This is a genomic window from Mycobacterium sp. NGS64, from assembly GCF_059812245.1.
Window position 1 is genome coordinate 167983 of sequence record NZ_JCALCI010000005.1, and the last position, 226008, is coordinate 393990.

Below are 226008 nucleotides of genomic sequence, written 5' to 3' on the forward strand. Positions count from 1 at the left end.
CGCACCATTCAGCGCGAGATCGAGGACCAGCTCTCGGAGAAGATTCTCTTCGAGGAGGTCGGACCCGGACAGATCGTCACCGTCGACGTGGACAACTGGGACGGCGAAGGTGCCGGCGAGGAGGCGGTGTTCACGTTCACCGGGACCCGCAAGCCGCCGGCCGAGCCGGATCTGGCCAAGGCCGGAGCGCACGCGGCTCCCGAAACGCAGTAGCGGTTCGCAGAAACGGGCGGCGTGGCGATCGCGAGCGCGGCGAAGCCGGGCGACGCGGGTCGCCACTAGGGTCTAGTCTCACTCCGACTAACCGCCCGTTTCGCTGCTGAGAAAGAAGGGCCCGCTCGTGCTGATCGTGACAACCAATGACCTTCCGGGCTGGGAGATCCAGCGGGTGTGCGGCGAAGTGTTCGGGCTGACCGTCCGCTCGCGAAATGCGTTCTCCCAGATGGGTGCCGGCTTCAAGGCGATGTTCGGCGGCGAGCTGCAGGGGATGACCAAGAATCTCTCCGACAGCCGCAACGAGGCGATGGGACGGCTGATCGCCGAGGCGCGCAACCGCGGCGGCAACGCGATCGTCGCGATGCGCTTCGACACCACCGAGATCGGCGATGTGTGGACCGAGATCTGCGCCTACGGCACGGCGGTCCAGGCGGTCCCGGTCACCGAGGGTGCCAAGTACACCGCCGGCCAGCTCGGCTACGGCGCCGCGGCTCCCCAGCATTGACGCCCGGTCTACACTGACAGCTGTCCTGACGGGACACGGAATCTGGTGAAATTCCAGAACGGTCGCGCCACTGTCGAAAGTCAGACCCGTAGCCCGTCATCCGCAGCGGGGACGCGCAATCCCCGGAAGGAGAACCCGTGGCAAATCTCGAGAAAGCCGGTGCCCGTACTCGGGCGGTCGATCTGTCGGCGGCAAGTGCCGCGCTGTGGTTGGCGGCGACCGCCTTCCTGGCGCTCTTGGCGCTGTACTTCGTCGGGGTCGATCAGGGCGCGGTATCGCTGTTCGGCAGCGACTCCCATGTGCACGAGTTCGTCCACGACGCGCGCCACCTGCTCGGCTTCCCCTGCCATTAACCCGACAGCGTGGAGAAGCGGCTGATTGCACGCGGTCTCCTGGCGGGGGCCGTCGGCGCGGTGCTGGCGTTCCTGTTCGCCCGCGTGTGCGCCGAGCCGGTCATCGCCCGCGCGATTGCTTTTGAGGACGGGCGAAGCGACGCCCTGGACGCTCATGGCGTGCACGAGCACGGCGCCGAGTTGTTCACCCGAGGTGTGCAGGCCAATGGCGGATTGGGTTTCGGCGTATTGATTTTCGGCCTCGCGATGGGGGCGCTGTTCGCCGTGACGTTTTGCGTCGTCTTCGTGCGTGCGAGAACGATTGGGCCGCGGCGGCTTTCGGCTCTCCTGGCGGCGGGCGCGTTCGTCGCGGTATACCTCGTGCCGTTCCTGAAGTACCCCCCGAATCCGCCTGCGGTAGGTCAGGCGGACACGATCGGGGCGCGCACCGGCTGGTATCTGGTGATGGTGGCGGCCTCGGTGGCGCTGACGATCGCCGCGGTGTGGCTGGCCCGGCAGCTCGCCGCTCGGCTCGGCGCGTGGAACGCGGGCCTGGTCGCGGCGCTGGCCTACGTGCTGGCGATCGCGATACTGGCGGCGCTACTTCCTGTCGTCGACGAGACGCCGGCGCCGTTGCGCGACGCCTCGGGCGCGATCATCTATCCCGGCTTTCCGGCCGATGTGCTCTACGAATTCAGACTGCTCTCGCTCGGGGCGCAATTGGTGTTGTGGGCGGCGATCGCTGTGGCCTTCGGGACGCTGGCGGGCCGGCTGCTGGACGAGCGCGCCGACAGCGGACAGGAACCGAGCGCCGCGACATGACCGACGTCGTCCGCCTGACCCTGGTGTCGCACGCGATGACCGACGCCATGGCCGACGGCCGCTTCCCCGCGGACGAGCCCCTCAACGGCCTCGGCCTTAGGCAGGCCAAGAAGGCTGGGCGCCTCGAGGTGGATGCGACCACACGCCAGCTCACGGGACCCGAGCGGCGCGCCCGCCAAACCGCCCAGCTGCTGGGCCTGCGCGCCACGGTCGAGCCGCGGCTGGCCGACCTCGCTTGCGGCGGGTGGTGCGGGCAGACCCTGCGGGCCGTCGGCCCCGCCGATCTCGAGACGTGGCTGACCGATCCGGCGGGGGCACCGCACGGCGGCGAATCGATCGTCGCCCTGATGGACCGGGTGGCCGAGTGGCTGGAGTCCCTGACCGGCGACGCGTCGCCCGCGGTGGCGGTGACGCATCCCGCGGTGATCCGCGCCGCCATCCTGCGCGGCCTGGACGCACCGCCGAAGGCGTTCTGGCGCATCGATATTGCGCCGGTCAGTCGCACCGTGCTGCATTTCCGAAGCGGCCGCTGGACGCTGCGCCTATGAGTTCCTAGCGGCTCTCCAGGTCATGCGGCTTGCCTAGAATTTGATAGCGCGGCCGCTATCAAATTCGCGAGTCACTATGCACTGAGTCAATCGGAGCTTGGCGGATAGACAGCGGTTGGTAGGCCAGCCTGACGACACCCGACGGGTACGTCACCGTCGACAGCAGTTGCATCCGAACCGGCGGGCTGCCCTCCTGGAACGCCCGGGTCCCCTCGCCCCACACCCACGGGAACATCCAGAACCGCACCTCGTCGACCAAACCCAAACGCGCTAGGTCGTAGGCCAATTCGCCGCAGCCGTAGACGATCAGGTCGCCCGAGTGGCGGGCCTTCGCGGCGCGCACATCGGCGGCCAGGTCGGCGCCGAGGAGTTGCGAGTTCCACGTCAACGGCTCGCTCAACGTCCGTGAGGCGACGTACTTCGGCATCGGATTGATCAGATCGGCATATCCACCACTCGCGTCGGGCCAATATTTGGCGAGGCCTTCGTAGGTCTTGCGGCCCAGGACGAGCGCGTCGGCGGCACGCAATTGTGCGATGCCGTCCGGGTCCCCGTCGGGTTCGAACCAGCCCTCCAACGGGTCGATGACCAGATCAACCGTCGTACAGGCCGAAACAATCAGCCGCCCCATGATTCCTCCGCCTTCCGAGTTGCAAGTACAGACTCGGCCGGGCGGCGGAACTCATCGACCTCGGTCAAACCCCTGCAGGTCTGATCTCCACGTCCGGTGGTTCGCGCAGCCACGCCGTGGAGACCGTCGACCACTCCCCGACGCCGACATAGGGGCCGAACCTGCTCGTCGAGATCTTGGGATGCGCCAGCAGCAGTCCCGCCGCTGACAGGTGTACGGCATCCCAGGACTCCGCGATCGCAGGCCAGTCCGGATACTTGCAGCCGCCCGCCGTGACGCTGTTCGCGTCGATCAAGTCGGCCCAATCACGGGCCGAATCGATCCGCGCCGCGCGAACCCGGGCGACGTCGAAATGCACCTCCCAGCGCGGCATTTCGGGCTTGACATTCTCGCCGCAGAGGGTCCACGTGTCCTCGGCCTCCGTGATCGGCGTCGAGGTCCAGAACGCGCCGGCTGGCAACGCGCTCAACGGGTCCCGATTGCCGATGCGGGGCGCGCGCAATTCGCCGATCGGGCCGCCCTGATGGATTTGCGGCGAGCCGAAGGTGTTCAGGCCCGTGAGGGCCGCGAGGCCGGCGACGTCGTAGCTGCGCAGCTCCGCATCGTTCACGTCGAGGTCCGCGACCTCCAGGTAGCGATCGGAGTAGAGATAACCGCTGATGGCCCAGGTCGCGGCCCGGATCAGCCGCTCGGGTATGGCGAGGCCACTCCTGGACCGCATGTCCTCGATGAAGAGCCGCCCCGGAAAGGTGTCCAGCAGCGACTCGCGAGCGCTCACCCGGCTACTTGGGCGCGATCAGCGCGAAGGCCTGCCTGGCGACCTGCAGCATCCAGCCGGTCACTCGGGGGCCGTGATCGCGCGGCCAGTTGAGCTGAAAGCTGACCACCCACGGCTGCTGGTTCTTGTCGACGGCGTACCAGCTGAAGGTCAGATCACCGGGCAGCCCACCGGCTTTCGCGCCGATGTACGGCCAGATGTTGCGGTCCAATTGGATCCCGGCCACCGCGGAAAGGATCTGCCTGACCGGCGCGGCCGGGCCGACCGCGTCGGCTTGCAGCGCCACGTGCACCCGGCAGATGTCCTCGGCGCTGCCGTACCACTCCGCGCCGTAGGCCGACGCCGGGGTGTGGGCATGGGCCGGATCCGGTTGGTAGGGAGTCGAATCCGCCTGCGCCAGCAGCTGGGCGCGCACCTGCTTGGAGCCCTGCTTCCACTGGTCGCGCAGATCAGGTTTGCCCCAGCCGACGGAGAACAGCTCATACATCGTGGGGAACGGCGTCATGCTGCCCGGGTCGTGATGCCCCGCGGTCGCGAGCGCCTCCTCGATGGCGTGCGTTCCCAGTCTTCCGATCAGCAGGTCGGTGGCCATGTTGTCGCTGGTGGCGATCATCTTCTCGGCGGCCGTGCGCACCGAAACCTGTGCTCCCACAGGCAACTCCAACCCCGACGAGCCGACCGCTCGACCCTTCTCGGTGACGGTGAGCTGATCGTCCCACGACACGGTGCCGTCTCGGACGGCGACGGCGACCGCGTGCAGCACGTACAACTTGAAAATCGATGCCAGCGGCAGTGATTCGGCGGTGTTGGTGCCGGCCACGGGGTCGCAGCGGCCGTTGTCGACCTTGGCGGCCTGGTAGGAATAGCGGGCGCCCGTCTTGCTCAGCACGGCGTCGACGTCGCGCCAGGAGTTGATCTTCGGCGGCTGCGTGTCGACGTCGAACCGGTCGACTCGGCCCTCGTCGTCGGTGTGTATCCGAATGTCTTGCCTTGCGCCGTACGACGTCACCAGGTGCAGGGTGGCGACGCTGGCGCCGAGGTCGACGGCATCGAGGGTGAAGGGCCGATCCCACCACAGCCCCTCCATCGTGGTCTCGACCGACTCGACCTTCTCGGGCGCGGCCAGGGTGCCCACCCCGACCGGGCCGATCGGCCAGTCCGAGTTCAGCATGTCCAACGTCTGCTGCGCGCGGATGCCGGGAGGCGTCCGGGTGTCGATCTGCCGGCCCGGGTTCGCCGCGTTCGCCTGCGGGGAGGGGGAGGGGGCGCAACCCGGCGCCAGGGTCACCACCAGCGCCGCCGCGGCGCCCAACGCCGCCACGCGGCGCCGAGCCGATCGGTCGCTAACTACCCTGCTTGCTGCCGGCAACGTCCATCACGACCTCGAATTCCAGCAAAGATGCCCCGGTCGCCACCGGGTTGGCCCGCTCGCCGGCGTGGGCCTCGATGGCGGGACCCTTCGCCCAGGCCTGAAAGGCGTCTTCGGACTCCCAATGCGTCACCACGAAGTAGCGGTTCTCGCCCTTGATCGGGCGCAGCAACTGGAAGCCGAGGAAACCAGGCTGGTTGTCCACCGCGTGCGCGCGGTGGGCGAACCGCTTCTCCAGCTCGGGGCCGGCGTCTGCGGGCACCTCGATTGCATTGATCTTCACCACTTGCGGCATTCCGCAAGGCTACCGCGCCGCCCGCCTTACCTGACTCCCGGGCGGGCCACGCAAGATGGTGATATGCCCAGCGACCTGTTGACCTGCCGCGGCGGCCAGGGCGAGCCATTGGTGCTGGTGCACGGCCTCATGGGCCGCGGCACCACCTGGTCGCGCCAGCTGCCGTGGCTGGCGCGGTTGGGCACCGTCTACACCTACGACGCCCCCTGGCACCGGGGCCGTGACGTCGACGACCCGCACCCGATCAGCACCGAACGCTTCGTCGCCGATCTGGGCGACGCGGTCGGCTCCCTGGGAACGGCGGCCAGACTGGTCGGGCATTCGATGGGCGCCCTGCACTCGTGGTGCCTGGCAGCGGAGCGCCCGGATCTGGTTTCGGCGCTGGTGATCGAGGACATGGCGCCGGACTTCCGCGGGCGCACCACCGGGCCGTGGGAGCCCTGGCTGCACGCCCTTCCGGTCGAATTTGACTCTGCCGAGCAAGTATTCGACGAGTTCGGGCCCGTCGCCGGCCAATATTTCCTGGACGCCTTCGACCGCACCGAACGCGGGTGGCGCCTGCACGGGCACACCCCGCGCTGGATCGAGATCGCGGCCGAATGGGGGACCCGGGACTACTGGGCACAGTGGGCGGCCGTGCGGGCCCCGGCGCTGCTGATCGAGGGCGGCAACTCCGTAACCCCGCCGGGCCAGATGCGGGCGATGGCCGAAACATCCTCCCCGACAACATATCTGCACGTACCGCAGGCCGGTCACCTGATCCACGACGAGGCGCCGCAGGTGTACCGCGAGGCCGTGGAGTCGTTTCTGGCGGTCAGCGCCGACCGGTGATCCCGCGCGCGGTGCGCAGCGCCACCGCCATGAGCGTGTTGGTCGGGTTCTGGCAGCCGGACGTGACGAACACGCTGCCGTCGGCGACAAAAACGTTGTCCATCTGGTGCATTCGCCCGTTGGGGTCGACGACGCTGGTCGCCGGGGACACGCCCATCTGCATCCCGCCCATCACGTGCTTGGTGTTCGGCGGGGTGCCGCCGCCGAGTTTTCGTTCCAGGCCGTCCGGGACGGCGGCGAACAGCTGCGCGCCGGCCGCCGCCATCATCGCGGTGATGGGCACCAGGTAGAACGTCTGCGCCACCGCCTCGTGCCTGCCGGGCGCCCAGGTCACGCGAGCCACCGGTTGGCCGTTGAGGTCCGTGACCGTGGGGTCGAGGGTGACGTTGTTGGCCAGGTACGGCAGGTCCGTGCCGATGAAGTTCACGCCGGCGAGCCGGTCGCGCAGCAGCGAGGCGCGCATCAGGTCCTTGAACGGGCTGCCGAACAGCTGCACCCCGGGCAGGAATCCGAGGATCTCCTGGTAGAACTTGCCCTCGGTGATCGGGTCCTGGCTGCCGCCGAGTTCGCACAGGCCGCCGCGGATGTAGGGCAGCCCGGCCAGCTTCGCCGCGAGCCGGGCCCCGGGGAAGTTGGGGTCGCAGAAATCCTCCATGCACTGCGTGATTGAGCGGCCACGGTAGGCGTGCACTCGCTGGTCGAGGTAGATGCCGAACCCGTCGACGAAGTTGTGGAACATCAGCCGCGCGCCGATCCGCCCGCTGGCGTCGGGCAGGCCGGACAGCAGCGCCAGGCGCGCGGTCTCGATCGCCGACGCGGCCAGCACCACCAGGTCCGCGCTTTCCCCGCCGGGGCTGCCGCGCGGGTCGAGATAGGAGACGCCGGTGGCCCGCCGGCCGGCGAAATTGACCTTGGTGACGGTGGTTTCGGGGCGTAACTGCGCCCGCCCGGTCCGCAGCGCCAGCCGCAGCGGGGCGAGCGCGCCCACCCGGGCCGAGATCGGGCAGCCATAGTTGCTGCAGAAACCGCAGTTGTTGCACGCCGGGCGGCCGTCGTATTCGACCGAATTGATCGCGGTCGGGAACGGATACGGATGTAGCCCGATGCGCTTGGCCCCCTTGGCGATCAGCGTCGACGAGCGCTGCTGTGGCCCGGGCGGCATCGGGTATTGCCGCGAGCGCGGCGCGTGCTTCAACGAGAGCGCGGGAATCGTCCCGACGTCGCCCTGCGTCCCGAGCAGCACCTCGATGATGTCGTAATACGGTGCGATCTCGCTGTATTCGAACGGCCAGTCCTGCACGTCCGCGCCCGGCTGCGGGCCGAGCATCGACAGCCCCTTGAAGTCGATGTCCCAGAACCGCGGCACCTTGGCGTCCCAGTGCACGGTTCCGCCGCCGACGGTCACCGGGAGCTCGTTGACCGGGCCGACGTAGCCAGCGGCCTGGGAGGCGTTGTGCCGGTAGGTGCGCGGGTAGGCGAGCGGGTCCGGCTGCTCGAAGTAGCGGTACAGCGACTTGAGTTCGTCGTTGGCGAATGTCGTCCCGAGCGGACCGGTACCCTCCAGGTTGGTGAAGTAGTTCGATCCCTTCTCGAATATCACGACGTCCCAACCGTTTTCGGCGAGTTCCATCGCCACCGTCGACCCGCCGGCGCCGGAGCCGACGATGACCGCCTTAGGCACTCACGCCGCCCCTTCCGCCCAATTTGCCGATGACCTGTTGCCAGCCCCCGCGGCGCAGGCGGTTGATGATGTCGCTGAGGACGACCACGTCCCACTGAACCGCCTCCACCTCGGCGGGGGTGTATCCGCGCGGCTGGGAGTCCCCGGGGTACTTGATGTCCTTCCAGCCCACCAGGTTCGCGTTGCCGCCGTACTCGGGGACGCTGTACATCGCCTCGATGGTGTGACCGAAAAGCACGCCGGCGAACGTCGCCGCCGGACCGTGGGCCAGGATGAGGTCCTGCTTCACCCCCGGGATCGCGGTGAAGTCGCCGCCGGCCTGCTGGTCGAGTAACGCGATGCCGCTGGTGTATTGGTCGCGCAGCTGGGTCAGGCGCTGCTGCCACGCGTAGGCCTGGGCGCGGTTGAGCGGGACGAAGGTGGCCATGTAGTCCTGTGAGCCGCCGGCGCGATTGCTCCACGGGCCGCCGGCGTGCACGTCGGCGGGCGTGACGTCGAAGACCGACAACATCCGGTCCAGGTAGTTGACGACGTTCGCCTCGTGCGCGCCCGGGCCGAACTCGACCGGGCAGTCCTGCGGCCCGGGGATCAGGCGGCGGGTGGCGGCGTCGAGCACCGCGGCCTGGTGCTGCGTCAGGAAGCGGTAGCCCGGGTCGGCCGACACGACGGGCACGGCGCCCCTCGTGACGGCGGCCAGCGGCAGCAGGCTCAGGCCGCCGAGAACCGCGCGCCGGGACACCGGCGGCAAGCGGGATCCCTGGCCGGCCTCCTCGCTGGGCACATCGGCAGGGTATGACGCGGATATGAGTCTCACGTGGAACGCGCACCGCGCGGCGTGTCGGGTTGCGCGGGGACGGGCCTTTGCGATAACGCCCGGCCGTGTCCCGAAAGCCGTTGCGGTCGCGCGACTATTCCTCGCCGGCCAACGCAAACCGGCCGTCGACGGTCCGGGTCACCAGACCGTCGGCGAGCAACGAGTCCAGGGCCCGGTCGCGCTGCTGCGTATCAGTCAACCAGGCCAGGTCCAGCTCGGCTTGGGTGGCGGGAGAATCCTTGGCGCGCAACACATCCAGCAGCCGACCGCGGACCTGACGGTCGGTCCCGGCGTAGGTCTGTACCCGGCGGGCCGGCCCTTCGGCGGCGGGATAACCGGCACGCCGCCACGCACAGTCGCGAAGCGGACACAACCCGCACCGTGGGGCCCGCGCGGTGCAAACGATCGCGCCCAACTCCATCATCGCCACCGAAAACGTGGGCGCGCGTTCGTCATTGGGCAGTAGTGCCGCGACGTCCGCGTGGTCGCGTGCGGCGGACGGCGCCCCGGCGTCGGCCAGGCCGTGCACGGCGCGGGCCACCACCCGGCGCACGTTGGTGTCCACCACAGGCACCGGGCGGCGGTAGGCGAAGCATGCGATCGCCCGCGCGGTGTAGCTGCCGACGCCGGGCAGCGTGACCAGGACCTCGACGTCATCGGGTACCACGTCGTCGTGGTCGCGCGCGATGACGGTCGCGCACTCGTGCAAGCGCTTGGCCCGCCGTGGATAGCCCAGCTTGCCCCATGCGCGCAGCACGTCGGCCGCGCTGGCCGCGGCCGTCGCCGACGGCGTGGGCCAGCGCCGCACCCAGTCCGGCCAGATCGGCAGCACCCGGGCGACGGGTGTCTGCTGCAGCATGAACTCGCTGACCAGGATCTGCCACGGCGTGACATCCGGTTCCCGCCAGGGCAACTCGCGGCGGGACTGCTCATACCAAACGATGAGCTCGTTCGGGCTGACGTTCATCTTCGTGTGCGGCATGATAAGTGCCATGCCCAACACCAGCCCGGTAACCGCGTGGAAAGCACTCAGAGAGGGTAACGAGCGATTCGTTGCCGGCAAGCCGCAGCATCCCAGCCAAAGCGTCGATCATCGAGCCAGTCTGGCCGCAGGCCAGAACCCGACCGCGATCATCTTCGGCTGTGCGGACAGCCGGGTGGCCGCCGAGCTCATCTTCGACCAGGGGCTGGGTGACGTGTTCGTGGTTCGCACCGCCGGGCAGGCCATCGACTCGGCCGTGCTGGGCTCGATCGAGTATGGAGTGACGGCCCTCAACGTGCCCCTCATCGTGGTTCTGGGTCACAGCAGCTGCGGCGCCGTCAAGGCGACGATCGGCGCGATCGACGAAGGCGCGATACCGGGCGGCTTCGTGCGCGACGTGGTGGAACGCGTCACGCCGTCGATCCTGGCGGGCCGTCGCGAGGGTCTGACCCGCGTCGACGAGTTCGAGGCGCGCCACGTGAAAGAGACCGTGGCGCAACTCATGGCGCGTTCCTCGGCCATCGCTGAGCGGGTGTCGGCGGGCACGGTGGCCATCGCGGGCGTCACCTACCAGCTGGCCGAAGGCAAGGCGGAGCTGGTCGACCGCGTCGGGGATATCGGCGAATAACCGCCGGATTCCGAGCGCCCACTAGCACGGCGGTCGGCCAGCAAACATCGCGACACGCCGGGCCGGATATAACAAATCGGCGTGACCTGGGCCTACGGTGTGATCGTGCTGGATCTGGAACCGCGTGGCCCGCTACCCACCGAGATCTATTGGCGGCGCAGGGGCCTGGCCCTGGGCATCGCGGTCGTCGTGATCGGGGTCGTGGTCGCCACGATCATCGCCTTCATGAGCCACAGCACCGGCGCCAAACCGGCCAGCGTGGGCAAGCCCAGCACCGCCGAAAGCAAGCCGGCCGCGCCCCCGGCCCAGGCGCCTCCCCCGGCGGGGCAGGAGGGCGTCACCCCGGTGGCGCCGCCTGGGCAGAACCCCGAGTCGGTCACGCCTACCGCCGCGGTGCAGCCGCCGCCGGTGCTGAAGGAGGGCGATGACTGCCCCGATTCGACGCTGGCCGTCAAGGGCCTGACCAACGCGCCCCAGTACTTCATCGGCGACCAGCCGAAGTTCACCATGGTCGTCACCAACATCGGCCTGGTGTCCTGCAAGCGCGACGTCGGTGCCGCGGTCTTGGCGGCCTACGTGTACTCGCTGGACAACAAGCGGCTGTGGTCGAACCTGGACTGCGCGCCGTCCAACGAGACCCTGGTGAAGACCTTCACGCCGGGCGAGCAGGTGACGACGGCGGTGACGTGGACCGGCATGGGGTCCGCGCCGCATTGCCCGCTGCCGCGGCCCGCGATCGGGGCGGGCACCTACAACCTCGTCGTGCAGCTGGGCAACCTGCGCTCGATGCCGGTGCCGTTCATCCTGAATCAGCCGCCACCGCCGCCGGGGCCGGTGCCGGGTCAGCCGGGTCAGCCGGCCATGGCGCCGCCGCCGGAGGGGCCGCCGGGGGCCGCCCCGGGCCCGTCTCCCGCGGGCTGACCGAGCTCAGGTGAGCGGATCGGCGATCGTCGACTCCGCCAGCTGCGACAAACCCTCCCGCACGTGGCGGGCCCACATGGTGCCGATGCCGTCGACCGATTGCAGGTCGTTGGCGCTGGCCGCCAGTAGGCCCTGCAGCGTTCCGAAGGTCCGGACCAGCAAGTCCGCGTGGGCGAACTGCAGCCGCGGGATCCCCGCCATCGCGCGGTAGCCGCGCGGGCTGAGCGCCGAGTCCTGCGCCTCGGTCGTCGTCGGGTAGCCGAAAACCTTTGCCAGCGAAGTGAAGTCGAGCAATTCGGTATCCGACAGGGCGTCCAGCTCGTCCAGGGTCGCGGTCATCTGCGCCTCGGACAGCGGCTCGGGGCTGGCGTGGTAGTCGCGCACGATCAGCTCGCGGGCCAGGTCGTTGCCGCCCAGCAACTCCTCGAGCTGCAGCCGCAGCTGCCGCCCGTCGGTGCCGAGCTCGACGCAGTCGTAGTCGATAACCAGCCCGATGCGCCGGACCAACTCGAGCCGCTGCACCACCGTCATCACGTCGCGCAGGGTGACGAAGTCCTCGATCTCCATCCGGGACAGTTGCCTGCTGACCTCGTCGAGCCGGGTCTTGTACCGCTCCAGCGTCGCGATGGCCTGGTTGGCCCGCGACAGGATGGTGGCCGAATCGGCCACCACGTGGCGCTCGCCGTCGACGTAGACGGTGACGATGTTCATCGAGTGGCTGACGGAGATCACCGGGTAGCCGGTCTGGATCGCGGCCCGCTCCGCCGAGCGGTGCCGGGTTCCGGATTCGTCGGTCGGTATCGACGGGTCCGGAACCAGCTGCACGTTGGCCCGGACGATGCGGCTGCCGTCGGTGGACAGCACGACGGCGCCGTCCATCTTGGACAGCTCGCGCAGCCGCGTCGGCGCGTATCGGACGTCGAGGGCGAAGCCGCCGTCGCAGATGGCCTCGACGTTGTCGTCGTTGCCCAGCACGATCAGGGCCCCGGTGCGGCCGCGCAGGATGCGCTCCAGGCCGTCGCGCAGTCCGGTGCCCGGTGCCAGGCGGGCGACGGTCTCACGCAGTGTCGGACGGGTCACAGCGTGTCATTGTGCGGCCCCACCGCGTTATGCGTCCAGCCATTGCCACGCTCGGCGATGGCTTTCATGTGTCGCAGCGCCGCGTCGATGGTGGGTGCGCGCAGCGCTCGCATCCCGTCCGGCACTATCTCGCGGCGAGGATCGTCGCCGTCGGGGATGAGCGCGATGCTGAATCCTTGACGCACGGCTTCGCCCAGCCGTCGTTCCATGCCGCTGACCCGCCGCAGGTCGCCCGCCAGCCCCACCTCACCGATCATCACCGCCGTCGTCGGCAACGGCAGGTCGGAGTACGCCGAGGCCAGCGCCATCGCGACGGCGAGATCCGAGGACGGGTCGGTCAACCGCATGCCGCCCACGGTGGACAGGTAGATGTCGTTCATGGCGACGGCCAGCCTGCCGTGCTTCTCCAGCACTGCGGTGATCATCGCGGCGCGGGAGTGGTCGATGCCGCTGACGGCACGGCGCGGCGAGCCGCCCCCCGGCTTCGAAAAATTAGGGGCCAGCAGCGCCTGGACCTCGCCGATCAGCGGTCGCTTGCCGTCCAGTGTCACCGTGATCGCGGTGCCGGAGACCGGCGCCGGCCGCTGATCCAAAAAGAGGTGCGACGGGTCGGCGACGCCCTCGATTCCGTTGTCGTGCAGGGTGAAGCAGCCGACCTCGTCGGCCGCGCCGAACCGGTTCTTGATGCCGCGGACCATCCGCAGCGTGCCGCTGCGGTCGCCCTCGAAGTGCAGCACCACGTCGACGAGGTGTTCCAGTGAGCGCGGCCCGGCGATGGCGCCGTCCTTGGTGACGTGGCCGACCAGGATCATCGCGACGCCGTTGGCCTTGGCGGCCGCGGTGAGCGCCGCGGTCACCGCGCGCACCTGCGTGACGCCGCCGGGGACGCCGTCGGCCTCGGCGGTGGACATGGTCTGCACCGAGTCCACGATCACCAGCGCGGGCCTGACCGTGGCGATGTGTTCGAGCACCGTGTGCACGTCGGACTCGGCGGCCAGGTACACCTCGTCACCGCCGCAGTTGATCCGGTCGGCGCGCAGCCGGATCTGGCCGGCGGACTCCTCACCGGAGATGTACAGCGCCCGCCGGCCCGACTGGGCCCAGCGGTGGGCGACCTTGAGCAACAGCGTCGACTTGCCCACGCCGGGATCACCGGCCAGCAGCGTGACGGAGCCGGGCACCACGCCGCCCCCGAGCACGCGGTCGAGTTCCCCTATGCCCGTCGAGCGGTGGTGGCTGGCGGTCGGCTCGATGGAACTGATCGGAACGGCCCGCGAAGCCGCCCCCGCGGGACGCCGGGCGCGTCCACCCACCGCGGCGAGCGCGGGCACCTCGTCGACGGTGCCCCAGGTGCCGCATTCCAGGCAGCGACCCACCCATTTAGCGGTGACGTGCTGGCATTCCGAGCAGCGGTATTGGGAGCGCGCATGTGCCACGTCATGACGGTATCGGGCCGGTGTGACAAGCCCGGGAAAGACAGGCCGAGTCAGGCGGGTTGTGCGCCCACTCCCGCCGAAATCGGGACCAGCAAGGTGGCCGGCCCGGCCTTCTCGAAGTTGAAAGTGAAGCTGTAGGTCAGGCCGTTGCTGATCGGCTTGGCCAGGGCCACCGTCGCCTTGACCGCGTTGTTGGACTCGATCGGGCCCGGCGCCACCTTCGGGCCGTCGGGCGTGCCGATGAACAGCATGCCGCCCGCGGGCAGCCGGCCGTCGCCGCCGATCGTCACGGCGCCGACGTCACTGGTGATGCTGACCAGCCGGTCCGGGACGTCGGGCGACTGGTTGACGGCGACCGCCACCAGGTCAACCGTCTTGCCCGGCTGCAGGAAGTCGCCGGTCTGGACGGCTTGCATCCGGACGTCGCGCAGCGCCACGTTGTTGACCGTGACCTTGTTGCCGTTGACCGCCGGTTCCTGGGTGGCCATCTGGGAGATCTGACCGGCTCCGCAACCGCTGAGCAGGGCGGCGACCAGGGCGACCAGACCGACGACGGCGAAGCGGTTCACTCAAAGCCTCCTGCTCGGCTGACCCACCATGTCAGTGGTTCGACTATGCAACTATGCACAGTAGTAGGAAGGTCTTCGCGGCGGTAGCGGAGGGCACCGGACCAGCGCGGCAGGGCCTCGCAGGGGTGGCTGCTCGGGCCCGATCGGGACCGGCGTAGTGTGACCCCTTGCACGTCCCGCTCCGCCTGTCAACCCCTAATCCGCCCGTGTTGTGCCCCTGACCTGCACCGTTGTTCCGCACGCCTAGGGCCGCCGTGCTAGCATGAAGTAACGAAAGGGGCTCGAATCAGATGATCTTCAAGGTCGGCGACACCGTTGTCTATCCACATCACGGTGCTGCGTTAGTCGAGGCGATCGAAACCCGGACCATCAAAGGGGAGCAAAAAGAGTATCTCGTCTTGAAAGTCGCGCAGGGTGACCTGACCGTTCGAGTACCCGCCGAAAACGCCGAGTACGTCGGTGTTCGCGACGTTGTTGGCCAGGAGGGCCTGGACAAGGTCTTCCAGGTTTTGCGCGCTCCCCACACGGAAGAGCCCACCAACTGGTCCCGCCGCTACAAGGCCAACCTGGAAAAGCTCGCCTCCGGCGATGTGAACAAGGTGGCCGAGGTGGTGCGCGACCTGTGGCGCCGCGACCAGGAGCGGGGTCTGTCGGCCGGCGAGAAGCGCATGCTGGCCAAGGCCCGTCAGATCCTGGTCGGTGAGCTGGCGCTAGCCGAGAGCACCGACGACGCCAAGGCGGAGACCATCCTCGACGAGGTTCTGGCCGCCGCTTCCTGAAGGCCCTGACGCTCTGGTGGCCGACGAAACCGGCGTCCCGGGCAAAGTAGTTGCAATCGTCCCGGCCGCGGGGTCGGGTCAGCGGCTGGCCGCCGGCATCCCGAAAGCGTTCTGTGAACTCGACGGGCGCACCCTGCTGGAGTGCGCCGTCGCCGGGCTGCTGGATTCCGGCGCCGTCGACCACGTCGTGGTGGCGGTGCCCGCCGACCGCATCGACCAGGCCGGGCAGCTGCTGGGTGACCGGGCCGCCGTCGTCGCAGGCGGCGCCGACCGCACCGAAACGGTGCGCCTGGCGCTGTCCGCCCTGCCCGCGTCTGTTGAGTTCGTCCTCGTGCACGACGCCGCCCGCGCTTTGACGCCGCCCGGGCTGATCGTGCGGGTGGTCGACGCGTTGCGGTCCGGCCACGCGGCCGTCGTGCCCGCGTTGCCGCTGTCTGACACCATCAAGGCCGTGGATGCCAACGGGATGGTCCTGGGCACGCCGGAGCGGGCCGGCCTGCGCGCCGTGCAGACGCCGCAGGGCTTCGCCACCGATCTGCTGCTGCGCGCCTACGAGCGCGCGGGGACCGCCGGCTTCACCGACGACGCGTCGCTGGTCGAACACGTCGGCGGCCAGGTGCAGGTGGTCGACGGCGACCCGCTTGCCTTCAAGATCACCACCCGGCTGGATCTGTTGCTGGCGCAAACGGTCGTGCGGCGGTGACCGAGCTGCCGCGGGTCGGCGTGGGCACCGACGTGCACCCGATCGAACCCGGGCGGCCGTGCTGGCTTCTGGGGCTGCTGTTTCCCGACGACGACGGCTGCGCCGGCCACTCCGACGGCGACGTGGGCGCGCACGCACTGTGCGATGCGCTGTTGTCGGCCGCCGGGCTGGGTGATGTGGGGGCGGTGTTCGGCGTCGATGACCCGCGCGTCAAAGGCATCACCGGCGCCGACATGTTGCGGCACGTCGTCGCGCTCGTTTCCCGCCAGGGCTACCGGGTCGGCAACGCCGCCGTGCAGGTGATCGGCAACCGCCCCAAGGTGGGCCCGCGGCGGGCCGAGGCGCAGGAGGTCCTGTCGCGTCTGGTGGGGGCGCCGGTCTCGGTGTCGGCGACGACGACCGACGGGCTGGGTCTGACGGGGCGCGGCGAAGGGTTGGCCGCGATCGCGACCGCGCTCGTGGTGCGCAATCGAGTGAGCGTCCTGTAGGCCACGCGCTCGGCCGGGCGCCCCGAAGTACCCGGTAAGCTGGCACGTCGTGACCGATCGCCCCCACTTGCGGCTTCATGACACGGCAGCCGGTGCCGTGCGTGATTTCGTTCCGCTGCGCGACGGGCACGTCTCCATCTACCTCTGCGGCGCCACGGTTCAGGGCCTGCCGCACATCGGGCACGTCCGCAGCGGGGTGGCCTTCGACATCCTGCGCCGCTGGCTGATCGCCCGCGGCTACGACGTGGCGTTCATCCGCAACGTGACCGACATCGAGGACAAGATTCTGGCCAAGGCCGCCGCGGCCGGCCGGCCATGGTGGGAGTGGGCGGCCACCTACGAACGGGCCTTTAGCGCCGCCTACGATGCCCTGGACGTCATGCCGCCGTCGGCGGAGCCGCGGGCCACCGGGCACATCACCCAGATGGTCGAATTAATGGAACGCCTGATCGAAACCGGCCACGCGTACGCCGCGGCCGGTGACGTGTACTTCGACGTGCTCAGCTACCCGGAGTACGGCGCGTTGTCCGGGCACCGGGTCGACGACGTCCACCAGGGGGAGGGCGTGGCGACCGGCAAGCGCGACCAGCGCGACTTCACCCTGTGGAAGGGCGAAAAGCCCGGCGAGCCGTCATGGCCCTCACCGTGGGGGCGGGGGCGTCCCGGCTGGCACCTGGAATGCTCGGCGATGGCGCGCACCTACCTCGGGCCGGAATTCGACATCCACTGCGGCGGAATGGACCTGATCTTCCCGCACCACGAGAACGAGATCGCGCAGAGCCGCGCCGCCGGCGACGGCTTCGCCCGCTACTGGCTGCACAACGGCTGGGTGACCATGGGCGGCGAGAAGATGAGCAAGTCGCTGGGCAACGTGCTGGCCATACCGGCGATGTTGCAGCGGGTGCGCCCGGCCGAACTGCGCTACTACCTGGGCAGCGCCCACTACCGGTCGATGCTGGAATTCTCTGAAACCGCCCTGCAGGATGCCGTGAAAGCCTATGTCGGAGTGGAGGAGTTCCTGCACCGCGTCCGCAGCCGCGTCGGCGCCTTCGAGCCGGGCGAGTGGACGCCCAAGTTCGCCGCGGCCCTCGACGACGACCTGGCGGTGCCGATCGCGCTGGCCGAGGTGCACCACGCCCGCGCCGAAGGCAACCGGGCGTTGGATTCGGGCGACCACGAGGGCGCCCTGAAGCACGCCGGCGCCATCCGCGCGATGATGGGCATCCTGGGCTGCGATCCCCTCGACGAACGCTGGGAGACCCGCGACGAGACGTCGGCCGCGCTGGCCGCCGTCGACGTGTTGGTGGCGGCCGAGATCGAAAACCGTGAAAAGGCTCGCCAGCAACGTAATTGGGCGCTCGCCGACGAGATCCGGGATCGGCTCAAGAACGCCGGCATCGAGGTCACCGACACCGCCGACGGCCCGCAGTGGACGCTGGGCGGTGACGTCAAGTAGATGGCCGGCAACTCGCGGCGCCGCGGGGCGGTACGCAAACCCGGCACCAAGAAGGGCGCAGTCGTCGGCTCGGGCGGCCAGCGCCGCCGGGGGCTGGAGGGCCGCGGTCCCACCCCGCCGGCGCATCTGCGCCCCAACCACCCCGCCGCCAGGCGCACCCAGAGCCAGCCGCGCCGGCCCGCCAAGCGCACCGATGAGACCGAAACGGTGCTGGGCCGCAACCCGGTGCTGGAGTGCCTGCGCGCCGGCGTCCCCGCGACCGCGCTCTACGTCGCGCTGGGCACCGAGGCCGACGAGCGGCTCACCGAATCCGTCTCCCGCGCCGCGGATTTGGGCATCGCGATCCTCGAGGTGCCGCGCACCGACCTGGACAGGATGACCACGAATCACCTGCACCAGGGCATCGCGCTGCAGGTGCCGCCGTACGACTACGCCCATCCCGACGACCTGCTCACGGCCGCGGCCGGATCGCCGCCCGCGCTGCTGGTCGCGCTGGACAACATCTCCGATCCCCGCAACCTCGGCGCCATCGTCCGCTCCGTCGCAGCGTTCGGCGGCCACGGCGTGCTGATCCCGCAGCGGCGATCGGCCTCGGTGACGGCGGTGGCCTGGCGCACCAGCGCCGGGGCCGCGGCCCGACTGCGAGTGGCGCGAGCTCCGAATCTGACTCGGGCGCTCAAGAATTGGGCCGACAGCGGGTTGCGCGTCATCGGGCTGGACGCCGACGGCGACACCACGCTCGACGACCTCGACGGCACCGACCCGCTGGTGATGGTCGTCGGCTCGGAGGGCAAGGGCCTGTCCCGGTTGGTTCGGCAGACCTGCGACCAGGTGGTCTCGATTCCCATGGCGGGCCGAACCGAATCGCTGAACGCCTCGGTGGCCGCCGGGGTGGTGCTCGCCGAAATCGCCCGCCAGCGCAGGGGCTGAGTCCTCTGGCCGAGCTGGGGGCACCTCCCGCTTGCGGGGGAACACAAAAGCCCCCGACACGCCGAAGAGTTGGGGGCTTTTGCGTCTGCTCGCGAATGTGGGCCGTGGCGCTGCTGGCGTTGGCGGTGCTGCTTGCCGGGCCGGCTTCCGCGGAAGCGCCCGAATTCGACCTGCAGGCCCACCGCGGCGGGCGCGGCGAGACGACGGAGGAATCGCTGCGGGCATTCGCCAAGTCGCTCGAACTTGGGGTCAGCACACTGGAACTCGACATCGTCTTGAGCAAGGACAGCCAGCCGCTGGTGTGGCACGACCCGACGATCGAGGCGGGCAAGTGCGCCGACACCGGGCCGGCGTTCGCCGGCGACCCCGACTACCCCTACGTCGGGAAGCTGGTGCACGAGCTCACCCTGGCGCAGATCCGCACGCTCGACTGCGGCAAGCGGCTCGCCGAGTTTCCCGACGCGGAGGTGGTGCGCGGCAACAAGGTCGCGACGCTGCCGGAGGTTTTCGCGCTCGCCGACTCGTACCGGGCCGGCGTGCGCTACAACGTCGAAACCAAGGTCGAAGCCGACCACCCGGGCGCGTCGGCCGAACCGCAGGAATTCGTCGACGTGATCCTGGCCGTCGTCCGGGCGGCCGGCAAGGTCGACCGCGTGGAGATCCAGAGCTTCGACTGGCGAACCCTGCCCATGGTGCACCGGGCCGAGCCGTCAATCCCGTTGGTGGCCCTGTACAACGAGGAGACCTGGGTGCCGGGCTCGCCGTGGCTGAACGGCATCGACGCCGGCGCCGTCGGCGACCCGATGCTCGGGGCGCTGCTGGTCGGCGCCAACGCCGTCTCGCCAAACTATGCGCTGGTCACCGGAAAGCCCTACGTCGATCACGCGCATACGTTGGGGCTCAAGGTGATTCCGTGGACGGTCAACGACGCCGACGCCATGCGCCAGCAGATCGCCTACGGCGTGGACGGCATCATCACCGACTTCCCGACGCGGGCGCGCGCCGTCATGGCCGCGCTCGGCATGCCGCTGCCGCAGGCCTACCCTCACGCTTAATGCGGTCGCGGCATCGCATCTGCCCAGACGATATGCCCTTCGAAGCCAATAGTTCTCGCCATCTTGCGATAACGATCTCTGAATTCGGTATAGGTCGCGTCGTCGCCGTGAGCGCGGGCCGATAGGGCGCTCACCAGGCGAGGATGGTGTTATCGGCGTCATCCGTCGGGCTGTCGGGGCGCGCTTCGGCCAGAACGCTGACGGCGCCGTCCCGCTGTTCGGCCGCCCGTCGGCGGGCGCGTACGGCGCGCCAGATCATCGCGGGGCGAAGCAGCTTCGTCGCGGGGTCGACCAGCGAGGTCACCCTGACGAACTGATCCACCACGGCGACGTCGGTCTCCGCCGCCTTCAAAACGCGATCCAGGTACCCGTTCAGCAGCCGCGCGGACAGCGGTGGGGTGCCCTCGATCTCGGGAAGCGCAAGGTCGGGGTTGGTTGACAGCTGCCAGGCCTGGCGGATCGGCACCGCCGCCGCGCTAAAGAAGCGCCGCGCCAAATCCTCGGTGCCGCTTGACAAGCAGTCATGCAGCGCCAGCGCCTCGAGTGCGGCCACGGTCATGCCCTGGCCGTAGACCGGATTGAAGCTGCACACCGCGTCGCCGGTGACCAGCAGGCCCTCCGGGAAGCGGCGCAATTTGTCGTAACGACGCCATTGGCTGCACGGCATCTTGTGGCGCACCGGCTCGCCGATCGGTTCGGCTCGCCGCACCGCATCGAGCAAGTGGGCGGGTGCGCAATCGGCCACGAAATCGCACATCGCCGCAAGGTCGCCGCCGGGCTCTTGACCCGCGATGCCGATCACCGTGAAGATCCACGTGTCGTTCTCGCAGTGCAGCAAGCCGACGCCTCTGGGGGTGCCCGGCACGATGCCGACCAGGAAACCCAGTTCGTGCGGCGTATCCGCGGCCATCCGCAGCCGCTGGCTCGCGTAGGTCAAGTGCACCACCACACGATCCTCGGACGGGCGGTCGTATCCCAGACCGTCCAGCCACCCCGGCGTGTGCGCGGCGCGGCCGGTGGCGTCGACCACCAAATCGGCCTTCAGCACGGCGCATTCGCCGGTGCGGCGGCTGACCACCCGCGCCCCGGTGACGCGCCGGTGATCTGGCGTCGCGGTCAGGCCGACGATGTTGTGCTCGTCCAGCACTACGACGTTGGGGATCTCGCGCACCCGCCGACGGACGTGACCCTCCACGAAGGGCCGCGTCGCGCAGTAGGCCGTAAAAGACGTGGCGCTACCGCTTTGCGCCAACAGGTGCCCGCCTACGTTGTAGTGGAGCCGCGACAGATCGCGCCCGTCGAAGTACTGCGCGCCGTCGAGAACCAACTCGTCGAGCACGCCGGGGAAGAATTCCTCGATCACCTGGGCGCCGCGGGGCAACAGGGCGTGCAGGTGCCGCCCCTGGGGAACGCCCCGTCGACCGGCGTCGTCATCGGGCAGCGGGTCGCGCTCCACCACCGTCACCGTGTCGAAGAAATCGGCGAGCGACCGCGCGGTCAGCAGACCGGCCATGCTCGCTCCCAGTACCACCGCGTTACTGCCGATCTTGATCATGCTTACCGCCTTCGCCGATCCGCCAGCTGATGAAAGCGATGCTCACAGCAAACCGTGGGGGCCGATAGCGTAGTCGGCTACGCAACTTCGCCGCCGGCATCGCCGATCTGGCACCGAAACGCGGGTGAAATGGCCTGTTAGGCGTCCAGACAACCGGTTATAGTCGCCGAGTGATCAGCGGTAAAACGCTGACCGGCCGCGACAGCGAACTTGCGCTCGTCCGTCGCGCCCTGGGCGGGGCTGGCAACCACTCCGGCGTATTGATCGCCGGAGCGGCCGGTGTGGGCAAAACCTGGCTGGCCCGCGAAGCGCTGCGGCGCGCCGAGGCTTCCGGTGAGCGCACGCAGTGGATCGTCGGCACCGAATCCGCGCGCGCTCTGCCGCTTGGGGCGTTTATCGGCCTGCTGGGTGAGGCGATGTCGGATCCGCTGACCAACGTGCGGCGGGTGATCAATTCATTTGTCGCACAACAGCGGCGCGGTCGCGTCGTGGTGGGGGTTGACGACGCGCACCTGCTGGACGGCCTGTCCGCCCTGGTCGTCCACGAGCTGGCGCAGTCGGGCGGGGTGCGGCTGGTGGTCACGATCCGCACCGGCAGTGACGAACCGGATGCCGTGACGGCGTTGTGGAAGGAGGGATTGCTGGCTCGCCTGGATCTCGAACCGCTTTCGGCCGCGGCCACGCGCGAGGTGATCGAGAGCACGCTGGGCGGTCCCATCGACGCGCGGTGCGCGGCCCGGTTCCGGAAGCTGACCGGCGGAAACACGCTGTTCCTCCGGCAGTTGCTGTCCGATCAGGTCGCGGCGGGCCAGATGCGGCAGGTCGCCGGCGTGTGGATATGGGACGGCGACGTCGCGGTGTCGCCGAGCCTGTCCGACACGGTCGGCCGCCAGCTGGATCGGCTCAGCCCCAAGCCTGCGCTGGTCGTCGACATGCTGTCTCAGTGCGAGCCACTCGCGGTCGATGTGCTGTGCGACTTGGTGCCCCGCCGGGACCTGGCGGTCGCCGAAAGCATGGGCCTGGTGAGCGTCGAACGCACGGCCGGCGGGTTGATGGCCCGGCTGGCGCATCCCCTGTTCGGCGAGCTGCGCCGCGCGAGCGCCGGCGAGATGTACTTGTCGTCGCTCCGGGGCAAGCTCGCTTGCCGGCTGGCCAAAAACGCCGACACTGACATGCAGGCCACCGTTCGCCGCGCGCTGCTGCACCTCGAATCGGATCTCGAGCCCGAACCCGAGCTGTATCTGGAAGCGGCGCGGCACGCCATGACGCTGCTGGATCTGGATCTGGCCGACCGGTTCGCGACGGCCGCCGCGCGGGCCGGGGCGACCGGGGCGGCCGGCGTGCGGGCGATGAACCTGGTGCTGCTCGGACACGGCGAGCAGGCCGAGGCGGCGCTGCGCGATTTGGTCGACGGCCCCGATGGTCACCACTGGGCGACGATCCGGGCGATCAACCTGATGTTCATGCTCGGCAAGCCCGCCGACGCGTCGGTGATCCTCGATGGCCTTGCCGCGGGCCCGGAGACCGAGGCGCAGGTGGCCGAGCGCCTGGCGGTGCAGGCCTGCCTGGACGCGATATCGGCGCGCTGCCGGATCGCGTCCGAAAGAGCAAGGGAGGCCTTGGCTTTCGGCGACCTGCCGGACCTGCACGCCTTGCTGGCCGCGCTCGCGTTGATCATGGCGATGGGGGCGCTGGGTGAGGTCGAGGACCTGTCCGTCGTCGCCGAGCAGGCGCTGCGGCGCGCGACCACGTCGTTTCAGGCGTCCCATCTGCGGTTCTGGTTCGGCGGCGTGTATGGCCGGGCCTGCCGTCTGACTGGGCGCATCGACGAATTCGTCAGCGCGGCAAAGCGATTGGCCGACTCGGCCCGGGACGTGCCCGGCCTTGCCTACGCGAACCTGGCCTTCCTGCTCGGCAATGCCGAGCTCGTCCGTGGCGCCGTCGCCGACGCGGCCCGCCTGTTGCACGAAGCGGCTGCGGGAGTGCAAATACACTCCGTCACAACAGGTCTGCGTCCAGCGAGCTATTTCTCGCTGGCCGAGGCGCACGCCAAACTCGGCCAGGCCGCCGAAGCCAACGACGCGGTGGCGGCGGCGCGTGCGGCGGTGCCGCCCGACTACCTGTTCATGCACACCGGCCTGTCGCTGGCAGGCGGGTGGGCGATGGCGGCGAACGGCCAGCTGAGCGAGGCCGTGGCCAGCGCACGGGAAGCGGCACAACTTGCCCGCGACCGCGGCCAGCCCACCCACGAGTTGGCGTGTATCCAGGCCGCGGCGCAGTGGGGCGACGCGCTTGGGGCGGCCCGCGCGGCGGAGCTGGCCGAGGCACTGTCGCTGCCGCTAGCCGACGCGATTGCATTGCATGCGAAGGCTCTGCTCGGCGGCGACGGCGAGGGCCTGCTGGCGGCCTCGGCGGCCTACCGGGCAATCGGTGACAAGGCGGTGGCCGCCGACGCCGCGGCGCAGGCCTCCGTCGCATTCGCCGGAAGCCAGCAGCACAAGCGCGCGCTGTATGCCGCGGCGCTGGCGAGGGAACTGGCCGACGAATGCGGCGGCCTTTGCACACCGGCCCTGCGAACCCCGGAGGGAATCAAGCTGTCGGGTCGCCAGCGCGACGTCGTCGAACTCGTCGTCGCCGGTCTGTCCAACCGCCAGATCGCCGAGAAGCTGGTGATGTCGGTGCGCACCGTGGAGGGCCACATCTACCGGGCCTGCCAGCGGGTGGGGGCCCAGTCGCGCGAGGAGCTGGCCTCGATCGTGCGATCGGGACCGGGCGGCGGGTAGCCCCGACGCGCCGCGACTGAAATTCGAGTACTCGGCTACTCATTCGCGCGCGTCACGTCGGCCGTAGCGTGCCTGCAGAGCCCAGTTGGCCCGACCATAAGAGGAGTGAGCGATGAAGTACGTAGTGTCTTGGACTTACCGCCTGAACGGCACGGCCGCGGAGAACGACGAAAGCTTGCGGCGGGGGTTGGCCGCCTACGCGAAGTGGTCGCCGCCGCAGAGCACCACGTATCACCAGTTCGTCGGCCGCGTCGACGGCAGTGGCGGATTCGCCGTGGTCGAGACCGACAATCCGGCCGACTTGGTCGAGACCACAAGCCAATTCGCCACCATCCTGGATTACCAGATCTATCCCGTCCTCGACATCGCCGAGGCCGCGCAGGCGCTGCAGCAGGGCGTAGCGTTCAGGGAGGCGGTCGGCTGAACCACGCGCCTCACACGCCCAGCAGCCGCGTAGACGCCCACAGCGCGACCACGGCGACCACCAACGCGGGGGGCACCGTGCACAACCCGAGGCGGGTGTACTCGCCGACACCGGCATCGACGTCGTGCCTGCGAAGCACGCGGCGCCACAACAGGTTCGACAGCGAACCCACATAGGTCAGGTTGGGGCCGACGTTCACCCCGATCAGCACCGCCAGAATCGCCACCGGACCGCCGGGCGCGACCAGCGGGAGCAGCACCAGCGTGGCGGGCAGGTTGTTGACGACGTTGGCCAGCACGGCGGCAATCGCGGCGATCGCGAGCAGCGCGGGCAGTGTCGAACCGGACGGCAGCACGGCGGACATGGCCCTGTCCATACCGTTGAGCATGACCGCCCGGACCACGACTCCCAGCGCCAGCACGAACACAAGGAACGAGACGTGCGCCGAGCGCGCGATCTCGGCCACGGAGGTCCGCCGGCGGCTCAGGCTGCGCACCGCGAGCACCGCCGCACCCGCGAGCGCCACCCACGCGGGGGCGACCCCGACGGACTGGCCGACCGCGAACCCGGCCAGGGTCAGCCCCACGACCACCAAAACGAACACCGGCGGCCGCGGCGCCGGGCCGATTTCCTCGGCGTCGGGCTGCACGCGCAGGTCGCCGGCGAAAAACCAGCGAAAGATCGCGTAGATCACCGCCACCGCGCCCAGCCACGGCAACGCCATCAGCACCGTGAACCGGGTGAAGGAGAGGTCCGCGGTGTGGAACGCCAGCAGGTTGGTCAGGTTCGAGACCGGCAGCAGCAGTGAGGCGCCGTTGGCCAGGTGGGCGGTGGCATAGGCGTAGGGCCGCGGCGGGGTGCGCAGCCGGCGGACTGCGGCCAGGACCACCGGGGTCAGCAGCACCACGGCGGCGTCCAGGCTCAGCACGGCGGTGATCAGGGAGGCGACGACGAACACCCGCCGCAGCAGGCCGCCCGACGAGACGCGCCCCCGCGCGATCGCCGCGCCCGCCGCTTCGAACAGCCCCTCGTCGTCGCACAGCTTGGCCAGCACCAGGACCGCGCCCAGGAAGGCGACCACTCCCGACAGTCCGGCCACCTCTTGGGCCGCCTGACGCACCGATATCGCGCCGACCGCGATCACGATGAGCGCCGCCGGAACCGCCGCCACCGCCTCCGGCCAACCCCTCGGGCGGACGACCGCGAACACGAGCACGGCAGCAAGCAACAACAGAGCGGCGGTCAGTCCCATCAAATTCCTGGCCTAAACCGCTTCACGCCCACGGGTTTTCGCGTCGCCACACGGTCGGCATGTGCAGCGCGACACCGTCGCTCGCCGCCAGCTCGTCCAGGACCCCGATCGACACGTCCAGGTCGTCGCCCGCATACGGCAAGGCCCGCAACGGCTTTGACAGCGGGCTGAAGAAGTCGTCCCAATGGATCAGGACCACCCGGCGTGCCCCCACGGCGCGCACGGTCTCAGTCCAGTACTCGAGGATGTAGGAACGTGGCCGCAGGCCCAGCTGTCCGACGGACAGATAGACGGCTTCGGCGCGCCGGCCGTCCAGCGCACCCTTGACGAAACCGGCGCTGCCCTGGATCAGCAGCCGCCGGTCCGACGGTCGATGGTGCACCAGCGTCGACCAGGCCTCACCGCAGCGGTAGGCCGACGCCCGCACCGGTGGGGTCAGCGGCTCGTCGATCGTCCCGGGAAACCGGTCCGGCGGGCAGTGATGGGATTGCACCAGCGTTACGTCGAAGGCGCCCAGGCGAATTGGCTCACCGGGCGTCGCGACGACGATGCGGTCCTCGGGCAGCCCGTATCCGCGGCCGACGTTGGCGGCCGACTCGCCGCCGACCAGCCGCGCGCCGGTGCGGTCGGCGACCAGCGCGGAGTCCAGCACGTGGTCGATGTGGGTGTGCACCGGGATGACCGCCTCCAACCGGGAGACCTTGGCGCGGGCCAGGCAGCCGTCCACGCGCGCCGGTGACGGCGACACCTTGCCGGCGGCCACCCGCGCCAGGCTGGGGCGCGAGAAGTAGCCGTCGGTCAGCAGCGCCGACGACCCGTCGTCGAGCAGCAGCGTCGCCACACCCATCCATGTCGCCGAAAGCGCGGCGTCGGGTCCCGCCAATGTCACGTCGAACCGGTCCGCGTACCGCGCCAGGTCGGGGCGGCCGAGCTTGACCCGCATCAGCAGAACGCCCCGATCTCGGCGCCGGCCGCCTCCAGTCGATCGCGCACCGCCGTCGCGATCCGCACCGCGCCGGGCGAATCACCATGCACGCAAACCGATTCCACGTTGACGCTGATCTGCGTGCCGTCGGCCGCGGTGACCCGCCCCGAGGTCACCATGGCCAGCACGCGCTCGGCGATCGCCGCCGGATCGTCCAGCACCGCGCCGGGTTCGCGACGCGAGACCAATTGGCCGTCGGGCCGGTAGGCGCGGTCCGCGAACGCCTCGGCCACCGTGCGTAGGCCAAGCCGGTCGGCCTCCTCGAAAAACGCCGAACCCGCCATGCCGAGCACCGGCAGCGCCGGGTCCACCCGGTGCACCGCCGCCGCGACAGCCGCCGCCTGTTCTCGGTTGGTCACGATCGTGTTGTACAGCGCGCCATGGGGTTTGACGTAGGACACCGCCGAGCCGGACGCCCGCGCGATCGCCTGCAACGCGCCGATCTGATACACCACGTCGGCGACCAGGTCGTCGGGGGCGACGTCGATGAAGCGTCGGCCGAACCCGGCCAGGTCGCGGTAGCTCACCTGAGCGCCGATGCGCACGCCGCGCTCGGCGGCCGACCGGCAGACCCGCAACAGGCCGGCGGGGTCCCCGGCATGAAATCCGCATGCCACGTTGGCGCTGCTGACGATCCCCAGCATGGCGTCGTCGTCGCCCAGGCGCCAGACGCCAAAGCTTTCGCCCAGGTCGGCGTTGAGGTCGATAGCGGCCACCCGCCCAGCTTATGGGGGCGCTAAGCGGGGGCCTCGCGGCGCCGCCGAGTAGCCAAGAAAACAGGTGAAAATCGTTTCCGTTAGAAAGTGGCGCAGCGCCGCCTCGTGTGCGCCGACGGCGAACCGCTGTAGCGTCACCCAGCGTGAGTCCCACTCCGCGTCGGCGTGCGACTCTGGCGTCCTTGGCCGACGAACTGAAGGTTTCGCGCACGACGATCTCGAACGCCTTCAACCGGCCGGATCAGCTGTCCGCCGACCTACGTGAACGGGTGCTCGCGACGGCCAAGCGGCTGGGTTATGCGGGACCCGACCCGGTGGCGCGGTCGCTACGGACCCGCAAGGCCGGCGCGGTGGGCCTGGTGATGGCCGAACCGTTGACCTATTTCTTCTCCGACCCGGCGGCGCGGGATTTCGTCGCGGGCGTCGCGCAGTCGTGCGAGGAACTCGGTCAGGGCCTGCTGCTGGTCGCCGTCGGCGCGAGCCGCAGCCTCGAGGACGGCACCGCCGCGGTGCTGGGGGCCGGGGTCGACGGCTTCGTGGTGTATTCGGCCTGCAACGACGACCCCTACCTGGAGGTGGTGCTGCAGCGGCGCGTGCCCGTCGTGGTGGTCGACCAACCCAAGGGCCTGGCCGGAGTGTCCCGGGTGGGCATCGACGACCGAGCGGCCATGCGCGAGCTGGCCGACTACGTGCTCGGGCTCGGACACCGCGAGATCGGTTTGCTGACCATGCGGCTGGGCCGGGAGCGCCGGCAGGGCCTGGTGGACGCCGACCGGTTGCGGTCACCGGCCTTCGACGTGCAACGCGAACGCATCGTCGGCGTGTGGGAGGCGATGACCGCCGCCGGCGTCGACCCGGATTCGCTGACCGTCGTGGAAAGCTACGAGCACCTACCCGAATCGGGAGGCGCCGCCGCCAAGGCGGCGCTGGAGGCCAACCCGCGGATCACGGCGCTGATGTGTACCGCTGACATACTCGCGCTGTCGGCGATGGATTACCTTCGCGCCCATGGCATTTACGTGCCCGGCCAGATGAGTGTCACCGGATTCGACGGCGTGCCCGAGGCGATCGGGCGAGGCTTGACCACCGTGGCGCAGCCCAGCTTGCAGAAGGGCCATCGGGCGGGCGAACTGCTGATGAAGCCGCCACGCACGGGCCTGCCGGTCGTCGAACTCCTGGACACCGAGCTGATCCGGGGCCGCACCGCCGGACCGCCGGCCTAGCTGGACTGGTGTTCGCCCAGCAGCAACCGCACGGCCAGGTCCAGCCGTTTGCTGACATCGGTTGCCGAGGCGCGGCGGGTGAGCCACGCGAGCAGGTTGGACAGCCACACGTCCGAGATCACCCGGGCGATGTGGTACTGGTCCTCGGTCGGTTCGCCGTCGGACATCGCCCGCGCGAACATGCTGTCGATGAGCTTCTCGACCTGGTCGACCTCGCTGGCCGCGGAGGCGTCGGCGAAGACGTAGGCGCGCGTCATGGCCTCGGTGAGCAGCGGGTTGCGCTGCATCGCGCGGTTGAGCTTGCCGACCATGAAGTTCAGCCGCTGAAACGGGGTGCCCCCGGCGACGGCGGAGCGGTCGGTTTTCGCGTCGATGCGGCTGAACTCCCGGCCCAGGGCCGACACCAGCAAGTGCACCTTCGACGGGAAATACCGGTACAGCGTGCCCACCGCCACGTCGGCCCGGTCGGCCACGGCGCGCATCTGGACCGCCTCGTAGCCGCCCTTGGACGCGATGGCCATGGTGGCGTCCAGGATGCGCTTGCGGCGTTCCCGTTGCGCCTCCGAGCCGAGCTCGGACTCGGCGAGGACCGCCACGTTCATGACCTCGCGTGGCTGCGAGTCAGGCACGTCGGCCGCGTTCGGGTTGGCTGACGACATTTGAGGGCGTGCTCCTTCTCGGGGTGGCTCGTTCGCAAACGATACGCATGCTGGGCGTAAATTTCCCACCTCCCCGCAGCAGGGACAACGACGTGTACTGCTGTAATGGCGTTCGACTTGACGCTCGATCGCTGGCACTATTAGAACACGTTCTAGTGGGCTTTCAAGTAGTCAGAGTGCCCCGTCATCCCGAACCAAGCACGCGGAGGACCAGAGGGTGGTAGCGACCGTCACCGACGAGCAGTTCGCCGCGCGTGCGCTGGTGCGCGACTGGGCGCGAAGCTCGTGTTCGAGTGAGGCCGTACGCGAGGTCGAGCAGGGCAACCCCGACGCGTGGCGGCCGGTCTTCGCGGGCCTGGCCGACCTGGGGCTGTTCGGGGTCGCGATCCCGGAGGATCGCGGCGGGGCGGGCGGCAGCATCGAGGATCTGTGCGCGATGGTCGAGGAAGCGGCCAAGGCGCTGGTCGCCGGGCCGGTTGCCACTACCGCCCTGGCCGCCCTTGTCGTCGAGGAGCCCGAATTGCTGGCCGCCCTGGCGGCGGGGGAGCGGTTCGCCGGGTTGGCGCTGGAAGGCGAGGTGCGGTTCGACAGCCAGACGTCACGCGCGTCGGGCACGCTGCCGTGGGCGCTGGGCGCCGCGGAAGGCGCCGTCGTGCTCCTGCCCGCCGACGGGAAGTGGCTGCTCGTCGACACCGGCGACGAGGGTGTGCAGGTCGAGCCGCTGCCGGCCGCCGACTTCTCCCGGCCGCTGGCCCGGGTGGTGCTGACGTCGGCGCCGGTCACGGTCGTCGCGGATTCGGCGCAACGGGTCGAGGAGCTGGCCGCGACCGTCCTGGCGGCCGAGGCCGCCGGCATCACTCGGTGGTCGCTGGACACCGCGGTGGCCTACGCCAAGGTGCGCGAGCAGTTCGGCAAGCCGATCGGCAGCTTCCAGGCCGTCAAGCACCTGTGTGCGGAGATGCTGTGCCGCGCCGAGCAGGCCGAGGTGGTGGCCGCCGACGCCGCCCGGGCCGCCGCCGAGGCCGATCCGGCCCAGTTCTCGATCGCCGCGGCCCTGGCCGCGAGCACCGGCATCGCCGCTGCGAAGGCCAACGTCAAGGACTGCATTCAGGTGCTCGGCGGCATCGGCTGCACCTGGGAGCACGACGCGCACCTGTACCTGCGCCGGGCGCATGCCATCGGGCGGTTCTTGGGTGGCGCCGAGCGTTGGTTGCGCCGCATCACCGAGCTGACGCAGGCGGGGGTGCGACGCCGCCTGGGAATCGATCTCTCCGAGGTCGAGGGGCTGCGACCCGAGATCGCAGCGGCCGTCGCCGAGGTCGCCGCGCTGCCCGAAGAAAAGCGGCAGGTGGCATTGGCCGAGGCCGGGCTGCAGGCGCCGCACTGGCCGCCGCCGTACGGACGCGGCGCATCCCCGGCCGAGCAGCTGTTGATCGACCAGGAGATGGCGGCGGCCGGCGTGGTGCGCCCCGACCTGGTGATCGGCTGGTGGGCGGCGCCCACCATTCTCGAGCACGGCACACCCGAACAGGTCGAGCGCTTTGTGCCGGCCACCCTGCGCGGCGAATTCCTTTGGTGCCAACTGTTTTCCGAGCCGGGGGCCGGCTCCGATCTGGCGTCGCTGCGCACCAAGGCGGTGCGTGGCGAGGGCGGCTGGCTGCTCACCGGGCAGAAGGTGTGGACGTCCGCCGCGCACAAGGCGCGGTGGGGTGTGTGCCTGGCGCGCACCGACCCCGACGCTCCGAAACACAAGGGCATCACCTACTTCCTGGTGGACATGAAATCGCCGGGCCTCGAGATCCGGCCGCTGCGTGAGATCACCGGCGACTCGCTGTTCAACGAGGTATTCCTGGACAACGTGTTCGTCCCCGACGAGATGGTGGTCGGCGCGGTGAACGACGGCTGGCGGCTGGCCCGCACCACCCTGGCCAACGAGCGGATCGCGATGGCCTCCGGAACCGCGCTGGGCAACCCGATGGAAGAACTGCTCAGGGTGCTGGCGGAGATCGACCTGGACGTGTCGCAGCAAGACCGGCTGGGACGGTTGATCGTCACGGCCCAGACGGGCGCGCTGCTGGACCAGCGCATCGCCCAGCTCGCCGTCGGCGGCCAGGACCCCGGCGCGCAGTCCAGCGTGCGCAAGCTCATCGGCGTCCGCTACCGGCAGGCGTTGGCCGAATACGCCATGGACGTCGCGGAGGGCGGCGGCCTGGTACGCAACCAAGCGGTCTTCGACTTCCTCAACACCCGCTGCCTCACCATCGCCGGTGGCACCGAGCAGATCCTGCTCACCGTCGCGGCGGAGCGGCTTCTCGGCCTGCCGCGGTAGGTTTCGTCGAGCCTGTAATTCTGGCGGCCCTCATAGCTGCGGATTTACCGGCTCGCGAAACGCTGTCAGGAAAACGTGGTCTGCGCGCAGGTGCTGGGCGAGGTGATGTTGACCCCGCCGTAGACCACCTGGATGTGGGTGCAGAGGATCACGCTGATGTCGGTCTTGGACTGGCCCGTCTGCCAGTCGGCGGAGTCGATGCGGCCGGACGTCTGGTACTTGTCCGGCGGTCCCTCCCCGAAGTAGACGGTGGTGATCTCGTCGGAGCCCATCGCCTTGTGGACCCTTTCGAACTGGCCGTTGGCGTGCGTGTCCAGGTAGGCCATCCGGTTCGGTGAACGTACTTCGGTGGTCTGGCGCGCCCACAAGCCTGGCGGGAACCCGGTCACGCCGTCTGGCGTGCGGGTATCCGCGCCGACGGTGAAGTCGCAGTGGCCGTCGGCCCTGATGCAGTTGAGGAAGGCGTGCGTCTCCAGCTGGTTGGGCCCGTCCAGCGGGAACAGGCTGGTGGCCTCGTTGCTCGCGGCCGACGCGACGGGACTGGGCAGGAACGTCAGCATGGCCCCGACGACCGCAAATCCCGGTAACAGCCGCTTCATCGGCGCCCCCTTCCGGTTCGCTACGCGCCTATTCGTCGTAGGTGACTTCTACCGAATCAGATTCGGGGTGAGATTGACAGGCCAGAATCAGACCGTCGTCGAGGTCCTGCTGTTCCAGGACGTCGTTGACCTCCATGTTGACCTTGCCGCTGCGCAGGGTGCAGGCGCACGCGCCGCAGTGCCCCTCCCGGCACGAAAAGGGGGCGTCGAGACCCTTTGCGAGCAGGACGTCGAGCAGCTTGGCATTGCGCGGCCACGACACGGTGTGTGTCTCGCCGTCCAGCTCCACCACCGCGGTGGCCGGGGGCTGATCTCCCTCGGCGGTGTCCTCGATCTTGACCGCCGCGAACGGATCGGACTCCAGCGACTTGAACACCTCGATATGCACCTGTGCCGCAGGCACTTTCAGCCCCTCCAGCGCGACGCGCGCCGCATCCATGAAAGGGCCTGGCCCACAGATGAATACGGGTCGGTCGGTGTAGGGGGCGGCCAGCTTCGCGAGCGACGTCGCGCCGGGTAGGCCCTGCAGCGATTCCAGCCAGTGCAGAACGGTGAGCCGATCGGGGTACTTGGCCGACAGCTCGCGCAGCGCCTCGGCGAAGATCACCGAGCGATCGTCGCGGTTGGCGTAGAGCAGCGTCACCTGGCCGCTGCCCTCGGCGAGCGCCGACTTGCAGATCGACATGATCGGCGTGATCCCGCTGCCGGCGGCCATCAGCAGGAAGTCGTCGTCAAGGGTCTTGGGCACGAAGTTGCCCGACGGCGCCAGCACGTGGATGCGCATGCCTGCCCGCGCGTGTTCGCACAGCCAGTTGGACGCGTACCCGTCCGCGGTGCGCTTGACCGTGACCGTGAGCGCGTCGTCGGTAAACGGCGAGCTGCACAGCGAGTAGCAGCGCGCCACGGAACCGGTGCGCTCGCTCGGAACCCGCAGCGTCAGGAACTGGCCCGGCGCGTACCGCAGCCGCTCGGGCGGGATGCCCGGATCGCCGGGCGCGTCCGGCACGGCGAACACCAGCGACCGCGCCTCGTCGGTCTCGGCGATCACCTCGGCGATCTGCAGTTCCAGGACGTGGTCACCCAGCGGCTCGTCGGGAATGGCTTCCGTCAAGACCCGTCCCTTCCTTTCCGCACAACTAGAACATGTTACAGAAAAGCGGATATATATCGCTACCAGCCGCAGGAATACCCTGCTCGACACGAATCGGAACGTGTTCTAGTCTTCTGTGTTAAGTCCGTACTCTCGGGAGGCAACGTAAGTGACGTCCATTCAACAGCGTGACGCGCAGTCGGTGTTAAGCGCCATCGATGATCTGCTGCCGCGGATCCGGGAGCGCGCCCAGGCGACGGAGGACCTGCGCCGGCTGCCCGACGAGACGGTCCAGGAGCTCGAGGACATCGGTTTCTTCACCCTGTTGCAGCCCGAGCAGTGGGGTGGTCTGCAGTGCGACCCGACGCTCTTCTACGAGGCCGTGCGCCGGCTGGCGAGCGCGTGCGGCTCGACCGGCTGGGTGAGCTCGATCATCGGCGTGCACAACTGGCACCTGGCGCTGTTCGACCAGCAGGCCCAGGAGGAGGTCTGGGGGGAGGACGCCAAGACGCGGATCTCGTCGTCGTACGCCCCGATGGGCGCCGGCGTCGTCACCGACGGCGGCTACCTGGTGAACGGCTCGTGGAACTGGTCGTCGGGCTGCGACCACGCGACGTGGACGTTCGTCGGCGGCCCGGTCATCAAGGACGGCCGGCCGGTGGACTTCGGCAGCTTCCTCATCCCGCGCAGCGAGTACCGCATCGACGACGTGTGGCACGTCGTCGGACTGAAGGGCACCGGCAGCAACACCCTGGTGGTCAAGGACGTCTTCGTGCCGCGGCACCGGTTCCTGTCTTACAAGGCGATGAACGACGGCACCGCCGGGGGATACCAGAACAACACCGCCCCTGTTTACAAGATGCCTTGGGGCACAATGCATCCCACCACGATCTCGGCGCCGATCGTCGGCATGGCCTACGGTGCGTACGACGCGCACGTCGAGCACCAGGGCAAGCGGGTGCGCGCGGCGTTCGCCGGCGAGAAGGCCAAGGACGACCCGTTCGCCAAGGTCCGCATCGCCGAGGCGGCCAGCGACATCGACGCGGCATGGCGCCAGCTGTCCGGCAACGTCGCCGACGAGTACGCGCTGCTGGCCGCGGGCAAGGAGATCCCGTTCGAGCTGCGGGCCCGCGCGCGCCGCGACCAGGTGCGCGCCACCGGTCGCTCGATCGCCGCGATCGACCGGCTGTTCGAGGCGTCCGGCGCCACCGCGCTCGCCAATGACCAACCGGTGCAACGGTTCTGGCGCGATGCGCACGCCGGCCGGGTGCACGCCGCCAACGACCCCGAGCGCGCCTACGTGATTTTCGGGAACAACGAGTTCGGGTTGCCGCCCGGCGACACGATGGTCTGATGACCACCGCCACGGGGGAGCTCACGTTCGAGTCCACCTCGCGCTTCGCCGAGGTGGACGTCGACGGGCCACTGAAGCTGCACTACCACGAGGCCGGAACCGGCAACGATCAGACAGTGGTGCTGCTGCACGGCGGCGGCCCGGGCGCGTCGAGCTGGACCAACTTCTCACGCAACATCGCGGTGCTGGCCGAGCATTTCCACGTGCTGGCCGTCGATCAGCCCGGCTACGGGCACTCCGACAAACGCGCCGAGCACGGCCAGTTCAACCGTTACGCCGCCCGGGCGCTCAACGGGCTCTTCGACCAGCTGGGCCTGGGACGCGTTCCGCTGGTGGGCAATTCGCTGGGCGGGGGCACCGCGGTGCGGTTCGCCCTCGACTATCCCGACCGCGCCGGGCGGCTGGTGCTGATGGGCCCCGGCGGGTTGAGCGTGAACCTGTTCGCGCCCGACCCCACCGAGGGAGTCAAACGGCTGGGCAAGTTCTCCGTCGAACCCACCCGGGAGAACCTGGAGGCCTTCCTGCGCGTGATGGTCTACGACCAGAAGCTGATCACCCCCGAGTTGGTCGATCAACGCTTCGCGTTGGCCAGTACTCCGGAATCGTTGACCGCGACCCGCGCGATGGGAATGTCGTTCGCCGGGGCCGACTTTGAGCTCGGCATGATGTGGCGCGAGGTGTACCAGCTGCGCCAGCCGGTCCTGCTGATCTGGGGGCGCGAGGACCGGGTCAACCCGCTGGACGGCGCGCTGGTCGCGCTGAAGACGATTCCGCGTGCGCAGCTCCACGTTTTCGGGCAATGTGGGCACTGGGCGCAGGTGGAGAAGTTCGACGAATTCAACAAGCTGACCATTGATTTCCTGGGAGGCGGACGATGAGTATCCGGTCGCTGGGCTATCTGCGCATCGAGGCCACCGACATGGCGGCGTGGCGCGAGTATGGCCTGAAGGTGCTGGGCATGGTCGAGGGTAAGGGCGGCACCGAGGGCGCGCTCTACCTGCGCATGGACGATTTCCCGGCGCGGCTGGTCATCGTGCCCGGGGAGCACGACCGGCTCTCGGAGGCCGGCTTTGAATGCGCCAACGCCGAAGGGCTGCAAGAGATCCGGAATCGGCTCGACGTGGAGGGCACGCCGTATAAGGAGGCCACCGCGGCCGAACTCGCGGACCGCCGGGTGGACGAGATGATCCGCTTCTCCGACCCGTCGGGCAACTGCCTCGAGGTGTTCCACGGCGCCGCGCTGGAGCACCGCCGCGTGGTCAGCCCGTACGGGCACAAGTTCGTTACCGGCGAGCAGGGGCTGGGGCACGTGGTGCTGACCACCCGCGACGACGACGAGACATTGCACTTCTACCGCGACGTGCTGGGTTTCAAGCTGCGCGACTCCATGCGCCTGCCGCCGCAGGTGGTCGGCCGGCCCGCCGACGGGGCGCCGGTCTGGCTGCGTTTCCTGGGCTGCAACCCGCGCCACCACAGCCTCGCCTTCATGCCCGGGCAGACGCCCAGCGGCATCGTGCACCTGATGGTGGAGGTGGAAAATGCCGACGACGTGGGCCTGTGCCTGGACCGGGCGTTGCGCCGCAAGGTGCCGATGTCGGCCACGCTGGGCCGCCACGTCAACGACCTGATGTTGTCGTTCTACATGAAGACGCCCGGCGGGTTCGACGTCGAATTCGGCTGCGAGGGACGGCAAGTGGCGGACGACGACTGGATCGCCCGGGAGAGCACCGCGGTGAGCTTGTGGGGCCACGACTTCACGGTTGGCTTCCGAGCCTAGCCTGAGGCAACCATGTCGGCACAGATCGATCCGCGGGCCTTCCGGCAGGTGCTGGGTCAGTTCTGCACCGGGATCACCATCATCACCACCGTGCACGACGACGTGCCGATCGGCTTCGCCTGCCAGTCCTTCGCGGCGCTGTCCCTGGACCCGCCCCTGGTGCTGTTCTGCCCGACGAAGGTGTCGCGGTCCTGGAAGGCCATCGAGGCCAGCGGCCGATTCTGCGTCAACGTGCTGACCGAAAAGCAGAAGGACGTCTCGGCCCGGTTCGGCTCGAAGGAGCCCGACAAGTTCGCCGGGATCGACTGGCACCCTTCGGAATTGGGTTCGCCGATCATCGACCGGTCGCTGGCCTACATCGATTGCACGGTGGCGTCCGTGCACGACGGCGGGGACCACTTCGTGGTGTTCGGTGCCGTGCAATCGCTCTCGGAGGCTCCCAAGATCAAGCCGCGGCCGCTGCTGTTCTATCGCGGTGACTACACCGGCATCGAGCCGGACAAAACGACGCCCGCCCAATGGCGCGACGACCTGGAAGCGTTCCTCACGACGACCACCCAGGACACCTGGCTCTAGTTTTTTGGCCGCGAGCGTAACCACACTGCGATATTTCGGCCGCGTTTTCGCAGTGTGGTTACGCTCGCGAACTGACAACCCCATGTTTGGCGGACGCCGCCTGGCGGGCATCCGTGGTGATATGCGCTCATCAGCCACCCGAGCGTTGACGGATTATCTCAACGCCCAAATCGACGAGATAGAAAACGGCGACGAGGAGTTGCGCCACGGCGGCGGCGAAGACCCCGTGCACGACACCCGTGTGGCGGTCCGGCGGTTGCGCAGCACCCTGCGCGTCTTCGCCAAACTGCTGGACCGGCAGAGGGTCGGCGACGCCGACGGCGAACTCAAATGGTTCGCGGCGCTACTCGGCGACGTCCGCGATTGCGAGGTCCAGGAGCGTCGCTTCGCCAAGGCGCTGGACGGCATGCCCGACGAGCTGATTCTCGGTCCCGTCCGGTCGCGGATCCGCAACGACCTGCAGGCGATCGAACTCCCCGCCCGCGCCCGGCTCGACGAGGCAATGGACTCCGACCGCTACCGCGCGCTGCTGACCGTGCTGCGCGATTGGCGCTACGAACCGCCCGTCGCGCAACAGATTTCGGCCGGCGCGCTGCGCAAGCAAGCCCGGCGCGCCGAGCGCAAGGCGGATCGGCGGCTTGCCGCGGCGCTCGGATCCGACGACAACGAACTGCTGCATCGAGCGCGCAAGGCCGCCAAGCGCGCCCGCTACGCGGCCGAACTGCGCACTCCCCTGGACAAGCGAGCCAAGCGGACCGTCAAGCACTACAAGCGGATTCAAAGCCTGCTCGGCGACCACCAAGACACCGTCGTCGCCACCCAGACACTTCGGCAGATGGCGTTGGCCGCGGGAACGACCGTGGGGGAGAACGGCTTCAGCTACGGCATGCTATACGCACGCGAACAGCAACTCGCCCGCCAGTGCCGGGAAGACGCCTTACAGCTGGTGTAGACGACCGCGCCCGGTGGCCCGCTGAGGGGGCGGGCCACCGGGACTGGCCGGCCGGCCCGGGGCTTAGGCGCGGTGGTGCCTGGTCGCTTCCGCGTTGGTCTCCCGTGTGTCATGCCGGGCTTCGTCGCGACCCTCGGCGGGCGTTTCATGCGCCTCGGTACGGGTCTGCGGGTCGATGTCCTCGGCGCGCTTCAACTGGTCCTGGAGTTCCTCGCGCGACGCCGCCGCGTCGCTGTGATGGGTGGCCGCGCGTTCCTGCAACCTGGCGGCTTCGGCGGCCTTGGCTTCGGCTTCTGCCTGCGCGGCCCGCGCCTTGGCGGCCGTTTCATCGGCAAGGGCTTGCCGCTTCTCGGCCCTGGTCGTGGTGACCCTGGCCTGTTCGCGAATCTCCTCGGCCTGCCGAACGCGCCGGCGGCGCGCCGCCGCCCTGGCGGCAAAGATCACGGCGGCAATCACGAGAACCGCCGCGACCACGGCGATCACAATCCACATGGTGCTCGTATTCATAGGGGGCTCCGTCGGTTCGTCTGGGTTGCTGCTGCAGCCCGTCCGTACCGGTTCCCCATATTTGACAGGAATAAAACAACCGGGTGTCCGCCGGTAGCTACCTGAAGTCGAGTGCCTCGACCGTCGCGATGGGGCCCTCGTGGGTCGGCCGATTCGCCCCGCCAATGCAGTAGACGGTGTTGCCGACCGTCGCCACCACCTCGGCGTGACGCGCCGTCGGCATGGGGGCCAACGTGGTCCATTTGCCGTCGGCGATCTCGTACATCTCGACTACGTTCAGCACCATCGTCGGTTCCTCGCCACCGACCACCACGATGCGCCCGTCGATGTACGTCGCGCCATAGCTTCCGCGCGGCGTCGGCATGCCCACCAACCTCGTCCACGACCCGGATACCGGATCGAAGCGTTCCAGCGCCGCGGAGTTCTTGTCGGAGGAAAGGAACCTGCCCCCGATGGCGTACACGTAGGTGCCGTCCGACACCGCGGCCAGGTGTTCGCGCGCGGTGGGCATGTCGGGGGCATCGGTCCACGAACTTCCGTCGAAGACCTCGGTCTGCGGGACCAGCTGCTTGGCGTTCTGCCCGCCGACGACGACGAGCTTGTCGCCGGCCACCGCCGCCGCCGGCGCCGCCCGGGCGTGCCTGAGGCTGGGCAGCTCCACCCAGTTGCCGCCGCGCAGCGCGAAGACCCGGTTGGACCCGTCCGCGATGTTGTCGCTGGCGCCCCCGAGCACCACCACCTCGCCGCGGTAGGTCGCCGCGGCCGCGTGGTGCAGCGGGATGGGCAACGGGGGCCCGGTCTCCCAGGCGCCGGTGCGCGGCTCGTAGCTCTCGACCGTCGTGAGGGCGACACCTTCCCGCAGGCCGCCCATGATCCAGATCTTGTCGCCCAGCACGGTCCACGCCATCATCAGTCGCGGGGTCGGCGCGTCGGGCAGGGTACGCCATTGCGACGCGGGCTGGATCGCGCGGGGCGGCAGCTTCAGCGCTTCGGCCTCCGAAATCACCTGGCTGTCCCCGACGGCCGTCGACCCGCCGATCGCGTACACGGACTTCTCCACCGCGGCGACGGCCATGCCGTGTCGCGCCCTCGCCATGTCCGGCAGGGCGTCCCAGTGCCTCGTCATGAGGTCGAACACCGAGACGCTCTTAAGGACCTGTCCCCCCGACACGCCCCCGACGGCGACCAACCGCCCGTCGGCGATGGCCACGCCGAGGTCGCTGCGGGACTGCGGAAGCGCGGGCATCGTCGTCCAGGTTTTCGCGGCCGGGTCATACGCCTCGACCATCGTGAGGTCGGAGTCCCCGGCGGCTCCCCCCACCGCATACACCAGCTTTCCGTCCGACGCCGCGGCCAACATCTGGCGCGGGGTCGGTATGGGCGCGCCCAGGCTCCAGGAGTTGCCGTCGAATACCTCGGTGGTGTTCAGCAGGGCGCCGCCGGCGTCGACTCCGCCGGTGACGACGAGGCGGTCTCCGACCACCGCCGCGGCCGCCGCCGCCCTGGGCTGCAACAGGTGCGGCAGTTCGACCCACCGGCTGTTGACCACCCGCCAAACCTGGTCGCTGGCAACCTTTTTGCCGTTGACCGTCTTCCAGCCGCCGAGGACGACCGGGTTGCCCTGCCAGGTGACGGCCGTCGCGTGTTGCAACGCAACCGGCAGATCGTCGCCGCCCTTCCATTCGTCGATGGCGGGGTCATAGCCCTCGTGCTTGGTGGTGGCGCTGCCGTCGTTTCGGATGCCGCCGAAGATCCAGATCGTGCCGTCGGCCTGCGTGGTGGCGACCGCATCGCGCGCGAAGCGGGCGTTGGTGATCGGTTTCCAGGCGATCGGCGCCTGGGCCGGCGGGCCGGCGGTCTTGTGAGTTCCGTTGTCGGGCCGCATCCATAGGAACACGGCGCCCACGATCAACAGCACGACGACGACGACCGCGCCGGCGACCAGGGCGATGCGACTGCGCCCCTTGCCCGGTTGGGTGAACCACTCCCGGATCTGCAGCGCTAGGGGTTTGCGCCATGGGGGCGGGGGCGGAGCCTGTTCGGGACCGCTCGGCCGGCTCGGCGGGCCGTCGGAGGACACTTGCGGCTGCGTTTCCGCGGCGTGCCCGCTGCGCAGGACGTTGGCCCCCTGAGAAAACTCATCCCGACCGGAGGGTCCCGACGGGGTGGGGGACGTGGCCGCGACCGCGTCATCGTGGGCGGCCGGCGCGCCGATCGGCGAGGTCGGGCGCGTTTCCCCGCCGTTGGGGGAGGGGTCGACGGCCGCGCGACCCAGCCCGGCGATCGCCATCGCATCCGGTTTGAGGCCGTTGACGCGCTGCGCGGCCTGCAACTGGCGGCCGAATTCTTCGGCCGAGGCTGGCCGATCGGCCGGGTCGAGCGACATCGCCCTCTCGATCGCCGAGCACACCGCGTCCGGGATTCCCTCGGGGCGCAGGTCCGGGACCCCGGTGGTGCTGATCCGCAGGTACTGCGCGATCAGGTCCTCACCCTTCCTGCGCTCGTGGGGCGCGTTGCCGACGATGAGCGCATAGATGGTGGCGCCGAGCGAATACATGTCGGCCGCGACCGTCGCCGGGCTGCCGGTCATCACCTCCGGCGCCGTGTAGTCGATGGTGCCGGAGAAGAACCCGGTCGCCGTCTCGTAACCGCCTTCGATGTGCGCGATGCCGAAATCGCTCAACTGCGGTTCGCCGTAGTCGTTGATCAATATGTTCGCCGGCTTGATGTCGCGGTGCAGCGTTCCGGTCCGGTGCGCGGTTTCCAATGCGCCGCAAAGCTTTACGCCGATGCGCAGGGCGTCGGGCCACGACAGCGGTCCCTCGCGGCGCAACCGGACCGCCAGCGAATCCGCGGCGTGGTAGGGCATCACGATGTAGGGCCGGTTGCTGGTGGTCACCCCGACCCGCAGGATGTTGACGATGTTGGGGTGCCCGGACAGCCCGCCCATCGCGTAGCCCTCGCGCAGGAAACGTTCCCGGCTCTCTTCGTCCATGTGCGACGGCAGCAGCTTCACCGCGACGCTGCGGCCCAGCGCCGTCTCGTAACAGCGATAGATCACTCCGGCCCCACCCCGGGCCACCTGCTGCGCATCCTCGAATCCGGCGGCCGCCAGCTCCGCGGCGATCCCGCCGGATACCGACGCCACGCCGTCGGACCTGGGTTCTTCGGGCATTCCCGGCCGCTTAACCTCCCGTACATACAGCTCAGAGAGCTCAAGAGTATCGGCCAGTGACCTCGCGGGAGTATCTTTCGGCGACCATCGTTATCAAGCCAAGACGTCGCGGCCAACCGCACGAGAATGCAACGGGTTTGGCACGAGCCTTCGAGGGGATGCTCGGGCCAGAATGGCGATATGAGGTTGGATCTGAAGGGGTATTTCGAACGCATCGATTTTCGCGGCGTTGCCGAGCCGACGCTCGATGCGCTGCAAGCGTTGGTGAGCGCCCACACGCGCGCGGTCCCGTTCGAGAACCTCGATCCGCTGATGGGAACGCCAGTCTATGACCTCGGCCCAGATGCCCTGACGGACAAGCTGGTTCAGCGGCGCCGGGGCGGCTATTGCTACGAGCAGAACGGGCTGATGGGTTATGTCCTGTCGGAACTCGGCTTTCGGGTGCGGCGCTTGGCGGGCCGGGTGATCTGGATGCTTCCGCCCGATGCGCCGTTCCCGGCGCAGACCCACACCGTGCTCGCGGTGACCTTCCCAGGTTCCCAGGGGCCCTACCTTGTCGACGTCGGCTTCGGCGGGCAGACGCCGACCTCCCCGATCCGGATCGAGACCGGCAGCGTCCAACAGACCACGCTCGAGCCGTATCGACTCGAGGACCGCCGCGACGGGCTGGTGCTGCAGGCCCAGCTCCGCGGCGAGTGGGCGCCGCTGTATGAGTTCACGACGCGCACCGCACCGGCGATCGACCTCAAGGTCGGTAGCTGGTTCGTCTCAACCCACCCGTCGTCGCACTTCGTGACCGGACTTATGGCGGCCCGCGTCACCGACGACGGCCGATTGAACCTGGCCGGGCGCTACCTGACTGTCCACCGCGCCGACGGGAGCGAGAAAATCCGGCTGGACGACGCGGCCGCAGTCGTCGACGCCCTCGCCGAACGGTTCGGCATCAATGTCGCCGACCTGGGTGACCGCGACGCGCTCGAGGCCCGCCTCGACAAGGTCCTTGGGCCCTGACGTGGAATTCCGAGTGATCCGCAGCGCCCATTGTTCGACGTGACGACCGCCATACCCCCGCAAATGCGGCAAATAATAAGAGCGTCTATTAACCTGTCCCAACGTGAGTCGGGATCACGGGTCGGCCGGTGTTGTCGGGGCTGCCTCGGGCAGTGTCGGCGCTGACGCTGTCCCGGGCGGCGGGATTGTGGTGCCCGAGGGTGTCACCTTGACGTCGAATTTCGACCACAACCGAGCCTTGTTGGGTGACAGTCCGGCCTACCGCTTCATCGACTACTCGCAGGAACAAGACGGGCGAATCCTCGAGCTGAGCTGGAACGAGCTGTGGTCGCGCGTCTGCGCCATCGGCGCCCGGTTGCAGCAGGTCACCAAGCCCGGGGACCGGGTGGCGATCCTGGCGCCCCAGGGCCTGGATTACGTGGCGGGTTTCTTCGCCGCCATCCACGCGGGCAACGTCGCGATCCCGCTGTTCGCGCCGACGTTGGCGGGGCACGGCGAGCGATTGGCGGCCGTGCTGGCCGACGGCCGGCCCGCTGCTGTCCTGACCACCACCGCGGCGGCCGAATCGGTGCGGACCTTTATCCGGACTCTGCCCGCCAACGAGCGGCCGCGGATGATCGCGGTCGACGCGGTGCCCGCCAGCCTCGCCGAGACCTTCGCCGACCCCGTCCGGGACACCGACGACCTCGCCTACCTGCAGTACACGTCGGGCTCGACCCGCACGCCGGCCGGGGTCGAGATCACCCATCGCGCCGTCTACACCAACGCGATGCAGATGATCCTGCACGGCGGGCTGAACACCGACGTCCAATGCGTGAGCTGGCTGCCGCTGTATCACGACATGGGACTGATGATGATCGTGTTCACGGCGTATTTCGGAGCGCACGTCGCGCTGATGGATCCGATGGCGTTCCTTCGCCGGCCCTACCGCTGGATCAAGCAATTGGGCATCGCGGCGACCCGCGGCCGGACGATGGCGGCGGCACCGAACTTCGCCTTCGAGTTGACGGCCCAGCGAGGCCTGCCCCCGAAGGGCGAAGACCTCGACCTCAGCAACGTGGTGTGCCTGCTCAACGGGTCCGAGCCCGTGAGCATGTCGGCCATCGAGCAGTTCACCAACGCCTTCGCCCCGTACGGCCTGCCCGCGTCGGTGGTCAAGCCGTCCTACGGGATGGCGGAAGCGACCCTGTCGGTCGCCAGCATCGCCCCGGACGCCGCGGCCAGCGCGATCTTCCTCGACCGCGAGCAGCTCGGTGCCGGCCGCGCGGTGGTCGTCGACCCGACGGCACCGAATGCGCTCTCCCTTGTCTCCTGCGGCCAGCCGATCCTCGAGGAGTGGGCGGTGATCGCCGACCCGGACGGTGCGGAGGTACCCGACGGCACCGTCGGGGAAATCTGGCTGCACGGCAACAACGTCGGCCGCGGATACTTCGGCCGCGAGGAAGAAACCCGACGAGTGTTCGGCAACAAGCTGCAGTCCCGGCTCGAGGTGGGCAGCCACGCCGAGGGTGCTCCGGACAACGGGTCCTGGCTGGCGACCGGCGATCTCGGCGTCTACGTCGACGGCGAGCTGTACCTGACGGGCCGGATCAAGGACCTCATCATCATCGACGGCCGCAACCACTACCCGCACGACATCGAAACCACTGTGAGCGAAGCTTCGCCTGCCATCCGCACCGGCTACGTCGCCGCGTTTTCCGTTCCGGCCGAGGCGGTTTCAACTCTCACCGGGAGCGGCGGATCGGGCGAGCAGGTGGTCGTCGTCGCCGAGCGCGCCGCCGGAGCGGGCCGCGATTTGGGGCCCATCGCCGACACCGTGCGGGCGGCGATCTCGCGGCATCACCAGATTCGCGTCGCCGATGTGCGCCTGGTGGCCGCCGGGGGCATTCCCCGCACGACGAGCGGCAAGCTCGCCCGCAACGCCTGCCGGGCAGAATATCTCGCCGGGCGGTTCAACCGCTGACGGACAGCCAGGGGCCGATTCGTTTGAGGGCCTCTTCGATGTCGCTGGTGGGTCCGGCGAACGATAACCGGACGAACGAATTCCCGCGCGCGGTATCGAAGTCGATGCCCGGCGCGATCGCAACGCCGGTGTCGGCCAACAGCTTTGAGCAGAACCCGAGCGAGTCGTCGGTGAAGTCCGAGACGTCGGCGTACACGTAGAACGCGCCGTCGGTGGGCGCCAGCCGGTCGACGCCGATTCGGCGCAGGCCGTCGAGCAGCAGCGAGCGGTTGATCGCGTAGTGCGCCAGGTTGCCGTCGGCTTCGGCCGTCGCCTCCGGCGTGAACGCGGCCACCGCGGCGAGCTGCGACAGCACCGGCGGGCAGATGGTGAAGTTGCCGGTCAGGCAGTCCACAGCACGCCGCAGCTCCGTCGGCAGCAGCAGCCATCCCAGTCGCCAGCCCGTCATCGCGTAGTACTTGGAAAAGCTGTTGACCACCACCGCATCTCGTGAGGTCTGCCAGGCGCAGCTGGTCTGCGGCGCCCCCTCGTAGACCAGCCCGTGGTAGACCTCATCGCTGATCAGCCGCACCCCGGAGGCCTCGCACCACGACGCGATGGCGGCAAGCTCGGCCGGCGGGATGACCGTCCCGGTGGGATTGGCGGGGCTGGCGACGATCACGCCCTTGATCGGCGGGTCGAGTTCGGCGAGGATCTGCGCGGTCGGCTGAAACCGCGTCTCCGGCCCGCAGGCGATGTCCACGACCTCACATCCCAACGCGGACAGGATGTTTCGATAACAAGGATAGCCGGGGCTGGCCAGCGCCACCCGATCTCCCACGTCGAAGCACGCCAAGAATGCCAGCAGGAAGCCACCGGAGGAACCCGTGGTCACGACGACCGCGTCGGCCTCGACGTCGATCCCGTGTTTGCGTTGGTAGTCCGCCGCGATCGCGGCGCGCAGCTCCGGAATGCCCAGCGCGACGGTGTAACCCAGCTGGTTGAGGTGCAGCGCCGAGGCCGCGGCGGCGCGCACCGGCTCGGGAGCGCCGACGCTGGGCTGGCCCGCCGACAGGTTGACCAGGTCGCCGTGGCTGCGCTGGCGCTCGGCGGCGGCCAGCCAGACATCCATCACATAGAACGGCGGGATGCCGGCGCGCAACGCGACGTGGTCGATCACGTTGGCAGGACTTCAGATTCCAGCTTGCGCAGCAGCTCTCGCGGCGAGTCGAGCAGGTGCGCGCTGCCGTGGGCGCGTTTGAAGTACAGGTGCATGTCGTGTTCCCAGGTGATCGCGATGCCGCCGTGCAACTGAATCCCTTCGGCAGCTACGGCTTTCAGGGCTTCCGTGGCGGCGAGGCGCGCGGTGGCCGCGTTACTGGGATTGGGGTCGTCGCACGCGTCGGACACGACGGCCTTGGCCGCCGCGACGGTGACATACAGGTCGGCCATCCGATGCTTGAGCGCCTGGAAGCTGCCGATCGGGCGGCCGAATTGCACCCGGTTCTTGGTGTATTCGACGGTCAGTTCCAGGCAGCGTTCGGCGGCGCCGATCTGCTCGGCCGCCAGCAGGATGGCGGCGATGTCCGCGATGCCCGGGTCGTCGCCGATGGCTTCGGTCTCCTCCGGTTGCACTCGGGCCAGACGGCGGGTGGGGTCCATGGTGTCGACGGGCTGTGCGCTGAAGCGGGTCCACCGGCTCAGCCCGCCGTCGGTGGCCGCGACGACGACGTCGGCGACGTCCCCGTTGACCACGAAGTCGGGGTCGAGCACCAGCGCGCCGATCGAACTGCCCTCGGCGAGGCCTTCGAGTGTCTTCGCGTCCGGTTCGGCCGCCGCGAGCAACGCCAGCTCCGCCAGCGTCGTGCCCAGCAGGGGAGAGGGAACCAGGCCCCGGCCCAGCTCCTGCAGAACGACTGCGGCGTCGGCCAATTCGCCGCCCGCGCCGCCCAGCTCCTCTGGGATTACCAGCGCCGCGGCGCCGACCTGTTCACACAACAGTTGCCACAGCGCCTCGTCGTAGCCGCGGTCCGACTCCGTCGCGGCCCGCACCGCCGCCGGGTCCGCGTGCTTGGCGACCAGGGCGGCCACGGTCTCCCGCAGCAGCTGCCGTTCTTGGCTCATGCGCGCCGCTCCTCATCGCTTCGTCCCCCGCAAGCGGGAGGTGCCCCCACTGCATCGTCGCCGGCGCGACTCATAGCGCCTCCAGGACTCGCCGCCGATGCGCCTCGGGTGTGCCCCAGGCCGAGCGTAGTGCCTGCACCCGCAGCAGCCACAGTGACAGGTCGTGCTCCTGGGTGAACCCGATGGCGCCGTGGGTTTGCAACGACGCGCGCGCGGCGAGTAGGGCCGCGTCGGATGCCGCCGCCTTCGCCGCACTGACGTCGCGTGGTTCCACGGTGAGCGCCGCGCCGTACAGCAGGGGGCGGGCCAGTTCGATCGCGATGTGCACGTCGGCCAGCTTGTGCTTGATCGCCTGATATGAACCGATCACCCGCCCGAACTGGCTGCGTTGCTTGGCGTAGTCGACGGCGCCGTTCAGCAACGCTTCAGCGGCCCCGACCAGCTGCGCCGCGGTGGCCAGCGCCCCGAACTCGTAGGCGCGCTTGATATCCGCGTGCCAGGCGTCGCCGGTCGGCATGACGTCGTAAAGGCGGCGGCTGGGATCGACCGACTGATGCTCCTCTCCCGCTTGGGCTTCGGTGACGCCATCGTCGGTGGCCAGCAGCACCAGCCCGGCGGTGTCGGCGTCGACGGCGCGCGGCGTGTGGGGCGGCAGCGCGACGGTGGCGATGAGCTCACCGGAAGCCAGGCCCGCGCAGCGCTCGTCGTCCGAGAGCAGAATCGGTGCGACGGCGATGGATTCGGTCACCGGGCCGGGCACGCACCAACGCCCGAGGCGCTCGATCGCGACCACCAAGTCGACGGGATGGGCCTCGATGCCGTCGAATTTCTCCGGCACGGCCAGCGCGGTGACACCGAGGTTGGCCAGCTGCTCCCACACCTTGCGGCCCGGCGCGGTGTCGCCCGCCGACCACGCTCGGATGGCGCCCGGCAGGTCCGCGGCGCCCAGCGCCGCGTCGATGCTGGCCGCGAAGTCGCGCTGCTGTTCGTCTAGTGCGAAGTCCATTACCTTTTCTCCCGGGGTAGACCCAGCAGACGTTCCGAGATGATGTTGCGCTGAATCTCGTTGGTGCCGGCGTAGATCGGGCCGCCCAGCGCGAAGAGCAGCCCGTCGGTCCAGGGTCCGGCCAATTCGCCGTCGGCGCCGAGGATGTCGAGCGCGGTCTGATGTATCGCCACGTCGAGGTCCGACCAGAACACCTTGGTCACCGACGACTCGGCGCCGAGCTCGCCGCCGGCGGCCAGCCTGGTCACGGTGCCGAACGTCTGCAGCCGGTAGGCCTGGGCGTTGATCCACGCGTCGGCGACCCGGTCGGCGAATTCCGCGGGGCTGCCGCGGTCCTTCCACAGCTGGACCATTCGCTCCGCCGCGGCCAGGAAGCGGGCCGGGCTGCGCAGCGACATGCCGCGCTCGTTGCTCGACGTGCTCATGGCCGCGCGCCAGCCGTCGTTCGGGGTGCCGATCACGTCCTCGTCGGGAACGAAGACGTCGTCGAGGAAGATCTCGCCGAAGCCGGTGTCGCCGCCGAGCTGGACGATGGGTCGCACGGTGACGCCCTGGGCCTTCAGGTCGAACATGAGGTAGGTAAGGCCGTTGTGCCGCTCGGCCGCGGGGTCGGAGCGGAACAGGCCGAATCCCATCTCGGCGAACGGCGCCCGCGAGCTCCAGATCTTCTGGCCGTTGAGCAGCCAGCCGCCGTCGGTCTTGGTGGCGGTGGACCGCAACGACGCCAGGTCACTGCCGGACTCGGGCTCCGACCAGGCCTGCGCCCAAATCTGTTCGCCGCTGGCCATTTTCGGCAGGATGCGGTCGAGTTGCTCCTCGGTGCCATGCGCGAACAGCGTCGGGGCCAGCATCGAGGTCCCGTTGGCGCTGGCCCGGCCCGGCGCTCCGGCGCGAAAATACTCCTCCTCGAACACCACCCAATGCAGCAGCGGCGCGTCGCGGCCCCCATACTTCTCCGGCCAGGTGATCACCGACAGCCCGGCATCGAAGAGGACCCGATCCCAAAGCCGGTGCTGCGCGAAGCCTTCCGCGTTGTCGTAGGACTTCGTCGGGATCTTCTCGGCGTTGGCCCCCAGGAAGTCCCGCACCTCGGCCTGGAAGGCCAGCGTGTCGTCGTCTAATTGCAGATCCAATTCAGGCCAACTCTCGCAGTTGTGGTTTGACCACCTTGCCGCCCGCGTTGCGCGGCAACTCGTCGACGAACCGCACCGACCGCGGCGCCTTGAAGTTCGCCAAATGCTCACGGGTGTACGCGATCACCGATTGCTCGTCCAGGTCGGAACCCGGCCGGGTCACCACGAACGCGCGCCCCACCTCGCCCAGCCGCTCGTCGGGAACCCCGATCACCGCGGCGTCGGCCACCCCGTCCATCCGGGCCAAGACCTGCTCGACCTCGGCGGGGTAGACGTTGAACCCGCCGCAGATGTACATGTCCTTGAGCCGGTCGGTGATGCGCAGGTTGCCCGCCTCGTCGACCGCGCCGATGTCGCCGGTGTGCAGCCAACCGTCGGCGTCGATGGTGGCCGCGGTCGCGGCCGGGTCGTCGAGGTAGCCGAGCATCACGTTGGGCCCGCGCAGCAAGACTTCTCCTGTTTCGGAGCCCGCTTCCCCCGAAGCGCTTGAGTCGATGCGCAATTCGAAGTCGGCGAACGGGCGCCCGCAGGTGGTCGCAACGGTGACGGCGTCGTCGTCGGCGCGGCACATGGTTCCCATGCCGTTGGCCTCCGTCAGCCCGTAGGCGGTCAGCACGATGTCGATGTCGAGTTCGGACTGCATGCGCTCGACCAGTATGACCGGCACGGTGGCCGCCCCGGTCACCGCGAAGCGCAGCGAGCTCAGGTCGTAATCCTTGCGCGCCGGATGGTCCAGCAGGGTCTGGTAGATGGTGGGCGGACCCGGCAGCACGGTGATGCGGTGTCGCTCGATGGCTTGCAGCGCCCGCAGCGGGTCGAAGGTCAGGTGTGGGATCAGCGTCGCGCCGGTCTGCAGGCAGGCCAGGATGCCGGCCTTGTAGCCGAAGTTGTGGAAGAACGGGTTGATGCAGAGGTAGCGGTCGTCGGCGGTGATCTTCCCGTTGGCGGCCCATGACGCCGAGGCCGACAGCGACTGCCGGTGCGCGCACATCACGCCTTTGCTGCGGCCCGTGGTGCCGGACGTGAACAGGATGTCGCTGACGTCGTCGGGGACGACGGCCGCGGCGCGTTCGGCCACCGCCGCTATGTCGCTCCCGCGGGCCATGAAGTCGTCCCAGGTGCCGTCGTCTGCCTCGATCGGGATCCGCACGATGTGTCGCAGCGCCGGCAGGGCTTCAGAACCAAAGCGGTTCAGATCGGCGATGCGATCGTTGCCGAGGAACCGGCCCATGCCGAACAACACCGGCGCGTGTGTGCGCGAGAGAATGTCGGCGGCCTCCTCGGCCGTGTAGCGGGTGTTCAGCGGCACCATCGCGGCGCCGGCGTGGTGAATCGCGAGGCAAGCCACCACCCAATGCCAGGTGTTCGGCGACCAGATGGCCACCCGGTCGCCGGCTTCGACGCCCAGCGCGATGAGCGCCGCCGCAGCCCGGTGCACCTCGGTGCGCAGCTCGGCGGACGTGAAAGACCGCTCCTCGGTGATCAGCGCGTCGTGGTCGGGCAGTTGGTGTGCCAAGCGATCCAGCGCCGCGGGCACGGTGCGGGGATCGGTGGACACTGGAACTCCTTAACAAAGCAAGTGCTTGGTAGGTTAGCCTACAGGGCATGCAGGACGTCGAGGAGTTCCGGGCGGAGGTCCGCCAGTGGCTCGCCGACAATCTGGTCGGCGAATTCGCAGCTCTCAAGGGCCTCGGCGGCCCCGGGCGCGAGCACGAGGCGTTCGAGGAACGCCGGGCCTGGAACCAGCACCTGGCCAAGGCCGGCCTCACCTGCCTGGGCTGGCCGGTGGAGCACGGCGGGCGCGGGCTTTCGACCGCGCACCGGGTGGCGTTCTACGAGGAGTACGCGAAGGCGGACGCGCCGGACAAGGTCAACCACTTTGGCGAGGAGCTGCTCGGCCCGACGCTGATCGCGTTCGGCACCGCCGAGCAGCAGCAGCGCTTCCTGCCGCGCATCCTGGACGTCACCGAGCTGTGGTGCCAGGGCTACTCCGAACCCGGCGCCGGCAGCGACCTGGCCAACGTCTCGACGACCGCCGAACTCGACGGCGACCAGTGGGTGATCAACGGCCAGAAGGTGTGGACGTCGCTGGCGCACCTGTCGCAGTGGTGCTTCGTGGTGGCGCGCACCGAGAAAGGCTCCAAGCGGCACGCCGGGCTGTCCTATCTGCTGGTGCCGCTGGACCAGCCGGGCGTGCAGGTCCGCCCGATCGTGCAGATCACCGGCACCGCGGAATTCAACGAGGTGTTCTTCGACGACGCCCGCACCGACGCGTCGTTGGTGGTCGGTCAGCCCGGCGACGGGTGGCGGGTCGCGATGGGAACGCTGACCTTCGAGCGCGGCGTCTCCACACTTGGGCAGCAAATCCGCTACGCCCGTGAGCTTTCCAACCTGGCCGAGCTCGCGCAGCGCAACGGCGCCGCCGACGACCCGTTCATCCGCGAGCGGCTGACCCGGGCGTGGACGGGACTGCGGGCCATGCGGTCGTACGCCCTGGCCACCATGGACGTGGAGCAGCCCGGTCAGGACAACGTGTCGAAGTTGTTGTGGGCCAACTGGCATCGCGATCTGGGCGAGCTGGCGATGGACGTGATCGGCAAGCCCGCGATGACGCTGCCCGACGGGGAGATGGACGAATGGCAGCGGCTATTCCTGTTCACCCGCGCCGACACCATCTACGGCGGGTCCAACGAGATCCAGCGCAACATCATCGCCGAGCGGGTGCTCGGCCTACCCCGAGAGGTTAAGGGATGACGCTCTCCGAAGCTCCGAAAGAGATTGCCGGACACGGTCTTCTGGAGGGCAAGGTGGTTGTCGTCACCGCCGCGGCCGGAACCGGCATCGGTTCGGCGACCGCCCGTCGCGCCCTGGCGGAGGGAGCCGACGTGGTGGTGTCCGACCACCACGAGCGACGGCTGGGGGAGACCGCCGACGAGCTGGCGGCGCTGGGCCTCGGCCGGGTCGAGAAGGTGGTGTGCGACGTGACGTCCACCGCGCAGGTCGACGCCCTGATCGACTCCACCACCGCGCGCATGGGCCGCCTCGACGTGCTGGTCAACAATGCCGGGTTGGGCGGGCACACGCCGGTGGTGGACATGACCGACGACGAATGGGACCGCGTCCTGGACGTGACGCTGACGTCCGTGTTCAGGGCCACCCGCGCGGCGCTGCGGTATTTCCGCGAGGCGTCCCACGGCGGCGTAATCGTCAACAACGCCAGCGTGCTCGGCTGGCGCGCCCAGCACTCGCAGTCGCACTACGCCGCGGCCAAGGCCGGGGTGATGGCCCTAACGCGTTGCAGCGCAATCGAAGCCGTCGAGTACGGTGTCCGGATCAACGCCGTCTCGCCCAGCATCGCGCGGCACAAGTTCCTGGACAAGACGACCTCGGCCGACCTGCTCGACCGGCTCTCGGCTCAGGAGGCATTCGGGCGGGCCGCCGAGCCGTGGGAAATCGCTTCCACCATTGCGTTTCTCGCCAGCGACTACTCCAGTTACCTGACCGGAGAGGTGATTTCGGTATCCAACCAGCACGCGTGAGCCGGCCGGCTACGGCAACAGCCGACCGAGGCTCAAGAGGCCCGACAAGAAGCTGCCCATGTTCAGCAGCCCCGATTCGGCACCTATTTGTCCCCCAACCGCTGTGAATGCGCCCGGCAGGCCGATGTTGAAAAAGCCTGCCATACCAGAATTGACACCGCCGGCGTTGGCGATGTTGATTGTGTTTCCGATGCCCGACTCGAAGCCATTCAGGCCGGTGCTCCCGACCGCCGTGTTGAAGAAGCCTGAGATCAAGTGCTGTCCGTTGCCGCCGCCCGTGTTGAAAAAGCCCGAGATTCCGGCGCCCGTGTTGCCGAAGCCGGAGTTGGCGAGCCCCGAGTCGGTGGCGAACCCGACACCGTTGTTTGTGTTGCCGGCGTTCCAGAAGCCCGTGTTGAAGTTGCCCGCGTTCCCGTTGCCCGTGTTCGCGTTGCCCGAGTTCCCATTGCCCGTGTTCGCCACGCCCGAGTTCCCCATGCCGGTGTCTGAGCCGCCCGAGTTCCCGAAGCCTGCGGTTACGCTGCCCGCGTTCCCGATGCCGGTGTTCAGTGCATTCGCGTTCCCGATGCCGAAGTTCGCTTCACCGGAGTTCCCGATACCAATGTTGTTGGGGAGGGCCGTGCCATTGGCAAACACATTGGTGCCTGAATTGAACATGCCGATATTACCGTTGCCGGAGTTGAAGAAGCCGATGTTGTTGTTGCCCGAGTTCCCGAAGCCGATGTTGCCGGTGCCGGAGTTCAGCCCGTTGAAAGTGAACTGATTGGTCGCGGTGTTGAAGAAGGCATTGCCGATGCCGATCTCATTATTGCCGGTGAGCCCGAAGCCAATATTGTTGTTGCCGGTGTTTCCAGCACCCATGTTTCCAATGCCATTGTTTCCGAGGCCGACGTTGTTAGTGCCGGTGTTACCCATGCCCATGTTGTGGCCGGTGGTCAGGGTGCTGCCGAAGTTTCCGAACCCGACGTTGCCGGCACCGAAGTTTCCGGCACCGGAGTTCCCGCTGCCGAAGTTTCCGCTGCCCATGTTGTTGTTGCCGGTGTTTCCGTTGCCGATGTTTCCGGAGCCAGTGTTGCCGCTACCGACGTTGGCGTTGCCGTTGTTGCCATTGCCGATGTTCCCGGTCGTACCGATCTTGTTGCCGATGCCCAAGTTGGGCAGACCCGCCAGCACGTCTTGCAAGGTCTGCGCGGGTGTTAACTGCGCGGCCGCCGCCGCGGCCCCGGAGTAGTAGCCCGACATGGCCGACACATCCCGGGCCCACATCTCCTCGTACTCGCCCTCCAACTCGGCGATCGCCGGCGCGTTGAGGCCGAACCAGTTCGACATCACCATCTGCACGAACGAGTTCCGGTTCAGGTCCACCAGGAGCGGGTGCACGGTGGCCGCCTGGGCGGCCTCGAAGGCACTCACCACCGCGCGGGCCTGCCCGGCCGCGCCCGCCGCCTGGGCTGCCGCCGAATTCAGCCACCCGGTGTACGGGGTAGCCGCCTCCGCCATCGCCTGAGACGCCGGCCCCTGCCAGGCTTGACCGACCAACCCGGACGTGACTGCGGAAAACGACGACGCCGCGCTTCCCAGCTCCGAGGCCAGCCCGTCCCAGGCCGCTGCCGCCTCGAGCATCGGTGCCGAGCCGGCACCGGAAAACATCAGCAAAGAGTTAATCTCCGGGGGCAACACCATAAAGCTCATTACCGTGACCTCCTAGCCCTTCAGCAATCGCGACGGCAAAGCAGTAATTCACGCGGGGGGTGTCACAAACGACGTGGACCTTTCACTGCGATCGCTTTAGTCGCTCGTAACAAGCGCATCTCCACGTGTGATGAGATTACAACGACGCGGGCAGAACCGCCTTCGTTTTCATAGGACGCCTGCGTATATGACCGGTGACAAGCGGGTTGAAACCGCCGCGACCAACTTCGTCGAACCACGGGAGGTCGCGGAGTTACCGGAGAAGTGATTTGGGCGCAAGCCAGCGCCCGTGAACTTACGGCAACCGACTGAGGTCGAATAAGCCCGATACCGCCGTGCCGACGTTGAAGAAGCCCGAGTCGTAGCCGCTGACGGCGGACAAGAAGATGTTTTGGTTGTCCGGGATGGCGTGGTTTCCAATGCCGGAGACGTGCCAGTTGGCGAATGAGCCGCCGAGGGCCGTGTTGAAGAAGCCCGATATAGAGCCGTTGAAGCCTGTGCCGCCGGCGGCAGTGTTGAAGAAGCCCGAGATGTCTTCACCGCTGTTGCCGAAGCCTGAGTTGAGCATGCCGGAGCCGGTGGTGAAGCCGACGCCCGTATTCACATCGCCCGAGTTCCAAAATCCCGTGTTGACGGAACCCGAATTACCATCACCCGTGTTTATGCTGCCCGAGTTCCAGTTGCCGGTGTTATCGACGCCGTCATTGCCGAAGCCGGTGTTCTGGGCTCCGGAGTTCCCGAAGCCGGTGTTCGACTCCCACGAGTTTCCGAAGCCAGTGTTTCCGATGCCCGAGTTGCCGAAGCCGACGTTGTTACTGCCCGAGTTCCCGAAGCCGAAGCTGTTGAAGTGGTTTAGCGGCGATAGGGTATTTTCGCCAGAATTGAATATCCCGATGTTGCCGTCGCCGGAGTTGAAGAAGCCGATGTTGTTGGTGCCGGAATTCCCAAAGCCGATGTCGCCGGTGCCCGAGTTCAAGCCGCCCAAGTTGAATTGGTTAGTTGCGGTGTTGAAATAGGTGTTCCCGAAGCCGATCTCATTGTTGCCGGTAAGACCGAGGCCGATATTGTTGTTGCCGGTGTTCCCGCCGCCGATGTTCCCGTTGCCGAAGTTCCCGCCACCGAAGTTCCGGTTACCCGAGTTCCCGAAGCCGAAGTTGTTGTTGCCGTTATTTCCCATACCGACGTTTTGGCCCGGGTTTGAGCTGGTGACCCCGTCACCCCAGTTGCCGAAGCCGATGTTGCCGGTGCCGATGTTTCCGGCGCCGAAGTTGTTTTTGCCGCTGTTTCCGGCGCCGATGTTGTGGTCTCCGCTGTTCCCGCCGCCCGAGTTTGAATTCCCGGTGTTGCCGGTGCCGACGTTGCCGGTGCCCTCATTGCCAGTGCCGAGGTTAGCGCTGCCGATGTTGCCGATGCCGAGGTTGGGCAGGGTAGCCAGTATGTCCTGCAGGGTCTGCGCAGGCACCAATTGCGCGGCCGCCGCCGACGCCCCGCCGTGGTAGCCCACCATCGCGGACACGTCCTGGGCCCACATCTCCTCGTACTCGCCCTCAAGCTGGGCGATCGCCGGCGCGTTGAGGCCTAGCCAGTTCGACATCACCAGCTGCACAAGCGAATTGCGATTGAGCTCGACCATCAGCGGGTGCACCGTCGCCGCCCGCGCCGCCTCGAACACGCCGGCCACCGCGCGGGCCTGCGCGGCCGCGCCGGAAGCCTGGGCCGCCGCCTGACCGAGCCACCCCGCGTACGGTGTTGCCGCGGCCGCCATCGCCTGAGCCGCCGCACCTTGCCACGCCTGGTCGGTCAACCCCGAAGTGACCGCCGAGAACGACGACGCCGCCGACCCCAACTCCGAAGCCAAGCCGTCCCAAGCCGCCGCCGCGTCCAGCATCGGCGCTGACCCGGCGCCACTGAACATCAGCAGAGAGTTGATTTCCGGCGGCAACACCGCAAAGTTCGCCATTGACGACCTACCTCCCACACATTGCTCTCGCTCGTTACCGGACGCTGTGGCCGCCTGAATGCCGCCATCCGCGCGGAAATTACAGTCGGTCCGGTGCGCTACCGATCCCAACAAATACACCGAAGGCCTTGTGGGACAGCCTGCGTCGGTGGCGGGCTCACGACATCGGCAATTTTCCCTATTTTTGCTGGAAGCCGCTGTCCAGAATCGCGATGGTCAACTCGAGTTAGGGCACCAGCCGATTGAGGCTGAAGATGCCCGAGAGCAGGGCGCCCACATTGAAGAAGCCCGAGCCGTCGCCGGCCGTGCTGGCGCCGAGGAAGGAGTTCGGGATGCCGACATTCCCGATTCCCGAGAGCGCACCGGACACAGTGGTTCCGCCGCTTGCGCTGTTGAAGAAGCCCGACATGAATCCCGCCGTAATGGGTCCGGTGGCGGTATTGAAAAAGCCCGACTCGTTGATGCCGACGTTGCCGAAGCCCGAGTTGGTCAGGCCGGTGTCCGTGGTGGACCCGACCGCAGTATTCGTGTTGCCAGAATTCCAGAAACCCGTGTTGGTGGAGCCCGAATTCCCGTTGCCGGTGTTGATGTTGCCCGAGTTGTCGAAGCCGGTGTTGACGATGCCGGAGTTGCCGAAGCCCGTGTTGTTGGTGCCCGCGTTCCCCAAGCCGGTGTTCAAATCGAACCCGTTCCCAATGCCGGTGTTGAGCACGCCGGCGTTCCCAATCCCGACATTGCCGATGCCCGAATTCCCCAGGCCCACGTTGTTGAAGTGGGTCCCAGTAAGGTTGTTGGTGCCCGAGTCGAAGATGCCGATGTTGCCGCTTCCGGAGTTGAAGAAGCCGATGTTGTTGCTGCCCGAGTTTCCCAAGCCGATATTGCCGGCGCCGGAGTTAAGCCCGCCGAAGTGGAACTGGTTGGTGGTCCTGTCGAAGTAGGTGTTCCCGACTCCGATCTGGTTATTGCCGGTAAGCCCGAAGCCGATATCGTTGCTGCCGTTGTTGCCGCCGCCGACGTTGCCGCTGCCGGTGTTGCCCCCGCCCATGTTTCCGTTGCCGATGTTCCCGAAGCCGAAATTGTTGTTGCCGTTGTTACCCATGCCGACGTTGTTACCGGCGGTGATGGAACCGCCCACGTTTCCGAAGCCGATGTTTCCGGCGCCGCCGTTTCCGGCGCCGAAGTTGTTGTTGCCGATGTTTCCGCTGCCAACGTTGGCGTTGCCGGTGTTTCCGCCGCCGAAGTTCTGGTTACCGGTGTTTCCCTCGCCGAGGTTTTGGTTCCCGGTGTTGCCGGTGCCGAGGTTTGCGTTGCCGATGTTGCCGACGCCCAGGTTGGGCAGGGTGGCGAGGATGTCCTGGAGTGTCTGTGCGGGCGTGAGCCCGGCGGCCGCGGCCGACGCGCCGCCGTGGTAGCCCACCATCGCCGCCACGTCCTGGGCCCACATGGCCTCGTAGTCGCTCTCGAGTTGGGCGATCGCTGGGGCGTTGAGGCCGAACCAGTTCGACATCACCATCTGCACCAACGAGTTTCGGTTGAGGTCCACCAGGAGCGGGTGCACGGTCGCCGCCTGCGCGGCCTCGAAGGCGCTCACCACCGCTCGGGCCTGCCCAGCCGCCCCAGCCGCCTGCGCCGCCGCCTGGCTGAGCCACCCCGAGTAGGGGGCGGCCGCAGCCGTCATCGCCTGCGCCGACGCACCCTGCCAGGCTTGGCCCGCCAGGCCCGAGGTCACCGCGGAAAACGACGCCGCCGCCGATCCCAGCTCCGAAGCCAGGCCCTCCCAGGCGGCCGCCGCGTCCAGCAATGGCGCAGAACCCGCGCCACTGAACATCAGCAGAGAATTGATTTCCGGCGGCAACACCAAAAAACTCGCCATTGTGGCCTCCTACCCGTTTCCCCCAGTCGCCACGAAGCGACCGGTGCCCGAAGGGAAATCGAGAATTCGACGGAAATGCTACGGCGACACCGACCAGTATTTCCGGTTTTTGCGAGAACCCGTCGCGATATCTGCGCGACGCGCAGGCCGGCGACCACTCGGATTACCTGACCAGAGAGGTCATTTCGGCACCCGCGGTCAGTTAGGGCAACAGACTACGGAGATTCAGGAAGCCCGATAGTTCGGTACCCACGTTTAACACGCCGGAGTCGAGACCGCTGGTGAGGGTGCCGAAGATACTTGGTACGCCAGTGTTTCCGATCCCCGATATTGCGAAGTTGAGCGCGGTGCCGCCACTGGCCTTGTTGAAGAACCCGGACATCGTGCCGGCACCGGGGCCGCTTGGCGTGTTGAAGAAGCCCGACACATCGGTGCCGGTGTTGCCAAACCCTGAGCCGGTGAGGCCGGTGTTGATGGTAGATCCGACGGCCGTGTTCGCCTGTCCCGAATTCCAGAAGCCCGTGTTGATGTCGCCCGAGTTACCCTCGCCGGTATTGGTGCTGCCGGCGTTGTCGAAGCCGGTGTTGACATTGCCCGCGTTCCAAAAACCGGTGTTGTTTTCGCCAGAATTTCCGAAGCCGGTGTTGACCGTGTTGCAGTTTCCGATGCCGGTGTTACCGAGCCCCGAGTTACCCAAGCCGATGTTGCCGACGCTGGAGTTTCCGATGCCGATGTTGTTGAGGTGACCTGGCATAAGGAGATTGGCGCCGCTGTTGGAGATGCCGATGTTGCCGCTACCGGAGTTGAACAAGCCGATGTTGCCACTGCCGGAGTTTCCGAAGCCGATGTTCCCTGCACCCGAGTTGAGCGCGCCGACGTGGAACTGGTTGGTGGCTCTGTCGAAGTAGCTGTTCCCGATCCCGATCTGATTGCTGCCGGTAAGCCCGAAGCCGATGTCGTTGTTGCCGTTGTTGCCGCCGCCGATGTTGCCGCTGCCGGTGTTCCCGCCGCCGTAATTCCCGGCGCCGGTGTTTCCGAAGCCGACATTGTTATCGCCGGTGTTGCCCATGCCGACGTTGCTGCCGGTGGTCAGGGATGCACCGACGTTTCCGAAGCCGATGTTCCCGACGCCGGAGTTTCCGGCCCCCATGTTGCCGTTACCGAAGTTCCCCCCGCCCACGTTCCCGTTGCCGAAGTTCCCGCCGCCCGCGTTGTTACTACCCTTGTTTCCGTTCCCGATATTTTCACTGCCCCTGTTGCCGTTGCCCAGGTTGGCGTTGCCGATGTTGCCGATGCCCAGGTTGGGCAGGCTGGCCAGCAGGTCCTGCAGCGTTTGCGCGGGAGCCAATGCGGCAGCAGCGGCGGACGCGCCCGAGTAGTAGCCCGACATGGCCGCCACGTCTTGGGCCCACATGACCTCATAGTCGCCCTCGAGTTCGGCGATGGCCGGTGCGTTGAGGCCGAACCAATTCGACATCACCATCCGCACAAGCGAATTGCGGTTGAGATCCACCAGGAGCGGGTGCACGGTGGCCGCCCGCGCGGCCTCGAAGGCGCTGACCACCGCTCGGGCCTGCCCGGCCGCCGCAGACGCCTGCTCCGCCGCCGCGCCGAGCCATCCGCTATACGGCGCGGCCGCGGCCGCCATCGCCTGAGCTGCCGCTCCTTGCCACGCCTGGCCGGTCAATCTTGAGGTGACCGCCGAGAATGACGACGCCGCCGATCCCAACTCCGAAGCCAAGCCGTCCCAAGCCGCCGCCGCGTCCAGCATCGGCGCCGACCCGGCGCCACTGAACATCAGCAGAGAGTTGATTTCTGGCGGCAACGCCGCAAAGTTCACCATTGACGACCTACCTCCCACGCGCTTCACTCGTTGGTGGCTGGACGCTGCAGTACAGCCGGTCCGGTGCGCTACCGATCCCAACAAAGAGCCCGGCGCACGACGTGGGGACAGCGTGCGCCCGCTGCGATGCTCACAGCATCGGGAAATTTCCCTATTTTTGGGGCGGTGGACGCTGGTGTGGGTCAGCGATGTCGGGTCGCGTCACGATCCTCGAGCCGGGACGGCTGACAACGTCACCGCGTGGCCGGCGACGTCGCTAATGCGGGCCGCCCTAACCTGCTAACACTCGAGCGAGGCTGAAGAGACCCCCAAATTGGGTGCCCGTATTGAAGAATCCGGATAGCGAGCCGCTGAAGGTCGGGCTGAATGTGGGAACCCCGGTGTTGCCGATACCCGACATCGCGCCCCCGTTGATGACGGTGTTGAAGAAGCCCGACGCGAACCCGTCGGTGGCCGTGTTGTCGAAGCCCGAGACATTTGTGCCGGAGTTGTTGAACCCCGAGTGGCTGGCTCCGGTGTCCGTGGTGAAACCGAAGCCCGTGTTGACCAGGCCGGAATTCCACGCGCCGGTGTTGACGCCGCCCGAATTCCCCCAGCCGGTGTTCGTGGCACCCGAATTCCACCACCCGGTGTCGAAACCGCCGCCGTTCCCGAAGCCGGTGTCGAGCCCGCCCGAGTTCCCGAAGCCCGTGTTGACGTTGCTCGAATTCCCGAAGCCGAAGTTCCAGTCGCCCGCGTTTCCGAACCCGATGTTGCCGGCGCCCGCGTTCCCGAAGCCAAAGCTGTTGAGGTGGCCGGGCAAATGGGTGTTGCTGCCTGTGGAGAAGAAGCCGACGTTGCCGTTGCCGGAGTTGAAGAAGCCGATGTTGCCGGATCCGGAGTTCCCGATGCCGATGTTTCCAGCACCCGAGTTCAGCCCGCCGAAGCTGAACTGGTTGGTTGCGGTGTTGAAATAGGTGTTCCCGATGCCGATTTCGTTGCTGCCGGTGAGCCCGAAGCCGATGTTGTTGTTGCCGGTGTTCCCGCCGCCGATGTTGTTGTTCCCGGCGTTGCCGCCCCCGATATTGTTGTTGCCGGCGTTTCCAAGGCCCCGGTTCCCGTCCCCGGCGTTGCCCAAGCCCCAGTTGTTGCTGCCGGCGTTGCCGAAGCCCATATTGTGGCCGAGATCGGTGCTCGATCCGGGGTTAGAGCCGTTGCCGGAACCGATGTTTCCGTCGCCGTGGTTTCCGAAGCCGATATTCCCATTGGCCGGGACACCGGCAAAGCCGTTGCCGCCGCCGATGTTGTTGTTGCCGGTGTTTCCGCTGCCGAGGTTGCCAATGCCGGTGTTGCCGGGGCCGACGTTGGCGTTGCCCTTGTTGCCGATGCCGAGGTTCGGCAGCGTGGCGAGGATGTCCTGGAGGGTCTGGGCGGGGCTTAATCCGGCGGCCGCCGCCGACGCCCCGGAGTAATACCCGGACATGGCCGACACATCCTGAGCCCACATCGCCTCGTAGTCGCCTTCCAGTTCGGCGATCGCCGGCGCGTTGAGCCCAAACCAATTCGACATCACTGCCTGCACAAAGGAATTCCGGTTCGCCGCCACCGCCAGCGGATGGATCGTTGCCGCCTGCGCCGCCTCGAACGCACTGGCTACCGCCTGCGCCTGTGCCGCTGCGCCCGCGGCCTGGGCGGAGGCCGAGCTGAGCCAGCTCGCGTACGGACCCGCCGCGGCCGTCATTGCCTGTGCTGCCGGCCCCTGCCATGCCTGACCCGCCAGCCCCGAGATCACCGACGAAAACGAATCCGCGGCCGCCCCCAGCTCATCGGCCAGACCGTTCCATGCCGCAGCGGCCTGCAGCATTGGCGAACATCCGGCGCCGCTAAAGATCCGCACGGAATTGATTTCCGGGGGTAACACCAAGAAACTCATGACGGTTGACCTCCACGCTTCGACCCATTTATCGGCATCGGGGCCCCAACGTCGGAGAGATTACGACGCTGCCGAGGGCTTTCTCGCGGTTTTGGCTGATTTCCCCTCAGTTCGAAACCCGCGAATTTTCCGTCACCGTGGCGCGGAAACGCGAGCTACCGAGGCCGCGTCGGTGATGGGGCCAAGCGGCTCGCTGGCCGAGCAAGCGCTTGGTTGATACGCTGATCCGGTGGACCGAGTGACCGGTCAGGCTAACAGCCGGCGAGACGAGTTGCTTGCGCTCGCCGCGACCATGTTCGCCGAGCGCGGTCTGCGCGCCACCACGGTGCGCGACATCGCCGACGGCGCAGGCATCCTGTCCGGCAGCTTGTACCACCATTTCTCCTCCAAGGAGGAGATGGTCGACGAGCTGCTCCGCGAATTCCTGGAGTGGTTGTTCACCCGCTATCGCGAAATCATCGACAGCGAGCCCAATCCGCTGGAGCGGCTCAAGGGGCTGTTCATGGCGTCGTTCGAGGCGATCGAGGATCGCCACGCGCAGGTCGTCATCTACCAGGATGAGGCCAAACGGCTGCTGTCGCAGGCGCGGTTCTCCTACATCGAGGACATGAACCGCCAACAACGCAAGATGTGGGTCGAGGTGCTCAATCAGGGCATCGACGAGGGCTGCTTTCGGCCCGACCTCAATGTCGACCTTGTCTACCGTTTCATCCGTGACACCACCTGGGTGTCGGTGCGCTGGTATCAACCGGGCGGACCGCTCACCGCGCAGCAGGTGGGTCAGCAATATCTCGCCATTGTCCTTGGCGGCATTACCAAAGAAGGAGTCTGAAATATGGCTGAGGCGTACGTCATCGACGCTGTGCGTACCGCGGTCGGCAAGCGCAACGGCGCATTGGCCGGGATACATCCCGTCGACCTGGGCGCCCTGGGGTGGCGCGGACTGCTCGACCGGGTCGACGTCGACCCGGCCGCCGTTGAGGACGTGATCGCCGGTTGCGTCGACGCGATCGGCGGGCAGGCGGGCAACATCGCCCGGCTCTCATGGCTGGCCGCCGGCTATCCCGAAGAGGTGCCCGGCGTCACGGTGGACCGGCAGTGCGGTTCCAGCCAGCAGGCGATTTCCTTTGGCGCCCAAGCGATCATGTCGGGAACGGCCGACCTCATCGTGGCCGGTGGCGTGCAGAACATGAGCCAGATCCCGATCTCGTCGGCGATGACCGTTGGCGAGCAGTTCGGGTTCACCTCGCCCACAAGCGAATCCAAGCAGTGGCTGCACCGCTACGGCGACCAGGAGATCTCCCAGTTCCGCGGTTCGGAGATGATCGCCGAGAAGTGGAACCTGTCCCGCGAAGAGATGGAGCGATACTCGCTCACCAGCCACGAGCGCGCGTTCGCGGCGATCCGCGGCGGACATTTCGACAACGAAATCATCACTGTCGAAACGGAATCCGGACCCTTCCGGGTCGACGAAGGCCCGCGTGAGTCGTCGCTGGAGAAGATGGCCGGCCTGAAGACGCTCGTCGAGGGCGGTCGGCTGACGGCGGCGATGGCCAGCCAGATCTCCGACGGCGCCAGCGCGGTGCTGCTCGCCTCCGAGCAGGCCGTCAAAGACCACGGGTTGAAGCCCCGAGCCCGCATCCACCACATCAGTGCCCGCGCCGCCGACCCGGTGTTCATGCTGACCGGGCCCATCCCGGCCACCCGCTACGCACTGGAAAAGACAGGGCTGTCAATCGAAGACATCGACACCGTCGAGATCAACGAGGCGTTCGCGCCGGTGGTCCTGGCGTGGCTGAAGGAGATCAAGGCCGACCCCGAGAAGGTCAACCCCAACGGCGGCGCCATCGCCCTGGGTCACCCGCTCGGCGCGACCGGGGCCAAGCTGTTCACGACCATGCTCAACGAGCTCGAGCGCATCGGCGGCCGCTACGGTCTGCAGACGATGTGCGAGGGCGGCGGCACGGCCAACGTCACGATCATCGAGCGGCTCTAGTCCGTCCCCTTCCGCCGAGTGTGAAACTCACGACGCCCTAACGGCGTGTCGCGTCGTGGATTTCACACTCGCGGGGCTGTCGGTGTGGTTTGGCAGCATCGCGGCATGACGGAGCTGTTTCTGGGCAGTGAGGCCCTCGCGGCCAAGGCCATGCCGGAGCGGGCGATGCGCTCGCTCTACGAGCGTGTCTACCCAGGCGTCTACGGCTCCGGCGACATCGAATTGATGGCCCGTGACCGAGCGCAGGCTGCATGGCTTTGGTCGCGACGCAAGGCAGTCGTCGCGGGAAACTCGGCGGCGGCGCTCCTGGGGGCCAAGTGGGTGGACCCGGCATTGGATGCCGAGCTGATTCATGACAACCGCCACCCGCCGGCCGGCATCGTGGTGCACTCCGAGAGCTTGCTCCGGGGCGAGGTCGTCGACGTCAATGGCATGCCCGTAACCAGTCCGGCCCGAACGGCTTTTGACATTGGGCGGTGGACGTCCTCGCGGCTGCGGGCGGTGCAGCGGCTCGACGCGTTGGTGAACGCCACCGACGTCAAGGTGACCGACGTCGACGCAGTGATGGCCGCACATCGCGGCATGCGCGGACTGGCACGGCTGCGGGGCGTACTCCCGCTAGTCGACGGGGGTGCCGAGTCGCCCCAGGAGACGCGTACTCGGCTGATATTGATCGACGCCGGGCTTCCTACGCCGCAGACTCAGATCAGGGTGTGCGACGAATACGGCGACTTCGTTGCGCGCATCGACATGGGGTATCGCGAATTGCTTGTCGGCATCGAGTACGACGGACCCCAACACTGGACGGACCCGGCGCAGCGTCAACGTGACATCGACCGGCAAGTGGCATTGGCCGACCTGGGCTGGACCATCGTCAAGGTGAGCAACGACCTGCTCCGCTATCGGCAAGGCACCTTCACTGCCCGGGTCGTCGCCGCGATGCGTGCGGCGGGCTGGCGGCCGTAGCGCCCGAGCGTGCAACTCACGACGCTTCAACGGCGTGTCGCGTCGTAAATTGCACACTCGCGCAGGATGTTCCGTTGTGCCCGCGATCACCGCGCGGCCAGCACCAACGCGATTCCGCCCAAGGCCAGCAGCCAGCTGGTGAAGCTGCCCACCAGGAAGTACTCGGTGACCTCGTCGATCCCGACGTCACCGTTGCGGGTCTTTTGGGCGCTCAGCTCGGGAAAGCGAATGATGCCCTTGGCCGCGACGACGGCGCTGGCCGCGGCCACCTGCCCGCCGACGCCGAGGCTCAGGATCAGCAGGCGTTCCATCGGGCCCAGCAGCCTGCCGCCCTTGAGCCGGTCGGACGGCTGCGGCTCACCGGCCGGACGCACCGCGCCCACTGAGCCAAGAACCAGGCGCACCAACTGATTTCCGGTGGCGAACTGCACCAGCACCACGGCGACGATCATCAGCAGCCGGGTGGGCGTCACGTGGCTCAGCGGCAGTTGCGCCCAGCCGGACCACCGCGCGATCAGGCCGTGGACGGGAGAGGACCAGCCGGACAACCCGATCAGCAATATGAGCGCGGCGGCGAACACGGCCAACGGGACTGCCTGTCGTTTGCCGCTGCGCTCGGCGCGCACGCACAGCCACTCCCACACGACGGCAGCGGTGGCCGCCAGCACGAGCAGCGGGATATCGCCGCGATGCCACAGCGCACCCAGCGCCGCGCAGCCCGCCACCACGATCGGCGCGATCACCACGGGGAGCCACGCCGCGCGGACCGCCCGCCGACACAGGTCGGCAATCCCGAGCGCGATCAGCAGGACCGCGACGGCGCTCATGGCAAACTCCGAAGATATTGGGAGGCACGGACAATCAGGTCCAGACCGTCACGGGCCGCCCGTTGGGACACCGCGGAAGGGCTGATGCCCTCGGCCGCGGCGAGTTCCCTCTTGGTCCGGCCCGCCATCAAGCCCCTCACAATCCGTAACGATCTTTCATCGAGCGATCCAAGCAGATGGTCCCGACAAATCAGGGCGGCGTTGACCGCGGCAACGTCGGTGCGCGCGTCCTCGTCCGCCCGGAATGTGGTGCGCACCAGCGTGAAGCCGGGCTGGCGCTGGGACTCCGCCGTCTGCTGGATGGCCGCCCGGGCGGTCCACCAGCCCGGGCCGTCCTGGATCCGGGCGTCGGCGTCGAGGATGGCGACCGTGCCCCAGCCGATTCCGAACCGGACGTCCGTCTCGGGGGCAAGCAGCAGGCGCACCGTCAATGCCGCGTCGATGGCGGCACCCAGGGTGGGGTAGCTGCCCTGGAACTCATCGCCGACGGTGAACGCGGGCGGGTCGAGCGCGCCGTCGGCGACCTGCCGCAGGGCGGTGGCGACCCGCCGATGCAGCGCAGGCCGGTCGCGCGCGCGCCGCGACCCGACGACGTCGCCGATCATCGTCGCGCGCAGTGAAGGTACATCCTTCACCCTGACCATATGAAGATTATAGCTTCATTCATGCCGAATTTAGAAGAGGACTTAATCCCGTCCGGGCTCAGTTCGTCGCCTGGTCCGTGAGCTTGAGGTATCCATCGATGCCGACCCGCTCGAAAGTCCGTCGGCGTTGGGCCGACAGCATGGGCAGGGCCGTCGCCGCGTCGATGATCTCGGGCTGGCCCACCTCGTAGTCGTGGCCTTGGGACGCGATGGTCGCCCGTCCCGCCGCGCGGACGTTCTGCAACCAATCCACGTCGGTGCCGTAGGGCAGCGGTATGACGAAGCCATCGGCGATGCGCTCGGCCACGACCGGCGTGGTGTACTGCTTGCCGGAGCGCCGTCCGGTGTGTTTGATCGCGGCCGCGTACCAGTGCTTGTGCCCGGCCAGCTGCACCATCAGCGGGTTGAGCAGGTATTTGTTCGAAGCGCGAACGGCGTTCAAAAGCGGCGTGGGCCAGGACCCCGGTGTCAGCGCACTCATTGCTCCAGGATGGCGCGGCGCCACGCTCCGCGGCCAGGGCCCTTAGTCCACGGCTGACGGTTCTTCGACCAGCGCCGTCGCGGCCTTCAAGTGGGCGATCGCGTCGCGGACGATCGATTCGATCAGCTCGGCGCACGACGGCAGGTCGTCCAGGATGCCGGCCACCTGGCCGGACGCCAGCACGCCGGCCTCGGTGTTGCCCTCGACCAGCCCCGCCTTGAGCAGCATCGGGGTGTTCGCCGCCATCACCACCTGCGACCAGGTCAGCTCCTTGCCGTGGCGCATCGCCAGGCCGTCGCGGATCATCGATGCCCACGTCATCTGCGACATGTTCTTGAACTTCGCCGCGTTGCGCACCGCTGCGGCCAAACCCCTTACCGGCGAGCCGCTTTCCAGCTTCTCGACCAGCCCGGTCCGCAGCACCCGATGCGGCATGCCGTCGACTCGCGTGGTGACGACCGTGCCGTCCAGCGCGGCCTCGAGGTAACGCCGTTTGACCGCGTCGGGCACGGTGGAATCGGAGGTGAGCAGGAACCTCGTGCCCATCGCCACGCCGGCGGCGCCGTAGGACAACGCCGCCGCGAGGCCGCGCCCGTCGAAGAATCCGCCCGCCGCGATCACCGGGATCCCCGTGCCCTGCACGGCGTCCAACACGGACGGCAGCAGCAGGGTCGTCGCAACGGGCCCGGTGTGCCCGCCGCCCTCGCCGCCCTGCACGATCATCGCGTCGGCGCCCCAGCCCGCGACCTTGCGCGCGTGTTTGGCCGCGCCGATCGATGGGATGACCACCGCCCCAGCATCTTTGAGCCGGGCGATCAGTTCCTGCTTGGGTGCCAACGCGAAGGACGCCACCTTGACGCCTTCGCGGATCATCAACTCGACGCGATCACCCGCGTCGGCGGCGTCGGCGCGGATGTTCACGCCGAACGGTTTGTCGGTCGCCGCCTTGACCTTGGTGATGGCGGTCGCCAACTCGTCCAGCGTCATGGTCGCCGAGGCCAGGATGCCCAGTCCTCCGGCATTGGCCGTGGCGGAAACCAGTCGGGCGCCGGCCACCCAGCCCATCCCGGTTTGCACCACCGGATGCTCGACGCCGACCAGCTCGGTCAGCGGCGTGCGCAGCCTAGTCATGAACGGATCTCTCTGTCGCGCAGTGCCTTCGGATCGATGACCTCACGGATCAGGCGCAGCTCGTCATCGGTCGGAAGCCGGGTCTCCTCCGCCTCGTTGAGGCCGTCCACCTCGAACGACGTGTTCTCCCGGACGTCGTCGGGCGACACACCGGGGTGCAGGGACACCGCCCGCATCGTCCTGCCGGGGCCTTTGAAGTCGAACACCCCGAGGTTGGACACGACCCGATACGGGTTGGCGAACCGGAACGCCGGGTTGTCCGGATCGATCTTGTCCCAGCCGATGCCGCACACCACGTCGACCGCTTCGCAGAACACCCGCTTGGAATGGTTTCCCACCCAGTAACTGGTCGCGTGGTTGATCGCATTGCCGGGCGCGCCGCGCAGGCCGAACATCTGCCGGGTGGGGTGCTGCAGCGGGCCGAACGCCGAGATGTTCTGGTTGCCAAAGCGATCCACCTGATTGGCGCCCATCACGACGTGCCGGCGCCCCCAGGCCAGGGTCTCGAACACCCGGCCGAACGGCATCCAGCCCTCGATCGCGCCGGTCTTGCCCAGCGCCGGGGTGTCCGCCAGCAACTGCGCCTCGCCATCGGTCAGCAGGATGTCCGGCGAGAACGTTAGCCGGGCTAGCCGCGCGCCGACGGACGCCATGTTCGTCATCGGGCTGATCATGATTTCGCCCGCGTCCCTGAACAACTCGGCGCAGGCGACCGCGCAGACCTCCGCTCGGGTGCTCATTTCGCGGCCTCCTCTGCAAATGCGCGGACCGCCGCCTGGTAGTCGTCCTCGCCACCCGACAGGTAGGTCTGGACGAAAGCTTGCCAGCCCTCGTCGGTGGACGCCGCCTCGGCGTAGTGGCGCTGAAACTTCTCGTCGCGCCCGTAATCGGGTGCGGCGGTGGTGAAGTGGGCGCCGCCGGGTGCCTCCACGACCGCGTCGACCATCATGCGGTTCACCAGCAGCGCCTGGGGTGGGACCGCCTTGACCAGTTCCTCGGTCGACACGACGCGCTCCACCGACAGGTAGCGCTTGTCGGCCGCCATCAGGAAGAGGTCGTCGAAGTAGGGGTCGATGCCGCTGTAGGCCGCATTGCCTTGGCTGTCACCGAGATTGAGATGCACAAATGCGGCGTCCAGGCGCAGGGCCGGCATCGCGAGCAGCGTCTCGTGCCCGCCGCCGGGCGCGGGGTACGGGCTGGTGACCGTCCGCAGCTCACCCTCCCAGAAGTCGGGAACCGAACTGCCCAGCCCCGCGCGGATCGGCAGGAACGGCAGGCGCTGCGCCGCCGCCTGCAACCCGCAGCGCAGCATGCCCTCGTCCATCTCGCGCGCTTCGATGGCGCCGCTGGTGCGGGCCTTGGCGAACCACGGGTCGTAGAACGGCGCGGAGTCCAGCGACACGAAGCCGTAGTAGACGCGCTTGACTTTGCCCGCCGAGCACAGCAGACCGAGGTCGGGTCCGCCGTAGGTGACTATCGTCAGGTCCGTGACGTCGGTGCGCAGCATCGCCCGCACGAAGGCCATCGGCTTGCGCCGGGAGCCCCAGCCGCCGATGCCGATCGTCATGCCGCTGCGCAATTGTGCGACTGCGTCGTCGAGGGTGGTCCGCTTGTCGCTCACGACTTTTCACCCTTCGTCGTGCCGGCGAACGCATCGCGGTGCTCGTCGGCCACCCCGGCGAGGTTGAGCTCGAACGTAAACCCCTGCTCCATGCGATAACTCGAGTTGACCCGTTGCACGTCGATGAGGTTGAGAGCCTCCTTGGCCGCGCGGATGACGCGGGTGTCCTTGGCGGCGATGTCGCGGGCGACCCGTAAAGCGGCCTCGTCCAGCTGATCCCGGGGCACCACCTCGTGCACCGAGCCGAAGTGATGCAGGGTGGCGGCGTCGACGGTGGCGGCGGTGAAGAAGAGCCGCCGCATCAGGTGCTGCGGCACCAGCCGCGACAGGTGCGTCGCCGCGCCCAGCGCGCCGCGTTCGACCTCCGGCAGCCCGAACGTGGCGTCGTCGGAGGCCACGATGACGTCGGAATTGCCCACCAGGCCGATGCCGCCGCCGACGCAGAATCCGTTCACGGCCGCGATCACCGGCACGGCGCATTCGTAGACCGCGCGAAAGGCGGCGAAGCAGCCGCGATTGGCATCGATCAGCGCGGTAAATCCCTCGGTGCGCTGCATCTCTTTGATGTCCACACCGGCGTTGAAGCCCCGGCCTTCGGCCCGCAGGATCACCGCGTGGGTCTCGGGATTGGCGCCGGCGGCCGTGACCGCGTCGGCCAGTTCGAACCATCCGCGCGATGGGATGGCGTTGACGGGCGGGTAGTCGACGGTGACCGCGACGATGCCCGGTTCGGTGGTGGTGGTTGTGATGGGCAAGGTGCCACTTCCTCGTGGGGTAACTACCTAAGCAAGCACTTGCTTGGTACGCTAGCACAGTGACTCCCGCCGAAGCAGGCTCGCCCCGTTCGGAAGGCATCAACCTGGGGCTGGCGGGGCGGGTGGTTCTCGTTACGGGTGGCGTGCGCGGCGTGGGCGCCGGCATCAGCGCGGTTTTCGCCAAACAGGGCGCCACCGTGATCACCTGCGCCCGCCGGCCCGTCGAGGGCTCGCCGTACGAGTTTCACCCGTGCGACGTGCGCGACGAGGATGCCGTCAAGTCGTTGATCGACTCGGTCGTCGACAAACACGGCCGGTTGGACGTCGTCGTCAACAACGCCGGGGGGTCGTCCTACGTGCTGACCGCGGAGTCCAGCGCGAAGTTCAACCGCAAGATCATCGAGCTCAATCTCATTGGCGCGCTGCTGGTTTCGCAGTGCTCCAACGACAAGATGCAGGACCAGCCGGCGGGCGGGTCGATCGTCAACATCTGCAGCCTGTCCGGGCGGCGGCCGTCGCCGGGCACCGGCGCCTACGGGGCCGCCAAGGCCGGCCTGGAGAGCCTCACGCAGACCCTGGCGGTGGAATGGGGACCCAAGGTGCGGGTCAACGCCTGCGTGGTCGGGATGGTGGAAACCGAACAGGCCGACCTGTTCTACGGTGACGCCGAGTCGATCGCCGCGATATCGAAGAACGTGCCACTGGGCCGGCTGGCCAAACCGGAGGATGTCGGCTGGGCCGCAGCGTTTTTGGCCTCGGATGCGGCGTGCTACATCAGCGGTGCCTCGCTGGAGGTGCACGGCGGCGGGGAGCCGCCGCACTACCTGGCCACCACAAACGCGAGCGCGATCAAGTAGAGGAGACAACGGATATGGGGCTAGTTGACGGCCGGGTCGTCATCGTCACCGGAGCGGGCGGCGGCATCGGTCGCGCGCACGCGCTCGCCTTCGCGGCTGAGGGCGCTCGCGTGGTGGTCAACGACATCGGGGTAGGCCTGGACGGTTCGCCCGCGGGCGGCGGCAGCGCCGCGCAGGGCGTGGTCGACGAGATCACCGCGGCCGGTGGCGAGGCCGTCGCCGACGGGTCCAACATCGCCGACTGGGACCAGGCCGCCGGCCTCGTCCAGACCGCCGTCGAAACCTTCGGTGGCCTAGACGTTTTGGTGAACAACGCCGGCATCGTCCGCGACCGGATGATGGCCAACACCAGCGAGGAGGAGTTCGACGCCGTCATCGCGGTGCACCTCAAGGGGCACTTCGCCACGATGCGGCATGCGGCCTCGTATTGGCGCGGGCTCTCCAAAGAGGGCAAAACCGTCGACGCGCGGATCATCAACACCAGTTCCGGTGCGGGCCTTCAGGGCAGCGTCGGGCAGGGTAACTACAGCGCCGCCAAAGCGGGCATCGCGGCGATGACGCTTGTCGGCGCCGCCGAGATGGGGCGGTACGGCGTGACCGTCAACGCGATCGCGCCGTCGGCCCGGACTCGCATGACCGAGACCGTCTTCGCCGAGATGATGGCCACGCAGGGCCAGGATTTCGACGCCATGGCGCCGGAGAACATCTCCCCGCTGGTCGTCTGGCTGGGCAGCGCCGAATCCCGGGACGTCACCGGCAAGGTGTTCGAGGTCGAGGGCGGCAAGATCCGGGTCGCCGAAGGCTGGGCGCACGGCCCGCAGATCGACAAGGGTGCCCGGTGGGATCCGGCCGAGCTCGGACCCGTCGTCGCCGACCTGCTCGCCAAGGCGCGGCCGCCGGTCCCGGTCTACGGGGCCTAGCCTCCCGCGGCGCTGGGCGCACCGAATGCGGCTCTGCCGCAGAATATCTCGCGCGTCCTGGCGCGTTTCTTCTTAAACGCGATAGTCTGCGTTCCGGGCGGCGCGTCCGGGTATGGCGGGATGCCGTCTGGCCGCGGAACCAATGGAGGTTTCAGATGTCCTATCTCGTCGCGATGCCGGAGAACCTGAATTCGGCGGCAACAGAGTTAGCCAGTATCGCTGGAACGCTCAACGTCGCGAATGAGTCCGCCGCTGTTCGGACCACGGGGATCATGGCCGCGGCCAAGGATGAGGTGTCGGCGGCGATCGCGGCGTTGTTTTCCGAGCACGCCCGAGCCTTTCACGCGGTAAGCGCGGAAGCGGAGGCGTTTCACCAGCGGTTTATTCAGGCGCTGACGGCGGCTGCGGGGGCCTACGCGGGCGCGGAGGCGGCCTGCGCGTCGAATTTGGGGCAGGTGCTGGCCGCCGTCGGTGCGGGAACCGGAGTCAACGGCCTGCTCGCTGGACCTAGTGCCACCAGCGCCGCGAACGTGGCATTGATCATCGGCGGCAGCGGGGAGCCGATACCTACCCCGGACTTCATCACGAAGAATTTCAACCTTTACATCGCGCCCTTTTTCCAGAATTTCACGCCACAACCCCTATTCACACCCGAAGGGAATTACGGGCTGTACACCGGGGTCAAGAGTTTGACGCTGGACATGTCGGAAGCCCAAGGTGTCCAGATTCTCGATCAAACGATTTTGCAGCAGGTCGCCGCGGGCAACACCCTCGTTGTCAAAGGCGAGTCGCAGAGTTCGACGATCTCGTCCATGGTGATGCCCCTGCTCGCGTCCCAGGGCGTCCCGACGTCGGCCGTCTCCTTTGTGCTGACCGGCGATCCCAACGCTCCCAACGGCGGACTCTTCGAACGGTTGAACGGCTTGAGCATCCCGGCTCTCGGCATCACGTTCAACGGCCCTACCCCGGACAATCTGTACCCGACCACCATTTGGACGCAGGAATACGACGGCTTCGCCGATGTCCCGCAGTACCCAATTAATTTGTTGTCGGATCTCAACTCGCTCGCGGGGATCTACTACGTGCATCCCACCTACACCGATCTGACCCCCACCCAGCTCGGAACGGCGATCCAATTGCCGACCGTGGGCCCGACCATGACCACCTACGAGATGATCCCCACCCAGAATCTGCCGCTGCTGGAACCGCTTCGCGCGATCCCGGTCGTAGGCAATCCACTGGCCGATCTGATCCAACCGGACCTGAAGGTGCTGGTGAATCTGGGCTACGGCGACCCCAATTACGGTTGGTCGCAAGGTCCAGCCAACGTGCCGACCGAGTTCGGGCTTTTCCCACCCCTCAGCGACGTAGAAAAAGTGCCCGGCCTGCTCGCCTCGGGTACCCCGCAGGGGATCGCCGACTTCACGCACGACATCTCCGCCGAATTCTCGTCAACCGGGTCGCTCGCGTCGTCGGTGGGTTCGCTGACCATGCCCTCGTCGGGGCCAACAGCAACCACGTTGCCCAGCCTGGCCGACCTCGTCTCCGCGCTGTCACCCGTCAACGTCGCCGGCAACATCTACCACGCGGTGAATACGCTGTCGGGCGCGGCCTCGGATGCCTATTCGATTCTGTTGCCCACGGCCGATGTCGCCAATGCGCTCGTGACGAGTCTGCCGGCGTACGACCTGACGCTGTTCGCCGACGGGCTTCAATCGGGGAACCTCGTGGCCGCCATCGGCCAACCCATCGCGACCGACACCTACCTCATCCCGCTGGCCGGCGCCTTCGAAGCGTTCGCCGTGATCGGTCAGGCCGAAACCGTCATCGGCGACCTGTCAAACCTCATCACGTAGGATCCGCCTGAGCCGAACGTGCACTGGCGGATGTGTTTTCGGCGATTTTCCGCCATCAGTGCACGTTCGGCGGAACGCTACGGTTCGCAGATGACGATCGGGATGGTCCGGTCTGTCCAGGACTGGTAGTCGTCGTAGGACGGGTACATGTCCACCAATTGCGGCCAGTAGTGGGCGCGTTCCTCGTCGGTGGCGTCGCGCGCGGTCAGGTCGAGCACCTCTTTTTTGATCTGCACCTGCACCTTGGGGTTGGCCTTGAGGTTCAGATACCACATCGGGTTCTTGGCGGCGCCGCCCTTGGACGCCGCGACGATCACCCGGTCGCCGTCGCGCAGGAAGTACAGCGGGCTGACCCGGGGCTCGCCCGTTTTGCGCCCGGTGGTGGTCAGCAGGGCGACGGGGATTTTCTGGAAGGTGCCGCCGAGGCCCTCGCCGCCGTTGCGGCGATACATGAACGTGTTGAGGCGCGACATCCACTTGATCAGAAAATCGGCGTACGGCGAGTCGTGAAACCGCGGGGGTGATTTCGGCATGACTGTAGATCCTACGGTCGGGCTAGCGCTGAATGAATGGACGCAAACTGGCCCTGATGTGATGGATCAGCCCGTCCTCTTCCGGTATCACGAAAGTCTCGTCGACCCGCGACGCTACTCGCCGCCCGCCGAACGCGACCTTGGTCAGCACGTCGTACACCGCTCGCACCTCGTCGCCGGATACGGTGTACTGCGGCGGCGTCGTGGCCGAGATGATGCGGTATTGCGGTCCGCGATTTAGGCTGCGCCGCAAGTGATTTCCGGAGAACCCGGATTTGAGGCCCACCTCGATCCGGACGCAGTCCGGCGCGAACGGGACGGCGTCGGCGTCGTGGGTGACCAGCGCGTCGATGTATGCCTGGGCCGCCGCGATGCGGTCGGCCTCGGAGACGCCCACTACTAGATGCGTTCGATGATGGTGCCGGTCGACAGGGCGCCGCCCGCACACATGGTGATCAGCGCGGTCGTCTGGTCGGTGCGCTCGAGCTCGTGCAGCGCGGTGGTGATCAGCCGGCTGCCGGTGCTGCCCACGGGGTGCCCGAGCGCGATGGCGCCGCCGTTCACGTTCACCCGGTCCATGTCGGGCTCGTGGACCCGCGCCCAGGACAGCACCACCGAGGCGAAGGCCTCGTTGATCTCGGTCAGGTCGATGTCGCCGATCTTCATGCCGGCCTTCTCCAGCACCTTCGCCGTCGACTGCACCGGGCCGTCCAGGTGGTAGTAGGGCTCGGCGCCGACAAGCGCCTGGCTGACGATCCGGGCCCGGGGCCGCAGCCCGAGCGCCTTGGCCTTATCCTCGTCCATCCACAACACGGCGGCGGCGCCGTCGGAAATCTGCGACGACGTGCCCGCCGTGTGGATCCCGCCCTCGAGGACCGGCTTGAGCTGGCTCAGGCCCTCCATCGTGGTCTCGCGCAGGCCCTGGTCGCGGGAGACCATGTGGCGCTCGCTAGTGGGCTGCTTCTGCTCGTCGAGCACCGGCGCCTCGATCGGTGAAATCTCCCGGTCGAAACGGCCCTCGTCCCACGCCCGCTTGGCACGCAGCTGCGACTGGAATCCCCAGGCGTCGATGTCGTCGCGGGTTATGCCGCGGCGCTTGGCGATTCGCTCGGCGGCGGTGAACTGGTCGGGCAGGTCGATATCCCACGACTCGGGCCGCAGGATGCTGCGGTCGGGGCCGGCATTGGCGCCGAGTCCGACGCGGCTCATGGCCTCGATCCCGCACGCGATGCCGACGTCGATGGCACCCGCCGCGATGAGACCCGCGACCAGGCCGTTGGCCTGCTGGCTGCTGCCGCACTGGCAGTCCACGGTGGTGGCGCCGACGTGCTCCGGCAGCCCGGCGACGAGCCAGCTCACCCGGGTGATGTTGTTGGACTGCTCGCCGTATTGGGTGACGCAGCCGCCGACGACCTGTTCCACGTCGCCGGCGTCGATACCGGCCTTTTCGACCAGTGCCTTTTGCACCGCGCCCAGCAGCTCGGTGGCGTGCAGTCCTGAGAGCCAGCCGTTGCGCTTGCCGATCGGGCTGCGGGTGGCTTCGACAATTACCGGGTTACCCATGCCGTCAGGCTAGAACACGTTTCATTACTATGACAAGCGACGATGGGTCGGCGCCTTTTTTCTACGGTGGAGGCATGTTTTACTGGCAACAGAGCTCCACTAGGAGAGCTAGTGTCCTGGGATCGCCAATCACTGGGGAAGCCGCAGAGCCAGTCGCAGGACCAGCATAGGGACCAGCAGTAAGGAGAAGTAGCGTGCCCAGCCCCAACCTTCCGCCCGGGTTCGATTTCACCGACCCGGACATCTACGCGGAGCGGATTCCCGTCGAAGAGTTTGCGGAGGTGCGCTCGACCGCGCCGATCTGGTGGAACGAGCAGGCCCCGGGCCACGGCGGCGGGTTCAACGACGGCGGTTTCTGGGCGATCACCAAGCTCAACGACGTCAAGGAAATCTCGCGGCGCAGCGACGTCTTCTCCAGCTACGAGAACTGCGTGATCCCGCGGTTCAACGACGACATCGCGCGCGAGGACATCGAGCTGCAGCGGTTCGTCATGCTCAACATGGACGCGCCGCACCACACTCGGCTGCGCAAGATCATCTCGCGCGGCTTCACGCCGCGGGCGGTCGGGCGGCTGGAGGACGAGCTCCGGGAGCGCGCCCAGAAGATCGCCCGGGACGCGGCGGCCGCCGGTTCCGGGGACTTCGTCGAGCAGGTGTCCTGCGAGCTCCCGCTGCAGGCGATCGCCGGCTTGCTCGGGGTGCCGCAGGAGGACCGCGAAAAGCTGTTCCGCTGGTCCAACGAGATGACCGGAAATGACGATCCCGAGTATGCCGACATCGACCCCAAGACGTCGTCGTTCGAGGTGCTCAACTACGCGATGCAGATGGCGGCCATCAAGGCGGAGAAGCCCGGCGACGACATCGTCACCACGCTGATCAACGCCGACATCGACGGGGAAAAGCTTTCCGACGACGAGTTCGGCTTCTTCGTGATGATGCTCGCGGTGGCCGGCAACGAGACCACGCGGAACTCGATCACTCAGGGGATGATGGCGTTCGCCGACTTCCCGGACCAGTGGGAGCTGTTCAAGAAGGAGCGCCCGGAGACCGCTGCCGACGAGATCGTCCGGTGGGCCACCCCGGTCACCTGTTTCCAGCGGACCGCTCTGGAGGACTACGAACTCTCCGGTGTGCAGATCAAGAAGGGCCAACGGGTGGTGCTGTTCTACCGGTCGGCCAATTTCGACGAAGAGATCTTCGACGACCCCTACACCTTCAACATCCTGCGGGATCCCAACCCGCACGTCGGTTTCGGTGGCACCGGTGCGCACTACTGCATCGGCGCGAACCTGGCCAAGCTGACGATCAACCTGATCTTCAACGCCGTGGCTGATCACATGCCGGACCTGAAGCCGATCTCGGAGCCGGAGCGGCTGCGCTCGGGCTGGCTCAACGGCATCAAGCGCTGGCAGGTGGACTACACCGGTAAATGCCCGGTGGCGCACTGACAATGGACTTCGATCTCACCGCCGAGCAGCAGGCCGTCGCCGACGTCGCGACGTCGGTGCTGGACCGGGATCTTTCGTGGGAGGCACTGGTCAGCGGGGGCGTGACGGCGCTCCCGGTGCCCGAACGCCTCGGGGGCGACGGCGTGGGTCTGCCCGAGGTCGCCACAGTGCTGACCGAAGTCGGCCGCCACGGCGCCATCACGCCGGCGCTGGCCACACTGGGTTTCGGTGTGCTGCCGCTGCTCGAGCTGGCGTCCGATGAGCAGCAGGACCGTTACCTGGCCGGGGTCGCAAAGGGCTCGGTGTTGACCGCGGCGCTCAACGAGCCCGGCGCGGCGCTGCCCGACCGGCCCGGCGTCACGTTCGCGGGCGGGCGGTTGTCCGGCACCAAGATCGGCGTGGCCTATGCCGAGCAAGCGGATTGGATGATCGTGACCACCGACAGCGCGGTGGTGGTGGTGTCGCCCAAGGCGGATGGCGTGCGGCTGGTAGGCACGCCGACGTCGAACGGTTCGGACGAATACACGGTCACGTTTGACGGTGTGGCGGTTAGTGATTCGGACGTGTTGGCGGGTGCCGACAGTAACGGGCCGCGCCGGGTGAACCAGCTGGCGCTGGCCGCGGTGGGCGCGTTCGCCGACGGGTTGGTGGCAGGGGCGCTGCGCCTGACCGCCGACTACGTCGCGAACCGCAAGCAGTTCGGCAAGCCGCTGTCGACGTTCCAGACCGTGGCGGCGCAGCTCGCGGAGGTCTACATCGCCTCGCGCACCATCGATTTGGCGTCGAAGTCGGTGGTGTGGCGGCTGTCCGAAGGGCGTGACGCCGACAGCGACCTGGACGTCCTGGGTTACTGGATAACGTCGCAGGCACCGCCCGTGATGCAGACCTGCCATCACCTGCACGGCGGCATGGGCATGGACATCACGTATCCCATGCACCGGTACTACTCCACGATCAAAGACCTGACCCGCCTGCTGGGCGGGCCGACTCTTCGCCTCGACCTGGTGGGAGCGCAATGTTCATAGACCTGACCCCCGAGCAGCGACAGCTGCAAGCCGAACTGCGGGAATACTTTTCGAACCTGATCTCGTCCGACGAGATGAAGGCGATGGAGCAGGACCGGCACAACGAGGCCTATCGCGCGGTGATCCGGCGAATGGGCAAGGACCGAAAGCTGGGGGTGGGGTGGCCAAAGGAGTTCGGCGGCTTGGGCTTCGGCCCGATCGAGCAGTCGATCTTCGTCAACGAGGCGCACCGGGCCGACGTGCCGTTGCCGGCGGTGACGCTGCAGACCGTGGGTCCGGTTCTGCAGCAGTTCGGCAGCGAGGCGCAGAAGAAGAAGTTCCTGCCGGCGATTTTGGCCGGTGAGGTCCATTTCGCGATCGGCTACACCGAGCCCGAGGCGGGCACCGACCTGGCGTCCCTGCGGACCACCGCGGTGCGCCAGGGCGACGAGTACATCGTCAACGGCCAGAAGATTTTTACCACCGGAGCCCATGACGCCGACTACATTTGGCTGGCCTGCCGCACCGACCCGGAAGCCGTGAAGCACAAGGGCATCTCGATCCTGATCGTCGACACGAAGGATCCCGGATACTCTTGGACGCCGATCATCCTGTCCGATGGCGCCCATCACACCAACGCCACGTACTACAACGACGTCCGGGTGCCCGCCGACATGCTGGTCGGTGAGGAGAACGGCGGATGGCGGCTGATCACCACGCAGCTCAACAACGAGCGGGTCATGTTGGGCCCCGCGGGCCGCACCGCCGGCATCTACGACCGGCTGCACGCCTGGGCGTCCAAACCGGGTGGCAACGGTGTCACGCCGATCGACCACGAGGACGTCAAGCGGGCGCTCGGGGAGATCTACGCTATGTGGCGGATCAACGAGCTGCTGAACTGGCAGGTCGCCGCCGCGGGTGAGGACATCAACGTGGCCGACGCCGCGTCGACGAAAGTCTTTGGCACCGAGCGCATCCAGTACATCGGCCGACTCGCCGAGGAGGTCGTCGGCAAGTACGGGAACCCGGCGGAACCGGACACCGCCGAGCTGCTGCGTTGGCTGGACTCGCAAACCAAGCGCAACCTGGTAATCACCTTCGGTGGAGGCGTTAACGAAGTGATGCGTGAAATGATCGCGGCCGCCGGCCTCAAGGTGCCGCGGGTGCCCAGATGACGGACGCGGACACCATCAAGAAGGCCGTCGCCGAGATCACGTCCACCGTCGTAGCCGCGCCCCGCACGGGCCGGGATCCGGTGAACCAACCCATCATCAACAACTGGGTCGAGGCCATCGGCGACCGCAACCCGATCTACACCGACGAGGCCGCGGCGCGCGCCGCCGGCCATCCCGGACTAGTGGCGCCACCGGCGATGATCCAGGTGTGGACGATGTTCGGCCTGGGCGGTGAACGTCCGACCGACGATCCCATGGGCCCCATCATGGAACTGTTCGACGACGCAGGCTATGTCGGCGTGGTCGCCACCAACTGTGAGCAGACCTACCACCGTTATCTGCGGCCGGGCGAGCACGTGACCGTCCACTCCGAAATGCGCGACGTGGTCGGCCCCAAGCAGACGGCGCTCGGTGAGGGCTGGTTCATCAACCAGCACATCACCTGGCGCGTCGGCGACGAGGGCGTCGCCGAGATGGCCTGGCGGATACTCAAATTCAAGCCTCGCGAGGCTGCCGCGACGCCGTCTTCGGTGCCGGAGGATCTGGACGCCGACGCCATGATGCGCCCCGCGGTGTCGCGCGACACCGCCTTCTTCTGGGAAGGCGTGGCGGTTCACGAGTTGCGTATTCAGCGGCGGCCCGACGGAAGCCTGCAGCACCCGCCGGTGCCGGCGGTGTGGCAGGACAAAGATCAGCCGATCGACTACGTGGTCGCCGGCGGTACCGGCACGGTGTACAGCTTCGTGGTGCACCACGCGCCGAAGGTGCCCGGGCGCACGCTGCCATTCGTCATCGCGCTGGTGGAACTCGAAGAGGGTGTCCGCATGCTGGGCGAGCTGCGGGGGGTGGACGCCGCCGCGGTGAAGATCGGAATGCCAGTCCGGGCAACCTATATCGACTTTCCCGCCGGCGAGTCCGGCCCCGAATGGACCCTGTACGCATGGGAGCCCCAAGCATGAGCGCACCCGCCATCGATGTGGGTACGAAGCTGCCCGAGCTCAAGATCGAAGGCACCCCCACGTTTATCATCTCGACGGCCATCGCCACCCGCGACTTCCAGGACGTGCACCACGACCGGGATTTGGCGCAGGCCAAGGGATCCAAGGACATCTTCGTCAACATCCTCACCGACACCGGGCTGGTGCAGCGCTTCCTGACCGACTGGGCGGGGCCGACGGCGTTGATCAAATCGATCGGGCTGCGGCTGGGCGTGCCGTGGTACGCCTACGACACGATCACCTTCTCCGGTGAGGTTACGGCGGTGGAGGACGGGCTGATCACGGTGAAAGTGGTGGGCCGCAACAGCCTTGGCGACCATGTCATCGCTACCGCCACGCTCACGATTGGGGACGCCTAATGCTGTCGGGTAAGGCCGCCATCGTCGGCATTGGCGCTACCGACTTCTCGAAGAATTCCGGCCGAAGCGAGCTGCGGCTTGCGGCCGAGGCGGTCCTTGATGCGTTGGACGACGCCGGTTTGAGCCCGTCCGACGTCGACGGCCTCACGACGTTCACGATGGACAGCAACAACGAGACCGCCGTGGCGCGGGCGACCGGCATCGGTGACCTGAGGTTCTTCGCCCAGACGGGCTACGGCGGGGGTGCCGCGTGCGGGACCGTCGCGCATGCCGCGGCGGCTGTCGCGACCGGACTGGCGGACGTGGTGGTGGCCTACCGGGCGTTCAACGAACGTTCCGGCCAGCGCTTCGGGCAGGTGCAGACCCGGCTGGTGGGAAATGCCGGCGCACAGGCCGATTCGACCGCGGCGGACAATTCGTTCTCTTACCCACACGGCCTATCGACGCCGGCCGCGCAGGTCGCGATGATCGCGCAGCGGTACATGCACTGGTCGGGTGCGACGAGCCGCGACTTCGGTGCGGTCTCGGTGGCGGACCGCAAGCACGCCGCCAAGAACCCCAAGGCATACTTCTACGAGAAGCCGATAACCATTGAGGACCACCAGAATTCGCGGTGGATCGCCGAGCCGCTGCGGCTGCTGGACTGCTGCCAGGAGACCGACGGTGCGGTGGCCCTGGTAGTGACATCGGTGGAGCGCGCGCGCGACCTCAAGCAACGGCCGGCCGTCATCGAGGCGGCGGCTCAGGGCGCCAGTCCCGACCAGTACACGATGGTCAGCTACTACCGCTCCGAACTCGGTCTGCCCGAGATGGGCGTGGTGGGCCGTCAGCTCTGGCAGCAATCCGGTCTCAATCCGACCGACATCCAGACCGCCATCCTGTACGACCATTTCACGCCGTTCACCCTGATTCAGTTGGAGGAGTTGGGATTCTGCGGTCGCGGCGAGGCGAAGGACTTCATCGCCGACGGCGCCATCGAGGTGGGCGGCCGGCTGCCGATCAACACCCACGGCGGTCAACTCGGGGAGGCGTACATCCACGGCATGAACGGCATCGCGGAGGGTGTGCGGCAATTGCGTGGGACATCGGTGAACCCGGTGCCCGACGTCGAGCACGTCCTCGTCACCGCGGGTACGGGCGTGCCCACGTCGGGCCTGATCCTCGGCTAGCTTTGCCGGTGGGTGTGCGGCCAGCCGCACGCTCGGCTGTAAGCCAGCTACGCGCGGGCGACGACCGGGAAGACGGTCTCCATTCCGCGCCGGCCCTTGATCTCCACCTGTTCGGAGTCGCCCCAAACGTATTGCGCCTCCGCGGCGGCGTGAACGCTGGTGCTGACCATCACGGCCGGGCGCCCGGCCCGCCCGGCGATGCCGGCCAGCCGGAACGCCACGTTGGTCGCGTCGCCAATCACGGCCGTGACCGTTCTCGTCATCGCGGCGATCGCGGCCCGGCCCTGCACCACCCCCCAGCCCATGCGGATGGGCGAGCCGTCCGGGCTACGCAGCGGGAGTGTGGGCCCGAGCTCCTCGACCCTCCGGTTCGCGGCGAGCGCGAAGTCGATCGCGAGCTCGTTGGCCTTTGGAATCGTCCGCAACTCCCAGACGGCATACAGTGCATCGCCGGCGTAATGGTTGAGTGTGCCGCGGTGGGCACGCAGCACCTGGTTTAGGTCGTGCCACAGATAGTTCAGGCTCTGGGCGATCACCCGGTTGTCGGTGACCTCCGAGATCGTCGAGTAGTTGGTGATATCGCCGACCACCATGACCATGGTCTCCTCGGCGATGCGGGTCAGGGTCGGGCTGGTGTTGGTCAACCCCGCGGTTTTGAACCGGTCCGATCGGAAGATCAACACCACGTCGCCTATCGAGATCTGGTCGTCGGGCTTGATGGGGACCTGCACGGCGCGTTCCAGCGGCATACCGTTGAGCAACGTTCCGTTGGTGCTGGTGTCGATGAGGTAAGCCCGGTCGGTTACGACGTCCAAACGGATCTCGAGGTGGTTACGGGAGATGTTCGGGTCCGGGATAACCAGCCGGCGCTCTTCGTCGATACCCGCACACTGACGGCCGACGAATAGTTGATCGAAGATCGGCACGATCTTCTCGCCGCCGTTCAAGTGCATGACCAGATTGGCCTGCGGCTTGTCCAACCAATCGGAGCGCATGGCTAGCGACCTCGCCGCACCCGAACGGCCGGGTGTGCGAGCGAGACCCGTCGTCGTCTGCCCCGCCCGCCCTGACCACCCTGTGCACACACTAAGCGTCTGCCATCTGAAGATGCTGAGCTGTTAGCTGCAGGGGTAATCGTATCCGACGCTCAGCGAACGAGCGCCGGCTGCGCTTCGAGAGCTGCCCGGGCCGCGATCCGCCCGGCCTCGAGGGCGGCGTCGATGTTTTTGAAGTCCAACGGACCGATCGCCGAGACGTCCGGCTCGATGATCGCCGTCACTCGGGGAAGCTCGCGCAGGTTCCACTTGGGGGCCGCGAGTTCGACGCTGCGAAGCAACGTGTCTTGCAGTGGTGGCAGGGCCAGGTCCGTGCCCGTCACGAGCCGCCGGATGAACGCGGGAGGCTGAACCTTTGCCGGCAGCGGGCCAAAGCCCTTCGATGGCACCCACGTCGTGCGCAGATCGACGCATATCACTTCGCCGTCCGGGTCGGCGCACATCACGTCGGCCGGCAGGATGTTCATCAGTCCGCCGTCGACGAGGAGCCGATCGCGATGTTGCACCGGCGGCAGGAGGCCGGGTATCGAGATCGATGCGCGCACGGCGACCCACAGCAGCCCGCGCCGATGGATGATCTGGTCGCCCGTGATGATGTCGGTGGAGACCGAGAAGAACTCCCTCGGCAGATGCTCGATCAGGGTGCTGCTACCGAAGAATCCCTCGATCAGACGGTCGACACGGCGACCTCGCGTGAGGGCTATCGCGGGGATCGTGTAGTCGCTGACCGGCCTGGTCTCCGCGATGTATTTCCGTGCCGCCGCGGTGCAATCCCGCGCGTCCAGTCCCAGCGCGAAGGTGGCGGCAGCGAGGGCACCCGAACTGGTTCCGCCGAACCGGTCGATGACGACGCCCGCCCGGGTGAGCTCTTCGTAGACGCCGTAATGCGCGAGGCCCCGAGCGCCCCCACCGCCGAGCACGAGACCGAGGGAGCGCCCGGCGATTCTGCGGGCCAGCGCGCCGATGCCGTCGTCGTCGGCGGGGTGATGCGAGACCGGCGCCAGCAGATCCCACCAGCCCGGATCCGGCACGACGCCGCAAGTGACCAGGTGGACCGGCCCCTGCGTCACGGGTGGTTCGAGCGCTTCCGGCGGGCGGGTCTGATCGGCAAGCACCACGACTCGGTCGCTTTGCGCGGTGACATACCGTCGCCAGCTGTCGCCCGAGCCCCGATCGGCCACCAGCAGGACCCAATCGTTGCTTCGCTCGGCGCGGTCGAGGGTCTCGCTGAACGCTTCGACGAGCTCGCCGTAATGATTGGCCGCCGCCGTTGTCTCGACGGGCGGAGCGACGACGGCGGCCCGGCCGTGCGATCTCAGCCGGGTCGCGATCGCCTCGACGATCGGCATGGCGACCGCGTCCCCGCTGGACACCACGCCGACGACCCGGCGACCGCGAGAGACGGTGGCGGCTCGTGACTCGCGCAGCATCACCGCCATCGCGCGGAACATCGCCGATTGCAGTTGCGGCGCCTTGGCGAGCACCTCGCTGAACGTGTCAGCGGCGATCCTCCACACGACGCCGTCCCGAAGGGCTCGTACTCCGGCCGAGCGAGCGGCGCCGGTGATCACGCCCAGGTCTCCGATCGAGTCGCCGGACGCCATCTCCCGAAGCACCTGTCCGTCGAGGCCGATGGCCGCGAACCGCCCCGAGGCAATGACGTAGATGGAGTCCGACGGATCGCCCATGTGAAAGAGCCACTCATTGGCGGGGACGTGCTGGCGATCGACGGTGCTCGTGAGGAGGTCGAGTTGTTCGTCGTCGATCTCGGCGAATATCGGAATGCTGCGCAGTGCGGTTCGCTCGTCGGCCGCACGCGGTTCGGGCGACTGCCGTTCAGCGACCATGCAAGGACGAAAGCATATTGCGCCGTTCAGCGGTAGTCCGCCCCGCAGCGCAAAGGCGCTACGCGGGCACGAGTTCGACGCCGGAGAGCACGACGGCATTCTCGCGCGAGGGCGCGACAACGGTGGCCACGAAGCGGCCGTTCTCCTTCCAGATGCCGACCTTGAGCGTTTCACCGGGGTAGGCCACGCCGGCGAACCGCGCGCCGTAGGCCGCCACCGCCCCGGCGTCGCCGTCCAGCAGCGCATCGGTGATTGCCTTGCAGGTCATGCCGTAGGTGCACAGGCCGTGCAGGATTGGCCTGGGAAACCCTGCGGCAGCGGCGAATTCGGGATCGGAGTGCAGCGGGTTGCGGTCGCCGCACAGCCGGTACAGCAACGCCTGCTGCGGCAGGATCGGCACGTCGACCTCCAGGTCGGGGGCCCGGTCCGGCGCGGCGTCGGACGATGACGGCCCACGCTCACCGCCGAAGCCGCCCTCGCCGCGCGCGAAGATCGACCGCCGCTGCGTCCACAGCAGCGTGCCGTCCGGGGCGCTGACCGTCGTCTCGCTCCAGATCACCGCGGCCTTGCCCTTGTCCCAGATATCGGTGAACCGGGTGACGGCCTTGGCCGAGCCCGACGGCGGCAGCGGCCCCGGCACCTCGACGCGCTCGCTGGCGTGCAACACCTTGGCCAGCTCGATGTCGATGCCGGGGAACTGCACCGTCGGCGGCTTGGTCATGTGGAAGGTGGCGGCGACGTTGCCGAACGTCGGCAACACCTGCGGGGTGTCGTCCACCAGATAGCGCAGCTCCCGGGGATCCATCGGGTCCGAGCCGGCGCCCAACCCCAGGTGATAGAGCTGGATATCGCTGCTGACCCAAGAGAATTCGATGGGATCCAGCTCGGCGTTCAGCGCGACGTCGACATCGATCGGCATTTCAGTTAGTCCCCGCGATGTGCAGCGCGGCGAGGTACCCGAAGGTCATCGCCGGCCCGATGGTGCCGCCCGGGCCCGGATAGGTGTGGCCCATCACCGGCGCGCTCACATTGCCTGCGGCGTAAAGGCCTTCGATGATGCTGCCGTCGTCGCGCAGCGCCCGGCCGTGCACGTCGGTGCGGATGCCGCCCTTGGTGCCCAGGTCCCCGGGCACCATCTTGGCGGCGTAGAAGGGTGCGTGGCTGATCTCGCCGAGGTTGGCGTTCGGCTTGTTGGTGGGGTCACCGTAGTAGCGGTCGTAGGCGCTCTCCCCGCGGTGGTAGTCCTCGTCGACGCCGGACCGCGCGAAACCGTTGAACCGCGCGACGGTGGCGGTGAAGTCGGACACCGGGAGACCGGCCTTCTCGGCCAGCTGCTCGAGGGTGTCGGCCTGGATGATCACACCGGAATCCAGCCACTTGCGCGGGATGCGTTGGCCCGGTTGCAGTCCCGCGAAGATGTAGCGGTCGCGGTACTGCTGGTCGAACACCAGCCATGCCGGGATGTTCTCGCCCGGTCCTGGACCCTGGCCGAATTCGCCGCCGTACATGTGGTGGCAGGCCTCGACGTACGGCATCGATTCGTTCATGAATCGCTTGCCCGACATGTTGACGATGATCGACCCCGGCGAGTTGCGCTCGGACAACGCGAACCACGGCGCGCCCACCAGCGGCACCGTCGGGCCCCACCAGGCGTCCTCCATCAGATCCAATGCGGCGCCGAGCTTTTCGCCCGCGAGGATGCCGTCGCCCGTGTTGGCCTTGGCCCCGACGGTCCATTCGGTCGTGATGGGGGCGCGCTGGTATTTCACCCGCATCTGTTCGTTATGCTCGAATCCGCCGCTGGCCAAGATCACGCCGCGCCGGGCCCGGATCAGTTGTGGATCAACGGAATCCGATGCGGTGGTATCGCGAACGTACACCCCGCGCACCACCCCGTCCTCAACGTAGAGGTCGGTGAGCGCAGTGTTCAACTGCACCGGAACACCGGCGCGCTGCAACCCGATACGCAGCGGCCCGATCAGCGCCCGGCCCATGCCGACCAGGTTCTTGCCGGTCGCCTTGGCCCACATCGTGCGCGCGCCCACCTTCAAGCTGCGCGCCACACCACGCGGATGCCGCTTGAGCTGATTGAGCCGCACGTAGTCCTGTTGCATCACAACGACGTTGAGCGGCACCTTGCCGTACGCGGGCTCCAGCCCCGCCTCGTCGGCGCCGAGCTTGCGGGCGTTGAACGGCTTGGGCTCGATTGAGCGCCCGTCCGCGCGGCCCCCGGGCGCCTCGGGGTAGTAGTCGGAATAGCGTGGCACCCAGCACATCTTCAGGGGCGTGTGCTTCAGCACGAAGGACAACATCTCCGGACCGCGCTCGAGGTAGGTGTCGATGCGCTCCGGCTCCACGATGTCGCCGATGATCCCGTGCAGGTAGGTCCGGGCCGCCTCGGGCGTGTCTTTCACCCCGTCGCGCTTGAGCACCTCGTTGTTCGGAATCCACACCCCGCCCCCGGACCGCGCGGTGGAGCCGCCGAAATGCGGGGCCTTCTCGATGACTACTGTCGAAAGGCCTCGGTGCGCGGCGGCAAGGGCGGCCACCATGCCGGCTCCGCCGCTCCCGACCACGACGACGTCGTACTCCTGCGATGTCATGTAGAACACGTTATAGAATTGCCCGGGTTGGGCGCTACCGGCCCGGTCACGAGAACGAGGGGACTTCGGTAAATGCTCAGTGTTGCGATCCGCGACGAGCTGGCCGCCGACCTGGCGCAAGCCGAGCGCAGCCGCGAGCCCATCGCCCCGCTGACCGCGGCGTACCCGGACATCGACGTCGTCGACGCCTACGAGATTCAGCTGATCAATATCCGCCAGCGGGTGGCCGAGGGCGCCCGGGTGCTGGGCCACAAAGTCGGGCTGTCCAGCAAGGCCATGCAGCAGATGATGGGGGTCGACGAGCCGGACTACGGCCACCTGCTCGACGAGATGCAGGTGTTCGAGGACATCCCGGTCAAGGCGGGCCGCTACCTGTACCCGCGGGTCGAGGTCGAGGTGGGTTTCATCCTGTCCGACGACCTGCCCGGCGCCGGCTGCACCGAGGACGACGTGCTGGCGGCCACCGAGGCGCTGGTCCCGTCGATCGAGCTGATCGACACCCGCATCACCGACTGGAAGATCGCGCTGTGCGACACCATCGCCGACAACGCCTCGTCGGCGGGCTTCGTGCTGGGGCAGGCGAGGGTGTCGCCGGCCGATATCGACGTCAAGGCGATCGACGCGGTGCTGACCCGCAACGGCGAGGTGATCGCCGAGGGCCGCAGCGACGCCGTGCTGGGCAACCCGGTCACCGCGGTGGCGTGGTTGTCCCGCAAGGTGGAAAGCTTCGGGGTGCGGCTGCGAAAAGGTGACATCGTGTTACCCGGATCGTGCACGCGAGCCATAGATGCACGCGCGGGAGATGAATTCGTCGCCGACTTCACGGGATTGGGTTCCGTGCGGTTGTCCTTTGAATAGCGCCGGAATAGCTTTGAATTAGTACAGAAAACGAGGAGCATCATGCCGTCCAAGGCGAGTGTTGCCATTGTCGGGTCGGGGAACATCAGCACCGACCTGCTTTACAAGCTTCTCCGGTCGGACTGGCTCGAACCTCGCTGGATGGTGGGCATCGACCCGGAAAGCGAAGGCTTGGCGCGGGCCTGCAAACTCGGCTTGGAGACGACCCACGAGGGGGTCGACTGGTTGCTGGCACAGCCCGAGAAACCCGACCTGGTGTTCGAGGCGACCAGCGCCTACGTGCACCGGGACGCGGCGCCGAAATACGCAGCCGCCGGCATTCGGGCCATCGACCTGACGCCCGCCGCGGTGGGCCCGGCGGTGATCCCGCCGGCGAACCTACGTGAGCATCTGGACGCGCCCAACGTCAACATGATCACCTGCGGCGGGCAGGCCACCATCCCGATCGTTTACGCCGTCAGTCGCGCGTTGGTCGAAAAAGGGGGGGTTCCGTATGCCGAGATCGTCGCTTCGGTGGCCTCGGTCTCCGCTGGGCCTGGGACCCGCGCCAACATCGACGAGTTCACCAAGACCACCAGCAAGGGCGTCGAGACCATCGGCGGCGCCAAGCGCGGCAAGGCCATCATCATCCTGAACCCAGCCGACCCGCCAATGATCATGCGCGACACCATCTTCTGCGCCATCCCCGAGGACGCCGACCGCGACGCCATCGCCAAGTCCATCCACGACGTCGTCGCCGAGGTGCAGACCTACGTGCCCGGATACCGCCTGCTCAACGAGCCCCAGTTCGACGACCCGTCGCTCAACTCCGGCGGTCAGGCCCTGGTGACCACGTTCGTCGAGGTCGAGGGCGCCGGGGATTACCTGCCGCCGTACGCGGGCAACCTCGACATCATGACCGCCGCGGCCACCAAGGTCGGCGAAGAGATCGCGAAGGAATCCCTGACCGCGACGGCGGGAGGAGCGCAGGCATGAGTGACATCTTCTTCAACCCGATCTGGGACGTCCGGATGACGGACACGTCGCTGCGCGACGGGTCCCACCACAAGCGTCACCAGTTCACCAAGGACGAGGTGGGCGCCATCGTGGCCGCCCTGGACGCCGCGGGCGTGCCCGTCATCGAGGTGACCCACGGGGACGGGCTGGGCGGCTCGAGCTTCAACTACGGGTTCTCCAAGACACCCGAGCAGGAGCTGATCAAGCTCGCGGCCGAGACTGCCAAAGAGGCCAAGATCGCGTTCCTGATGCTGCCCGGCGTGGGCACCAAAGAGGACATCAAGGAAGCGCAGGACAACGGCGGCTCGATCTGCCGCATTGCCACGCACTGCACCGAGGCCGACGTCTCGATCCAGCACTTCGGGCTGGCCCGCGAGCTGGGCCTGGAAACCGTCGGCTTCCTGATGATGGCCCACACCATCCCGCCGGAGAAGCTGGCCGCCCAGGCCCGCATCATGGCCGACGCCGGGTGCCAGTGTGTCTACGTGGTCGACTCGGCCGGGGCGCTGGTCCTCGAAGGGGTGCGCGACCGGGTGGCCGCGCTGGTCGCCGAATTGGGCGACGACGCCCAGGTCGGCTTCCACGGCCACGAGAACCTGGGCCTGGGTGTGGCCAACTCGGTGGAGGCCGTCCGCGCAGGGGCGAAACAGATCGACGGCTCCTGCCGCCGGTTCGGGGCCGGTGCGGGCAACGCGCCCGTCGAGGCCCTGATCGGGGTGTTCGACAAAATCGGCGTGAAGACCGGCATCGACTTCTTCGACATCGCCGACGCCGCCGAGGACGTCGTACGTCCGGCCATGCCGGCCGAATGCGTGCTCGACCGCAACGCCCTCATCATGGGGTATTCGGGTGTCTACTCAAGCTTCCTCAAGCACGCCGTGCGCCAGGCGGAGCGCTACGGCGTGCCCGCGCACGCGCTGTTGCACCGGGCCGGTCAGCGCAAGCTCATCGGCGGCCAGGAGGACCAGCTGATCGACATCGCGCTGGAAATCAAGCGCGAACAAGAGAGCGGCGCGGTCGTTACGCATTAGGACGTCTCGGCCCCGACTGTGTTGATTCGGCCTAGAATTCTTTGAAAACGGCGGAAGGCACCGATCCTCCGTCGGCCTTGGCCTAGCGTTGTTCTGTCGACTGCACGCGCGAGGGGTTTGGATGAGTTTTTTCACGTTGCCGCCGGAGATCAACTCGCTCCTGATGTACGCCGGTGCGGGTTCGGCTCCGATGCTGGAGGCCGCGGCGGCCTGGAACGGGCTGGCGTCTGAGTTGTCGTCCGCCGCGCAGTCGTTTGCGTCGGTGACGTCGACGTTGGCCAGCCAGGCGTGGCAGGGTGCGGCCGCGCAGGCGATGGCGGCGGCCGCGGCCCCGTACGCCGGGTGGCTGAACGCGGCGGCTGCGCAGGCGGCCGGGGCGGCGGCCCAAGCTCAGGCAGTCGTCAGTGCGTTCGAGTCCGCGCTTGCCGCGACGGTGCATCCCTTGCAGGTGGAGGCCAACCGCAACGGCCTGGTCCAGTTGGTGATGAGCAACCTGTTCGGGCAGAACTGGCCCGCGATCGCGGAGACCGAGTTCAACTACATGGAGATGTGGGCCCAGGACGTGGCGGCGATGGTGGGCTACCACGGCGGGGCGTCGGCCGCGGCCGGGCAACTGCTGTCAGGCCAGGCGAGCCTGCCGCCCATTCCGAGCTTGCCCGGGCTGGGCGGCATCGGCGCCGGCGCCTCGAGCCCGGCGGGCGGTACCGCCACTGCCGGCACGGGCGGGGCCGCCGCGGCCAGCTCGGGTGGCGGGGGCGGCGGCGCGGGCGGTGTGGCCGCGGGTGGTGCCGCTGCCGGCGGCGGCGGAGGAGGCGACACTGCCGGTAGCGCGGTCGCTGCCGGGGGTGCGGACAGCGGTTACGCGAGTGGAGTCGGCACCGCCGATCCCAACGCCGGCGCCGCAGCTACCGGCGGCGGCTACGTCGGAACCGGAGACGCAGGCGCGGCGAACGCCGCTGCCGTGAGTGGCGGTGGTGGCGGCAGCGCCCCCGGCATGGGCATGTTCGGGGCCGGTGGTATGGGCGCGATGATGATGGCGTCCGCCGCCATGGGGGCGTCGGGCTCGTCGACCACCCCGTCGGCGCAACAGGTTCCGCCGGCCAAGGTGGCGGAGGAAACGGCGCCCGCCGCCCCGCCGGTCGAGGAAGCGATGGCCCCGGAGGTCGAGGAAGCGATTCCGGTGGCGGCAACACCTCTCGGGACCACCCAGGCCGCAGCCGGGCCGGCCGCGGAGATCTCGGCGGCCAAACCCAAGGCCGCGGAGACGCCGGCGGAGGCGGGGGAGCGCGAGCGAGTGGCGCTGGCGCTCGACGATGTACCGGAAGCGGAAGCCCGGGCCAACTGACCTTCGGCCCGGATCGGTGGCCGTCGCCGCGGGTAGTGTTGATCGCGACGTCTCTGGCAAAGGAGCGATCCGATGACCGTGAAAACTCTCAGCCCCCTTCGTCGCGGACTGTGCGGACTCGTTGCCGCCGGTCTGCTGAGCGTCCCTGTGCTCGCGATGCCGGTGGCCGGCGCCGACCCGCAATGCGATCAGACCGTGGGTCAATCCATCGACTCGTACCTGACCCGGCATCCGGACGTGAAGCAGCAGTTGCAGGCCAAGTCCCAGGCCGAGGGTGGCGGCGGCAACGTCATCGACTACCTGAATCGGCATCCCGATGTGCGGCAGCATTTGATCGACCTGTCCCAGCAGTGCGTGCCCTAGCGAGCGGGTGTCGTCTCGAAACGCCGTCGGCGACGCGCGGGAACGTTCGCCATTGACTAAAAAGTAGAACACGTTCTAGGTTTAGGCGTGTTCGCAAATTCCTTTTCGGGCCCGCTCACCGCCGCGATCGCCGAGGCCGAGCAGCTGGTGGCTGCCGCGCCGTTCATCGAGACCGAAGCCGACCTGCTGGAAGGGCTGCAGTACTTGGCCGGCTGTATCGCGGGCTGTACGCATCTCGCCTTCGATTACGAGCGCGACCATCCATTCCTGCAGTCGGGCACCGGTCCGTTCACCAAGATGGGCCTGGACAACCCCGACACCCTCTACTTCGGCACCCGGGTCCAGGCCAACCACGACTACGTCGTAACCGGCAAACGCGGGACCACCACCGACCTCAGTTTTCAGCTGCTCGGTGGCGAGTACACCGACGACAACGTGCCCGTCAGCCAAGCCGCCTTCGACGACCGCGAGCTCGACATCGCCGCGGACGGCAGCTTCGAGTGGCGGGTGCGCCCAAACGGCCCCGGGCAATTGGTGATTCGCGAGGTATACGGAGACTGGTCGGCCCAACGCGGCACGCTCACCATTTCCCGGCTGGACACCGCGGGCACAGCGCCGCCACCGCTGACCCGCCAGACGATCGAAAAGCGTTACGCCACAGCGGGCAAGCAGCTGGTGAATAGGGTGAAGACGTGGTTGGAGTTTCCGAAGTGGTTCTACCTGGACATCCCGGTCAACACCATGGTCGCCCCCAGGTTGACCCCCGGGGGGCTGGCGACGCAGTACTCGTCGGTCGGGCATTTCGACCTGAACCGCGATCAGGCGCTGGTGATCACGATCCCGGTCTCGGACGCCCCTTATCTCGGCTTCCAGCTGGGCAGCATGTGGTACATCTCGCTGGACTACATCAACCACCAGACCTCGCTGAACAACACTCAGGCCCAAGCGGATCCGGACGGCAAGGTCCGCATCGTCGTCGCCGACCAGAACCCCGGCGTGACCAACTGGGTGGAAACGCTCGGGCATCGGCGCGGCTTCTTGCAGTTCCGTTGGCAACGCGTGTCGCGTGAGCTGACCGACGCCGACGGTCCCACTGTCGAGCTGGTCGACTTCGACGCCGTGCCGGGCGCGCTGCCGTATTTCGAGCACAACAAGATCTCCGAGGACCAGTGGCGCGAGCGAATCACGTTGCGCCAGCAGCAAATCGCGGCAAGGATGCTGGGGTGACAATGTCAGGAATGCTCGACGGGAAGGTCGTCGTCATCAGCGGCGTCGGGCCGGGACTCGGTACCACGCTGGCGCACCGCTGTTCGCGTGACGGCGCCGACCTGGTGCTGGCGGCGCGCTCCCTCGACCGGCTGGAGGCCGTCGCCAAGCAGATCAACGACACCGGGCACAAGGCGCTGGCGGTGCGCGCCGACATCACCGACGACGAGGAGGTGGCCTACCTCGTCGAGACCACCATGGGCACCTACGGCAAGGTGGACGTGCTGATCAACAACGCGTTCCGGGTGCCGTCGATGAAACCGTTGGCCGGCACGTCGTTTCAGCACATCCGCGACGCGATCGAGCTGAGCGCGCTCGGGGCGCTGCGCCTCATTCAGGCCTTTACGCCCGCCCTCGAGGAGTCGTCGGGATCGGTCGTCAACGTCAACTCCATGGTGCTGCGGCACTCCCAGGCGAAGTACGGCGCCTACAAGATGGCCAAGTCCGCCCTGCTGGCCATGTCGCAGTCGCTGGCCACCGAACTTGGGGAGAAGGGGATTCGCGTCAATTCCGTTGCTCCTGGCTATATCTGGGGCGACACGTTGCAGAGCTACTTCGAACATCAAGCCGGCAAGTACGGCACTACGGTGGACCAGATCTACCAGGCCACCGCGGCGAATTCCGACCTCAAGCGCCTGCCCACCGAGGACGAGGTGGCCTCGGCGATTCTTTTCCTGGCCAGCGACCTGTCCAGCGGCATCACCGGGCAGACCCTGGACGTCAACTGCGGGGAGTACCACACCTGATGCCTGACCGTACAGATGTAGCCACGGTCGACGAACTGCACGCATCGGCCACCAAGCTGGTCGGCCTGGACGACTTCGGGGCCGACGACGACAACTACCGCGAGGCGCTGGAGGTGCTGCTCGACTCCTACCGGCGCGAAGCGGACCTAACGGTGTTGGGCAGCAAGATGAATCGGTTCTTCCTGCGCGGCGCGCTGGTGGCCCGCCTGCTCTCCGAAGCCTCTTGGAAGCAATATCCCGAGCACGCCGAGGTGGTGATCAAACGGCCGATCTTCGTGACCGGGCTGGTGCGCACCGGCACCACGGCGCTGCACCGGTTGCTCGGCGCCGACCCCGCGCATCAGGGCCTGCACATGTGGCTGGCGGAGTTCCCGCAGCCACGCCCGCCCCGCGAAGAATGGGACTCAAACCCGTTCTATCGCCAGCTGGACGCCCAATTCACCCGCCACCACCAGGAAAACCCCGGCTACACCGGGCTGCACTTCATGGCCGCGTACGAGCTGGAGGAGTGCTGGCAGCTGCTGCGGCAGTCGCTGCATTCGGTGTCCTACGAAACTTTGTCTCATTTGCCCAGCTACTCAAAGTGGTTGTCGCAGCAGGACTGGACGCCGTCGTATCGCCGGCACCGCAAGAACCTTCAGCTGATCGGGCTCAACGATGCCGACAAGCGCTGGGTGCTGAAGAACCCCAGCCACCTCTTCGCGCTGGACGCCTTGATGGCGACCTACCCCGACGCGCTGGTGATCCAGACCCACCGGCCCGTGGAGACGATCATGGCGTCGATGTGCTCGCTGGCCCAGCACACGGCGGAGGGCTGGTCGGAGACCTTCGTCGGCGCCCGGATTGGTGCCGACGCAATGGAAACCTGGTCGCGCGGGCTGGAATGTTTCAACACCGCCCGCGCCAAATACGATCCGGCTCAGTTCTACGACGTCAATTATCGCGATCTGATCGCCGACCCGTTGGGCACGGTGGCCGACATTTACCGGCACTTCGGCCTGACGCTGACTGACGAGGCGCGGGCCGCCATGGAAGAGAGCCACGCCGCAAGCCAATCCGGCGAGCGGGCGCCCAAACACACGTATTCGCTGGCCGATTACGGGTTGACCGTCGAAGAGGTCAAGGAGCGGTTCGCGGGACTGTAGCCCGCGAGTGGCTCACGTCGGTCACGGCTGCCACACCAGCCTCTGCGCCGAGCGGCACCCAATGTGCCCGCCTCACAGCGACAATCGGTTAGTAGGTGGCGTTGTCGCTATGAGGCGGGCACAACGAGTGCCCGTCCGGCCAGGGGCCCATGTGGCGAATGTGACTGCGCGGGTTGGTTAGTCCGGATCGTCGGGGTGATCCAGGTAGCCCTCCGCGGCGGCATGCTCGATGCTGTCGCTCAGCTTCGGGCAGGCACGCGCACGCGCGGTGTCGCCACCGGATTCGCGAATCTCGGCGAAGTACGCGCAACGCTGCGCCGCCTGGGTGTTCCATTGCACCGCGGTGTGACCGGGGCCGAGCCTCTTGACCGTGACCGTGACGTGGCAGAACCGGCAATCCACCGGCAGCAGGCCCGACGTCAGATAGCGCTCACGATCCGCGCGGCTGGCTTCGGCGACCGCGGCGGCGCGTTGCGGGTCGTCGGCGAAATCCCTTGATTTTGACCAGGGTCCCGTCCCGCCGTTTGGCGCGGGCGGTTCGTCGTGATCGTGATGATCGCCGTGCAGTAGCAGCATCGACCGGGCGAGCCGATCGACGTCGGGTACTGCCGGCTGGTCCTCGGGCATGGTCTCAGTGCTGCTCGGCGGGTACGCCTTCGGATTGGGATTCGGATTCCCTTGCCTTCAGGTTCTCCTCGACCTCGACGTTCCAGTGTTCGATGGCGCGGGTGGTGTCGATCTCGATCTCGAAGCGCTCCACCATTTCTGGCGTGATGTCGGCGACGTCGACGTAGAACTGCTGGTACCAGCGGCGCAGCTGGTAGACGGCGCCGTCCTCCTCGACCAGCAGCGGGTTGTCGATCCGGGTCTTGTGCTGCCAGATCTCGACGTCCTGCAGGAAGCCCTTGCTGACCCCTTCGGTGAAGACCCGCGAGAGCTTGTCGGTCATCTTTTCGTCCATGCCCTTGGGCTTTTCGACGATGACGCCCCACTGCAACACGAACGAGTTCTGGGTGACCGGGTAGTGGCAGTTGATCAGGATCGACTCGGCCTTGTAGCCGCCGTAGCTGTTGTGCAGCCAGTTGATCATGAACGACGGCCCGAAGTAGGAGGCCTCCGAATCCAGGTGCGCCTCACCGTAAGACGTCCCCAGGTCATCGACGTCGGGTCGGCCCACGTTGTGCAAGTACTGCGAGGCGATGTGGCCCTCGAAGACGTTCTTGAAGTACGTCGGCAGCCCGAAATGGATGTAGAAGAAGTGCGCCATGTCGGTGACGTTGTCGATGATGTCGCGGCAGTTGGATCCCTCGATGAGGATGCGGTTCCAACGCCAGTCGGTCCATTCGTCGCTGTGCGCCTCGGGGATCTCGGGGATCCTGACCGCGGGGTCCGGCGGATTGCCCTCGTGGTCGTGCCAGACGAACAGCAGGCCGCCGCGCACGTCGGTCGTCCACGAGCGCGTGCGCGCGGTCTTGGGTGTGCGCTTGGCGTAAGGCACCAGCTTGCAGCGGCCGTCGCCGCCCCAGCGCCAGTCGTGGAACGGGCAGGCGACCTCGTCGCCCTTGATGGTGCCCTCGGACAGGTCGCCGCCCATGTGCCGGCAGTAGCCGTCGAGCACCTTGAGGTCGCCGTGTGAGTCGGCGAAAACCACCAGTTTGGTGCCGAATGCCTGCACGGAGTGCGGCTTGCCGTCGCGGAACTCCTCTGCGACGCCCAGGCAATGCCAGCCCCGGGCATATCTCGTCGGCAAGGCGCCGGGATCGATTTCCCGGATACCCGCCGCCTTGGTGTCGGTAGTCACCAGTCACCTCCAGTGGTCTCTAACTAGAACACGTTACAGTTTTGGGCCTCGCTGGCGCAATGAGCGCTGGTCTGGCCGCGTTACCGCGGGCGTACTGGCGCAAGGTATATCTAGACGATGCCGCTGTTTGCTTTCGAGGGCCGCTCGCCGCGCGTCGATCCGACCGCGTTCGTGGCCCCGACCGCGACCCTGATCGGTGACGTCACCGTCGAGGCGGGGGCGTCGGTCTGGTTCAACGCCGTGCTGCGCGGCGACTACGGGCCGATCGTGGTGCGGGAAGGCGCCAACGTCCAGGACGGGTCGGTGTTGCACGCGCCGCCCGGCATTCCGGTGGACATCGGACCGGGCGCGACGGTGGCACACATGTGCGTCATCCACGGCGTGCACGTCGGGAAGGAGGCGCTGATCGCCAACCACGCCACCGTTTTGGACGGCGCGGTGATCGGCGCGCGCAGCCTGATCGCCGCGGGCTCACTGGTGCTGGCGGGTACGCAGATCCCGGCCGGGATGCTGGCGGTCGGCGCGCCGGCGCAGGTGAAGGGCCCGGTCGCCGGGACGGGCGCGGAGATGTGGGTCAACATCAACCCGCAGGCCTATCGCGATCTGGCGCAGCGCCACCTCGCCGGGCTGGAGCCGATCTAGACCTTTTTGGTGTTTGCGATGGCGCGGTCCATCTCCCAGTACGCGCGCAGGGCGACCATCTGGCCCTCGTCGTTGGCCTTGTAGGTGAAGACGCCCTCCGCGGTGGTCTGGTAGTCGCCCGTGGTGATGAGGATGTGGCCGACGTTGGCTTCCTCGTTGCCGCACTGGTAGGTGTCGCGGAAGAAGAACTCGATCTTGGTGGTGGGCGCGATGGTGTTGTCCCAGAACGCCTCGATCGCGTCGCGGCCGCGGTGTCCTTTTCCTTCGGGGTCGAGGGGCGACGGCCCGATGGGGTCCTCGACGATCGCGTCGTCGGCGAACACCGCCAGCCACGCCTCCTTGTCCCTGGCGATGACCGCCTCGCGGGAGCGGCGACCGGCCTCGTGAGCCGGGTGTTCGGTCATGCCGGGACCTTTTCGGGCTTGTCTGCGCCGACGACCCACATGGAGTAGTACTGCGAGCCGCCACCGTAAGCGTGGCCCAACGCTTTTCGTGCGCCGGGAACCTGGTGATCGCCGCCCTTGCCCATCACCTGGATCGCGGCCTCCGCGAAGCGAATCAGGCCCGACGCGCCAATGGGGTTCGACGACAGCACGCCGCCCGACGGGTTCACCGGAAGCCGGCCGCCGATGTTGGTCTCGCCCGCCTCGGTGAGCTTCCAGCCCTCGCCCTCTGGGGCAAACCCGAGGTTTTCCAACCACATCGGCTCGAACCAGGAGAAGGGCACGTAGATCTCGGCCGCGTCGATCTCGTCGATCGGGCTGGTGATGCCGGCCGCCTTCCACAGCGCCGCGGCCGCGTCACGCCCTGCCTGCGGGCTGACCTGGTCGCGTCCGGAGAACTGCAGCGGCTCGGTGCGCAGGGCGGTCGCGTGAATCCAGGCCACCGGCTGCCCTTGCGCCACACGGGCTTCGGCGGCCTCCTCGTTGCCGATGACGACCGCCGCCGCGCCGTCGGAGGACGGGCACGTCTCGTCGTAGCGGATCGGGTCCCACAGCATGGGGGACTCCATCACCTTCTCGACGGTGATGTCGGGCTGGTGCAGATGGGCCAGCGGGTTACGCGCCCCGTTGAGCCGGTCCTTCACCGCGACCATGGCCCCGATGTTCAGTGGTGCCCCCGAACGGCGGATGTAGGACCGCACGTGCGGGGCGAAGTATCCGCCCGCGCCGGCACCGACCGGCTTGATGAAAGGGATCGGAATCGACAACGCCCACATGGCATTTGATTCCGACTGCTTTTCCCAGGCCATCGCCAGGACGCGGCGGTACTTCCCGGATTGCACCAGGCTGGCGGCGACGACGGCGGTGGACCCGCCGACCGAACCCGCGGTGTGCACCCGGATCATCGGCTTGCCGGTGGCGCCCACGGCATCCGCCATGAACAGTTCGGGCATCATGACGCCCTCGAAGAAGTCCGGAGCCTTGCCGACCACGACGGCGTCGATGTCGTCGAAGGTCGAACCGGAGTCTTCCAGTGCGCGGTCGATCGCCTCGCGCACCAGGCCGTTCATCGAGACGTCTTTGCGCTTGGCGACGTACTTCGTCTGCCCGGTACCGAGTACCGCGGCAAGGTGTGCCCCTGCACCGGCCATCAGTTCTTTCCTTCCATGACCGCGACCAGGTTCTGTTGCAGGGCAGGCCCGCTGGTGGCGTGCGCCAGCACCCGCCCGGCCGAACCGTTCCAGATGTGTTGTGCGGCAAAGCCGATCCGTTCCAGGCCGGCGACGAACATGGGGTTGGCCGCCAGCGCCCCTCCGGACGGGTTGACCTTCGTCGTGCCGCCAAGGCCAATGGCTTCGGCCAGAATCAGGTGCTGGTGGGTGAATGGCGCATGAATCTCGGCGATGTCAACCGAGGCGTCGCCGCCGCTGGCCGCCTTGGCCGAAACCGCCGTCGACGGCGACTGCGTCAGGTCGCGAGCACCCAGGACGGGGGTTTCGATGCGATGCTCGATTCCCGTTATCCAGGCGGGGTTTTCGCGAAGTTCGCGCGCCCGTCCGTCGGCGGCGAGCACGATGGCCGCGGCGCCGTCGGTGATGGGCGCGATGTCGTGCCGGCGCAGCGGGTCGTTGAAGAACGGCCGGGCAAGCAGTTCGTCGATGCTCTTGGCCGGTTTTACCGAGTCGTTGCGGTCGGCGTATGCAAACGAGTCGAGGGCGACTTGGGCCATCTGTTCGGGCGTCCATTTGCCGGAGTCGAGCCCGAGACGGGCCTGCAGGCCGGCCATCGACACCGAGTCCGGCCACAGCGGTGCCACCGTGTAAGGGTCGGTCTGCCGCGACAGGATCTGCCGCAGGATCCCCGCCGACGACTTGCCGAAGCCGTACACCAGGGCGGTGTCGACCTCACCGGTCAGGATCTTGATGTAGGCCTCGTACAGCGCCCACGCCGCGTCCATCTCGACGTGCGACTCGTTGATCGGGGGAACGGCGCCAATCGAGTCGATCGCCGAGATGAACGAAAACGCCCGCCCGGCAAGGTAGTCGGACGATCCCGAGCACCAGAATCCGATGTCGGACTTGGTGATGCCCAGGTCCTCGTAGAGCTGGGCGAAGCACGGCATCAACATCTCGACGCCGTTGGTGGTGCCGTCGGTGCGACGGACGTGCGGCGCGTGCGCGAAGCCGACGACCGCAACGTTGCGAGCGCTCATGTGCAGCTGGGTCCTTTACAGGTGGTGCTTGTAGGTGTCGTACTCGGCGTCGGGTTCACCGGTCGGCCGGAAGTACTCGATGTTGTCGATGCCGAATCCCCACTCGTCGCGGGGTTTCCACACCGCCTCGACGCGCATGCCCATCCGCACCTCGTGCGCGTCGATGTCGGCGACCAGATGCAGGAACGGGATGTCGGCGCCGTCGAGCAGCACATAGGCGGCCACGTAGGGCGGCTTGATGCGCTGGCCCTGGAATGGGATGTTGATGATCGCGAACGTCGTCACCGTGCCCTTGTCGGGCAGCTCGACGAAGTCGGTGGTCGGCAGGCCGGTGGCCGGGTCCGCGCCGTGCGGCGGGAAATACACCTTTCCGTTCTCGCCCGTTTTGGCGCCCAGCAGCTTGCCCTCCGCGATGGCGCGCAGGTAAGCGCTCTCCTCGTGCGACGCGCTGTGCTGAATGGTCAGCGAGACCGGCGTGACGATCATGGTGACGGGGTCCTGGTCGCTGGTGGGACCTTCCGGTTCGGCCTCCTCACCCAGCGCGAAGTAGGCGATATCGGTGATCGCGCCCACCGTCTCGTCGGCCCAGTGCGCGTGCACCCGGGCGCCGGTGCGGATCTTGTCGGGTTCGCCGGCATCGACGGCGTGCATCAGCAGGGTGTCCGCGCCGTCCAGCTTGATCAGCGCCCACGCGAAGGGCCGGTCCAGCGGCTGGCCCTCGATCGGCTCGGGCTGCCACGTCCAGGACGCGACGGTGCCGATGCTCGACACCGGTACCATCTCGCCCAGCGGCTCGTAGGTAACCGGGTCATATTCCGCCGGCGGCACATGCACCCGGCCGTCCGATCCGCGCACCCCGAGGATGCGGCGGTCACGCAACGCGGTGAAGAACTTGCTCAGCGTGGCGCCCACCGAACGGGTGTAGTCGAATGACAACGTCAGTGGCGCGGAGAGCGGTGGCTCAGGGTGATCCATCAAGGTCGGGCTGCTCGAACTGGCTGTCACGCCATCGAGTAGAACAGGTTCTAAGAATCGTTTCAACATCGGGTCAGGAGAGGCACTCATCATGAAGCTGGGGTTGCAGCTGGGGTATTGGGGCGCCCAACCGCCGGAGAACCACGCGGAGCTTGTCGCCGTCGCAGAGGAGGCCGGATTCGACGCCGTCTTCACCGCCGAGGCCTGGGGATCGGACGCCTACACGCCGCTGGCCTGGTACGGCTCGTCGACGTCGCGGGTGCGACTGGGCACGTCGGTGGTGCAGCTGTCGGCGCGGACGCCGACGGCCTGCGCGATGGCCGCCCTGACGCTCGACCACCTGTCCGGCGGCCGGCACATCCTGGGCTTGGGCGTGTCCGGCCCCCAGGTGGTGGAGGGCTGGTACGGCCAGTCCTTCCCGAAGCCGCTGGCCCGCACCCGTGAATACGTCGACATCCTGCGGCAGGTATGGGCCCGGGAAAAGCCCGTCACCAGCGCCGGGCCGCACTATCCGCTTCCACTGACAGGTGCTGCGACGACCGGGCTGGGCAAGCCGCTCAAGCCCATCACCCATCCGCTGCGGGCCGACATCCCGGTCATGCTGGGCGCCGAGGGCCCCAAGAACGTGGCGCTGGCCGCCGAGATCTGCGACGGCTGGCTGCCGATCTTCTACACCCCGCGGCTGGCCGACATGTACAACGAATGGCTCGACGAGGGCTTCGCCCGGCCCGGTGCCCGTCGCACCCGGCAGGACTTCGAGATCTGTGCGACGGCCACCATCGTTATTACCGACGACCGCAGCGCCGCCTTCGCGGCCATGAAGCCCTATCTGTCGCTCTACATGGGCGGCATGGGCGCCGAGGACACCAACTTCCACGCCGACGTCTACCGCCGGATGGGCTACTCCGAGGTCGTCGACGACGTCACCAAGCTCTTCCGCAGCAACCAGAAGGACAAGGCCGCCGAGATCATCCCCGACGAGCTGGTCGACGACGCCGCGATCGTCGGCGACATCGACTACGTCCGTAAGCAGGTGAAGGTGTGGGAGGCCGCGGGCGTCACGATGATGGTGGTCAACGGCCGCAATGCCGAGCAGATCAGCGAGCTTGCTACCTTGGTCTAGCCCGGTATTGCCGTCCGAATAGAACGCGTTCTAGATTGGCCCGATGACAGCCTCGCAACACACGATCGCCGGCACCGTACTCACGATGCCGGTGCGGATCCGCCGGGCAAACCAGCACATGGCGATGTTCTCGGTGGACGCCGACGCCGCGCAACGCCTGATCGACTACAGCGGCCTGCAGGTCTGCCGTTACCTGCCGGGCCGCACGGTCGTCGTGCTGATGCTGATGCACTACATCGACGGTGACCTCGGCCAGTACTACGAATTCGGCACCAGCGTGATGGTCAACCCGCCGGGCTCCGCGGCCAGCGGACCGCGTGCGCTGCAGTCGGCCGGCGCCTTCATCCACCACCTGCCCGTCGACCAGCCGTTCACGCTGGAGGCGGGGACCAAGATCTGGGGTTACCCGAAAGTCATGGCGGACTTCACCGTTCGCGAGGGCCGTGATTTCGGATTCGACTGCGCGATAGACGGGCAACTGGTGATCGACATGAAATTCCGTCGGGGCCTGCCGTTTTCGCTGACGCCGCGCCAGCAGGCGCAGCGCACCTACTCGCACCGCGACGGCGTCACCCGCGAGACGTCCTTCGAACACACGCTGGACGGCGTGCGTACCCGATTCGGCGGGGTGCGCGTCCGGCTGGGCGATCACCCCTACGCGAAAGAGCTGGCGTCGCTGGGCCTTCCGAAGCGGGCGATGCTGTCCAGCTCGGTCGACAACGTACAGATGACCTTCGGCGATGCTCAGGAGATCTCATGACAGTGACGTCAGTGACCAGACCCGATGTGGACCTGACCGACGGCACCTTCTACGCCGGTGACTCGCACGCCGTCTACCGCTGGATGCGGGAGAACGAGCCGGTCTTCCGGGACCGCAACGGGCTGGCCGCCGCGTCGACGTACCAGGCCGTCATCGATGCCGAGCGCAACCCCGAGTTGTTCTCGAACGCCGGCGGCATCCGGCCCGACCAAGACGGCGTCGAGATGATGATCGAGATGGACGATCCGCAACATCTGTTGCGCCGCAAGCTCGTCAATTCCGGATTCACCCGCAAACGCGTGAAAGACCAAGAGTCCAAGATCCTTTCGCTGTGCGACACGCTGATCGACGCGGTGTGCGAACGCGGCGAGTGCGACTTCGTCTGGGACCTCGCCGCCCCGCTGCCGATGGCGGTCATCGGCGACATGCTGGGCGTGCTCCCGGAGGAGCGCGCGATGTTCCTCAAGTGGTCCGACGAGCTGGTCGGCGCGTTGAGCAGCACCGCGGCCGAAGCCGATATTCAGGTCACCATGGACGCGTTCGCCGCATACAGCGAATACATGATGGGCATGATCGCGGCCCGCAAGGCCGAGCCGACCGATGATCTCGTCAGCGTCCTGGTGCACGCGGAGGTCGAGGGGTCACGCCTGGAGGACCACCAGATCGTCACCGAGGTTCTGCTGCTGCTGATCGGCGGCGACGAGACCACGCGGCATACGTTGAGCGGGGGTACGAGGCAGCTGCTGTTGCATCCCGATCAGCACCGGCGGTTGGTCGACGATCTGAGCCTGCTGCCCAACGCGATCGAAGAGATGCTCCGCTGGACCGCACCGGTGAAGAACATGGCCCGCACCATCACCGCCGACACCGAATTCCACGGCACGGCGCTGCGCCAGGGCGAAAAGATGATCCTGCTGTTCGAGTCGGCCAACTTCGACGAGAAGGTCTTCGAGGATCCGGAGAGCTTCAACATCGAGCGCTACCCGAACAACCACCTGGCATTCGGCTTCGGTACTCACTTCTGCCTCGGCAATCAGCTCGCGCGGCTGGAGTTGTCGATCATGCAGACGCGGCTGCTGCAGCGCCTGCCGGACTTGCGGCTGGCGTCGGACGCGGCGCTGCCGTTGCGCCCGGCGAACTTCGTCTCCGGCCTGGAGCAGATGCCGGTGGCGTTCACGCCGAGCGCGCCGCTGGGCTGAGCATCGGTTTGCGCTTGGCGCAGGCCTTAGTCACATCAGCACCATTGGCCTCTGGCGGAAAGCACCATGCGTCGTGCCCGCCTCCGAGCGACAACGCGTTGGTACGGGGGTGTGGCCGCGCAGACCTACGGGCGTCTGTCGCTGCGAGGCGGGCACGAAGGCACTCAACCAGCCGAGGGGCGCGTGTGGCGAATGGTGCGTCAGCGGTTCTTGAACTCGGGCTTGCGCTTCTCGGCGAACGCCCGCGGGCCTTCCTTGGCGTCGTCGGACAGGAACACCTTGATGCCGATCTGGGTGTCGATCTTGAACGCGTCGTTCTCGTGCAATCCCTCGGTCTCCCGGATCGCCCGCAGGATCGCCTGCACGGCCAAAGGGCCGTTGTTCTCGATGATCTCGGCGATCTCCAGCGCCTTGGTCAGCGCCTGACCGTCCGGGACGACGTGCCCGATCAGGCCCATCTCCTTCGCCTCGGCGGCGGTGATGTGCCGTCCGGTCAGCAGCAGGTCGCAGGCGACCGTGTAGGGGATCTGCCGCACCAGCCGCACGGCGGACCCGCCCATCGGGTACAGGCTCCACTTGGCTTCCGAGATGCCGAATTTGGCGCTCTCGCCGGCCACCCGGATGTCGGTGCCCTGCAGGATCTCGGTTCCCCCGGCGATCGCGGGTCCCTCGACGGCCGCGATGAGCGGTTTTGTCAGCCGGCGCCCCTTCAGCAACGCGTCGATCCGTGACGGGTCGTAGCTGCCGTCCTTGAACGAGTCGCCCGGCGGTTTCTTGGTTGCCGTCTTGAGATCCATGCCGGCGCAGAAGTAGCCACCGGCCCCGGTCAGGATGCAGCACCGGATGTCGTCGTCGTTGTCGACGCGGTCCCAGGCCTGCACCATGATTTCCATCATTTCGGTGCTCAGCGCGTTGCGGGCGTGCGGCCGGTTCAACGTGACGATCAGGGTGTGACCGCGCTGTTCGATGAGTGCGTCAGGTCCCGTTTGCTCGTTTGCTGGAGACTCGGCCACGGCGGGTGCCTTTCCGTCGACGTTGGGGGTGAGCTTGTCAAGAAATGTAACACGTTCTAATTTGGTGGCCGTGGCCCTGAATATTGCCGACCTTGCCGAGCACGCCATCGACGCTGTGCCTGACCGTGTTGCCCTCATCTCCGGCGACGAGAAGCTGACCTACGCCGAGCTGGAGGAGAAGGCCAACCGTTTCGCCCACTACCTGATCGACCAGGGCGTCAAGAAGGACGACAAGGTCGGTCTGTACTGCCGCAACCGCATCGAGATCGTCATCGCGATGCTCGGCATCGTCAAGGCCGGCGCCATCATCGTCAACGTCAACTTCCGCTATGTCGAGGGCGAGCTGCGCTACCTCTTCGACAACTCCGACATGGTCGCCCTGGTCCACGAGCGCCAGTACTCCGACCGGGTCGCCAACGTGCTGCCGGACACCCCGAATGTCAAGACGATCCTGGTCGTCGAGGACGGCAGCAACAACGACTACCAGCGCTACGGCGGGGTCGAGTTCTACGGAGCGTTCGCCGACAGCTCGCCCGAGCGTGACTTCGGCCCGCGCAGCGCCGACGACATCTACCTGCTGTACACCGGTGGCACCACCGGATTCCCGAAGGGCGTGATGTGGCGTCACGAGGACGTCTACCGGGTGCTGCTCGGTGGAACCGACTTCGCCACGGGTGAATTCGTCAAGGACGAATACGATCTGGCCAAGGCCGCCGCCACCAACCCGCCGATGATCCACTATCCGATTCCGCCGATGATCCACGGCGCCACCCAGTCGGCCACCTGGAGGGCGCTCTTCTCGGGCCAAACCACCGTTCTAACACCGGAATTCAACGCCGACGAGGTCTGGCGGACGATCCACGATCATAAGGTGAACATGCTGTTCTTCACCGGCGACGCGATGGCCCGGCCGTTGCTCGATGCGCTTGACAGGCAAAACGACTACGACCTGTCGTCGCTGTTCATGCTGGGCAGCACCGCGGCGTTGTTCTCGCCGAGCATCAAGGAGCGCCTGCTCGAGCTGCTGCCCAACCGGGTCATCACCGACTCGATCGGCTCCTCGGAGACCGGCTTTGGCGGCACCAGCATCGTCGCCAAAGACGCCCCGCACAGCGGCGGGCCCCGCGTCACGATCGACCACCGCACCGTCGTGCTCGACGAGGACGGCAACGAGGTGAAGCCCGGCTCGGGCGTGCGCGGTTTCATCGCCAAGAAGGGCAACATCCCGGTCGGCTACTACAAGGACGAGAAGAAGACGGCCGAAACGTTCCGGACCATCAACGGTGTTCGCTACGCGATCCCGGGCGACTGGGCCCTGGTCGAGGAGGACGGCACGGTCACGATGCTGGGCCGCGGCTCGGTGTCGATCAACAGCGGCGGCGAGAAGATCTACCCCGAGGAGGTCGAGGCCGCGCTCAAGGGCCACCCCGACGTCTTCGACGCCCTGGTGGTCGGCGTGCCCGATCCCCGCTACGGGCAGCACGTGGCCGCCGTCGTGCAGGCGCGGCCCGGGGCGCGGCCCTCGCTCGCGGAGCTGGACAGCTTCGTGCGCTCCGAGATCGCGGGATACAAAGTGCCGCGCAGCCTTTGGTTGGTCGACGAGGTCAAGCGGTCGCCCGCGGGCAAGCCCGACTACCGGTGGGCCAAGGAGCAAACCGAGGCGCGCCCCGCCGACGAAGTGCATGCGAGCCACGTAACAACCTGATCGGCTCCTAGCCGCGTGACCCACCGCGTGGTGGGTCTAGAGTCGAATCGCGATGACGATCGACGTGTGGATGCAACATCCGACGCAACGGTTTCTGCGCAGCGACATGCTGGCCTCGCTGCGGCGTTGGACCGGGGGATCGATCCCCGACACCGACATCCCGATCGAAGCGACCCTCGGCGCGATGGACGCCGCCGGCGTCGACTTCGGCCTGCTGAGCGCGTGGCTCGGCCCGGCCGGCCAGGACTTGGTCTCCAACGACGAGGTGGCGGGATGGGTGCGGTCACACCCGAACCGGTTCGCCGGCCTGGCGACGGTCGACCTCGATCGCCCGATGGCCGCGGTCCGCGAGCTGCGGCGCCGCCTGAAGGAGGGATTCGTCGGCCTGCGGGTGGTGCCCTGGCTGTGGGACGCGCCGCCCACCGACCGCCGCTACTACCCGCTGTTCGCCGAATGCGTGGAATCCGGGGTGCCGTTCTGCACCCAGGTTGGTCACACCGGCCCGCTGCGGCCGTCGGAGACCGGGCGGCCGATTCCCTACATCGACCAGGTGGCCCTCGACTTTCCCGAACTGGTCATCGTCTGCGGCCACGTCGGCTACCCGTGGACCGAGGAGATGGTGGCCGTCGCACGCAAGCACGAGAACGTCTACATCGACACCTCGGCCTACACCATCAAGCGGCTGCCGGAAGAGCTCGTCAGGTTCATGAAAACCGGCACCGGGCAACGCAAGGTCTTGTTTGGCACCAACTACCCGATGATCATCCACGCCCACGCTCTCGCGGGACTGGATGAACTTGGGCTCAGCGACGACGCCCGCGGAGACTTCTTGCGCGGCAACGCACAACGCGTTTTCAGACTGGAGGAAAACAGGTGAACGGCGCACAAGCCCTGATCAATACCCTGGTCGACGGCGGCGTCGACGTGTGCTTCGCCAACCCCGGCACGTCGGAGATGCACTTCGTGGCCGCACTCGACGCGGTGCCCCAAATGCGGGGTGTGCTAGCCCTTTTCGAGGGAGTGGCCACCGGCGCGGCCGACGGATACGCGCGCATGGCCGGTCGACCGGCCGCGGTGCTGTTGCACCTGGGCCCCGGGCTGGGTAACGGCCTCGCCAACCTGCACAACGCGCGCCGCGCCCGGGTGCCGATGGTGGTGGTCGTCGGCGACCACGCCACCTATCACAAAAAGTACGACGCGCCACTGGAATCCGACATCGACGCCCTGGCCGGCACCGTCTCGGGATGGCTGCGCCGCACCGAGCAGACCGCCGACGTCGCGTCCGACGCCGCGGAGGCGATTGCGGCCAGCGGGTCGGGATCGCATATTTCGACGCTGATCCTGCCCGCCGACGTGTCCTGGTCGGATGGCGGGCAACCGGCGCGAACTCCGCCCGCCGAGCCGCCGCGACCCGATCCCGCCCTGGCGTCCGAGGTGCTCGAGGTTTTGCGTTCGGGGGAGCCCGCGGTGCTCATGATCGGCGGCGACGCCACCCGAGGGCCCGCGCTGGCGGCCGCCGCCCGCATCGCCGAGGCGACCGGGGCCAGGCTGCTGTCCGAGACGTTCCCGGCCCGACTGGAGCGCGGCGCGGGAGTCCCCGCCGTCGAGCGGCTGGCGTACTTCGCCGAGGCGGCCACCGCCCAGCTCAACGGCGCCAAGCACCTGGTGCTGGCGGGCGCCAAGTCGCCGGTGTCGTTCTTCGCCTACCCGGGCATGCCCAGCGACCTGGTGCCGGCCGGCTGCCAGGTGCATGTGCTCGCCGAACACAACTGCGCCGCAAACGCTTTGGCCGCATTGGCCGACGAGCTGGCGCCCGGGACGGTTGCGCCGGTGGCGGCCGCATCGCGTCCGCAGCTGCCCACGGGTGCGCTGACGTCCGCGTCGGCGGCCGAGGTGATCGGGGCGCTCCTGCCGGAAGGGGCGATCGTCGTCGACGAGTCGAACACGTCGGGCATCATGCTGGAGCGGGCCACGGCCGGTGCGCCGGCCCACGATTGGCTGACGCTGACCGGCGGCGCGATCGGCTACGGCATTCCCGCCGCGGTGGGGGCCGCGGTGGCCGCGCCCGATCGTCCGGTGCTGTGCCTGGAATCCGACGGGTCGTCGATGTACACGATCTCGGGGTTGTGGACCCAGGCGCGCGAAAACCTCAACGTGACCACCGTGCTCTACGACAACAGCGCCTACGACATCCTGCGGATCGAGCTGGGGCGCGTCGGGGCCGGGTCGTCGCCCGGCCCGAAGGCGCTCGACCTGCTCGACTTGTCGCGTCCCACAATGGATTTCGTCAAGATCGCCGAGGGCATGGGAGTTCCCGCGCGCCGCGTCACCACGGCCGAGGAGTTCGCCGATGCCCTGCGCGTGGCCCTGGCCGAACCGGGGCCGCACCTGATTGACGCCGTGGTGCCCTCACTGACGGGCTAGGATTGGGCGGCTGTGCGCCGCCTCACCGCTCGCTCAGCGCCGGAAGGTGTGCGACGAGCCAGTCCGTCATCGCATCGACAACCTCGACGCCGGCTTCGAACGCGTGGGCCTGGGCCGCCAGCGCCACACCCACATCCCCGGAATCCGTCGGCACGATGCCGAGTTGCCGGACCAGGTAGTCGCCGCGCACCCCGGGGCCCCAACCGCCCTTGGCCGCAAACCCTTTGGCGGCCAACCCCCATCGCTGGGTGGCGGTGAGGCGGCGCATGAGGTCGACGACGGTGGCCGCTTGGGCGATGCCCGAAAGCTGGGCGGCGAAGCGCGCCTGCCGGCCCAGCGCCCATTGCGTCTGCCCAAAGGCGGTGTAGCCGCGGCGAAGTCGCTGGGATTCGACCACGGTGTCCGCGTCACCGCATTCGTTGACGACGGCGCTCACCCGCCCGGCGGCCTCCGCCGGCTCGCCCAGCTGGGACCACAATTGCTCGGAGGCATGGTTGTCGGATTCGGTGATGGCTTTGACAACGAGATCCCGGGCGCGCCCCGGATCGGCGCGCAGGGCGGCAATCGCCAACGGCACCTTGATCGTTGACCATGCGACGCCGGACGACCACCGGCCCCACGAGTACACCTCGGCAATACCCGGGTGAGCGATAGCAATGCCGATGGTCGCCGGGACGGTGGCGGCCAGCTTCTCGAAGCTCGCTTCGATCGCGGGCGCTACCGGCGAATCGGCCATACCGGATCACCGCAGTCGACACCCTGTGCCGACAATTGCCGCTTGAGCACCTTGAAGGTCACCGTCCGCGGCAGCTCCGCGCTCACCCGCACGTACGACGGCCACTGCTTGGGGCCCAGGTCGGGCTGTTCGGCCAGGAATGCCCGGAACTTCTCGGGATCGAACTCGATGCCGGCCGCCATGACCACCGCGGCCATCACCTGGTCGCCGACGACCGGGTCGGGCACCGCGTACACCGCGACCTCGGTGGCGTCGGGGTAGCGCAGCAGCACGCGCTCGATCGGGGCCGCGCCCAGGTTCTCCCCGTCCACCCGCATCCAATCGCCAAGCCGTCCAGCGAAATACGCGTAGCCGGCCTCGTCGCGGTAGCCCAGGTCGCCGCTGTGGTAGATGCCGCCGGCCATCCGCTCTGCCTCGGCGGCCTCGTCGTTGTAGTAACCCTCGAAGCGGCCCGGCCCGGCGGTGTTCACGATCTCGCCGACTACCCCGACGGGGCACGGCTCGCCGGTGTCGGGGTCGACGATCTCGACGCCCTCCGGTAGCGGGCCCAGCGCACCCGGCGGGGTGTCGGGCGTGCGGGCGATCGCCACCCCGCCCTCGGTTGAGCCGAACCCGTCCTGCACGACGCAGCCGAACCTGCGGCCGAATCGTTCGATGTCGCCGGGCACGCCCTCGTTGCCGTAGACCGCCCGCAGCGGGTTGTCGGCGTCGTCGGGCTGCTCCGGGGTGGCGAGCACGTACGACAACGGCTTGCCGACATAGTTGGCGTAGGTGGCCCCGTAGCGGCGGACGTCCGGTAAGAACCCAGACGCGGAGAACTTGCGCCGCAACGCCATTGACCCCTGGCACGCGGCGGCCACCGCCCAGCCGACCAGCACGGCGTTGGAATGAAACAACGGCATCGACACGTAGCAGACGTCGTCGCGTCCCAGGCCGAAGCGCTGTGTCATCGTCACGCCGGCGATCGCGACCTTGCCGTGGCTGCACTTCACCGCTTTGGGCTCCCCGCTGGTGCCCGAGGTGAAGATCAGCATGAACAGGTCCGCGGCCGAGGCGGACTGAAAACGGGGCTCCGCGTCGCGATGCGCGTCCACCTCGGCGGCCCACGCCGCGGACTCGACGTTGACATGCGCGATGTCGCCCAGCGGCTCGGCCGACTTCGAATCGGCAAGCACCACTTGACAGTCGGCGTGGGCGATGTCGCGGGCCAGCGCCTCACCGCGCCGGACCGGGTTGAGCCCCACCGGCACGATGCCGGACATCCCGGCTGCCACCAGCATCGCCGAGAAGAAGGGGGTGTTCTCCAGCAGCACGCCGACGTGCGGCGGCTTGGCCGGGTCGAGGCGCTCACGCAGCGCCGCCGCGATCGCGGCACCGTGCCGGAGGTGATCACGCCAGCTGACGAACGTGTCCTCGAAATAGACGCCGCGGTCGTCGGTTTCGGCCAGCGGAACCAGGAGCTTGGTGACGGTCGGGTCGGCTGGGATCACGAAGCCCACGGTGACCCCGCCTGTTCCACGGACGTCGCCCTCAGGCCGGCGTTTCCGCCAGTTCGCGGCCGATGCGCCGCAACTGTCCGGTGGCACCGTGCAACGCGAACTCGATCTCCTTGGCGGCCAGGAAATAACGGTGCACCGGGTGATCGGTGTCGACGCCGACGCCACCGTGGATGTGCACGATGGTGTGCGCCACCCGGTGCCCGGCGTCGGCGGCCCAGAACGCCGCGCTGGCGACGTCGATGTCGGCGGGCATGTCCTCCGACACGCGCCAGGCCGCCTGGGTGAGCGTCAGCCGCAGGCCCTTGACGTCGATATACCCGTCGGCCAGTCGCTGTCCCACCGCCTGGAAGCTGCCGATCGGGCGGTCGAACTGCTCGCGGGTGCGCGCGTATTCGGCCGTCATTTGCAATCCCCGCTCGAGCACCCCGAGCTGAAAGGCGCTGCGCCCCAAAGTAATCAGCGTGTCGAGCCAGGCGACGACAACCCCGTCGCCGACGATCCGTCCACCGTCCACCTGCGTCCCGTCCAGGGCCAGGTGCCCGACGCTGCCCCGCCCCGTGGTTTGCAGCGCCGTCACCGTGACGCCCGGGTCGTCGGCCGCGACGAGGAAAACGGCTGTCCCGGAATCGGTTTCGGCCGGAACCAGGAAGGCGTCCGCGACGGGCGCAAAGCCGATCTGGGTGCGCGTCCCGGTCAGCCGGTAGCCCGCACCGTCGCTGACCGCTTGCACCGCGCCCTCACCCATCTCGCCGTCGAGCGCGACGGTGAGGATTTTCTCCCCTCGCACCGCCGGGGCGCCCCAGGCCTGCTGCAGCTCCTCGGAGCCGAACCGGGCCAGCGCCCCGGCGCCCAGCATTACCGATTCCAGGTAGGGCACCGCGGCCAGCTGGTGGCCCAACGCCACCAGAATGGCGACCTGCTCGAGCACGCCGAAGCCGTCGCCGCCCAATGACGCCGGCGCCGCGCTGGTCAGGATGTCGGCCTCGACCAGCTTGTCCCACAGCGCGCGGTCGAATCGTTGCTCCAGCCCGTCCAGCTCGCGGTGGTGCTGCGGCGTGCACACCGCATCCACGATGGTGTCGACCAACCCGCCGAGGTCCTGTGCCGCTTCTGTCGTCGTGAAGTCCATGAATTCTCGTCCTTATATATAGAGAAAGCTCTAGCGGTTGGCTCGGGGCAGGCCCAGCGCGACCATTCCGATGATGTCGCGCTGCACTTCGTTGGTGCCGCCGCCGAAGGTGAGGATCAGGCAGGCCCGGTGCATCCGCTCGACCCGGCTGCGCAGCAGCGAACCCGGCGAATCCTGGCGGACCGTTGCCGCGGTGCCGAGCACCTCCATCAGCAGCCGGTAGGCCTCGGTGGCCAGCTCGGTCCCGTAGACCTTGGCCGCCGACGCGTCCGCAGGGTTCAGCGATTCGCTGTCCGACGACGCGAGCTCCCAGTTGATCAGCTTGAGCACCTCGGCCTTGGCGTGCACCCGGGCCAGGTTCAGCTGCACCCATTCGGAGTCGATGAGCCGGGCCCCGCCGCCGTCCTTGGTGTTCTGCGCCCACTCGCGAACCTCGCGCAGGGCCAGGAAGATCGGCTGCGGCGACACCAATGCGACCCGCTCGTGGTTGAGCTGGTTGGTCACCAGCTTCCAGCCGCCGTTCTCCTCGCCGATCAGGTTGGTCACGGGCACCCGCACGTCGGAGTAATACGTGGCACTGGTGTCCACACCCGCCATGGTGTGCACCGGCGTCCAGGAGAAGCCCTCGGCGGTGGTCGGCACGGTCAGCATCGAAATGCCGCGGTGCTTCTTTGCCTCCGGGTTGGTGCGCACCGCCAGCCAGACCCAGTCGGCGTAGGCGATCAGGCTGGTCCACATCTTCTGGCCGTTGATCACGTAGTCGTCGCCGTCGCGCACCGCGGTGGTGCGCAGGTTGGCCAGGTCGGTGCCGGCGCCGGGCTCGGAGTAGCCGATCGAGAAGTGCAGTTCGCCGGCCGCGATCTTGGGCAGGAAGAACTTCTTCTGCTCGTCGGTGCCGAAGGCCATGATCGTCGGCGCCACGCTGTTGATCGTCAGGAACGGCACGGGCACGCCGGCGATCGCGGCCTCGTCGGTGAAGATCAGCGAGTCCATCGGGGAGCGGTCCTGGCCGCCGTACTCCTTGGGCCAGTTCAGGGTGAGCCACCCGTCCTTGCCCATCTGCGCGACGGTGTCGCGGTACGCGTTGCCGGTCCCGACCTCGCCCTCGGTCGACGTCAGCGCCGCGCGGCGCTCCGGGGTCATGAGCTTGGTGAAGTACGACCGCAGCTCGCGACGCAGCTCCTCCTGTTCAGGGGTGTAACTGATGCGCATTCCAGCCGTCCTTTGGTTAACGTGACACGCGTAGCTCGACCAACGGCTACCCGTTCGCCTCCCCGGTTGTAACACGTTCTAGTCTGGGAATCCAGCGACCGTTTCGCCTGGCGCACCGGGGCCCTATGGTGGACCTACGAACCGATAGGGCGTGCGCTCAGGTTGAGGGCCAGTTTCGAGGAGGGTGCCGTGCGGGTGATCGTGGATCGTGACCGGTGTGAAGGGAACGCGGTGTGCTTGGGAATCGCACCCGACCTCTTCGATCTGGACGATGAAGACTATGCCGTCGTGAAGATCGATCCGATTCCGCCCGACCGGGAGCCGCTGGCCGAGCAGGCGATCGCCGAGTGCCCGCGCGCTGCTCTATTGCGCGGCGAATAAGCACAGCCTGAACACAGACTAGAGGTATTCATAAATTGACTAGCAGCACAAACGCGACCGATCTATCCGGAAAGGTCGCGGTGGTGACCGGCGCGGCCGCGGGGCTGGGACGCGCCGAGGCGCTCGGCCTGGCCGGGCTGGGCGCCACCGTCGTCGTCAACGACATCGCCGCCGCGCTGGACGCCTCCGACGTCATTGACGAGATCAACTCGGCAGGGGCCAAGGCGGTCGCGGTGGCCGGCGACATTAGCCAGCGCTCGACCGCCGACGAGCTCGTGGCCACCGCCGATGGGCTAGGTGGCCTGGACATCGTCGTGAACAACGCCGGGATCACCCGCGACCGGATGCTGTTCAACATGTCCGACGAGGAATGGGACCTCGTCATCGCCGTGCACCTGCGCGGCCACTTCCTGCTGACCCGCAACGCGGCCACCTACTGGCGCGCGAAGGCCAAGGACGCGGGCGGTCAGATCTTCGGCAGGATCGTCAACACCGCATCGGAAGCCGGCCTGGTCGGGCCGGTGGGGCAGGCCAACTACGGCGCGGCCAAGGCCGGCATCATCTCGCTCACCCTCACGGCCGCGCGGGCGCTGGGCCGCTACGGGGTGTGCGCGAACGCGATCTGCCCGCGGGCCCGCACGGCGATGACGGCCGACGTCTTCGGCGACGCGCCGGAGGTGGAGGAAGGCGGCATCGACCCGCTCTCGCCCGAGCACGTGGTGAGCCTGGTGAAGTTCTTGTCGTCGCCCGCCGCCGCGGAAGTCAACGGGCAGGTGTTCATCGTTTACGGACCGCAGGTGACACTTGTGGCCGCACCGACGGCGGAGCACAGATTCAAGGCGGACGGGCCGGCCTGGGAGCCCGGCCAGCTCAGCGGCGCCCTCCAGGAATACTTTGCTGGACGCGATCCGGAGCGAAACTTTTCCGCCGTCAACCTCATGGAGCAATGACGGGGTAAACGCGCTTTTTAAGCTGAAAATGCCGAGTAGAACACGTGTCAGATTGAACCCTCAGCAATACCTCTGACCTGGACAAATTAACGGTTCGGATACGGAAATGCTGTTCATTGACATGGTGCTCTTTCTCTGAGTTAATATGATCCGGCTGACACCGAGCCGCATGCGACCGAAGACAACGTTAAGGCGACACACAGGCTTCGCCGCGAGCAGCAGAGGGGGGCGGCCAAGTTGATAGAACAACTTTCGGTTCCCGCCCGCGCTGTGGGCGGGTTCTTCGAGATGATGATCGACACCGGCCGCGAGACTTTTCGACGGCCGTTTCAATTGGGGGAGTTCCTCGAACAGACGTGGATGATCGCCCGCGTGTCGCTGGTGCCGACGCTGCTGGTGTCCATCCCCTTCACCGTGCTGGTCGCGTTCACCCTCAATATCCTGCTGAGCGAGATCGGAGCCGCCGACTTGTCGGGCGCCGGAACGGCTTTCGGCACCGTCACCCAGCTCGGCCCGGTGGTGACGGTGCTCGTCGTCGCCGGCGCGGGCGCCACCGCGATCTGCGCCGACCTGGGTGCCCGCACCATCCGGGAAGAGATCGACGCGATGCGCGTGCTCGGCATCGACCCGGTCCACCGGCTCGTGGTGCCAAGGGTTTTGGCGTCGACCGTGGTAGCGCTGCTCCTCAACGGCCTGGTGTGCGCCATCGGCCTATCCGGCGGCTATGTGTTTTCCGTCTTCCTGCAGGGCGTCAACCCGGGCGCCTTCATCAACGGCCTAACCGTGCTGACCGGGCTGCGCGAGCTGGTGCTCGCCGAGGTCAAGGCGCTGCTGTTCGGCGTGATGGCCGGGCTGGTCGGGTGTTACCGCGGCCTGACCGTCAAGGGCGGACCGAAGGGCGTCGGTAACGCGGTCAACGAGACCGTCGTCTACGCGTTCATCTGCCTGTTCGTCATCAACGTCGTCATGACCGCCGTCGGCGTGCGGATCACCGCCAAGTGAGCACTCGATGAGCTACGACGCCACCCTCCGGTTTCGCCGTTTCATGTCGCGGCTGCAGGGGCCCATCGACGACTTCGGCGAGCAGGCGTTGTTCTACGGCAAGACAGTGCGTTACGTGCCGCAAGCGCTCACCCAATACCGGAAGGAGACGATCCGGAACGTCGCCGAAATGACGCTGGGCGCGGGGGCTCTCGTCATGATCGGCGGCACGGTCGGCGTCGCGGCCTTCCTGACCCTGGCCTCCGGTGGCGTCATCGCCGTGCAGGGGTATGCGTCGCTGGGCAACATCGGCATCGAGGCGCTGACGGGCTTCCTGTCGGCGTTCCTCAACGTCCGCGTCGTCGCCCCGGTGATCGCGGGCATCGCGCTGGCGGCCACCATCGGAGCGGGCGCCACCGCGCAATTGGGCGCGATGCGGGTGTCCGAGGAGATCGACGCCGTCGAATGCATGGCCGTGCAGTCGGTTTCCTACCTGGTGTCGACCCGGCTGATCGCCGGCCTGATCGCGATCATTCCGCTGTACTCGCTGTCGGTGCTCGCCGCGTTCTTCGCCGCCCGGTTCACCACGGTGTACATCAACGGGCAGTCCAAGGGCCTCTACGACCACTACTTCAATACGTTTCTCATCCCGTCGGACCTGCTGTGGTCGTTCCTGCAGGCCATCGTGATGGCCATCGCGGTCATGCTGGTGCACACCTATTACGGCTACAACGCCAGCGGCGGCCCGGTCGGCGTCGGCATCGCGGTCGGTCAGGCTGTGCGCACCTCGCTGATCGTCGTGGTCGTCATCACCTTGTTCATCTCGCTGGCCGTGTACGGCGCGTCCGGTAACTTCAACCTCTCCGGGTGAAGGGAGCTCCCGAAAAGACATGGCAGACGGCGCATCACGACGCTCATCGGTTCGGCTGGCAGCGGCGCTGCTGGCCGGCGTGATCGTGGCCTTCGCCGTGCTTACCTACCTTTCGTACACCGCGGCCTTCGCCTCGACCGACACCGTCACCGTCTCGGCGCCACGGGCGGGCCTGGTGATGGACAAGGGCGCCAAGGTCAAGTACCGCGGCATCCAGATCGGCAAGGTCACCAGCATCGACTACTCGGGTGACCAGGCTCGGCTGACGTTGGCCATCAGCAGCGATCAGATGCACTTCGTCCCCTCCAACGCGACGGTGCACATCGCGGGCAACACCATCTTCGGCGCCAAGTCGGTCGAATTCATTCCGCCCCAGGCGCCTTCGCCGACATCCCTGCGCCCGGACGCGCACGTCGAGGCGTCCGCGGTGGCGCTCGAGGTCAATACGCTGTTCCAATCGCTCGTCGACCTGCTCCACAAGGTCGACCCGGTGGAGCTGAACGGCACGCTGAGCGCGCTGTCCGAAGGGCTGCGCAACCACGGCGACGACTTCGGATCGCTGCTGTCGGGGCTGAATACGCTGGCACGCCAGGCGAATCCGAAGCTGCCCGCCCTGCAGGAGGACTTCCGCAGGGCCGGAATCGTGACCAACAACTACGCCGACGCCGCCCCCGACCTGAACACCGTCTTCGACAACCTGCCCACCATCAACCGGACTGTCGTCGACAAGCAGAAGGACCTCAACGACACGCTGCTGGCGGCGATCGGCTTGGCCAACAACGCCTATGAGACGTTGGAACCCGCCGAGCAGAACTTCATCGACGCCATCAACAGGCTGCGCGCCCCGATCAAGGTGGCCCACGACTACTCGCCCGAATTCGGGTGCTTTTTCGCCGGTGTCGAGCGCGGCATCAAGGAATTCGCCCCGCTGATCGGTGTGCGCAAGGCCGGGCTGTTCACGTCGTCCAGCTTCGTCCTGGGTGCGCCGTCGTACACGTATCCGGAATCCCTGCCGATCGTCAACGCCTCCGGCGGTCCGAACTGCCGCGGACTGCCCGACATCCCGACCAAGCAGACCGGTGGGTCGTTCTACCGGGCGCCCTTCCTCGTCACCGACAACGCCAACATCCCGTACGAGCCGTTCACCGAGCTGCAGTTCGACGCGCCCTCCACCCTGCAGTTCCTGTTCCACGGCGCTTTCGCGGAACGGGACGACTTCTGATGGCGGCCGCGGGGATGCCGTCACACCGGTCGATGCTGATCAAGGTCAGCATCTTCGCGGTGGCCATGCTATTGGTGAGCGCGTCGCTGGTGGTGGTCTTCGGCGACTTCCGGTTCGGTCCCGAAAGTACCTACCACGCAACGTTCACCGACGTGTCGAAGCTGAAGGCCGGCCAGAAGGTTCGCATCGCCGGCGTGCCGGTCGGCGCGGTGTCGGGCGTTAAGCTCAACCAGGACAACACCATCGACGTGAAGTTCGGGGTGGACAGTCGCTACACGTTGTATTCGTCGACGCGGGCGGTGATCCGGTACGAAAACCTGGTCGGCGACCGCTATTTGGAGATCACCTCGGGACCGGGGGAGCTGCGTAGGCTGCCGCCGGGGGGCACGATCAACTCCCAACACACCCAGCCCGCACTGGATCTCGACGCGCTGCTGGGCGGGCTGCGGCCGCTGGTCAAGGGCCTGGACGCCGACAAGGTCAACACCATCAGCAGCGCGGTGATCCAGTTGTTGCAGGGCCAGGGCGGAGCCTTGTCCAACGTGCTCGCCGACACGAGCGCGTTCTCGTCGGCGCTGGGCCAGCGCGACCAGCTGATCGGCGATGCGATCACCAACCTCAACACCGTGTTGGGCACCGTCGACCAGAAGAGCGCGCAATTCTCGGCCAGCGTCGACCAGTTGCAGCAATTGATCACCGGGCTGGCCAAGAACAAGGACTCGATCGCGGGGGCCATCCCCCCGCTGGCGTCCACCACCACGGACTTGACTGAGCTGCTGCAGAATTCGCGCCGTCCGCTGCAGGGCATCCTCGAGAACACCCGACCGCTGGCCACCGAGTTGGACAACCGCAAGGCCGAGGTGAACAACGATGTCGAGCAACTCGGCGAGGACTACCTGCGGCTGGCGGCGCTCGGTGCCTACGGGTCCTTCTTCAACATCTATTTCTGCTCGGTGACGATCAAGATCAACGGCCCGGCCGGCGGCGACATCCTGATACCGTTCGGCGGCCCGGTAGATCCCAGCAAGGGGAGGTGCGCTTTTGTCAAGTAACGCAAGGCGCGAACGCGACCCACTGCGCACCGGCATCTTCGGTGTGGTGCTGGTGGTTTGCGTGGTGCTCATCGCGTTCGGATACGCGAACCTGCCGTTCTTTCCGCAGGGCAAGATGTACGAGGCCTACTTCACCGACGCGGGCGGCATCAACCCGGGCAACTCCGTTTACGTGTCCGGCTTCAAAGTGGGCAAGGTGGCCTCGGTCGGCCTGGCCGGCGACAGCGCCAAGGTGACCTTCAGCGTCGACCGGCATGTCGTCGTCGGCGATCAGTCGATGGCTGCGATCCGCACCGACACCATCCTCGGTGAGCGTTCCATTGCGGTGACCCCGGCCGGCAGCGGCAAGGCGACCACGATTCCGCTGAGCCGCACGACGACGCCGTACACGCTGGCCGGCGCGCTCGAGGATCTGGGCAACAACGCCAGCAACCTGAACAAGCCGCAGTTCGAGCAGGCCTTGAACGTGCTCACCGACACGCTGCACGACGCCACGCCCGAACTGCGCGGCGCGCTGGACGGCGTGACATCGCTATCCCGCACGCTGAACCGCCGCGACGAGGCGCTGCAGGGCCTACTGGCGCATGCGAAGTCGGTGACGGGGGTGTTGTCGCAGCGCGCCGACCAGGTCAACAAGCTGGTGGACGACGGCAACGAATTGTTCGCCGCGCTCGACGAGCGGCGCGCCGCGATCGGCGAGTTGATCTCGGGCATCGGCGGTCTCTCACAACAGATTTCCGGCTTTGTCGCCGACAACCGCAAGGAGTTCGGCCCCGCGCTGAGCAAGCTGAACCTGGTGCTGGCCAACCTCAACGAGCGCCGCGACTACATCACCGAGGCGCTCAAGCGGCTGCCCACCTATGCCACCGAGCTGGGTGAGGTCGTCGGCTCCGGTCCCGGGTTCAACGTCAACGTCTACGGTGTGATCCCGGCGCCGTTGGTGGCGACGATGTTCGACTTCTTCTACCAGCCGGGCAAGCTGCCCGCCAGCCTCGCCGACTACCTGCGCGGGCTGATTCAGGAACGCTGGATCATCAGGCCGAAGTCGCCATGACGAATCGGATCGCCGGCAGCAGGGGGCTGCGCTACGGCATCATCATCGCGCTGGTCGCGATGCTGGTGGGTGGCGTGTATGTGCTGTCGTCGCAAGGCAATAACCGGACCGTCATCGGCTACTTCACCTCCGCCGTCGGTCTGTATCCCGGCGACCAGGTCCGCATCCTGGGCGTGCCGGTCGGCTCGATCGACACGATCGAGCCGCGGCCTTCCGACGTGAAGATCGTCATGTCGGTGGAAAAGGACGTCAAGATCCCCAAAGACGCCCGGGCCGTGATCATCTCGCCGAACCTGGTGTCGGCGCGGTTCATTCAGCTGACCCCGGCGTACACCGGCGGGGCGGTGTTGCCCGACGGCGGCAGCATCGACCTGAACCGCACCGGGGTGCCGGTGGAATGGGACGAGGTCAAGGAGTCCCTGACGCAGCTGGCCGTTCAGCTGGGCCCGACGACGGGGTCGATGCAGGGGCCGCTGGGCAAGGCGATCAACCAGGCTGCCGACACGCTCGACGGCAAGGGCGAGTCGTTCCACAATGCGTTGCGCGAGCTTTCGCAAGTCGCGGGGCGGCTGGGCGATTCGCGCAGCGACATCTTCGGCACAGTCAAGAACCTGCAGGTGCTGGTCGATGCGCTGTCGGCGAGCAACGAACAGATCGTGCAGTTCGCCGGCAACGTGGCGTCGGTGTCGCAGGTGCTCGCCGACAGCTCGCGGCACCTGGACAACACCCTGGGCACGCTCAACCAGGCCCTCTCGGACATCCGCGGATTCCTGCACGAGAACAACTCGACGATCATCGATACGGTCAACAACCTCAATGACTTTGCGCAGACGTTGAACGACCAGAGCGACAACATCGAGCAGGTGTTGCACGTGGCCGGCCCGGGCATCGCGAACTTCTACAACATCTACGACCCGGCGCAGGGCACCCTGAACGGTTTGTTGTCGATACCCGAATTCGCCAACCCCGTGCAGTTCATCTGCGGTGGTTCCTTCGAGACCGCCGGCGGACCGCGAGCGCCCGACTACTACCGGCGCGCCGAGATCTGCCGCGAGCGGCTCGGCCCGGTGCTGCGCCGGCTCGCCGTGAACTACCCGCCGGTCATGTTCCACCCGCTCAACACGATCACCGCGTACAAGGGCCAGATCATCTACGACACCCCGGAGACACAGGCCAAGGCGGCCACCCCGATTCCGCAGCTGACCTGGATACCTGCCCAGGGCTCCCACCTCCCCCCGGCCGCCCAGAACCCCGCGGACCTGCAGGCGCTGCTGGTCCCGACGGCGCCGCAGCCGGCCCCGGGCCCCCCGCCGGCCGGACTCAGCTCGGGTCCGGCACCGGGTCCCGGCCCGGGCAACGCCTACGGTCCGCTGCCCGGCCCCCCGCCGGGCCAGGCGCCGAGCGCGCCGCCGGCCGATCAGGGCGGTGGCGGATGAGGCGAATCTGGTTGCGCGGCGGCGTGTTAGCCGCCGGCGGCGCGCTGCTGGCCGGTTGCCAATTCAACGGCCTCAACTCCTTGTCGATGCCCGGCACGGCCGGCCACGGCAGCGGCGCGTATTCGATCACCGTCGAGATGCCGGACGTGGCGACGCTGCCGCAGAACTCACCGGTGATGGTCGACGACGTCACCGTCGGCAGCGTCGCGGGCATTTCCGCCGAGCAGCGCTCCGACGGATCGTTCTATGCCGCGGTGAAACTCGCGCTGAACAAGAATGTGGTGTTGCCGGCCAATTCGACTGCGACGGTGGCCCAGACGTCGTTGCTGGGTTCGATGCACATCGACCTGGCGCGCCCCAAGGACAAGCCGGCGACCGGGCGGCTCAAGGATGGTTCGAGGATCACCGAGGCCAACACGGGCCGCTATCCGTCCACCGAAGAGGTGCTCTCGGCATTGGGCGTCGTCGTCAACAAGGGCAATCTCGGTGCGCTGGAAGACATTACCGACGAGACCTATCAGGCCTTCGCCGGTCGCCAGGACCAGCTCGTCGACCTGATCCCCCGGCTCGCTGAATTGACCGCGGGGCTCAACCGCCAGACCGACGACATCATCGACGCGGTCGATGGGCTGAACCGATTCTCCGCGATCCTGGCGCGCGACAAGGACAACCTGGGCCGGGCGCTGGACACGCTGCCCGAGGCCCTCCGCGTGCTCAACAAGAACCGGGACCACATCGTCGAAGCGTTCGCGGCTTTGAAGAAGCTGGCTACCGTTACCTCCCACATCCTGGCGAAAACCAAGGTGGACTTCGCCGAAGACCTCAAGGGCCTGTACTCGGTGGTCAAGGCCCTCAGCGACAACCGCAAGAACTTCGTCACCTCGCTGCAGATCCTGCTGACGTTCCCGTTCCCCAACTTCGGCATCAAGCAGTCGGTGCGCGGCGACTACCTCAACGTGTTCACCACGTTCGACCTCACCTTGCGCCGGATCGGTGAGACGTTCTTCACCACGTCCTATGCACTGGACCCGAACATGATGCACATGAGCGAGGTGCTCAACCCGCCCGACTTCCTGACCGGCGAGCTGGCCAACCTGTCCGGACAGGCGGCCGACCCGTTCAAGATTCCGCCCGGCACGACTTCGGGCCCTGAGGGGCGGTAGGGCGGCGCGCATGATCGACAAGCTCACCAAAGTCCAGCTCGGCATCTTCGCGGTGATCACCGCCATCACGCTGAGTGTGATGGCCGTCTTCTACCTGCGGCTGCCCGCCACCTTCGGCCTCGGAACGTACGGCGTCAGCGCCGATTTCGTGGCGGGGGGCGGTCTGTACAAGAACGCGAACGTCACCTACCGCGGCGTGGCGGTTGGCCGGGTGGAGTCGGTGGGCCTCAACCCCAATGGCGTCACCGCCGAGATGCGGCTCAACAGGGGCACCCCCATACCGTCGAACGTCACCGCCACCGTGAAGAGCGTCTCCGCCGTCGGTGAGCAGTACATCGACCTGGTACCGCCCGGCAATCCGGCATCGACCAAGCTGCACAACGGATCCCGGATCGACCGGCAGAACACCCGGATCGGTCAGGACGTCGCCGACCTGTTGAAGCGGGCGGAGGCACTGGTCAACAGCCTCGGCGACACCCGGTTGCGCGAACTGCTACACGAGACCTTCATCGCGGCCAACGGGTCGGGTCCCGAGCTGGCCCGGCTGATCGAGTCCGCCCGGCTGTTGGTGGACGAGGCCAACGCCAACTATCCGCAGGTCTCACAGTTGATCGATCAGGCCGGCCCGTTCCTGCAGGCCCAGATCCGCGCCGGCGCCGACGTCAAATCGCTGTCGGATGGGTTGGCGCGCTTCACTTCCGAGGTGCGCCAGGCCGACCCGCAGCTGCGCGAGACGCTGGCCACCGCCCCGGGCGCGACCGACGAGGCCAGCACCGCGTTCTCCGGCATCCGCCCGTCGTTCCCGGCGTTGGCCGCCAGCCTGGCCAACCTGGGCCGCGTCGGCGTCATCTACCACAAGTCGATCGAGCAGCTGCTGGTGGTGCTACCGGCGCTGTTCGCGGCGATCACCACGGCCGCCGGCGGCGCCCCACAGGACGAGGGCGCCAAGCTGGACTTCAAACTCGACCTCAACGACCCGCCCCCGTGCGCCGTCGGCTTCTTGCCGCCGCCGCTGATGCGCACGCCGGCGGACGAGACGCTGCGCGAGCTGCCGAGGGACATGTACTGCAAGACGGCGCAGAACGATCCGAGCACCGTGCGCGGTGCCCGCAACTATCCGTGCCAGGAGTTTCCCGGCAAACGGGCGCCGACGATCCAGCTGTGCCGCGACCCGAAGGGCTATGTTCCGGTCGGCCGCAACCCATGGCGCGGCCCGCCGGTGCCGTACGACACCCCGGTGACGAATGGGCTGAACGTGTTGCCGCCCAACAAGTTCCCGTACATACCGCCGGGTGCGGAACCCGATCCGGGCACACCGATCGTGGGCCCACCGCCGCCGGGCGTGGTGCCCGGGCCCGGCCCGTTGCCGAATCACCAGCCGGCCTTCGATCCGCCGCCCCCCAACGACCGGCCGCCGCCGCCGGGCAACCCGTCGTGGATGCCGCCAGGCGTCCCACCGGTGCCGCCGATACTTCCCTATCCCAAGTGGCTCCCACCGCCGGCGCCTCCGGAAGGCATCAACCCGCCGCCGGCGGGCCCGGGCCCGGAGAAGCCGTGGGGGCCGCCGCAGGGTCCGCCGCCGCAGGCCAGCGGCCCGGCCTACACCACCTATGACCAGCGCACCGGAGCGTTCGTGGACCCGGCCGGCGGGACTGGTACGTTCGCGGCCGGCGCCAGTGGCGCCTCCAGCGCCGAGAATTGGGTGGACCTGATGCTTGATCCGAGGCCGATGTAGTGGCCCCAGAAGTGCCAGAAACGACGACGCGGCGGGTGCGTCGCCGTGCTTCGCGCGCCGCGGGGCCGGCCAAGGGCGAGGCGGCCGATGCCGCTCCGGTCAAGGTCGACGTGGCGGCCCCACCGAAGCCGCCGGCGAAGCCCGTTGCAAACCTGAAGCCGGTCAAACCGCCGCCGCGGCGCCGGCCGAACCGCGCCCTGGTGCTGCGGGCGTCGTTCGCCGCCGCGCTGGTGGCGGTCGGCGCGCTGACCGCCTGCCTGGTCGTGCTGGTCGTCCAGCAGCGGCACGCCGATGCGGCACAGGCGCGCGATCAGCGCTTCGTCGACACCGCCACGCAGACGGTGGTCAACATGTTCAGCTACAAACAAGACAACATCGACGAGAGCGTGAACCGGTTCTACGAGGGCACCAGCGGCCCGCTGCGCGGAATGTTGGGCGCCAACAACAACATCGAGAACCTCAAGGGCCTGTTCCGCTCCACCAATGCGACGTCGGAAGCCGTCGTCAACGGCGCCGCGTTGGAGGGGGTCGATTCGGTCACCGACAACGCGTCGGTGTTGGTGTCGGTGCGGGTCACGGTCGCCGACATCGACGGGACGAACAAGCCGTCCATGCCGTATCGGCTGCGGGTGATCGTGCACGAGGACGAGCGCGGGCGGATGACCGGCTACGACCTGAAGTATCCGGACGGGGGTAACTGATGCGGTGGCTGATCGCCGTCGCGGGCTCCCTGCTGGTGGCCGCCTTCGTCGGCCTGTCCGCGGCGTCCGGTTGGTTTTACTGGGAGCGGGCGCAGACGCGTGGCGAGGCGGCCGCGCGGGCGGTGTTGCCGGGGTTGGCCGCCAAAGAGATACCCGAGGTCTTCGCCTACGACTACCAGACCGTCGAACGCAGTCTCTCGGCCGCCTACCCCTTGCTGACGCCCGCCTATCGCCAGGAGTTCCAGAAGAGCGCCAACGCGCAGATCATTCCGGAGGCGAAGAAGCGTGAGGTCGTCGTCCAGGCCAATGTCGTTGGCGTGGGCGTCATGTCGGCCAAGCGGGATTCGGCGTCGGTGATGGTCTACCTGAACCGCACCGTGACCGACAAGTCACGGCAGCCGCTCTACGACGGCAGCCGGTTGCGGGTCGACTTCACCAAAGTTGGCAAGCAGTGGCTGATCGCCTACATCACACCGATCTAGGTTCGCGCCGAGCGTCACGCCAGCGTGACGCCCGGCGCCCACCGTTGCGCTGGCGTGACTCTCGGCCGTGGGACAACAGGCCAACTCAGAAGCACATCGCAATGTCGTTGCACCGCAACGGATAGCGCTCGATCGGGCTCGGCGGAGGGCCGGTGAGTGCCAACGAAAACGGTTGCTTGCTCATCGCCGACTCCAGGCCGCACTCCGGGCCATGCAGGCTGGTGTGCGTGCCGGTGAGCGTCTCGTCGTCAAACGCATAGGTTTCGGTGGATGCCGCGGTGCCGCCGCCCGGGCACGAAACGCCGTCGGCCACATCGACTTTGAAGGTCCAGCGTTGGCTCACCAGCCGGGCCCTGCCGCTGAAGTTCTGCAGCTTGTCCTGCCGGCTGATCCGTTCGTCGGTCGAGCTCACGATGTTCAGGGCGCAAAAGTTCGCGATGATGTCCGGGTTGGAATAGTCCTTGTAGTAGCGGCTTCCGTTCACCTGATCGCACAGCGCCGTGATCGTCCAGGTCACCCCGGACACCCCCGCCTGGTTGAAGGAGTAACTGCCGTCCGGTGGCGGCGCGACCGCACCGGCCGGTTCGCCCGATTCCAACGCGATTCCGAGCGCGACGGTCGAGCAGATGCCGGCGCCGGCGGCCAGGCCACGACGGAGCTTCATGACGTTCCTCCCTCTACGCTGCATCGAGTATCACAGCGTTTGGGCGGCAGCACCATGGGGGGGTTATGGCAAACCGTGCGCCCCGCTGTGGCCGAACGGCCCGGCAAAGCCCCCGCTTCCGCCGTTTCCGCCGCCGGTGCCATTGCCGCCGTTCCCACCGTTGCCGATGAATACGGCGTCGCCGCCCCTGCCCCCGTTGGCGGGCGCGGCGCCGTTGCCGGCGTCGCCGCCCCTGCCGCCGCCGCCGAAGAGCCCGCCGACGCCGCCGTCGCCACCGGCCCCGCCGGCGCCGGTGCCGGATCCGGCGCCGCCCGTGCCCCCGGCACCGCCGTGGGCGAATATCCCCGTTCCGCCGCCCTTCCCGCCGGCACCGCCGACCCCGGCCGGGCCGCTGCCGGCACCGCCCGCGCCGCCCGCACCACCGCCGCCCAACAGCTTGACGTTGCCGCCGTCGGCCCCGCGGCCGCCGGTCAGGCCGGCCCCGCCATCGCCGCCGTTGCCGCCGTCGCCGATGATCCCGCTGTTGCCGCTATTGCCGCCGTTCCCGCCGGTGCCGAGGAACGCGGAGCCGCCCTGGCCGCCGTGACCGCCGTTGCCGAACACCCCGGCGGTGCCCGCGTCGCCGCCGCTGCCGCCGTGTCCATTGGCTCCAGTGGCGTCGCCGCCGGTCCCCCCGGTCCCACCGTTGCCGTGCAGCCACGCGCCCTTGCCGCCGTGGCCACCGAAACCGCCTATTCCGTTGGCGCCGGTAGCGCTCCCGCCGGCCCCGCCGGCGCCGCCGTTGCCCTGCAACCACCCGCCGTTGCCTGCGTTGCCACCCAAACCGCCGGCGGTATCGCCGGCCCCACCAGCCCCGCCACTTCCGCCGGTGCCTTGCAGCCACCCGCCGCTGCCGCCGGCGCCGCCGTAACCGCCGAACCCGTTGGCGTCGCTTCCGCCGGCTCCGCCCGCGCCGCCGTGGCCGAGCAGGGGGGCGTTGCCGCCCGCCCCGCCGATGCCGCCAGTGCCGCCGACGGCCGTGGCGATCCCGCCGGCCCCGCCTGCACCGCCCGAACCGATCAGCCACCCGCCCCGGCCGCCAACGCCGCCCGTCCCGCCCGTCCCGCCCTGCCCGCCTTGGCCGCCGTTGCCGATGAGGCCGGCGTGCCCGCCCGCGCTGCCGGGCGCGCCGGGATTGGTGCCGTTGCCGCCGGCACCGCCGTTGCCAAACAAGATTCCGCCGGGCCCGCCGGGCTGCCCCACCCCGTTGATCGTTTGCCCGTTGGCGCCGTTGCCGATCAATGGGCGTTTGAACAGCGCTTCGGTGGGTGCGTTGATCACGCCCAGCACGTCCTGCTGGAGGACCTGCAGCGGTGAAACGTTGGCCGCCTCGGCCGCCCCGTACGCTCCCGCAGCGGAAGTGAGCGCGTTGACGAACTGGTCGTGGAACGCCGTCGCCTGGGCGCTGATCGCCTGGAACGCCTGGGCGTGCTCGCCGAACACCACCGCGATGCCCGCGGACACCTCGTCCGCGCCCGCAGCCAAAACCTTGGTGATGGGCGACGCCGCGGCCGCGTTGGCCGCGCTGATCGCGGACCCGATGCCCGCCAAATCTGTCGCCGCCGTTGTCACCCTCTCCGGCACCGCGATCACAAACGACATTCCGTACCTCCGACAGTTCGGCTTTCGCCCGCTTGGTCACCGAGGAAAATCAGAAACGACAGCAGCGTATCGCTGTCATTACAGCAAATTCCACTGAATTAATAAAGATCTTGGCTCGAGGCTGGCTTTACCGAGGTCGCGGGCGCTATGAGTCGCCGCCGGAAGTGCGCACCGTCCTCGCCGATATTCGTTGGACATCCATAACCGGCCGACCATTTTTGCGGGCATGCTGGTGCCGGCTCGAACCCGAACTCGCCGCCTTCGACAACTGTCTTCGCGTAGGCCGAACCAAACAGACGACCGCGGGCGGTGACGGTGGCCAATAATGCGCAACCGGTTATTACCGGTAGGGAATCAATGACTTCCTACTGCCGGACGACCCGTCGCGGCCATGCCGCTTTCCCGCCTGGCGATCCGCAATTTCGAAGTACGTAAATCGCCTGTTCAGCAGACTAATTGAATGGTCCGCGGTCCCAGCGGAGACTTGCGTACGGCGGTATTAGTGCGTCACGCATCGCGCCAGCGCTTCATGTGCAGATTCGCACGACTTCCGGGGCGTGCGAATGGAGAAAAGTCGGCCCTGAGAGTGAACTGCGTCACCGGAAGTGGTTATGGGGCCGCGATCACTCACGACTCGTAATTGATTTCGATTCGAACGCTCCCATCGATAGGCAGGTCCGCATCGTACGACCGGTTCGGTCAACCAATCAAGACATCTTCAGCGATTTAGCGGGCAGCGGGCGGCGCTGCGGCCGCTTTGGCAGGCCTACAAATAGCGGAGCAACAGAGAGTTTTGTCAGCAAATAAGAGTAGTTTTCACTAGCGGCATTCGTTGAAACTGCCACGCGTTTTACTGCGCGGCCAACCAGCCGCGGCAGCGGCCGGATATGGATGAGCCGGGCCGCGTTTAGCCCGGCGCGTCTAGTTGGAGGCGCGGGGATGCGACTCGGCGAGCGCATCGAGGAACGAGCGCGCCCAGCGGTCCACGTCGTGCGCGAGCACCTGGCGTCGCAGCGCGCGCATGCGGCGCCGTCCCTCCTCGGGGGACTGGTTGAGCGCCGCTTCGATCACGTCCTTGACGCCATCGGTGTCATGCGGGTTCACCAGGTAGGCCTGCCGGAGTTCGGCTGCGGCACCGGTGAATTCGGACAGGACCAGCGCGCCGCCGAGATCGCTGCGGCAGGCGACGTACTCCTTGGCCACCAGGTTCATCCCGTCGCGCAGCGGGGTCACCAGCATGACGTCGCTGGCGACGAAGAACGCGATGAGCTCGTCACGGGGGACCGGCCGATGCAGGTAGTGCACCACCGGATGACCCACCTCGGCGTATTCACCGTTGATGTGACCGACCTCGCGCTCGATGTCATTCCGCAGGATCTGGTAGCTCTCCACGCGTTCGCGGCTGGGTGTCGCGAGCTGAACCAGCACGGTGTCGTCGCGCTTCGCGCGGCCCTCGGCGAGCAGCTCCGAGAAGGCCTTCAGCCGAACGTCGATGCCCTTCGTGTAGTCGAGCCGGTCGACGCCGAGCAGGATCTTGCGCGGGTTGCCGAGCTCGGCGCGGATCTCCCGCGCGCGCCGCCGCACGTCGCGGTCGCGGGCCGCATGGTCGAGCGCGGTGGAGTCGATAGAGATCGGAAAGGCGCCCACCCGCACGGTGCGCGACGGCAACTCCACCTCGCCGAATCGCGAGCGCACCCCGACGGCGCCGCGCGAGGTGTTGACCCCGATCAGCTGCCGGGACAGGAACAGGAAATTCTGCGCACCGCCGGGCAGGTGGAAGCCCACCAGGTCGGCCCCGAGCAGACCCTCGACGATCTCGGTGCGCCACGGCAGCTGCATGAACAGCTCCACCGGCGGGAACGGGATGTGCAGGAAGAAACCGATGGTCAGGTCGGGCCGCAGTTCGCGCAGCATCTTGGGAACCAGCTGCAGCTGGTAGTCCTGCACCCACACGGTCGCCCCGCGGGCCGCGGCGCGCGACGTGGCCTCGGCGAAGCGGCGGTTGACGTCGACGTAGCGGTCCCACCATTCGCGGTGGTAGATGGGTTTGACGATGACGTCGTGGTACAGCGGCCACAGCGTGGCGTTGGAAAATCCCTCGTAGTACTCGGCGACGTCGTCGGAGGTCAGCCGCACGGGGTGCAGATGTAGGTCGTCCTGGACGACGGGCTCGTAATCCAGCTCGTCGTCGTCATCGGCGACTCCCGGCCACCCGACCCACGCGCCCCGCCGGCGACGCAGCAGCGGCTCGAGGGCCGTGACCAAGCCGCCGGGGCTGCGTTTCCAGGCGGTGCTCCCGTCGGGGAGGCGCTCGAGGTCGACCGGCAGCCGATTGGCCACCACTACGAAATCGGAATTGCCGAATTGCTGGCCCCCGCTGGGAGTCATTTAGGTGTCGTGTTTTGCCGGTCCGATACCCAGCATGGAAAGGAAGACGCGGCACTCGTCGGCGTCGTTCGCGTACGCGGCGACCACCCGCCTGGCCTGGCTCGCGGTGCTGTCGGCCAGGGGCTCCACATCGCCGAGCTCGCCAGGATCAGATTTCGTAGGCATAAGACAACTGTAGGCGACGTCGATATTCGCCCGCAGGTGTCTCACGCCGGCGACCGGCCCACACCCGCTGTCGTTGCTGGTCAGGCCAGATCCCGTCGCGCTGCCGGAAGTGCGTCGGGCGGCGCCGTGCCCCCTGGGGATCTGTGTCGCGGGCGGTGGCCGTAATGTGCAGAGAGTCGGCCCGGTAGTTACGGATCGACCCCAACTTGTAACGAGCCCGATGACCCCGATGACAAGGTAGGTGGGCGGAATGACACTCTCCGACCAAGCCGGCACTCAAGCGACCGACGCCGAACAGCTGGTGGCCTATGAAACCCTCGACGACGGGCGCATCGCCCGGATCTGGCTCAACCGGCCCGACGCCCACAACGCGCAGAGCCGCGGCCTGCTCGTCCAGCTCGACGAGGCGTTCGTGCGCGCCGAGGCCGACGACACCGTGCGGGTGGTGATCCTGGCGGCGCGCGGCAAGAACTTCTCCGCCGGCCACGACCTGGGCTCGGAGTTGGCGATCGCCGAGCGCAGCCAGCTGCCGAGCTTCCGCATCAACGGCGGCACCCGCGATCCCATCGCGGAGAAGATCTACCTGCAGGAGTGGCACTACTTCTTCCAGAACACGTGCCGCTGGCGCGATTTGCGCAAGATCACCATTGCCCAGGTGCAGGGCAACGCGATTTCGGCCGGGCTGATGCTGATCTGGGCCTGCGACTTGATCGTCGCGGCCGACAACGCGAAGTTCAGCGACGTCGTGGCGGTGCGGTTGGGGATGCCGGGCGTCGAATATTACGCCCACCCTTGGGAATTCGGGCCGCGCAAGGCCAAGGAGCTGCTGTTGACCGGCGATGCGCTGGACGCCGACGAGGCCTACCGGTTGGGCATGGTGTCGAAGGTGTTCCCGGTCGACGAGCTGGCGGAAAAGACGTTGGAGTTCGCCCGGCGCATCGCCGACCGGCCCACGATGGCGGCGCTGCTCGTCAAGGACTCGGTGAACGCGGCCTCCGACGCGATGGGATTCACCGAGGCGCTGCGGCACGCGTTCCATATTCACGAGCTGGGCCACGCACACTGGGCCGCGCACAACGAGAACAGGTACGCGGTCGGCCTGCCGCCCGACGTTGAGGACTGGCGCGACGCGAAGCCCACGCAGATCGCCCGCCGCGATACGCCATAGCGTGACCCGTGTGGCGGCTGTGACCGCTCGCCTATGCTAGAACCCGTTTCAGTTTCGGCATGAGAGGCGCGGCGTGCAGCTTTCTTTCGTAAACCGGACGTACCTGGTGACCGGTGGTGGCAGCGGGATCGGCAAAGGAGTCGCCGCCGGGCTGGTCGCGGCCGGCGCCTCCGTCATGATCGTCGGGCGTAACGCCGACCGGCTGGCGGCTGCGGTCCAAGAGATCGAAGTGCTCAAGGCCAGCGGCGCGATCCGCTACGAGCCGGCCGACATCACCAACGAGGAGGAGGCCGCCCGCGCGGTGGACGCCGCGACGGCGTGGCACGGCCGGCTGCACGGGGCGGTGCATTGTGCGGGCGGGTCGGAGACCATCGGGCCGATCACCCAGATCGACTCGGAGGCGTGGCGGCGCACGGTCGACCTCAACGTGAACGGCACCATGTACGTGCTCAAGCACGCCGCACGCGAATTGGTGCGCGGCGGCGGCGGTTCGTTCGTCGGGATCTCGTCGATCGCGGCCAGCAACACCCATCGGTGGTTCGGCGCCTACGGCGTCACCAAGTCGGCCGTCGACCACATGATGCAGCTGGCCGCCGACGAGCTCGGCCCGTCGTGGGTGCGGGTCAACAGCATCCGCCCCGGCCTGATCCGCACGGATCTCGTTGTGCCCATTACGGAATCACCGGAACTGAGCGCGGACTACCGGCAGTGCACGCCACTGCCACGAGTGGGTGAGGTCGAGGACGTCGCCAACCTGGCGATGTTCTTGCTCAGCGATGCCGCCAGCTGGATCACCGGACAGTGCATCAACGTCGACGGCGGCCACATCCTGCGGCGCGGCCCCGACTTCTCCGCGATGCTGGAACCCGCCTTCGGCGCCGAGGGGCTACGCGGGGTGGTCTGAGCTGCCCGCGTCGCGGGCGGCCAGCGCGGCGAGCGCCGACCAGTCCAGGTGCCCGCCGCCGGTTGCGACCAGGGTGAGCAAGCGGTCGCGCACCACGCTCGCGACCGGCAGCGGAACCTGCAGCTGTTCCGCGGCCGAAAGCACCAGCCGGACGTCCTTGAGGCCGAGCCGGGCCGCGAAACCGGCCGGCTCGAACTCCTGTCGCGCGATCAGTCCGCCGTAGGTCTGATACGCCGGCGCGGCGAACAGCGTCGAGGTGAGGATGTCGACGTACTGCTGACGGTCGACGCCGGCCTTGGCGACCAGCGCGACGGCCTCGCTGATGCTCTCGATCGCCGACGCGAGCAGAAAGTTGCCGCTCAGCTTGACCAGGTTGGCGGTGTGCGGCTGATCGGACACCACGAACGTCCGCTGCCCGATCGCGTCGAACAGCTCCGACAACGGTTGCAACACCTCCGGGGCGCCCGCGGCGATGACGAAAAGCTTTGCCGCGGAAGCGGCCTCGGGCCTGCCGAACACCGGCGCGGCGGCATACCGCTGACCGGCCTCGGCGTGCGCGGCCGCCAGTCGCTCGGAGAGGGCGACGCTGATCGTGCTCGACGACACGTGCGTGGCGCCTGGTGCCAGCGACGCGACGATCCCGTCGGGACCGAGCGTGACGGCCTCGACGGCCCGGTCGTCGGACAGCATGGTGAACACCACGTCGCCACGGCTGGCTTCGGCGACGCTGCGCGCGGCGGTCGCGCCCTGCCGGGCGAGGGCTTCCGCCTTGTCGGGGGAGCGGTTGTACACGGTGAGGCGGTGGCCGGCCTTCATCAAATTCGCGGCCATGCCCTGACCCATGTTGCCCAGCCCGATGAATCCAATGTCCATGCACCTAGCCTGCCTGTGAGAGCCGCTCTTTACCATGATGGCCGGGCCAACCGACGGGAGAAGCAATGGAGCGACTCGAGGGCAAGAGGATCCTGGTGACCGGCGCCGCGTCCGGGATCGGCCAGGCGAGCGCGCTGCGATTGCTCGACGAGGGCGCCGCCGTGGTGGCCTCCGACATCGCGGAGGACGGCCTGGCCGCCACCCGGGCCAGCGCGGAGCAGGCCGGAACCGCCGGACGGCTCACCACCATGCCGATGGACGTCGGCGACGAGGGCTCGGTGATCGACGGCGTCCGCCTGGCCGTGCAGACGCTCGACGGCCTCGATTCGCTCGTCAACGCGGCGGGCATCCTGCGCGCCGCGCACACCCACGAGACCAGCCTCGAACTGTGGAACCGGATCGTCGGGATCAACCTCACCGGAACGTTTCTGGTGGTCCGCGAGGCGCTTCCGACGCTGCTGGGCAATCCGCGCAGCGCCATCGTGAATTTCAGCTCCACGTCGGCGTCGTTCGCCCATCCCTACATGGCGGCCTATGCCGCGAGCAAGGGCGGCATCCAGGCCTTCACCCATTCGCTGGCGCTCGAGTACGCCAAGGACGGCCTGCGCGCGGCGTGCGTGGCACCCGGAAGCATCAAGTCCGGAATCACCGACGCGACAGGGGGATACATCCCCAAAGACGCGGACTGGTCGCTGTTTCCGCGGCTCATGCCGATCCTGCCGACGACCGTCGAATCCAGCGGTGCCGGCATGGCCGAGCCCAGCGCGATCGCCGGTGTCATTGCCATGCTGGTGTCCGACGACGGCGCCTGGATCACCGGCACCGAAATCCGCATCGACGGCGGAACCCACGCGTGATTGGCTGCCTGATCGCGGCTAGTTAACGCACGGCACGCCGCCGGCGGCCATCGGCCTTCCTTGATCGGGCGTCGGATACGTGGTCGTGGTGCCGTTGTAGTAGTACGTGTTCGACTTGCTGGTCGTCGTCGTGGTGGTGTCGTCCATCGCGGTCTCGTCCTGAGCCGGCATCGAGAAGTTGGTGTCCACGGTCACCCTGATGTGCCCGGGCTCGACGGCGGCGTTCGGCTGCTTGGGCGCGTCGAGCCCGAGCAGGGTCGCCACGTTGTGCGCGTCGGTTTCCGCACCGGCGCCGTACTCGATGGTGGTGGCGGTCGGTTCGCCCGAATTGCGGTCGCGCACTTGGCCCGCGGTGTACCCGCGCTTCTTCAGGGCACGGGACACCTCGCTGGCCATGCCGCTCATGGCGCCCGCGTTGATCACGTCGACGACGGTGGACGGGCTGGGTTTGGCGGCGGTGGTGGCGGCCGTGGTCGACGGCGGCGGCGCCCCGATCGCCTCGGCCACCTCGGCCTTGATCGCCGCCGGGTCGATGATGTTGACGTCCTGCCCGTCGATGTTGTCGTAGCGCACCACCGGCAGCGTCCGGAATTCGAGGTTACCGCTGGACGCGAGCGACCCCAGCCGCTGGATCAGGTCCTCGTCCCAACCCCCCGACAGCACAACGTCTTTGCGCGCGACCGCCATCAGGCTCTTGAGCTTGTCGATGTCGGTGAACGTGCCCGACGCCTGCAGTTCCTGCATGACCGACGACAGGAACGCCTGCTGCCGGTGCGTGCGATCCAAATCCCCGTTTTCCAGGCCGTGGCGCTGCCGGACGAACGACAGCGCCTGGGACGCGTCCAGTCGCTGCCGGCCCGCCGGGAAGTCCGCACCCGAATACGAGTCCTCGACAGCGTGATTCAGACACACCTCCACGCCGCCCAGGGTTTGGGCCAAGTCGTAGAAGCCGGCCAAATTGACCTCGGCGAAGTAGTCGATCGGGACGCCGGTCAGGCTGCGCACCGCGCGCAGCGTCGCCGCCCGGCCCGCCTCACGGCCCCGAGTCTCGAGTTCCTTCTGGGTGATGCTGCCCTGGCTGGCGAGCTTGTTCGCGACGTACTGCTTCGTAAGCCCGTATGCCTCTTTGATTTTGATGTGGTTGTACCCGGGAACGCCGTTGAACGGCACCCAGTCGTCGCGCGGGATGGAAAAGGCGACGGCCTTGTTGTCGGCCCCGACATGGATGAGTATCAGGGTGTTGGTGTTATAGCCGCCGTTGTCGGAATCGCCTGCGTGCAAATGCTTTAGGATCGACCAGGGCAGGTCGTTGCCGTCCTGGTCTTTGCGCGAGTCCAGCCCGATGAGCAAGATGTTCATGTTGTCACCGCTGGACCGGGGGTCCTCCGGCGACAGGGCGTCCGAGACGGTGATGCCGCCGAGCGCGCCGTGAGCCACGTAGTATCCCGTGCCCGTCATCAGCACGGCCCCCACCGACACCAGCGCCATCAAGCTGCGCGTCAGCGCCTTGCGGAGGCGCGACGGTTGCCGAACGGCGCGATGGCGGCGATGCGCGCCGCCAGACTGTGCCATCAAAAACCTCGTCCTGTTACCAGCGCACCACCCGCCACCGCAATAGTGGTTTGCGGTGATGTCGCTTGCAGCATGCCGTCAAGTATGCGGTAGCTTGCTGTGAACCCTCCAATTAAGCGGGCCGGTGTAAGCAGGCTCACGCGCCCGGGATACCCGGAATTCATGCCATCAATCGGGCTCTGACCAGCGCCTTTGGCCACCACCGCCGAGCCTGCCCACGGCGATCGTGCCGAGGTCGAGCCCGACTTGTTACACCCCTGGCATCAAATATCGGGCGCCCAAGCCATTCAGCAATACGGGTATTCGATGTGCCATCTGCCGTTCACATAATCGGCGCGGTATTGGCCACCCAATTGCGGATTGGCGTCCCGGATCACACCCGAACCACCGATGTTCGGCGCGAAGCCGGGCGGGTCCCAGGTGATCGACTGGGGGTTGGGCGGCAGGCTTGGCGTGCAATTGATTTGCTTCTGGATGTAGCCGTCTTTGATCTTCTGCTCGGCCGTGGCCTGGTCACCGGCGTCGGGTGCTGGATCGGCCGGGCAGAAAGCGCTTGTGCCGCATATGCTTTGGCGCGCGCCGACGAGCGTCATCGCACCGGCGGGCGCGCTCGACATCAGCAGTGCCGATACGAGCATTGCAGTGCCGGCATGTCGCCACATCTGGCCCCCTAGCCCGCCTTGACCAAATCTTCGCCCGAGCTGTAAAAGAGGCGAATATTTGAGCCCGCGATGATTTCGGCGAGGTATACGCCGACCGGCTCGACCTCGTAGTAATAGTGAATATTGCCCTGCGGATCCACCGCCGTCGCGCAAAACAGGCCCGGTGCACCGCACCGTTGCTTGACCGGTAGAGCGAGAATGCCGATCACCAGCGCGACAAGCAGCGCGACCGCGACCGGGACTCTATTGGCTGCGTGCCTGGTCGGCACAGGATGCATCAAAGGAGTGTAAGCGCCTTCCCGGCGGCCGGCCCTCCCGCCGGACGGTCGTGTCGTGCCACGATGTTCGCCATGACCGTGGTTCTGGTGCATGGCAATCCCGAGACCGCCGCCATCTGGGGCCCGCTGGTCGAGGCCCTCGGACGCCAGGATGTGGTGCTGCTGTCGCCACCGGGCTTCGGGGCGCCCTTGCCCGACGATTTCCCGGCGACCTACCTCGCCTATCGCGACTGGCTCGAGGCCGAGCTCGAGCACATCGAGGGACCGATCGACCTCGTCGGGCACGACTGGGGCGGCGGCCACGTGGTGAACGCCGTGATGCACCGGCCCGAACTCGTGCGCAGCTGGGTCAGTGACGTCGTCGGGCTCTTCGACCCCGACTACGTGTGGCACGACTTCGCGCAGACGTGGCAGACGCCAGGTGAGGGCGAAGAGCTGGTGGACACGCTGCTCGGCGGCACGGTCGAGGATCGCGTGCAGCGGATGGCCGCCTTGGGCATCCCCTTGGACATCGCGACCTCGATCGCCCCGGAGCAGGGGCCGGAAATGGGTCGGGCCATCCTGTCGCTGTATCGCTCGGCGCGCCAGCCCGCGTTGGCCGAGGCCGGTCGCGAGCTGGAGAAGGCCGCGGCCCGGCCGGGGCTTTCACTGCTGGCCACCGAGGACCCGTTCATCGGGGCCACCGACAACCGGCGCCGCGCCGCCGACCGGGCGGGCGCGCGCACCGAGGTGCTCGACGGGCTCGGGCACTGGTGGATGGTGCAGGATCCGGCGGCGGGCGCGGCGGCACTGACGCGCTTCTGGGAAACGCTCGGCTAGGCCCGTTTTCGGCGCGTCGAGTGTGAAAGAAGGGCTTTCGGTGTGAGGTGAGGGCGGGTTTTTCGACGATTCTCAGGCCCCCACTACACACCCAAAGCCCTCAATACACACTCAACGCGGGAGCCGGACCTTCGGCTTGCCATTCGTTTTGGTCCGCGCGCCCGGCGGGTACGCACCGATGATGATCGACACCGAACCCGGTACCCCGGACGAGACGCCCGAGCGGCTGACGCCGGCGGAACCACCCGAACGCCTCACGCCGGCAGACCCGCCGGAGCGCCTGACGCCGGCGGACCCGCCCGAGCGCCAGATGCCGGCATGACAACCCCGACCACGGATGGAGATGACGCATGCGCGCCGAAGAAGGCGACGAAACGGTCAAGGACTACGCCGCCGAGGGCGAGCAAACCCTCGGGCGGATCAAGGACTCGCAGCGCGCGGGGAGCCCGCTCGGCAGGCTTTTCCTGCGGATAACCAAGTTCGTCGGGATCAACCGGGCTTCCTCCGGCGGCCGGCGCGCCGGCTGACTCAGCAACTCTTCGGCGAAGGAAACGCCCGGAGATCTCGAGAGGGTCTTACTATCTCCTGGTGACCACCGCCCCCGAAACGTTCTCGACCCAGGGTCCCGGCGGTGTTCGCATCGTCGCTGATCGCCTCGGGGATCCCCAGGCACGTGCCGTGGTGTTCCTGCACGGCGGCGGGCAGACGCGTCGTTCCTGGGCCAAGGCGGCCGCAGCGGTCGCCCAGCGCGGCTTTCAGGCGGTGACCATCGACCTGCGCGGCCACGGCGAATCCGACTGGTCGAGCGAGGGCGACTACCGCGTGGTCAGCTTCGCCGCCGACGTCCAAGAGGTGTTGCGCACGTTGCCGCCGCAGCCGGCGCTGGTGGGCGCGTCGCTGGGCGGGTTCACCACAATGCTGCTGGAAGGGGAGCTCGCGCCGGGCACCGCCAGCGCCGTCGTCCTCGTCGACATCGTGCCCAACATGGAGCAATCCGGCGCCAACCGCATCCACAACTTCATGGCCGAGCGCGTGGAATCCGGATTCGCCTCGCTCGACGAAGTCGCCGACGCGATCGCCGAATACAACCCGCATAGGCCCAGACCTACCGACCTCGAGGGCCTGACCACCAACCTGCGCCGGCGCGGCGATCGCTGGTATTGGCATTGGGATCCACAATTCATCAGCGGCACGGCCCCGTATCCTCCGTTCGAAGTCACCGACGCCGACCGCATGCACACAGCCGTCGAGGCGATAGTGCGCAACGGTGTGCCGATGCTGTTGGTGCGGGGTCAGGTGAGCGACCTCGTCAGCCAGGAGCGCGCGGACGAGTTCCTCGCCCGCTTCCCGCAGGTCGAGTTCACCGATGTGCGCGGGGCGGGACACATGGTCGCGGGCGACCGCAACGACATCTTCGCCGAGGCGGTCCTCGATTTCCTCACCCGCCACGTGGGCGGCTGACGTTGACACCGCGAAGCCATGGCGGGTGCACTGGCGGTGGGCTGAACACCTGAAGAACGCGTGGCTCCGGGTTGTCGACCACGCGCATGCCCCGTTCATCGGCCCGGGGGGTCCTGTCCCGCGTCTTTACAGCGTGACGGCCGCGGGACCCATCTGGTCGCAATGACATGCCCCCCGGTACGCACGAGTGTTCGGAGCGCTCCCGGGCGTCCCGCCGAAGCGGTTGCCACACAGACGCTTCCGGACGCAAGGATTCCTCGCAGATCAGGGACTTTGTGCCCTAGGTGCGGGGTCCGCGAAGCCGCACCCTTTTTGATGCGGGTACCACAAGGCGTGAAGGAGCTTGCCATGACCGCATTGCAGACACCGGAAATGTTTCGCGATTTGTGGAAAACGGTCCTCGCGTCGGGGGTGATGGCCCTGGCCCTGGGCGTGGTGGTGTTGATCTGGCCGGGAAAGTCGATTCTGGTTGCCGCGGTGTTGTTCGGGGTGTACCTGCTGGTCTCGGGCGTCGCACAGGTCGCTTTCGCGCTCACGTTTGATGTGTCGGCCGGCAGCCGCGTGCTGTACTTCATCAGCGGCGCCCTGTCGCTCGTGCTCGGCGTGCTGGCTTTCCGGCACTTCGGCGGGGGCTACGCCGTTCTGCTGCTTGCGATCTGGATCGGCGTTGGCTTCATCTTCCAAGGCGTCACGGAGGCGGTGCTGGCGATAAGTCATCCGGAGTTGCCGGAGCGCCCGTGGCACACATTTTTAGGAGTCCTCACGACCATCGCCGGCATGGTCATCATTGCCTGGCCTTTCGACAGCATCGTCATGCTGGCGATCGTCACCGGGGCATGGCTTGTGGTCATTGGAATCTGTCAAATCGTCTGGGCATTGCGGGCACGCAGGACCGTCGACCATGCGGCGCAAGGAATCGGGCGTCTGGCCGGCGCTACCAGCTGAGGTCGGCATGCCCGATTTGATCGGATCCATCCGCGAAATCATCGAAAACCACCGCGCGGTCAAGCATGTCGACGATTCGGCGACGTCCTGTAGTTGCGGCGCGGAAGGGTTATCCGATCACTCGGGCCATGTGGCCGAGCGGATCCTCGATCGGTTGCGGCTCGAACCCGAAGCTATCGATGGCGCCAAGAGGAGGATCCGCTATGCGACGGCGTGGCTGGATTGGGAGCTGACCAAAGCCGAGGGCGCGCAATGCTGATCGGTCTCTGTCCTTGTCCATGACGAATTCATAGCCTCCGAGTGCCCGAGGGCGTCGCACCGTCAGCTCGTAGCGCGGACCCGCGGTCGCGCTGTTAACATGCTGCCCTACACGAGAAGAGAGGCGGCGTGGCCGTGCGGTGGTTGCGGGGGTTGGGGCTGGTCGGTGCCGTCGTCGTTGCCGCGTCGTGCTTGGCGAACCCGGCGTGGGCAAATCCGGGTGTGGAGCCGGGCATCAAAGTCGAAGATGAAAGCAGTAGGTGCACAGCGGGTTTCGCGGCTCAAGGCAACGACGGTAGCTATTACCTGATGACCAGCGGGCACTGCGATGCGCACGACGGCTCGGCATGGACCTACGGCGATAACGTGCCGCTGGGCCGGATCACGGCCAGCGAGCACGAAGCCGACACGAGGGACGCCGCGATCATCCGGCTTAATCCGAGCGTCGGCACGCCGGTGGGCCACGTCGGGGGCAGGTACGTGGTCCGGGATGTGTTGAGCGCGAACCAGATTCAGGTCGGCATGCCGTTCTGCAAGGTCGGCGCGGTCACCGGTGAGACGTGCGGCGCCGTCAAGGGCATCGAGGGCGATGTCGTCGAAGCCAGCGTGTACAGCCTCAACGGGGACAGCGGCAGCCCCGGCTTCGTGAAGAACCCGGACGGCACCGTAAGCGCCGTCGGCCTCTTGATGTCGTCGCCCGATGACGACGATTACACGACGTACTTCGCGCTCGTGGATCCGCTGCTTGGCAGGTGGGGCCTGCACGTCCTGCCCTGAGGCCGCGGCCTGAGAACTGGCGTTTGCAAATTGCAGGAACGGGTATCCGCCGGAGCGGCGTTCGTCAGCTCCCGTCTATTGGAGCCTGTCAACGAAAAGGTACGAACCAGCGACACCAAGGAGATCAGTAGTGAAGCGTGGGATCGTGGTTGGGGTAGCGGGCGTGGCCGTCGCGGTCGCGGCATGCGCCGGCTGTTCGAGCAACAAGTCCAGCACGGGAGCGTCATCGAGTTCCGCGCCGGCGGCGGCCGGACCTCAGGTCGTTGTCGACGGGCAAAACCAGAACGTCAGCGGCCAAGTCACGTGCAACTCAGCCAACGGCGTCACCACCATCGGCATCGGCGACCCGACGGCCGGGGTCGGGGCGGTGGTCAGCAACGACAATCCGCCGATCGTCCATTCGGTCGGACTGGGCAGCGTCAACGGGATCGCGCTCGGTTTTTCCGACGCCGCCCCCAACCAAGCGAGCAACGCAGGGGCTGCCGTTAACGGCAAGTCCTACGCCATCAAGGGCACCGCGACCGGCACCGATATGAGCAATCCGCAGCAGCCGAAAACGGTGACCAAGCAATTCGAACTGGACGTGACCTGCCCGTAGCGCAGGCGATCTACACCCACCAAAGGGGACGCACTGAAATGTCTATGAAACGTATCGTCAGCGCGGCGGCGGTCGCGGCGGGGCTGAGCATGTCCGCCCTGAACCCGGGGTTCGCCAGCTCGGCGCCGCTGGACCCGCCGCCGCCGTGCCCGAACTGCCACGGCGGCGGTGGTGGTGGCGGCGGAGCGACGCAGGCCCCGCAGAATCCGCCGCAGAACCCGCCGCAGACCCATGAGCCGAGCACCCAAAGCCAGCCGCCGGCCACCCAAAGCCAGCCGCCGGCGACGCACTCGACGCAGCCGCCCGCAACCGAGAGCACGCAGGCGCCGGCCACCCAATCCAGCGAGCCGCCGGCCGCCCCAAGCACGCACCCGTCGTGGACTCGAGGGAGCGAGCCGCCGAGGACGGAGACCACCCAGCCGGGCGGGCAGACGACGCCGCCGAGCGCACAAACCACCGCACCGGCGAGCGGCCAAACCACCCCGCCGTCCGGCCGGGAGGCGCGCCCGGCGCTCAACCCGCCGAGCACGCAGCCGCCCCACCCGCCCTACGTGCCGCGCCGCGACCTGGTCACGGCGAGCGCGGAAATCGGCGGCCCAGCCGGGGATGTCCAATTCAGCATCGTCGGCCGCGGCGCGCCACCTCCGCCGCCGGCGCGCGGGTGGGGCTGGAACGACGGCCCACCCCCGCACCACGCCCCGCCCGGCTGGTATGGCCCGCCGCCCCCCGGCGGATGGGACGGCCCGCCGCCTCCCGGCGGGTGGAACCGCCCCTGGGACGGCCCGCCACGCGATGTCGTCTACGCCCGGTCCGACTTCGGCCCGTTCGAGTACAACACCTTCACCGTCTTCCCGGTCTTCAACTGGTACTACGGCGGTTGGGGTTACTGGTTCTTCGGCGTCTGGGTTCCGCTGTACTGACGTTTGGGCCCTTTGAAGCCGCCCCGGCCCGCGCCGGGGCGGCTTTTTAGTTGCTGACCTTTCCCCGCGACTCGTGTAGGCGTAGAGCATGCACACGACGGACAGCCGATTCGTCAGGCTCAGTCGCGATGGCGGCTCGATCACCATCGAGCTGATCAACTCCAAGCCGCTGAACATCATCGGCACCGGCGCCATCGAGGCGCTGACCGAGGCATTCGGCGCCGTCAGCCGAGACGGCGACGTGCGGGTCGTCGTGTTGCGCGGAGCCGGTGAAAGGGCGTTCATCGGGGGCGCCGACATCAACGAGATGGTCACCCTCGACCGGTCCAGCGCGGAAGCGTTCATCCGCCGGCTCGCGGGGCTGTGCGAGGCCATCCGCGACTGCCCCGTCCCGGTCATCGCGCGGCTCGCGGGCTGGTGCCTCGGCGGCGGGTTGGAAGTCGCGGCATCGTGCGATCTGCGCATCGCGGATGCGGGTGCCAAATTCGGGATGCCGGAGGTGGCGGTCGGCATCCCGTCGGTCATCCACGCGGCGTTGATCCCGAGGCTGATCGGGGCTTCGCACGCGACCTGGCTGCTGCTCACGGGTGAAACGATCGACGCCGACACTGCCGCCGCCTGGGGCCTGGTGCACGAGGTCGTCGCGGCCGACGCCCTCGACGCCCGCATCGCCGAGCTCGGCGCCAAGCTCAGCGGGTTCGGCCCGCAGGCGGTCCGGCAACAAAAGCGCCTCCTCAACAGCTGGTTCGACATGACCGTTCAGGGGGCCTTCGAGGACAGCATCGAGCAGTTCGGTCTGGCGTTCCTGACCGGCGAGCCGCAACAGCACATGCGGGCGTTCCTTCTGCGCAAGGAGCTTCGTCGGTAAGCCTTCGCCGCGACAGCAGGGTCCACTCGGGAAACGCGTCGGTAGTTGCACTTTCGCGTGCCGGCGATTGGTCGAAATCGACCACACCGTCGCCCGTCGCGCTCCATGATGGCTAGTACTCAAAACCAAACCGGGGGGTTTAGGCGAATGTCATCTGTGCTCGTTCTGCCAGAAATATTGGAGACGGTCGCGGCCGATGTGGCGCGCATCGGTTCGGACGTGACCGCCGGCAACCTGGCCGCGGCCTTTCCGACGACCGAGCTGGCGGCGGCGGGCGGCGACGAGGTGTCGGCGGCCATCGCGGCGCTGTTCGGCGCGCACGCCCAGGACTATCAGGCGGCGGCGGCGCGCGCCACGACGTACTACGAGCAGTTCGTGCAGACGTTGACCGCGGCGTCGTCGTCGTACACGGCCACCGAGGCGGTCAACGCCGCCAGCCTCTCCAGCGAGCTGCGGACGTTCCTCAACGCTCCGCTCAACACGATCACCGGGGCCTGGGCCAATAGCCCGTTCGGAAGCGCGATCGACCAGGCGCTGTTCGGCACCGGCGGCAACCAGCAGCCGATCGTCATCGACTTCGTGCGGCACGGGCAGTCAGTTGGGAACGCCGCCAACCTGATTGACACGGCCGTGCCCGGATTGCCCCTCACGCCGCTGGGCGTGCAACAGGCGACGGCGATCGGCACCGCGCTCGGGGCGCAAGGTAACTACGCGGGGGTTTTCGAGTCGCAGCTGACCAGGGTCCAGCAGACCGCGTTCTTCGCCGGCATGAACAACGTGCCAATATTGGCCGGGCTCAACGAGATCAGTGCCGGCGTCTTCGACGGCGCACCAGACATCAGCCCTCAGGGCCTTATGTATTTGGTTGCGCCGCTGGCGTGGACGCTCGGATTCCCCATCGTGCCGATGCTCGGCCCTGGCTCGGCCCACATCAACGGCATCGTTTTCGACCAGGGGTTCACCAACGCGATGCAGACGATGTATGGCACCGCCATGACGAACCCCGTCGTGAACCCGGGCAACGGCCACATCACCGACGTCGCGTTCTCCAGCGAGTTCGCGATCGAGGTCGGCACGTTGATGAACGTCAACAATCCCGATCCCTTGCTGATGCTCACCCACCCGCTGCCCAACACCGGCGTGGTCGTGGTGCAGGGCAGTCCCCAGGGCGGTTGGTCGCTGGTCAGTTGGGACGGCGTGCCGGTAGGGCCGCCGACCTTACCGACCAAGCTTTTCGTCGACGTGCGCGACCTGATTACGGCGCCGCAATTCGCGGCGTGGAACAGCTTGACAGCCCTTGGCACCGGCGATCCGGCGACGATCACGGGCGCGGTGCAGAACGGTGTCGACGAGGTCGCCGCGGCGACGGTTCACTTCCCGGTCGCGGTGGGCCGCGACCTGATCCATGCCGTAACCAACACCAGTGTCAGTGGGCTGACCGCCGAGCTGACCGGTTTGCTCTAGTGACCGCGGCGTAGCCAGACGGCGATGACGGCGACGGCGGCCGCCAGGATCGCCACGGCCAGGGCGCGGTGTGATCGCACCGCATTTGTCTCGACGCCGTGAGCAGAGCGCTCCTGGGTTGCCTGGCTCCCCGACGGCTCGCGAGGTTCGGGAACGCTGGTCGGCGGCTCGGTTGACTTCGGCATGGCTATTGGAGCGCCCGGCTTCTGTGTGCTCGACGCCGGCGCGGTGACCGCCTCGGGCGCCGGGTTCCGGCGCTTCTCGCGGCGGCGCCCCTGCCGTCGCGGCGCCCAGACCTCGTCTCCCAGCTCGTCGGGAATCAGCCACATCAGCAGGCCCAGGTTGACCACCGCCAGAATCCCGTGCAGCAAGACGTCCGCGGCGTGGAAGCCCATCGGCGTCGGTACGCTGCGCGCCGTCGCGACACTGCTGAAAAACAACAGCATCGTGTAGCCCACCGCGCTGATCGCGGTGACCGTCACCGCCGCGCGGCGATGGACGACGGCCGCGACGGCCACCACCCCCAACGCCAGCAGCAGGCCGCTGTGCAGCGGGGTCGACGTCAGGCCGAGCACGGGGGTGCCGGTGGGTCCGGCGTGCGGATGCAAGGCCGCGGAGACCAACCCGGCGATGCCGAAGGCGCTCACCAGCACACCCTCGGCCAGCAGGAACCAACGCCCGCTGTGGAAGCGGCCCGGGTCCATGGGGACCCGGCGCAAGCCCGACGTCATGCCGGGAACGTGACCCGCGGTAACCGGCATCGCGTGACCTCCAGACCGAAAAAACCCTTGGGCACCGGCTACCCGCTACCGGCCGGACTACTCCAGTCGTCCGTGCTCCTGGCATGGTTGCTCGCCCGGTTGGGTATCTATCCGGTCAGATCGGCGCACTTCCGGACTGTGTCGTTTATCGAGGAGGCATCATGTTGCACAGCGTTGTCCTTGCCGCGGCACAACAGCCCGAGGCCGCGGGCATCATCCTCAGGGGGATCAAAGGCATCTTCGTCGCGATCGGCAGCATCATCGCCGCCATCGTGTGCGCCGTGATCGCCGGCATGAAGGGTCGAAGCGCCCTCGGTTGGGGCCTGCTCGGGCTGTTCTTCTCGATCCTGACGCTGATCGTCGTCATTGTCATTCCGTCGAAAAAGTCGTGATTACCAACCCCACTCGTCGTCTTCCAAGACATCCACGGTGAGCGAGTTGTCGGCAGGCCCTTGTGTTCCATAGAGGAAGGTGATCAGGGTTCGCTCGTCGTCGAGGGGCTCGGTCGCTACGACGGTGGCATGCCCAATCTTCATGCGGATCCTGTCTCCGGGCTTCAACTCGTCAACACGCCTTAGCGTCACGCTCAACCATTAACGCCGATGTGACCGCTCATGCCAGCTGTGATGATTCGCCGGGCCGCCGCCTCGGCGCAAGCCCGACACGACCCGGGGCAAGGCGAGGTCATGCATATCAGCGGAGCCGGCCTATCGGGGCGACAAATTTTGCTGACAGCGGGAGTATTTCCCCGCTCGGTATGGCAGCATTTAACGAAGCCACGGGTCGGGGGATGCCGCGACACTGTGGGGTGCAAATGAAAGCCAGGAAACCAATACAAACTGAGCGGGCGCCTCGCCTGCTGATTCTCGTCAGCGCCCGCCAGATCGTTCGTTTCGTTGGGGCCGGCGTTCTCGCGACCTGCGCGGCGCTGCTGGGGACACCCGTCCCGTCCGCGTCCGCCCAACCATGCCCCGACATTGACGTCGTGTTCGCGCGCGGCACCTACGAGCCACCCGGCGTTGGCGCGGTGGGCCAGGCATTTGTCGACTCCCTGCGCGCGCAAGCCGGCAACCGGTCAATCGGGGTATACGGGGTCGACTATCCAGCGAGCGGCGATTTTCCTCCCGCGGGCGATTTGCAAGCCGCCCTACCGTTCCTCAGCACCGTCATGAACGGGATCTACAACGCGAGGGACCACGTTGAGTCCACGGCGGCGAACTGTCCGAACACCAGGATGGTGATCGGCGGCTACTCCCAAGGCGCAGTCATCGCGGGTTTCCTCACCTCGGCTTCCGTACCGAAGGAAGTACCTGCCGAGTACCTACCGTACGTACCCAAACCGATGCCGCCCCAGATCGCTAACCACGTCGCCGCAGTCACACTGTTCGGAAAGCCCTCGGACCAGTTCCTGAGCAGCTACGGCGCGCCGCCCATCAGGATCGGCCCGCTCTACGCGCCCAAGACCATCGAGTTGTGCGTCCCCGGCGACGATATCTGCTCTGGTGTCCCCAACCCTCAGCCGGGACTCGCACACCTCATGTACAGCACGAACGGGATGACCAACGACGCCGCAGCGTTCGCTGTGAGTCATCTCTGACAGCGCTGCTTGGGAATTGGAGTGCTCGTATCCCGCCGTTAGCCGGCTGGATAGTTTTTGCAGGTGTTGGCCATCGTCACTAGGTATCCAGCGTACTGGTTGACCTGAGCCGCCTGCTGCTGGATCAGCTGCCGGCGCTGCTCAGCCCCTCCGTCGAGAAATGCATGTAGCCAGGTCTGCCTCTCCGGGGAAGCGGCATACTCCGCGCCACCATCGGGCGAAGCCGCGTTCAGCGCCGCCACCGCCTGCGAATAAGTGCAGGTCGTATTGATCAGGGGAGTCAGATCTGGGTCTGCGGACGCGACCCCCGCGCCCGTCGTCCATGCCAACGCGGGAGCGCAAACCACGACAACCAGTCTTGCCGGCGAGTGTTTGGCCATTTTCGTGCGCCTTCCTACCGATGCACCATTAACCCGCTGCCCGACCACGAGCCGTCTTTCTTCGCGACGCTAGCAGCCTCGTCATTGCGCTAAAAGCTTCAGAAATCTGATCTCGAGGAATGAGGCCCTTGTCAGGATTGAGCTGACGACCGCTCGCTTACGACGGCGGCCTAGCACGCATTATCTGTGGGCGTCTCACCGTGCGTGTCATCAAACGAGCTAGCGGAACGGTTAGTGTTGTTCAGCCGGTGCGGGCTGCGGTGGGCACGGCTTGCCGCCGCGTACTCCAATGACCGTTAATCCCGTGTTCGTGGTCACCGGTCCGACCGTCACGCCGCAAGGCCAGTTGGACTGGAGGCCGGGATCATTCGGGTCCGGATCCACATAGTCTGCTTGGGCTACCCCGGCGCTGAATGCCAGGGCCACCAGCGCCAGCCCCGCAGCGATGATTGGTGGTTTACGCATTTTCGTCACCTCTACCGGTGGAAAGGATGCCCTCGGAGGCCGCCATCATGACCGCCGCGGGCTGAGTAAGCGCGAAACGGGGCGGGCTTGCCGCGCGCCCCAAAGCTCTTTACCCGCGTCCCCCCGCCAGTGAAACGAAACCAGATCGGCTCATCGATGATGCCGGGCGCCCGACAGTCTTGCGACGTCAGTCAGTAGTGCTTCTGCAGTAGAATGGCGCCGAGTTGGAGCCCCCTGTCAGGATTGAACTGACGACCGCTCGCTTACAAGGCGAGTGCTCTACCACTGAGCTAAGGAGGCGGGGCAATCAGGGTGCAAGCCTAACGGGTCACTCGTCGCTTTCGATGATGCGCGTTGAGCGCACCGTCCGCGACGACGAGCGCCGCGGCATGCGGCGTCCGGGCAGCGGAATGCGGTCGGCGATGTTGCTCAACGGGTTGACCACCATGGTCAGGCCGACGACGGCGTCCTGCAGGGTGGCGATCGCCGGCTCCAGCGCCTCCATCCCCGGCGTCAGCCGGGCCAGGGTGTCGGCGACGTCGGCGAGCTGTTCCAGCGGACCGTTCCTTGCGGTGAGCTTGTCGATCAGGCCGCCCTCGGCGAGCAGCCGGTCCGCCAGCCCGTCCTCCGACAGCACCCGGTCGATCAGCCCGTCCTCGGACAGCAGCTGGTCGGCCAGCCCGCCGGGCTGCAGCGCGCGCTGTAAGCCGCCGCCCTCGGCGGTCAGCCGGTCGAGCAAACCGCCCTCCGAGGTCAGCATGTCGACCACACCGCCCGGGCGCAGCAACCGGTCCAGCGGCCCGTCGGTTGCCACGGCGCGGCCCAGTGGTGCGTCGTCGTCCAGAAGCCGGGCCAGCCGGTTGGCGCGGGTGATCGCGTCGTCGATGCCCAGCATCGAAGCCATCGCGTTGGCCCCGGAGTCCCCGGCGTCGCCCAGCGCGCGCTTCGCCACCCCCACCGCCGCGGTAGCGACGTTCAAGCCCGCGTCGGCCGCGGCCAGCCCAACCCGTGCGGGGGCCGTCGCGATCGACACGATTCCCTTGGCGAAGTTCATGTCTTCAGAGTCTATTCGCGCCACCCCTGCGCGAACCCAGCCGTTCCAAGCTCATACCATGATTCTTTGCAGACTGTTAGCAGACGACTGGCATCGAGCTTTCAGGAATCACACAATAATCGAAAAGGATTCTCCAAATAAGGGTTCAAGCGAAGGACAGAAGTGACCTCATGACAGCGCCCAGCCAAAGCGGATCCAAACCGGAAGCTCGCGTCCTCGTGATCGACGACGAGGCCAACATCGTCGAACTGCTCTCCGTCAGCCTGAAGTTCCAGGGGTTCGAGGTGTACACGGCCACCAACGGTGCCCAGGCCCTGGATCGCGCCCGTGACGCCCGCCCCGACGCGGTCATCCTCGACGTGATGATGCCGGGCATGGACGGCTTCGGGGTGCTGCGGCGGCTGCGCGCGGACGGCATCGACGCCCCGGCGCTGTTCTTGACCGCCCGCGACTCCCTGCAGGACAAGATCGCGGGCCTGACGCTCGGCGGCGACGACTACGTGACCAAGCCGTTCAGCCTCGAGGAGGTTGTCGCCCGGCTACGGGTCATTCTGCGGCGCGCCGGCAAGGGCGGGGCCGAACCGCGCAACGCCCGCCTGAGTTTCGCCGACATCGAACTCGACGAGGAGACCCACGAGGTGTGGAAGGCCGGCGAACCGGTGTCGCTGTCGCCCACCGAGTTCACCCTGCTGCGCTACTTCGTGATCAACGCGGGCACCGTGCTGAGCAAGCCGAAGATCCTCGACCACGTGTGGCGCTACGACTTCGGCGGCGACGTGAACGTCGTCGAGTCCTACGTGTCGTATCTGCGTCGCAAGATCGATACGGGGGAGAAGCGGCTGCTGCACACCCTGCGGGGCGTGGGCTACGTGCTGCGGGAGCCGCGCTGAGCGGCGAGCGGTAGCGAGGAAGATGGGAATGCCGAATAAGGTTCGACGCGGATTGCCGCTCAGGGTGGGCCTGGTGGCCGCCACCCTGCTCCTGGTGGCCTGCGGTCTGGCGGTCTCCGGTCTGGCCGTCACCTCGATCCTGCGGCACAGCCTGATCAGCCGCATCGACCAGACGCTGCTCGACGCGTCGCGCAGCTGGGCGCAGGCCCCGCGGCGGCAGTCGCCCCCGCCGTACGAGGGCCCCGATCCCGGCCGCCCGCCCTCCAAGTTCTACGTGCGCGGCGTCGGCACCGACGGCACCCCGTTCACCGCGATCAACGACCGCAACGCCGAACCGGCGCTGCCGCCCAACAACGACGTCGGACCCAATCCGACGACGCTGCCCTCGGTCAACGGCTCGGACATCCAGTGGCGTGCGGTGTCGGTGCGCGGGCCGCACGGCCTGACGACGGTCGCGGTCGACCTCTCCGACGTGCAGCACACCCTCAGTTCGTTGGTCTGGCTGCAGATCGGCATCGGCGTGGCGGTGCTCGCCGTCGTCGGGATCGCCAGCTTCGCTGTGGTGCACCGCAGTCTGCGGCCACTGACCGAGGTCGAACACACCGCCGCCGACATCGCCGCCGGCCAGCTGGACCGCCGCGTCCCGGAACGCGATCCCCGAACCGAGGTGGGGCGACTTTCGTTGGCGCTCAACGGAATGCTCACCCAGATCCAGCAAGCCGTGGCCTCCTCGGAGTCGTCCGCCGAGAAGGCCCGCGGTTCCGAGGAACGGATGCGGCGGTTCATCACCGACGCCAGCCACGAGCTGCGCACCCCGCTGACCACCATCCGCGGCTTCGCGGAACTGTATCGCCAGGGCGCCGCGCGTGACGTGTCGATGCTGTTGTCGCGCATCGAAAGCGAGGCCAGCCGGATGGGCCTGCTGGTGGACGACCTGCTGCTGCTGGCCCGGCTGGACGTGCAGCGGCCGCTGGAACACAACCGCGTCGACCTGCTCGCGCTGGCCAGCGACGCCGTGCACGACGCGCAGGCGATCGACCCCAAGCGCGCCATCACCATGGAGGTCCTGGACGGGCCCGGCACCCCGGAGGTGCTCGGCGACGAACCCCGGATTCGCCAGGTGCTCAGCAACCTCGTCGTCAACGCCCTGCAGCACACCCCGCCCAGCGCCGACGTCACCATCCGGGTCGGCACCGCGGGCAACGACGCGGTGCTCGAAGTGGCCGACAAGGGACCGGGCATGAGTCAGCAGGACGCGTCGCGGGTGTTCGAGCGGTTCTACCGCACCGACTCGTCGCGGGCGCGGGCCAGCGGCGGCACGGGCCTCGGGCTGTCCATCGTCGACTCGTTGGTGCGCGCGCACGGCGGCGACGTCACCGTGACGACCTCCCCCGGCGAGGGGTGCTGCTTCCGCGTCACGCTGCCCCGGGTCAGCGACGTCCCCGCCCCGGAGCCGGTTCACGCCAGCTGAGCCAGCGCCGCCTTGATCTTGGCCTGGGCCGCATCGAGGGATTCCGCTGACGGGTTGCGGTCCACGTTGGCGAAACCGAAGTCCTTCAGGCTGCGGGTCGGGAAGACGTGGACGTGCAGATGGGGCACCTCCAGCCCGGCGATGATCAGGCCGGCACGCTCCACCCGGAACGCCTTGCACACGGCCTTGCCGATCAGCTGGCTCACCGCCATGACGCGTGCGAACACCGCACCGTCGACGTCCTGCCATTGATCGATCTCGGCGCGGGGCACCACCAGCGTGTGGCCCTGCGTCATCGGCTCGATCGTCAGGAACGCGACGATGTCGTCGTCCTCGTAGACGAAGCGGCCGGGAAGTTCACGGTTGATGATCTTGGTGAAGATCGACGCCATGGCCCCCAGCATAGGTTCGGCGTTCGACCGATGAGTTTGGCGGGTGTGGACGGTCAAACCTGCGACGACAATCGACGCAGAGGAGTCCCGCCATGTCAAAGGTGCGCGTGCACAATTTTTCGGTTTCCCTCGACGGTTTCGGCACGGGCATCGGACAAAGCGTGGACGCGCCATTCGGGCATGCCGGCGGCCGGTTGCACGAGTGGTTCTTCGGGACGCGCACCTTCCGCGCGATGCACGGCGAGTCCGGTGGGACCACGGGCATTGACGACGCCCTGGCCTGCGCGTGGGAGCCCGGCATCGGCGCCGAAATCATGGGACGCAACAAGTTCGGCCCACAGCGTGGCCCATGGGACAGCGGCAACGACTGGAAAGGCTGGTGGGGAGCCGACCCGCCGTTTCACACCCCGGTCTTCGTGCTCACCCACCACGCCCGGCCACCGATCGAGATGGACGGCGGCACCACCTTCCACTTCATCGACGCCAGCCCCGCGGAAGCCCTCGAGATCGCCCGAAAAGCGGCCGGAGGCCGCGACATTCGCCTCGGTGGGGGTCCGTCGAGCGTTCGGCAATTCCTCGCCGAGGACCTGGTCGACCACATGCACGTCGTCGTGGTGCCCATCGTCTTGGGGCGCGGGGAACCGCTGTGGCAGGGCCTGGAGGGCATCGAGCAAAGGTTCGTCATGGAGTCGATGACCAGCCCGAGCGGCGTCACGCATCTGAGCTTCACGCGCCGCTAAGCGTCGCGGGCGTTACCTGCTCGACCCGGGCCCGAACCAGCGCCCCAGCGCGGCACGCACGCGTCGATGTCGTCACCACTGTCGCCGATCGGCCCGGCGCCGCGCTGCTGATCCGGCCCGACGGATACGCCGCCTGGGCGGCCGACGCCTTCGGGCAGGACGAGGAAGCGGGCCTAGCCGGGCAACCGGCCAGACGGCGCAGTGGAGTCACACCCGCCACAGGAGTCTCCGCCGGAGCGGGCACCCTTTGCGCCCGCCTCATAGCGACAACTGCAGGCGCACACTCGATCACGCCGGATTGTCGCTCCGAGGCGGGCACGAAGGAGCATCCCTCCCGCCAGAGGCCAACGTGACGGATGTGACAAGACGCCTTCGCCGATCGTTCGCGGCCCCAGCGGAAGATGTTGACAGTAGGGCAACCTCACCGGGCTCGGGCGCATCGGCTGAGCGGCCTCACTCCTCCTTGCCGAACTTCATCATGTCGAGGTTCCAGTAGCCGCGCATGTTGGTGATCAGGCCCGCGTCGTTGACCTTGTAGGTGAACACCCCGCGCACCGTGCTGGTGAACCCACCCTCGAACCTGCTGTGCAGCACCAGGATATGGGCGATCTCGTCGGGCGAACTCGACGGGAACGTTTCCTCGCAGGTGATGGTCAGCTGGTTGGCCGCGATGTTGTTGTCGTAGAAGGCCGCGACGCCCTCCTTGCCCTTGACACCGTCGCCGTCGGGGTTGGTGACGGACTTGCCGATCGGGTCCTCGACGACGACGTCGTCGGCCATCAACGCGAGCCAGCCCTCCCGGTCGTGGGCTTGCACGCAGCGCCACGAGGATTGCGACGCGGCGAGTGCCGGTGAGGCCTGAGCGGTTTCGGTCATGGTGTTCTCCTGTCTCTAGATTGCGCACGCGGCGCGTGCGCCTTCCTCGGTGGCTTTGCGGATGAGGCCGAGGCCGGTGCAGTCGCCGGCGGCGTGCACCTCGGCGCCCGGCATGGCGGCGACCAGGGTGTCGAACAGGCCGGTGTCGGGCTGGACCGTTCCGGCGATGACGACGCTGTCGGCGGCCAGATGCCGGGTGGCGCCGCCGGCCGGCGTGAACACCACCGCCTGGGTGGTGATCCGTTCGACGGCCGCGCGGACATGCACGGTGACGCCGAGTCGGTCGAGGCGATCCATGTGCTCGGTCTTGCGTTTGTTGCCCACCTCGGGCGCGATGTCCTTGCCCGCCTCGAGAATTGACACGAACCGGCCACGGGCGGCGAGGAACTCGGCGAGTTCGAGAGCGACCAGGTCACCGCCGATGATGGCGACCCGCCGGCCCAACGGCATCCACGCGCGACTTGCCAACCGGAACGCTGCGGGGTGCACCAGCCACTGTCGCCGGCCGGCGAACAGTCGGCCGTCGAGCAATTCGCGCAACCCGGGACCGGTGTGCACGTGCGGCAGGTCGGCGCCGGGAATGGCCGGCACGGCGACGTGTCCGCCGGTGGCCACCACGACCGCGTCGGGGGCGTACGCGGCCACCTCGTCGGCCGAAACACCGCGGCCCAGACGAACTTTCACCGTGCTGGCCTTGATCTCCTCGCGCAGGTATTGCAGGAAGGGTTGGTTCTCCGGATGCAGGACCGACGCCCACCGCAAGGCCCCGCCGAGTTGGCCGCCGCGCTCGAACAGCGTGACGCGGTGGCCGCGCTCGGCGGCCACGCGGGCGGCCTCCAGCCCGGCCGGGCCGCCGCCGATCACCACCACGCGCTTGGCGCGGTCGGCGCGCGGCGCGGCCAGCTCCCGCTCCCTGCCGGTGCGGGGATTGACAGCGCAGTCGACCGAGAAGCGTTGTTCCACTGCATCGATGCAGTTTTCGCACGAGATGCACTTGCGGACCCGGTGCGCCCGGCCGGACCGCAGCTTGCCCGGCAGGTCCGGGTCGGCCAGCAGCGGGCGGCCCATCGCGACGAAATCGGCGCGCCCGTCGGCCAGGATCCGTTCGGCCCGCACCGGGTCGTGGATGCGGCCCACGGCGATCACCGGCACGTCGACCACCTGCTTGACCGCGGCCGCGGCGCCGACGTTGAGTTCGTCGCCGTCGTCGGCGCCGTTGACCATCCCGGTGACGAGCCGGTCGATCACGCCGCCGCTGACGTGGAACGCGCTCACGCCGGCGGTGACGAGTTCGGTTGCCAGCCGCGCAGTTTCGTAGATAGGCCGCCCGCCCGCGACCCGCTCGTAGCCGGAGATGCGCAACGTGAGCGGCAGCGCGTCGCCGACCTCCGCGCGGATCGCGGCCAGCGCCTCCAGCACCACCCGCACCCGCCCGCGGGACGAGTCGCCCCGGTAGTCGTCGGTGCGCCGATTGCGTTGCGGGGCAAGGAAAGACCCCAGCAGCATGTAGCCGTGCGCGGCATGTAGCTCGATGCCGTCGTAGCCGGCCTCGACGGCGCGGCGCGCCGCGGCCTTGAACAGATCGAACACCTCGCAGAGCTGGCGCTTGCTGATCTCGGCCGACGGCCGCCCGGTGAGGTAGGACGGGATCACCGAGGGCCCCAGCGAGGTGACGCCGAACATCTCCGGGCCGAGCCCGTCGGGCCCGGCGTGCACGATCTGGGGCTGGATCTTGGCGCCGTGTTCGTGCACCACTTCGACCAGCGCCCGGTGTGCCTCGACCGCGTCGTCGGTGGCCAGGTGCAGGCCGCCCGGCGTCTCGGGGTGATGATGGTCAACGCCGGTGGCGCCCAACGTGATCAGGCCGACCCCGCCCTTGGCGCGCGCGGCGAAGTAGTCGCAAGTGCGCTGTGACGGCAGCCCGTCCGCGGTGCCGTACATCGTCTCCATCGGGGACATGACGACCCGGTTGCGCACCGCCATGGCGCCGATTCGTCCCGGCGCCAAGAGGTGGGGAAAGCTGGTCACCGAGGACCGGTCGGATTACCGGTCGGCGTCGGTGTACCGGATGACGCCGCGAATGTTCTTGCCGTCCAGCATGTCCTGGTATCCGTCGTTGATCTGCTCCAGCTTGTACTGGCGGGTGATCATGTCGTCCAGGTTGAGCTTGCCGGCCTTGTACATCGACAGCAGCTGCGGGATGTCGTACTGCGGGTTGCCGCCGCCGAAGATGGTGCCCTGCAGGTTCTTTTGCATCAGGGTGAGCATCGCCAGGTTCAGGGTCACGTTAGTGTCCAGCAGGCTGCCGATCGCCGTCAGCACGCAGGTGCCGCCCTTTTGGGTGATGTTCAGGTAGGCGTCGACGTCGGCGCCGTGCAGCTCGCCGACCGTCACGACCACCTTGTGGGCCATCAGGCCGTAGGTGACCTCGGCCATGCCCGCCAGCGCGGCGTTGATGTCGGGGTAGACGTGTGTGGCGCCGAACTTCAGCGCCTGATCCCGCTTCCACTCCACCGGGTCGATCGCGAAGATGTAGCGCGCGCCCGCGTTGACGGCGCCCTGCAGCGCCGCCATGCCCACGCCGCCGACGCCGACGATGGCGACGTCCTGGCCCGGCCGGATGTCGGCGGTGCGGACCGCCGAACCGTAGCCGGTGGTGACGCCGCAGCCGACCAGGGCGGCCACCTCAAACGGGACCGACGGGTCGATCTTCACCACCGAGCTGCGGTGCACGACCATGTACGGCGAGAAGGTGCCCAGCAGCGTCATGGGAAAGACGTTCTGGCCGCGGGCCTGGATGCGGAAGGTGCCGTCGGATACCGCGGCGCCGCCGAGCAGCCCCGCCCCGAGGTCACACAGGTTGCGCATGCCGGCCTGACACGTCGGGCAGGACCCGCAGGACGGGATGAACGACAGCACCACGTGGTCGCCCGGGGCGATGTCCTCCACGCCGGGCCCCACCTCGGTGACGATGCCCGCGCCCTCGTGGCCGCCCAGCACCGGGAAGCCCGCCATCGGGATGCCGCCGGTAACTAGATGGTGATCCGAATGGCACATCCCGGCCGCTTCCATCTGGATCTTGACCTCGTGCGCCTGCGGGTCACCGATCTCGATTTCCTCGACGGACCACGGCTGGTTGAATTCCCAGATCAGCGCGCCTTTTGTTTTCATGAAGGACCTCCATCAGCATGCCCTGACCCGAGTGTCGGTGAAAGGGACCGGCCGGTGCCGGACGGCAATTTAGAACGTGTTCTCATTCGCAGCCCATTATGACCTTTGTCACCGGGCTGTAAACAAGGGGGCACCACCAACCGGTCGGGAGATCACCATATCGGTACCGGAGCCTGTCCGAGCGGGTAGTAGCCGGGAAGTTTCTCGCCGGCCAGGCTGCGCTCGATGCGCTTCTGCATGCCCGCGGACAGGTCGCCGGACTCGATCAGGGTCGCGAACATCTTCGCGACGTGACCGAAGTCGAAGAAGTCGCGCTGCCACTCGATGAGCTGATCGCCGTTGAGGCGGAACCAACTGCCGCCGATGCCGTAGATCTCATCCTGGGTGCCGTCGGTCTTGTTGACGATCTGCTTCCAGAAGCCGACGATCTCGCCCTGCTTCTCGTCGATGAGCACCTTCTGGTACTCGTAGACCCAGTTCTCCAGGCCCTCCATCTCCAGGCCGAGCGCGATGTCGCGGATCTCGTCGACGCCCACGCACATCACGTCCTCCTTGGGACCGATGTTCCAGCCGTAGGTGGCGTCCTTGGCGTAGAAATCCGCCAGCGGCTTCCAGTCACCGGCTTTTTCGCAGTCTCGGTTGGCCTGCAGCCAGCGGTCGACCCATGCCTCGAGTTCCGCGCGTGAGTGTGACGGCTCCGACGTCATTGTCAGTCTTCTTTCTCTTTGATGAATAGTGCTTGCGTTGGGCACATAGCGACCGCGCGCTCGACTTCGTCGCGGGCGTCTTCGGGCGGTTCGGGGTCGACGATCTCGACCTTGCCGCGCTTGGGCACCCGGAAGTAGTCCGGCGCCTCCAATTCACACATGGCGTGGCCCTGACACAAATCCAGATCCGCTTCGATCCTGAATCCGCCCATGGGACTGACTCCTTACGCGCTGCGCTTGCGGTAGCGGGCCTTGGCCGGCCGGGCGAGCTGGACGACCATCTTGGAGTGGTCGTTGTGGTAGCTGTCGGCGGGCTGCGCCATCTCGAACTCGTACTCGCGCAACAGGACCGAGAAGATCGCCTTGATCTGCATCTGGGCGAATGCGGCGCCGACGCAGCGGTGTCGGCCCGCGCCGAACGGAATCCAGGTCCAGCGGTTGACGATGTCGGCCTGCTCGGGCTTGTTGTAGCGGTCGGGGTTGAAGGCGTCCGGATCGGGAAAGTCCTCGGGAATCCGATTCGAGATCGCCGGGGAGGCCGCGACGTAGTCACCGTCGTGAATCGGGAAGCCTTCGACCTCGAACTCGCCCTTGGCGACCCGCATCAGGATGATCAGTGGCGGGTGCAATCGCAGGGTTTCCTTCACCACGTTGTCCAGCTTCGGAATCGAGCGCAGCGCATGGAAACTCACCTCCTGACCGTCGGCATACAGCTCGTCGAGCTCGGCCAGCACCTCGGCGTACACCTCGGGATGGCGGATCAGCTCGATCAGGGTCCATGCGGAGGTTCCCGAGCTGGTGTGGTGCCCGGCGAACATCAGCGAGATGAACATCCCGGTGACCTCGTCGGCCGAGAAGCGCAGGTTGCCCTCCTCGTCCTTGATCGAGACCAGCACGTCGAGCATGTCGCGGTCGGCCTTGTCCTTGGGCGGGTTCGCGATTCGCTGATCCATGATTTCCTGCACCAGCGCAACGAGTTTCACGCGTGCCTCGTCGCGGAGCTTGAAACTCTCGATCGGCAGGTAGGGGTCGACGTAGCACAGCGGGTCGGTGCCGCGCTCCAGCATGTGGTAGTACTCTGCGAACCGGTGGTCGAGCTGCTCGCGGAACTTCAGCCCGATCAGGCAGGCCGTCGAGGTGTAGATGGTCAGCTCGGCGAAGAAGTCGAGCAACTCGATCTCGCCCTCGTCGCCCCAGTCCGCGATCATCTTCTTGACCTCGCCCTCGATGGTGGCGGCGTGGCCCTTCATCTGCTCGCCGCGCAGCGCCGAGTTGTGCAGCATCTCCTTGCGCCGCTCGGGGCTGGCGTCGAACACCACGCCCTTGCCGAAGATCGGCGTCATGAACGGATAGGCCTCGGCCTGGTCCAGGTCCTCGTCGGCGGAGCGGAAGAAGAATTCGTTGGCGCTGGCACCGGACAGCAAGATGACGTGCTTGCCGGCCAACTGGAACCAGCCGACGTCACCGCACTCGTCGCGCACGCGTTGCATCAAACCGATTGGGTCGGTGCGGAATTCCTCCAGATGACCGTGCTCTTCTTCGCCGCCGGAAACCCGGGGCACGATGGCGGTGGTTGTCATTTCGGCATCCCCTCTTCGCCGAGTGCGAGTTTCTGGCGATGTTTGTTGTCGGCCAACGGGGCTTCGGGCTGAAGCTCCATGTTCGCGATGAAGCCACCGCGCGGTGTCTCGGCGACGAACGTGATAGCTCGCGCCAGGTCGGCCGCGCGCAGGAAGTAGTCGTGGCGGGCCTGGCCCCACTTGGCCCAGTCCTCCAGGGCGGGGCCGATCTTCTCGGCCGGCAGGCTCCAGCCCATCGACGTCTTCGTCGGGCCGGGGTGCACGATCGACGCCCGCACGCCGGTGCCCTCGAGTTCCATCTGGAAGTTGGTGACCATCGCGAGGAGCGCGGCCTTGGCCGCGCCGTAGGCGCCCATGTGCGGCCGCTGGCGCAGGGCCACGTCGGAGCCGACGAAGATGAGGTCGCCGCGCTGACGTTCGAGCATGCCCGGCAGGACCGCGGCGGCCAGCCGGTTGGCGCCCACGAGGTGGATCTGCAGCTGTGATTCGAACTCGTCCGTGGTGATCTCGGCGAGCTTGCCGAAGTAGGTGTCACCCGCGCCGGTCACCAGCACCTCTATGTCGCCGAGCGCGTCGACCGACTGTGCGACAAAGGATTTCACCGAGTTGGGGTCGGTGACGTCGAGGTGGAATCCGACCGCCTCGCCGCCCTCGGCGTTGATCTTGCCGACGATGTCGTTGAGCTTTTCCACCCGGCGCGCCCCCAGGGCGACGGGGAAGCCGTGCGCCGCGAGTTCGATGGCGGTGGCCTCCCCGATCCCGGAGGATGCGCCGGCGACGATCGTGGGCCGGCGTTCGGGCAACGGGTCAAAGCGGGGCATTCAGCGGACCTCCACGGTGATCGGTAGGTGAGCGAATCCGCGGACGTTGCTGGAGTGGACGCGGACGGCGTTGGCCTCGTCGACCTCATATCCGCGGATCCGCTTGAACAACTCGGTCAGCGCCACCCTGGCCTCCATCCGGGCGAGGTGGGCGCCCAGGCAGAAGTGCGCGCCGCTGCCGAAACTCAGTAGCTTGGGCCCGATTTCGCGACCGATCAGGAAGTCGTCGGGCTGGTCGAAGACCCGCTCGTCACGATGCCCGGAGCCGGGCAGCAGCAGAAGGACGTCGCCCTCCGGGATCGTGGTGTCGTAGAGCGTGAGCTCTCCCGACACGGTGCGGGCCAGGATCTGGCTGGAGGTGTCATAACGCAGCGTCTCCTCGACCCACAGCGGAACCCGGGTCAGATCGGCGTAGACCGGCGCCAGCTGGTCGGGGTTCTTGTGGCCCCAAAAGGCGGCGTTGGCGAGGAGTTTGGTGGTCGTTTCGTTGCCGGCGATCACCATGAGGAACATGAAGCCGAGGATCTCGTCGTCGGTGAGGCGGTCGCCGTCGATCTCGGCCTCCAGCAGCGCGGAGGTCAGATCATCGGTCAGCTTCTTGCGCCTCTCTGCCACCATTCCCTGGTAGTAGACGATGAGGTTGATCGAGGCCTCGACGGCCTCCGGCGGCACGTCCGTAACGCCCTCGTCGCGGTGCATCACGCCGTCGGCCCACGCCCGCACCTGTGCTCGATCCGGCTCGGGAACACCCATCAGCTCGGAGATGACGTCCATGGGCAGCTTCCCGGCGAACTCGTCGATGTAATCAACGGCGCCGTCCTTGGACTTTTCCAGCATGGTGTCCAGGTGCCGCGTCGCGATCTCGGTGACGCGGGGCTCGAGTTCGCGAATCCGGCGCGGGGTGAAGCCTTTTGAGACCAGGGTGCGCAGACGCAGGTGAGCGGGATCGTCCATCGCCAGAAACGACATCGTCTTGCTGGCGTGCGGGCCGCGCGACGCCGGATCGAGCGAGACACCGTATTTGTTGGAAAGCGTTGTGCTGTTGCGGAATCCCTGCAGCACGTCTTGATGCCGCGACAACGCCCAGAACTTCAGCTCCTCGTTGCGATACAGGGGGGCCTCGTCGCGCAGTCGCTTGTAGTACGGGTAGGGATCCTCGTGGAAGTCGTAGTCGTAGGGATCCAAGACCGGCTTTTCGGTCTGTACGGTCATTGCTCTTCTCCGGGGCGGGGCAGGATGAGGCCGACGACATAGCCGAGACGGTCGGCGATTTGGTGGTAGGTGTAGGCGCCGCTGGCGGCGTTGACCAGCGCGCCGAAAAACGTCATCTCGAGCGCGGACACCGTCAGCGGGTCGGCGTCGGGGCCGATCGCCGAGGTGATGCGCCGGTGGATTTCGGCGCCAATGCGATCGCGCACCGTTCGCACCGCCGGATCGGCGCCGCCCGACAGCAGTGCCGTCGTGCACGCCGCGGCGACCTCCGGTTCGTCGGCCACCACGAGGGCGAGTTGGCGCAACGCCTTGTCCACCCGGGCCTGCATGGTTTCGTTCACGTCGGTGAAGTACGGGACCCGCCGCACCAGGTCGAGGTAGACCTCGGCGATCAGGTGGTTCTTCGACGAGAAATAGGTGTAGGCGGTGGCCGGGGCGACCTTGGCACGGGCGGCCACCGCGCGGACGGTCAGGTCGGCGTAGGACTTCTCGCGCAGGGTTTCGATGCCGGCGGCGAGCACCTTGCGAAACGTCTCTTCCTGACGACGGTTGCGCACCGGCTCTCCGGTCTGGTGGTCGGCCTGGGATGCGACGGTAACCAGGGCATCGCTGGACACGTGTCCACGCTATCGGAAGTCGGCGACGGGAAGCAAGCACGAGTTGTGAACACCCAGCTTAACGCGGTATATCGCCCTGGTCGGCGGCCGCCGACGAGATCGGCCCTTGCACCGCGGACCGCCCGGCGACTAGGGTTCGACCGGACAACTGTCCACTTGCCATGACTTAGTCGGGAGCGGGAGATATGGCGTTACTGGCCGACGGCGCGAGCGCATTGTTCATCGACGGCAAACTGGCACCGGGCAACGCGGGCACCTTCCCGACGATCAACCCGGCAACCGAGGAAGTGCTGGGGGTCGCCGCCGACGCCGATGCCGACGACATGGGGCGCGCCATCGATGCGGCGCGGCGGGCCTTCGACGACACGGACTGGTCGCGCAACACCGAGTTGCGAGTGCGGTGCGTGCGCCAGCTGCGCGACGCGATGCAAGCCCACCTCGAGGAGCTGCGCGACATCACCATCGCCGAGGTCGGCGCGCCGCGGATGCTCACCGCGATCGCCCAGCTCGAGGTCCCGGTCAACGACCTGGCGTTCGCGGCCGACACGGCCGAGTCCTACGTATGGAATCAGGATCTCGGTGAGGCGTCGCCGATGGGGATCCCCACCCGGCGCACCATCGCGCGGGAGGCCGTCGGGGTCGTCGGCGCCATCACGCCGTGGAACTTCCCCCACCAGATCAACCTCGCCAAGCTGGGCCCCGCGCTGGCGGCGGGCAACACCGTCGTCCTGAAGCCCGCTCCCGACACGCCCTGGTGCGCGGCGGTATTGGGCGAGCTCATCGCCGAACACACCGACTTCCCGCCCGGCGTGGTCAACATCGTGACCTCCAGCGATCACGCCGTCGGCGCGTTGCTGGCCAAAGACCCACGGGTGGACATGGTTTCGTTCACCGGGTCGACGGCCACCGGGCGCAGCGTGATGGCCGACGGCGCCGCGACCATCAAGAAGGTGTTCCTGGAGCTGGGCGGCAAGTCGGCGTTCATCGTGCTCGACGACGCCGACCTCGGCGGCGCCGTCGGGGTCGCGGGGTTCTCCGTGTGCATGCATGCCGGGCAGGGGTGCGCGATCACCACCCGGCTGCTGGTGCCGCGGGCCGGCTACGACGAGGCCGTCTCCATCGCGGCCGCCACGGTGGGCGGGATCAGGGCCGGAGATCCCAACGACGCGGGAACCATTTGCGGGCCATTGATTTCGGCGCGACAGCGAGATCGCGTGCAGGGCTACCTGGACTCGGCCGTCGCCGAGGGAGGGACGTTCGCGTGCGGTGGCGGCCGCCCGGCGGACCGCGAGGTCGGCTTCTTCATCGAGCCCACCGTGATCGCCGGCCTCGGCAACGACGCCCGCGTCGCGCGGGAGGAGATCTTCGGGCCGGTGCTCACCGTCATCCCCTACGACGGCGACGACGACGCCGTGCGCATCGCCAACGACTCGCCATACGGCCTGTCTGGCACCGTCTTTGGCGCCGACCCCGAGCGGGCCGCGGGGGTTGCCGCGCGCATCCGGGCGGGCACCATCAACGTCAACGGCGGTGTCTGGTACTCGGCCGACGCGCCGTTCGGCGGGTACAAGCAGTCCGGCAACGGCCGCGAGATGGGCCTGGCCGGGTTCGAGGAATACCTGGAAATCAAAACCATTGCGACAGCGGTTAGCTAGAGGAGCGGCATGCGGTTCGAAAACAAGGTTGCCATCGTCACGGGATCGGGCGGCGGCATCGGCCAGGCCTACGCCGAGGCGCTCGCCCGGGAGGGCGCGGCCGTCGTCGTCGCCGACATCAACGCGCAGGGCGCCGAGAAGGTGGCCGACGGGATCAAGGGCGACGGTGGTACGGCGCTGGCCCTACCCGTCGACGTGTCGGATCCGGTGTCGGCCAAGGAGATGGCCGACCGCACGCTGGCCGAGTTCGGCGGCATCGACTACCTGGTGAACAACGCCGCGATATTCGGGGGCATGAAGCTGGATTTCCTGCTGACCGTCGACCCCGAGTACTACAAGAAGTTCATGAGCGTGAACCTCGACGGCGCCCTGTGGTGCACCCGTGCCGTGTACAAGAAGATGGCGAAGCGCGGCGGCGGGGCGATCGTCAACCAGTCCTCCACTGCGGCATGGCTTTACGCGAACTTCTACGCACTGGCCAAGGTCGGCATCAACGGCCTGACCCAACAGCTCTCGCGCGAACTCGGCGGGCAGAACATCCGGATCAACGCGATCGCGCCCGGGCCCATCGACACCGAGGCCAACCGGACCACCACGCCGCAAGAGATGGTCGCCGACATCGTCAAGGGGCTGCCGCTGTCGCGGATGGGAACTCCCGACGACGTCGTCGGGATGTGCCTTTTCCTGCTGTCCGACGAGGCGTCGTGGATCACCGGGCAGGTTTTCAACGTCGACGGCGGGCAGATAATTCGGTCATGACCGCGCCGGCGACGATGCAGAGCGAAAAAGCGATGTGGGGGCACCTCCCGCTTGCGGGGGAGAGGAGCGGCGGAAATGACTGAGCACTTGCGCCTGGGCTACATCGGCCTGGGCAACATGGGCGCGCCGATGGCCACCAAGATGACGGAATGGCCCGGCGGGGTGACGGTCTACGACATTCGGACCGAGGCCATGACGCCGCTGGCCGAGAAGGGCGCGGCCCTGGCCGACAGCGTCGCCGACGTTGCCGCCGCCGACATCATCCACGTCACCGTCCTGGACGATGCGCAGGTGCGCGAGGTCGTCGGCGAACTCGCGGCTCACGCCAAGCCCGGCACGGTCATCGCGATCCACTCGACCATCAGCGACACCACCGCCGTCGAGCTGGCCCGCGAACTGAAACCGCGCGACATTCACGTCGTCGATGCGCCCGTCAGCGGTGGCGCGGCCGCCGCCGCGAAGGGCGAGCTCGCCACCATGGTGGGGGCCGATCGTGAGGTGTACGAACGGATCAAGCCGGCGTTCAAGCACTGGGCCGCGATGGTCGTCCATGCCGGTGAGCCCGGCGCGGGGACGCGAATGAAGTTGGCGCGCAACATGTTGACGTTCACCTCGTACGCGGCGGCATGCGAGGCCATGAAACTGGCCGAGGCGGCGGGGCTGGATCTGCAGGCGCTGGGCCGGGTGGTCCGCCACACCGACGCGCTCACCAGCGGGCCGGGGGCGATCATGGTGCGCGAGAACATGAAAGACCTTGAGCCGGAAAACTTCCTGTACCAGCCGTTCCTGCACACGCGTGGGCTCGGGGAGAAGGATCTCAGCCTGGCGCTAGGTTTGGGTGAGGCGTTGTCGGTCGACCTGCCGCTGGCGCAGCTGGCATTTGAAAACCTGGCGGCCGGCCTGGGGCTGCCGCACACCGCGTCGGACTGATAGGAGAGGGCTCATGGACGAGCTGCGCCGCAAGGGCCTCGAGAAGATGAACGAGGTCTACGGCTGGGAGATGCCCAACATCGAGGGCGACCCCTACTTCGACCTGACCGTCGACCACCTGTTCGGCAGCATCTGGACCCGCCCCGAGCTGTCGATGCGCGACAAGCGGATCATGACGCTGACCGCGGTGACCGCGATCGGAAATCGCGACCTCGCCGAGATCCAGATCAACGCCGCGCTGCTCAACGGGGAACTGTCCGAGACCGAACTGAAGGAGATGGCCGTCTTCCTGACCCACTACCTCGGGTTCCCGCTCGGCTCGGCGCTCAACGGCGCGGTCGATGCCGTCGTGGCCAAGCGCAAGAAGGCCGCCGCGAAGGGTGCCGGCGAAGACAAGAAGGCCAACGTCGACGCCGCGCTGAAGATGCACTCGGGCAACGCTTCCGACTAACTCCGCTCGCGGTGCTGACGGGCCTCAGTACGGCTGGACGCCCTGCGGCATCACATATTCCGATATCGGCCCGGACACGCCGTTGACCGTCGTTCCGCCGTTGATGATGCCCGGCGCCATTTCCAGCATGTTGTTGGGAAATCCGAACGTCGGTTTGGTGAGCTCGTCGAGCCGAGCGAGTTCGTCGGCGCCGAGGGCGACGTCGACGGCGCGGAGGTTGTCGTCGAGTTGCGAGAGCCGGCGAGCCCCGATGATGACGGAAGAGACGGCAGGCTGGGCGCGCACCCAGGCGAGTGCCACGCTGGCGACCGTCGTCTCGTGCGCCTTGGCGATGATCTCGAGTTCGTCGACCACCGCGTAGGTCTGCTCGTTGAGGAAGGCGTCAACTAGCGCGCCGCGACCGGGGTTGTGCTGGCCGGCGTTTCGGCGGGTGTACTTGCCGCTGAGCACGCCGCTTTTGAGCGGCGACCACGGCGTGATACCGAGGCCGAATTCGGACGCCATCGGCACCAGTTCCTGTTCGATGGAACGTTCCAGCAACGAGTACTCGACCTGCAGGCCGACGAATGCCGACCAGCCGCGGAAGCCGGCGATGAGGTTGGCTTGGGCGATCTTCCACGCCGGGGTGTCGGAAACGCCGATGTAGCGCACCTTGCCCGACCGGACGAGGTCGTCGAGCGCCGCCATCGTCTCCTCGATGGGGGTATTCGCATCCCAGATGTGCAGCCAGTACAGGTCGATGTAGTCGGTCTGCAGGCGCCGCAGCGAGTTTTCGCACGCGCTGATCAGTGATTTGCGGCCCGAGCCGCCACCGTTGGGATCGCCGGGATACAGGTTGCCGCTGAACTTGGTGGCGATCACCAAGCGGTCGCGGCGGGCGGCGTTGCGCCCGACGTGGTCGCCGATGATCTTCTCCGAGTGGCTCCTGGTGTAGAAGTTGGCGGTGTCGATGAAGTTGCCGCCGAGTTCGGTGTATCGATCGATGATCTGTTGGGACTCTTCCACACTGGTGCCCCAGCCGAGGTCCTCGCCGAACGTCATTGCGCCGAGGCACAACGGGCTGACGCGCAATCCGGAGCGTCCGAGTGTCACGTATTGGTCCGGCCGCATTTCCACAGACATGGGATCGCTTTCTGGTAGATTGTCCGGTTATGAGCTTGTTCCGTTCTAAACTAGTTTACGACTGAACGATCTGGCAAGTCGATGTCATCGGGCGACGCGGCCAAGATCTGGTCGTTGAATTACCGGTTGCTGGTTTCAGTCATCTCGGGCGCCGAGGCCGACATTTGCGCGCTCGGGCTCGAGTCCAAGGAGCTGTTTGTGCTCGCCGAGATCGACGAGCATCCCTATCCGGCCGAACTCGCGGCGACGTTGTGCATGCCCAAGGCGACGGTGACGGTCTACCTAAAACGGCTCGAGGCCGCGGGATTCGTGCACCGGGAGATCGACCCCACCGATCTGCGTCGCCACCGACTACTGCTCACCCCCGCCGGCCGCAAGGTCGCCGCCGACGGGCTGGGGCTGCTCTCGGCGGAGTTCGACAAGCGCCTCAGTCGTCTCACGGCCGCGCAGCAAAAGGAGTTCAAAGGCCTGCTGGAGCGAATCGTTTGAACGCCTGAGCTAGTCTGACGTGTCGTGCGCGTCCTGGTGATCGGTTCCGGTGCCCGTGAGCATGCGCTGCTGTTGGCGCTTCGGGAAGACCCGCAGGTCACGGGCCTGGCCGTCGCGCCGGGGAACGCCGGCAGCGGCCGGCTCGCCGAGCAGCACGACGTCGACATCACCTCGGGTGAGGAGGTCGTCGCCCTGGCGCGCGAAGTCCGCGCCGACCTGGTGGTCATCGGTCCCGAGGTGCCGCTGGTGCTGGGTGTGGCCGACGCCGTGCGCGCCGCCGGCATCGTCTGCTTCGGGCCCAGCAAGGACGCCGCCCGCATCGAGGGCTCCAAGGCGTTCGCCAAGGAGGTCATGGCCGCCGCCGGTGTGCGCACCGCGGCCAGCGAAATCGTCGACAGCCCAGCGCGTTTGGATGCCGCTCTGGACCGGTTCGGGCCGCCCGCCGGCGACCCCGCCTGGGTGGTGAAGGACGACGCACTGGCCGCCGGCAAGGGGGTGGTGGTGACTCCGGATCGGGATGCGGCACGCGCACACGCGGCCAGCCTGCTCGAGTCGGGGCACCCGGTGCTGCTGGAGTCGTTTCTCGAGGGCCCCGAGGTGTCGCTGTTCTGCGTCGTCGACGGCCGCACGGTGGTGCCGCTGTTGCCGGCGCAGGACTTCAAGCGGGTCGGTGACGGTGACAGCGGACCCAACACAGGCGGCATGGGCGCCTACGCGCCGCTGCCGTGGCTGCCCGAGGACGTGTACCGCGAAATCGTCAGTGGAATCGTCGAACCCGTTGCCGCCGAACTGGTTAACCGGGGCAGCCCGTTTTCCGGATTGCTCTACGTCGGACTGGCGATCACCGCGAAGGGCCCCGCAGTGGTCGAATTCAACTGCCGCTTCGGGGATCCCGAGACTCAGGCCGTGCTGGCGCTGCTGGAGTCGCCGCTCGGCCAGCTGCTCCACGCCGCGGGCACCGGGACGCTCGCCGAGTTCGGGGAGCTGCGCTGGCGTGACGGCGCCGCGGTGACGGTGGTGCTGGCCGCCGAAAACTACCCGGGGCGCCCCCGGGTCGGCGACGTCGTCGTCGGGTCCGAAGCCGACGGGGTCCTGCACGCGGGAACGACACGCCGCGACGACGGCGCGGTCGTCTCGTCGGGCGGTCGGGTGCTGTCCGTGGTGGGCACCGGCGCGGACTTGTCCGCCGCCCGCGCGAATGCGTACGAAGTTCTGGGCTCGATTAAGTTGCCCGGCAGTCACTTCCGTAGTGACATCGCCCTCGCGGCGGCGGAGGGCAAGATCAGCGTCTAGGCGCGTTCACGATGCGGACTACGGAGGCGGAGCGCTTCAACAGCCGCAACGTCCAAAGCGACGGATCCGTCTGATCCGCGTTTGGCGGCTTGACGGCGGCGGTACGGTAACGGTCTGTACTACTCCAAAGAGAGCTTATGGTGGCACTGTGACCCAGATTTCCGATCGCGACGCTGAGTCCTCGCCGTGGACGCCGCGCGAGGCCGAGTTCCTCGAGGTGACACTGCGACTGCTGCAGGAACACGGGTATGACCGCTTGACGTTGGACGCCGTGGCGGTGACCGCCAGGGCCAGCAAGGCGACGGTCTACCGGCGTTGGCCATCCAAGGCCGAGTTGGTACTGGCCGCGGTCAGCGAGGCTGTTCGCCAGGTCGCGGTCGCACCCGAGACCGGCACGCTGCGGGGCGATTTGCTGCGGGTGGGGCAGATTGTATGCGAGCAGGCGCGCAAGCACGGGAGCACCATGCGCGCGGTGCTCGTCGAGGTGTCACGCAATCCCGCGCTCAACGATGTGATGCAGCACGAGTTTGTCGGCCGGCGCAAGGCCTTGATCCAACACATCCTGCGGCAGGCCGTCGAGCGAGGTGAGATCAGCCAGGCCGCGATCAGCACTGAGCTTTGGGACCTGCTGCCCGGCTATCTCGTATTCCGGTCGATCATGGCCAACCGGCCACCCACCCAGCGCACCGTGCAAGCCCTGGTCGACGACGTGATCATCCCTGCTCTTAGCCGACCGGTCGGATAATAGCTGCCGCTCGCGGATCCAGGCGTGTCGACGGGCTCGCCTCTTGTCCTAAACGGTCCCGTACCGTACTGTCAAATTGTCGATCCGCGCTCGACGCATCGAAGCCTCTCCAGCGATGGTGTCCCGGCTATCGAAAGGCCAACGGTGAAAAGGATTCCCTTCACCAGTCTGGTCAGACGGTGGTGGACGGTGCTGGTCGTCACCGTGGTGGTGGCGGTGGCGGGATTTTGCGTCTATCGACTTCACGGGATCTTTGGTTCTCACAACAACACGTCGGCCGGAAGCGGCATCTCGGATCAGACTGAGCCGTTCAATCCCAAGCACATCACCCTCGAGGTCTTTGGCGACCCGGGGGCGGTGGCAACTATCAACTACGTCGACATCAATGTTCAGCCGCGGCAAGTCTCGAACGCGGCACTGCCGTGGTCATTGACGATGGTGACGACGCAGCCCGGGGCCTTCAGCAACCTTGTGGCACAGGGCAACAGCGATTCCCTGGGCTGTCGCATCACCGTCGATGGCGAGATCAAGGACGAGAGGATCGTCAACGAAGTGAACGCCTATACCTTCTGCCTGGTGAAGTCGGCGTGAGCGACCATCACGCCCCGAGAACGGCGGTGGCGCGCAACATTCGTCGGCTCGCCGTGCCGATCTTGCTGCTGTGGGTGGGTCTGGCCGCCATCTCGAATATTGCGGTTCCGAATTTGGAAGACGTCGCCAAGGCGCACAACGTGTCGCTGAATTCACCGGATGCGCCGTCGTTTCAGGCGATCAAACACATGGGCAAGGTCTTCCACGAGTTCGACTCCGACAGTGCGGCCATGGTCGTCCTGGAAGGAGACAAGCCGCTGGGCGACGACGCCCACCGGTTCTACGACGCCCTGGTCCGCAAGCTCGAGCGCGACACCAAGCATGTGGAGCACGTCCAGGATTTCTGGGGGGACCCGCTGACGGCGGCGGGCTCGCAAAGCAAGGACGGCAAGGCCGCCTACGTTCAGGTGTATCTGGCTGGTAATCAGGGCGATGCGTTGGCCAACGAGTCCGTCGACACGATCCGTGACCTGGTGGCTCACACGCCGGCACCCCCCGGGGTCAGGGCGTATGTGACCGGCGCGGCGCCGCTGGTTGCGGACCAGTTCGAAGTGGGCAGCAAGGGCATCTTCAAGACCACGGTGATCACCATTGTGGTGATCTTGGTGATGTTGTTTTCGGTCTACCGTTCGGTGGTCAGTTCGGTCGTGGTGCTGTTCACCGTCATTATTGAGATGGCCGCGGCCAGGGGGATTGTCGCCTTTCTGGGAAGCGTCGGGTTGATCGGCTTGTCGACGTATTCGACGAATCTGCTCACGCTGCTGGTCATCGCCGCCGGCACGGACTACGCGATATTCTTTCTCGGCCGCTATCACGAGGCGCGCCACGCCGGAGAGACTCGGGAAACCGCCTTCTACACGATGTATCGCGGGACCGCGCACGTCGTCTTGGGCTCGGGCCTGACCGTGGCCGGCGCGGTGTTCTGTCTGCGCTTCACCCGGCTGAACTACTTCCAAAGTCTCGGCATTCCCGCCGCATTGGGCATCCTCGTCGCCCTGGCGGCCGCCCTCACGTTAGCCCCGGCAGTGATCACCGTGGGCAGTCTTTTCGGGCTCTTCGACCCCAAGCGCAAGGTCGCGACCCAGGGATGGCGGCGCATCGGCACCGCAATCGTCCGCTGGCCGGGGCCGATCCTGGTGGTGGCTACCGCCGTCGCGCTCATAGGCCTGCTCGCCCTGCCGGCATACAAGACGAGCTACGACGCTCGCACGTACATGCCGGCCAGCGCCCCGGCCAACGTCGGATACGCGGCCGCCGAGCGCCATTTTTCCCAGGCCCGGCTCAATCCCGAACTGCTGATGATCGAAACCGATCACGATATGCGTAACCCGGCCGACATGATCAATTTGGAAAGGGTGGCAAAAGCCATCGCCCATCTGCCCGGGATCGCCCAGGTGCAGTCCATGACCAGGCCATTGGGAACGCCGATCGAGCACACCTCCTTGGCCTTTCAGATCAGCGCGGGCAGCATCGGCAACGTCGAGAACCTGCAATACCAAAAAGACCGTGCGGAGGACATCCGGAAGCAGGCAGACACGCTGCGGGATACGATAGGCATTTTGAATCGGCAGTACGCCCTCCAAAAAGACCTCGCCGCCTCGACGCACGACGAGACCCAAAGCTTTCACGACACGATCGCCACCATTAATGAGCTGCGGGATGAGATCGCGAATTTCGACGACTTCTTCAGGCCGATCCGCAGTTATTTTTACTGGGAAAGGCACTGCTACGACATTCCGGCCTGCTTCGCGCTGAGATCCGTCTTCAACGCCCTCGACGGCATAGATCGGCTGAGCGAGCAGTTTGAAAAGCTCACCGCCAGTCTGGACAAATTGGACGCAGGCCAGCAGAAATTGGTGACCCTCTTGCCGCCCCAAATCGCCGACCAGGAAAAGAACCTGGGACTGACGCTCTCCAACTTTGCCACGAACTTCGGGATCAACGCTCAGACGCGGGCCAACACCGACACCGCGACCGCCCTGGGACAGGCCTATGACGCCGCCAAAAACGACGATTCGTTCTACTTACCCCCGGAGGCTTTCGACAACCCGGAGCTCAAGAGGGGTTTAAAACAATTTCTCTCGCCGGACGGCAAGGCGGCACGCATGATCATCACCCATGAAGGTGATCCGGCGACCCCCGAGGGCATCGCGCATATCGAGCCGATCAGGGATGCGGCCAAACAGGCCGTGAAGAACACCCCCCTCGGGGACTCCAACATCTATCTCGCCGGCACCGCGGCGACCTATAAGGACATCGCTGACGGCGCCAAATACGACCTCATGATCGCCGGAATAGCCGCGCTGAGCCTAATTTTGATCATCATGGTGATCATCACCCGAAGCCTGGTCGCCGCGCTTGTGATTGTCGGTACGGTGGCGCTTTCGCTGGGCGCCTCTTTCGGGCTTTCCGTGCTCGTCTGGCAGGATATTTTCGGCATAAAGTTATACTGGATTTGTCTCGCGCTATCCGTCATCATCCTTTTAGCGGTGGGATCGGACTATAATTTGCTGCTGATCTCCCGGTTCAGGGAGGAAATCCACGCCGGTTTAAAGACGGGCATCATCCGTGCCATGGCTGGCACCGGGGCGGTGGTGACCTCCGCCGGCCTGGTGTTCGCCTTTACGATGTCGTCATTCGTGTTCGCCAGCTTATTGGTGCTGGGTCAGATCGGGACCACGATCGGCCTGGGGCTACTGTTCGACACGTTGATCGTGCGTTCGTTCATGACGCCGTCCGTCGCCGCGCTTCTCGGGCGGTGGTTCTGGTGGCCACAACCCGTGCGCCCGCGCCCGGCCAGCACCATGCTCCGCCCGTACGGGCCGCGTTCTGCGGTGCGTCAACTGCTGCTGTGGGAAGACGGAGACCCCGCAGTAACCCCCGAATCACCAACGCGCCCAAGCCAAGTCCGCGGCTGAGGGGCGACACAAACAGGCCTTGTCCCGCAAAGGAGTGAACGAAGTTGGGCCTATTTGGCTATCTGGCGATACTCGCGGCCGTGGCCGAATTCGTGTTCGCCGTCTTCTTCTATGCTTACGTAAAACGGCTCCTGGGGCGCGCACCTAACCCGATAGGCGAAGAAATCGGGAGTGTCGGAAAAGTCTTAAGCAAAGTGCGCAACGGTGAACCGATGTCGAAGGACGAGATAGATTTTGCGATGCAAGTCATTGCAGATTGCAGATCCCTGATGGCCTACTCCATCCCCGCCGCAATCTTCACCCTCGGATGCTTCTATGTGTTCGGCAACCTGGAACTGCATGGAAGTCACTCCCTTCGAATCTATATCGGGTTGGGTCCAATGTTAGGGTCCATAAACATAACCGCTCGACTACTCAGAATTGCGGCCTTGGAAAGGCGTCTGCGGAACAGTCACGTCATCTCGGAGTAGGACCCCTTAGAACCCCACGGCCTGCCCATCCCTGCGTGGATCGCTCACGGCCAGGTACCCGTCGTCGAGGCGCCAGATCGCCTGGCAACTGCCGAACTGGTTGTAGTCGTCGACGGCGACGAGGTCGTGTCCCCGCCGACGGAGTTCGTCGAGAGTGGCTGGCGGGAAGCCGTTTTCGCAACTGACCTGCATGCCCTGCACCCAGCGGAACCGCGGGCCGTCACACGCGGTCTGCGGATTCTGCCCGTGGTCGGCGATGCGCACCATCACCTGCACGTGCCCCTGGGGTTGCATGGTGCCGCCCATCACCCCGAAGCTCATCACCGGGGCGCCGTCCTTGGTGACGAACCCCGGGATGATCGTGTGATAGGGGCGTTTGCCGGGCCCGACCCGGTTCGGATGGCCCTCCGCCACAACGAAATCCGCGCCCCGGTTCTGAAGGGAGACACCGGTGCCCGGCACCACGACACCCGAGCCGAACCCCATGTAGTTGGACTGGATCATCGACACCATCATCCCGCTGGAGTCGGCGGCGGTCAGATACACCGTCCCCCCACTAGGGGTGCCGGCCGATGCCGGCGTTGCCCGCTTTCGATCGATCAAGGCCGCGCGCTCGCGCAGATAATCCTTGTCCAGCAGGCGATCCGGGGCCAGGGCCATGTGGTCGATGTCGGCGACATAAGCCTGCGCGTCGGCGAACGCCAGCTTCACCGCCTCGATCTGCAGGTGCACGCTGTCGGCGGAATCCGCCGGCAACGAAGACATGTCGAAGTGCTCCAGGATGCCCAGCGCGATCAGCGCGACGATCCCCTGACCATTGGGCGGTATCTCGTGCACGGTGTATCCGCGGTAACCGGCATCGATCGTGCCGACCCAGTCGGCGCGGTGCGCAGCGAGGTCGCTGGCGCGCATCACCCCGCCGTGGGCCGACGCGTGCGCCTCGAGTTCGGCGGCGATGTCCCCGCGGTAGAACGCCTCGCCGTTGGTCGCGGCGATCCGCTCGAGCGTGGCCGCATGAGCGGGAAACCTAAACAGCTCACCGGGTTTCGGTGTCCGGCCCCCCGGCAGGAAAGCCTCGGCGAACCCGGGCTGGTCCCTGAACAGCGGCACCTGGGCGGCCCATTGCTCGGCGACGGTCGGCGAGACCAGAAAACCGTTGCGGCCGTAGGAGATCGCGGGTTCGAAGAGCTTATCGAACGGAAGTTTGCCGAATTTTGCATGGAGCTCCGACCACGCGGACACGGCCCCGGGCACCGTCACCGAATTCCAGCCGGCCGGGGGAACGGCGTTGCCGCCGAAGTATTCCGGCGTCCAGCCGGCGGGGGAGCGACCGGACGCGTTCAGGCCGTGCAAGCGCTGCCCGTCCCAGACGATGGCGAACGCGTCCGAGCCGATGCCATTCGACACCGGCTCCACCAACGTCAGGGTGACGGCGGTCGCGATCGCGGCGTCCACCGCGCTGCCGCCCTCGGCCAGCATGCGCAGACCCGCCTGGGCCGCGAGGGGTTGCGATGTGCAGACGACGTTCGCCGCGAGGACGGGCTTTCGCGGCCAGGCATAGGGGAGGCTCCAACCGAACGGTGTGGTCACGGTCGGATCGTCGCACGGGCGCCCTGTGAACCCTAGGTCGGGGCCATGTGACTGTTCTCAAACTTGACAGCGCATGTGCTATCGGATTCGGGACTCGCATATCCCCAAGGAGAGCCGGCTCTTCAGACCGCGTGGCTGCCAACTCAGGCCGTCAGCAGCGGCGCCATCCAGGTCAGCTCGGCCGGCAGTTGCGAGCTCCAGAATTCGCCGTTGTGCCCGCCGGGCGAGAAGCCGCCCGCGGGTGGGTTGGGCAGTTGCGCGATGAACTGCTTCGTCGCCCCGTAGAACGGGTCGCTGTCGCCGCAATCGATCCGGATCGGGATCGACGCCAGCGCCGGCATTCCGAACACCGAGTTCGCCGCGAAGTCGTCGGGCCCGTCGAACGCGCCGGGCGCGGCGGCGCCGGAGGACAGCCACAACGCCGGGCTCACAGCACAGATCGCGGCGGTGCGCCCCGCCCCCAGCCGCCCGCCGAGCAGCAATGCCCCGTACCCGCCCATCGACCAGCCCAGGAACGCCACGCGGGAGGTGTCCAGATCCTGGTTCCCAAGCATCGGGATCAGCTCGTTCAGCACCATGGCCCCGGCGTCCTCGCCGGATGCCCTCTTGTGCCAATAGCCGCCGCCGCCGTCCACGGCGACCACCGCAAACGGCGGCAACCCGGCGTTGACGGCCTGCGCGAGGCCCTGTTCGACGCCGCCGGCCATCACGGTGGCGGCGTCGCTGCCCTTACCGTGCAGTGCGATCACCGGCCGCAGCGCCTTGGTCTGGCCGGGCGGCCGGGCGATCGCCCAGTTGGTGTTGACCCCGCCGCGCGCCGTAGAGACGAAGGAGCCCGTCACCATCGTCGGCGCAGCCTGGGCCGGCGCCGCGGGCTCGAGCGGTGCGGGTGCCGCGGGCGGGCGGCCGCCGCCCCAAGACACCGGCGTGGCGTGTGACGTTCGGGGCTGGAACAGGGCGTATGCTCCCGTAGCACCGATGGCCGCGCCGACGCCGAGACCGAGCAGGGTTCGGCGGCTCAGGTCGGGCATGCGGGCCATCATGCCATGACCGTTTGGTCGAAATGGCAATGCAGTACCACTTTTGCTGGCACGATGGCTACTCGTGACTGCAGCAGTTACTCCAAAGGGAGAACGTCGACGGTATGCGCTCGTGAGCGCCGCCGCCGAGCTGCTCGCCGAGGGCGGGTTCGAGGCGGTGCGGCACCGGGCGGTCGCCCGGCGCGCCGGCCTGCCCCTGGCGTCCACCACCTACTACTTCTCATCGCTTGACGACCTGATCGCGCGCGCCGTCGAGCACATCGGAATGATCGAGATCGCGCAGCTGCGCTCCCGGGTCAACGCGTTGTCCCGGCGGCGCCGCGGACCCGAGACCACCGCCGAAGTCCTGGCGGACCTGCTGGTGGGCGACCTGTCCGATCCGGCGCTCACCGAGCAACTGATCTCGCGCTACGAGCGGCACATCGCCTGCACACGCCTGCCCGCCCTGCGCGAGACCATGCGCCGCAGCCTGCGCCAGCGCGCCGAGGCAGTGGCCGAGGCGCTGGAGCGATCCGGCCGATCGGTGCGCATCGAGCTGGTGTGCACGCTGATCTGCGCGGTCGACGGCTCGGTGGTCTCCGCCCTGGTCGAGGGCGGCGACCCCGCCGCCGCCGCGCTGGGCACCGTGGTCGAGCTGGTCGACGTGCTCGCCCCCATCGACCCGCGTCCGGTGCAGATCTGAGCCGTCACGGCAGCGACGGCGTCACGATGGCCCCGCTGGCTACATCGCCGTAGATCGTGACGTCGGCCGGGCGGCGCTGGGCGTACAACGCGACGTAGGCGCAGACGACGGCATCGACCGGATCCTCGGCGCGGCGCAGCTCGCTTTTGCGTTGCGCGGCGACGACTTCCCGGCGCAGCCGCGCCCAGCCGTCGTGACCGTCGACGCGCAGCGGCACCGCGGCGTGCGCCAGCTTTTCGATGCCGTCCATCAGGAGCAGGAGTTCCGATTTGAGCCGCGCGACGTCGCGGCCCGGCTTGGCCTTGTACTTGAGGGTCCGCTCGAGCCGGAACAGCACGACGGTCGCCGAATGGGGGTAAACCTCGATGGCGCGCCGAGCGGCCGGCGACCGCGGGTCCATGTCGAGGCCCAGCGTCTCGGCCAGCCGCGCCGCGCGCGGCGTTTCGGCGAATTCCGGTTTGGCGGTATTACATGGATGGGCGCCGGCCTCGAACCTGCGGAAATCGCGGTTGAGCGCCGCCTCGGCGGCCCGCTGGCCGCTGGGATTGGTCACCACCAGCGGCGCGTCGAACGCCACCACGCAGTCGCCCCCGACATAGGGAGACAAGGCGGCGAGCACGTCGGCGTCGTCGCGCGCGGCGCCGAGGTGCACGAGGTGGCCGTCGGCGTCGACCACCGCGACGCCGGTGGGCTTGCGACCGCCCCAGGCCAGGTCCACGCCGACGAAGTACACCCGCACAGGGTATGGCCGCCACCGTAAGCTGTGTGCTTGTGAGCATTCCGAACGTGCTGGCCACCCGGTACGCCAGCGCCGAGATGGTCGCGATCTGGTCGCCGGAGGCCAAGGTCGTCGCGGAGCGGCGGCTGTGGCTGGCCGTGCTGCGAGCCCAGGCCGAGCTGGGAGTGGACGTTCCCCCCGAGGCGATCGCCGACTACGAGCGGGTGCTCGAGGACGTCGACCTGGCCTCGATCGCGAACCGCGAACGCGCGCTGCGCCACGACGTCAAGGCCCGGATCGAGGAATTCAACGCGTTGGCCGGCCACGAGCACGTGCACAAGGGAATGACGAGCCGCGATCTCACCGAGAACGTCGAGCAGTTGCAGATCCGGCGGTCGCTGGAATTGGTTTTCTCGCACGGTGTTGCGGTGGCGGCCCGGCTCGCCGAGCGGGCGGTGACCTATCGCGACCTGGTGATGGCCGGACGCAGCCACAACGTCGCCGCGCAGGCCACCACGTTGGGCAAGCGGTTCGCCTCGGCGGCCCAGGAGACGCTGATCGCCTTGGACCGCATGGGGGAGCTGATCGACCGCTACCCGCTGCGCGGCATCAAGGGACCGATGGGCACCGCGCAGGACATGCTGGACCTGCTCGGCGGTGACGCGGCCAAGCTGACCGAACTCGAGGGACGCATCGCCGACTTTCTCGGCTTCGCAACGGTTTTGACCAGCGTCGGGCAAATCTACCCGCGATCGCTGGATCACGACGTGATCTCCGCGCTGGTGCAGCTCGGCGCCGGGCCGTCGTCGATGGCGCACACCATCCGGCTGATGGCCGGGCACGAGCTCGTCACTGAAGGGTTCGCCGAAGGGCAGGTCGGCTCGTCGGCGATGCCGCACAAGATGAACACTCGCAGTTGCGAACGGGTCAACGGGTTGCAGGTGGTGCTGCGCGGCTACGCCTCCATGGCCGCCGAGCTGGCCGGCGCACAGTGGAACGAGGGCGACGTGTTCTGCTCGGTGGTGCGCCGAATCGCATTGCCGGACAGCTTCTTCGCCATCGACGGACAGATCGAGACATTCCTGACCGTGCTCGACGAGTTCGGCGCCTACCCGGCGGTGATCGCCCACGAGCTGGATCGCTACCTGCCGTTCCTGGCCACTACCAAGGTGCTCATGGCCGCGGTGCGCGCCGGCATGGGTCGCGAGGCGGCCCACCATGTGATCCGGGAGCACGCGGTGGCGACGGCGTTGGCCATGCGGGAGCGCGGCGCCGAGCCGGACCTGCTCGACCGCTTGGCCGCCGACGAGCGACTTCCGCTGGACCGAACGGCGCTGGAGGCCGCGCTGGCCGACAAGAAGGCGTTCACCGGTGCCGCCGGTGACCAGGTGGACGAGGTGGTCGCGGCGGTGGACGCGTTGGTCAGTCGCTACCCGGACGCGGCCAAATACACCCCGGGCGCAATCCTGTGACTCTCGCGGGCGCGCTTTCGGGGATCGACTTCACCGACCTCGACAACTTCGCCAGTGGGTTCCCGCACGAGCTGTTCGCGGTGCATCGGCGAGAGGCGCCGGTCTACTGGCACGAGCCGACCGACAACACCCCCGACGGCGAGGGCTTCTGGTCCGTCGCCACGTACGCGGAAACCCTTGAGGTGCTGAAGGACCCGGCCACCTACTCGTCGGTCACCGGTGGGCAACGGCCGTACGGGGGCACGCTGCTGCAGGACCTGGCCATCGCGGGCCAGGTGCTCAACATGATGGACGATCCGCGCCACACCCAGATCCGGCGGCTCGTCAGCTCCGGGCTGACGCCGCGCATGATCGGCCGCGTCGAGGACGACCTGCGCATCCGGGCGCGCCGGCTGCTCGACTCGGTGGTGCCGGGCGAACCGTTCGACTTCCTGGTCGACATCGCCGCCGAACTGCCGATGCAGATGATCTGCATCCTGCTGGGAGTGCCTGAATCCGAACGGCATTGGCTCTTTCAGGCCATCGAACCACAATTCGACTTCGGCGGCTCGCGCAAGGCCGCCCTTTCGCAACTGTCCGAGGCGGATGCCGGTTCGCGGATGTACGCCTACGGCCAGGAGCTGATCGCGTCGAAGCGCGCCGAGCCCACCGACGACATGCTGTCGATCGTCGCGAACGCCACGGTCGACGACGAGGACGCTCCGGCGCTCTCCGATCTCGAGCTGTACCTGTTCTTCAGCCTGCTGTTCAGCGCGGGCGCGGAGACGACGCGCAACGCGGTCGCCGGCGGCCTGCTGGCGCTGGCCGACCACCCTGACCAATTGCGGGCGCTGCGTTCGGATTTCGGCTTGTTGCCGACGGCGGTCGAGGAGATGGTGCGGTGGACGTCGCCGTCGCCGTCGAAGCGGCGCACCGCCACCCGCGACGTCACGCTCGGTGGGCAGCCCATCCGGGCGGGACAGAAGGTCCAGATCTGGGAGGGCTCGGCCAACCGCGACGCCGACGTGTTCGACCGCGCCGACGAATTCGACATCAACCGGAAGCCCAACCCGCACTTGGGCTTCGGTCAGGGGATCCACTATTGCCTGGGCGCCAATCTGGCGCGGCTGGAGCTGCGGGTGCTGTTCGAGGAGCTGCTGACGCGCTTCGGCGCCGTGCGGGTCGCCCGGCCCGTCGAATGGACGCGCAGCAATCGGCACACCGGGATCCGGCACCTGGTCGTGGAGCTGCGCGAGGAACAGTGACGCCCCGGCTCGCCGATGCCGAGCCGTCACCCGATGTGTTCGCCGCGGTGATGGCGACCGGAATATTGTCGATCGGCGCGCGCGATCACGGATATCGTTGGGCCAGCGACGCGCTCGGCGTCGTGGCCACCGTCGCTCTGGCTGTCCTGGTCGCCGCCACGGTCATCGCCGCCGCGCGCCGCAACCTCCGCTGGGACCTCACGGGCCCCGACGTCACCCTGAGGCTGTTCACCTTCGTGGCCGCGTGCGCGGTGATCGACGCACGCCTGTCGACCAACGTGTGGGTGCTGCGGGTGCTCGGTGCGGTCGCGCTGTCGGCCTGGGTCGTGCTGATCGCGCTCAGCGCGCGGAACATGTTGGCGCACAGCCGGACCGCGCTGCGCGATCACGCCCACGGCGCGTGGGAACTGGCCAGCGTCGGGACATCCGGTCTGGCGATCGTGATGGCTCAGTTGGCGCACCGCACCGGCCATCGCTGGTGGCTGAACGTTGCCCTGCCAATGTGGGCGGCGGCGATCTGCATCTACGGCCTGATGACCTGGCTGATCCTGTGGCGCGCGATCGCCGAGCGCCAGGATCGTGACGGGTTCGAGCCGGACAGCTGGATCCTGATGGGCGGCCTGGCCATCGCCACTCTGGCCGGCGACGACATCCACGCCGTGGCACCCCACGGGCTGGCCGGGCCGGTGCGGGTAGTGACCGTGGTGACGTGGGTGGCCGCCACCTTGTGGATACCGCCGCTGATCTGCTTCGGCCTGCGCCGGATCAACCGTCGACCCGATTCGCTGCGGTTCGCCGGCGTGTGGTGGGCGCTGGTGTTCCCGCTGGGCATGTACTCCGCCGCCAGCTACGCCATGGCAGGCGAAATCGGTCAACGTTGGCTGACCACGGTTTCGCTGGTCTTCTTCTGGGACGCGTTGGCGGCGTGGCTGATTGTGGTCCTCGCCGGGTTACTGGGCGTATCACGGCCGGCGGGTGACCGCCCGTAAGCGCAAATTAACGCCTCGGAATGAACAGTCGTCGCCGAACCTGCATAATCTCCCGGTGACCAATACCTCTCGTGTTCGCTCGTTCGTTGTTGCACTGCTCGCTGCGTTGCCGATGCTGGCGATTCCGGTCGCCGCCGCCGACCCGCCGCAGGGTGCACACATCACCGACATCCAGCACGTCAACGACCGTTGGGACAAGGTTTCCGTCTACTCACCCTCGATGAACACCGTCATCGTCAACGATGTCTACAAGGCCCCCAACGCTGGCGCACCCGTCTTCTACCTACTACCCGGCATCGACGGCGGTGACGACAGAGCTTGGTTCGGCATGACCGACATCCAAGGCTTCTTCGCCAACAAGAACGTCAACGTCGTCTCCCCGCTCGGCGGTCCCTTCAGTTGGTGGACCAACTGGGTCAACGATGGTGGCAAGCAATACCAGACGTACATGACCAGGGAACTGCCCCCAGTGATCAACGCTCAATACCACGCCAACGGCAAGAACGCCGTCGGCGGACTGTCCAGCACCGGCGGCACCGCCATCGACTACGCCGTCCAGGCGCCGGGAGTCTTCCGGGCCGTCGCTTCCTACAGCGGTTTTCCGTCCGTTTCCGACCCGGATGAGGCGCAACAGGTCTCGCTGACTTTGGCGAGTGGCGGCCAAAGCGCCGAGAACATGTGGGGACCGCTGGGCGGCCCCGAATGGGTGGCCCACGACCCCTCGAAGAACGCCGGAAGGTTAAGGGGCGTAGCGGTTTACGCCGCCGCGTCCGGCAGCGGCGGCGTGGGCGACGTCGACCGGCTGCCCGCGGGCTTCGGGCCGAACGTCGCCGGCGGGCTCATCGAACGCATCACCGCCGACAGCACCAAGCGGTTCGCCGATGCCGCGAACGCCGCCGGGCTGCGGATCACCTACATCGTTCGCCCCGAGGGCTCGCACACTTGGGGCCTCTTCGAGTCGGAGATGCAGGAGTCCTGGAACACCACCGTCGGACCGGCGCTCGGCGCATAGCGCGGTTAGCGGGCGCGCAGCGCGATTCCGGCCGACCGTAGTTCCAGCGCGGCCAGCGCCCGGATGGTGACCGGATCCTCGCGCCGCCATCCGCCGACCGGGTCCGCGCTGATCGCGGCCAGCTTGCGCGGCGCCCGGTTCGTCAGGGCACGCAGCGCCAGCAGCTGTTCGCCGGCCGGGGTCGCCGCCAGGCCGCTGACGGTCCACTTGCGCCGGAAGAAGCGCAGCCGCAGCAACAGCCACGGGATGACCACGATGAGCAGCGGCACGGCGACGACGGCCAGCGCCGCCAGCACCGCGAGCCAGCCCGCGGTGGTCTCCAGGCTGTGCCCGGCCGCCGCGATGTCGAGGGCGGCGGCGCTGGCCGACGCGAGTGGCTTGCTGACCGCATCGCCGAGCACCGGGATGTTGTGCGCGCCCTGGCCGGCCGACGCGAGGTTGCCCGCGACGCCGTTCGCGCCGATCTCGACCTGCCGGCCGGCCTCGGCGATGGTCGAGATGGCGTCGTAGACGGCGGTGCCGACGACCAGCCACAGCGCCGTCCACAGGAAGATGGCGAAGTCGCTGAACAGTTGGACGGCCAGCCGGCCGGGGGTGGTGGCATAGGGCAGAACCCGCGAGGGCAGCGATGTCATAGCGCAATACCAGCACAGGGCCGGGCGTTCGGCGCCCGATAGGCTGGCTCGATGCGCCCTGCACTGTCCGAGTACGAGCATCTGGCCAGCGGCAAGGTCCGCGAGATCTACCGCGTCGACGACGAGCACCTGCTGCTGGTGGCGAGCGACCGGATCTCCGCGTACGACTACGTCCTGGACAGCACGATCCCGGACAAGGGACGCATCCTGACCGCGATGAGCGTCTTCTTCTTCGGACTCGTCGACGCGCCCAACCATCTGGCCGGTCCGCCCGACGACCCCCGCATCCCCGACGAGGTGCTCGGCCGTGCGCTGGTGGTGCGACGGCTCGAGATGCTTCCGGTGGAATGTGTGGCCCGCGGGTACCTGACCGGCTCCGGGCTGCTGGACTACCAGGCGACCGGCAAGGTCTGCGGCATCGCGCTGCCGCCGGGCCTGGTGGAAGCCAGCAAGTTCGCCAACCCGCTGTTCACCCCGGCGACGAAGGCGGCGCTGGGCGACCACGACGAGAACATTTCGTTCGCCCGGGTGATCGAGCTGGTCGGTGGGGTGCGGGCCAACCAGCTGCGCGACCGCACCCTGCAGATCTACGTCCAGGCCGCCGACCACGCACTCACGAGGGGAATCATCATCGCCGACACCAAATTTGAGTTCGGCACCGACGCGGGTGGCAACCTGCTGCTGGCCGACGAGATCTTCACGCCCGATTCCTCGCGGTACTGGCCGGCCAGCGATTACCGGCCCGGTGTGGTCCAGACCAGTTTCGACAAGCAGTTCGTCCGCAACTGGCTGACCGGCCCCGAGTCCGGCTGGGACCGCCACGGGTCGCAGCCCCCGCCACCGCTTCCCGACGACATCATCGACGCGACCCGAAGCCGTTACATCGAGGCTTACGAGCGCATTTCGGGTCTGAGCTTCGGCGACTGGATCGGTCCGGGCGCATGACGGACGCCGCACCGGACGCGCCCACACCGCCCGTCGCGAAGCGGGTGGAAACCCGGCGGGAATTCCACGGTGACGTGTTCATCGATCCCTACGAGTGGTTGCGCGACAAGGCCGACCCCGAGGTCATCGGCTACCTGGAGGCCGAGAACGACTACGTCGACCGGATGACGGCTCACCTGGAGCCGTTGCGGCAGAAGATCTTCGACGAGATCAAGTCGCGCACCAAGGAGACGGATCTGTCGGTGCCCACCCGGCAGGGCGACTGGTGGTACTACGCCCGCACCTTCGAGGGAAAGCAGTACCGCGTCCAATGCCGTTGCCCCGTCACCGACCCCGATGACTGGGACCCGCCGGTCCTCGACGAGAACACCGAAATCCCCGGCGAGCAAGTCCTACTCGACTCGAACGCCGAAGCCGAAGGGCACGAATTCTTCGCGCTGGGCGCCGCGACGGTCAGCCTGGACAGCAACCTGCTGGCGTACTCCGTCGATACCGTCGGCGACGAACGTTATACCCTGCGGTTCAGGGACTTACGCACCGGCGACCAGTACCCCGACGAGATCGCCGACATCGCCGCGGGAGCCACCTGGGCGGCCGACAACCGCACGGTGTACTACCTGACCCTGGACCCGGCTCACCGCCCCGACAAGGTCTGGCGCTACCGGCTCGGCTCCAACGAACCGTCGGAGCTGGTGTATCACGAAGCCGACGAACGGTATTGGCTGGGCGTCGGGCTCACCCGAAGCGAGAAGTACGTGTTCATCGCGGCGGGTTCGTCGATCACTTCGGAGATGCTGTATGCGGACGCCGCCGATCCGCGGGCAGCGTTCACAGTCGTGCTGCCGCGGCGCGAAGGCGTCGAGTACTCGGTCGAGCACGCGGTGGTCGGCGGGGAGGACCGGTTCCTGATCCTGCACAACGACGGTGCAGTGAACTTCACGCTCACCGAGGCGCCCGTCGGCGATCCGACACGACAGCGCACCCTGATCCCGCACCGCGACGACGTCCGGCTCGACGGAATGGATGCCTTCGCCCGCCATCTCGTCGTCAGCTACCGCCGCGAGGCGTTGCCCCGGATTCAGTTGTGGCCCATCGGTTCCGACGGGCAATACGGTGAGCCCGAGGAAATCTCCTTCGACTCCGAGCTGATGTCGAGCGGTCTTGGCGGAAACCCCACCTGGGATTCGCCCAAGCTGCGGATCAGGGCGGGGTCGTTGGTCACCCCGGCGCAGGTTTACGACATCGACCTCGCCACCGGTGAGCGCACGTTGCTGCGCGAGCAGCCCGTCCTCGGCGGCTACCGCCCCGCCGACTACGTGGAGCGGCGGGACTGGGCGCGCGCGGACGACGGGACCCGAATCCCGGTGTCGATCGTGCACCGCGCCGACGTCGAGTTACCCGCGCCGGCACTGCTCTACGGTTACGGCGCCTACGAGATATGCACCGACCCAAGCTTTTCCATCGCCCGCCTGTCGTTGCTGGACCGGGGCATGGTGTTCGCCATCGCCCATGTCCGCGGCGGCGGTGAGATGGGCCGGCTGTGGTACGAGCACGGCAAGCTGTTGGAGAAGAAGAACACCTTCACCGACTTTGTCGCGGTGGCAAGGCATTTGGTGGATACGGGCCTGACCCGGCCGCAGCAGCTGGTCGCGCTGGGCGGTAGCGCGGGGGGCCTCTTGGTGGGTGCGGTGGCCAACCTGGCACCGGACCTCTTCGCCGGCATCCTCGCGCAGGTTCCCTTCGTGGACCCGCTAACCACCATCCTCGATCCCTCGTTGCCGCTGACCGTCACCGAATGGGACGAATGGGGAAACCCGTTGAGCGACAGCGATGTCTACGCGTACATGAAGTCGTATTCGCCCTACGAGAACGTCGAAGCCAGGCGTTACCCGGCCATCCTGGCGATGACGTCGTTGAACGACACCCGGGTCTACTACGTCGAGCCCGCCAAGTGGGTTGCAGCGCTGCGGCACGCCAACACCGACGGTAACCCGATCCTGTTGAAGACCCAGATGAATGCGGGACACGGCGGCGTCAGCGGTCGCTACAAGGCCTGGCAGGAGACGGCGTTCCAGTACGCGTGGCTGCTAGCCGCTGCCGACCGCGACCGCTACGGCGGCGGCCAGGAAAATGGCCTGGATCGCGGTGCGCAGAGGTAGCCGGGTCGTCATCGACTTGGGGGGATCGGGCATCCGGGAGGCGTAGACGTTGGCCGGGAACATGGCCAGCATCAGCACCAGGAGGCACACTGCCGCCGCCACCCGGGTGACCGGAATGAGCAGGCCCACGGCCCCGAGCAGCTCCAGCAGTCCGGTGATGGTGACCAGGTAGCCCGGGGCAGGCAGGCGCGGCGGCACGATCGCGATGAGGTCGCGCCGCAGCGGCGGGGCGAAGTGTGAAAACCCGGTCAGCAAGAACATCGCCGCCAGCCCGACCGCGAGCGCGGGCGTCCAACTGTTGACGTACGGGACGCCGAGCCAGCCGATGCTCCGCGCGGCGATGGTGGCCACTAGCAACGTGATCAACGGGGCCATTTCGATTCCAATCTAGACAATGACAAGATCCTAGCACCAGAAGGTAGCCTCATATCTAGTCACTGTCAAGTTTGGTCGGTATGCTGGCCTGATGGCCCGTCCCAACTACCACCACGGCGACCTGCGCGCGGTGATCCTCGCCGAGGCCGCGCGCCAGGTGGCCGAGCGCGGCGCCGACGGGATCTCGTTGCGCGAGCTGGCCCGCGGCGCGGGCGTGTCGCATGCCGCTCCTGCCCACCACTTCACCGATCGGCGCGGGTTGTTCACCGCGCTGGCCACCGAGGGCTTCCGGCTGTTGGCCGAGACGCTGACCCGCGCGCGGGGCCGCTTCACCGACGCCGCCCTGGCCTACGTGCGGTTCGCCCTCGAGCACCCCGGCCACTATCAGGTGATGTTCAACCGGTCGCTCCTGGACGCCGCGGACGCCGAACTGGCCGCCGCCGAGGCCGCCGCCGGGGCCGAGCTATCCCGCGGCGTCGCGACGTTGCGGGATCCCAATGCGCGGGCCGATCCCGCCAGCGCTCAGCTGGCGGCCTGGTCACTGGTGCACGGGTTTTCGACGCTGTGGCTCAACGACGCGGTCAACGATGCCGTCAAACAGGCCGATCCGATGGACACCGTGCTGCGGATCGCCACCATGCTGTTCGAGGGTTAGTCGAGGTCCTCGCCCGCCGTTACGATCGCGGGCTGCTTCGGCAGGAACATCGCCGGGATGACGGTCAGACTCACCAGCACGACCGCGATCACGAATACCGTTGTGTACGCGTGGGAAAGGTCGTGCAAGACACTGTCGGCAAAGCCGGGGGCGAGCGCCTTCGGTGGGATGGCCGACGGGTCGACCGGTGTCCCGGTGGCGGCGGCTTTCTGTTGGAGGGCGGCGAGTTTGTTTGCCGCGGCGATATTCTCGCTGCGGTTGAACTGGTTGGTGATGATCATCGACATCAGCGCGGTTCCCATCGAGCCGCCGACCTGATGGCTGACGCTCATCAGCGTTGTGCCGCGGGCGATCTGGTGCGGCGAGAGTGCCTGCACCGACGCGACCGAGAGCGGCATCATCGTGCAACCCATGCCCAGCCCCATGACCGCCAGGGCAACCAACAGCGTGGGCAGGTACGCCGCCTGCCGGGCCACGCCGAAAGCGAAGGCGCCCAGGCCGGCGGTGATCAGCGCGATGCCGATCAGCACGATCTTGCCCGGGCCCTGCCTGTCCACCAGCGGCCCGGTCAGCCGCATGGTGAGCATTGCGCCCAGCCCCTGCGGGATCATGTGCACGCCGGCCTGCATCGGTGTCTGGTGCAACACCTGCTGGAAGTAGCTCGGGAGCAGCAGGCCCGCCCCGAAAAACGCGATGGCGAACAGCACCATCGTCACGTTGGCCTGGCTGATCACCTTGTTCTGGAACAACCGCAGGTCGATCAGCGGGTGGTCGGTGCGGCGTCGCGCGTGGAGGACGAACGCGGCGATCAACAGCAGGCCGACGGCCGCCGGTATCAGGACGCGGCGATCGGCAACCGTCCCGCAGCGCGGGACGGAGGACACCGCGAACAGGAACGTCGCCAGGCCGGGCGACAGCAGCAGCCCGCCGACGACGTCGAACGTCTCCGAGCGTGTGGGGTGATCCCTGGGGAACACCAGTCCCGCCAGAACCAGCGTCAAGAGCCCGATCGGCAGGTTGATCAAGAAGATCCACCTCCAGCTGGAGGTGTCGATGAGCCAGCCGCCCAGGATCGGCCCACCGATCGGGGCGAGCAGCATGGGGATGCTCAGGATCGACATCAGGCGGCCGAGGCGGCCGGGGCCGGCTTCCCGGGTCATGATCACGAATCCCAGCGGCATCAGCATGCCGCCGCCGATCCCCTGCACCACTCGAAACACGATGAGCTGCAGGATCGTTGACGCGACCGCGCACAGCAACGAGCCCAGCGCGAACGCCACCACCGATCCCATGAAAAGCCGTTTGGTGCCGAACCGGTCGGCGGCCCAGCCCGTCAACGGGATCACGGTCGCCAGTGCCAGCGTGTAGCCGGTCATCGTCCAGGCGACGATGGCCTGCGACGAGCCGAATTGGTCGATGAAAGTGCGTTGGGCGACGGCGACGACGGTGACGTCCAGGATTGCCATCACGGTGGCCAGCAGGCACACCCCGGAGACCCGTAACAGCCTGGCGTCCAGCTTGTCGGGGTAGACATGGGCGCCCGGATGCTGAGGCGGAGCGGTGGGCGGCGAGGTGTCGGCCGCTGCTGAACGGGCCTTATCCATGGCGTTGCTTAGCATATCGAATCGATTGCTCCCGCCGACGCTGGGACGCGTTTGCTGTTGCGGGCCGTTCGGGCGCCCGGGGGCGCGCAGATTCGCTGCTTGCGGGCTTGCCCGGCCGAATTTCCGCCTGGGCCGATATACGCCTGCCGTCTGCGTGTCCTTCACCATCCCGACACCTGGAATCGTCAAACTGCAGGTGTGTCTGGAAAATTGATCGTCTCGGTGTCCGGGATCGGTGAGCGGACCCTGGGCGACGTCGAGGCGTTCTGCGCACAAATGGATGCCCGCAAGGTCCCGGTCTCGTTGTTGGTTGCTCCCCGGCTCAAGGGCGACTACCGGCTCGACCGCGACCCGCGCACCGTGGAGTGGCTGACCGCCCGTCGGGCCGGCGGCGACGCCATCGTGCTGCACGGCTACGACGACCCCGCAACCAAGAAGCGCCGCGGCGAATTCGCGGTGCTGCGCGCGCACGAGGCCAACCTGCGATTGATGGGCGCCGACCGGGTGCTCGAGCACCTCGGGCTGCGCACCCGCCTCTTCGCGGCACCGGGCTGGGTGGTGTCCCCCGGTGTGGTCAAGGCGTTGCCGCAGAACGGCTTTCGGCTGCTCGCAGATCTGCACGGGATCACCGACCTGGTCCGGCACAGCACGGTCCGCACCCGCGTGCTGGGCATCGGCGAGGGTTTCCTGACCGAGCCGTGGTGGTGCCGCATGGTCGTGCTGTCCGCCGAACGCATCGCGCGCCGCGGCGGCATCGTGCGGGTCGCCGTCGCCGCGCACCAACTGCGCAAGCCCGGGCCGCTGCAGGCGATGCTGGACGCCGTCGACCTGGCGTCGATGCACGGCTGCACCCCGACCGTCTACCAGTGGCGGCCCCACAGCGCCGTCCTCGACGCCGCCTGACCGAGCGTCTGACTGGCCCGCCGGCCGCGGGCATTACCCTGTTGCCACATGAGCGATTCTTCGGTCGCGGGGTTCGCCGCTGACGCGATCATCGTCGGTGCCGGTCTTTCGGGTCTGGTGGCCGCCTGCGAGTTGGTCGAGCGCGGCCTGCGAGTGCTGATCCTCGACCAGGAGAACAGCGCCAATCTGGGCGGGCAGGCCTTCTGGTCGTTCGGCGGCCTCTTTTTCGTCGACAGCCCGGAGCAGCGCCGGCTGGGCATCCGCGACAGTCACGAGTTGGCCCTTCAAGATTGGCTGGGCACAGCGGCGTTCGACCGGCCCGAGGACTATTGGCCGCGCCAATGGGCGCACGCCTATGTTGATTTCGCGGCTGGGGAGAAACGCAGTTGGCTGCGCGCCCGGGGCCTCAAGATTTTTCCGTTGGTGGGCTGGGCCGAGCGCGGCGGTTACGGCGCGCAGGGACACGGCAATTCGGTTCCCCGCTTTCACATCACCTGGGGCACCGGGCCGGCGCTGGTCGAGATCTTCGCGCGCCAGTTGCGGGATCGCTCGTCGGTGCGGTTCGCGCACCGCCATCGGGTCGACGAGCTCATCGTGGAGCGTGACGCGGTGACCGGCGTCCGCGGCACCGTGCTGCAGCCCTCGGCTGAGGCGCGCGGCGTGGCGTCGTCGCGAACCGCGGTGGGGGAGTTCGAGTTCCGGGCTTCTGCGGTGATCGTCACCAGCGGTGGCATCGGCGGCAATCACGAGCTGGTGCGCAAGAACTGGCCGACGCGGATGGGCCGCGTGCCCGAGCAGTTGCTCAGCGGGGTGCCCGCCCACGTCGACGGCAGGATGATCGGCATCGCCCAGGGGGCCGGCGCGCGGGTCATCAACCCCGACCGGATGTGGCATTACACCGAGGGCATCACCAACTACGACCCGATCTGGCCGCTGCACGGCATCCGCATCATCCCGGGCCCGTCGTCGTTGTGGCTGGACGCGTCCGGCAAGCGGTTGCCGGTGCCCCTGTATCCCGGCTTCGACACCCTCGGCACGCTGGAGCACATCACCAAGTCCGGCCATGACTACACCTGGTTTGTGTTGAACGCCAAGATCATTGAGAAGGAGTTCGCGCTCTCCGGTCAGGAGCAGAACCCCGACCTGACCGGTCAGAGCGTGCGCGAGCTGGTGCGCAATCGGGCGAGCTCCGGTCCGCCGGCACCGGTGCAGGCCTTCATCGACCGGGGCGCGGACTTCGTCAGCGCGGACTCGCTTCGCGAGCTGGTGAGGGCGATGAACAAGCTGCCCGATGTGGAGCCCCTGGACTACGCCACGGTGGAGGCCGAGGTGACCGCCCGGGACCGCGAGGTGGCCAACCGGTTCAGCAAGGACGGCCAGATCACCGCGATCCGCGCCGCGCGCGGCTACCTGGGCGACCGGCTGGGCCGGGTGGTGGCGCCGCACCGGCTGACCGACCCGAAGGCCGGGCCGCTGATCGCCGTCAAGCTGCACATCCTGACCCGAAAGACGTTGGGCGGCATCGAGACCGACCTGGCCGGGCGGGTTCTGACGGCCGGCGGCACCCCGCTGACCGGTCTGTACGCGGCCGGGGAGGTGGCTGGCTTCGGCGGCGGCGGCGTGCACGGCTACCGGGCGCTGGAGGGCACGTTTCTGGGCGGCTGCATTTTCTCCGGGCGCGCCGCCGGCCGCGGCGCCGCCGACGACATCACCTAGCCGATTTCCGCTCGCCGAACGCCGCGCTGGCGTGACGCTGGAGCCCGAACGCCGCGCCAGCGCGACGCTCGGCCGAATTAGAAGGTGACCGCGCTTTCTTCGGGCAGGACCTGGAAGTCGGTGGTGGTCATCTCGGTGAGCCGACCGTAGTAAATCCCCCGCGCGTCGGGGGCGATGATCCCCTGGTGGATCGGCACCGCCCGCGCCGGCGCCACCGCGCGCAGGTAGTCGACGGCCTCGGCGATCTTCATCCAAGGGGCCGCCGCCGGAGCGGCCAGCACGTCCACCGGCTCGTCGGGCACAAACAGCGCGTCGCCGGGGTGCATCAGTCGCGCCGCGTGGCCGCCGTCGCCGATGAGAAACGAAATGTTCTCTATCACAGGGATTTCCGGGTGGATCACGGCGTGCCGGCCGCCGACGGCGCGGACGGTCAGCTCGCCGATCTGCAGCTCGTCGCCGACGTGCACCACCCGGCAGGGTGTGCCCAGCTGCTCGGTGGTTTGCGGATCGGCGTAGAGCTCCGCGTCGGGGTTTCCCTCGAGCAGCGCGGGCAGCCGGCTGACGTCGACGTGGTCGGGGTGCTGGTGGGTGATCAGGATGGCGGACAGTCCGGTGATTCCCTCGAAGCCGTGCGCGAAGGAACCGGGATCAAAAAGCACACGCGTGTTGTCGAACTCGGCAAGTAGGCAGGAATGGCCGAAGTGCGTAAGTTGCATATCTACGATTGTGCCCTGACGGGGGTGGTGCCGATGCGGCTGATCCTGGCGGCGATGCTGGCTGTCGGCGGCTTCGCGGTGGCTCTGATCGTGGTGGTACCCGCCCATGCGGACCCGGAGACCTGCCCGACGGTGTGCGACCAGATCCCGAACAGCGCCTGGATCCAGCAGCGCGCGGTGCCGCTGGATTCGGTGTACCACTGGCCGGCGCTCGCCGGTTCGTCGGTTCCGTTGACGGGCACCGGGACGGCGAGGTTTCGCTTCGAGGACCTGTGTGCCTCGCCGGAGGCGTCGCAGGACGCCCGCGCCTCGGCGGTCGCGGCCCGCGTGACGGTCACCCACCCGGACGGACAGTGGCAGTTGCAGGCCGAAATCCTGCATTGGCGCGGCGACACCGCCCGCGGCGGCTCCATCGCGGCCGGGGTGTTCAGCACCGCCGTCGCCGCCCTGCGCGGCTGCCAGCAACGCGTCCCGGCGCAGTCGCCGTCGATCACCAGCGACGAGCCGAACCGGATGGCCGCGGTGGTCAGCGGCCCGGTGATCATGCACACCTACCTGGTGGCCCACGTCGCGAGCAGCACGGTCAGCGAGCTCACGCTGTGGTCGCAGGGGCCGCCGCAGGTGTCCTGGCCGGCGATGGCGGACGACTCCGTGCTGAACTCCATGGTCGCGCCCCTGTGCGACGCCTATATCGCCTCGTGCCCGTGACCGCCCGCTTGCACCGCGCGCCGGTAGAGTTGGGTGCCGAGATGAACCCTGAGGAGGAGCGCCGGTGAGCCGGGTGGTCGTTCATGTGATGCCCAAAGCGGAGATTCTGGACCCGCAGGGTCAGGCAATTGTCGGCGCACTGGGTCGGCTCGGCCACCCGGGGATCTCGGATGTCCGGCAGGGCAAGAGATTTGAGCTGGAGGTCGACGACACGATCGGGGATGCGGAGCTCGCCGAGATCGCCGAGTCGCTGTTGGCGAACACCGTGATCGAGGACTGGACGATCAGCCGGGAGACGCAGTGACGGCGCGGATCGGAGTCATCACTTTCCCCGGGACGCTCGACGACGTGGACGCCGCCCGGGCGGCGCGGCGCGTCGGCGCCGAGGCGGTCGCTCTATGGCACGCCGACGCCGACCTGAAGGGGGTCGACGCCGTGGTGGTCCCCGGCGGCTTTTCCTACGGCGACTACCTGCGCGCCGGCGCGATCGCCAGATTCGCGCCGGTGATGGCCGAAGTGGTCGAGGCCGCCGGACGCGGGATGCCGGTGTTGGGGATCTGCAACGGTTTTCAGGTGATCTGCGAGGCCGGGCTGCTGCCCGGGGCGCTGACTCGCAACGCGGGCTTGCACTTCGTGTGCCGCGACGTGTGGCTGCGGGTGGCGTCGACCTCGACGGCGTGGACGTCGCGTTTCGAGCCCGACGCAGACCTGCTGGTGCCGCTGAAGTCGGGCGAGGGCCGCTACGTCGCCCCCGCGAACGTGCTCGACGAGCTGGAGGGCGAGGGCCGGGTGGTTTTCCGTTACCACGACAATCCCAACGGCTCGCAGCGTGACATCGCCGGCATCAGCTCCGCCAACGGTCGCGTCGTCGGGCTGATGCCGCATCCCGAGCACGCCATCGAGGCGCTGACCGGGCCCTCCGACGACGGACTGGGCCTGTTCTATTCGGCGCTGGACGCGGTGCTCGCCGCTTAGGCGGAAATTCCTGCGGCACAGCGTAATTCGCAGAAGGCCGCGGTGAGCGCGTCGGTCGCTTCGTGTGGGTCGTCGAACGTCCGGTCGTCGGTGAGCACTGCGATGCCGAGCTGGTCGACGTAGCTCCACACGGTGATGTTGACCGGGGCGCCCGGCGACAGCACGCCGGTCGAGTAGATTTCGCTGACCGTCGCGCCCCCGAAGTGGCCACGCTCTCGCGGGCCCACGACGCTGGACACCGCGACGTTCATCATCTTGTTCGGCGCCTCCCGCTGGGCCAGCCAGCGGAACGCGGCCGGGGCCAGCGCGGTCGGTAGGTAGGCCATCGTCCGCTCGTAGAGTCGGGGGCCGAGAATTTCGTGGTCTTCCTTCGCGATTCGGGTCGCCAGCGCCACCAGCCGCGCCCGTTCGGCCGCGTCGGCGATGTGAACGGGCAGCGAAATGGACAGGCCACTGATCTCGTTGCCGGTCACCCGGTTCGACCTGTCGGTGGCGGTCGGCACGGACGCGATGATCGGCCGGGCGGCCGTGCCGTCGTAGGCCAACAACAGCTTCCGAAGCGCTCCGGCCGCCGTCGCCAGCACCATGTCGGTCATCGTGATGCCCAGCGCCCTGGCGGTCGCCTTGACGTCGGGCAGCGGCAGCGTCGCGCTGGCGAACCGCCGCCGCGGTGATACCACGTGGTTGAGGAAGGTCGGCGGCGCGTCGAACGCGTCGGCCAGGTCGGGGTGATTCCCGCGCTCGCGGGACCGGCGGCGGACCCGCGCCAACCCCACGGCCGCGTCTTTGACCAGGCCCGGCAGCTTGGCGGCTTGCCGGGCGTGGTCGCGCGCGGCGGCGCGCAGCAGGTCGGACGTCGACGGGGTGACGCAGGGTTCGTCGTCGCGCTCGTCTGTCGGCCCGTCCTCGATGTCCATCGCACGCGCCAGCAGGTTGACCGACGCGACGCCGTCGGCCAGCGCGTGGTGGATCTTGCCGATCAGCGCGAATCGGCCACCCGTCAGGCCCTCGGCGAAGTGGAATTCCCACAGTGGGCGGCCGCGATCCAGCGGCGTGGAGGCCACCTCGCCGATGACGCCGTCGAGCTCTCGGCGGCCGCCTGGCGCGGGTACCCGCACCCGCCGTAGGTGGTAGTCCAAATCGACTTCGCAGTTCTCCTGCCACATCGGGTGATGCAGTTTCCACGGGATGTCGACGAGCTTGTAGCGCAACGGTTCTAGCAGATGCAGCCGGCGGCGCACGTGGCGCCGGAACGCCTCGAAACCGAAGTCAGCGTCGCAGCTGGACGGGTCGAGGACGGCGACTTTCAGCGTGTGCGTGTGCAGGTTCGGCGTCTCGCTGTACAGCAGCATGGCGTCCATGCCGTTGAGCCTCTTCACGCGCCACCTCGCCCCGCCAACGCGTCAGCCCAGGATGGGGAACCGGCGCTCGCGGGCCAGGCGCTTGAGCGCGGCCTCCATCACGGCTCGCACATGCGCGTCGACCTCGTCGACGTCGGGATCGTCGCCGAAGCGGGCGGCGATGTCGATCGGCTCGAGCACCTCTGTGACGATCTTGGCCGGCAGCGGCAGGTTGGGCGGGAAGATCACGCTCAGGCCGAACGGGAAACCGAAGCTGACCGGCAAGATGTTGATCCGGGCCTTGGACAGTCGCAGCGTGCGCGCCAGCCAGTTGCCGCGGGTCAGGAACAGCTGCGTCTCCTGGGCACCGATGGACACGGTGGGCACGATCGGCACCCCGGCTTCGATCGCCGTCCTGACGTAGCCGGTGCGACCGTCGAAGTCGATGGTGTTCGCGCTGAAGGTGGACCGGTAGGAGTCGTAGTCGCCGCCGGGGAATACCAGCACCACCGCACCCGAATGCAAAGCGGCAGCGGCGTTTTCGCGGCTCGCCTCGATGACCCCGAGGCGGCGGAGCCATCCGTCCAGCGGACCCATGAACAGCCCGTAATGGCCGAGGGTGTAGACGGGGCGGTCGTAGCCGAACCTCTCGTAGAAGGCCGGCGAGAAGATCAGCACGTCGGGAGTGAACATGCCGCCGGAGTGATTGGACACCACGAGCGCCCCGCCGGTCGACGGGATGTTGTCGATGTTTCGCACCTCGGCGCGATACCACCGCTTGATGACCGGCCCGAGGGCCTTGGAGACCTGTTCGGTGAAGGCCGGATCCCACTTGGCGGTTTCAGGATTGTCCGCTGCCCCAACAACCTTCATCGCTCCCCGCCGTCGTGTTTCTGCCATTTGCTAGTGATAGCCGGTGTGATGCCGGTCTCAAACCTCAGCACCAGCATGGCATATGCTACTCTCCATTTTAGAGAATGGCATATCCGTTTGCTGATAACAAGTCGCGCATCGGGGGGAGATGTCCGAAAAGGTTCTTGTCACCGGGGGTTTCGGGCTGGTTGGTTCGCAGACCGTGCGCCGGCTGGTTGCTGACGGCCATCGCGTCGTCGCCACCGATCTCGGCACCCGCGACCAGCGCAAGGCCGCGAGGTCGCTGCCCGCGGGAGCGGAGGCGCACTGGGCGGACCTGACCGACCCGAACCAGGTCGATCGCCTCGTCGCCGATACCTCGCCGACGGTGATAATTCATCTTGCCGCGGTCATTCCGCCGTCGATCTATCGCTACGCCGACCTGGCCCGCCGCGTCAACGTGGACGCGACCGTGGCGCTGCTGCGTGCCGCGCAGTCGAGCCCGCGTCGGGTGCGCTTCATCCAGGCGTCGAGCAATGCCGTGCACGGCGCGCGCAACCCGCACCGGCGCCCCGAGCTGTTGCGCGGCGACACCCCGCTGCGGCCGGTCGATCTATACGGCGCGCACAAGGCGGAGGTCGAAGGCCACGTACGGGGTTCCGGCCTGGACTGGGCGATCCTTCGGCTGGCCGGAGTCCTGAGCGTGGACCTGGGCGCTCTGCCGCTCAACATGGACGCGCCCTTTTTGGAGAGCGCGCTGCCGACCGACGGGCGTCTCCACACGATCGATGTCCGCGACGCAGCGCTCGCGTTCGCCGCCGCGACCACCGCCGATGTCCTCGGCGAAATCCTGCTGGTCGGCGGCGACGAGTCACACCTGCTCCGCCAGGGAGACGTCGGCAAGGCATTGGCCGCCGCCCGCGGCCTGGTCGACGTCCTGCCCGGCGGCAGGCCGGGAGATCCCGACAGCGACGAGAACTGGTACGTCACCGACTGGATGGACACCACCCGCGCTCAGCAGGCGCTGCAATTCCAGCGCCATCCCTGGCCGGACATGCTGGCCGAGATGCGCGCGGCCGCCGGCTGGCGGCGCAAACCCGCACGGGTGATCTCACCGCTCGTGCGTCAATTCCTCAAAAGGCGTGCGGCCTACCGGGATTGGCCGGGGATTTACGCCGACCCGTGGGGCGCGATCAGGGCCGAGTTCGGCGAGCCCCGGCCCGATACGCCGGGGCCCGCCATGACCTAGTCCGCGCGTCGGACCCCTCAACCGGCGTCGCGCACCAACCGGTGTGCCGTCGAAGGCACTTCGCCCGGAACGACTGTGGGTTCTAGCTGGCCGAACAGGTCGATCGCGTCGGCGATGGCAGCGTCAACGAAGGAAGCGAAGTCCTCGAACGAGACGCCCTTCCGGATCCACTGCGACCTGCGCGCCACCACGCCGATGCGCTGCGGGTCGGACGAGCCGTGCACCACAGCGACAACTTGCCGGTCCTGCGCGTTCCACGTGTCGGCGAAGTGCGTCAACCACGGCCGGTCGGTGGCGGGGAAGAAGCACGCGGGGGTTACCCGTACGATCAGCACGTCGCCCTGCGTCGGGCAGACCTCGAGGTGGACGTGGAGCCGGCGCGGGCGGGTGTTGGCGACATAGAAAAACTCGCCGTCGTGTCGGCCCCGGAAGTAGCGGCTGCCGCGCGTGCACAGGTAGCGCTCGACCAGGTCTGCGCAGAACGGCTCACTCGACATGAGTCGATACTGAGGCCGCCGGCTTGGGGGATCCTTTGAGCCGAGCTAGCCGGGAGCGAAGAAATTGTTGAGAATTAGCTGAGCGCGGGACCTCGGGTCATCACAGCACCCGCACCGGGACGTTGGACCAGCCCGCGACGTTTTGCATCGTCACCCGTTTGCAGCCGTCCCAGATCACCTCGTAGCGGGGCATCAGGTCCAGCAGCTTGCCCAGGGCGATCGCGCTTTCCATCCGGGCCAGGGCGGCCCCCAGGCAACTGTGCACACCGTATCCGAACCCGAGGTTCTGCGCCTCCGAGCGATCGCGGTCGATGTCGAATTTGTCCGCGTCGGTGAAGGCCTCGGGATCGCGGTTCGCCGCGCCCCCCAACAGGAATACCGGCTTGCCGGCGGGGATCGTGACGCCGTGCAGCTGAACGTCTTTCAGCGAACAGCGGACGTTGTACTGCGCGGGTGCCTCGTAGCGCAGCACCTCCTCGATCGCCGCGGGCACCTTCGAGCGGTCGTCGAGCAGCTTTTGCCATTGGTCGGGGTTGCGCGCGAACTGCACGATCGCGTTGCCGACCAGCTTGGTGACGGTCTCCGCGCCCGCGCCACCTAAAAGCGTTGCAAATCCGGTGATTTCGATGTCATCAAGGCGGGTGGTTCCCCCTTCGTCGCGCTCGACCTCGGCGGCGATCAGGGCGCTGATCATGTCGTCCTGCGGTTGCTTGCGTCGTTCCTGTATCAGGTTGTAGTAGAACGCGCCCGCCGAAGTGACCGCCTCCCAGTTGCTTTCGTTCATCTCTATCTGGCCGGGTTCGCGGTGCAGCGACGCGTCGACCCAATGCCGGATTTGCTGACGGTGCTCGGCGGGCACTCCGAGGACCGTGCTGATCACTTCGACGGGAAACAACGCCGAGAAGTCGGCTACCACATCGAATTGCTCGGGATCGACCCGCGACAGGTGGTAGTCGATCAACTCGGTCACGCTGTCCTGCAACGCGGTGATCGCGCGCGGCGTGAAGACCTTGTTGACCAGGCTGCGCATCCGCCGATGCTCAGGGGGGTCCATGAAGATCATCGACTTGGCCTCCGCGGGGAGGTTGTCGTTCTTGACCATGGCGAGGTCGATCCCGCGGGCCGAGGAATACGTCTCGTGGTCCTTGAACGCGGCCGCGACGTCCTGGTGGCGGGTGAGCGCGTAGAAGTCGTGCTCCGCGTTGTAGTAGACCGGCGCCTCTTCGCGCATCCGCCGATAGGTCGGATATGGGTCGCGGAAAAACTCTTCCGAGAACGGGTCGAAGACCAGCTCGGTGGCCGTCATGTCTCCTCCTCGTCCCCGTAGCGTGGGCAGTCGCTAACCCCGATGCTGAGCACCTGCTTAGCATCGCCGCGCGGCCCGGGTCAAGGCGCCTGCTACTTTCCCTCCAGGTCGACACGCACGGTCAGCAGGTCGGTGCCCAACGCGCGCACCATCGCGCTGTTGAATCGCGGCAGCGTTGCCAGGCGGGCGTGTGGGTCGTCGTCGGGCAGCGGCGAGGCGGTCCCCGCGCGCCAGCGGCCCCGAATGCGAATCCGAACCCGGTTGTTCGCCTTGATGTTTCGCACATAGTCGGACGCCTCGCCGTGGTCGGACACCAGCCAGAACGTGGCGCCGTCGAGTCGCCCGCCGATCGGCGTTCGCCGGGGTCGCCCGCTGTTGCGGCCGGTGGTCTCTAGCAGCACCTGGGTGGGCAGCCGCCGGGTGATGGGGTTGGCGATGCGTCGATGGAAGAAGCCGGTGCGGCGACGTTTGCGTTCGCGGGCTGAGGTGGTCATGCCGCAAGCATTGTCGAGACTAGCGGTCTCGGCAATGGGAGCGCTAGCCTTCAGGCTGTGACGCCCCGACGGCCGCACACCGGTAACCGACGTAACGACGCGGCGGAGCGGGCGATCCTGCAGGCGGCGGCCGAGTTGCTCGCCGACGGCGGTGGGCCGATCAGTGTCGACGCCATCGCCGAGCGGGCGGGCGTCGGCAAGCAGACCATCTATCGCTGGTGGCCTTCGAAGAGCGCGGTGCTGCTCGATGCGATGATCCACCGGGCGCGGCAGGTCGCGCCGGCACCGGACAGCGGCGACCTGCACTCCGACCTACGCCTGTTTCTGCGCGCCACCTTCACCGCCGCGCCCGATAGCCGGAGCCTGCTCCTCGGGGTGCTGCGGGAGGCGCTTGCCGACGACGCCACCATGGATCGGCTCGCGGCATTCACCGCGGCGAGGCGGGACGAGTTGGCTGGAATCCTCGCCCGCGCGCGAGCCCGCGGCCAGATCCCCGCCGCCGAACCGCCGGCGACCGTTATCGATCAGGCGTTTGGATTACTCTGGTACAGAATGATTTTCGCTCACGAGGCGCTCGACGAGAGCGCCGCCGACCAGCTGGCGGCCGCCCTCGCGACGCAGCTGCGCACGAATGAGGAGGCTTGAGGGTGGGCTTCGCGGTGGAACGCATCGACCATATCGTGTTGAACTGCAACGACATTGAGGCCACCGCGGCTTGGTATGAGCGGGTGCTGGGCATGAGGCGAGAGACGTTCGGGCCGTCGCAGCGAACCGCCTTGTCGTTCGGGAACCAGAAGATCAACCTTCGACCGGTCGGGGCGCTGGCCGACGATCCCGGCTGGGCGACCGGTACCGTCGAAGCGGCCGGCTCTGCGGACTTGTGCTTCGTCACGCAGGCGACGCCGGACGATGTTCGCGCCCACCTCGCCGCCTGCGGGGTCGACATCGTCTCCGGGCCGGTGACCAAGACCGGCGCGTTGGGACCGATGACCTCGCACTACTGCCGCGACGTCGACGGGAACCTCGTCGAAATCGCGGTCTACTGATCCTCGATCAGCGGATACAGCTCTGGCAGATTGACGACGATGGCCTCTTGGGTGCTGCGCGCGATCACAACCTCAGCGGGGGAGTCGGGGTCGGGGTTTTCCTCCCGGTGCGGCAGATACGGCGGGATGAAGACGTAATCGCCAGGCGCGGTGGCGATGCGCACCTCGTGGACGCCGTCGTGAAAGACGAACTCCGGGTTGCCGCTTCGGACGTAGATCGCGGTCTCCGATTCGCCGTGATGGTGGTTCGACGAGGCGGTCGCCGGTGACGCGTGCGTCTCACCCATCCACAGCTTCTCGGCGCCCACCGACTTGCCGGACAGGGCGGCGAACCGGCGCAGGCCCTCCGATTGTGCGGTGTCGGAACTGATGTCCGAGGCCTTGACGTGGTGCACGCGGTTGCGGGCAACCACCGGGGCCGCGTCGTCGAAGTCAGGGTGAAATCCGTCTGCAGTTGCCATGGGTCAATTATTGTCCGCGGCGTCCCGGTAGGCCTCGAGCAGCCTCAGCCACACTTCGCTGATCGTCGGGAAGCACGGAACGGCGTGCCACAACCGGTCGATGGGAACTTGGCCCGCGACGGCGATGGTCGCGGAGTGCAGCATCTCGGTGACCCCGGGTCCGACCAGCGTGACGCCGAGCAGGTGGCCGCGATCCGCATCGACCACCATCCGGGCTCGACCGGTGTAGCCGTCGGCGTAGAGCTTGGCCCCCATCACGGCGTCACCGATTTCCACGTCGACTGTCCGCGCGCGGTGTCCGGCTTCCTGGGCCTGCCGGGCGGTCAGGCCGACGGCGGCGGCTTCCGGGTCGGTGAAGAAGGCCTGCGGCACCGCGTAATGGTCGGCGGTGGTCGCGTGCACGCCCCATGGCGCGGTATCCAGCGGCCTTCCCGCCGCCAGGGCGCCGATGGCCGCGCCCGCGATGCGTCCCTGGTATTTGCCTTGATGGGTCAGCAGGGCGCGGTGGTTGACGTCGCCCGCCGCGTAGAGCCAGCCGTCCTCGATGGCCCGCACCCGGCAGGTGTCGTCGACGTCGAGCCAGCTGCCCGGCGTCAGCCCCACCGTGTCCAGGCCGATGTCGTCGGTGAGCGGCGCCCGGCCGGTCGCGAAAAGCACCTCGTCGACTTCCAATTCGGATCCGTCGTCCAATTGGAGGACGACACGACCGCCATCGGGCCGGCGCAGCGCTCGGACCGATGTCCCCAAGCGGACATCCACGCCGGCTGCGGCGAGTCCGCGGCCGATGAGCTCGCCCACGAAGGGCTCCATGCGGGGCAACAGGCCAGAACCGCGAGCGAGGAGGGTCACCTGTGCGCCCAATCCTTGCCAGGCGGTGGCCATTTCGACGCCGACGCCGCCGGCGCCGACGACGGCGAGCCGCTCCGGGACATAGCTGCTGTCGGTGGCCTGCCGGTTGGTCCATGGTCTGGCCTCGGCGATGCCGGGCAGGTCGGGCAACGCCGGCCGGCTGCCGGTGCAGACCACGACCGCGTGCCGCGCGGTCAGCACCGGCTGCTCGCCGGCGGGCGTACTGACGGCGACCCGTCGCGGGCCGTCCAACCGTCCATGCCCGCGTATCAGCGTGGCGCCGATTCCAGCCACCCAGTCGGCCTGGCCACTGTCGTCCCAGTCGCTGACGTAGCGGTTGCGGCGGCCGAAGACCCCCGCGCTGCTGATCGAACCCTTGAGCGCCTCGCGGGCGCCGTCGACCCGTCGGGCGTCCGCGACGGCAATCACCGGGCGCAGCAACGCTTTACTGGGCACGCAGGCCCAATACGAACATTCGCCTCCGACGAGCTCGCGCTCAACCACAGCGACGCTGAGACCCGCCGCCCGCGCACGTTCCGCGGCGTTCTGACCGATCGGCCCGGCACCGAGCACGATGACGTCGTAGCCCCGTTCGACATCTGCTCCCATCTGTCAACGCCTCCCCTCGATGAGTCGCTCGGCGAGCTCGCGGATGTCGCTCACCACGAGGTCCGGCTGCGGCAACCCGTCGACCGCCAGCGGTGGATTGCCCGGCCGGGTGATGAGAGCGGAGCTGTAGCCGACGCGTTGGGCGCCCAGGGTGTCCCACGCGTGCGCGGCCACCATCATGCAATCGGCGGGTGCCACCCCGAGCGTCTCGCACGCGTGCCGGTACACCGCCGGAGCGGGCTTGAAGGCGCGGCAGGCATCGACGCTCAACTGGTGCTCGAAGTACTCGGCGAGCCCCGAATGCTGCAGCGCCGTCGGCCCGTCCGGGTTGGGCGGCGAGTTGGTCAGGGTGACCAGGCGGAATCCGTTGTCGCGCAGGGCGGTGAGCCCCTGGGCCACGTCCGGGTGCGCCGGCATCGTCAGCAGGCCGGTCTTGAGGCGCTGCAGGTCGTCGTCGGTGACGGCTACGCCGTAGGCGTCGCCGAGCATGCGCAGCACGCCCTGGGCGAGCGTTGGGAAATTCACGTAACTATCCGCCAGCGTGACGGTCATCGAGTACATGATCAGCTGCGCGAACCACTCGCGCAGCACCCGCTCGTCGCCGAACTTCTCAGCGAAAAGCGGTGCCAGCGAATGGATATCGATGAGCGTCTCGTTCACGTCGAAAACGAGCACGGACGGCGTGGTAGTCGGCATGGCTAACCTTTGGCATCCCTCGGTGTGTGAATCTCCGGCCTCAGTCCATCACGACGACCACCTTGCCGCCAGCTTCTCCGGACTCCGCCACTCGGTGTGCCTCGTGAATCTGGTCGAACGAAAAGACGCGTGCCGGCGTTGCATCCAGTTTGCCCTCCGCCACCTGCCGTGCGATGTCACTCAGCGGCACGTCCGACACCGGGAAGCCGGGATTGCCAAAGACGGGGCTGGCGAAGAAGGTGAAGTTCACGCCGCTGGCCATCCGCGCGAGCGGGTTGAAATCACCGATGGGCGCAAGTCCGCCGAGCCACCCGGCCAGACAGGCCGAACCGCCGCGGCGCAGCATGTCGAGCGAGTCCAGGATGGTGCTGTTGCCGACGAAATCGAGGACGGCGTCGATATTCTTGGCTTCGGCGATGTGGGCGGCAAGGTCGGTGCGCTCCAACTCGACGCGGACGGCTCCGATGTTCTCGAGCAAGGGAAAACGATCGCGGCTGCGTGCCGTGGCAATGACATTCGCACCGGTGGCCACCGCCATTTTCAGTGCCGCCTGCCCCAACGCCGACGTCGCACCGCGAATCACCAGCGTTTGTCCTGCGGTCAATTCGAGGTTACGGAACAGGCATGTCCAAGCGGTCGCGTAGGTTTCCGGGAGCGCGGCCAGCGCTGACCACGGTAGGTCGGACTCGATGAGGACGACGTTCGCCGCGCGGACGCGGGTGAACTCGGCATAGCTGCCGTTGATCGTCCGTCCCAAGCCGCCCATCAGGGCCGCCACCTTGGCGCCGACCGGGAACTCGCCTCCCGGGCACGAGTCGACGATGCCCACGCATTCGATGCCGCTGACCTCCGCGGCTTCCGCCCATTCCCCCCGGCGCATGTGGATCTCGGCGTGGTTGATTCCGAATCCCTTGACCTCGATTACCACTTCGCCGTCTCGGGGCAACGGCTTGGGGATGTCGGTGTAGACGAGCCTGTCGAGGCCGCCGAATCCCGTCAGGATGATCGCCCGCATAGTGGCGCCGCCGGGCTGTTCTCGAACCACGGCGGGCGCGGTGGGCAGCTGGGGTGAAGAGATGACTGACATTGCTGCCTCTTCCTAATATGTTGGCGCCCTTTGGATATGGCTATACGGCGCCGAACCGAAGCGATCATCCCGCCCGCAGCCATGGTGAATGGGCTATCTAGCCCAATATTATGGGTTATCAGACCCAATCTGTCCAGAGGGGGTCTGCGATAGTCCGGTCAGGATTTGGTTTTGCGGCGTGTCTTGCGGGGCGGCGGCGCGAAGGAACGCACATAGTCGACAGCGGCAAAGACGGCGGCGCGCATCGGCTCCGGATCGCCGGTTGCATGGGTCACCGTCGCACCACCCTGGTGTGCCACGACCAGTGACGTAGCGAGGTGCCGCGGATCGGCGTCGGGGCGCAGCTCGCCGCGGTCCCGCATCGCCGTGAGCCCGGCCTGAAACAGTCCGATCCACAGGTCGTAGCCGGCGGACAGGTCGTCGTGTATTTCGTCGTCGGCGTCGATCAGCTCACCGGCCAACGAGCCGTAGACGCAACCGCCGACCCGGTAAACGGTGTCGATGTCGGCCGCGACGGCGTCGGCCCACGCCTGCAGGGCATCGAAACTGTCGAGCGCACCCAACGACGGTCGAGCGTGAAAGGCCCGCACGTCGTCCCGCCGCGCGGCGATGACGTGACGGGTCAGGTCGCGCTTGTCGCCGAAGTAGTGCGAGATCTGCGACCCGCCCACCCCGGCGCGGCGACGCACTTGTTCGATGCTGGTGTTGGCGACGCCGCGCTCGAACATCAGCCGCGCGGCGGCGTCGACGATCCGCGCCCGGGTCGCAATTCCCTTGCGGGTCAACCGCGATGCACTGTCGTCACTCACGTCGCTGTCGTCCTGCGTCGACCCCGGGCACGGCGGGCGGGCCGCGGTACCCGATCCGCGGCATCGGTGGCGAACCTGCGCAGATAGTTCACCGCGAAACGGACCGCGTCGGCGTGCGGCCACTCGGCCCGATAGGTGAAGGCCAGGGTGCCGCCGCCCTGATGAGCGCTGACGATGACCAGTGCTATGCATCGAGGGTCCGCATCCGCGACTAGGAGGCCGTCGTCCTTCATGTGCCGGATCGATTCCTCGAGGAGCTCGATCCACTGCCGATAGCCCTCACCCAGCGTCGCCCGCGTCGCATCGTCCGACTTCGCCAGCTGCGCGGCGAGGGCGTGGTAGGTGGGCGTGCCGAAATATCCGATGCGCCGCAGGTAGCGCATGTTGAGGTCGATCCACCGCTCGAAGTCGTCAAACGACCGCAGGCCGCCAAGCTTGGGTTGCCGGTGAAAGTCCAAAACCACGCCGATCTGGCGCTTGATGACCGCACGGATCAATGCGCCTTTGTCGGCAAAATAGTGGGCGAGCTGGGACCCGCTGACGGATGCCGCCCCGCGCACGTTCTCCATGCTTGCCGCGGACAGGCCCTCGGTGACGATGAGGTGGGCGGCCGCCTCCACAATCCTGTCGCGGGTGGCGCGCCCCTTGGCGGTCAACCGTTGTTCGACGTGAACATCGGGATGGGCCATCGCGTCAGGCTAACCCGCGGGCACCGCGGACTATGGGACATTCAACCCATTGATGCCGTGGCGCCCGCCGGCCCGTCAGGCGGTCACGAGGACCTTCGCGAGGAAGTTGCGGATGAGCTCGGTGGCTTCGTCGAGTGCGGACTCGAGCAGGAAGTGCCCGCCGTCGAGCAGGTGGATCTCGGCGTCGGGCAGGTCGTCGGCGAAGGCGTCCGCGCCGGCCGGGCCGAAGATCTGGTCACCTCGGCCCCACGCCGCCAGCAGCGGCACCCGGGTCGCGCGGAAGTACTCGTGCAGCCGCGGGTAGAGCGGCGCATTGGTGGCGTAGTCGCGCAGCAGCTTCAGCTGCACCTCATCGTTGCCGGGACGAGAGATCAGCGCGTAGTCGTGGTGCCAGGATTCCGGGTCGACGAGCGTTTCGTCGGCGACACCGGTGACGTACTGCCACCGGGTGGCGTCCAGCGTGAGGAACTGGCGCACCGGGGCCTCGGTGTCAGGCGTGGGCTCAGTTTGGTAGGCCCACACCACTTTCCAGAAGCTCTCGACGAACCCCGCGTCGTAGCCGTTGCCGTTCTGGGTGATGATCGCGGTGATGGCGGAAGGATCGCGCAGGGCCAGGCGCCAGCCGATCGGGGCCCCGTAGTCCTGCACGTAGATGGCGTATCGGTCGATGCCGAGCGTGCGAAGCAGGCCCGCGGTCAGGTCGGTGAGCGCGTCGAATGTGTAGTCGAACTCGGCCACGGAGGGCGCGTCGGAGAGGCCGAAGCCCAGGTGGTCGGGCGCGATCACGTGGTAGCGGTCGGCCAGCGCCGGGATCAGGTTGCGGAACATGTAGGAGCTGGTGGGAAAGCCGTGCAACAGAACCAGAACGGGAGCACCCGCGTTGCCGGCCTCGCGGAAAAACAGCCGGTGACCGTCAACGGTGGAGTAGCGATGGTGAACAACCGGCACGACGTTCCTCCAACCCGACCGAGGGCCTAATTATGGGACGTACAACCCAGTATGCAGCAAAATCGGCGGCGCGCAATAGTCTCGGGGTGGCAGGACGGGTTGCCGTCAGCACCGCGTCGCCATATTCTGGGCCAGCTATCCCATTATAAGTACCGGAGGAGCAGGGCACGATGGGTAACGCGTTGGGGGGCAAGACGGTCGTGGTGGTGGGGCGCGGCAGCGGGATTGCGCGAGCTGTCGCGTTGCTCGCGCAGTCGGAGGGCGCTCGGGTCGTCGTGGCCGGACGAGACACGGCCAAACTGGAGACCGCCTACGCCGACGGCGACATCGCCGCGGAGTTTGTCGACCTCACCGACGACGAGTCGATCGCCGCCCTCGCCGGCCGAACGGGAGCGGTGGATCACGTGGTGTCGACCGCGTCGGCGCGCGCCCGTGGAAAGCTGGGTGACCTCGACCGTCAGCAGCTGCGGCTCTCGTTCGACACCAAGGTCATAGGCCCTACGATGCTGGCCAAATATTTTGCGCCACAGATGAAACCGGGTGGCTCGTTGGTGCTGTTCTCGGGGGTGCACGCGTTCAAGCACAACGTCGGCTATCTGGGCGTCGGTATCACCAATGGCGCCGTTGACTTCCTTGCCCGCTGGCTCGCCGTCGAACTTGCTCCTGTAAGGGTCAACGCGATTTCGCCGGGAGTGATCGACACCGGGGCCTGGGACGCTATGGGTGAGGACGGCAAGCGGGATTACTTCAAGCACATTGCCGACGGCAACCCGGCGCGGCGCATCGGAACCCCGCAGGACATCGCGGGGGCGGTACTGTTCGCGATGACTAACACGTTCATGACTGGTATGACGTTGAAGGTGGACGGCGGTGAACCGCTGGTCTAGGTCGCGGCACTTCGAGGTGGCATCGTGGGCAGGCTTGTTTCGGTAAACGTGGGCATGCCCAAGAATGTCCAATGGCGTGACCAAACCGTCTACACCGGGATATGGAAGACCCCGGTCGACGGGCCCGTCATGGTGCGCCGCCTCAACATCGACGGCGACGGTCAGGGCGACCTCGGCGGCCATGGCGGCGAACAACGCGCGGTCATGGTCTATCAGGTTGAGTCGTATGACTTTTGGAGGACCTACCTCGGTCGTGACGACCTGGAAGCGGGTCACTTCGGCGAGAATTTCACGGTCAGCGGGCTCCCCGACGACGAGGTCTGCATCGGTGATCGCTATCGCATCGGCGAGGCGGAATTCGAGGTCACCCAGCCGCGCGTCACGTGCTTCCGGGTCGGCATGCGCCTCAACGAACCCAGGATGCCCAATTTGCTTGTCTCCCAACATCGCCCGGGCTTCTATTTCCGGGTGATCAGCGAAGGCGTCGTGCGCGCGGGCGACGACATCGTACGGACCCGGCGCGGCCGTCACGAGCTCAGCGTCGCCGACGTCGACGCGCTGTTATACCTGCCCAACCGCAACAATGAGCAACTGCAACAGGTCGTCGACGTCGCGGCGCTCAGCCCCGGCTGGCAACAGTCCTTCCGTGACATGCTGGCCGAACCAGCCGGCACCGAAACACACGCCGGCGCCGAACCGGCGTGGGGCGGGTTTCGTCCGTTGCGGGTCGGCCGGATATGCAGGGAGAGCCCCGAGGTGCTGTCCATCCTCCTCGAGTCCGAGGACCGTTCCCCGTTGCCACCTGCGTTGCCCGGCCAGTACCTGCCGGTGCGACTCGCCGGGGTGGGGACGCCCGCGCCTCTGCGCAGCTACTCGCTGTCGGGTGATCCCGCCGAGGGGGTTTACCGGATCAGCGTCAAACGCGAAGAACACGGCCTGGTGAGCGCCTGGCTGCACACCCACATCCAGCCGGGCGCGGTGATAGACGCGGCCGCGCCACGCGGTGACTTCTATCTCATCGAGGAAGGCAATCCCGTCGTCCTCATTTCGGCGGGCATCGGTGTTACGCCCGTGCTGGCGATGTTGCACGCGCTCTCGGCCGCCGGCAGCGGCCGCGACATCTGGTGGGTCCACACCACCCGAAATCCCCAAACCCAGGCGTTCGCGGCCGAAGTCGCGGCCCTCGTTGAGTCCTTGCCCCACGCTCGGCAGCGGGTCTTCTACACCGAGACGCAGGGGCGTCTTAACCGAGACTCGATCGCTGCCCTGGGCCTCCCGCCCGAGGCCACCGTTTACCTCTGCGGCCCAACGCAATTCATGGCCGACATCCGCGACCACCTCACCATCCTCGGACTCGACCCCAACCGCATTCACAGCGAACTGTTCGGTGCACTACCAGCGATCAACCCGGGCGTCGTCGAAACGGGTGACCGCAGGCCGCCCCATCCGCCGGCCGGGACCCCGGGCACCGGACCGCCGGTCACGTTCTCGCGAAGCGGGCTGACCGTGAACTGGTCGCCCGATTATGCGAGCATCCTCGACCTCGCCGAAGCGTGCGACGTGCCGACCCGTTTTTCGTGCCGAAGCGGGGTGTGCCACGTGTGTGTCACCGGCATCGTCGCCGGGGCGACGACATACGTCCAGCCGCCGTTGGAGGAGCCCGGTGCGGGTGAAGTGCTGATCTGCTCGGCGGCGCCGGACGGCGACCTTGTTTTGGACCTATAGCGCCGCGAAAAACCTGAGCTAAGGCGCGATCGCGAGTTGTCCGCCCGTAGCGTGCAGGACAGCACCATTGATGTAGCTGGCTTCAGGTGAGCCAAGGAAGACGACTGCGCTGGCGATTTCGCGAGCGTCGGCCGGTCGGCCTAAGGCCGTGGTTGCACCTAACCCCTCGACCAAGCCCGGCAGCACGTTGGCGCCGGGTGTGTCGGTCGGACCGGCGGCCAAGGCATTCACCCGCACTCCCGACTTGCCGAACTCGTCGGCCCACACCCGCGTCAGCTGTTCGAGGGCGGCCTTGCTCGCACCGTAGATGCCCGCGCCGCGCGCCGCCACCGAGGCGGCGAGGGTACTGACGTTGACCACCGCACCGCCGCCACGCTGAGCCATCACCGGTGCGAGTTGCTGGACCAGGATGAACGGCGCGCGGATATTGACGTTCACATGCTCGTCGAAGACTGTGTCATCGGTGTCGGTGGTTCCGCCGAATTTGTAGATGCCGGCGTTATTGATCAAGATGTCCACGTGTCCGACTTCGGCGGCCAGCCGTCGCACGTCGTCGGCGTGACCGAGGTCCGCGGCGATGAAACGGGCTTTGCCGCCGGAATTTTCGATTTCCCGCACTACCTCTGCGCCACGTTCCGCGCTGCGACCGTGCACCACGACCTCGGCACCGCGATCCGCGAGTTGAAGCGCAATTTCGCGGCCAATCCCAGACGTGGCACCGGTGACCAGCGCGGTCGAGCCAGCCAATGCTGCATTCATCAAAGCCCTGCCTTCGGAAACGTTCAGTTGCTCCTCCCGAAGCGATGACCCGGCGAGATTTATTCCTACGGGGCCAGGCAGACCGACGCTTCGGCGGTGTAGCACAAGAACGTCAGCGTCTCCTGCAGATACAGCTGCACGGTGTCGGCGTCGTGGCTGAGGTAGCCGATCGCGACGTCGGTGCCCAGCTGCAAATCGAAATCGCCGCCGCGGGTGGTCAGCACGAAGGCGCCGTCGATGGCCGGCGCCCAGATGATGTCCCCGTCCACCAGACGGTTCAGGTGCTCGCGGATGGGATAGCCGTGTTCGGTGGTCTCGCTGACCTTGGTGTAGACATCGGCGGCCAGCAGCACCGAATACGGGCCGTCGACGCCGGCCAGCCGAAGCCCGGTCAACGCGTGGGAAATGGCGTCGGGCATGTCGCGGGGATCCTCGGGCAACTTCAACGTCGGGTTGGAGCTGCAAGTGCGGATGCCGTCGATCGACCCGGCCGCGTAGCCCTCGAAGATGGCGCGGTCCTCGACGAACGCCAGCTTCTTGGCCGCCTCTTTGACCGGGTCCCAGTCGGAGTCGTTCGCGCCGCGCTCGACGTTGTCGACCTCATAGCGCGACAGGGTAAACGGAACACGGAGGCGGACAAGGGGTTTGCTCTCTCGGAGGTGCGCCACGACCCCGTCGGTGGGCGCGTCGACATCGAGGAGCCGGCCGGTGCTGACCGCCGCGGTGACCGGTCCGCCGGGCTCGCTGACGTCGACGACGCGCCGCCCCGCGATATGGCGCTTGAAAGTGCGGGTGGCCTCCAATTCGATTTCCGCCCAGGCGACTTCGGTGACGGGTGCCAGGTCGCGGTAGAGGTTGTTCATCGAGAGGTTCCTTTCAGGCTGCCGATCGCGAGTGAACCGTCGTTGGAGGGGGGAGCGGCTGGCCGTGCCGTGGCCAGGGGTGCCGGGAGGGGCGGTGGGTCGTCGAGAAAGTCGACGGTGGGGGAGAAGAACAGTCCGCCGGTGACCGCGGTGGAGAACTCAAGGATGCGGTCGGTGTTGCCCGGCGGGTCGCCGAGGAACATGTTTTCCAGCATCCGCTCGGTGACCGCCGGGGTCCGCGAGTACCCGATGAAGTAGGTGCCGTACTCGGCCTTCCCCAACTCGCCGAACGGCATGTTGTGCCGGACGATCTTCAACTCGGTGCCGTCGTCGTCGGTGATGACGTTGAGGGCGATGTGGGCGTTGTCGGGCTTTTCGTCGTCGTCGAGTTCGATGTCTTCCAGTTTGGTCCGGCCGATTACCAGTTCTTGCTCGGTGACCGACAGCGAATTCCACGACGACATGTCGTGCACGTACTTCTGCACGTGCACGTAACACGAGCCGGCGAAGTCGGGATCCTCATCGCCGATCGCGGTGGCGCTGACGGCGATTGGGCCGTCGGGGTTTTCGGTGCCGTCGACGAAGCCCAGCAGGTCGCGGTTGTCGAAGTACCGGAACCCGTGCACCTCGTCGACCACGGTTACCGCGCCGGCCATGGATCGCAGGATGCGGTCGGCTAACTCGAAGCAGACGTCCAGGCTCTCGGCCCGAATGTGGAACAACAGGTCCCCCGGTGTGGCTGGGGCGGTGTGCCGCGGGCCCTTCAGCGCGATGAACGGATGCAGTTCGGCGGGTCGCGGCCCGGAAAACAGGCGATCCCACGCGTCGGAGCCAATCGAGGCGATCGCCGACAACCGCTTCGGCGGCTCACGGAAACCGATCGCGCGCACCAGCCCGGAGATTCCGGGGAGCGCGTCGTGCACCGTCGCCTCGCCGCCGGCGTCGATGGTGACCACGAGGAAGATCGCAGCCGGTGTCAGCGGCTGGAGAATGGGTTGGGGCTGTACCGGAGGCACGCTGCCGACCCTATCGTGGCGATCCAGAGGCCGACAGCCATGATGGTCACCATGCCGGCCAGCGCCGCAGGCCTCTGCGAATTCATCGACGCATCACCGTCGCCGTTTCACGCCTGCGCGACGGTGGCCGCTCGCCTTATCGAGGCCGGCTACGCCGAACTCGACGAAACCGACCGCTGGCCGGACCGACCGGGCCGCTACTTCGTGGTGCGGGCCGGCTCGCTCGTCGCCTGGAACTCCAGCGGACCCGACGGGCCGTTCCGGATCGTCGGCGCCCACACCGACAGTCCCAACCTGCGGGTCAAGCAGCGCCCCGACCGGCTGGTCGCCGGGTGGCGGGTGGTGGCGCTCGAGCCGTACGGCGGCGCCTGGCTCAACTCCTGGCTGGACCGAGACCTGGGCATCAGCGGGCGGCTATCGGTGCGGGACGGGAATTCGGCTCACGGGGTTGGCCACCGGCTGGTCCGGATCGACGACCCGATCCTGCGGGTGCCGCAGCTGGCGATCCACCTGGCCGAGGATCGCAAGTCGGTCACGCTGGACCCGCAGCGACACGTCAACGCGGTCTGGGGCGTTGGGGAACAACGGGGTTCGTTCCTCGAGTACGTCGCCGAGCGAGCCGGTCTGGTGGCGACGGATGTGCTGAGCGCCGACCTGATGACACACGACCTGACGCCGTCGACGGTGATCGGCGCCGACGCCAGCCTCATCAGCGCGCCCCGGCTGGACAACCAAGCCAGCTGCTACGCGGGAACGGAGGCGTTGGTCGCCGCCGAACCGAGCGACTTGGTGCCGGTGCTGGTGCTCTTCGATCACGAAGAGGTCGGATCGACCTCCGACCGCGGCGCGCAGTCCAACCTGCTCAACACCGTCCTGGAGCGGATCGTGCTCGCGGCCGGTGGCACCCGCGAAGACTTCCTGCGCCGGCTGCCGGCGTCGCTGCTGGCCTCGGCCGACATGGCCCATGCCACCCACCCCAACTACCCGGAGCGGCACGAGCCCGGCCACCTGATCGACGTCAACGCCGGACCGGTGCTCAAGGTGCACCCGAATCTGCGGTACGCCACCGACGGGCGCACCGCCGCGGCCTTCGAGCTCGCCTGCCGGCAGGCCGGGGTTCAGTTGCAGCGTTATGAGCACCGCGCCGACCTGCCGTGCGGCTCGACGATCGGGCCGCTGGCCTCTGCCCGCACCGGCATCCCGACCGTCGACGTCGGCGCCCCGCAGCTCGCGATGCACTCCGCGCGGGAATTGATGGGCGCGCACGACGTGGCGGCCTATTCGGCCGCATTGCAAGCGTTTCTGTCGCCCCGCTGACCTACGATCCGGCCATGGCGCTAAACGTGGAAATGGTGACGATCGACTGCGGCGATCCGGCGGGGCTGGCCGGCTGGTGGGCTGAGCAGTTCGGCGGCAAGACGCACGTCATCCTCGCCGACGAGTTCACCGCGGTGACGTTCCCGGAGGGGCTGCGGCTCGGGTTTCAAAAGGTGCCCGATCCGACGCCGGGGAAGAACCGGGTGCACCTCGACCTGAGCGCGGCCGACGTCGACGCCGAGGTGGCGCGGCTGACGGCGGCCGGGGCCAGCGAGGTCGGCCGGCACCAATTCGGCGACACCTTCCGCTGGGTGGTGCTGGCCGACCCCGAGGGCAACGTGTTCTGCATCGTCAAGCAATAAGCCATTGGGTGTGCGCCCTGGGCTTTGATTGTGAAGCCTGGGCGCAAAAATCGCTGGATCGCCGCCCAGGGTTCACACCGAAAGCCGTGAGCGCACACTGAACGCTCGCAGACGAGGCGGCGGTCGGTCGCGCCGCTGAGTGTGAAGCCTGGGCTTTGATTGTGAAGCCTGGGCGGGAAAGTCGTCGAATCGCCGCCCAGGGTTCACACCGAAAGCCGTGAGCGCACACTCACCCCCGGCGCTCAGCCCTGGGTGAGGATCAGCGGGTCGTAGCGGATGACGTTCTCCACGACGATCCCGTCGCGAGTGCGCACCCGGTCGATCCCCCGGATCTGGAACGGCCCATCCGGGCCGGTGCCCCGACCCACATAGTGCAAGAACACCAGCTCCTCGCCCTCGGCGGCGCCGGGAACCGTCGCGCTGTCCACCACGTCGAGCGTCAAATCCGGTGCAGCGTCCAGCAATTCGCCGATCTTCGCCGTGTACGCCGCGATGCCGCGGACGGGCTCGGCGTCGCCGGGCCAGTAGCCCACGATGTCGTCGGCCAGGATGTCGAAGCCGCGCGACATGGTGGGCGCGGCCCAGTACGCGGCGAACACCTCGGCGCTGAACTTCGGGGCGGATTGGACGTCGGTCATCGTTCCTCCTTGACTCGGGCGCTCCCTGTCGAGCGCGTCATCTCAAGCCTGGGCGGCACGCATGCGGCGGCACAATTACCTCCGAGGTCATCGCGGCGGGTACCCGCGCGTGGTTACCGTGGCTTCGTGAGCCAGGCGACGGTTGGTGTCCTGTTGCGCGACTGGCGGGCGCGCCGACGGGTGAGCCAGCTCGACCTGTCGCTCAGCGTGGGGGTGTCGGCGCGGCACCTGAGCTTCATCGAGACGGGACGCGCCCGGCCCAGCCCCGAGATGGTGCTCGCCCTCGCCGAGGGGCTCGACATTCCGCTTCGCGAACGCAACGCGCTGCTGCTCGCCGCCGGGTTCGCCCCGCGCTACCAGTCGCGCCCGCTCGAGGACGGCGCGCTCTCCCCGGCGCGCGACGCGGTGCAGCGGCTGCTCGACGCCCACGACCCGTACCCGGGCATCGTCATCGACCGCTGCTGGAACATCGTCGGGGCCAACGCCGCGGCGTCCGCCCTGACCGCGGGTCTGCCCGACGACCTGCGCGGGCCGCCGGCCAACGTGTACCGGCTGTCCCTGCACCCCGACGGGCTGGCCGCGCGGACCCTGAACTTCCCCGAATGGGCGGGCTACCTGCTGGGCCAGCTGCGGCGCACCATCGCGCTCACCGGCGACCCGGCATTGCGGGCGATCGACGAGGAGGTGCGCGGATACCCGGGAGTCGCGTCCGCCGCCAGGGCATGGAGCTCGCCGCAGGACAACACCTCGCTGCTGGTGCCGTTCGAACTCGATGCCGGTGGCGGACAACGGTTATCGATGTTCACGACGCTCACCACCTTCGGGACCCCGCTCGACGTCACCCTCGCCGAGCTCGCCGTCGAGCTGTTCTATCCGGCCGACGCCGAAAGCGCCCGCCTGCTGCGCGGCGACTAGCTCTCTAGACTGTTCCCGTGACAACCGCGCGCACCCAGGTCATCGACACCGTCGAACACGCCGCGACCACCCCTGACCAGCCGCAACCGTTTCACGAACTCGGCCTCAAAGACGACGAATACCAGCGGATCCGCGAGATCCTGGGCCGCCGGCCCACCGACACCGAGCTGGCGATGTACTCGGTGATGTGGAGCGAGCACTGCTCGTACAAATCGTCGAAGGTCCACCTGCGCTACTTCGGTGAGACCACCACCGACGAGATGCGCTCCGGCATGCTGGCCGGCATCGGCGAGAACGCCGGCGTCGTCGACATCGGCGACGGCTGGGCCGTCACCTTCAAGGTCGAGTCGCACAACCACCCGTCCTACGTCGAGCCCTACCAGGGCGCCGCCACCGGCGTGGGCGGCATCGTCCGCGACATCATGGCCATGGGCGCCCGCCCGGTCGCCGTCATGGATCAACTCCGGTTCGGCGCCGCCGACGCGCCTGACACCCGCCGCGTCGTCGACGGCGTGGTCCGCGGCATCGGCGGCTACGGCAACTCGCTCGGCCTGCCCAACATCGGCGGCGAGACCGTGTTCGACGCGTGCTACGCGGGCAACCCGTTGGTCAACGCAATGTGCATCGGCGTTCTGCGCCAGGAGGACCTGCATTTGGCGTTCGCGTCGGGTGCGGGCAACAAGATCATCCTGTTCGGCGCGCGCACCGGGCTGGACGGCATCGGCGGGGTGTCGGTGCTGGCGTCGGACACGTTCGACGCCGAAAATTCGCGCAAGAAGCTGCCGTCGGTTCAGGTGGGCGACCCCTTCATGGAAAAGGTGCTCATCGAGTGCTGCCTCGAGCTCTACGCGGGCGGACTTGTGATCGGCATCCAGGACCTCGGTGGCGCCGGATTGTCCTGTGCCACCTCGGAATTGGCCTCGGCCGGGGACGGCGGGATGGCGATTCAGCTAGACAATGTTCCGCTGCGGGCCAAGGAGATGACGCCCGCCGAGATTCTGTGCAGCGAGTCGCAGGAGCGCATGTGCGCGGTGGTCGCGCCGGAGAACGTCGACGCCTTCATGGCGGTGTGCCGCAAGTGGGAGGTGCTGGCCACCGTCATCGGCGAGGTCACCGACGGCGACCGGTTGCGGATCACCTGGGGCGGGGAGACGGTCGTCGACGTGCCCCCGCGCACCGTGGCCCACGAGGGTCCGGTGTATCAGCGTCCCGTCGCGCGCCCCGAATCGCAGGACGCGCTGAACGCGGACCGTTCGACGGGCCTGCCCCGGCCGGCCACGGGCGACGAGCTGCGCGCGACTTTGCTTGCGCTGCTTGGCAGTCCGCACCTGTGCAGCCGCGCGTTCATCACCGAGCAGTACGACCGTTACGTGCGCGGCAACACGGTGCTCGCCGAGCACGCCGATGGCGGCGTGCTGCGCGTCGACGAGTCGACCGGGCGGGGCATCGCGGTGTCCACTGACGCGTCGGGCCGCTACACGCTGCTGGATCCCTACGCCGGCGCCCAACTCGCGCTGGCCGAGGCGTACCGCAACGTCGCCGTCACGGGCGCGACTCCGGTGGCGGTGACGAACTGCCTGAACTTCGGTTCCCCCGAGGACCCCGGGGTGATGTGGCAGTTCTCGCAGGCCGTCCGCGGCCTCGCGGATGGCTGTGCGGCCCTTGGGATTCCGGTAACCGGCGGCAACGTCAGCTTCTACAACCAGACCGGGTCGGCGGCGATCCTGCCCACGCCGGTGGTCGGCGTGCTCGGCGTGATCGACGACGTGGCGCGGCGAATCCCGACCGGCCTGGGCGCCGAGCCGGGGGAGACCCTGCTGCTGCTGGGCGACACCCGCGACGAGCTTGACGGTTCGGTGTGGGCGCAGGTGACCGCCGACCACCTCGGGGGGTTGCCGCCCGCGGTGGACCTGGCGCGGGAAAAGCTCCTGGCCGAGGTGCTGACGTCGGCGTCGCGCGACGGGCTGGTGTCCGCGGCGCACGACCTCTCCGAGGGCGGCCTCGCCCAGGCCATCGTGGAATCCGCGCTGGCGGGTGAAACCGGTTGCCGCATCGTGCTTCCCGACGACGCCGATCCGTTCGTGATGTTGTTCTCCGAGTCGGCCGGCCGGGTGTTGGTCGCGGTCCCGCGCACCGAGGAGAGCCGATTCCGGTCGATGTGCGAGGCGCGGGGCCTGCCCGCGACCCGCATCGGCGTCGTCGATCAGGCCTCGGGCGCCGTCGAGTTTCAGGGCCTGTTCACCGTGTCGCTGGCGGAACTGCGCGAGACGTCCGAGGCGGTGCTGCCGCGATTCTTCGGGTAAGCCGGCTTCGGGCGCTGTCGTTAGCCGCCGCGCTCGTCGGCTGGAGCTTCATCAGCCCGCGGCTGCCCTCGGCGTGGCGCGTCACCCTGCAGGCCGGCGCGGGCGTGCTGCTAGTGGCGGTGACCCGCGCCACACCGGGCCTGCGCCCGCCGTCGCTGTGGGCGGGGATGCGGCTCGGGTCGGCCGCCGGGGCGGCCGCGGCGGGCGCGATCGCCGCGACGGCCGCGCTGCCCATGGTGCGGGCCTCGATGGCAGCCCGCGATTTGCCGGTCTCCGTGCCGGGTTGGCTGCTGCTGAACATTCCCGTCGGCACCGTCTGGGCCGAGGAGGCCGCGTTCCGCGCCGCGCTGGCCGCTGTGGGCTCCCGCGCGTTCGGCCGGCGTGGCGGAAAGTTGTTGCAGGCCACCACTTTTGGGCTCTCGCACATCCCGGACGCGCGGGCAACGGGTGCGCCGGTGGTGGCCACCGTGCTGGTGACCGGGACAGCGGGCTGGTTGTTCGGCTGGCTGGCCGACCGATCTGGCAGCCTCGCCGCGCCGATGCTGGCCCACCTGGCCATCAACGAGGCCGGTGCGATCGCCGCGGTGGCCGTGCAACGCTGAGGTATGCCCGCCCGTCAAAGCGCAGACCCGGCCCAGGCCCGGCAGGCGGTGCTGGCCGTACTGGACTGGCTGCGCGACGAGTCCCGCCCGGCGCCCGACCGCAGCGCCCTGGCGACCGCTGTGCGGCTCACCGCGCGGACACTCGCCACGGTGGCGCCGGGCGCCAGCGTCGAGGTCCGGATCCCGCCGTTCGCGGCGGTCCAGTGCATCGCCGGACCCCGGCACACCCGCGGCACGCCGCCGAACGTGGTGGAGACCGATCCGCGGACCTGGCTGCGGCTGGCGACCGGCCTTTTGGCGCTGGACGAGGCGAAAGCCACCGGGGGCGTGACGCTGTCCGGCTCGCGGGCGGGTGAAATAGGCCACTGGTTGCCGCTGTTCGGTGTCAGCTGAATACAACCCTGAACTGCAGGTTTAGAGTTATGAAGCGGGATTTTCGCCGCCCAACACGCCCGTCGGATTCGTCGGGGAGCCCGTGCTGCCCGTAGACTCCTAGGCGTCACCAATCGTTCGCCAGGGAGCCGCCGAACCGTGACCGTCGCTGGAGTAGAAGCATCCGAGCAGGACTTGAACTCCCCCCGTGAAGAGTGCGGCGTCTTCGGGGTCTGGGCCCCGGGCGAGGACGTCGCCAAACTCACCTATTACGGCCTGTACGCGCTGCAGCATCGCGGGCAGGAAGCCGCGGGCATCGCCGTCGCCGACGGATCTCAGGTGCTGGTGTTCAAGGACCTCGGCCTGGTCAGCCAGGTGTTCGACGAGCAGACGCTGGCGGCGATGCAGGGTCACGTCGCCATCGGGCACTGCCGGTACTCCACCACGGGCGACACCACGTGGGAAAACGCCCAGCCGGTGTTCCGCAACACCGCGGCAGGCACCGGGGTTGCGTTGGGGCACAACGGAAATCTGGTCAACACTGCTGAGCTTGCCGCGCGCGCCCGCGACGAGGGCTTGATGGGCACCCGATACCCCGCCCCGGCGACGACGGACTCCGACATCCTGGGCGCGTTGCTGGCCCACGGCGCCGCCGACTCCACGCTGGAACAGGCGGCGCTGGAGCTGCTGCCGACCGTGCGCGGGGCGTTCTGCCTGACGTTCATGGACGAAAACACGCTGTATGCGTGCCGCGATCCCTATGGCGTGCGGCCGCTTTCGCTCGGACGCCTCGACCGCGGGTGGGTGGTGGCGTCGGAAACGGCCGCCCTCGACATCGTCGGCGCCTCGTTCGTCCGCGACATCGAGCCCGGCGAGCTGCTGGCCATCGACGCCGACGGTGTGCGCTCCACCCGGTTCGCCAACCCCGAGCCCAAGGGCTGCGTCTTCGAATACGTCTACCTGGCGCGCCCCGACAGCACGCTCGCCGGCCGCTCGGTGCACGCCACTCGGGTCGACATCGGCCGCCGGCTGGCGCGCGAATGCCCGGTCGAGGCCGACCTGGTGATCGGGGTGCCGGAGTCGGGCACCCCGGCCGCCGTCGGGTACGCCCAGGAATCCGGCATTCCGTACGGGCAGGGCCTGATGAAGAACGCCTACGTCGGGCGCACGTTCATCCAGCCGTCGCAGACCATCCGCCAGCTCGGCATCCGGCTGAAGCTCAACCCGCTCAAAGAGGTGATCCGCGGCAAGCGGCTCATCGTCGTCGACGATTCGATCGTGCGGGGCAATACCCAGCGGGCGCTGTTGCGCATGCTGCGCGAGGCCGGCGCCCTCGAGGTGCACGTGCGCATCGCGTCGCCGCCGGTGAAGTGGCCGTGCTTCTACGGCATCGACTTCCCGTCGCCGGCCGAGTTGATCGCCAACGCCGTGCAAGACAAAGAGGAGATGCTCGAGGCGGTACGGCACGCGATCGGCGCCGACACGCTGGGCTACATCTCGCTGCGCGGCCTGGTCGCGGCCTCCGAGCAGCCGGCGTCACGGCTGTGCACCGCTTGCTTCGACGGCAAGTACCCGATCGAACTGCCCGAGGAATCCGCGCTGGGCAAGAACGTCATCGAGCACATGCTCGCCAACGCCGCGCGCGGAGCCGCGCTCGATGATCTGGCACCCGATGAAGTGCCGATCGTGCGCTGAGCCGGTGCTTCAAAGACGTTTGATTCCGGCGCGAAGCGCCGCCCGGTAGCCTTTATCGCGATGACGGATCCCGGAAAGAGCCCCGGACGAAACCCGGGCAGCCAGGGCATCACCTACGCGGCGGCCGGGGTGGACATTGAAGCCGGTGAGCGCGCCGTCGCGTTGTTCAAGCCGTTGGCCACCAAGGCCACCCGGCCCGAGGTGCGCGGCGGGCTGGGCGGGTTCGCGGGCCTGTTCGCCTTGCGCGGCGACTACCGCGAGCCGGTCCTGGCGGCCTCCACGGACGGCGTCGGCACCAAACTGGCGGTCGCCCAGGCGATGGACAAGCACGACACCGTCGGCCTCGACCTGGTCGCCATGGTGGTCGATGATCTCGTGGTCTGCGGCGCCGAGCCGCTTTTCCTGCAGGACTACATCGCCGTCGGCCGGACGGTCCCCGAACGCCTGAGCGCGATCGTCAGCGGCATCGCCGAGGGCTGTGTGCGCGCGGGCTGCGCGCTGCTGGGCGGCGAAACCGCCGAACATCCCGGCCTGATGGAGCCCGACCACTACGACATCTCGGCCACCGGCGTCGGGGTCGTCGAGGCCGACGACGTGCTGGGCGCCGACCGCGTCAAACCCGGCGACGTCATCATCGCGATGGGCTCCTCCGGCCTGCATTCCAACGGCTACTCGCTGGCCCGCAGCGTCCTGCTCGAGATCGACCGGATGAACCTGGCCGGCTACGTCGAGGAGTTCGGCCGCACCCTCGGTGAAGAGCTGCTGGAACCGACCCGGATCTACGCCAAAGACTGCCTGGCGCTGACGGCCGAGACCCATGTCCGGACGTTCTGCCACGTCACCGGCGGCGGGCTGGCCGGCAACCTGCAACGCGTGATCCCGCCTGGGCTGGTCGCCGAGGTCGACCGCGGCACCTGGACGCCCGCGCCGGTGTTCGCGATGATCGCCCAGCGCGGCCGGGTGGCCCGCGAGGAGATGGAGAAGACGTTCAACATGGGCGTCGGCATGATCGCGGTCGTCGCTCCCGAAGATCAAGACCGCGCGCTGGCCATCCTGACCGCGCGGCATCTGAGCTGCTGGGTGCTGGGCACCGTCGGCAAAGGCGGAAAAGACGGCCCGCGGGCCACACTGGTCGGGCAACACCCGAGGTTCTGACAGAAACTGTGCCGACGCTCAGCGCATCGGCACAGTGGTGGTGAGAGGTTCAGCGACGCCAGTCGTCGTGGTCGTCCCAAGATTCGTCTTGGCCGTCGTCGCCGGGTTCGTCGGCGGTCGAGCCCGACAGCTCCTGCTGTAGCCGCTGGAAATCGGTCTGCGGAGAACTGTATTTGAGTTCTCGTGCAACCTTGGTCTGCTTTGCCTTAGCCCGGCCGCGGCCCATGGGGGAACCCCCTCGCGCAATAACGGAGCGGCCTAACGAGTAGGCGGCTCCGATCTCTTGGTGTCGTTATTGTCCTGCCGACAGTTTACCGTGCCTCACGGTCGGGTGTCGGTGACCCCTGGCCGCTGTGGCGGACCTCATCGAGGATTATCCCGCACCGCCCCGCAACCGTTCAACGGCTCGCCGTCCCGCGCCGACGTGTTCGGTGGCGGGCAGGGAATCGGCGTCGATTGCCGCGGCGACGTCGCCCTGCGGGCCGGTCGTCAGTTGCGTGTCCGCGGGCAGGCCGCGCTTGACGAGCGCCAGTGCCACCGGCCCGAGGTCGACGTGCTCGACCACGGTTCCGAGCCGTCCGACGGCGCGACCGCCGGCGAGCACTGAGTCTCCGGTCGAGGGTCGCTCTACCGAGCCGTCGAGGTGCAACAACACCAGCATCCGCGGCGGTTTGCCCAGGTTGTGCACCCGCGCGACGGTCTCCTGCCCGCGATAGCAGCCCTTGTCCAGGTGTACGGCCCCCTCGCCGGGACCGCCGATCCACCCCACCTCGTGCGGGATCGTGCGCTCGTCGGTGTCGACACCGAGTCGCGGCCGCAGCGCCGCCACCCGGTGCGCCTCGTAGGCCCATACCCCGGCCGAGCGCACGCCGGCCCGCGTCAGGCGGTCGCGCCAGCCGGCGGCCTCGCCGCGCGGAACCAGCACGTCCAGTTCGATCTGGCCGGCGTGGGCGCCCGGCATCCGTCGCGCGAAGCCGCCGCCGGGGAGCGGAACGGCGGTCGACTCGGCGGGCAAAGCGTCCACGCCCAGCGTGTCGAGCGCAGCCCGCTCGGCCAGCTGTGGGCCCAGTAGCGACAACACCGCCAGATCCGCGCCGCTCGGGGTGACCTCGGACCAGAACACCATCTTGCGCAGGTATTCCAGCAGCGGCTCACCCCGCCACGGTTCGGTGTCGAGGTAGGTCGTGCCGCCCAGCTCCGTCTGAATCCAGTGGTCCTCGACGCGCCCCTGGCCGTCGAGGCTGAGGTTTTGCGTGCTGGCGCCCTCGGGGAGTTCGCTGACGTGCTGGCTGGAGATGGTGTGCAGCCAGGTCTGCCGGTCTTTGCCGGTCAGGGTGAGGACCGCGCGGTGCGAGCGGTCGACCAACACCGCGTCGGTCTCGGCCGCCCGCTGCTCGCCCAGCGGATCGCCGTAATGCCAGACCGCGCCGGCGTCGGGTCCGGGGTCGGGTGCGGGGACGGCGTTCACCCCTCAAACTCTACGGACCCTCGCGGCTAGGCTTACCCTTCATGGCCGACCAGACGGGTGTGATCCTCACGCTGGACGGCGAGGCCCACCCGCCGGGGGCGCCGCTGCTGCACGCCGACGACCTGGCCGCGGTTCGCGGCGACGGAATCTTCGAGACGCTGCTGGTGCGCGACGGCCGTGCCTGCCTGGTGGGCTCCCATCTGCAGCGCCTGACGCAGTCCGCCAAGATGATGGACCTGCCTGAGCCGGACCTCGCCGCCTGGCGCAGTGCCATCGACGAGGCGGCGCGCCGGTGGGCCGCGGGCACCTCCGACGAAGGTGCAATGCGCCTGATCTACACGCGCGGCCGCGAGAGCGGATCGCCTCCGACCGCCTACGTGATGGTGAACCCCGTCCCCGAAAGGGTGACCGCGGTTCGCCGCGACGGGCTGTCCGCGATGACGCTGGATCGCGGGCTGCCGGCCCGCGGGGCCGACGCCATGCCGTGGCTGCTGGCCGGGGCCAAGACGCTGTCGTACGCGGTCAACATGGCCGCCCTGCGGCACGCCGCGCGGCAGAACGCCGGCGACGTCATCTTCATCAGCTCCGACGGCTACATCCTGGAAGGCCCGCGCTCGACGGTCGTCATCGCCGCCGAACCGGGCGCGGACGGGAGCCCGTGCCTGCTGACACCGCCGCCCTGGTATCCGATCCTGCGGGGCACCACGCAACAGGCGCTCTTCGAGGTGGCCCGGGCCAAGGGCTACGACTGCGACTACCGGGCGCTGCGGGTCGCGGACCTGCATGCCGCCCAAGGCATTTGGCTGGTGTCGAGCATGACCCTGGCGGCTCGGGTGCACACGCTTGATGGCCGGCGACTGCTCCGGTCCCCGATCGCCACCGAATTCGCCGAGCTGGTCGACGCGGCCATCGTCAGCGATCGCTGAGCGCTGAATTCTGTTGTCGGCTCGCGCAATGCCAGGTACGGTCGGCCGTACACAGGAAAGGAGGTGGTCCGCGAAATTGATAGCTTCATGGACATGTGAGGTGGCTACCCGCTAGCTGCATTGGCTCGGAAGAGTCGGCGATCAACGCGCGCTGGCGAATTCCCCGTAGCCACCCGGCCCCCGAGCTTCCGGTCAGTCCAACCAGGAGCTTTGCTCGGGGGCCGCTCCATGTCCGGGGTGCGCTACTGCGACACCCTTGCCGTGATCTGCTCGGCAATCTTTCCGGCTTGACCGGTCTCGGCGTCCGGCCCGCACACCAGCACGTCGATCACCACATCGGATACTGCCCGCAGCGCGTGGTGGCAGGCCCTGGTGCCTTCGGTTTGCGTCCGCCCTTGGGCGATCCTGGGCGGGGCGCCCGCGACATCCTCGAACTTCCAGCCGGTGTCCTTGCCGTTGAAGCTCAGCGTGACCGCTTGTCCCGCGCAGGCCTTCCATTTGTCCGCGGACGTCTGCACGAAGGCGGCCGCCTTGTCGGCCGACGGGAACGCCACCACGGATTCGAAGACGCGGTGGGTCGGCTCTTCTCCGGGCGTGTGCACGGCCTGGGCGGCCACCGCGATGTAACCGCTCGCCTGATACGCGGCTTCGGCGATGGGCTCGTAGGCGCCGATGCAGTCCGGGTTGGACAGCGTCCACTTGGGATTGCGCATCCCGTCGGTTTTGTCGGAGACGACCATATTGGGGTCTGCGACGACGGCGCCCACCTCCGGTGGTCCCAGTAGGAACGAGCCCAGCTTCGTGGCATTGGCGGTGAAATTGGAATTCGCCGGTGGCGCAGCGGAATTCGGGGCGGCAGCGGAATTTGGGTTCGATGCCGGCTTGGCGGCGGGTTTGCTTTTGCCGCCCTGACTCATGAGAACCACCACCACCGCGATGACGGCGATCACCACCACTGCGGCGGCACCGATGACGATCAGCCGGGTATTGGCCCCGCCGCCCTTCGCCGCGCCGCTGCCGACCGCAGCGGTTGACGGTTGGGTCGTTTCCGCGACGGGCTGGGGACCGGTGCCGGCTTGGGGCGTCGCGGTCGGCGTGTTGGCATCCGACGCGGGCGCACCGTCTTTCGCCTCGATTTCGGCCAGCACATTATCGATTTCGGTTCGCGTCCGGTAGGTGACATCGTGCCGCAGCCGCAGCATGCGCAGCAGCTGGGCGATGTCGCCGCGAGCGCTGGGATCGTCACCGTCCTCGTCGAACCCTTGTCGGAGCTCAACCAACAGCTGCAGCTGCTGCTGGGGGCTGAGCTCCTTTTCGGCGAGGGTGTTGCCCAACCGCGTTATGTAGCCGAACGGCACCGGCGGCTCCTCGGGCAGCGGGTCGGGCAATGGCTGGGGCTTGGCCTGCAGCGAGTGCACTGCGGTGACCAACTGGATGCCGGCGTCCACGGTGGGGTTCCGGTAGTCGATGATCTGCAACGAGGCAAGCGGATTCACGCGCATGCTGTCGATATCGCCGATCCGCACCGGCAGGATCGGCCGGTTGAGGGCCTGTGCGTAGCGCAGCTCGGACTGACTGGGCTTTGACTGCAGCCAGTTGTTCGACAGCGCAACGACGAACACGTCGCAGGAGCGGATCTGCTCGAGGATCCTGTTCCACCACGAGTCGCCGCCACCCAGTTCCTGGTCGAACCAAACCTGTTGTTGGGCGCGCCGCAGGGCGGAAGTCAGAGCGTCGACTGTCGACCTGTCCTGGCTCGAGTAGCTGATGAACAGCGGCATCGCTGTCTCCTAGCGTGAGGCGGAGCGAACGACTGGGGCAGAAAGCCTGCATGCGGCTATTTCACATGCGCGGATACCGTATCAGTGTTGGGCCCTAAAGGGATGCGCAAACATTCACTGTCATTTTGGCGCGGGGGCCTCCGGCAGTTCGGTGTATCGGCGCGCGAACTCCTCACCGGGAACCGGCCATTGCTCGCCGTTGGATCCCCGCACGACCCAGTCGCCCTCGGCCGCCGTTGCGGCGCCCTCCAGGGTGTTGACCGTCTCGCCGGCTTGGGCCGGTCGCGCTTGAACCCTGCCCTTGCGCCGCCACCGGCCGTCGCCGGCCGGTTCGTAGGTGTCCCGGAAGATGTCGTCACGCACCGACCACACCTTTCCGTCGTCCTGCACTGCCCAATCGCCCGCGTCCGCACGCA

The 226008-nt window shown here is 67.7% G+C and carries 224 protein-coding genes, 1 tRNA gene and 2 pseudogenes (2 of these 227 cut by a window edge); 123 read left to right on the top strand and 104 right to left on the bottom strand.

What is annotated here, in order from left to right:
- The 5 genes from clpC1 to AC5Y4S_RS22270 all read left to right on the top strand — a co-directional run.
- Positions 1-213, top strand: the 3' portion of a protein-coding gene (gene clpC1 / locus AC5Y4S_RS22250; RefSeq protein ID WP_068100041.1) for an ATP-dependent protease ATP-binding subunit ClpC. It extends 2322 nt beyond the left edge of the window; only the last 213 of its 2535 coding nucleotides appear in the window; the start codon falls outside the window, past its left edge; it ends in the stop codon at positions 211-213.
- 127 nt (positions 214-340) lie between these two features.
- On the top strand, positions 341-721 hold the full coding sequence (locus AC5Y4S_RS22255; RefSeq protein ID WP_068131246.1) for a YbjQ family protein: 381 nt from the start codon (positions 341-343) through the stop codon (positions 719-721).
- A 137-nt stretch (positions 722-858) separates the two neighbouring features.
- Positions 859-1074 carry a CbtB domain-containing protein gene (locus AC5Y4S_RS22260; RefSeq protein WP_068100037.1) on the top strand — a complete coding sequence of 72 codons (216 nt, stop codon included), beginning with the start codon at positions 859-861 and terminating at the stop codon, positions 1072-1074.
- A 9-nt stretch (positions 1075-1083) separates the two neighbouring features.
- A complete protein-coding gene (locus AC5Y4S_RS22265; protein WP_500034786.1) occupies positions 1084-1875 on the top strand; it encodes a CbtA family protein in 792 nt (263 codons plus the stop codon).
- The gene (locus tag AC5Y4S_RS22270) at positions 1872-2423 is read left to right on the top strand and encodes a histidine phosphatase family protein (RefSeq protein WP_500034787.1); all 552 of its coding nucleotides are present in this window, start codon (positions 1872-1874) and stop codon (positions 2421-2423) included. Before AC5Y4S_RS22265 ends, AC5Y4S_RS22270 begins: the two co-directional genes overlap by 4 nt.
- Positions 2424-2481: 58 nt before the next feature.
- Here AC5Y4S_RS22270 and AC5Y4S_RS22275 read toward each other — a convergent pair whose 3' ends face one another.
- The 4 genes from AC5Y4S_RS22275 to mhuD form a co-directional block, all read right to left on the bottom strand.
- Positions 2482-3054 carry a dihydrofolate reductase family protein gene (locus AC5Y4S_RS22275; RefSeq protein ID WP_500034788.1) on the bottom strand — a complete coding sequence of 191 codons (573 nt, stop codon included), beginning with the start codon at positions 3052-3054 and terminating at the stop codon, positions 2482-2484.
- A 64-nt stretch (positions 3055-3118) separates the two neighbouring features.
- Positions 3119-3832, bottom strand: a complete 714-nt coding sequence (locus tag AC5Y4S_RS22280) for a hypothetical protein (protein ID WP_500034789.1) — start codon at positions 3830-3832, stop codon at positions 3119-3121.
- Between the two features lie 4 nt (positions 3833-3836).
- The gene (locus tag AC5Y4S_RS22285; RefSeq protein WP_500034790.1) at positions 3837-5201 is read right to left on the bottom strand and encodes a serine hydrolase; all 1365 of its coding nucleotides are present in this window, start codon (positions 5199-5201) and stop codon (positions 3837-3839) included.
- Entirely contained in the window at positions 5176-5496 is a 321-nt protein-coding gene (mhuD, locus tag AC5Y4S_RS22290; RefSeq protein ID WP_067011383.1) for a mycobilin-forming heme oxygenase MhuD, read from the bottom strand. The genes AC5Y4S_RS22285 and mhuD overlap by 26 nt, the downstream gene beginning before the upstream one ends.
- A gap of 63 nt (positions 5497-5559) precedes the next feature.
- On the opposite strand from mhuD, the gene AC5Y4S_RS22295 reads away from it, so the two are divergent.
- Complete coding sequence (locus AC5Y4S_RS22295; protein WP_500034791.1) at positions 5560-6327, top strand: alpha/beta fold hydrolase; 768 nt, start codon at positions 5560-5562, stop codon at positions 6325-6327.
- Here the strand turns inward: AC5Y4S_RS22295 and AC5Y4S_RS22300 are convergent.
- From AC5Y4S_RS22300 to AC5Y4S_RS22310, 3 genes are all read right to left on the bottom strand, one after another.
- Positions 6311-8008 (bottom strand): GMC oxidoreductase, encoded by a 1698-nt coding sequence (locus tag AC5Y4S_RS22300; protein WP_500034792.1) that lies wholly within the window; start codon positions 8006-8008, stop codon positions 6311-6313. The two genes, AC5Y4S_RS22295 and AC5Y4S_RS22300, sit on opposite strands and share 17 nt — an antisense overlap.
- The gene (locus AC5Y4S_RS22305; protein ID WP_500034793.1) at positions 8001-8789 is read right to left on the bottom strand and encodes a gluconate 2-dehydrogenase subunit 3 family protein; all 789 of its coding nucleotides are present in this window, start codon (positions 8787-8789) and stop codon (positions 8001-8003) included. Before AC5Y4S_RS22305 ends, AC5Y4S_RS22300 begins: the two co-directional genes overlap by 8 nt.
- Positions 8790-8916: 127 nt before the next feature.
- Positions 8917-9816 carry an iron-sulfur binding domain-containing protein gene (locus AC5Y4S_RS22310; protein WP_500034794.1) on the bottom strand — a complete coding sequence of 300 codons (900 nt, stop codon included), beginning with the start codon at positions 9814-9816 and terminating at the stop codon, positions 8917-8919.
- Here AC5Y4S_RS22310 and AC5Y4S_RS22315 point away from each other — a divergent pair.
- Positions 9815-10432, top strand: a complete 618-nt coding sequence (locus tag AC5Y4S_RS22315; protein ID WP_500034795.1) for a carbonic anhydrase — start codon at positions 9815-9817, stop codon at positions 10430-10432. The genes AC5Y4S_RS22310 and AC5Y4S_RS22315 overlap by 2 nt on opposite strands.
- Before the next feature lie 105 nt (positions 10433-10537).
- Entirely contained in the window at positions 10538-11353 is an 816-nt protein-coding gene (locus tag AC5Y4S_RS22320) for a hypothetical protein (protein ID WP_500035003.1), read from the top strand.
- A 6-nt stretch (positions 11354-11359) separates the two neighbouring features.
- On the opposite strand, the gene disA is transcribed toward AC5Y4S_RS22320, so the two are convergent.
- The 3 genes from disA to AC5Y4S_RS22335 are packed head-to-tail and all read right to left on the bottom strand — an operon-like array spanning position 11360 to position 14438.
- A complete protein-coding gene (gene disA, locus AC5Y4S_RS22325) occupies positions 11360-12433 on the bottom strand; it encodes a DNA integrity scanning diadenylate cyclase DisA (RefSeq protein WP_067011390.1) in 1074 nt (357 codons plus the stop codon).
- The gene (radA, locus tag AC5Y4S_RS22330; RefSeq protein WP_500034796.1) at positions 12430-13869 is read right to left on the bottom strand and encodes a DNA repair protein RadA; all 1440 of its coding nucleotides are present in this window, start codon (positions 13867-13869) and stop codon (positions 12430-12432) included. The genes disA and radA overlap by 4 nt, the downstream gene beginning before the upstream one ends.
- 50 nt (positions 13870-13919) lie before the next feature.
- Positions 13920-14438 (bottom strand): copper chaperone PCu(A)C domain-containing protein, encoded by a 519-nt coding sequence (locus tag AC5Y4S_RS22335; RefSeq protein ID WP_068185468.1) that lies wholly within the window; start codon positions 14436-14438, stop codon positions 13920-13922.
- Positions 14439-14728: 290 nt separating this feature from the next.
- Here AC5Y4S_RS22335 and carD point away from each other — a divergent pair, with 290 nt between their 5' ends.
- From carD to AC5Y4S_RS22365, 6 genes are all read left to right on the top strand, one after another.
- Positions 14729-15217: an RNA polymerase-binding transcription factor CarD gene (carD, locus tag AC5Y4S_RS22340; RefSeq protein ID WP_003419482.1), complete on the top strand. Its 489-nt coding sequence runs from the start codon at positions 14729-14731 to the stop codon at positions 15215-15217.
- Positions 15218-15233: 16 nt separating this feature from the next.
- Positions 15234-15920, top strand: a complete 687-nt coding sequence (gene ispD / locus AC5Y4S_RS22345) for a 2-C-methyl-D-erythritol 4-phosphate cytidylyltransferase (RefSeq protein WP_500034797.1) — start codon at positions 15234-15236, stop codon at positions 15918-15920.
- The gene (ispF, locus tag AC5Y4S_RS22350) at positions 15917-16408 is read left to right on the top strand and encodes a 2-C-methyl-D-erythritol 2,4-cyclodiphosphate synthase (RefSeq protein WP_068105709.1); all 492 of its coding nucleotides are present in this window, start codon (positions 15917-15919) and stop codon (positions 16406-16408) included. The genes ispD and ispF overlap by 4 nt, the downstream gene beginning before the upstream one ends.
- 49 nt (positions 16409-16457) lie before the next feature.
- Positions 16458-17864 (top strand): cysteine--tRNA ligase, encoded by a 1407-nt coding sequence (gene cysS, locus AC5Y4S_RS22355; protein WP_500034798.1) that lies wholly within the window; start codon positions 16458-16460, stop codon positions 17862-17864.
- On the top strand, positions 17865-18794 hold the full coding sequence (gene rlmB, locus AC5Y4S_RS22360) for a 23S rRNA (guanosine(2251)-2'-O)-methyltransferase RlmB (RefSeq protein WP_500034799.1): 930 nt from the start codon (positions 17865-17867) through the stop codon (positions 18792-18794).
- A gap of 95 nt (positions 18795-18889) precedes the next feature.
- Positions 18890-19849: a glycerophosphodiester phosphodiesterase gene (locus tag AC5Y4S_RS22365; RefSeq protein WP_500034800.1), complete on the top strand. Its 960-nt coding sequence runs from the start codon at positions 18890-18892 to the stop codon at positions 19847-19849.
- A 130-nt stretch (positions 19850-19979) separates the two neighbouring features.
- On the opposite strand, the gene AC5Y4S_RS22370 is transcribed toward AC5Y4S_RS22365, so the two are convergent.
- Positions 19980-21404 (bottom strand): FAD-dependent oxidoreductase, encoded by a 1425-nt coding sequence (locus tag AC5Y4S_RS22370; protein WP_500034801.1) that lies wholly within the window; start codon positions 21402-21404, stop codon positions 19980-19982.
- A 170-nt stretch (positions 21405-21574) separates the two neighbouring features.
- On the opposite strand from AC5Y4S_RS22370, the gene AC5Y4S_RS22375 reads away from it, so the two are divergent.
- Positions 21575-24187 carry a LuxR C-terminal-related transcriptional regulator gene (locus AC5Y4S_RS22375; protein ID WP_500034802.1) on the top strand — a complete coding sequence of 871 codons (2613 nt, stop codon included), beginning with the start codon at positions 21575-21577 and terminating at the stop codon, positions 24185-24187.
- 112 nt (positions 24188-24299) lie between these two features.
- Positions 24300-24611 (top strand): DUF3303 domain-containing protein, encoded by a 312-nt coding sequence (locus AC5Y4S_RS22380; RefSeq protein ID WP_500034803.1) that lies wholly within the window; start codon positions 24300-24302, stop codon positions 24609-24611.
- A 10-nt stretch (positions 24612-24621) separates the two neighbouring features.
- Here AC5Y4S_RS22380 and AC5Y4S_RS22385 read toward each other — a convergent pair whose 3' ends face one another.
- Genes AC5Y4S_RS22385 through AC5Y4S_RS22395 form a run of 3 tightly spaced genes read right to left on the bottom strand, consistent with a single transcriptional unit; the run spans position 24622 to position 27564 of the window.
- Positions 24622-25863 (bottom strand): SLC13 family permease, encoded by a 1242-nt coding sequence (locus AC5Y4S_RS22385; protein WP_500034804.1) that lies wholly within the window; start codon positions 25861-25863, stop codon positions 24622-24624.
- Positions 25864-25885: 22 nt separating this feature from the next.
- Positions 25886-26806: an MBL fold metallo-hydrolase gene (locus AC5Y4S_RS22390; protein WP_500034805.1), complete on the bottom strand. Its 921-nt coding sequence runs from the start codon at positions 26804-26806 to the stop codon at positions 25886-25888.
- The gene (locus AC5Y4S_RS22395) at positions 26806-27564 is read right to left on the bottom strand and encodes a LamB/YcsF family protein (RefSeq protein ID WP_500034806.1); all 759 of its coding nucleotides are present in this window, start codon (positions 27562-27564) and stop codon (positions 26806-26808) included. Before AC5Y4S_RS22395 ends, AC5Y4S_RS22390 begins: the two co-directional genes overlap by 1 nt.
- A gap of 143 nt (positions 27565-27707) precedes the next feature.
- Between AC5Y4S_RS22395 and AC5Y4S_RS22400 the strand changes: the two genes are divergently transcribed.
- Complete coding sequence (locus AC5Y4S_RS22400) at positions 27708-28787, top strand: Rv3575c family transcriptional regulator (RefSeq protein ID WP_500034807.1); 1080 nt, start codon at positions 27708-27710, stop codon at positions 28785-28787.
- On the opposite strand, the gene kstR is transcribed toward AC5Y4S_RS22400, so the two are convergent.
- Complete coding sequence (gene kstR / locus AC5Y4S_RS22405; protein WP_500035004.1) at positions 28784-29383, bottom strand: cholesterol catabolism transcriptional regulator KstR; 600 nt, start codon at positions 29381-29383, stop codon at positions 28784-28786. The two genes, AC5Y4S_RS22400 and kstR, sit on opposite strands and share 4 nt — an antisense overlap.
- A gap of 280 nt (positions 29384-29663) precedes the next feature.
- Here kstR and AC5Y4S_RS22410 point away from each other — a divergent pair, with 280 nt between their 5' ends.
- Positions 29664-31775, top strand: coding sequence for an acyl-CoA dehydrogenase family protein (locus tag AC5Y4S_RS22410; protein WP_500034808.1), 2112 nt, complete (start codon positions 29664-29666; stop codon positions 31773-31775).
- A gap of 65 nt (positions 31776-31840) precedes the next feature.
- Here the strand turns inward: AC5Y4S_RS22410 and AC5Y4S_RS22415 are convergent, their stop codons facing one another.
- The gene (locus AC5Y4S_RS22415) at positions 31841-32374 is read right to left on the bottom strand and encodes a hypothetical protein (RefSeq protein WP_500034809.1); all 534 of its coding nucleotides are present in this window, start codon (positions 32372-32374) and stop codon (positions 31841-31843) included.
- A 28-nt stretch (positions 32375-32402) separates the two neighbouring features.
- Positions 32403-33485 carry a 2Fe-2S iron-sulfur cluster-binding protein gene (locus AC5Y4S_RS22420; protein ID WP_500034810.1) on the bottom strand — a complete coding sequence of 361 codons (1083 nt, stop codon included), beginning with the start codon at positions 33483-33485 and terminating at the stop codon, positions 32403-32405.
- 148 nt (positions 33486-33633) lie between these two features.
- Here AC5Y4S_RS22420 and hsaA point away from each other — a divergent pair, with 148 nt between their 5' ends.
- From hsaA to AC5Y4S_RS22445, 5 genes are all read left to right on the top strand, one after another.
- A complete protein-coding gene (gene hsaA, locus AC5Y4S_RS22425) occupies positions 33634-34818 on the top strand; it encodes a 3-hydroxy-9,10-secoandrosta-1,3,5(10)-triene-9,17-dione monooxygenase oxygenase subunit (RefSeq protein ID WP_500034811.1) in 1185 nt (394 codons plus the stop codon).
- Entirely contained in the window at positions 34818-35696 is an 879-nt protein-coding gene (gene hsaD / locus AC5Y4S_RS22430; protein ID WP_500034812.1) for a 4,5:9,10-diseco-3-hydroxy-5,9,17-trioxoandrosta-1(10),2-diene-4-oate hydrolase, read from the top strand. The genes hsaA and hsaD overlap by 1 nt, the downstream gene beginning before the upstream one ends.
- Positions 35693-36595, top strand: coding sequence for an iron-dependent extradiol dioxygenase HsaC (hsaC, locus tag AC5Y4S_RS22435; RefSeq protein WP_500034813.1), 903 nt, complete (start codon positions 35693-35695; stop codon positions 36593-36595). The genes hsaD and hsaC overlap by 4 nt, the downstream gene beginning before the upstream one ends.
- Before the next feature lie 12 nt (positions 36596-36607).
- Positions 36608-37171, top strand: a complete 564-nt coding sequence (gene hsaB, locus AC5Y4S_RS22440) for a 3-hydroxy-9,10-secoandrosta-1,3,5(10)-triene-9,17-dione monooxygenase reductase subunit (protein WP_067153275.1) — start codon at positions 36608-36610, stop codon at positions 37169-37171.
- A gap of 121 nt (positions 37172-37292) precedes the next feature.
- Positions 37293-38123 (top strand): CHAD domain-containing protein, encoded by an 831-nt coding sequence (locus tag AC5Y4S_RS22445; protein ID WP_500034814.1) that lies wholly within the window; start codon positions 37293-37295, stop codon positions 38121-38123.
- A 63-nt stretch (positions 38124-38186) separates the two neighbouring features.
- Here the strand turns inward: AC5Y4S_RS22445 and AC5Y4S_RS22450 are convergent, their stop codons facing one another.
- Both AC5Y4S_RS22450 and AC5Y4S_RS22455 read right to left on the bottom strand, forming a co-directional pair.
- Positions 38187-38630 (bottom strand): hypothetical protein, encoded by a 444-nt coding sequence (locus AC5Y4S_RS22450; protein ID WP_500034815.1) that lies wholly within the window; start codon positions 38628-38630, stop codon positions 38187-38189.
- Positions 38631-38727: 97 nt separating this feature from the next.
- A complete protein-coding gene (locus AC5Y4S_RS22455; RefSeq protein ID WP_500034816.1) occupies positions 38728-41805 on the bottom strand; it encodes a Kelch repeat-containing protein in 3078 nt (1025 codons plus the stop codon).
- A 180-nt stretch (positions 41806-41985) separates the two neighbouring features.
- On the opposite strand from AC5Y4S_RS22455, the gene AC5Y4S_RS22460 reads away from it, so the two are divergent.
- Both AC5Y4S_RS22460 and AC5Y4S_RS22465 read left to right on the top strand, forming a co-directional pair.
- Complete coding sequence (locus AC5Y4S_RS22460) at positions 41986-42816, top strand: arylamine N-acetyltransferase family protein (RefSeq protein ID WP_500034817.1); 831 nt, start codon at positions 41986-41988, stop codon at positions 42814-42816.
- Positions 42817-43003: 187 nt separating this feature from the next.
- Positions 43004-44779, top strand: coding sequence for a fatty acyl-AMP ligase (locus tag AC5Y4S_RS22465; protein WP_500035005.1), 1776 nt, complete (start codon positions 43004-43006; stop codon positions 44777-44779).
- On the opposite strand, the gene AC5Y4S_RS22470 is transcribed toward AC5Y4S_RS22465, so the two are convergent.
- The 5 genes from AC5Y4S_RS22470 to fadD3 form a co-directional block, all read right to left on the bottom strand.
- Entirely contained in the window at positions 44769-45938 is a 1170-nt protein-coding gene (locus AC5Y4S_RS22470; RefSeq protein ID WP_500034818.1) for a pyridoxal phosphate-dependent aminotransferase, read from the bottom strand. The two genes, AC5Y4S_RS22465 and AC5Y4S_RS22470, sit on opposite strands and share 11 nt — an antisense overlap.
- Entirely contained in the window at positions 45935-46882 is a 948-nt protein-coding gene (ipdE2, locus tag AC5Y4S_RS22475) for an acyl-CoA dehydrogenase IpdE2 (RefSeq protein WP_500034819.1), read from the bottom strand. Before ipdE2 ends, AC5Y4S_RS22470 begins: the two co-directional genes overlap by 4 nt.
- A gap of 70 nt (positions 46883-46952) precedes the next feature.
- Positions 46953-47888 (bottom strand): acyl-CoA dehydrogenase family protein, encoded by a 936-nt coding sequence (locus AC5Y4S_RS22480; protein WP_500034820.1) that lies wholly within the window; start codon positions 47886-47888, stop codon positions 46953-46955.
- Complete coding sequence (locus AC5Y4S_RS22485) at positions 47888-49021, bottom strand: acyl-CoA dehydrogenase family protein (protein ID WP_500034821.1); 1134 nt, start codon at positions 49019-49021, stop codon at positions 47888-47890. The genes AC5Y4S_RS22480 and AC5Y4S_RS22485 overlap by 1 nt, the downstream gene beginning before the upstream one ends.
- 1 nt (position 49022) lies before the next feature.
- The gene (gene fadD3 / locus AC5Y4S_RS22490) at positions 49023-50579 is read right to left on the bottom strand and encodes a 3-((3aS,4S,7aS)-7a-methyl-1,5-dioxo-octahydro-1H-inden-4-yl)propanoate--CoA ligase FadD3 (protein WP_500034822.1); all 1557 of its coding nucleotides are present in this window, start codon (positions 50577-50579) and stop codon (positions 49023-49025) included.
- 47 nt (positions 50580-50626) lie between these two features.
- Between fadD3 and ipdE1 the strand changes: the two genes are divergently transcribed.
- Together ipdE1 and ipdF are read left to right on the top strand one after the other, a co-directional pair.
- Entirely contained in the window at positions 50627-51775 is a 1149-nt protein-coding gene (gene ipdE1, locus AC5Y4S_RS22495) for an acyl-CoA dehydrogenase IpdE1 (RefSeq protein ID WP_500034823.1), read from the top strand.
- Positions 51772-52560 carry a (5R,7aS)-5-hydroxy-7a-methyl-1-oxo-2,3,5,6,7,7a-hexahydro-1H-indene-carboxyl-CoA reductase gene (gene ipdF, locus AC5Y4S_RS22500; RefSeq protein ID WP_500034824.1) on the top strand — a complete coding sequence of 263 codons (789 nt, stop codon included), beginning with the start codon at positions 51772-51774 and terminating at the stop codon, positions 52558-52560. The genes ipdE1 and ipdF overlap by 4 nt, the downstream gene beginning before the upstream one ends.
- Positions 52561-52569: 9 nt before the next feature.
- On the opposite strand, the gene AC5Y4S_RS22505 is transcribed toward ipdF, so the two are convergent.
- The 5 genes from AC5Y4S_RS22505 to AC5Y4S_RS22525 all read right to left on the bottom strand — a co-directional run bounded on the left by AC5Y4S_RS22505 (position 52570) and on the right by AC5Y4S_RS22525 (position 61840).
- A complete protein-coding gene (locus tag AC5Y4S_RS22505) occupies positions 52570-54252 on the bottom strand; it encodes a PPE family protein (RefSeq protein ID WP_500034825.1) in 1683 nt (560 codons plus the stop codon).
- Positions 54253-54547: 295 nt separating this feature from the next.
- The gene (locus AC5Y4S_RS22510) at positions 54548-56212 is read right to left on the bottom strand and encodes a PPE family protein (protein WP_500034826.1); all 1665 of its coding nucleotides are present in this window, start codon (positions 56210-56212) and stop codon (positions 54548-54550) included.
- A 226-nt stretch (positions 56213-56438) separates the two neighbouring features.
- Entirely contained in the window at positions 56439-58085 is a 1647-nt protein-coding gene (locus tag AC5Y4S_RS22515; protein WP_500034827.1) for a PPE family protein, read from the bottom strand.
- A gap of 202 nt (positions 58086-58287) precedes the next feature.
- Positions 58288-59928 carry a PPE family protein gene (locus AC5Y4S_RS22520; RefSeq protein ID WP_500034828.1) on the bottom strand — a complete coding sequence of 547 codons (1641 nt, stop codon included), beginning with the start codon at positions 59926-59928 and terminating at the stop codon, positions 58288-58290.
- 271 nt (positions 59929-60199) lie between these two features.
- Positions 60200-61840, bottom strand: coding sequence for a PPE family protein (locus AC5Y4S_RS22525; protein WP_500034829.1), 1641 nt, complete (start codon positions 61838-61840; stop codon positions 60200-60202).
- A gap of 229 nt (positions 61841-62069) precedes the next feature.
- Between AC5Y4S_RS22525 and kstR2 the strand changes: the two genes are divergently transcribed.
- The 3 genes from kstR2 (at position 62070) to AC5Y4S_RS22540 (ending at position 64802) form a co-directional block, all read left to right on the top strand.
- Positions 62070-62672, top strand: a complete 603-nt coding sequence (gene kstR2, locus AC5Y4S_RS22530; protein ID WP_152531473.1) for a TetR family transcriptional regulator KstR2 — start codon at positions 62070-62072, stop codon at positions 62670-62672.
- Between the two features lie 3 nt (positions 62673-62675).
- Positions 62676-63836, top strand: a complete 1161-nt coding sequence (gene fadA6 / locus AC5Y4S_RS22535; protein WP_068185371.1) for a steroid 3-ketoacyl-CoA thiolase FadA6 — start codon at positions 62676-62678, stop codon at positions 63834-63836.
- Positions 63837-63941: 105 nt separating this feature from the next.
- Complete coding sequence (locus tag AC5Y4S_RS22540) at positions 63942-64802, top strand: endonuclease domain-containing protein (RefSeq protein ID WP_500034830.1); 861 nt, start codon at positions 63942-63944, stop codon at positions 64800-64802.
- Between the two features lie 86 nt (positions 64803-64888).
- Here the strand turns inward: AC5Y4S_RS22540 and AC5Y4S_RS22545 are convergent, their stop codons facing one another.
- From AC5Y4S_RS22545 to echA20, 7 genes are read right to left on the bottom strand one after another with little or no spacing between them, the layout of a single operon-like run.
- On the bottom strand, positions 64889-65629 hold the full coding sequence (locus AC5Y4S_RS22545; protein WP_500034831.1) for a hypothetical protein: 741 nt from the start codon (positions 65627-65629) through the stop codon (positions 64889-64891).
- Entirely contained in the window at positions 65626-66273 is a 648-nt protein-coding gene (locus AC5Y4S_RS22550) for a SatD family protein (RefSeq protein WP_500034832.1), read from the bottom strand. Before AC5Y4S_RS22550 ends, AC5Y4S_RS22545 begins: the two co-directional genes overlap by 4 nt.
- A gap of 58 nt (positions 66274-66331) precedes the next feature.
- Positions 66332-66754: a PNPOx family protein gene (locus AC5Y4S_RS22555; protein ID WP_500034833.1), complete on the bottom strand. Its 423-nt coding sequence runs from the start codon at positions 66752-66754 to the stop codon at positions 66332-66334.
- 42 nt (positions 66755-66796) lie between these two features.
- Positions 66797-67885 (bottom strand): (3aS,4S,5R,7aS)-5-hydroxy-7a-methyl-1-oxo-octahydro-1H-indene-4-carboxyl-CoA dehydrogenase, encoded by a 1089-nt coding sequence (gene ipdC, locus AC5Y4S_RS22560; protein ID WP_500034834.1) that lies wholly within the window; start codon positions 67883-67885, stop codon positions 66797-66799.
- The gene (ipdB, locus tag AC5Y4S_RS22565; RefSeq protein WP_500034835.1) at positions 67882-68625 is read right to left on the bottom strand and encodes a cholesterol ring-cleaving hydrolase subunit IpdB; all 744 of its coding nucleotides are present in this window, start codon (positions 68623-68625) and stop codon (positions 67882-67884) included. The genes ipdC and ipdB overlap by 4 nt, the downstream gene beginning before the upstream one ends.
- Complete coding sequence (ipdA, locus tag AC5Y4S_RS22570) at positions 68622-69506, bottom strand: cholesterol ring-cleaving hydrolase subunit IpdA (RefSeq protein WP_068105543.1); 885 nt, start codon at positions 69504-69506, stop codon at positions 68622-68624. Before ipdA ends, ipdB begins: the two co-directional genes overlap by 4 nt.
- Positions 69503-70261, bottom strand: a complete 759-nt coding sequence (echA20, locus tag AC5Y4S_RS22575; RefSeq protein ID WP_068127446.1) for a (7aS)-7a-methyl-1,5-dioxo-2,3,5,6,7,7a-hexahydro-1H-indene-carboxyl-CoA hydrolase — start codon at positions 70259-70261, stop codon at positions 69503-69505. Before echA20 ends, ipdA begins: the two co-directional genes overlap by 4 nt.
- A gap of 98 nt (positions 70262-70359) precedes the next feature.
- On the opposite strand from echA20, the gene AC5Y4S_RS22580 reads away from it, so the two are divergent.
- From AC5Y4S_RS22580 to AC5Y4S_RS22590, 3 genes are all read left to right on the top strand, one after another.
- Positions 70360-71118 carry an SDR family oxidoreductase gene (locus tag AC5Y4S_RS22580; RefSeq protein WP_500035006.1) on the top strand — a complete coding sequence of 253 codons (759 nt, stop codon included), beginning with the start codon at positions 70360-70362 and terminating at the stop codon, positions 71116-71118.
- A 14-nt stretch (positions 71119-71132) separates the two neighbouring features.
- Entirely contained in the window at positions 71133-72038 is a 906-nt protein-coding gene (locus AC5Y4S_RS22585) for an SDR family oxidoreductase (RefSeq protein ID WP_500034836.1), read from the top strand.
- A gap of 155 nt (positions 72039-72193) precedes the next feature.
- Positions 72194-73894 carry a PE family protein gene (locus tag AC5Y4S_RS22590; RefSeq protein WP_500034837.1) on the top strand — a complete coding sequence of 567 codons (1701 nt, stop codon included), beginning with the start codon at positions 72194-72196 and terminating at the stop codon, positions 73892-73894.
- 77 nt (positions 73895-73971) lie between these two features.
- On the opposite strand, the gene AC5Y4S_RS22595 is transcribed toward AC5Y4S_RS22590, so the two are convergent.
- Genes AC5Y4S_RS22595 through AC5Y4S_RS22605 form a run of 3 tightly spaced genes read right to left on the bottom strand, consistent with a single transcriptional unit; the run spans position 73972 to position 75990 of the window.
- Complete coding sequence (locus AC5Y4S_RS22595; RefSeq protein WP_500034838.1) at positions 73972-74427, bottom strand: nitroreductase family deazaflavin-dependent oxidoreductase; 456 nt, start codon at positions 74425-74427, stop codon at positions 73972-73974.
- A 22-nt stretch (positions 74428-74449) separates the two neighbouring features.
- The gene (locus AC5Y4S_RS22600; protein ID WP_068185339.1) at positions 74450-74824 is read right to left on the bottom strand and encodes a DUF8021 domain-containing protein; all 375 of its coding nucleotides are present in this window, start codon (positions 74822-74824) and stop codon (positions 74450-74452) included.
- A 2-nt stretch (positions 74825-74826) separates the two neighbouring features.
- Positions 74827-75990 carry a steroid 3-ketoacyl-CoA thiolase gene (locus AC5Y4S_RS22605; protein ID WP_500034839.1) on the bottom strand — a complete coding sequence of 388 codons (1164 nt, stop codon included), beginning with the start codon at positions 75988-75990 and terminating at the stop codon, positions 74827-74829.
- A gap of 194 nt (positions 75991-76184) precedes the next feature.
- Here AC5Y4S_RS22605 and AC5Y4S_RS22610 point away from each other — a divergent pair, with 194 nt between their 5' ends.
- The 6 genes from AC5Y4S_RS22610 to ltp2 are packed head-to-tail and all read left to right on the top strand — an operon-like array spanning position 76185 to position 82143.
- The gene (locus AC5Y4S_RS22610) at positions 76185-77438 is read left to right on the top strand and encodes a cytochrome P450 (protein ID WP_500034840.1); all 1254 of its coding nucleotides are present in this window, start codon (positions 76185-76187) and stop codon (positions 77436-77438) included.
- A 2-nt stretch (positions 77439-77440) separates the two neighbouring features.
- The gene (locus tag AC5Y4S_RS22615; protein ID WP_500034841.1) at positions 77441-78463 is read left to right on the top strand and encodes an acyl-CoA dehydrogenase family protein; all 1023 of its coding nucleotides are present in this window, start codon (positions 77441-77443) and stop codon (positions 78461-78463) included.
- On the top strand, positions 78454-79617 hold the full coding sequence (gene fadE29 / locus AC5Y4S_RS22620) for an acyl-CoA dehydrogenase FadE29 (protein WP_068105519.1): 1164 nt from the start codon (positions 78454-78456) through the stop codon (positions 79615-79617). Before AC5Y4S_RS22615 ends, fadE29 begins: the two co-directional genes overlap by 10 nt.
- Positions 79614-80576, top strand: a complete 963-nt coding sequence (locus AC5Y4S_RS22625; protein WP_500034842.1) for a bifunctional MaoC family dehydratase N-terminal/OB-fold nucleic acid binding domain-containing protein — start codon at positions 79614-79616, stop codon at positions 80574-80576. Before fadE29 ends, AC5Y4S_RS22625 begins: the two co-directional genes overlap by 4 nt.
- A complete protein-coding gene (locus AC5Y4S_RS22630; protein WP_500034843.1) occupies positions 80573-80974 on the top strand; it encodes a MaoC family dehydratase in 402 nt (133 codons plus the stop codon). Before AC5Y4S_RS22625 ends, AC5Y4S_RS22630 begins: the two co-directional genes overlap by 4 nt.
- The gene (gene ltp2, locus AC5Y4S_RS22635) at positions 80974-82143 is read left to right on the top strand and encodes a 17-hydroxy-3-oxo-4-pregnene-20-carboxyl-CoA lyase (RefSeq protein WP_500034844.1); all 1170 of its coding nucleotides are present in this window, start codon (positions 80974-80976) and stop codon (positions 82141-82143) included. The genes AC5Y4S_RS22630 and ltp2 overlap by 1 nt, the downstream gene beginning before the upstream one ends.
- Before the next feature lie 47 nt (positions 82144-82190).
- On the opposite strand, the gene AC5Y4S_RS22640 is transcribed toward ltp2, so the two are convergent.
- The 4 genes from AC5Y4S_RS22640 to kstD all read right to left on the bottom strand — a co-directional run bounded on the left by AC5Y4S_RS22640 (position 82191) and on the right by kstD (position 87648).
- Positions 82191-83138, bottom strand: a complete 948-nt coding sequence (locus AC5Y4S_RS22640) for an adenylate/guanylate cyclase domain-containing protein (protein WP_500034845.1) — start codon at positions 83136-83138, stop codon at positions 82191-82193.
- A 152-nt stretch (positions 83139-83290) separates the two neighbouring features.
- Positions 83291-85045 (bottom strand): patatin-like phospholipase family protein, encoded by a 1755-nt coding sequence (locus AC5Y4S_RS22645; protein WP_500034846.1) that lies wholly within the window; start codon positions 85043-85045, stop codon positions 83291-83293.
- Positions 85046-85103: 58 nt separating this feature from the next.
- The gene (chsH3, locus tag AC5Y4S_RS22650; RefSeq protein WP_500034847.1) at positions 85104-85964 is read right to left on the bottom strand and encodes an enoyl-CoA hydratase ChsH3; all 861 of its coding nucleotides are present in this window, start codon (positions 85962-85964) and stop codon (positions 85104-85106) included.
- Position 85965: 1 nt separating this feature from the next.
- Entirely contained in the window at positions 85966-87648 is a 1683-nt protein-coding gene (gene kstD, locus AC5Y4S_RS22655) for a 3-oxosteroid 1-dehydrogenase (protein WP_500034848.1), read from the bottom strand.
- A 72-nt stretch (positions 87649-87720) separates the two neighbouring features.
- Between kstD and AC5Y4S_RS22660 the strand changes: the two genes are divergently transcribed.
- The 8 genes from AC5Y4S_RS22660 (at position 87721) to AC5Y4S_RS22695 (ending at position 95398) form a co-directional block, all read left to right on the top strand.
- Positions 87721-88506: a 2-keto-4-pentenoate hydratase gene (locus AC5Y4S_RS22660; RefSeq protein ID WP_500034849.1), complete on the top strand. Its 786-nt coding sequence runs from the start codon at positions 87721-87723 to the stop codon at positions 88504-88506.
- Between the two features lie 42 nt (positions 88507-88548).
- Complete coding sequence (locus tag AC5Y4S_RS22665) at positions 88549-89481, top strand: acetaldehyde dehydrogenase (acetylating) (RefSeq protein WP_500034850.1); 933 nt, start codon at positions 88549-88551, stop codon at positions 89479-89481.
- Complete coding sequence (gene dmpG, locus AC5Y4S_RS22670) at positions 89478-90533, top strand: 4-hydroxy-2-oxovalerate aldolase (protein ID WP_500034851.1); 1056 nt, start codon at positions 89478-89480, stop codon at positions 90531-90533. Before AC5Y4S_RS22665 ends, dmpG begins: the two co-directional genes overlap by 4 nt.
- Before the next feature lie 121 nt (positions 90534-90654).
- Complete coding sequence (locus AC5Y4S_RS22675) at positions 90655-91878, top strand: PPE family protein (protein ID WP_500034852.1); 1224 nt, start codon at positions 90655-90657, stop codon at positions 91876-91878.
- 72 nt (positions 91879-91950) lie between these two features.
- A complete protein-coding gene (locus AC5Y4S_RS22680; RefSeq protein ID WP_500034853.1) occupies positions 91951-92241 on the top strand; it encodes a hypothetical protein in 291 nt (96 codons plus the stop codon).
- A gap of 87 nt (positions 92242-92328) precedes the next feature.
- On the top strand, positions 92329-93468 hold the full coding sequence (locus tag AC5Y4S_RS22685; protein WP_500034854.1) for a hypothetical protein: 1140 nt from the start codon (positions 92329-92331) through the stop codon (positions 93466-93468).
- Between the two features lie 2 nt (positions 93469-93470).
- Positions 93471-94253, top strand: a complete 783-nt coding sequence (locus AC5Y4S_RS22690; protein WP_500035007.1) for an SDR family oxidoreductase — start codon at positions 93471-93473, stop codon at positions 94251-94253.
- Positions 94253-95398 (top strand): sulfotransferase family protein, encoded by a 1146-nt coding sequence (locus AC5Y4S_RS22695; RefSeq protein WP_500034855.1) that lies wholly within the window; start codon positions 94253-94255, stop codon positions 95396-95398. The genes AC5Y4S_RS22690 and AC5Y4S_RS22695 overlap by 1 nt, the downstream gene beginning before the upstream one ends.
- 177 nt (positions 95399-95575) lie before the next feature.
- Here AC5Y4S_RS22695 and AC5Y4S_RS22700 read toward each other — a convergent pair whose 3' ends face one another.
- Complete coding sequence (locus AC5Y4S_RS22700; protein WP_500034856.1) at positions 95576-96025, bottom strand: hypothetical protein; 450 nt, start codon at positions 96023-96025, stop codon at positions 95576-95578.
- A 4-nt stretch (positions 96026-96029) separates the two neighbouring features.
- Positions 96030-97199 carry a 3-ketosteroid-9-alpha-monooxygenase, oxygenase component gene (locus AC5Y4S_RS22705; RefSeq protein WP_500034857.1) on the bottom strand — a complete coding sequence of 390 codons (1170 nt, stop codon included), beginning with the start codon at positions 97197-97199 and terminating at the stop codon, positions 96030-96032.
- Between the two features lie 117 nt (positions 97200-97316).
- Between AC5Y4S_RS22705 and AC5Y4S_RS22710 the strand changes: the two genes are divergently transcribed.
- Positions 97317-97841, top strand: coding sequence for a gamma carbonic anhydrase family protein (locus AC5Y4S_RS22710; RefSeq protein ID WP_085191672.1), 525 nt, complete (start codon positions 97317-97319; stop codon positions 97839-97841).
- On the opposite strand, the gene AC5Y4S_RS22715 is transcribed toward AC5Y4S_RS22710, so the two are convergent.
- Genes AC5Y4S_RS22715 through AC5Y4S_RS22730 form a run of 4 tightly spaced genes read right to left on the bottom strand, consistent with a single transcriptional unit; the run spans position 97838 to position 101501 of the window.
- The gene (locus AC5Y4S_RS22715; RefSeq protein ID WP_500034858.1) at positions 97838-98245 is read right to left on the bottom strand and encodes a nuclear transport factor 2 family protein; all 408 of its coding nucleotides are present in this window, start codon (positions 98243-98245) and stop codon (positions 97838-97840) included. The genes AC5Y4S_RS22710 and AC5Y4S_RS22715 overlap by 4 nt on opposite strands.
- Complete coding sequence (locus tag AC5Y4S_RS22720; protein WP_500034859.1) at positions 98242-99435, bottom strand: thiolase family protein; 1194 nt, start codon at positions 99433-99435, stop codon at positions 98242-98244. The genes AC5Y4S_RS22715 and AC5Y4S_RS22720 overlap by 4 nt, the downstream gene beginning before the upstream one ends.
- The gene (locus tag AC5Y4S_RS22725; RefSeq protein ID WP_500034860.1) at positions 99435-100496 is read right to left on the bottom strand and encodes a thiolase family protein; all 1062 of its coding nucleotides are present in this window, start codon (positions 100494-100496) and stop codon (positions 99435-99437) included. The genes AC5Y4S_RS22720 and AC5Y4S_RS22725 overlap by 1 nt, the downstream gene beginning before the upstream one ends.
- A 15-nt stretch (positions 100497-100511) precedes the next feature.
- Positions 100512-101501 carry a Zn-ribbon domain-containing OB-fold protein gene (locus tag AC5Y4S_RS22730; RefSeq protein ID WP_500034861.1) on the bottom strand — a complete coding sequence of 330 codons (990 nt, stop codon included), beginning with the start codon at positions 101499-101501 and terminating at the stop codon, positions 100512-100514.
- 61 nt (positions 101502-101562) lie between these two features.
- Between AC5Y4S_RS22730 and AC5Y4S_RS22735 the strand changes: the two genes are divergently transcribed.
- The 3 genes from AC5Y4S_RS22735 to AC5Y4S_RS22745 are packed head-to-tail and all read left to right on the top strand — an operon-like array spanning position 101563 to position 104553.
- Complete coding sequence (locus tag AC5Y4S_RS22735; protein ID WP_500034862.1) at positions 101563-102594, top strand: LLM class F420-dependent oxidoreductase; 1032 nt, start codon at positions 101563-101565, stop codon at positions 102592-102594.
- 43 nt (positions 102595-102637) lie between these two features.
- Positions 102638-103354, top strand: coding sequence for an acetoacetate decarboxylase family protein (locus AC5Y4S_RS22740; RefSeq protein ID WP_500034863.1), 717 nt, complete (start codon positions 102638-102640; stop codon positions 103352-103354).
- A complete protein-coding gene (locus AC5Y4S_RS22745) occupies positions 103351-104553 on the top strand; it encodes a cytochrome P450 (protein ID WP_500034864.1) in 1203 nt (400 codons plus the stop codon). Before AC5Y4S_RS22740 ends, AC5Y4S_RS22745 begins: the two co-directional genes overlap by 4 nt.
- 200 nt (positions 104554-104753) lie before the next feature.
- On the opposite strand, the gene AC5Y4S_RS22750 is transcribed toward AC5Y4S_RS22745, so the two are convergent.
- Positions 104754-105566 carry a crotonase/enoyl-CoA hydratase family protein gene (locus AC5Y4S_RS22750; RefSeq protein ID WP_500034865.1) on the bottom strand — a complete coding sequence of 271 codons (813 nt, stop codon included), beginning with the start codon at positions 105564-105566 and terminating at the stop codon, positions 104754-104756.
- A gap of 64 nt (positions 105567-105630) precedes the next feature.
- On the opposite strand from AC5Y4S_RS22750, the gene AC5Y4S_RS22755 reads away from it, so the two are divergent.
- From AC5Y4S_RS22755 to AC5Y4S_RS22765, 3 genes are read left to right on the top strand one after another with little or no spacing between them, the layout of a single operon-like run.
- Positions 105631-107271: an acyl-CoA synthetase gene (locus AC5Y4S_RS22755; protein WP_500034866.1), complete on the top strand. Its 1641-nt coding sequence runs from the start codon at positions 105631-105633 to the stop codon at positions 107269-107271.
- Between the two features lie 52 nt (positions 107272-107323).
- The gene (locus tag AC5Y4S_RS22760; RefSeq protein WP_500034867.1) at positions 107324-108148 is read left to right on the top strand and encodes an amidohydrolase family protein; all 825 of its coding nucleotides are present in this window, start codon (positions 107324-107326) and stop codon (positions 108146-108148) included.
- Positions 108145-109695, top strand: coding sequence for an acetolactate synthase large subunit (locus AC5Y4S_RS22765; protein WP_500034868.1), 1551 nt, complete (start codon positions 108145-108147; stop codon positions 109693-109695). The genes AC5Y4S_RS22760 and AC5Y4S_RS22765 overlap by 4 nt, the downstream gene beginning before the upstream one ends.
- 22 nt (positions 109696-109717) lie before the next feature.
- Here AC5Y4S_RS22765 and AC5Y4S_RS22770 read toward each other — a convergent pair whose 3' ends face one another.
- Genes AC5Y4S_RS22770 through AC5Y4S_RS22785 form a run of 4 tightly spaced genes read right to left on the bottom strand, consistent with a single transcriptional unit; the run spans position 109718 to position 114271 of the window.
- Positions 109718-110431 (bottom strand): serine hydrolase, encoded by a 714-nt coding sequence (locus AC5Y4S_RS22770; protein ID WP_500034869.1) that lies wholly within the window; start codon positions 110429-110431, stop codon positions 109718-109720.
- Complete coding sequence (fadD17, locus tag AC5Y4S_RS22775) at positions 110413-111921, bottom strand: long-chain-fatty-acid--CoA ligase FadD17 (RefSeq protein ID WP_500034870.1); 1509 nt, start codon at positions 111919-111921, stop codon at positions 110413-110415. The genes AC5Y4S_RS22770 and fadD17 overlap by 19 nt, the downstream gene beginning before the upstream one ends.
- A 40-nt stretch (positions 111922-111961) precedes the next feature.
- On the bottom strand, positions 111962-113059 hold the full coding sequence (locus tag AC5Y4S_RS22780) for an acyl-CoA dehydrogenase family protein (RefSeq protein ID WP_500034871.1): 1098 nt from the start codon (positions 113057-113059) through the stop codon (positions 111962-111964).
- Between the two features lie 30 nt (positions 113060-113089).
- On the bottom strand, positions 113090-114271 hold the full coding sequence (locus AC5Y4S_RS22785; RefSeq protein WP_068105420.1) for an acyl-CoA dehydrogenase: 1182 nt from the start codon (positions 114269-114271) through the stop codon (positions 113090-113092).
- Positions 114272-114460: 189 nt separating this feature from the next.
- Here AC5Y4S_RS22785 and AC5Y4S_RS22790 point away from each other — a divergent pair, with 189 nt between their 5' ends.
- From AC5Y4S_RS22790 to AC5Y4S_RS22845, 12 genes are all read left to right on the top strand, one after another.
- Positions 114461-114652, top strand: a complete 192-nt coding sequence (locus tag AC5Y4S_RS22790) for a ferredoxin (RefSeq protein WP_500034872.1) — start codon at positions 114461-114463, stop codon at positions 114650-114652.
- A gap of 35 nt (positions 114653-114687) precedes the next feature.
- Positions 114688-115602 (top strand): 3-oxoacyl-ACP reductase, encoded by a 915-nt coding sequence (locus AC5Y4S_RS22795; RefSeq protein WP_500034873.1) that lies wholly within the window; start codon positions 114688-114690, stop codon positions 115600-115602.
- Positions 115603-115839: 237 nt separating this feature from the next.
- Positions 115840-116604 carry an MlaE family ABC transporter permease gene (locus tag AC5Y4S_RS22800; RefSeq protein WP_068185235.1) on the top strand — a complete coding sequence of 255 codons (765 nt, stop codon included), beginning with the start codon at positions 115840-115842 and terminating at the stop codon, positions 116602-116604.
- Between the two features lie 7 nt (positions 116605-116611).
- The gene (locus tag AC5Y4S_RS22805; protein WP_068105412.1) at positions 116612-117454 is read left to right on the top strand and encodes an ABC transporter permease; all 843 of its coding nucleotides are present in this window, start codon (positions 116612-116614) and stop codon (positions 117452-117454) included.
- Between the two features lie 19 nt (positions 117455-117473).
- Positions 117474-118676 (top strand): MCE family protein, encoded by a 1203-nt coding sequence (locus tag AC5Y4S_RS22810; RefSeq protein WP_500034874.1) that lies wholly within the window; start codon positions 117474-117476, stop codon positions 118674-118676.
- Positions 118676-119728, top strand: a complete 1053-nt coding sequence (locus AC5Y4S_RS22815; RefSeq protein ID WP_500034875.1) for an MCE family protein — start codon at positions 118676-118678, stop codon at positions 119726-119728. The genes AC5Y4S_RS22810 and AC5Y4S_RS22815 overlap by 1 nt, the downstream gene beginning before the upstream one ends.
- On the top strand, positions 119718-120782 hold the full coding sequence (locus tag AC5Y4S_RS22820) for a virulence factor Mce family protein (RefSeq protein ID WP_068185226.1): 1065 nt from the start codon (positions 119718-119720) through the stop codon (positions 120780-120782). The genes AC5Y4S_RS22815 and AC5Y4S_RS22820 overlap by 11 nt, the downstream gene beginning before the upstream one ends.
- Positions 120779-122218 carry a virulence factor Mce family protein gene (locus AC5Y4S_RS22825; protein ID WP_500034876.1) on the top strand — a complete coding sequence of 480 codons (1440 nt, stop codon included), beginning with the start codon at positions 120779-120781 and terminating at the stop codon, positions 122216-122218. The genes AC5Y4S_RS22820 and AC5Y4S_RS22825 overlap by 4 nt, the downstream gene beginning before the upstream one ends.
- Positions 122215-123381: a virulence factor Mce family protein gene (locus tag AC5Y4S_RS22830; protein ID WP_500034877.1), complete on the top strand. Its 1167-nt coding sequence runs from the start codon at positions 122215-122217 to the stop codon at positions 123379-123381. Before AC5Y4S_RS22825 ends, AC5Y4S_RS22830 begins: the two co-directional genes overlap by 4 nt.
- Before the next feature lie 10 nt (positions 123382-123391).
- Positions 123392-125116 carry a virulence factor Mce family protein gene (locus AC5Y4S_RS22835; RefSeq protein WP_500034878.1) on the top strand — a complete coding sequence of 575 codons (1725 nt, stop codon included), beginning with the start codon at positions 123392-123394 and terminating at the stop codon, positions 125114-125116.
- Positions 125116-125817 carry an Rv1363c family protein gene (locus AC5Y4S_RS22840; protein ID WP_500034879.1) on the top strand — a complete coding sequence of 234 codons (702 nt, stop codon included), beginning with the start codon at positions 125116-125118 and terminating at the stop codon, positions 125815-125817. Before AC5Y4S_RS22835 ends, AC5Y4S_RS22840 begins: the two co-directional genes overlap by 1 nt.
- Positions 125817-126299: a mammalian cell entry protein gene (locus AC5Y4S_RS22845; RefSeq protein ID WP_068105387.1), complete on the top strand. Its 483-nt coding sequence runs from the start codon at positions 125817-125819 to the stop codon at positions 126297-126299. The genes AC5Y4S_RS22840 and AC5Y4S_RS22845 overlap by 1 nt, the downstream gene beginning before the upstream one ends.
- A gap of 85 nt (positions 126300-126384) precedes the next feature.
- On the opposite strand, the gene AC5Y4S_RS22850 is transcribed toward AC5Y4S_RS22845, so the two are convergent.
- The 4 genes from AC5Y4S_RS22850 to AC5Y4S_RS22865 form a co-directional block, all read right to left on the bottom strand.
- On the bottom strand, positions 126385-126963 hold the full coding sequence (locus AC5Y4S_RS22850) for a hypothetical protein (protein WP_500034880.1): 579 nt from the start codon (positions 126961-126963) through the stop codon (positions 126385-126387).
- 63 nt (positions 126964-127026) lie between these two features.
- The gene (locus tag AC5Y4S_RS22855) at positions 127027-128604 is read right to left on the bottom strand and encodes a PE family protein (protein WP_500034881.1); all 1578 of its coding nucleotides are present in this window, start codon (positions 128602-128604) and stop codon (positions 127027-127029) included.
- Positions 128605-129525: 921 nt separating this feature from the next.
- A complete protein-coding gene (locus AC5Y4S_RS22860) occupies positions 129526-130992 on the bottom strand; it encodes an alpha,alpha-trehalose-phosphate synthase (UDP-forming) (protein WP_500034882.1) in 1467 nt (488 codons plus the stop codon).
- Complete coding sequence (locus AC5Y4S_RS22865) at positions 130993-131157, bottom strand: hypothetical protein (RefSeq protein ID WP_142281923.1); 165 nt, start codon at positions 131155-131157, stop codon at positions 130993-130995.
- Positions 131158-131407: 250 nt separating this feature from the next.
- Here AC5Y4S_RS22865 and AC5Y4S_RS22870 point away from each other — a divergent pair, with 250 nt between their 5' ends.
- Positions 131408-132325 (top strand): enoyl-CoA hydratase, encoded by a 918-nt coding sequence (locus tag AC5Y4S_RS22870; RefSeq protein WP_500034883.1) that lies wholly within the window; start codon positions 131408-131410, stop codon positions 132323-132325.
- Between the two features lie 73 nt (positions 132326-132398).
- Positions 132399-133229 (top strand): SDR family oxidoreductase, encoded by an 831-nt coding sequence (locus AC5Y4S_RS22875; RefSeq protein WP_500034884.1) that lies wholly within the window; start codon positions 132399-132401, stop codon positions 133227-133229.
- On the opposite strand, the gene AC5Y4S_RS22880 is transcribed toward AC5Y4S_RS22875, so the two are convergent.
- The gene (locus AC5Y4S_RS22880) at positions 133212-134102 is read right to left on the bottom strand and encodes an NAD(P)-dependent oxidoreductase (protein ID WP_500034885.1); all 891 of its coding nucleotides are present in this window, start codon (positions 134100-134102) and stop codon (positions 133212-133214) included. The two genes, AC5Y4S_RS22875 and AC5Y4S_RS22880, sit on opposite strands and share 18 nt — an antisense overlap.
- A gap of 65 nt (positions 134103-134167) precedes the next feature.
- On the opposite strand from AC5Y4S_RS22880, the gene AC5Y4S_RS22885 reads away from it, so the two are divergent.
- Positions 134168-134959: an SDR family NAD(P)-dependent oxidoreductase gene (locus AC5Y4S_RS22885; protein ID WP_500034886.1), complete on the top strand. Its 792-nt coding sequence runs from the start codon at positions 134168-134170 to the stop codon at positions 134957-134959.
- 18 nt (positions 134960-134977) lie between these two features.
- Here AC5Y4S_RS22885 and AC5Y4S_RS22890 read toward each other — a convergent pair whose 3' ends face one another.
- From AC5Y4S_RS22890 to AC5Y4S_RS22900, 3 genes are all read right to left on the bottom strand, one after another.
- Positions 134978-136531, bottom strand: a complete 1554-nt coding sequence (locus tag AC5Y4S_RS22890) for an LCP family protein (protein WP_500034887.1) — start codon at positions 136529-136531, stop codon at positions 134978-134980.
- A 287-nt stretch (positions 136532-136818) separates the two neighbouring features.
- On the bottom strand, positions 136819-137193 hold the full coding sequence (locus tag AC5Y4S_RS22895; RefSeq protein WP_500034888.1) for an integrase: 375 nt from the start codon (positions 137191-137193) through the stop codon (positions 136819-136821).
- 8 nt (positions 137194-137201) lie between these two features.
- Positions 137202-137471 (bottom strand): hypothetical protein, encoded by a 270-nt coding sequence (locus AC5Y4S_RS22900; RefSeq protein ID WP_500034889.1) that lies wholly within the window; start codon positions 137469-137471, stop codon positions 137202-137204.
- A gap of 72 nt (positions 137472-137543) precedes the next feature.
- On the opposite strand from AC5Y4S_RS22900, the gene AC5Y4S_RS22905 reads away from it, so the two are divergent.
- The 11 genes from AC5Y4S_RS22905 (at position 137544) to AC5Y4S_RS22955 (ending at position 145581) form a co-directional block, all read left to right on the top strand.
- On the top strand, positions 137544-138290 hold the full coding sequence (locus AC5Y4S_RS22905; RefSeq protein WP_500034890.1) for an alpha/beta fold hydrolase: 747 nt from the start codon (positions 137544-137546) through the stop codon (positions 138288-138290).
- Between the two features lie 136 nt (positions 138291-138426).
- Positions 138427-138612 carry a hypothetical protein gene (locus AC5Y4S_RS22910; RefSeq protein ID WP_500034891.1) on the top strand — a complete coding sequence of 62 codons (186 nt, stop codon included), beginning with the start codon at positions 138427-138429 and terminating at the stop codon, positions 138610-138612.
- Positions 138613-138640: 28 nt separating this feature from the next.
- Entirely contained in the window at positions 138641-138817 is a 177-nt protein-coding gene (locus tag AC5Y4S_RS22915; protein WP_500034892.1) for a hypothetical protein, read from the top strand.
- A gap of 61 nt (positions 138818-138878) precedes the next feature.
- Complete coding sequence (locus tag AC5Y4S_RS22920; RefSeq protein ID WP_500034893.1) at positions 138879-139751, top strand: alpha/beta fold hydrolase; 873 nt, start codon at positions 138879-138881, stop codon at positions 139749-139751.
- A gap of 372 nt (positions 139752-140123) precedes the next feature.
- A complete protein-coding gene (locus AC5Y4S_RS22925) occupies positions 140124-140696 on the top strand; it encodes an HdeD family acid-resistance protein (RefSeq protein ID WP_500035008.1) in 573 nt (190 codons plus the stop codon).
- 7 nt (positions 140697-140703) lie between these two features.
- Positions 140704-140955 carry a hypothetical protein gene (locus AC5Y4S_RS22930; protein ID WP_500034894.1) on the top strand — a complete coding sequence of 84 codons (252 nt, stop codon included), beginning with the start codon at positions 140704-140706 and terminating at the stop codon, positions 140953-140955.
- Between the two features lie 128 nt (positions 140956-141083).
- Positions 141084-141731, top strand: coding sequence for a S1 family peptidase (locus tag AC5Y4S_RS22935; protein WP_500034895.1), 648 nt, complete (start codon positions 141084-141086; stop codon positions 141729-141731).
- A 130-nt stretch (positions 141732-141861) separates the two neighbouring features.
- A complete protein-coding gene (locus AC5Y4S_RS22940; RefSeq protein ID WP_500034896.1) occupies positions 141862-142329 on the top strand; it encodes a lipoprotein LpqH in 468 nt (155 codons plus the stop codon).
- Positions 142330-142373: 44 nt separating this feature from the next.
- Positions 142374-143249, top strand: a complete 876-nt coding sequence (locus AC5Y4S_RS22945) for an MAP_0585 family protein (protein WP_500035009.1) — start codon at positions 142374-142376, stop codon at positions 143247-143249.
- Between the two features lie 88 nt (positions 143250-143337).
- On the top strand, positions 143338-144117 hold the full coding sequence (locus AC5Y4S_RS22950) for an enoyl-CoA hydratase (RefSeq protein ID WP_500034897.1): 780 nt from the start codon (positions 143338-143340) through the stop codon (positions 144115-144117).
- 147 nt (positions 144118-144264) lie between these two features.
- On the top strand, positions 144265-145581 hold the full coding sequence (locus tag AC5Y4S_RS22955) for a PE domain-containing protein (protein WP_500034898.1): 1317 nt from the start codon (positions 144265-144267) through the stop codon (positions 145579-145581).
- Here the strand turns inward: AC5Y4S_RS22955 and AC5Y4S_RS22960 are convergent.
- Positions 145578-146342 (bottom strand): DUF4383 domain-containing protein, encoded by a 765-nt coding sequence (locus AC5Y4S_RS22960; protein WP_500034899.1) that lies wholly within the window; start codon positions 146340-146342, stop codon positions 145578-145580. The genes AC5Y4S_RS22955 and AC5Y4S_RS22960 overlap by 4 nt on opposite strands.
- A 161-nt stretch (positions 146343-146503) precedes the next feature.
- Between AC5Y4S_RS22960 and AC5Y4S_RS22965 the strand changes: the two genes are divergently transcribed.
- Complete coding sequence (locus AC5Y4S_RS22965) at positions 146504-146734, top strand: deoxyribodipyrimidine photolyase (protein WP_068107822.1); 231 nt, start codon at positions 146504-146506, stop codon at positions 146732-146734.
- On the opposite strand, the gene AC5Y4S_RS22970 is transcribed toward AC5Y4S_RS22965, so the two are convergent.
- A complete protein-coding gene (locus AC5Y4S_RS22970) occupies positions 146735-146878 on the bottom strand; it encodes a hypothetical protein (RefSeq protein ID WP_500034900.1) in 144 nt (47 codons plus the stop codon). It abuts the gene before it with no gap.
- A gap of 278 nt (positions 146879-147156) precedes the next feature.
- Here AC5Y4S_RS22970 and AC5Y4S_RS22975 point away from each other — a divergent pair, with 278 nt between their 5' ends.
- On the top strand, positions 147157-147939 hold the full coding sequence (locus AC5Y4S_RS22975; RefSeq protein WP_500035010.1) for a cutinase family protein: 783 nt from the start codon (positions 147157-147159) through the stop codon (positions 147937-147939).
- A 38-nt stretch (positions 147940-147977) separates the two neighbouring features.
- Here AC5Y4S_RS22975 and AC5Y4S_RS22980 read toward each other — a convergent pair whose 3' ends face one another.
- The 3 genes from AC5Y4S_RS22980 to AC5Y4S_RS22990 all read right to left on the bottom strand — a co-directional run bounded on the left by AC5Y4S_RS22980 (position 147978) and on the right by AC5Y4S_RS22990 (position 149838).
- Positions 147978-148319, bottom strand: coding sequence for a hemophore-related protein (locus AC5Y4S_RS22980; RefSeq protein ID WP_500034901.1), 342 nt, complete (start codon positions 148317-148319; stop codon positions 147978-147980).
- Between the two features lie 690 nt (positions 148320-149009).
- Positions 149010-149084 (bottom strand) — tRNA-Thr (locus AC5Y4S_RS22985).
- 28 nt (positions 149085-149112) lie between these two features.
- Positions 149113-149838: a hypothetical protein gene (locus AC5Y4S_RS22990; protein ID WP_500034902.1), complete on the bottom strand. Its 726-nt coding sequence runs from the start codon at positions 149836-149838 to the stop codon at positions 149113-149115.
- Between the two features lie 170 nt (positions 149839-150008).
- Here AC5Y4S_RS22990 and phoP point away from each other — a divergent pair, with 170 nt between their 5' ends.
- Together phoP and AC5Y4S_RS23000 are read left to right on the top strand one after the other, a co-directional pair.
- Positions 150009-150728 (top strand): two-component system response regulator PhoP, encoded by a 720-nt coding sequence (gene phoP / locus AC5Y4S_RS22995; protein WP_067155676.1) that lies wholly within the window; start codon positions 150009-150011, stop codon positions 150726-150728.
- Between the two features lie 28 nt (positions 150729-150756).
- Positions 150757-152199, top strand: coding sequence for a sensor histidine kinase (locus tag AC5Y4S_RS23000; protein WP_500034903.1), 1443 nt, complete (start codon positions 150757-150759; stop codon positions 152197-152199).
- Here AC5Y4S_RS23000 and AC5Y4S_RS23005 read toward each other — a convergent pair.
- Positions 152187-152591, bottom strand: coding sequence for an HIT family protein (locus tag AC5Y4S_RS23005; RefSeq protein WP_068107860.1), 405 nt, complete (start codon positions 152589-152591; stop codon positions 152187-152189). The genes AC5Y4S_RS23000 and AC5Y4S_RS23005 overlap by 13 nt on opposite strands.
- 92 nt (positions 152592-152683) lie before the next feature.
- Here AC5Y4S_RS23005 and AC5Y4S_RS23010 point away from each other — a divergent pair, with 92 nt between their 5' ends.
- Both AC5Y4S_RS23010 and AC5Y4S_RS23015 read left to right on the top strand, forming a co-directional pair.
- Complete coding sequence (locus AC5Y4S_RS23010; RefSeq protein WP_500034904.1) at positions 152684-153331, top strand: dihydrofolate reductase family protein; 648 nt, start codon at positions 152684-152686, stop codon at positions 153329-153331.
- Positions 153238-153495, top strand: a pseudogene (locus tag AC5Y4S_RS23015) (aromatic-ring hydroxylase C-terminal domain-containing protein); the annotation flags it as partial. The gene AC5Y4S_RS23010 and the pseudogene AC5Y4S_RS23015, both read left to right, overlap by 94 nt.
- A gap of 289 nt (positions 153496-153784) precedes the next feature.
- On the opposite strand, the gene AC5Y4S_RS23020 reads toward AC5Y4S_RS23015, so the two are convergent.
- The 9 genes from AC5Y4S_RS23020 to AC5Y4S_RS23060 all read right to left on the bottom strand — a co-directional run bounded on the left by AC5Y4S_RS23020 (position 153785) and on the right by AC5Y4S_RS23060 (position 162315).
- Positions 153785-154207 carry a ketosteroid isomerase family protein gene (locus AC5Y4S_RS23020; RefSeq protein WP_500034905.1) on the bottom strand — a complete coding sequence of 141 codons (423 nt, stop codon included), beginning with the start codon at positions 154205-154207 and terminating at the stop codon, positions 153785-153787.
- 15 nt (positions 154208-154222) lie between these two features.
- On the bottom strand, positions 154223-156235 hold the full coding sequence (locus AC5Y4S_RS23025) for an oxidoreductase (protein ID WP_500034906.1): 2013 nt from the start codon (positions 156233-156235) through the stop codon (positions 154223-154225).
- 15 nt (positions 156236-156250) lie between these two features.
- On the bottom strand, positions 156251-157378 hold the full coding sequence (locus AC5Y4S_RS23030) for an NDMA-dependent alcohol dehydrogenase (protein WP_500034907.1): 1128 nt from the start codon (positions 157376-157378) through the stop codon (positions 156251-156253).
- A 152-nt stretch (positions 157379-157530) separates the two neighbouring features.
- Complete coding sequence (locus AC5Y4S_RS23035) at positions 157531-158085, bottom strand: nuclear transport factor 2-like protein (protein WP_068128403.1); 555 nt, start codon at positions 158083-158085, stop codon at positions 157531-157533.
- A 2-nt stretch (positions 158086-158087) separates the two neighbouring features.
- Complete coding sequence (gene fdx / locus AC5Y4S_RS23040; protein WP_500034908.1) at positions 158088-158297, bottom strand: ferredoxin Fdx; 210 nt, start codon at positions 158295-158297, stop codon at positions 158088-158090.
- A 12-nt stretch (positions 158298-158309) separates the two neighbouring features.
- Entirely contained in the window at positions 158310-159665 is a 1356-nt protein-coding gene (cyp51, locus tag AC5Y4S_RS23045; protein WP_500034909.1) for a lanosterol 14-alpha demethylase, read from the bottom strand.
- A complete protein-coding gene (locus AC5Y4S_RS23050) occupies positions 159662-160486 on the bottom strand; it encodes an SDR family oxidoreductase (protein WP_500034910.1) in 825 nt (274 codons plus the stop codon). The genes cyp51 and AC5Y4S_RS23050 overlap by 4 nt, the downstream gene beginning before the upstream one ends.
- Positions 160487-161698, bottom strand: coding sequence for a cytochrome P450 (locus tag AC5Y4S_RS23055; RefSeq protein ID WP_500034911.1), 1212 nt, complete (start codon positions 161696-161698; stop codon positions 160487-160489).
- Entirely contained in the window at positions 161695-162315 is a 621-nt protein-coding gene (locus AC5Y4S_RS23060) for a TetR family transcriptional regulator (RefSeq protein ID WP_500034912.1), read from the bottom strand. Before AC5Y4S_RS23060 ends, AC5Y4S_RS23055 begins: the two co-directional genes overlap by 4 nt.
- Positions 162316-162500: 185 nt before the next feature.
- Here AC5Y4S_RS23060 and AC5Y4S_RS23065 point away from each other — a divergent pair, with 185 nt between their 5' ends.
- The 4 genes from AC5Y4S_RS23065 to AC5Y4S_RS23080 all read left to right on the top strand — a co-directional run bounded on the left by AC5Y4S_RS23065 (position 162501) and on the right by AC5Y4S_RS23080 (position 166110).
- Positions 162501-163970, top strand: a complete 1470-nt coding sequence (locus AC5Y4S_RS23065; protein ID WP_500034913.1) for an aldehyde dehydrogenase — start codon at positions 162501-162503, stop codon at positions 163968-163970.
- 9 nt (positions 163971-163979) lie between these two features.
- On the top strand, positions 163980-164729 hold the full coding sequence (locus AC5Y4S_RS23070) for an SDR family oxidoreductase (protein ID WP_500034914.1): 750 nt from the start codon (positions 163980-163982) through the stop codon (positions 164727-164729).
- Positions 164730-164804: 75 nt separating this feature from the next.
- On the top strand, positions 164805-165659 hold the full coding sequence (locus tag AC5Y4S_RS23075) for an NAD(P)-dependent oxidoreductase (protein WP_500034915.1): 855 nt from the start codon (positions 164805-164807) through the stop codon (positions 165657-165659).
- A 13-nt stretch (positions 165660-165672) separates the two neighbouring features.
- Positions 165673-166110 carry a carboxymuconolactone decarboxylase family protein gene (locus AC5Y4S_RS23080; protein WP_500034916.1) on the top strand — a complete coding sequence of 146 codons (438 nt, stop codon included), beginning with the start codon at positions 165673-165675 and terminating at the stop codon, positions 166108-166110.
- 24 nt (positions 166111-166134) lie between these two features.
- Here the strand turns inward: AC5Y4S_RS23080 and AC5Y4S_RS23085 are convergent, their stop codons facing one another.
- Positions 166135-167232, bottom strand: coding sequence for an aldo/keto reductase (locus tag AC5Y4S_RS23085; protein WP_500034917.1), 1098 nt, complete (start codon positions 167230-167232; stop codon positions 166135-166137).
- A gap of 81 nt (positions 167233-167313) precedes the next feature.
- On the opposite strand from AC5Y4S_RS23085, the gene AC5Y4S_RS23090 reads away from it, so the two are divergent.
- The 6 genes from AC5Y4S_RS23090 (at position 167314) to AC5Y4S_RS23115 (ending at position 173738) form a co-directional block, all read left to right on the top strand.
- Positions 167314-167721, top strand: coding sequence for a MarR family winged helix-turn-helix transcriptional regulator (locus AC5Y4S_RS23090; protein WP_500034918.1), 408 nt, complete (start codon positions 167314-167316; stop codon positions 167719-167721).
- 24 nt (positions 167722-167745) lie between these two features.
- Entirely contained in the window at positions 167746-169014 is a 1269-nt protein-coding gene (gene purD / locus AC5Y4S_RS23095; RefSeq protein ID WP_500034919.1) for a phosphoribosylamine--glycine ligase, read from the top strand.
- Positions 169015-169162: 148 nt separating this feature from the next.
- On the top strand, positions 169163-169759 hold the full coding sequence (locus AC5Y4S_RS23100) for a TetR/AcrR family transcriptional regulator (protein ID WP_500034920.1): 597 nt from the start codon (positions 169163-169165) through the stop codon (positions 169757-169759).
- A 144-nt stretch (positions 169760-169903) separates the two neighbouring features.
- On the top strand, positions 169904-170350 hold the full coding sequence (locus AC5Y4S_RS23105; RefSeq protein ID WP_500034921.1) for an MmpS family transport accessory protein: 447 nt from the start codon (positions 169904-169906) through the stop codon (positions 170348-170350).
- Positions 170347-173268 (top strand): MMPL/RND family transporter, encoded by a 2922-nt coding sequence (locus AC5Y4S_RS23110; protein WP_500034922.1) that lies wholly within the window; start codon positions 170347-170349, stop codon positions 173266-173268. Before AC5Y4S_RS23105 ends, AC5Y4S_RS23110 begins: the two co-directional genes overlap by 4 nt.
- Positions 173269-173312: 44 nt before the next feature.
- Entirely contained in the window at positions 173313-173738 is a 426-nt protein-coding gene (locus AC5Y4S_RS23115) for a hypothetical protein (protein ID WP_500034923.1), read from the top strand.
- Positions 173739-173744: 6 nt separating this feature from the next.
- Here AC5Y4S_RS23115 and AC5Y4S_RS23120 read toward each other — a convergent pair whose 3' ends face one another.
- Positions 173745-175328: a gamma-glutamyltransferase family protein gene (locus AC5Y4S_RS23120; protein WP_500034924.1), complete on the bottom strand. Its 1584-nt coding sequence runs from the start codon at positions 175326-175328 to the stop codon at positions 173745-173747.
- A gap of 143 nt (positions 175329-175471) precedes the next feature.
- A complete protein-coding gene (locus tag AC5Y4S_RS23125; RefSeq protein ID WP_500034925.1) occupies positions 175472-176371 on the bottom strand; it encodes an alpha/beta hydrolase in 900 nt (299 codons plus the stop codon).
- A 61-nt stretch (positions 176372-176432) separates the two neighbouring features.
- Here AC5Y4S_RS23125 and AC5Y4S_RS23130 point away from each other — a divergent pair, with 61 nt between their 5' ends.
- Positions 176433-177050, top strand: a complete 618-nt coding sequence (locus AC5Y4S_RS23130; protein ID WP_068114004.1) for a TetR/AcrR family transcriptional regulator — start codon at positions 176433-176435, stop codon at positions 177048-177050.
- Between the two features lie 4 nt (positions 177051-177054).
- Here the strand turns inward: AC5Y4S_RS23130 and AC5Y4S_RS23135 are convergent, their stop codons facing one another.
- On the bottom strand, positions 177055-177783 hold the full coding sequence (locus AC5Y4S_RS23135; RefSeq protein WP_500034926.1) for a DUF429 domain-containing protein: 729 nt from the start codon (positions 177781-177783) through the stop codon (positions 177055-177057).
- 38 nt (positions 177784-177821) lie between these two features.
- Here AC5Y4S_RS23135 and purB point away from each other — a divergent pair, with 38 nt between their 5' ends.
- From purB to AC5Y4S_RS23155, 4 genes are read left to right on the top strand one after another with little or no spacing between them, the layout of a single operon-like run.
- Positions 177822-179240 carry an adenylosuccinate lyase gene (purB, locus tag AC5Y4S_RS23140; protein WP_500034927.1) on the top strand — a complete coding sequence of 473 codons (1419 nt, stop codon included), beginning with the start codon at positions 177822-177824 and terminating at the stop codon, positions 179238-179240.
- Positions 179237-180484, top strand: a complete 1248-nt coding sequence (locus AC5Y4S_RS23145) for a cytochrome P450 (protein ID WP_500034928.1) — start codon at positions 179237-179239, stop codon at positions 180482-180484. The genes purB and AC5Y4S_RS23145 overlap by 4 nt, the downstream gene beginning before the upstream one ends.
- Positions 180481-181473, top strand: coding sequence for a tellurite resistance/C4-dicarboxylate transporter family protein (locus AC5Y4S_RS23150; protein ID WP_500034929.1), 993 nt, complete (start codon positions 180481-180483; stop codon positions 181471-181473). The genes AC5Y4S_RS23145 and AC5Y4S_RS23150 overlap by 4 nt, the downstream gene beginning before the upstream one ends.
- A gap of 55 nt (positions 181474-181528) precedes the next feature.
- Positions 181529-182485 carry an alpha/beta hydrolase gene (locus AC5Y4S_RS23155; RefSeq protein ID WP_500034930.1) on the top strand — a complete coding sequence of 319 codons (957 nt, stop codon included), beginning with the start codon at positions 181529-181531 and terminating at the stop codon, positions 182483-182485.
- Positions 182486-182490: 5 nt separating this feature from the next.
- Here AC5Y4S_RS23155 and AC5Y4S_RS23160 read toward each other — a convergent pair whose 3' ends face one another.
- Positions 182491-183111 carry a hypothetical protein gene (locus tag AC5Y4S_RS23160; RefSeq protein WP_142281939.1) on the bottom strand — a complete coding sequence of 207 codons (621 nt, stop codon included), beginning with the start codon at positions 183109-183111 and terminating at the stop codon, positions 182491-182493.
- Between the two features lie 60 nt (positions 183112-183171).
- Here AC5Y4S_RS23160 and AC5Y4S_RS23165 point away from each other — a divergent pair, with 60 nt between their 5' ends.
- Positions 183172-184065, top strand: a complete 894-nt coding sequence (locus AC5Y4S_RS23165; protein WP_500034931.1) for a phosphoribosylaminoimidazolesuccinocarboxamide synthase — start codon at positions 183172-183174, stop codon at positions 184063-184065.
- Positions 184062-186224: a S9 family peptidase gene (locus AC5Y4S_RS23170; protein WP_500034932.1), complete on the top strand. Its 2163-nt coding sequence runs from the start codon at positions 184062-184064 to the stop codon at positions 186222-186224. The genes AC5Y4S_RS23165 and AC5Y4S_RS23170 overlap by 4 nt, the downstream gene beginning before the upstream one ends.
- Here the strand turns inward: AC5Y4S_RS23170 and AC5Y4S_RS23175 are convergent.
- A complete protein-coding gene (locus tag AC5Y4S_RS23175) occupies positions 186153-186599 on the bottom strand; it encodes a DoxX family protein (protein ID WP_500034933.1) in 447 nt (148 codons plus the stop codon). The two genes, AC5Y4S_RS23170 and AC5Y4S_RS23175, sit on opposite strands and share 72 nt — an antisense overlap.
- A 91-nt stretch (positions 186600-186690) precedes the next feature.
- Between AC5Y4S_RS23175 and AC5Y4S_RS23180 the strand changes: the two genes are divergently transcribed.
- Complete coding sequence (locus AC5Y4S_RS23180) at positions 186691-187254, top strand: TetR/AcrR family transcriptional regulator (protein WP_500034934.1); 564 nt, start codon at positions 186691-186693, stop codon at positions 187252-187254.
- On the opposite strand, the gene AC5Y4S_RS23185 is transcribed toward AC5Y4S_RS23180, so the two are convergent.
- On the bottom strand, positions 187251-188873 hold the full coding sequence (locus AC5Y4S_RS23185) for a DHA2 family efflux MFS transporter permease subunit (RefSeq protein ID WP_500034935.1): 1623 nt from the start codon (positions 188871-188873) through the stop codon (positions 187251-187253). The two genes, AC5Y4S_RS23180 and AC5Y4S_RS23185, sit on opposite strands and share 4 nt — an antisense overlap.
- A gap of 183 nt (positions 188874-189056) precedes the next feature.
- Here AC5Y4S_RS23185 and AC5Y4S_RS23190 point away from each other — a divergent pair, with 183 nt between their 5' ends.
- Together AC5Y4S_RS23190 and AC5Y4S_RS23195 are read left to right on the top strand one after the other, a co-directional pair.
- Positions 189057-189761 (top strand): DUF2334 domain-containing protein, encoded by a 705-nt coding sequence (locus AC5Y4S_RS23190; RefSeq protein ID WP_500034936.1) that lies wholly within the window; start codon positions 189057-189059, stop codon positions 189759-189761.
- Between the two features lie 48 nt (positions 189762-189809).
- The gene (locus AC5Y4S_RS23195) at positions 189810-191477 is read left to right on the top strand and encodes an FAD-binding dehydrogenase (protein WP_500034937.1); all 1668 of its coding nucleotides are present in this window, start codon (positions 189810-189812) and stop codon (positions 191475-191477) included.
- Between the two features lie 77 nt (positions 191478-191554).
- On the opposite strand, the gene AC5Y4S_RS23200 is transcribed toward AC5Y4S_RS23195, so the two are convergent.
- Positions 191555-192193, bottom strand: coding sequence for an MBL fold metallo-hydrolase (locus AC5Y4S_RS23200; protein ID WP_500034938.1), 639 nt, complete (start codon positions 192191-192193; stop codon positions 191555-191557).
- Between AC5Y4S_RS23200 and AC5Y4S_RS23205 the strand changes: the two genes are divergently transcribed.
- The 3 genes from AC5Y4S_RS23205 (at position 192170) to purQ (ending at position 193876) form a co-directional block, all read left to right on the top strand.
- Positions 192170-192901, top strand: a complete 732-nt coding sequence (locus AC5Y4S_RS23205; protein ID WP_500034939.1) for an ATPase — start codon at positions 192170-192172, stop codon at positions 192899-192901. The two genes, AC5Y4S_RS23200 and AC5Y4S_RS23205, sit on opposite strands and share 24 nt — an antisense overlap.
- Positions 192902-192965: 64 nt before the next feature.
- Positions 192966-193205 carry a phosphoribosylformylglycinamidine synthase subunit PurS gene (purS, locus tag AC5Y4S_RS23210; protein ID WP_068179350.1) on the top strand — a complete coding sequence of 80 codons (240 nt, stop codon included), beginning with the start codon at positions 192966-192968 and terminating at the stop codon, positions 193203-193205.
- Positions 193202-193876: a phosphoribosylformylglycinamidine synthase subunit PurQ gene (purQ, locus tag AC5Y4S_RS23215; protein WP_500034940.1), complete on the top strand. Its 675-nt coding sequence runs from the start codon at positions 193202-193204 to the stop codon at positions 193874-193876. The genes purS and purQ overlap by 4 nt, the downstream gene beginning before the upstream one ends.
- Here the strand turns inward: purQ and AC5Y4S_RS23220 are convergent.
- Both AC5Y4S_RS23220 and AC5Y4S_RS23225 read right to left on the bottom strand, forming a co-directional pair.
- Positions 193873-195255 carry a WS/DGAT/MGAT family O-acyltransferase gene (locus AC5Y4S_RS23220; protein WP_500034941.1) on the bottom strand — a complete coding sequence of 461 codons (1383 nt, stop codon included), beginning with the start codon at positions 195253-195255 and terminating at the stop codon, positions 193873-193875. The two genes, purQ and AC5Y4S_RS23220, sit on opposite strands and share 4 nt — an antisense overlap.
- A 24-nt stretch (positions 195256-195279) precedes the next feature.
- A complete protein-coding gene (locus AC5Y4S_RS23225) occupies positions 195280-196089 on the bottom strand; it encodes a lysophospholipid acyltransferase family protein (protein WP_500034942.1) in 810 nt (269 codons plus the stop codon).
- 148 nt (positions 196090-196237) lie between these two features.
- Between AC5Y4S_RS23225 and AC5Y4S_RS23230 the strand changes: the two genes are divergently transcribed.
- The gene (locus AC5Y4S_RS23230) at positions 196238-197317 is read left to right on the top strand and encodes an NAD-dependent epimerase/dehydratase family protein (protein ID WP_500034943.1); all 1080 of its coding nucleotides are present in this window, start codon (positions 196238-196240) and stop codon (positions 197315-197317) included.
- Positions 197318-197334: 17 nt separating this feature from the next.
- Here AC5Y4S_RS23230 and AC5Y4S_RS23235 read toward each other — a convergent pair whose 3' ends face one another.
- From AC5Y4S_RS23235 to AC5Y4S_RS23245, 3 genes are all read right to left on the bottom strand, one after another.
- Positions 197335-197814, bottom strand: coding sequence for a hypothetical protein (locus tag AC5Y4S_RS23235; RefSeq protein ID WP_500034944.1), 480 nt, complete (start codon positions 197812-197814; stop codon positions 197335-197337).
- 100 nt (positions 197815-197914) lie between these two features.
- A complete protein-coding gene (locus tag AC5Y4S_RS23240) occupies positions 197915-199120 on the bottom strand; it encodes a cytochrome P450 (RefSeq protein ID WP_500034945.1) in 1206 nt (401 codons plus the stop codon).
- A 92-nt stretch (positions 199121-199212) separates the two neighbouring features.
- Positions 199213-199614 carry a nitroreductase/quinone reductase family protein gene (locus AC5Y4S_RS23245; protein WP_500034946.1) on the bottom strand — a complete coding sequence of 134 codons (402 nt, stop codon included), beginning with the start codon at positions 199612-199614 and terminating at the stop codon, positions 199213-199215.
- Between the two features lie 57 nt (positions 199615-199671).
- On the opposite strand from AC5Y4S_RS23245, the gene AC5Y4S_RS23250 reads away from it, so the two are divergent.
- A complete protein-coding gene (locus AC5Y4S_RS23250; RefSeq protein WP_500034947.1) occupies positions 199672-200259 on the top strand; it encodes a TetR/AcrR family transcriptional regulator in 588 nt (195 codons plus the stop codon).
- A gap of 2 nt (positions 200260-200261) precedes the next feature.
- Complete coding sequence (locus AC5Y4S_RS23255; RefSeq protein WP_500034948.1) at positions 200262-200660, top strand: VOC family protein; 399 nt, start codon at positions 200262-200264, stop codon at positions 200658-200660.
- Here the strand turns inward: AC5Y4S_RS23255 and AC5Y4S_RS23260 are convergent.
- The 6 genes and pseudogenes from AC5Y4S_RS23260 to AC5Y4S_RS23285 all read right to left on the bottom strand — a co-directional run bounded on the left by AC5Y4S_RS23260 (position 200654) and on the right by AC5Y4S_RS23285 (position 206808).
- Positions 200654-201121 carry a cupin domain-containing protein gene (locus tag AC5Y4S_RS23260; protein WP_500034949.1) on the bottom strand — a complete coding sequence of 156 codons (468 nt, stop codon included), beginning with the start codon at positions 201119-201121 and terminating at the stop codon, positions 200654-200656. The two genes, AC5Y4S_RS23255 and AC5Y4S_RS23260, sit on opposite strands and share 7 nt — an antisense overlap.
- 3 nt (positions 201122-201124) lie before the next feature.
- Positions 201125-202579 carry a dihydrolipoyl dehydrogenase family protein gene (locus tag AC5Y4S_RS23265; protein ID WP_500034950.1) on the bottom strand — a complete coding sequence of 485 codons (1455 nt, stop codon included), beginning with the start codon at positions 202577-202579 and terminating at the stop codon, positions 201125-201127.
- Between the two features lie 3 nt (positions 202580-202582).
- Positions 202583-203275: a haloacid dehalogenase type II gene (locus AC5Y4S_RS23270; protein WP_500034951.1), complete on the bottom strand. Its 693-nt coding sequence runs from the start codon at positions 203273-203275 to the stop codon at positions 202583-202585.
- A 40-nt stretch (positions 203276-203315) separates the two neighbouring features.
- Positions 203316-204362 (bottom strand): zinc-binding dehydrogenase, encoded by a 1047-nt coding sequence (locus AC5Y4S_RS23275; protein WP_500034952.1) that lies wholly within the window; start codon positions 204360-204362, stop codon positions 203316-203318.
- Positions 204363-204520: 158 nt separating this feature from the next.
- Positions 204521-205860 (bottom strand): annotated as a pseudogene (locus AC5Y4S_RS23280) (TetR/AcrR family transcriptional regulator).
- Positions 205861-205935: 75 nt separating this feature from the next.
- Positions 205936-206808, bottom strand: a complete 873-nt coding sequence (locus tag AC5Y4S_RS23285) for an alpha/beta fold hydrolase (protein WP_500034953.1) — start codon at positions 206806-206808, stop codon at positions 205936-205938.
- A gap of 170 nt (positions 206809-206978) precedes the next feature.
- On the opposite strand from AC5Y4S_RS23285, the gene AC5Y4S_RS23290 reads away from it, so the two are divergent.
- A complete protein-coding gene (locus AC5Y4S_RS23290; RefSeq protein WP_500034954.1) occupies positions 206979-207695 on the top strand; it encodes an SDR family oxidoreductase in 717 nt (238 codons plus the stop codon).
- Positions 207696-207719: 24 nt separating this feature from the next.
- Positions 207720-209420, top strand: coding sequence for an MOSC domain-containing protein (locus AC5Y4S_RS23295; protein WP_500034955.1), 1701 nt, complete (start codon positions 207720-207722; stop codon positions 209418-209420).
- Positions 209421-209438: 18 nt separating this feature from the next.
- Here the strand turns inward: AC5Y4S_RS23295 and AC5Y4S_RS23300 are convergent, their stop codons facing one another.
- The 3 genes from AC5Y4S_RS23300 to AC5Y4S_RS23310 form a co-directional block, all read right to left on the bottom strand.
- Positions 209439-210179, bottom strand: coding sequence for an SDR family NAD(P)-dependent oxidoreductase (locus AC5Y4S_RS23300; RefSeq protein WP_500034956.1), 741 nt, complete (start codon positions 210177-210179; stop codon positions 209439-209441).
- 65 nt (positions 210180-210244) lie between these two features.
- The gene (locus AC5Y4S_RS23305; RefSeq protein ID WP_500034957.1) at positions 210245-211042 is read right to left on the bottom strand and encodes a family 1 encapsulin nanocompartment shell protein; all 798 of its coding nucleotides are present in this window, start codon (positions 211040-211042) and stop codon (positions 210245-210247) included.
- Entirely contained in the window at positions 211039-212058 is a 1020-nt protein-coding gene (locus AC5Y4S_RS23310; RefSeq protein ID WP_500034958.1) for a Dyp-type peroxidase, read from the bottom strand. Before AC5Y4S_RS23310 ends, AC5Y4S_RS23305 begins: the two co-directional genes overlap by 4 nt.
- A 51-nt stretch (positions 212059-212109) precedes the next feature.
- Between AC5Y4S_RS23310 and AC5Y4S_RS23315 the strand changes: the two genes are divergently transcribed.
- The gene (locus AC5Y4S_RS23315; RefSeq protein ID WP_500034959.1) at positions 212110-213375 is read left to right on the top strand and encodes a M18 family aminopeptidase; all 1266 of its coding nucleotides are present in this window, start codon (positions 212110-212112) and stop codon (positions 213373-213375) included.
- 14 nt (positions 213376-213389) lie between these two features.
- Positions 213390-213737, top strand: coding sequence for a VOC family protein (locus tag AC5Y4S_RS23320; protein ID WP_500034960.1), 348 nt, complete (start codon positions 213390-213392; stop codon positions 213735-213737).
- A 242-nt stretch (positions 213738-213979) separates the two neighbouring features.
- Here the strand turns inward: AC5Y4S_RS23320 and AC5Y4S_RS23325 are convergent, their stop codons facing one another.
- Positions 213980-214375, bottom strand: coding sequence for a nuclear transport factor 2 family protein (locus AC5Y4S_RS23325; protein WP_500034961.1), 396 nt, complete (start codon positions 214373-214375; stop codon positions 213980-213982).
- Positions 214376-214501: 126 nt separating this feature from the next.
- Between AC5Y4S_RS23325 and AC5Y4S_RS23330 the strand changes: the two genes are divergently transcribed.
- The 6 genes from AC5Y4S_RS23330 to purM all read left to right on the top strand — a co-directional run bounded on the left by AC5Y4S_RS23330 (position 214502) and on the right by purM (position 221417).
- The gene (locus AC5Y4S_RS23330) at positions 214502-215290 is read left to right on the top strand and encodes a helix-turn-helix domain-containing protein (protein WP_500034962.1); all 789 of its coding nucleotides are present in this window, start codon (positions 214502-214504) and stop codon (positions 215288-215290) included.
- Between the two features lie 17 nt (positions 215291-215307).
- Positions 215308-217593: a phosphoribosylformylglycinamidine synthase subunit PurL gene (purL, locus tag AC5Y4S_RS23335; protein ID WP_500034963.1), complete on the top strand. Its 2286-nt coding sequence runs from the start codon at positions 215308-215310 to the stop codon at positions 217591-217593.
- On the top strand, positions 217581-218195 hold the full coding sequence (locus AC5Y4S_RS23340) for an Rv0804 family intramembrane glutamic endopeptidase (RefSeq protein WP_500035011.1): 615 nt from the start codon (positions 217581-217583) through the stop codon (positions 218193-218195). The genes purL and AC5Y4S_RS23340 overlap by 13 nt, the downstream gene beginning before the upstream one ends.
- 3 nt (positions 218196-218198) lie before the next feature.
- The gene (locus AC5Y4S_RS23345; protein WP_500034964.1) at positions 218199-218588 is read left to right on the top strand and encodes a sterol carrier family protein; all 390 of its coding nucleotides are present in this window, start codon (positions 218199-218201) and stop codon (positions 218586-218588) included.
- A 138-nt stretch (positions 218589-218726) separates the two neighbouring features.
- Positions 218727-220262 carry an amidophosphoribosyltransferase gene (gene purF / locus AC5Y4S_RS23350; RefSeq protein ID WP_068179265.1) on the top strand — a complete coding sequence of 512 codons (1536 nt, stop codon included), beginning with the start codon at positions 218727-218729 and terminating at the stop codon, positions 220260-220262.
- Positions 220263-220322: 60 nt separating this feature from the next.
- The gene (purM, locus tag AC5Y4S_RS23355; RefSeq protein ID WP_500034965.1) at positions 220323-221417 is read left to right on the top strand and encodes a phosphoribosylformylglycinamidine cyclo-ligase; all 1095 of its coding nucleotides are present in this window, start codon (positions 220323-220325) and stop codon (positions 221415-221417) included.
- A 49-nt stretch (positions 221418-221466) separates the two neighbouring features.
- Here the strand turns inward: purM and AC5Y4S_RS23360 are convergent, their stop codons facing one another.
- Positions 221467-221643 carry a DUF3073 domain-containing protein gene (locus AC5Y4S_RS23360; RefSeq protein WP_500034966.1) on the bottom strand — a complete coding sequence of 59 codons (177 nt, stop codon included), beginning with the start codon at positions 221641-221643 and terminating at the stop codon, positions 221467-221469.
- Positions 221644-221790: 147 nt separating this feature from the next.
- Positions 221791-222885: a CAF17-like 4Fe-4S cluster assembly/insertion protein YgfZ gene (ygfZ, locus tag AC5Y4S_RS23365; RefSeq protein WP_500034967.1), complete on the bottom strand. Its 1095-nt coding sequence runs from the start codon at positions 222883-222885 to the stop codon at positions 221791-221793.
- Between the two features lie 59 nt (positions 222886-222944).
- Between ygfZ and AC5Y4S_RS23370 the strand changes: the two genes are divergently transcribed.
- The gene (locus AC5Y4S_RS23370) at positions 222945-223811 is read left to right on the top strand and encodes an aminodeoxychorismate lyase (protein ID WP_500035012.1); all 867 of its coding nucleotides are present in this window, start codon (positions 222945-222947) and stop codon (positions 223809-223811) included.
- Positions 223812-224053: 242 nt separating this feature from the next.
- Here AC5Y4S_RS23370 and AC5Y4S_RS23375 read toward each other — a convergent pair whose 3' ends face one another.
- Positions 224054-225592 carry a sensor domain-containing protein gene (locus AC5Y4S_RS23375; RefSeq protein ID WP_500034968.1) on the bottom strand — a complete coding sequence of 513 codons (1539 nt, stop codon included), beginning with the start codon at positions 225590-225592 and terminating at the stop codon, positions 224054-224056.
- A 120-nt stretch (positions 225593-225712) separates the two neighbouring features.
- On the bottom strand, positions 225713-226008 hold the 3' end of the coding sequence (locus tag AC5Y4S_RS23380; protein ID WP_500034969.1) for a RyR domain-containing protein. Its footprint extends 2050 nt past the window's final position; only the last 296 of its 2346 coding nucleotides appear in the window; the start codon falls outside the window, past its right edge — the gene reads right to left on this strand; the stop codon is at positions 225713-225715.

Coding starts and splice junctions, on each gene's coding strand:
- ipdE1 (WP_500034823.1), top strand. CDS start 50,627: ATGCAGGACGTCGAGGAGTTCCGGGCGGAGGTCCGCCAGTGGCTCGCC.
- AC5Y4S_RS23000 (WP_500034903.1), top strand. CDS start 150,757: ATGCCGAATAAGGTTCGACGCGGATTGCCGCTCAGGGTGGGCCTGGTG.
- AC5Y4S_RS22365 (WP_500034800.1), top strand. CDS start 18,890: ATGTGGGCCGTGGCGCTGCTGGCGTTGGCGGTGCTGCTTGCCGGGCCG.
- AC5Y4S_RS22970 (WP_500034900.1), bottom strand. CDS start 146,878: ATGAAGATTGGGCATGCCACCGTCGTAGCGACCGAGCCCCTCGACGAC.
- dmpG (WP_500034851.1), top strand. CDS start 89,478: ATGAGTGACATCTTCTTCAACCCGATCTGGGACGTCCGGATGACGGAC.
- AC5Y4S_RS22740 (WP_500034863.1), top strand. CDS start 102,638: ATGACAGCCTCGCAACACACGATCGCCGGCACCGTACTCACGATGCCG.
- AC5Y4S_RS23265 (WP_500034950.1), bottom strand. CDS start 202,579: ATGGGAGCAGATGTCGAACGGGGCTACGACGTCATCGTGCTCGGTGCC.
- AC5Y4S_RS22710 (WP_085191672.1), top strand. CDS start 97,317: ATGCCGCTGTTTGCTTTCGAGGGCCGCTCGCCGCGCGTCGATCCGACC.
- AC5Y4S_RS23275 (WP_500034952.1), bottom strand. CDS start 204,362: ATGTCAGTCATCTCTTCACCCCAGCTGCCCACCGCGCCCGCCGTGGTT.
- AC5Y4S_RS22595 (WP_500034838.1), bottom strand. CDS start 74,427: ATGCCGAAATCACCCCCGCGGTTTCACGACTCGCCGTACGCCGATTTT.
- AC5Y4S_RS22825 (WP_500034876.1), top strand. CDS start 120,779: ATGACGAATCGGATCGCCGGCAGCAGGGGGCTGCGCTACGGCATCATC.
- AC5Y4S_RS23175 (WP_500034933.1), bottom strand. CDS start 186,599: ATGGCCCCGTTGATCACGTTGCTAGTGGCCACCATCGCCGCGCGGAGC.
- hsaD (WP_500034812.1), top strand. CDS start 34,818: ATGACCACCGCCACGGGGGAGCTCACGTTCGAGTCCACCTCGCGCTTC.
- AC5Y4S_RS22380 (WP_500034803.1), top strand. CDS start 24,300: ATGAAGTACGTAGTGTCTTGGACTTACCGCCTGAACGGCACGGCCGCG.
- AC5Y4S_RS23090 (WP_500034918.1), top strand. CDS start 167,314: ATGTCATCGGGCGACGCGGCCAAGATCTGGTCGTTGAATTACCGGTTG.
- AC5Y4S_RS23240 (WP_500034945.1), bottom strand. CDS start 199,120: ATGACGGCCACCGAGCTGGTCTTCGACCCGTTCTCGGAAGAGTTTTTC.
- AC5Y4S_RS22905 (WP_500034890.1), top strand. CDS start 137,544: ATGACCGTGGTTCTGGTGCATGGCAATCCCGAGACCGCCGCCATCTGG.
- AC5Y4S_RS22780 (WP_500034871.1), bottom strand. CDS start 113,059: ATGGACTTCACGACGACAGAAGCGGCACAGGACCTCGGCGGGTTGGTC.
- AC5Y4S_RS22835 (WP_500034878.1), top strand. CDS start 123,392: ATGATCGACAAGCTCACCAAAGTCCAGCTCGGCATCTTCGCGGTGATC.
- AC5Y4S_RS22695 (WP_500034855.1), top strand. CDS start 94,253: ATGCCTGACCGTACAGATGTAGCCACGGTCGACGAACTGCACGCATCG.
- AC5Y4S_RS23325 (WP_500034961.1), bottom strand. CDS start 214,375: ATGACCGACGTCCAATCCGCCCCGAAGTTCAGCGCCGAGGTGTTCGCC.
- AC5Y4S_RS22885 (WP_500034886.1), top strand. CDS start 134,168: ATGGAGCGACTCGAGGGCAAGAGGATCCTGGTGACCGGCGCCGCGTCC.
- AC5Y4S_RS22895 (WP_500034888.1), bottom strand. CDS start 137,193: ATGTGGCGACATGCCGGCACTGCAATGCTCGTATCGGCACTGCTGATG.
- AC5Y4S_RS22460 (WP_500034817.1), top strand. CDS start 41,986: ATGAGGTTGGATCTGAAGGGGTATTTCGAACGCATCGATTTTCGCGGC.
- AC5Y4S_RS23170 (WP_500034932.1), top strand. CDS start 184,062: ATGACGGACGCCGCACCGGACGCGCCCACACCGCCCGTCGCGAAGCGG.
- AC5Y4S_RS22700 (WP_500034856.1), bottom strand. CDS start 96,025: ATGCCCGAGGACCAGCCGGCAGTACCCGACGTCGATCGGCTCGCCCGG.
- AC5Y4S_RS23230 (WP_500034943.1), top strand. CDS start 196,238: ATGTCCGAAAAGGTTCTTGTCACCGGGGGTTTCGGGCTGGTTGGTTCG.
- AC5Y4S_RS22370 (WP_500034801.1), bottom strand. CDS start 21,404: ATGATCAAGATCGGCAGTAACGCGGTGGTACTGGGAGCGAGCATGGCC.
- AC5Y4S_RS22770 (WP_500034869.1), bottom strand. CDS start 110,431: ATGGCCGATTCGCCGGTAGCGCCCGCGATCGAAGCGAGCTTCGAGAAG.
- AC5Y4S_RS22275 (WP_500034788.1), bottom strand. CDS start 3,054: ATGGGGCGGCTGATTGTTTCGGCCTGTACGACGGTTGATCTGGTCATC.
- AC5Y4S_RS22690 (WP_500035007.1), top strand. CDS start 93,471: ATGTCAGGAATGCTCGACGGGAAGGTCGTCGTCATCAGCGGCGTCGGG.
- AC5Y4S_RS22445 (WP_500034814.1), top strand. CDS start 37,293: ATGCGCTCATCAGCCACCCGAGCGTTGACGGATTATCTCAACGCCCAA.
- AC5Y4S_RS22965 (WP_068107822.1), top strand. CDS start 146,504: ATGTTGCACAGCGTTGTCCTTGCCGCGGCACAACAGCCCGAGGCCGCG.
- AC5Y4S_RS22645 (WP_500034846.1), bottom strand. CDS start 85,045: ATGGTCGCTGAACGGCAGTCGCCCGAACCGCGTGCGGCCGACGAGCGA.
- AC5Y4S_RS22450 (WP_500034815.1), bottom strand. CDS start 38,630: ATGAATACGAGCACCATGTGGATTGTGATCGCCGTGGTCGCGGCGGTT.
- AC5Y4S_RS22270 (WP_500034787.1), top strand. CDS start 1,872: ATGACCGACGTCGTCCGCCTGACCCTGGTGTCGCACGCGATGACCGAC.
- hsaB (WP_067153275.1), top strand. CDS start 36,608: ATGTCGGCACAGATCGATCCGCGGGCCTTCCGGCAGGTGCTGGGTCAG.
- AC5Y4S_RS22520 (WP_500034828.1), bottom strand. CDS start 59,928: ATGGTGAACTTTGCGGCGTTGCCGCCAGAAATCAACTCTCTGCTGATG.
- phoP (WP_067155676.1), top strand. CDS start 150,009: ATGACAGCGCCCAGCCAAAGCGGATCCAAACCGGAAGCTCGCGTCCTC.
- kstD (WP_500034848.1), bottom strand. CDS start 87,648: ATGACATCGCAGGAGTACGACGTCGTCGTGGTCGGGAGCGGCGGAGCC.
- AC5Y4S_RS22890 (WP_500034887.1), bottom strand. CDS start 136,531: ATGGCACAGTCTGGCGGCGCGCATCGCCGCCATCGCGCCGTTCGGCAA.
- AC5Y4S_RS23165 (WP_500034931.1), top strand. CDS start 183,172: ATGCGCCCTGCACTGTCCGAGTACGAGCATCTGGCCAGCGGCAAGGTC.
- ipdF (WP_500034824.1), top strand. CDS start 51,772: ATGACGCTCTCCGAAGCTCCGAAAGAGATTGCCGGACACGGTCTTCTG.
- AC5Y4S_RS22860 (WP_500034882.1), bottom strand. CDS start 130,992: ATGACTCCCAGCGGGGGCCAGCAATTCGGCAATTCCGATTTCGTAGTG.
- AC5Y4S_RS22735 (WP_500034862.1), top strand. CDS start 101,563: ATGAAGCTGGGGTTGCAGCTGGGGTATTGGGGCGCCCAACCGCCGGAG.
- AC5Y4S_RS22760 (WP_500034867.1), top strand. CDS start 107,324: ATGACGATCGACGTGTGGATGCAACATCCGACGCAACGGTTTCTGCGC.
- AC5Y4S_RS22315 (WP_500034795.1), top strand. CDS start 9,815: ATGCCCAACACCAGCCCGGTAACCGCGTGGAAAGCACTCAGAGAGGGT.
- AC5Y4S_RS22810 (WP_500034874.1), top strand. CDS start 117,474: ATGGCAGACGGCGCATCACGACGCTCATCGGTTCGGCTGGCAGCGGCG.
- AC5Y4S_RS22480 (WP_500034820.1), bottom strand. CDS start 47,888: ATGGACTTCGCACTAGACGAACAGCAGCGCGACTTCGCGGCCAGCATC.
- rlmB (WP_500034799.1), top strand. CDS start 17,865: ATGGCCGGCAACTCGCGGCGCCGCGGGGCGGTACGCAAACCCGGCACC.
- AC5Y4S_RS23030 (WP_500034907.1), bottom strand. CDS start 157,378: ATGAAAACAAAAGGCGCGCTGATCTGGGAATTCAACCAGCCGTGGTCC.
- AC5Y4S_RS22715 (WP_500034858.1), bottom strand. CDS start 98,245: ATGACCGAACACCCGGCTCACGAGGCCGGTCGCCGCTCCCGCGAGGCG.
- ltp2 (WP_500034844.1), top strand. CDS start 80,974: ATGCTGTCGGGTAAGGCCGCCATCGTCGGCATTGGCGCTACCGACTTC.
- AC5Y4S_RS22855 (WP_500034881.1), bottom strand. CDS start 128,604: ATGTCGTTTGTGATCGCGGTGCCGGAGAGGGTGACAACGGCGGCGACA.
- AC5Y4S_RS22955 (WP_500034898.1), top strand. CDS start 144,265: ATGTCATCTGTGCTCGTTCTGCCAGAAATATTGGAGACGGTCGCGGCC.
- AC5Y4S_RS23290 (WP_500034954.1), top strand. CDS start 206,979: ATGGGTAACGCGTTGGGGGGCAAGACGGTCGTGGTGGTGGGGCGCGGC.
- AC5Y4S_RS22945 (WP_500035009.1), top strand. CDS start 142,374: ATGAAACGTATCGTCAGCGCGGCGGCGGTCGCGGCGGGGCTGAGCATG.
- chsH3 (WP_500034847.1), bottom strand. CDS start 85,964: ATGCCGATCGATGTCGACGTCGCGCTGAACGCCGAGCTGGATCCCATC.
- AC5Y4S_RS22880 (WP_500034885.1), bottom strand. CDS start 134,102: ATGGACATTGGATTCATCGGGCTGGGCAACATGGGTCAGGGCATGGCC.
- AC5Y4S_RS23085 (WP_500034917.1), bottom strand. CDS start 167,232: ATGTCTGTGGAAATGCGGCCGGACCAATACGTGACACTCGGACGCTCC.
- AC5Y4S_RS23235 (WP_500034944.1), bottom strand. CDS start 197,814: ATGTCGAGTGAGCCGTTCTGCGCAGACCTGGTCGAGCGCTACCTGTGC.
- AC5Y4S_RS23315 (WP_500034959.1), top strand. CDS start 212,110: ATGCCGGCCAGCGCCGCAGGCCTCTGCGAATTCATCGACGCATCACCG.
- AC5Y4S_RS22675 (WP_500034852.1), top strand. CDS start 90,655: ATGAGTTTTTTCACGTTGCCGCCGGAGATCAACTCGCTCCTGATGTAC.
- AC5Y4S_RS23245 (WP_500034946.1), bottom strand. CDS start 199,614: ATGACCACCTCAGCCCGCGAACGCAAACGTCGCCGCACCGGCTTCTTC.
- AC5Y4S_RS22925 (WP_500035008.1), top strand. CDS start 140,124: ATGTTTCGCGATTTGTGGAAAACGGTCCTCGCGTCGGGGGTGATGGCC.
- AC5Y4S_RS23260 (WP_500034949.1), bottom strand. CDS start 201,121: ATGGCAACTGCAGACGGATTTCACCCTGACTTCGACGACGCGGCCCCG.
- AC5Y4S_RS22555 (WP_500034833.1), bottom strand. CDS start 66,754: ATGAGTGCGCTGACACCGGGGTCCTGGCCCACGCCGCTTTTGAACGCC.
- AC5Y4S_RS22845 (WP_068105387.1), top strand. CDS start 125,817: ATGCGGTGGCTGATCGCCGTCGCGGGCTCCCTGCTGGTGGCCGCCTTC.
- ipdB (WP_500034835.1), bottom strand. CDS start 68,625: ATGAGCACCCGAGCGGAGGTCTGCGCGGTCGCCTGCGCCGAGTTGTTC.
- AC5Y4S_RS22505 (WP_500034825.1), bottom strand. CDS start 54,252: ATGAGCTTTATGGTGTTGCCCCCGGAGATTAACTCTTTGCTGATGTTT.
- AC5Y4S_RS23075 (WP_500034915.1), top strand. CDS start 164,805: ATGACTGAGCACTTGCGCCTGGGCTACATCGGCCTGGGCAACATGGGC.
- ipdE2 (WP_500034819.1), bottom strand. CDS start 46,882: ATGAGCCAAGAACGGCAGCTGCTGCGGGAGACCGTGGCCGCCCTGGTC.
- AC5Y4S_RS23200 (WP_500034938.1), bottom strand. CDS start 192,193: ATGCAACTTACGCACTTCGGCCATTCCTGCCTACTTGCCGAGTTCGAC.
- AC5Y4S_RS23065 (WP_500034913.1), top strand. CDS start 162,501: ATGGCGTTACTGGCCGACGGCGCGAGCGCATTGTTCATCGACGGCAAA.
- AC5Y4S_RS23375 (WP_500034968.1), bottom strand. CDS start 225,592: ATGCCGCTGTTCATCAGCTACTCGAGCCAGGACAGGTCGACAGTCGAC.
- AC5Y4S_RS22540 (WP_500034830.1), top strand. CDS start 63,942: ATGACGGAGCTGTTTCTGGGCAGTGAGGCCCTCGCGGCCAAGGCCATG.
- AC5Y4S_RS22525 (WP_500034829.1), bottom strand. CDS start 61,840: ATGAGTTTCTTGGTGTTACCCCCGGAAATCAATTCCGTGCGGATCTTT.
- AC5Y4S_RS23345 (WP_500034964.1), top strand. CDS start 218,199: ATGCCCGCCCGTCAAAGCGCAGACCCGGCCCAGGCCCGGCAGGCGGTG.
- hsaC (WP_500034813.1), top strand. CDS start 35,693: ATGAGTATCCGGTCGCTGGGCTATCTGCGCATCGAGGCCACCGACATG.
- AC5Y4S_RS22510 (WP_500034826.1), bottom strand. CDS start 56,212: ATGGCGAACTTTGCGGTGTTGCCGCCGGAAATCAACTCTCTGCTGATG.
- AC5Y4S_RS22625 (WP_500034842.1), top strand. CDS start 79,614: ATGACGGACGCGGACACCATCAAGAAGGCCGTCGCCGAGATCACGTCC.
- fdx (WP_500034908.1), bottom strand. CDS start 158,297: ATGGGCGGATTCAGGATCGAAGCGGATCTGGATTTGTGTCAGGGCCAC.
- AC5Y4S_RS22805 (WP_068105412.1), top strand. CDS start 116,612: ATGAGCTACGACGCCACCCTCCGGTTTCGCCGTTTCATGTCGCGGCTG.
- AC5Y4S_RS23005 (WP_068107860.1), bottom strand. CDS start 152,591: ATGGCGTCGATCTTCACCAAGATCATCAACCGTGAACTTCCCGGCCGC.
- AC5Y4S_RS22785 (WP_068105420.1), bottom strand. CDS start 114,271: ATGCGCATCAGTTACACCCCTGAACAGGAGGAGCTGCGTCGCGAGCTG.
- mhuD (WP_067011383.1), bottom strand. CDS start 5,496: ATGCCGCAAGTGGTGAAGATCAATGCAATCGAGGTGCCCGCAGACGCC.
- AC5Y4S_RS22615 (WP_500034841.1), top strand. CDS start 77,441: ATGGACTTCGATCTCACCGCCGAGCAGCAGGCCGTCGCCGACGTCGCG.
- AC5Y4S_RS22930 (WP_500034894.1), top strand. CDS start 140,704: ATGCCCGATTTGATCGGATCCATCCGCGAAATCATCGAAAACCACCGC.
- AC5Y4S_RS23180 (WP_500034934.1), top strand. CDS start 186,691: ATGGCCCGTCCCAACTACCACCACGGCGACCTGCGCGCGGTGATCCTC.
- carD (WP_003419482.1), top strand. CDS start 14,729: ATGATCTTCAAGGTCGGCGACACCGTTGTCTATCCACATCACGGTGCT.
- AC5Y4S_RS23300 (WP_500034956.1), bottom strand. CDS start 210,179: ATGAATGCAGCATTGGCTGGCTCGACCGCGCTGGTCACCGGTGCCACG.
- AC5Y4S_RS22640 (WP_500034845.1), bottom strand. CDS start 83,138: ATGCGCTCCGATTGGTTGGACAAGCCGCAGGCCAATCTGGTCATGCAC.
- AC5Y4S_RS23080 (WP_500034916.1), top strand. CDS start 165,673: ATGGACGAGCTGCGCCGCAAGGGCCTCGAGAAGATGAACGAGGTCTAC.
- AC5Y4S_RS22900 (WP_500034889.1), bottom strand. CDS start 137,471: ATGCATCCTGTGCCGACCAGGCACGCAGCCAATAGAGTCCCGGTCGCG.
- AC5Y4S_RS22545 (WP_500034831.1), bottom strand. CDS start 65,629: ATGAGCGCCGTCGCGGTCCTGCTGATCGCGCTCGGGATTGCCGACCTG.
- AC5Y4S_RS23035 (WP_068128403.1), bottom strand. CDS start 158,085: ATGACGTCGGAGCCGTCACACTCACGCGCGGAACTCGAGGCATGGGTC.
- AC5Y4S_RS23195 (WP_500034937.1), top strand. CDS start 189,810: ATGAGCGATTCTTCGGTCGCGGGGTTCGCCGCTGACGCGATCATCGTC.
- fadE29 (WP_068105519.1), top strand. CDS start 78,454: ATGTTCATAGACCTGACCCCCGAGCAGCGACAGCTGCAAGCCGAACTG.
- AC5Y4S_RS22680 (WP_500034853.1), top strand. CDS start 91,951: ATGACCGTGAAAACTCTCAGCCCCCTTCGTCGCGGACTGTGCGGACTC.
- AC5Y4S_RS22665 (WP_500034850.1), top strand. CDS start 88,549: ATGCCGTCCAAGGCGAGTGTTGCCATTGTCGGGTCGGGGAACATCAGC.
- AC5Y4S_RS23020 (WP_500034905.1), bottom strand. CDS start 154,207: ATGACCGAAACCGCTCAGGCCTCACCGGCACTCGCCGCGTCGCAATCC.
- AC5Y4S_RS22630 (WP_500034843.1), top strand. CDS start 80,573: ATGAGCGCACCCGCCATCGATGTGGGTACGAAGCTGCCCGAGCTCAAG.
- AC5Y4S_RS23185 (WP_500034935.1), bottom strand. CDS start 188,873: ATGCTAAGCAACGCCATGGATAAGGCCCGTTCAGCAGCGGCCGACACC.
- fadA6 (WP_068185371.1), top strand. CDS start 62,676: ATGGCTGAGGCGTACGTCATCGACGCTGTGCGTACCGCGGTCGGCAAG.
- AC5Y4S_RS22515 (WP_500034827.1), bottom strand. CDS start 58,085: ATGGCGAGTTTTTTGGTGTTGCCGCCGGAAATCAATTCTCTGCTGATG.
- AC5Y4S_RS23070 (WP_500034914.1), top strand. CDS start 163,980: ATGCGGTTCGAAAACAAGGTTGCCATCGTCACGGGATCGGGCGGCGGC.
- AC5Y4S_RS23205 (WP_500034939.1), top strand. CDS start 192,170: ATGGCCGAAGTGCGTAAGTTGCATATCTACGATTGTGCCCTGACGGGG.
- AC5Y4S_RS22980 (WP_500034901.1), bottom strand. CDS start 148,319: ATGGCCAAACACTCGCCGGCAAGACTGGTTGTCGTGGTTTGCGCTCCC.
- AC5Y4S_RS22660 (WP_500034849.1), top strand. CDS start 87,721: ATGCTCAGTGTTGCGATCCGCGACGAGCTGGCCGCCGACCTGGCGCAA.
- AC5Y4S_RS22865 (WP_142281923.1), bottom strand. CDS start 131,157: ATGCCTACGAAATCTGATCCTGGCGAGCTCGGCGATGTGGAGCCCCTG.
- AC5Y4S_RS22915 (WP_500034892.1), top strand. CDS start 138,641: ATGCGCGCCGAAGAAGGCGACGAAACGGTCAAGGACTACGCCGCCGAG.
- AC5Y4S_RS23305 (WP_500034957.1), bottom strand. CDS start 211,042: ATGAACAACCTCTACCGCGACCTGGCACCCGTCACCGAAGTCGCCTGG.
- AC5Y4S_RS22990 (WP_500034902.1), bottom strand. CDS start 149,838: ATGAACTTCGCCAAGGGAATCGTGTCGATCGCGACGGCCCCCGCACGG.
- AC5Y4S_RS22605 (WP_500034839.1), bottom strand. CDS start 75,990: ATGGGTAACCCGGTAATTGTCGAAGCCACCCGCAGCCCGATCGGCAAG.
- AC5Y4S_RS23225 (WP_500034942.1), bottom strand. CDS start 196,089: ATGAAGGTTGTTGGGGCAGCGGACAATCCTGAAACCGCCAAGTGGGAT.
- AC5Y4S_RS22390 (WP_500034805.1), bottom strand. CDS start 26,806: ATGCGGGTCAAGCTCGGCCGCCCCGACCTGGCGCGGTACGCGGACCGG.
- AC5Y4S_RS22310 (WP_500034794.1), bottom strand. CDS start 9,816: ATGGCACTTATCATGCCGCACACGAAGATGAACGTCAGCCCGAACGAG.
- AC5Y4S_RS22745 (WP_500034864.1), top strand. CDS start 103,351: ATGACAGTGACGTCAGTGACCAGACCCGATGTGGACCTGACCGACGGC.
- AC5Y4S_RS22830 (WP_500034877.1), top strand. CDS start 122,215: ATGAGGCGAATCTGGTTGCGCGGCGGCGTGTTAGCCGCCGGCGGCGCG.
- AC5Y4S_RS22590 (WP_500034837.1), top strand. CDS start 72,194: ATGTCCTATCTCGTCGCGATGCCGGAGAACCTGAATTCGGCGGCAACA.
- AC5Y4S_RS23055 (WP_500034911.1), bottom strand. CDS start 161,698: ATGACCGTACAGACCGAAAAGCCGGTCTTGGATCCCTACGACTACGAC.
- AC5Y4S_RS22585 (WP_500034836.1), top strand. CDS start 71,133: ATGGGGCTAGTTGACGGCCGGGTCGTCATCGTCACCGGAGCGGGCGGC.
- purM (WP_500034965.1), top strand. CDS start 220,323: ATGACGGATCCCGGAAAGAGCCCCGGACGAAACCCGGGCAGCCAGGGC.
- AC5Y4S_RS22295 (WP_500034791.1), top strand. CDS start 5,560: ATGCCCAGCGACCTGTTGACCTGCCGCGGCGGCCAGGGCGAGCCATTG.
- AC5Y4S_RS22725 (WP_500034860.1), bottom strand. CDS start 100,496: ATGAGCGCTCGCAACGTTGCGGTCGTCGGCTTCGCGCACGCGCCGCAC.
- AC5Y4S_RS23270 (WP_500034951.1), bottom strand. CDS start 203,275: ATGCCGACTACCACGCCGTCCGTGCTCGTTTTCGACGTGAACGAGACG.
- AC5Y4S_RS22850 (WP_500034880.1), bottom strand. CDS start 126,963: ATGAAGCTCCGTCGTGGCCTGGCCGCCGGCGCCGGCATCTGCTCGACC.
- AC5Y4S_RS23010 (WP_500034904.1), top strand. CDS start 152,684: ATGTCAAAGGTGCGCGTGCACAATTTTTCGGTTTCCCTCGACGGTTTC.
- AC5Y4S_RS22720 (WP_500034859.1), bottom strand. CDS start 99,435: ATGGCCGGTGCAGGGGCACACCTTGCCGCGGTACTCGGTACCGGGCAG.
- AC5Y4S_RS22385 (WP_500034804.1), bottom strand. CDS start 25,863: ATGGGACTGACCGCCGCTCTGTTGTTGCTTGCTGCCGTGCTCGTGTTC.
- AC5Y4S_RS23125 (WP_500034925.1), bottom strand. CDS start 176,371: ATGATGGCCCGCATGCCCGACCTGAGCCGCCGAACCCTGCTCGGTCTC.
- ipdC (WP_500034834.1), bottom strand. CDS start 67,885: ATGACTAGGCTGCGCACGCCGCTGACCGAGCTGGTCGGCGTCGAGCAT.
- AC5Y4S_RS22950 (WP_500034897.1), top strand. CDS start 143,338: ATGCACACGACGGACAGCCGATTCGTCAGGCTCAGTCGCGATGGCGGC.
- AC5Y4S_RS22550 (WP_500034832.1), bottom strand. CDS start 66,273: ATGGTCAGGGTGAAGGATGTACCTTCACTGCGCGCGACGATGATCGGC.
- AC5Y4S_RS22455 (WP_500034816.1), bottom strand. CDS start 41,805: ATGCCCGAAGAACCCAGGTCCGACGGCGTGGCGTCGGTATCCGGCGGG.
- AC5Y4S_RS22975 (WP_500035010.1), top strand. CDS start 147,157: ATGAAAGCCAGGAAACCAATACAAACTGAGCGGGCGCCTCGCCTGCTG.
- AC5Y4S_RS22960 (WP_500034899.1), bottom strand. CDS start 146,342: ATGCCGGTTACCGCGGGTCACGTTCCCGGCATGACGTCGGGCTTGCGC.
- AC5Y4S_RS22870 (WP_500034883.1), top strand. CDS start 131,408: ATGACACTCTCCGACCAAGCCGGCACTCAAGCGACCGACGCCGAACAG.
- AC5Y4S_RS23360 (WP_500034966.1), bottom strand. CDS start 221,643: ATGGGCCGCGGCCGGGCTAAGGCAAAGCAGACCAAGGTTGCACGAGAA.
- cyp51 (WP_500034909.1), bottom strand. CDS start 159,665: ATGACAACCACCGCCATCGTGCCCCGGGTTTCCGGCGGCGAAGAAGAG.
- AC5Y4S_RS23050 (WP_500034910.1), bottom strand. CDS start 160,486: ATGCCCCGCTTTGACCCGTTGCCCGAACGCCGGCCCACGATCGTCGCC.
- AC5Y4S_RS22815 (WP_500034875.1), top strand. CDS start 118,676: ATGGCGGCCGCGGGGATGCCGTCACACCGGTCGATGCTGATCAAGGTC.
- AC5Y4S_RS22415 (WP_500034809.1), bottom strand. CDS start 32,374: ATGAAGCGGCTGTTACCGGGATTTGCGGTCGTCGGGGCCATGCTGACG.
- AC5Y4S_RS23320 (WP_500034960.1), top strand. CDS start 213,390: ATGGCGCTAAACGTGGAAATGGTGACGATCGACTGCGGCGATCCGGCG.